The organism is Polynucleobacter yangtzensis (assembly GCF_027924165.1).
GTDB lineage: Bacteria > Pseudomonadota > Gammaproteobacteria > Burkholderiales > Burkholderiaceae > Polynucleobacter > Polynucleobacter yangtzensis.
Window position 1 is genome coordinate 1028150 of record NZ_AP026973.1, and the last position, 230686, is coordinate 1258835.

170 protein-coding genes, 6 tRNA genes and 1 pseudogene (2 of these 177 cut by a window edge) are annotated in these 230686 nt (G+C 45.9%); 54 read left to right on the plus strand and 123 right to left on the minus strand.

From position 1 onward, the window contains the following. The 5 genes from QMF28_RS05355 to dnaQ form a co-directional block, all read left to right on the plus strand. Nucleotides 1–467, plus strand: partial view of a class I SAM-dependent methyltransferase gene (locus QMF28_RS05355; RefSeq protein WP_281741508.1) — the 3' portion only. The gene continues 322 nt to the left of window position 1, outside the view; 467 of the gene's 789 nt are visible here — the last part of the coding sequence; its start codon lies beyond the left edge, outside the window; it ends in the stop codon at nt 465–467. A 9-nt stretch (nt 468–476) separates the two neighbouring features. Beyond that, entirely contained in the window at nt 477–929 is a 453-nt protein-coding gene (gene rnhA / locus QMF28_RS05360) for a ribonuclease HI (RefSeq protein ID WP_281741509.1), read from the plus strand. Between the two features lie 110 nt (nt 930–1039). Continuing rightward, the gene (locus QMF28_RS05365) at nt 1040–2353 is read left to right on the plus strand and encodes an efflux RND transporter periplasmic adaptor subunit (RefSeq protein ID WP_281741511.1); all 1314 of its coding nucleotides are present in this window, start codon (nt 1040–1042) and stop codon (nt 2351–2353) included. Continuing rightward, the gene (locus QMF28_RS05370) at nt 2350–5448 is read left to right on the plus strand and encodes an efflux RND transporter permease subunit (protein WP_281741512.1); all 3099 of its coding nucleotides are present in this window, start codon (nt 2350–2352) and stop codon (nt 5446–5448) included. Before QMF28_RS05365 ends, QMF28_RS05370 begins: the two co-directional genes overlap by 4 nt. Beyond that, nucleotides 5448–6158 (plus strand): DNA polymerase III subunit epsilon, encoded by a 711-nt coding sequence (gene dnaQ / locus QMF28_RS05375; protein WP_281741513.1) that lies wholly within the window; start codon nt 5448–5450, stop codon nt 6156–6158. Before QMF28_RS05370 ends, dnaQ begins: the two co-directional genes overlap by 1 nt. An 8-nt stretch (nt 6159–6166) precedes the next feature. On the opposite strand, the gene QMF28_RS05380 is transcribed toward dnaQ, so the two are convergent. Further along, nucleotides 6167–7258 (minus strand): tartrate dehydrogenase, encoded by a 1092-nt coding sequence (locus QMF28_RS05380; RefSeq protein ID WP_216861934.1) that lies wholly within the window; start codon nt 7256–7258, stop codon nt 6167–6169. A 49-nt stretch (nt 7259–7307) separates the two neighbouring features. Beyond that, entirely contained in the window at nt 7308–7970 is a 663-nt protein-coding gene (locus QMF28_RS05385; RefSeq protein WP_281741514.1) for a SprT family zinc-dependent metalloprotease, read from the minus strand. A 77-nt stretch (nt 7971–8047) separates the two neighbouring features. Here QMF28_RS05385 and QMF28_RS05390 point away from each other — a divergent pair, with 77 nt between their 5' ends. Beyond that, nucleotides 8048–9358: an amidase gene (locus tag QMF28_RS05390; protein ID WP_281741516.1), complete on the plus strand. Its 1311-nt coding sequence runs from the start codon at nt 8048–8050 to the stop codon at nt 9356–9358. Nucleotides 9359–9366: 8 nt separating this feature from the next. On the opposite strand, the gene QMF28_RS05395 is transcribed toward QMF28_RS05390, so the two are convergent. Further along, entirely contained in the window at nt 9367–10341 is a 975-nt protein-coding gene (locus QMF28_RS05395; RefSeq protein ID WP_281741518.1) for a Bug family tripartite tricarboxylate transporter substrate binding protein, read from the minus strand. Between the two features lie 29 nt (nt 10342–10370). After that, nucleotides 10371–11492, minus strand: a complete 1122-nt coding sequence (locus QMF28_RS05400) for an NADH:flavin oxidoreductase/NADH oxidase (RefSeq protein ID WP_281741520.1) — start codon at nt 11490–11492, stop codon at nt 10371–10373. A gap of 162 nt (nt 11493–11654) precedes the next feature. On the opposite strand from QMF28_RS05400, the gene QMF28_RS05405 reads away from it, so the two are divergent. Next, nucleotides 11655–13175 carry a CoA-acylating methylmalonate-semialdehyde dehydrogenase gene (locus QMF28_RS05405; protein ID WP_068323011.1) on the plus strand — a complete coding sequence of 507 codons (1521 nt, stop codon included), beginning with the start codon at nt 11655–11657 and terminating at the stop codon, nt 13173–13175. Between the two features lie 70 nt (nt 13176–13245). Here the strand turns inward: QMF28_RS05405 and QMF28_RS05410 are convergent, their stop codons facing one another. From QMF28_RS05410 to rpsO, 22 genes are all read right to left on the minus strand, one after another. After that, a complete protein-coding gene (locus QMF28_RS05410) occupies nt 13246–13731 on the minus strand; it encodes a DUF1178 family protein (RefSeq protein ID WP_281741521.1) in 486 nt (161 codons plus the stop codon). 65 nt (nt 13732–13796) lie between these two features. Further along, nucleotides 13797–14396, minus strand: a complete 600-nt coding sequence (locus QMF28_RS05415; protein WP_281741522.1) for an NUDIX domain-containing protein — start codon at nt 14394–14396, stop codon at nt 13797–13799. A gap of 113 nt (nt 14397–14509) precedes the next feature. Beyond that, entirely contained in the window at nt 14510–16009 is a 1500-nt protein-coding gene (nuoN, locus tag QMF28_RS05420) for an NADH-quinone oxidoreductase subunit NuoN (RefSeq protein ID WP_281741523.1), read from the minus strand. Between the two features lie 10 nt (nt 16010–16019). Beyond that, nucleotides 16020–17486 (minus strand): NADH-quinone oxidoreductase subunit M, encoded by a 1467-nt coding sequence (locus tag QMF28_RS05425; RefSeq protein ID WP_068323022.1) that lies wholly within the window; start codon nt 17484–17486, stop codon nt 16020–16022. Nucleotides 17487–17510: 24 nt separating this feature from the next. Beyond that, nucleotides 17511–19571, minus strand: coding sequence for an NADH-quinone oxidoreductase subunit L (gene nuoL, locus QMF28_RS05430; protein WP_068323025.1), 2061 nt, complete (start codon nt 19569–19571; stop codon nt 17511–17513). 2 nt (nt 19572–19573) lie between these two features. After that, nucleotides 19574–19882 (minus strand): NADH-quinone oxidoreductase subunit NuoK, encoded by a 309-nt coding sequence (nuoK, locus tag QMF28_RS05435; RefSeq protein WP_068323029.1) that lies wholly within the window; start codon nt 19880–19882, stop codon nt 19574–19576. Beyond that, the gene (locus tag QMF28_RS05440; protein WP_068323033.1) at nt 19879–20526 is read right to left on the minus strand and encodes an NADH-quinone oxidoreductase subunit J; all 648 of its coding nucleotides are present in this window, start codon (nt 20524–20526) and stop codon (nt 19879–19881) included. The genes nuoK and QMF28_RS05440 overlap by 4 nt, the downstream gene beginning before the upstream one ends. Nucleotides 20527–20547: 21 nt before the next feature. Then, nucleotides 20548–21039 carry an NADH-quinone oxidoreductase subunit NuoI gene (gene nuoI, locus QMF28_RS05445; RefSeq protein ID WP_068323035.1) on the minus strand — a complete coding sequence of 164 codons (492 nt, stop codon included), beginning with the start codon at nt 21037–21039 and terminating at the stop codon, nt 20548–20550. Between the two features lie 11 nt (nt 21040–21050). Continuing rightward, on the minus strand, nt 21051–22124 hold the full coding sequence (nuoH, locus tag QMF28_RS05450; RefSeq protein WP_281741524.1) for an NADH-quinone oxidoreductase subunit NuoH: 1074 nt from the start codon (nt 22122–22124) through the stop codon (nt 21051–21053). Nucleotides 22125–22132: 8 nt separating this feature from the next. Further along, a complete protein-coding gene (nuoG, locus tag QMF28_RS05455) occupies nt 22133–24448 on the minus strand; it encodes an NADH-quinone oxidoreductase subunit NuoG (RefSeq protein WP_281741525.1) in 2316 nt (771 codons plus the stop codon). Between the two features lie 32 nt (nt 24449–24480). Further along, nucleotides 24481–25779, minus strand: coding sequence for an NADH-quinone oxidoreductase subunit NuoF (nuoF, locus tag QMF28_RS05460; RefSeq protein ID WP_281741526.1), 1299 nt, complete (start codon nt 25777–25779; stop codon nt 24481–24483). Beyond that, entirely contained in the window at nt 25776–26282 is a 507-nt protein-coding gene (nuoE, locus tag QMF28_RS05465) for an NADH-quinone oxidoreductase subunit NuoE (protein WP_068323048.1), read from the minus strand. The genes nuoF and nuoE overlap by 4 nt, the downstream gene beginning before the upstream one ends. 22 nt (nt 26283–26304) lie before the next feature. Beyond that, on the minus strand, nt 26305–27558 hold the full coding sequence (locus QMF28_RS05470) for an NADH-quinone oxidoreductase subunit D (protein ID WP_215350019.1): 1254 nt from the start codon (nt 27556–27558) through the stop codon (nt 26305–26307). Nucleotides 27559–27561: 3 nt separating this feature from the next. Then, nucleotides 27562–28161 (minus strand): NADH-quinone oxidoreductase subunit C, encoded by a 600-nt coding sequence (locus QMF28_RS05475; RefSeq protein WP_281741528.1) that lies wholly within the window; start codon nt 28159–28161, stop codon nt 27562–27564. Nucleotides 28162–28164: 3 nt separating this feature from the next. Beyond that, nucleotides 28165–28647, minus strand: coding sequence for a NuoB/complex I 20 kDa subunit family protein (locus QMF28_RS05480; protein WP_011902891.1), 483 nt, complete (start codon nt 28645–28647; stop codon nt 28165–28167). 5 nt (nt 28648–28652) lie between these two features. Then, complete coding sequence (locus QMF28_RS05485) at nt 28653–29012, minus strand: NADH-quinone oxidoreductase subunit A (RefSeq protein ID WP_012357790.1); 360 nt, start codon at nt 29010–29012, stop codon at nt 28653–28655. A gap of 108 nt (nt 29013–29120) precedes the next feature. Continuing rightward, nucleotides 29121–29205 (minus strand) — tRNA-Leu (locus QMF28_RS05490). Nucleotides 29206–29291: 86 nt separating this feature from the next. After that, nucleotides 29292–29636 carry a preprotein translocase subunit SecG gene (gene secG, locus QMF28_RS05495; RefSeq protein WP_068323057.1) on the minus strand — a complete coding sequence of 115 codons (345 nt, stop codon included), beginning with the start codon at nt 29634–29636 and terminating at the stop codon, nt 29292–29294. Nucleotides 29637–29658: 22 nt separating this feature from the next. Next, nucleotides 29659–30417 carry a triose-phosphate isomerase gene (gene tpiA / locus QMF28_RS05500; protein ID WP_281741543.1) on the minus strand — a complete coding sequence of 253 codons (759 nt, stop codon included), beginning with the start codon at nt 30415–30417 and terminating at the stop codon, nt 29659–29661. A 16-nt stretch (nt 30418–30433) separates the two neighbouring features. Further along, the gene (locus QMF28_RS05505) at nt 30434–31432 is read right to left on the minus strand and encodes an NAD(P)H-quinone oxidoreductase (RefSeq protein ID WP_281741544.1); all 999 of its coding nucleotides are present in this window, start codon (nt 31430–31432) and stop codon (nt 30434–30436) included. Between the two features lie 24 nt (nt 31433–31456). After that, complete coding sequence (gene pnp / locus QMF28_RS05510) at nt 31457–33625, minus strand: polyribonucleotide nucleotidyltransferase (RefSeq protein ID WP_281741546.1); 2169 nt, start codon at nt 33623–33625, stop codon at nt 31457–31459. A gap of 266 nt (nt 33626–33891) precedes the next feature. Then, nucleotides 33892–34161, minus strand: a complete 270-nt coding sequence (gene rpsO, locus QMF28_RS05515) for a 30S ribosomal protein S15 (protein WP_068323724.1) — start codon at nt 34159–34161, stop codon at nt 33892–33894. Between the two features lie 216 nt (nt 34162–34377). On the opposite strand from rpsO, the gene QMF28_RS05520 reads away from it, so the two are divergent. Next, nucleotides 34378–34971 (plus strand): lipid-binding SYLF domain-containing protein, encoded by a 594-nt coding sequence (locus QMF28_RS05520; protein WP_068323068.1) that lies wholly within the window; start codon nt 34378–34380, stop codon nt 34969–34971. 12 nt (nt 34972–34983) lie between these two features. On the opposite strand, the gene QMF28_RS05525 is transcribed toward QMF28_RS05520, so the two are convergent. From QMF28_RS05525 to QMF28_RS05550, 6 genes are all read right to left on the minus strand, one after another. Then, a complete protein-coding gene (locus tag QMF28_RS05525) occupies nt 34984–36531 on the minus strand; it encodes a 2-isopropylmalate synthase (protein ID WP_068323071.1) in 1548 nt (515 codons plus the stop codon). Nucleotides 36532–36756: 225 nt separating this feature from the next. Further along, nucleotides 36757–37620: a CDP-diacylglycerol--serine O-phosphatidyltransferase gene (gene pssA / locus QMF28_RS05530; RefSeq protein ID WP_082786404.1), complete on the minus strand. Its 864-nt coding sequence runs from the start codon at nt 37618–37620 to the stop codon at nt 36757–36759. 28 nt (nt 37621–37648) lie between these two features. Beyond that, nucleotides 37649–38296, minus strand: a complete 648-nt coding sequence (locus QMF28_RS05535) for a phosphatidylserine decarboxylase (RefSeq protein ID WP_068323074.1) — start codon at nt 38294–38296, stop codon at nt 37649–37651. Nucleotides 38297–38338: 42 nt separating this feature from the next. After that, nucleotides 38339–39355, minus strand: coding sequence for a ketol-acid reductoisomerase (gene ilvC, locus QMF28_RS05540; protein ID WP_281741554.1), 1017 nt, complete (start codon nt 39353–39355; stop codon nt 38339–38341). Between the two features lie 51 nt (nt 39356–39406). After that, complete coding sequence (gene ilvN, locus QMF28_RS05545) at nt 39407–39898, minus strand: acetolactate synthase small subunit (protein ID WP_011902903.1); 492 nt, start codon at nt 39896–39898, stop codon at nt 39407–39409. After that, entirely contained in the window at nt 39898–41685 is a 1788-nt protein-coding gene (locus QMF28_RS05550) for an acetolactate synthase 3 catalytic subunit (RefSeq protein WP_281741559.1), read from the minus strand. Before QMF28_RS05550 ends, ilvN begins: the two co-directional genes overlap by 1 nt. A gap of 193 nt (nt 41686–41878) precedes the next feature. On the opposite strand from QMF28_RS05550, the gene QMF28_RS05555 reads away from it, so the two are divergent. Genes QMF28_RS05555 through QMF28_RS05570 form a run of 4 tightly spaced genes read left to right on the plus strand, consistent with a single transcriptional unit; the run spans nt 41879 to nt 44103 of the window. Continuing rightward, nucleotides 41879–42448 carry an RNA polymerase sigma factor gene (locus QMF28_RS05555; protein WP_281741561.1) on the plus strand — a complete coding sequence of 190 codons (570 nt, stop codon included), beginning with the start codon at nt 41879–41881 and terminating at the stop codon, nt 42446–42448. Beyond that, nucleotides 42445–42903, plus strand: a complete 459-nt coding sequence (locus QMF28_RS05560) for a DUF3619 family protein (RefSeq protein ID WP_281741563.1) — start codon at nt 42445–42447, stop codon at nt 42901–42903. The genes QMF28_RS05555 and QMF28_RS05560 overlap by 4 nt, the downstream gene beginning before the upstream one ends. Before the next feature lie 14 nt (nt 42904–42917). Beyond that, complete coding sequence (locus QMF28_RS05565; protein ID WP_281741565.1) at nt 42918–43559, plus strand: DUF3106 domain-containing protein; 642 nt, start codon at nt 42918–42920, stop codon at nt 43557–43559. Nucleotides 43560–43566: 7 nt separating this feature from the next. Then, nucleotides 43567–44103 (plus strand): RDD family protein, encoded by a 537-nt coding sequence (locus tag QMF28_RS05570; RefSeq protein ID WP_281741567.1) that lies wholly within the window; start codon nt 43567–43569, stop codon nt 44101–44103. A gap of 10 nt (nt 44104–44113) precedes the next feature. On the opposite strand, the gene QMF28_RS05575 is transcribed toward QMF28_RS05570, so the two are convergent. From QMF28_RS05575 to QMF28_RS05610, 8 genes are all read right to left on the minus strand, one after another. Continuing rightward, nucleotides 44114–46600 carry an ABC transporter permease gene (locus QMF28_RS05575; protein WP_281741569.1) on the minus strand — a complete coding sequence of 829 codons (2487 nt, stop codon included), beginning with the start codon at nt 46598–46600 and terminating at the stop codon, nt 44114–44116. Beyond that, on the minus strand, nt 46597–47382 hold the full coding sequence (locus QMF28_RS05580) for an SDR family oxidoreductase (protein WP_281741571.1): 786 nt from the start codon (nt 47380–47382) through the stop codon (nt 46597–46599). The genes QMF28_RS05575 and QMF28_RS05580 overlap by 4 nt, the downstream gene beginning before the upstream one ends. Nucleotides 47383–47409: 27 nt before the next feature. Next, complete coding sequence (locus tag QMF28_RS05585; RefSeq protein WP_281741573.1) at nt 47410–48396, minus strand: tripartite tricarboxylate transporter substrate binding protein BugE; 987 nt, start codon at nt 48394–48396, stop codon at nt 47410–47412. Nucleotides 48397–48400: 4 nt separating this feature from the next. Then, on the minus strand, nt 48401–49027 hold the full coding sequence (locus QMF28_RS05590; RefSeq protein ID WP_068323096.1) for a PqiC family protein: 627 nt from the start codon (nt 49025–49027) through the stop codon (nt 48401–48403). Further along, nucleotides 49024–49953, minus strand: a complete 930-nt coding sequence (locus QMF28_RS05595; RefSeq protein WP_281741578.1) for an MlaD family protein — start codon at nt 49951–49953, stop codon at nt 49024–49026. The genes QMF28_RS05590 and QMF28_RS05595 overlap by 4 nt, the downstream gene beginning before the upstream one ends. Beyond that, on the minus strand, nt 49950–50735 hold the full coding sequence (locus tag QMF28_RS05600; RefSeq protein ID WP_281741580.1) for an ABC transporter ATP-binding protein: 786 nt from the start codon (nt 50733–50735) through the stop codon (nt 49950–49952). Before QMF28_RS05600 ends, QMF28_RS05595 begins: the two co-directional genes overlap by 4 nt. After that, on the minus strand, nt 50735–51907 hold the full coding sequence (locus QMF28_RS05605; RefSeq protein WP_281741582.1) for an ABC transporter permease: 1173 nt from the start codon (nt 51905–51907) through the stop codon (nt 50735–50737). The genes QMF28_RS05600 and QMF28_RS05605 overlap by 1 nt, the downstream gene beginning before the upstream one ends. An 89-nt stretch (nt 51908–51996) precedes the next feature. Then, nucleotides 51997–52073: transfer RNA gene (locus QMF28_RS05610), tRNA-Arg, on the minus strand. Between the two features lie 18 nt (nt 52074–52091). Between QMF28_RS05610 and greB the strand changes: the two genes are divergently transcribed. Then, entirely contained in the window at nt 52092–52592 is a 501-nt protein-coding gene (greB, locus tag QMF28_RS05615; RefSeq protein WP_068323109.1) for a transcription elongation factor GreB, read from the plus strand. Between the two features lie 2 nt (nt 52593–52594). Here greB and QMF28_RS05620 read toward each other — a convergent pair whose 3' ends face one another. From QMF28_RS05620 to QMF28_RS05635, 4 genes are read right to left on the minus strand one after another with little or no spacing between them, the layout of a single operon-like run. Next, on the minus strand, nt 52595–54982 hold the full coding sequence (locus QMF28_RS05620; RefSeq protein ID WP_281741583.1) for a RelA/SpoT family protein: 2388 nt from the start codon (nt 54980–54982) through the stop codon (nt 52595–52597). A 15-nt stretch (nt 54983–54997) separates the two neighbouring features. Continuing rightward, complete coding sequence (gene rpoZ, locus QMF28_RS05625) at nt 54998–55201, minus strand: DNA-directed RNA polymerase subunit omega (protein WP_011902918.1); 204 nt, start codon at nt 55199–55201, stop codon at nt 54998–55000. Between the two features lie 44 nt (nt 55202–55245). Further along, nucleotides 55246–55884, minus strand: a complete 639-nt coding sequence (gene gmk / locus QMF28_RS05630) for a guanylate kinase (protein ID WP_068323116.1) — start codon at nt 55882–55884, stop codon at nt 55246–55248. A gap of 19 nt (nt 55885–55903) precedes the next feature. Then, nucleotides 55904–56833, minus strand: a complete 930-nt coding sequence (locus tag QMF28_RS05635; protein WP_281741590.1) for a YicC/YloC family endoribonuclease — start codon at nt 56831–56833, stop codon at nt 55904–55906. A gap of 55 nt (nt 56834–56888) precedes the next feature. On the opposite strand from QMF28_RS05635, the gene rph reads away from it, so the two are divergent. Genes rph through hemW form a run of 3 tightly spaced genes read left to right on the plus strand, consistent with a single transcriptional unit; the run spans nt 56889 to nt 59402 of the window. Further along, nucleotides 56889–57629 (plus strand): ribonuclease PH, encoded by a 741-nt coding sequence (gene rph, locus QMF28_RS05640; protein ID WP_068323121.1) that lies wholly within the window; start codon nt 56889–56891, stop codon nt 57627–57629. Between the two features lie 8 nt (nt 57630–57637). Further along, the gene (rdgB, locus tag QMF28_RS05645; protein WP_281741592.1) at nt 57638–58228 is read left to right on the plus strand and encodes an RdgB/HAM1 family non-canonical purine NTP pyrophosphatase; all 591 of its coding nucleotides are present in this window, start codon (nt 57638–57640) and stop codon (nt 58226–58228) included. A 16-nt stretch (nt 58229–58244) separates the two neighbouring features. Continuing rightward, a complete protein-coding gene (gene hemW, locus QMF28_RS05650) occupies nt 58245–59402 on the plus strand; it encodes a radical SAM family heme chaperone HemW (protein WP_425594884.1) in 1158 nt (385 codons plus the stop codon). 28 nt (nt 59403–59430) lie between these two features. Here hemW and QMF28_RS05655 read toward each other — a convergent pair whose 3' ends face one another. Further along, entirely contained in the window at nt 59431–60228 is a 798-nt protein-coding gene (locus QMF28_RS05655) for an enoyl-CoA hydratase/isomerase family protein (protein ID WP_281741595.1), read from the minus strand. Between the two features lie 5 nt (nt 60229–60233). Beyond that, on the minus strand, nt 60234–61223 hold the full coding sequence (locus QMF28_RS05660) for a Bug family tripartite tricarboxylate transporter substrate binding protein (RefSeq protein WP_281741596.1): 990 nt from the start codon (nt 61221–61223) through the stop codon (nt 60234–60236). 76 nt (nt 61224–61299) lie between these two features. On the opposite strand from QMF28_RS05660, the gene QMF28_RS05665 reads away from it, so the two are divergent. Further along, on the plus strand, nt 61300–62550 hold the full coding sequence (locus QMF28_RS05665; protein WP_281741597.1) for a CaiB/BaiF CoA transferase family protein: 1251 nt from the start codon (nt 61300–61302) through the stop codon (nt 62548–62550). Nucleotides 62551–62623: 73 nt separating this feature from the next. Here the strand turns inward: QMF28_RS05665 and QMF28_RS05670 are convergent, their stop codons facing one another. Beyond that, on the minus strand, nt 62624–64723 hold the full coding sequence (locus QMF28_RS05670) for an alkyl/aryl-sulfatase (RefSeq protein ID WP_281741599.1): 2100 nt from the start codon (nt 64721–64723) through the stop codon (nt 62624–62626). 109 nt (nt 64724–64832) lie between these two features. Next, nucleotides 64833–66278, minus strand: a complete 1446-nt coding sequence (locus QMF28_RS05675) for a sensor histidine kinase (RefSeq protein ID WP_281741601.1) — start codon at nt 66276–66278, stop codon at nt 64833–64835. A 103-nt stretch (nt 66279–66381) separates the two neighbouring features. Here QMF28_RS05675 and QMF28_RS05680 point away from each other — a divergent pair, with 103 nt between their 5' ends. Next, on the plus strand, nt 66382–67335 hold the full coding sequence (locus QMF28_RS05680) for an autotransporter domain-containing protein (protein ID WP_281741603.1): 954 nt from the start codon (nt 66382–66384) through the stop codon (nt 67333–67335). A 111-nt stretch (nt 67336–67446) separates the two neighbouring features. After that, complete coding sequence (locus tag QMF28_RS05685; protein WP_281741605.1) at nt 67447–68028, plus strand: hypothetical protein; 582 nt, start codon at nt 67447–67449, stop codon at nt 68026–68028. 69 nt (nt 68029–68097) lie between these two features. Here the strand turns inward: QMF28_RS05685 and QMF28_RS05690 are convergent. Both QMF28_RS05690 and QMF28_RS05695 read right to left on the minus strand, forming a co-directional pair. After that, nucleotides 68098–68187 (minus strand) — tRNA-Ser (locus QMF28_RS05690). 44 nt (nt 68188–68231) lie between these two features. Beyond that, a complete protein-coding gene (locus QMF28_RS05695; RefSeq protein WP_281741607.1) occupies nt 68232–69368 on the minus strand; it encodes an NAD(P)/FAD-dependent oxidoreductase in 1137 nt (378 codons plus the stop codon). A gap of 113 nt (nt 69369–69481) precedes the next feature. On the opposite strand from QMF28_RS05695, the gene pgi reads away from it, so the two are divergent. From pgi to nadC, 4 genes are read left to right on the plus strand one after another with little or no spacing between them, the layout of a single operon-like run. After that, nucleotides 69482–70972, plus strand: coding sequence for a glucose-6-phosphate isomerase (gene pgi, locus QMF28_RS05700; protein WP_281741609.1), 1491 nt, complete (start codon nt 69482–69484; stop codon nt 70970–70972). A 43-nt stretch (nt 70973–71015) separates the two neighbouring features. Beyond that, nucleotides 71016–72401, plus strand: coding sequence for a phosphomannomutase/phosphoglucomutase (locus tag QMF28_RS05705; RefSeq protein ID WP_281741611.1), 1386 nt, complete (start codon nt 71016–71018; stop codon nt 72399–72401). 39 nt (nt 72402–72440) lie between these two features. Beyond that, nucleotides 72441–73568 carry a quinolinate synthase NadA gene (gene nadA, locus QMF28_RS05710; RefSeq protein WP_281741613.1) on the plus strand — a complete coding sequence of 376 codons (1128 nt, stop codon included), beginning with the start codon at nt 72441–72443 and terminating at the stop codon, nt 73566–73568. A 15-nt stretch (nt 73569–73583) separates the two neighbouring features. After that, on the plus strand, nt 73584–74441 hold the full coding sequence (gene nadC, locus QMF28_RS05715) for a carboxylating nicotinate-nucleotide diphosphorylase (protein WP_281741615.1): 858 nt from the start codon (nt 73584–73586) through the stop codon (nt 74439–74441). A gap of 11 nt (nt 74442–74452) precedes the next feature. Here nadC and QMF28_RS05720 read toward each other — a convergent pair whose 3' ends face one another. The 11 genes and pseudogenes from QMF28_RS05720 to acs form a co-directional block, all read right to left on the minus strand. Beyond that, nucleotides 74453–75826 carry a TAXI family TRAP transporter solute-binding subunit gene (locus QMF28_RS05720; RefSeq protein ID WP_281741618.1) on the minus strand — a complete coding sequence of 458 codons (1374 nt, stop codon included), beginning with the start codon at nt 75824–75826 and terminating at the stop codon, nt 74453–74455. 68 nt (nt 75827–75894) lie between these two features. Continuing rightward, nucleotides 75895–77553: an L-aspartate oxidase gene (nadB, locus tag QMF28_RS05725; protein WP_281741620.1), complete on the minus strand. Its 1659-nt coding sequence runs from the start codon at nt 77551–77553 to the stop codon at nt 75895–75897. Nucleotides 77554–77824: 271 nt separating this feature from the next. Further along, a pseudogene (locus tag QMF28_RS05730) lies at nt 77825–78076 on the minus strand (type II toxin-antitoxin system PemK/MazF family toxin); the annotation flags it as partial. A gap of 89 nt (nt 78077–78165) precedes the next feature. Continuing rightward, a complete protein-coding gene (locus QMF28_RS05735) occupies nt 78166–78408 on the minus strand; it encodes an AbrB/MazE/SpoVT family DNA-binding domain-containing protein (RefSeq protein ID WP_281741623.1) in 243 nt (80 codons plus the stop codon). 107 nt (nt 78409–78515) lie between these two features. Then, nucleotides 78516–81410, minus strand: coding sequence for a formate dehydrogenase subunit alpha (gene fdhF / locus QMF28_RS05740; protein ID WP_281741625.1), 2895 nt, complete (start codon nt 81408–81410; stop codon nt 78516–78518). A 40-nt stretch (nt 81411–81450) separates the two neighbouring features. Beyond that, a complete protein-coding gene (locus tag QMF28_RS05745; protein ID WP_281741627.1) occupies nt 81451–83253 on the minus strand; it encodes an NAD(P)H-dependent oxidoreductase subunit E in 1803 nt (600 codons plus the stop codon). 193 nt (nt 83254–83446) lie between these two features. Continuing rightward, entirely contained in the window at nt 83447–83671 is a 225-nt protein-coding gene (locus QMF28_RS05750; protein WP_281741629.1) for a hypothetical protein, read from the minus strand. Nucleotides 83672–83681: 10 nt separating this feature from the next. Further along, complete coding sequence (locus tag QMF28_RS05755; protein ID WP_281741630.1) at nt 83682–86102, minus strand: DUF748 domain-containing protein; 2421 nt, start codon at nt 86100–86102, stop codon at nt 83682–83684. A 16-nt stretch (nt 86103–86118) separates the two neighbouring features. Beyond that, nucleotides 86119–86424 carry a YciI family protein gene (locus tag QMF28_RS05760; RefSeq protein WP_281741631.1) on the minus strand — a complete coding sequence of 102 codons (306 nt, stop codon included), beginning with the start codon at nt 86422–86424 and terminating at the stop codon, nt 86119–86121. 99 nt (nt 86425–86523) lie between these two features. After that, nucleotides 86524–86614 (minus strand) — tRNA-Ser (locus QMF28_RS05765). Nucleotides 86615–86671: 57 nt separating this feature from the next. Beyond that, on the minus strand, nt 86672–88645 hold the full coding sequence (gene acs, locus QMF28_RS05770; RefSeq protein WP_281741633.1) for an acetate--CoA ligase: 1974 nt from the start codon (nt 88643–88645) through the stop codon (nt 86672–86674). 188 nt (nt 88646–88833) lie between these two features. On the opposite strand from acs, the gene QMF28_RS05775 reads away from it, so the two are divergent. The 5 genes from QMF28_RS05775 to QMF28_RS05795 are packed head-to-tail and all read left to right on the plus strand — an operon-like array spanning nt 88834 to nt 93010. Further along, entirely contained in the window at nt 88834–90357 is a 1524-nt protein-coding gene (locus QMF28_RS05775; protein WP_281741635.1) for a fumarate hydratase, read from the plus strand. A 40-nt stretch (nt 90358–90397) separates the two neighbouring features. After that, complete coding sequence (gene murI, locus QMF28_RS05780) at nt 90398–91204, plus strand: glutamate racemase (protein WP_281741637.1); 807 nt, start codon at nt 90398–90400, stop codon at nt 91202–91204. Next, a complete protein-coding gene (locus QMF28_RS05785) occupies nt 91201–91896 on the plus strand; it encodes an energy transducer TonB (protein WP_281741639.1) in 696 nt (231 codons plus the stop codon). The genes murI and QMF28_RS05785 overlap by 4 nt, the downstream gene beginning before the upstream one ends. A gap of 5 nt (nt 91897–91901) precedes the next feature. Further along, nucleotides 91902–92594, plus strand: a complete 693-nt coding sequence (locus QMF28_RS05790) for a MotA/TolQ/ExbB proton channel family protein (RefSeq protein WP_068323204.1) — start codon at nt 91902–91904, stop codon at nt 92592–92594. Nucleotides 92595–92596: 2 nt separating this feature from the next. Continuing rightward, nucleotides 92597–93010, plus strand: coding sequence for an ExbD/TolR family protein (locus QMF28_RS05795; protein WP_068323207.1), 414 nt, complete (start codon nt 92597–92599; stop codon nt 93008–93010). A 23-nt stretch (nt 93011–93033) separates the two neighbouring features. Here QMF28_RS05795 and QMF28_RS05800 read toward each other — a convergent pair whose 3' ends face one another. Beyond that, entirely contained in the window at nt 93034–93501 is a 468-nt protein-coding gene (locus tag QMF28_RS05800) for a hypothetical protein (protein ID WP_281741643.1), read from the minus strand. A gap of 20 nt (nt 93502–93521) precedes the next feature. Then, nucleotides 93522–93610: transfer RNA gene (locus tag QMF28_RS05805), tRNA-Leu, on the minus strand. Between the two features lie 210 nt (nt 93611–93820). On the opposite strand from QMF28_RS05805, the gene QMF28_RS05810 reads away from it, so the two are divergent. The 4 genes from QMF28_RS05810 to purU all read left to right on the plus strand — a co-directional run bounded on the left by QMF28_RS05810 (nt 93821) and on the right by purU (nt 97984). Next, a complete protein-coding gene (locus QMF28_RS05810; RefSeq protein WP_281741645.1) occupies nt 93821–96205 on the plus strand; it encodes a penicillin acylase family protein in 2385 nt (794 codons plus the stop codon). 53 nt (nt 96206–96258) lie between these two features. After that, on the plus strand, nt 96259–96696 hold the full coding sequence (locus QMF28_RS05815; RefSeq protein ID WP_281741647.1) for a surface-adhesin E family protein: 438 nt from the start codon (nt 96259–96261) through the stop codon (nt 96694–96696). Continuing rightward, nucleotides 96674–97057 carry a hypothetical protein gene (locus QMF28_RS05820; RefSeq protein ID WP_281741648.1) on the plus strand — a complete coding sequence of 128 codons (384 nt, stop codon included), beginning with the start codon at nt 96674–96676 and terminating at the stop codon, nt 97055–97057. Before QMF28_RS05815 ends, QMF28_RS05820 begins: the two co-directional genes overlap by 23 nt. A 72-nt stretch (nt 97058–97129) precedes the next feature. Then, entirely contained in the window at nt 97130–97984 is an 855-nt protein-coding gene (gene purU, locus QMF28_RS05825; protein ID WP_281741650.1) for a formyltetrahydrofolate deformylase, read from the plus strand. A gap of 15 nt (nt 97985–97999) precedes the next feature. Here the strand turns inward: purU and soxA are convergent, their stop codons facing one another. Genes soxA through QMF28_RS05855 form a run of 6 tightly spaced genes read right to left on the minus strand, consistent with a single transcriptional unit; the run spans nt 98000 to nt 102738 of the window. Beyond that, entirely contained in the window at nt 98000–98782 is a 783-nt protein-coding gene (soxA, locus tag QMF28_RS05830) for a sulfur oxidation c-type cytochrome SoxA (protein WP_281741652.1), read from the minus strand. Continuing rightward, complete coding sequence (locus QMF28_RS05835; protein ID WP_281741654.1) at nt 98779–99108, minus strand: thiosulfate oxidation carrier complex protein SoxZ; 330 nt, start codon at nt 99106–99108, stop codon at nt 98779–98781. The genes soxA and QMF28_RS05835 overlap by 4 nt, the downstream gene beginning before the upstream one ends. Then, nucleotides 99105–99581 (minus strand): SoxY-related AACIE arm protein, encoded by a 477-nt coding sequence (locus QMF28_RS05840; protein ID WP_281741655.1) that lies wholly within the window; start codon nt 99579–99581, stop codon nt 99105–99107. Before QMF28_RS05840 ends, QMF28_RS05835 begins: the two co-directional genes overlap by 4 nt. 19 nt (nt 99582–99600) lie before the next feature. Further along, a complete protein-coding gene (gene soxX, locus QMF28_RS05845; RefSeq protein ID WP_281741656.1) occupies nt 99601–100035 on the minus strand; it encodes a sulfur oxidation c-type cytochrome SoxX in 435 nt (144 codons plus the stop codon). A 25-nt stretch (nt 100036–100060) separates the two neighbouring features. Continuing rightward, complete coding sequence (locus QMF28_RS05850) at nt 100061–102277, minus strand: xanthine dehydrogenase family protein molybdopterin-binding subunit (protein ID WP_281741657.1); 2217 nt, start codon at nt 102275–102277, stop codon at nt 100061–100063. Between the two features lie 11 nt (nt 102278–102288). After that, a complete protein-coding gene (locus QMF28_RS05855) occupies nt 102289–102738 on the minus strand; it encodes a (2Fe-2S)-binding protein (protein WP_281741658.1) in 450 nt (149 codons plus the stop codon). Nucleotides 102739–102869: 131 nt separating this feature from the next. Here QMF28_RS05855 and QMF28_RS05860 point away from each other — a divergent pair, with 131 nt between their 5' ends. Then, complete coding sequence (locus QMF28_RS05860) at nt 102870–103217, plus strand: CidA/LrgA family protein (RefSeq protein WP_281741659.1); 348 nt, start codon at nt 102870–102872, stop codon at nt 103215–103217. Then, nucleotides 103210–103938, plus strand: coding sequence for an LrgB family protein (locus QMF28_RS05865; RefSeq protein ID WP_281741660.1), 729 nt, complete (start codon nt 103210–103212; stop codon nt 103936–103938). Before QMF28_RS05860 ends, QMF28_RS05865 begins: the two co-directional genes overlap by 8 nt. 42 nt (nt 103939–103980) lie before the next feature. Here the strand turns inward: QMF28_RS05865 and aptA are convergent, their stop codons facing one another. After that, complete coding sequence (gene aptA / locus QMF28_RS05870; protein WP_281741662.1) at nt 103981–105321, minus strand: omega-aminotransferase AptA; 1341 nt, start codon at nt 105319–105321, stop codon at nt 103981–103983. 94 nt (nt 105322–105415) lie between these two features. On the opposite strand from aptA, the gene QMF28_RS05875 reads away from it, so the two are divergent. From QMF28_RS05875 to QMF28_RS05890, 4 genes are read left to right on the plus strand one after another with little or no spacing between them, the layout of a single operon-like run. Continuing rightward, the gene (locus tag QMF28_RS05875; protein WP_068323252.1) at nt 105416–105817 is read left to right on the plus strand and encodes a nuclear transport factor 2 family protein; all 402 of its coding nucleotides are present in this window, start codon (nt 105416–105418) and stop codon (nt 105815–105817) included. A gap of 26 nt (nt 105818–105843) precedes the next feature. Then, nucleotides 105844–107229, plus strand: a complete 1386-nt coding sequence (locus QMF28_RS05880; RefSeq protein WP_281741663.1) for an NAD(P)/FAD-dependent oxidoreductase — start codon at nt 105844–105846, stop codon at nt 107227–107229. Nucleotides 107230–107272: 43 nt separating this feature from the next. Further along, complete coding sequence (locus QMF28_RS05885; RefSeq protein WP_068323750.1) at nt 107273–108253, plus strand: Bug family tripartite tricarboxylate transporter substrate binding protein; 981 nt, start codon at nt 107273–107275, stop codon at nt 108251–108253. Between the two features lie 42 nt (nt 108254–108295). Then, nucleotides 108296–109885 (plus strand): gamma-glutamyltransferase family protein, encoded by a 1590-nt coding sequence (locus tag QMF28_RS05890; protein ID WP_281741664.1) that lies wholly within the window; start codon nt 108296–108298, stop codon nt 109883–109885. A gap of 4 nt (nt 109886–109889) precedes the next feature. Here the strand turns inward: QMF28_RS05890 and QMF28_RS05895 are convergent, their stop codons facing one another. The 11 genes from QMF28_RS05895 to QMF28_RS05945 form a co-directional block, all read right to left on the minus strand. Continuing rightward, nucleotides 109890–110210, minus strand: coding sequence for a type II toxin-antitoxin system PemK/MazF family toxin (locus tag QMF28_RS05895; RefSeq protein ID WP_281743641.1), 321 nt, complete (start codon nt 110208–110210; stop codon nt 109890–109892). Between the two features lie 5 nt (nt 110211–110215). After that, a complete protein-coding gene (locus tag QMF28_RS05900; protein ID WP_281741665.1) occupies nt 110216–110506 on the minus strand; it encodes an AbrB/MazE/SpoVT family DNA-binding domain-containing protein in 291 nt (96 codons plus the stop codon). Nucleotides 110507–110551: 45 nt separating this feature from the next. Continuing rightward, the gene (locus tag QMF28_RS05905) at nt 110552–111892 is read right to left on the minus strand and encodes an ATP-dependent DNA helicase (protein WP_281741666.1); all 1341 of its coding nucleotides are present in this window, start codon (nt 111890–111892) and stop codon (nt 110552–110554) included. A gap of 3 nt (nt 111893–111895) precedes the next feature. Next, nucleotides 111896–112681, minus strand: a complete 786-nt coding sequence (locus tag QMF28_RS05910) for a formylglycine-generating enzyme family protein (RefSeq protein ID WP_281741667.1) — start codon at nt 112679–112681, stop codon at nt 111896–111898. Between the two features lie 166 nt (nt 112682–112847). Beyond that, on the minus strand, nt 112848–115859 hold the full coding sequence (locus tag QMF28_RS05915) for a response regulator (protein WP_281741669.1): 3012 nt from the start codon (nt 115857–115859) through the stop codon (nt 112848–112850). Continuing rightward, nucleotides 115856–116932, minus strand: coding sequence for an ATP-binding SpoIIE family protein phosphatase (locus tag QMF28_RS05920; RefSeq protein WP_281741670.1), 1077 nt, complete (start codon nt 116930–116932; stop codon nt 115856–115858). The genes QMF28_RS05915 and QMF28_RS05920 overlap by 4 nt, the downstream gene beginning before the upstream one ends. Next, nucleotides 116919–117296 carry an STAS domain-containing protein gene (locus tag QMF28_RS05925; protein WP_281741672.1) on the minus strand — a complete coding sequence of 126 codons (378 nt, stop codon included), beginning with the start codon at nt 117294–117296 and terminating at the stop codon, nt 116919–116921. Before QMF28_RS05925 ends, QMF28_RS05920 begins: the two co-directional genes overlap by 14 nt. Nucleotides 117297–117308: 12 nt before the next feature. Next, entirely contained in the window at nt 117309–118208 is a 900-nt protein-coding gene (locus QMF28_RS05930; RefSeq protein ID WP_281741674.1) for a protoglobin domain-containing protein, read from the minus strand. 26 nt (nt 118209–118234) lie between these two features. Continuing rightward, nucleotides 118235–119377: a response regulator gene (locus tag QMF28_RS05935; RefSeq protein ID WP_281741675.1), complete on the minus strand. Its 1143-nt coding sequence runs from the start codon at nt 119375–119377 to the stop codon at nt 118235–118237. A gap of 161 nt (nt 119378–119538) precedes the next feature. Next, nucleotides 119539–121257, minus strand: a complete 1719-nt coding sequence (locus QMF28_RS05940) for an HD domain-containing phosphohydrolase (protein WP_281741676.1) — start codon at nt 121255–121257, stop codon at nt 119539–119541. Next, the gene (locus QMF28_RS05945; RefSeq protein WP_281741678.1) at nt 121257–122861 is read right to left on the minus strand and encodes a GGDEF domain-containing protein; all 1605 of its coding nucleotides are present in this window, start codon (nt 122859–122861) and stop codon (nt 121257–121259) included. The genes QMF28_RS05940 and QMF28_RS05945 overlap by 1 nt, the downstream gene beginning before the upstream one ends. 214 nt (nt 122862–123075) lie before the next feature. Between QMF28_RS05945 and QMF28_RS05950 the strand changes: the two genes are divergently transcribed. After that, the gene (locus QMF28_RS05950) at nt 123076–123795 is read left to right on the plus strand and encodes a response regulator transcription factor (RefSeq protein ID WP_281741681.1); all 720 of its coding nucleotides are present in this window, start codon (nt 123076–123078) and stop codon (nt 123793–123795) included. Nucleotides 123796–123820: 25 nt separating this feature from the next. Here QMF28_RS05950 and QMF28_RS05955 read toward each other — a convergent pair whose 3' ends face one another. From QMF28_RS05955 to QMF28_RS06000, 10 genes are all read right to left on the minus strand, one after another. Further along, complete coding sequence (locus QMF28_RS05955; protein ID WP_281741683.1) at nt 123821–124108, minus strand: PilZ domain-containing protein; 288 nt, start codon at nt 124106–124108, stop codon at nt 123821–123823. Then, nucleotides 124108–124908, minus strand: a complete 801-nt coding sequence (locus QMF28_RS05960) for a tetratricopeptide repeat protein (RefSeq protein WP_281741685.1) — start codon at nt 124906–124908, stop codon at nt 124108–124110. Before QMF28_RS05960 ends, QMF28_RS05955 begins: the two co-directional genes overlap by 1 nt. Before the next feature lie 186 nt (nt 124909–125094). Continuing rightward, nucleotides 125095–149550, minus strand: coding sequence for a Calx-beta domain-containing protein (locus QMF28_RS05965; protein ID WP_281741686.1), 24456 nt, complete (start codon nt 149548–149550; stop codon nt 125095–125097). 492 nt (nt 149551–150042) lie between these two features. Next, nucleotides 150043–164169: a cadherin domain-containing protein gene (locus tag QMF28_RS05970; protein ID WP_281741688.1), complete on the minus strand. Its 14127-nt coding sequence runs from the start codon at nt 164167–164169 to the stop codon at nt 150043–150045. 205 nt (nt 164170–164374) lie between these two features. After that, complete coding sequence (locus QMF28_RS05975; protein WP_281741689.1) at nt 164375–164635, minus strand: hypothetical protein; 261 nt, start codon at nt 164633–164635, stop codon at nt 164375–164377. 130 nt (nt 164636–164765) lie between these two features. Further along, nucleotides 164766–165647, minus strand: coding sequence for a hypothetical protein (locus QMF28_RS05980; protein WP_281741691.1), 882 nt, complete (start codon nt 165645–165647; stop codon nt 164766–164768). A 20-nt stretch (nt 165648–165667) separates the two neighbouring features. Beyond that, nucleotides 165668–167413, minus strand: coding sequence for a LuxR C-terminal-related transcriptional regulator (locus QMF28_RS05985; protein ID WP_281741693.1), 1746 nt, complete (start codon nt 167411–167413; stop codon nt 165668–165670). 48 nt (nt 167414–167461) lie between these two features. Beyond that, the gene (locus QMF28_RS05990) at nt 167462–168664 is read right to left on the minus strand and encodes a beta-barrel domain-containing protein (protein ID WP_281741694.1); all 1203 of its coding nucleotides are present in this window, start codon (nt 168662–168664) and stop codon (nt 167462–167464) included. Nucleotides 168665–168736: 72 nt separating this feature from the next. Next, on the minus strand, nt 168737–173014 hold the full coding sequence (locus tag QMF28_RS05995; RefSeq protein ID WP_281741695.1) for a peptidase domain-containing ABC transporter: 4278 nt from the start codon (nt 173012–173014) through the stop codon (nt 168737–168739). Beyond that, nucleotides 173014–174729: an efflux transporter outer membrane subunit gene (locus tag QMF28_RS06000; RefSeq protein WP_345739963.1), complete on the minus strand. Its 1716-nt coding sequence runs from the start codon at nt 174727–174729 to the stop codon at nt 173014–173016. Before QMF28_RS06000 ends, QMF28_RS05995 begins: the two co-directional genes overlap by 1 nt. Nucleotides 174730–174914: 185 nt before the next feature. Here QMF28_RS06000 and QMF28_RS06005 point away from each other — a divergent pair, with 185 nt between their 5' ends. Beyond that, nucleotides 174915–176525, plus strand: coding sequence for an HD family phosphohydrolase (locus tag QMF28_RS06005; RefSeq protein ID WP_281741697.1), 1611 nt, complete (start codon nt 174915–174917; stop codon nt 176523–176525). Here QMF28_RS06005 and QMF28_RS06010 read toward each other — a convergent pair. Together QMF28_RS06010 and QMF28_RS06015 are read right to left on the minus strand one after the other, a co-directional pair. Continuing rightward, the gene (locus QMF28_RS06010) at nt 176522–178081 is read right to left on the minus strand and encodes an adenylate/guanylate cyclase domain-containing protein (RefSeq protein WP_281741699.1); all 1560 of its coding nucleotides are present in this window, start codon (nt 178079–178081) and stop codon (nt 176522–176524) included. The genes QMF28_RS06005 and QMF28_RS06010 overlap by 4 nt on opposite strands. A gap of 147 nt (nt 178082–178228) precedes the next feature. After that, nucleotides 178229–181219 carry a bifunctional diguanylate cyclase/phosphodiesterase gene (locus QMF28_RS06015; protein WP_281741701.1) on the minus strand — a complete coding sequence of 997 codons (2991 nt, stop codon included), beginning with the start codon at nt 181217–181219 and terminating at the stop codon, nt 178229–178231. Between the two features lie 224 nt (nt 181220–181443). On the opposite strand from QMF28_RS06015, the gene QMF28_RS06020 reads away from it, so the two are divergent. Beyond that, nucleotides 181444–182961 (plus strand): bifunctional diguanylate cyclase/phosphodiesterase, encoded by a 1518-nt coding sequence (locus tag QMF28_RS06020; RefSeq protein WP_281741703.1) that lies wholly within the window; start codon nt 181444–181446, stop codon nt 182959–182961. 71 nt (nt 182962–183032) lie between these two features. Here QMF28_RS06020 and QMF28_RS06025 read toward each other — a convergent pair. The 19 genes from QMF28_RS06025 to scpB form a co-directional block, all read right to left on the minus strand. Then, nucleotides 183033–183108: transfer RNA gene (locus tag QMF28_RS06025), tRNA-His, on the minus strand. A gap of 54 nt (nt 183109–183162) precedes the next feature. Next, nucleotides 183163–184248 (minus strand): tRNA dihydrouridine(20/20a) synthase DusA, encoded by a 1086-nt coding sequence (gene dusA / locus QMF28_RS06030; protein ID WP_281741705.1) that lies wholly within the window; start codon nt 184246–184248, stop codon nt 183163–183165. Between the two features lie 143 nt (nt 184249–184391). Next, nucleotides 184392–185708 (minus strand): HD-GYP domain-containing protein, encoded by a 1317-nt coding sequence (locus QMF28_RS06035; RefSeq protein ID WP_281741706.1) that lies wholly within the window; start codon nt 185706–185708, stop codon nt 184392–184394. 282 nt (nt 185709–185990) lie between these two features. Continuing rightward, nucleotides 185991–186245, minus strand: a complete 255-nt coding sequence (locus tag QMF28_RS06040; protein WP_281741708.1) for a hypothetical protein — start codon at nt 186243–186245, stop codon at nt 185991–185993. A 24-nt stretch (nt 186246–186269) separates the two neighbouring features. Then, nucleotides 186270–186653, minus strand: coding sequence for a translational machinery protein (locus QMF28_RS06045; RefSeq protein ID WP_281741709.1), 384 nt, complete (start codon nt 186651–186653; stop codon nt 186270–186272). Between the two features lie 109 nt (nt 186654–186762). Next, nucleotides 186763–187659 carry a pseudouridine synthase gene (locus QMF28_RS06050; RefSeq protein ID WP_281741710.1) on the minus strand — a complete coding sequence of 299 codons (897 nt, stop codon included), beginning with the start codon at nt 187657–187659 and terminating at the stop codon, nt 186763–186765. Nucleotides 187660–187783: 124 nt separating this feature from the next. Beyond that, nucleotides 187784–188770, minus strand: coding sequence for a tripartite tricarboxylate transporter substrate-binding protein (locus QMF28_RS06055; RefSeq protein WP_281741711.1), 987 nt, complete (start codon nt 188768–188770; stop codon nt 187784–187786). A gap of 97 nt (nt 188771–188867) precedes the next feature. Then, entirely contained in the window at nt 188868–189920 is a 1053-nt protein-coding gene (gene arsB, locus QMF28_RS06060; protein ID WP_281741713.1) for an ACR3 family arsenite efflux transporter, read from the minus strand. After that, on the minus strand, nt 189917–190408 hold the full coding sequence (locus tag QMF28_RS06065) for an arsenate reductase ArsC (protein ID WP_281741714.1): 492 nt from the start codon (nt 190406–190408) through the stop codon (nt 189917–189919). The genes arsB and QMF28_RS06065 overlap by 4 nt, the downstream gene beginning before the upstream one ends. Further along, the gene (locus tag QMF28_RS06070; protein ID WP_281741716.1) at nt 190405–190734 is read right to left on the minus strand and encodes an ArsR/SmtB family transcription factor; all 330 of its coding nucleotides are present in this window, start codon (nt 190732–190734) and stop codon (nt 190405–190407) included. The genes QMF28_RS06065 and QMF28_RS06070 overlap by 4 nt, the downstream gene beginning before the upstream one ends. Before the next feature lie 92 nt (nt 190735–190826). Next, on the minus strand, nt 190827–193190 hold the full coding sequence (locus QMF28_RS06075) for a Tex family protein (RefSeq protein ID WP_281741718.1): 2364 nt from the start codon (nt 193188–193190) through the stop codon (nt 190827–190829). A gap of 104 nt (nt 193191–193294) precedes the next feature. Continuing rightward, a complete protein-coding gene (typA, locus tag QMF28_RS06080) occupies nt 193295–195112 on the minus strand; it encodes a translational GTPase TypA (protein WP_281741719.1) in 1818 nt (605 codons plus the stop codon). Between the two features lie 47 nt (nt 195113–195159). Then, nucleotides 195160–196071 (minus strand): tRNA pseudouridine(55) synthase TruB, encoded by a 912-nt coding sequence (gene truB, locus QMF28_RS06085; RefSeq protein ID WP_281741720.1) that lies wholly within the window; start codon nt 196069–196071, stop codon nt 195160–195162. 3 nt (nt 196072–196074) lie between these two features. Then, nucleotides 196075–196443 (minus strand): 30S ribosome-binding factor RbfA, encoded by a 369-nt coding sequence (gene rbfA, locus QMF28_RS06090; protein ID WP_068323359.1) that lies wholly within the window; start codon nt 196441–196443, stop codon nt 196075–196077. A 5-nt stretch (nt 196444–196448) separates the two neighbouring features. Next, nucleotides 196449–199208, minus strand: a complete 2760-nt coding sequence (gene infB, locus QMF28_RS06095) for a translation initiation factor IF-2 (protein ID WP_281741721.1) — start codon at nt 199206–199208, stop codon at nt 196449–196451. Between the two features lie 13 nt (nt 199209–199221). After that, entirely contained in the window at nt 199222–200703 is a 1482-nt protein-coding gene (gene nusA / locus QMF28_RS06100) for a transcription termination factor NusA (RefSeq protein WP_068323361.1), read from the minus strand. Continuing rightward, complete coding sequence (rimP, locus tag QMF28_RS06105; protein ID WP_068323364.1) at nt 200700–201191, minus strand: ribosome maturation factor RimP; 492 nt, start codon at nt 201189–201191, stop codon at nt 200700–200702. The genes nusA and rimP overlap by 4 nt, the downstream gene beginning before the upstream one ends. Nucleotides 201192–201364: 173 nt before the next feature. After that, nucleotides 201365–203149: a pseudouridine synthase gene (locus QMF28_RS06110; protein WP_281741723.1), complete on the minus strand. Its 1785-nt coding sequence runs from the start codon at nt 203147–203149 to the stop codon at nt 201365–201367. A 6-nt stretch (nt 203150–203155) separates the two neighbouring features. Then, the gene (gene scpB, locus QMF28_RS06115) at nt 203156–203884 is read right to left on the minus strand and encodes an SMC-Scp complex subunit ScpB (protein ID WP_082786417.1); all 729 of its coding nucleotides are present in this window, start codon (nt 203882–203884) and stop codon (nt 203156–203158) included. Between the two features lie 241 nt (nt 203885–204125). Here scpB and QMF28_RS06120 point away from each other — a divergent pair, with 241 nt between their 5' ends. Then, a complete protein-coding gene (locus tag QMF28_RS06120; protein ID WP_425594913.1) occupies nt 204126–204995 on the plus strand; it encodes a patatin-like phospholipase family protein in 870 nt (289 codons plus the stop codon). Between the two features lie 29 nt (nt 204996–205024). Here the strand turns inward: QMF28_RS06120 and QMF28_RS06125 are convergent, their stop codons facing one another. The 5 genes from QMF28_RS06125 to QMF28_RS06145 form a co-directional block, all read right to left on the minus strand. Beyond that, nucleotides 205025–205672 carry a C40 family peptidase gene (locus QMF28_RS06125; RefSeq protein WP_068323376.1) on the minus strand — a complete coding sequence of 216 codons (648 nt, stop codon included), beginning with the start codon at nt 205670–205672 and terminating at the stop codon, nt 205025–205027. Nucleotides 205673–205820: 148 nt separating this feature from the next. Then, a complete protein-coding gene (locus QMF28_RS06130) occupies nt 205821–207458 on the minus strand; it encodes an ABC transporter ATP-binding protein (protein ID WP_281741726.1) in 1638 nt (545 codons plus the stop codon). Beyond that, a complete protein-coding gene (locus QMF28_RS06135; RefSeq protein ID WP_281741728.1) occupies nt 207455–208480 on the minus strand; it encodes an ABC transporter permease in 1026 nt (341 codons plus the stop codon). Before QMF28_RS06135 ends, QMF28_RS06130 begins: the two co-directional genes overlap by 4 nt. Beyond that, a complete protein-coding gene (locus QMF28_RS06140; protein ID WP_205627523.1) occupies nt 208477–209541 on the minus strand; it encodes a microcin C ABC transporter permease YejB in 1065 nt (354 codons plus the stop codon). Before QMF28_RS06140 ends, QMF28_RS06135 begins: the two co-directional genes overlap by 4 nt. A gap of 11 nt (nt 209542–209552) precedes the next feature. After that, nucleotides 209553–211421, minus strand: coding sequence for an extracellular solute-binding protein (locus tag QMF28_RS06145; RefSeq protein ID WP_281741732.1), 1869 nt, complete (start codon nt 211419–211421; stop codon nt 209553–209555). Nucleotides 211422–211471: 50 nt separating this feature from the next. On the opposite strand from QMF28_RS06145, the gene fabI reads away from it, so the two are divergent. The 6 genes from fabI to QMF28_RS06175 are packed head-to-tail and all read left to right on the plus strand — an operon-like array spanning nt 211472 to nt 217803. Then, nucleotides 211472–212257 (plus strand): enoyl-ACP reductase FabI, encoded by a 786-nt coding sequence (gene fabI, locus QMF28_RS06150; protein WP_068323402.1) that lies wholly within the window; start codon nt 211472–211474, stop codon nt 212255–212257. Continuing rightward, nucleotides 212254–213582 carry a chromate efflux transporter gene (chrA, locus tag QMF28_RS06155; RefSeq protein ID WP_281741733.1) on the plus strand — a complete coding sequence of 443 codons (1329 nt, stop codon included), beginning with the start codon at nt 212254–212256 and terminating at the stop codon, nt 213580–213582. The genes fabI and chrA overlap by 4 nt, the downstream gene beginning before the upstream one ends. A 22-nt stretch (nt 213583–213604) precedes the next feature. Beyond that, nucleotides 213605–214489 carry an HTD2 family dehydratase gene (locus tag QMF28_RS06160; protein ID WP_281741734.1) on the plus strand — a complete coding sequence of 295 codons (885 nt, stop codon included), beginning with the start codon at nt 213605–213607 and terminating at the stop codon, nt 214487–214489. Between the two features lie 17 nt (nt 214490–214506). Beyond that, the gene (locus tag QMF28_RS06165; protein WP_281741735.1) at nt 214507–215883 is read left to right on the plus strand and encodes an MmgE/PrpD family protein; all 1377 of its coding nucleotides are present in this window, start codon (nt 214507–214509) and stop codon (nt 215881–215883) included. A gap of 15 nt (nt 215884–215898) precedes the next feature. Next, on the plus strand, nt 215899–216744 hold the full coding sequence (locus tag QMF28_RS06170) for an HpcH/HpaI aldolase/citrate lyase family protein (protein WP_281741737.1): 846 nt from the start codon (nt 215899–215901) through the stop codon (nt 216742–216744). A 57-nt stretch (nt 216745–216801) separates the two neighbouring features. Next, nucleotides 216802–217803: a tripartite tricarboxylate transporter substrate-binding protein gene (locus QMF28_RS06175; protein WP_068323420.1), complete on the plus strand. Its 1002-nt coding sequence runs from the start codon at nt 216802–216804 to the stop codon at nt 217801–217803. Between the two features lie 94 nt (nt 217804–217897). On the opposite strand, the gene QMF28_RS06180 is transcribed toward QMF28_RS06175, so the two are convergent. Genes QMF28_RS06180 through QMF28_RS06190 form a run of 3 tightly spaced genes read right to left on the minus strand, consistent with a single transcriptional unit; the run spans nt 217898 to nt 221480 of the window. Beyond that, nucleotides 217898–218518, minus strand: coding sequence for a hypothetical protein (locus QMF28_RS06180; RefSeq protein ID WP_281741739.1), 621 nt, complete (start codon nt 218516–218518; stop codon nt 217898–217900). Further along, a complete protein-coding gene (locus tag QMF28_RS06185) occupies nt 218515–219762 on the minus strand; it encodes a sialidase family protein (protein WP_281741740.1) in 1248 nt (415 codons plus the stop codon). The genes QMF28_RS06180 and QMF28_RS06185 overlap by 4 nt, the downstream gene beginning before the upstream one ends. Further along, nucleotides 219759–221480, minus strand: a complete 1722-nt coding sequence (locus QMF28_RS06190) for an ArnT family glycosyltransferase (RefSeq protein ID WP_281741742.1) — start codon at nt 221478–221480, stop codon at nt 219759–219761. Before QMF28_RS06190 ends, QMF28_RS06185 begins: the two co-directional genes overlap by 4 nt. 181 nt (nt 221481–221661) lie before the next feature. Here QMF28_RS06190 and QMF28_RS06195 point away from each other — a divergent pair, with 181 nt between their 5' ends. Both QMF28_RS06195 and QMF28_RS06200 read left to right on the plus strand, forming a co-directional pair. Next, a complete protein-coding gene (locus tag QMF28_RS06195; protein ID WP_216211323.1) occupies nt 221662–221994 on the plus strand; it encodes a c-type cytochrome in 333 nt (110 codons plus the stop codon). 14 nt (nt 221995–222008) lie between these two features. Continuing rightward, complete coding sequence (locus QMF28_RS06200; RefSeq protein WP_281741745.1) at nt 222009–223283, plus strand: NAD(P)/FAD-dependent oxidoreductase; 1275 nt, start codon at nt 222009–222011, stop codon at nt 223281–223283. 66 nt (nt 223284–223349) lie between these two features. On the opposite strand, the gene QMF28_RS06205 is transcribed toward QMF28_RS06200, so the two are convergent. Together QMF28_RS06205 and QMF28_RS06210 are read right to left on the minus strand one after the other, a co-directional pair. After that, entirely contained in the window at nt 223350–224687 is a 1338-nt protein-coding gene (locus QMF28_RS06205) for a DUF3422 domain-containing protein (RefSeq protein ID WP_281741747.1), read from the minus strand. Between the two features lie 64 nt (nt 224688–224751). Continuing rightward, on the minus strand, nt 224752–226167 hold the full coding sequence (locus QMF28_RS06210; protein WP_281741749.1) for a TAXI family TRAP transporter solute-binding subunit: 1416 nt from the start codon (nt 226165–226167) through the stop codon (nt 224752–224754). 86 nt (nt 226168–226253) lie between these two features. Between QMF28_RS06210 and QMF28_RS06215 the strand changes: the two genes are divergently transcribed. The 4 genes from QMF28_RS06215 to QMF28_RS06230 all read left to right on the plus strand — a co-directional run bounded on the left by QMF28_RS06215 (nt 226254) and on the right by QMF28_RS06230 (nt 229907). Then, the gene (locus QMF28_RS06215; RefSeq protein WP_281743643.1) at nt 226254–226955 is read left to right on the plus strand and encodes a pirin family protein; all 702 of its coding nucleotides are present in this window, start codon (nt 226254–226256) and stop codon (nt 226953–226955) included. Nucleotides 226956–227009: 54 nt separating this feature from the next. Continuing rightward, the gene (locus QMF28_RS06220; RefSeq protein ID WP_281741750.1) at nt 227010–228557 is read left to right on the plus strand and encodes a UxaA family hydrolase; all 1548 of its coding nucleotides are present in this window, start codon (nt 227010–227012) and stop codon (nt 228555–228557) included. Nucleotides 228558–228618: 61 nt separating this feature from the next. Continuing rightward, nucleotides 228619–229599 (plus strand): DnaJ C-terminal domain-containing protein, encoded by a 981-nt coding sequence (locus QMF28_RS06225; protein ID WP_281741752.1) that lies wholly within the window; start codon nt 228619–228621, stop codon nt 229597–229599. 5 nt (nt 229600–229604) lie between these two features. Continuing rightward, a complete protein-coding gene (locus QMF28_RS06230; protein ID WP_281741753.1) occupies nt 229605–229907 on the plus strand; it encodes a chaperone modulator CbpM in 303 nt (100 codons plus the stop codon). A 21-nt stretch (nt 229908–229928) separates the two neighbouring features. Here the strand turns inward: QMF28_RS06230 and QMF28_RS06235 are convergent, their stop codons facing one another. After that, on the minus strand, nt 229929–230686 hold the 3' portion of the coding sequence (locus QMF28_RS06235; protein ID WP_281741755.1) for an ATP-binding cassette domain-containing protein. 1171 nt of this gene lie beyond the right edge of the window; only the last 758 of its 1929 coding nucleotides appear in the window; the start codon falls outside the window, past its right edge — the gene reads right to left on this strand; the stop codon is at nt 229929–229931.

Below are 230686 nucleotides of genomic sequence, written 5' to 3' on the forward strand. Positions count from 1 at the left end.
CCGATCCCCATCAGATACTTCGAGAAGTGGATCGAGTGCTACGACCAGAAGGTCGCCTAATCATCTCCGGCTTTAATCCAGCTAGCCTGTGGGGTGCTCGACAATATCTCAGTAGATTGATTGGCACACCTTATCTTCCAAGGGATGGTCAATTCATCAGCCTCATTCGCATTAAAGATTGGCTTGAGCTTCTCAATTTCTCTCTCGATCGCGGCCACTTTGGATGCTACAAATTTCCCCTACAGGGGGAGGCTGTTATGGGTAAGATGAATTTCCTTGAAAAGATGGGGAATCGTTGGTGGCCAATATTTGGGGCAGTTTTCCTGGTTTCGGCTATCAAGCGCCAGCAAGGAATGTGCCTCATCGGCCCAGCTTCTCTAGTCCGAATTCCGGCAATTAAGCAACTAAGCCCCGCTGCGGAACGAAGTAATCTGCAAAAACGTCTCAAGAGCAACAATAACCAGTAAATTATTGCTATGCCGCATACCAAACACCCCCATATCGTGATTTATACCGATGGAGCCTGCAAAGGAAACCCCGGACCTGGTGGTTGGGGCGCTGTTTTGCGTTCAGGCGGGCACGAAAAACATATCCATGGCGGTGAAAAACTAACAACTAATAACCGCATGGAAATTTGTGCGGTTATTTTTGCCCTAAAGGCTTTAAAGCAACGCAGTACGGTCGAGCTTTGGACTGACTCCCAATATGTCCAAAAGGGTGTTACGGAATGGCTGGAGGGATGGAAAAGGCGCGGTTGGAAAACAGCCGGTAGGGATCCCGTCAAAAATGCGGATCTTTGGCAGGAGTTAGACTCCCTGCTCCCAAGCCATGACATCTCCTGGCACTGGGTAAGAGGTCATAACGGCCACCCTGGGAATGAGCTGGCAGACCAATTGGCCAATAAAGGCGTCGAAGAATTTCTACCCTAGGCCAACGCCCTTCGGCGACCACCTTTTAAGGCATCTTATGAGAGAATGGTCCTGCTTTAAATAGCCCAGAAACAGCATATAAACCCTAGAAAACCAAGAAAAACGAGTCTGTGTCAAAAATTGAATCCTCCCTTGATAAGTTGTTAGGCAAGCTCGTGCAACTGAAGGATGCAGGCAAGTCTCGTTTATGCACGCTTTGGAACAAATATTTGCCTCAGGTTGATAGGCTTAAAGACATTAATTACGCCTCTATCAAGGCGTTCGTCAAACGTTTTAAGTGGCGCATTTTGATCGTTTTGATGCTGCTGTATGCGGGATCAAAAACATACGATTATTTTTTCCCAGCTGGTAAGAAAGCTGGCGGCCCTCAAACGATTACTAGCATTGTGGTTGAAAAAAAGGATGTACCACTGATCATCGAGGCAACCGGCACGATTGTATCCAATAGTATTGTTGATATTCGCCCTATGGTGACCAATACTGTTACTAAAATTCACATCAAAGACGGGCAGGACGTTACTGAGGGTCAGCTGCTTTTCAGTCTTGATGATCGCAACGATAAGGCCAATTATCAAAGACTAAAGGCTTTGGCTGATGATGCTGAGAAGCAGTATTTGCGAGCAAAGGAATTGGTAGCCAAAAATTTCATATCCAAAGCAGGTCTAGAAACCTCTCTTGCAAATGCAAAATCAGCTCAAGCAGCAGCTCGTTCTGCAGAAGTGCAACTTTCCTTCGACTCAATACGCTCCCCTATTAATGGTCGCGCTGGGATTATTAACGTGTTTCCAGGCTCTTTTGTACAGGCAAGCAATGCAGTCATTAGCTCAACTACAGCTTCCGCCACCACTACTACCGGATCAATGGTCACCATTACTCAATTGAACCCTATTAACGTTCAATTTGTTATTCCAGAAAAAGATATCCCAATAATTTTGGAAAACAAAAAGGCTGATGAACCCTTAAAAGTTAAAGTTACCGTTGGGAATTCTGGCAAGACTACCTACGAAGGCCAGGTATTAGTGATTGACAACCAAGTGGACCCAGCAATTGCCGCAGTGAGAGTCAAGGCGCAAATTTCTAATGAGAAAATGGAGATCTTGCCTGGTCAATTTGCCCGCGTCTCATTAAATGCCAACACATTAAAAGACGCAATTGCAGTTCCAACACAAGCTATTGTGATTAGCCCAACAGGTCGCCTGGTATATGTTGTAGATAAGGATGACAAAGTAACCGCGAAGCCAGTAAAGGTTACATATGAATACCAGGGCACCTCAGTAGTTACAGGTATACAAGCTGGTGACCGCATTGTTGTTGAAGGCAAGCAGAATTTACGAACTGGCAGCAAAGTACGCGAGGCTAAGGCTGGCAAAGGCCCAGCTCCTGATGCTCCTGCAAACAATAATTCTGCTACAGAGCAAAAATGACGCTTTCTGAGTTATGTATTAGACGCCCCGTCATGACGGTGTTGCTATCTATTGCAACCGTCATTGCTGGAAGCGTAGCGTATTTCAAAATTCCAGTAGCCGCCCTACCGAGTTTTAATACACCAATTATTTCGGTCACTGCAAGTCTGCCAGGAGCAGCGCCAGAAAATATGGCATCCGCAGTTGCGTTGCCGCTTGAGAAAGAATTCTCAACAATCGATGGCATCAAGGTCATTAGCTCAACCAATTCACTTGGCTCTACTAGCATCACCCTTGAATTCAATAATGATCGCGATATTGATAAGGCAGCAGTAGATGTGCAAGCAGCTCTCTTGCGCGCACAAAGACGCTTGCCTATTGAAATGACGGTACCGCCCTCTTATCGAAAAATTAATCCTGCAGATACGCCAGTATTAATTGTCCGTATGAGCTCCCCATCTATTAGCCTCTCGGAGATGAATGCCTATGCCGAGAATCTAATGGCACCGAATTTATCGACTATTTCAGGCGTATCTCAGGTTTCTGTTTACGGCGCAAAGCGCTATGCAGTTCGTGTCAGCGTAAGACCAGATGCATTAGGCAACCGCAACATTACGATGGATGAAGTGGCTGCTGCAATCAATAAAGCCAATACGAATAGTCCTGTTGGCACTCTAGACGGCCCACGACAACTCATTACCATCTATGCAAATCCTCAATTAGTTAAGGCAGAAGAGTTTGGCAACCTCATCATTGCGCAGCGAAATGGATATCCAATCTATCTTAAGGATGTGGCAGATGTACAAGAAAGCTACGAAGATGTAAAAACTTTTGCCTCAGCAAAAGGCGAAAGATCGATTGCGATTGGTATTAACAGACAACCAAATGCCAATACGGTTGAAGTGGTTGATTCGATTAAACGCTTATTGCCCTCGCTTCAAGCGCAGATGCCTGACTCGATTCAGCTGACACTCATCAACGATCGCTCACTCTCGATTATTGAGTCTATTCATGACGTTAATATCACCCTCCTTTTCACTATTGCATTAGTGATTCTGGTGATATTCCTGTTCCTTAAGCATGTATCAGCAACAATTATTCCATCAATTAGCCTGCCTATTTCCTTAATTGGCGCCTTTTTTGTTTTCTACTTCTTGGGCTACAGCCTTGATAACATCTCCCTTTTAGGTATCACGCTAGCTGTTGGCCTGGTTGTTGACGATGCGATTGTTGTTTTAGAGAACATCATGCGTTACGTTGAGCAAGGCATGGATCCGCTTAAGGCTGCACTTAAGGGAAGTAAAGAAGTCGGCTTTACTATTATTTCCATTTCCCTGTCCCTGGTGGCAGTCTTCATTCCGCTCTTCTTTATGGCGGGACCGATTGGCCTACTCTTCAGAGAATTTGCGGTTGTCGTTACCCTCTCCATTTTGGTTTCTGCCGTTGTTTCACTGACAGTAGTACCAATGCTTTGCAGTCGTTATTTACCAAAGCCTGACCACAAACCAAAAGAATATGGAATTACCAAGAAATTTGATCGCCTCTTCGATTGGACTTTAAAGGGATACGTTCACTTTTTAGACTTAGCCTTAGTCAATCGCAAAAAGGTGCTGTGGGGAGCAATTGCTAGCTGCGTCATTACAGTTGCCCTCTTTGTTTATAGCCCTAAAGGTTTCTTCCCCGAAGAAGATATTGGTCAATTGCGAGTTACGGTTGAAGCCTCAGAGGACACTTCGTTTAAAACGATGATTGCCTTGCAAGATCAAGCAGCCAAAATCGTTGATAGCGACCCTAACGTTGCGACATCGATCTCTATTTTGGGCGGCGGACAAAGCTCAGGGCGCAATACCGGTCGGTTCTTCATTATTTTGAAGCCAAAAGGCGAGCGTCAAAAAATGAGCAAGGTAATGGAAGGTCTTCGAACGAAGTTCAGAGAAATTCCTGGCATCCAGGTTTACATGAGCCCTGTGCAGAATTTACAACTAGGCGGACGAAGCAGTAAGAGCCGTTATCAGTTCACCTTGCAAAGTGTTGGCTTTGAGGGTGTAAATGAATGGGCTGACAAGTTATTGCAAAAGATGCGTACCGATCCGATCTTTAGAGATGTGACAAGCGATTCGCAACTCAAGGGCCTTAACGTCAAAATTGATATTGATCGAGAAAAAGCTGCAAGCGCTGGTGTATCTATTTCCGATATACGAACAGCCCTCTACTCTTCATTTGGCGAGCGCCAAGTGTCCACCATTTACACGCCAGTTAACACCTACTACGTCATTCTCGAAACGGCAGAGGATGATAGGCAGTTTGAAACAGACTTAAATAAAGTTTATGTCCGAGGCAGAGCTACTGACAAACTCATACCCCTATCTAGCTTAGCTAGCTTTGTGAGAACGGTTGGACCAACTGCTGTAAATCATCAAGGTCAAATTCCTGCTGTAACGATTTCCTTTAACTTGGCCCCAGATGTCTTTTTGGGTGATGCAACCAAAGCGATAGATCGGTTTGTAAAAGAGGTTGACTTACCACCCTCTATCATTACAAGTTATGGCGGCGATGCCGCTGTATTTAAAGACAATCAATCGGGCCAAGTAATCTTGTTACTGGCAGCTTTAGGTGTAATTTATATTCTGCTTGGCGTTTTATACGAGAGCTACATACATCCACTCACCATTTTGGCTGGACTACCTTCTGCTGCTATTGGAGCAATCTTAGCCCTGCGTATTTTTGGTTTTGAGCTCACCATCGTTGCTTCAATTGGCATCCTACTTCTGATTGGCATTGTTAAGAAGAATGCGATCTTGATGATTGACTTTGCCTTAGATGCGCAACGCAATCAAGGCATGAGCCCAGAGAAAGCAATTAGAGAGGCTTGCATCTTGCGCTTTAGGCCCATCATGATGACCACCATTGCCGCTTTGATGGGTGCGCTTCCAATTGCACTCGGCCTTGGTGCTGGAGCAGAGTTACGCCAACCCTTGGGTATTAGTGTTGCCGGCGGATTGATATTCTCTCAATTTGTAACACTCATCATTACGCCGGTAATTTATCTTTACCTGGATAAATATGCAGGCAATGGTCCAATGGATATTCCGCCTGCCGTTCTAGAGGGGACCTAATGCGTCAAGTTATTCTCGATACCGAAACTACAGGCTTAAATCCTGCTACGGGTGACCGCATCATTGAAATTGGTTGTGTTGAAATGGTTGGTCGTCGCTTAACAGATAGAACCTTTCATTACTACATCAATCCAGAGCGTGATATTGATGCGGGAGCCTTTGCGGTACACGGTCTCTCAAGAGAGTTTTTATCTGATAAACCAATTTTTGCAAATATTGTTGAGCAGCTTATTGAGTTTGTAGATGGCGCTGAAATCGTGATTCATAACGCAGCCTTCGACTTGGGATTTTTAGATAACGAGTTCGCCCTCTTAAAACGTCCACCGTTCCGTAATCTAGCATCAAAAGTTACCGATACCTTGCTCGATGCACGTCAAATGTTTCCAGGCAAAAGAAATTCACTAGATGCCCTATGCGAGCGCTTTTCTATTAGCAATAAGCATCGCACTCTGCACGGCGCTTTACTGGATGCCCAGCTTTTGGCTGAAGTCTATGTAGCAATGACTAGAGGTCAAGAGGATCTGTCCATTGATCTCATTGATTACACGGTAGGCGCAGACTCCTCCGGTCACACCAAAGCCCTGCCGACTAATTTAAAAGTTCTATCTGCATCAGAGGATGATTTACTCAGTCATGAAAAGATCCTTGCTGAAATTGCCAAGGCAAGTAAAAAGGACTCCGTTTGGAGTCCTTTAAGTACCGCAAGTTGAGTATCCAATTAGATTGCTGCTGCAATCGCCTTGCCTAAATCATCAGTCTTAGCTGTTCCGCCTAGATCAGGCGTCAAAGGTGCATTTCCAGGGCCAGAGGCCAATACCTTTTCAATAGCCGTAAATATAGCTTTGCCAGCCTCTGGATAGCCAAGGTGATCGAGCATCATCGCCCCGCTCCAAATTTGACCAATCGGATTAGCAATCATTTTGCCAAAGATGTCAGGCGCAGAACCATGTACAGGTTCAAACAATGATGGGAACTTGCCTTCTGGATTAATACTTCCCGATGGCGCTACGGCAATCGTACCGGTACAAGCAGGACCTAAGTCAGAAAGAATGTCGCCAAATAAATTAGATGCAACAACCACATCAAAACGATCTGGATTCATAACAAAGTGTGCCGCCAGAATATCAATGTGATACTTGTCTGCTCTAACATCAGCAAACTTCTTCGACATTGCTTCTACGCGCTCATCCCAGTATGGCATCGTGATAGCAATACCGTTTGACTTCGTAGCTGAAGTGAGGTGCTTCTTAGGGCGACTTTGTGCCAGATCAAATGCATATTGCAAAATACGGTCCACGCCCTGTCTTGTGAAAACGGATTCCTGAATAACAATCTCACGGTCCGTATCTGGGAACATTTTTCCACCAACACTAGAGTATTCGCCTTCAGTATTCTCACGTACGACAAAGAAATCAATATCACCAGGCTTGCGATTAGCTAATGGGCAAGGAACACCCGGCAGCAAGCGCACTGGACGTAAATTGACATATTGATCAAAGCCGCGGCGGAACTGAATCAAGCTGCCCCACAAAGAAACGTGGTCAGGAAGAATGTCCGGCATTCCAACTGCGCCAAAGAAGATTGCGTCGTACTTCATTAAAGTATCAAACCAATCATCAGGCATCATTTTGCCGTGCTTAAGATAGTAATCACAACTTGCAAAGTCAAAGTGATCAAACTGCATTCCGAGATTAAATTTACGATTGGCAGCCTCAAGTGCGCGGACGCCCTCGGGCATAACTTCTTTACCAATTCCATCTCCAGGAATAACGGCAATCTTTGGATTCTTAAAAATTTTCTTTGCGTTCATGGGTTGCTTGTCTCTTTTTATTTTTGGTGAATGTGAATTTTACAAATTTCTAGCTAATTGCGCGGCGGATCTCATCCGGTGCTTTCTTACTACCTTTTTCTACGGAATCTGTATCGTAATCAGTGGTATTTTCAATTGTCTCTGGAACCGCTTCTAGCATGCGAATATTATCTTTTGGGCAAATTGGTGCGCCATAACTAACCCATTTTTTAAGTAAGGTAACCTCATAGCCGCATTGACTGCATTTAGCTTTGCTGCGACTAGCATTGCTCGGCCTAGGAGGCGGAAAGACGATGGCTTGATGTGGGTATGGACCCAGCTCCTGGCTAATCATCATTAGCTTTACAGTTAGCTCTTCTGTGGCATGCGCCATGCGGGCTGGGCCTTCTAAACCGACCGTCTGAGCAATACCCTTGAAATCCTCACCATGGCCACTAAAACAGTCATCTACGGCATGGCAAAGCTCATGCACCAAGGTATCCAAAAGTTGTACCGGCTCATCTAATTTAGGGGAGATAAAAATCTCATTAACACCACCACCAGATCGCTCACGAGGCCAACATTGACCGAGCGTTGTTCTGGGGCTGCTGGAGGCTGGAAAGCCGCAAGAAACCCTTACCGGAGGGATTGCGTAACCCGCCTTTGAAAATACTGGCTCCAAATGCCTTACGGCATCCTCAAGCCATGCTTCACGTACTGTATGTTGCTTCATCTAACTTATCTTCTATCGAATTTCTGGGACAAAAAGCTTAAATTGCGATCATACGCCACCATAAGTAGAATGAACCAATGAAAGATCTAGAAAGCCTCAGCGCCTCCCAAGCCATTAAAGCCCTCTCAAAAAGGGAGATAAAGGCCACTGATTTACTGCTCTCCTGTCTCGATCGCATAGGACAACGGGAGAATCATGTAAAGGCTTGGACGAGCCTTGGCAAGGAAAATGCCTTAACGCGTGCCAAAGAGCTGGATAAGGGGGTCTTTAAAGGTATTTTGCATGGCCTACCTATCGGTGTGAAAGATCTATATGACACCTATGATTTGCCGACCTCTTACGGCTCGCCCATCTACGCCAATCACTATCCAGTAACCGATGCCGTCTCAATTGCATTAATACGACAGGCAGGAGGCATCATTCTCGGCAAAACAGTTACTACAGAGTTGGCATCATTTAAAAGTGGTCCAACAACAAATCCGCATAATTCAGGGCATACGCCCGGAGGATCCTCAAGCGGCTCTGCTGCAGCGGTTGCCGACTTCATGGTGCCACTAGCGACTGGTAGTCAAACAGCTGGCTCAATGATTCGTCCAGCATCCTATTGTGGCGTAGTAGGCTTTAAACCGAGCTTAGGTAAAGTCAGTATCGCGGGCGTGAAGAGCCTATCGGTCTCATTGGATACTTTGGGATGCTTTGGCAGGACTGTAGAGGATGTAGGGTTGGGTGTGGCAGCCATGAGCGGTGATCATCGTCTTGCAAAGATTGAGGCGCTACATAACAAGCCCCGCATTGCCATTTGCAAGACTTCAAACTGGTCTCTTGCCCATCAGGAAACTGCAACTGCAATGGCGGTAGCACGGCATGCGGCGGAGCGCATTGCTAAATCCACTGTTGTGGACTTAAAACTGCCTAAATCCTGTGATGGCATCACGCAAGTACAAACTCGCATCATGCTCTCTGAAATGTCTCGAAGCTTTCTATTTGAGCGAACCCACTATCCAAAAAAATTAAGCTTGATCTTGAGCAAACAACTCACTGACGGTGCTGCAATTAGTTATGAGCAGTATGCAAAAGATTTACTGTTTGCAGGCAACGCAAAATCATCCATCTACGCACTATTCAATGATGAGGTTGATCTATTGATAGCTCCCAGCACCACTGGTGAAGCGCCTGATTTAAAGAAAGGGACTGGTGATCCTGTCTTCTGTCGAGAATGGACCCTCTTGGGATTGCCATGTATCAACATCAATGTAGCTAGTGGGCCTAACGGCTTACCCGTTGGCGTGCAGCTGATAGCTGGACCAGGAAAAGACCATTTTCTTTTAAGCGCAGCAAGAGCTTTCGTACATGCCCTGCCTGATCCCACATTAAGAGATCAGGCATAGAGCAAGCATCAGTCAAGCGTAATGTTTGCTGCTTTAATTGCTTTACCCCAGAAAGGAATTTCTTTCTTCACTAAAGCATCAGTTTGCGCTGGATTGAGATAACGCAACTCTACTCCAGCCGCATCCGAACGCTCTTTTACTTCTGGTAAAGCCAAACTTTGTTTTACTGAGTTCGTCAGTTTTGTAATTACAGGTGCGGGTGTACCTGCTGGTGCATATAAGGCAACCCAAGACTCTAGCTGAAACGAAGGAAGGCCTGCTTCTGCAGTGGTTGGCACATTAGGCATGCCGGGATGACGATTTTTTCCAGTAACAGCCAAGCCTTTTAATTTACCGCTTTGTACATGCTGCATCAAAGAAGGCGGTGTACTAATAAATACTTGAACCTGCCCTGCCAATACATCTTGAATTGCAGGCCCCGACCCCTTGTAAGGAACGTGCACCATTTCTACACCAGTTGTTTGCTTGAAGATCTCGGTACCAATATGAGAAACCGAGCCATTACCTTGTGATGCGTAATTTAATTTACCTGGATTTGCCTTTGCGTAAGCAATGAACTCCTTCAGGTTATTGACCGGCACAGATGGGTGCACTGCAATCACATTGGTTGAGACAGTTAACAAAGCTACAGGAGAAAAATCCTTAATTGGATCCCAAGCTAGCTTGTCAAATAATGCAGGGTTGCCTACGTGGTATCCAGAATAAGAAATTAATAAAGTGTATCCATCAGGCTTTGCATTGGCGACATATTGATACGTAATATTTCCGCTGGCGCCTGGCTTGTTATCGACTACTACGGTTTGGCCAATCACTCTTGTCAATGGCTCGCTTAACAAACGCGCTGAGGTGTCAACCAATCCGCCTGGTGGATTAGGCACAACCAAAGTAATCGGTCTATCCGGAAATGATTGAGCAGATGCCAATCCCGCCAAGCCGAAGCTTAATACCGCTAATACATTTCCTATAACTCTATTTTTTTTCATCAGTGTCTCCAGATTTTTATTATTGAAACTTATCTTTGCCCAATTTTTACACTACCAAATACTGCTTGTGCTTCACGCGGCAAGCAGCGCCAATAACGCTCATTTGCTGTAACCGTTCCATCCAAAGCCGCAGCAGCCTCCCAAGCCCAACGTGGCTTGTATAAAAACGCCCTTGCTAATGCAATTAAATCTGCATCGCCCGCTTGCAAAATATCTTCAGCTTGCTGAGGCTCTGTAATTAAACCAACTGTCATGGTTGGCAAACCAGATTGGTCTTTAACAATCTTTGCAAACGGCACCTGATAGTTTGGGCCAATTGCAATTTTCTGCTTTGGAGAGATACCGCCTGAAGAGATATGAACAAAATCACAGCCTAATGGCTTCAGTCTCTGCGCAAAATCTGCAGTTTCTTCGGGCGTCCACCCTCCTTCAATCCAATCGCTAGCGGAAATTCGGATGCCAAGAACGCCCTGATAAGCAGCTCTTACAGCTGCAAATAGCTCCAGTGGAAAGCGGATTCGATTTTCAAACGAGCCGCCGTATTCATCGGTGCGTTGATTGGCAATCGGCGATAAAAATTGATGCAATAAATAACCATGTGCCCCATGAAGTTCAATCCCATCAATACCAATGCGATCTGCGCGCTTGGCTGATGCAACAAAATCAGCGATCAACTTCTTTAACTCATCTTTGCTTAATTCATGAGGTGGGCGCTCTCCGTCTAACTGAGGAATAGCTGAAGGCGCTAGCGTTTCCCAGCCACCTTGATCTTTGGCAAGCAGTTGACCACCATTCCAAGGAGTGGCACTAGAGGCTTTACGACCTGCATGAGCTAGCTGGATAAAAACTGGTACAGCGGGGGCCAAGGAGCGCGCTCGAGTTAATTTATCTTTTAGCGCTGCTTCTGTGCGGTCATCCCAGAGCCCTAAGCAAGCCGGGGTTATGCGGGCCTCCGGGCTAACGCCGGTTGCTTCAATAATGAAAAGTGCTGCGCCGCTATTGAGTAAATTACCCCAATGCATTAGATGCCAGTCTGTTGCCTCGCCGTTACTGGCTGAGTATTGGCACATTGGAGCCACCACTATGCGATTAGCCAGCTCGAGGGGTCCACGTGGCGAATTGAGGGTGTAGCTAGAGAATAAAAGACTCATTGAATACCTTAAAAAGCCCAAACAAGGGGCAAATATACGAAAATTGCCGTAAAGCTATAAAATAACTAAAAAGCAGAATAAACGAGATAGCAAAGTCGTGCAGGCCATAAAGCCAAGCGCCTTTTTTACTAATAATCCTATAAACACAAACCTCAAGAGACTATGAACGCACCCCAAGCCTTTGAATCAAAAGAAGATATTGGCCACTTTGTTGGCGGCAATGTAGTTAACCCTAAAGATGGCCGTTTTGCCGATGTATACAACCCTACTAAAGGGTCTGTAGCTCGTCGCGTCGCCCTTGCTAGTCGCAAGGAAGTAGATGCTGCTGTAGCAGTTGCGCAAAAAGCTTTTGAGACCTGGAGTCAAACTAGCCCACTACGACGTTCCCGTATCTTGTTTAAATACTTAGAGCTCTTAAACGCTAATCGCGATGAATTGGCTGCGATCATTACAGCAGAGCATGGCAAAGTATTTACCGATGCGCAAGGCGAAGTTACTCGTGGAATCGAAATTGTAGAATTTGCCACTGGCATTCCAGAATTACTCAAAGGTGATTACACCGAACAAGTTTCAACAGACATTGATAACTGGGTAATGCGTCAGCCATTAGGTGTTGTTGCTGGCATCACTCCATTTAACTTCCCAGTCATGGTGCCAATGTGGATGTTCCCAATGGCAATTGCTTGCGGCAATACATTCATTCTGAAGCCTAGTCCTACTGACCCAACTGCATCTCTATTTATGGCCAAGCTCCTCAAGGAAGCCGGCCTTCCTGATGGCGTATTTAACGTAGTTCAGGGCGACAAAGAGGCAGTGGATGCTTTGATTGAAAATCCAGATGTTAAGGCTGTGAGCTTTGTAGGTTCCACCCCAATTGCGAACTACATTTATGAGCGCTGCGCTCATTTCGGCAAGCGTTCTCAAGCATTAGGTGGGGCTAAGAATCACATGGTCATCATGCCTGACGCTGACATTGATAAAGCAATTGACGCATTGGTTGGCGCCGCTTACGGCTCAGCTGGCGAACGCTGCATGGCGATTTCAGTAGCAGTCTTGGTTGGTGACGTTGCTGAAAAGATCATGCCAAAACTGATCGAGCGCACTAAGACCTTAAAAGTGAAAAATGGCATGGAGCTTGATGCCGAAATGGGTCCAATCGTCTCTAAGGCGGCTCTTGAGCGCATTACTGGCTATATCGAAAGTGGCGTAGCTTCTGGCGCAAAACTATTGGTAGATGGTCGCGGCCTCAAAGTTCCTGGTAATGAAAATGGCTTCTTTATTGGCGGCACATTATTTGACAATGTCACCCCTGACATGAAGATCTACTTAGAAGAAATCTTTGGACCAGTATTGTCTTGCCTGCGCGTTGCTAACTTTACAGATGCGCTCAACCTAGTGAATTCTTGCGAATTCGGCAATGGCGTTGCTTGCTTCACTAGTGATGGCAATATTGCTCGTGAGTTTGCGCGTCGCGTTCAGGTGGGTATGGTTGGTATTAACGTACCTATTCCAGTCCCAATGGCGTGGCATGGTTTTGGTGGCTGGAAAAAATCCATCTTTGGCGATATGCATGCATATGGCAAAGAAGGCGTCCGTTTCTACACCAAGCAAAAGAGCGTAATGCAACGCTGGCCTGAAAGCATTGCTAAGGGCGCAGAATTTGTGATGCCTACTTCCAAGTAACTACTGGAAGTAATTAGCAAAAAAGCGATCTTCGGATCGCTTTTTTATTTGCTCGGTTTTTATAAGGCCGTTACTGAAGTGTATTTTTTAATGCTGGGATCATTGGCATTGATAGCACATCGATACCCTCTTCTCTTAAGGCCTCAGCCTCATCCAGAGTTGTCTGACCTCGAATGCTTCTCTCGGGAGATTCTTTGTAATGAATCTTTCTAGCTTCATCAGCAAAAGAATCGCCGACATCTTCGGAGCGGCCCATAAGCTCTCTCATACCCTTCAAGAAGGCTGCTTGGACTTGTGCCTCTAACTGGGAATGATCGCTACCAGTAAGCGCAACCACGCCTCCACTCAGATTCTCAGATTCAGCTTTAGGAATAGCCAGTTCTGTAGAAGATGATTTACCAATATGCGGTGCTGAAGGCATCCGGGTAATTTCGGTGCTGTCACAAACCGGACAAGCAAGCATCCCTTTGTCTTGCTGGACAAGACAATCCTCTTCCGAGGCAAACCACCCTTCAAAACGGTGATCTAACGGGCAAGCTAAGTTATAGACTTTCATAAAACGTATATAGGGGCAAAGGCGATAAATTCAATACCCCTATTTTAATCGGGTTTTGAACCAACCTATTCGATCGGGGTTGGCTTGACTAAGCCTCTGCGATAACGATCGAGCCAATAGGCTGAAATCGTTGTTTTAACGTCCGTAATCTCACCATCCTCAACCCACCCGATTAACTGCTCTAAGGGAGCCGCAAAGACGTCTAAGAACTCCTCATCGTCAAGATGACTCTTGCCAGGGACCAAGTCTTCAGCCAAGTAAATATCAATAAGCTCCGTGGAATAAGAAATCACCGGATGAATACGGCGGATATAGCTCCACTTCTTAGCTGTATAGCCCGTCTCTTCCTCGAGCTCTCTTTTGGCGCACAGAAGATGATCTTCACCAATCTCCAACTTGCCCGCTGGAATCTCAATACAAGCTTTTGCGATTGGGTAGCGATATTGGCGCTCAAGCAGTACCCTGCCATCATCAAGAATTGCAACAATAGCTACAGCTCCCGGATGAGTTAAATACTCACGAACAGCTTCTTCGCCATTCGGCAGGGCAATCTTGTCACGCTTCATTTTCAGGAAAATGCCACCATAAATATCTTCCCCAGAAATGCGCTCTTCGCGCAAATGAGAATCTCCTGATGGTAGATCTTGAAATGATTTTTCAGTCATTTACATATTCCTCTTGAAAATCGATGACTTCATCATACAAAATAGCCGTGACACTTCAATGTCATAAACAATAAAGGCTCCCTAAGGAGCCTTTATTTACGGTGGGCCTTGTATTAGGAGCCCAATAAAGTGCGACGCATAGCATCCAAGCATAGCCCCATTAATCCAGCGGGAACAATACCGATTGCCAATACCAGAATGCTATTTAAACCCAAGATGCCTTTAGCAAAGCCAGAGCCGCTAACGGTAATCTCATGCTCAGGCTCATCAAAGTACATTACCTTGACTACTCTGAGGTAGTAGAAAGCGCCGATCAAGGATGCAATCACAGCGATTACAGCCAAGAATGTATGCTCGGCATCAACCAGGGCCTCAAGAACGCCCAACTTAGCGGCAAAGCCTACTGTTGGCGGAATACCAGCCAAGGAGAACATCATCACAAGACCAATAAAGGCAAACCATGGGTGCTTCTTATTAAGACCTTTTAAGCCATCTAAAGTTTCGCAGTCGTAGCCCTTGCGTGACAGAACCATCAACAAACCGAAGGTGCCAAGAGTAGTCAAAACATAAGTAATGGCGTAGAACATTGCTGCGCTAAATGCATGGTCATCAAATACAGACAGCATACCTAAAAGAACAAAGCCCATTTGCGCAATAGCCGAGTAAGCCAACATACGCTTAACGTTAGTTTGAGCGATCGCAGTAATGTTACCCACAACTAGAGATAAGACTGCCAGCAATACCAACATCGGTTGCCAGTCGCCTAGCAACGGCAACAAAGTATTTACCAGCAAACGGAACAGCAATGCAAAAGCGGCCAACTTTGGAGCTGCGGCAATCATCAATGTAACTGCCGTTGGTGCACCTTGATATACATCAGGCACCCACATATGAAAAGGCACTACACCTAATTTAAATGCCAAGCCGGCTACGATAAATACCAAACCGAAAGCCATAACCAAGTGGTTAACTCTAGGATCAGCCACTACCTTGAAAATTTCAATGAGATCCAAAGAGCCAGTAACACCATAGAGCATAGACATGCCATACAGCAAGAAACCAGACGCCAATGCGCCCAAGATGAAATACTTGATACCAGCCTCAACACTCTTCTCACTGCTATGACGCATTGCTACTAAAGCGTAGGTTGGCAAAGCCATTAACTCCAGGCCGAGATACAGAGTCAATAGATTTGCGCCAGAGATCAATACGAATTGACCAAGCAAAGCGAGTAAAGCCAATACGATGAAGTCCGGACGGAATAAAGCGCGGTCCATCAAGTACTGCTTGGAGTAAATCAAACTTACCAATACAGCAATGCAAGAACATGCTTTAAGCAAGTTCGAGAAAGGATCAGACTGGAATAGCCCATTCATTGCGACTAAAGCTGGATCAGCCATACGGCCCACAAAAGCGAACACCAAGTAAACCAACAAAATGATTGTGAAGAAATAAACAAATCCAACGCCACGCGGAGTATGGAAAACGTCTTGCTCCACACCAGGAGCTGATATCACTCTTTCAGGAACGTAAACACTCGCAACCAGTAGTAAACAGGTTGCAATCAGTAAAACAAGTTCCGGCAGGATGGCGTATAGGTCGAATGCTTGCATTTGTGCTTACTCAGAGTTTGCTAACAGCAACATGCTGTAGCAGATTAATCACAGCTGGATGAATAATGTCGGTGAATGGTTTTGGATAAACGCCCATACCAATCACGCAGATCGATAGAACTGCCATCAAGAAATATTCGCGGCAGTTTAAGTCTTTCAATTCTTCTACATGAGCGTTATTGATAGTACCGAAAAATACGCGCTTGACCATCCATAAAGAATATGCAGCACCTAAGATCAAAGCTGTTGCAGCCAAGATACCAATGACGAAATCATAATCAACAGCAGCCAAAATAACCATGAACTCGCCTACGAAACCAGAGGTTGCAGGTAAGCCGCAGTTAGCCATCGCCATCAATACCGCAAATGCAGTAAATGCAGGCATGCGGTGCACAACGCCACCGTAATCGGCGATCTGGCGGGTGTGCATACGGTCATAAAGCACGCCAATAGAAAGGAACATTGCGCCAGCAACAAAGCCGTGTGAAATCATTTGCACAATACCACCCTCAATACCCAAAGGACTAAAGAGGAAGAAGCCCAGGGTTACAAAACCCATATGCGCTACAGATGAATAAGCGACCAGCTTTTTCATATCCTTCTGGACCAAAGCAACTGCACCTACGTAGATCACAGCCACCAAAGATAGAAAGATTACAAATGGTCCCAAATATTGACTTGCATCAGGTGCGATAGGCAATGAGAAACGCAGAAAGCCGTAAGCACCGAGCTTCAACATAATTGCAGCCAAGACTACTGAACCTCCGGTTGGAGCCTCTACGTGTACGTCTGGCAACCAAGTATGCAATGGCCACATTGGGACCTTTACAGCAAACGCCATAAAGAACGCAGCAAATAATAGAATCTGCTCAACGATATCTAAGCGTGCATTTTGCCAAGCCAAGATATCAAAGGTATTGGTTACGTTGTACAGATACAGCATGGCAATCAAGGTAAGCAAAGAGCCAAGTAAGGTGTACAAGAAGAACTTAAATGCAGCGTAAATACGATTATGGCCACCCCACACACCAATAATGATGTACATCGGGATCAACGTTGCCTCAAAGAAGACGTAAAACAATAAAGCGTCAAGCGCACAAAATACGCCAATCATTAACCCAGAAAGGATCATGAAAGAGGCCATGTATTGAGACACTTTGGTTTCAATAACTTCCCATGCTGCAATCACTACAATAATGTTGATGAAAGCAGTAAGAACAATAAACCAAACAGAGATACCGTCGATACCTAGGTAATAGTTAATGTCGTAGCGCGGAATCCAGCTAATCTTTTCAACAAACTGCATGCCAGGATTTGCAATATCAAATTGCAAGATCAAAGGCAGGGTTGCAATAAAGCCGAGTACAGCACCGACAAGAGCTAACCAGCGTACGCCGGCAGTTGGCTTCTCAGACCCATAAAACAAAATAATGAGTCCAAAGACAATCGGGGTCCAGATGGCGTAAGAAAGAATCATAGTGGCTACTTAAGTAACAAAGGCCTAGCGAACAAAAGGCAGATAAGCGTACAAAACCCAAGCTAACAATACCGCTAGGCCCGCAATCATTGCGAAAGCATAGTGGTACAGATAACCGGATTGCAAATGGCGAATAACCCCAGCAAAGCGCCCTACTGCATGCGCACTGCCGTTAACGAAGAAACCATCGATAACCTTTTGGTCACCGCGATGCCATAGGAAGCCACCGATCCAAATGAGGCCCTTAGCAAATACAGCTTGGTTGATTTCATCGAGATAGTATTTGTTATCAAACAATTTCTTGATCGGTGCAAACGCTTCTGCAACCTTACCTGGTAACTTTGGCGCCCACAAGTAGCCGATAGCTGCAGTTAGTACACCTAACACTACTAATAGCAATACAGGTGATGTAAATGCATGAATCGCCATAGCAACTGGACCGTGGAATTCATCTTCCAATTCTTTCATCACTGGATGGCGCGCCAAATCGATAAAGATTGAATCACCAAAGAATGTTCCGAACAACAACGGTGAGATAGTGTAGAAACCAATGATTACGGATGGAATAGCCAAGAGAATCAATGGCAAGGTCACAACAAACGGTGACTCATGTGGTTTTTGACCTGGAGCTAATCCGTGGTGCGCATGATCGTCACCCTGCTCTGCATGATCATGATGATGGTCATGCGCATGTGCATCATCGTGACCCCAGCGTGCTTTTCCATGGAATACATAGAAATACAAACGGAATGAATACAAGGCAGTGACAAATACGCTTGCCATAACCGCAAAGTATGCAAATCCAGAACCAGGAATGTGGCTTGCAGCTACCGCTTCAATAATGGAGTCTTTTGAATAGAAGCCCGAGAAGAATGGCGTACCTACCAGCGCTAAGTTGCCAAGCAACATCATGAGGCAAGTAATCGGCATGTATTTCCAGAGACCGCCCATCTTACGCATGTCTTGTTCATGGTGCATGCCAAGAATCACGCTACCAGCAGCAAGGAACAATAAAGCCTTAAAGAAAGCATGAGTCATCAAGTGGAAGATGGCTACTGGGTAAGCAGAAACGCCCAAAGCAACAGTCATGTAACCCAATTGAGACAAAGTGGAATAAGCAACTACGCGCTTAATGTCATTTTGGACAATGCCAAGGAAGCCCATAAAGAGTGCTGTGATAGAACCAATCACCAAGATGAAGCTCAATGCAGCATCAGACAACTCAAATAAAGGCGACATGCGTGACACCATAAAGATGCCAGCGGTAACCATGGTTGCAGCGTGAATCAATGCAGAAATTGGAGTTGGGCCTTCCATGGAGTCCGGCAACCAAACATGCAATGGAAATTGAGCCGACTTACCCATGGCGCCTATGAACAAGCAAATACAAGCAACGGTCATCAAATTCCAGCTGGTACCGGGCAATGTTTGCGCAGCTAATGCGGAGTTCTGAGCAAAGATGACGTCGTATTGCATCGAGCCTGTGCTGGCCAACAAAATACCGATACCAAGGATGAAACCGAAGTCACCAACGCGGTTGACTAAGAAAGCCTTCATATTGGCAAATACTGCAGATTGACGTTCAAAGTAGAAGCCAATCAATAAATAAGAAACTACGCCTACTGCTTCCCAACCAAAGAAGAGCTGCAATAGGTTGTTACTCATTACCAACATCAACATGGCAAAGGTAAATAAGGAAATATAGGAGAAGAAGCGGTTGTAACCCTCTTCACCATGCATATAACCAATGGTGTAGATGTGAACCATCAGCGACACAAAGGTTACTACGCACATCATCGTCGCAGTAAGCGGATCAATTAAGAAGCCAATATCTAGATTGAGCTCACCCAATTGCATCCAGCGGTAAACAGTTCCATTGAAATAGAAACCATCCATCACTTGAACTAAAACATTACAAGACAAAACAAATGCAATTGTGACGCCCAAGATGGTTACAAATTGACTTGCGCCATGTCCGATGCGATTGCCGCCTAATTTAGTGCCAAAGAATCCGGCAATGATGGAGCCAACCAATGGCGCCAAAGGAATTGCGCAGAGTACGGGAATATTTAAGGTCAATTGCATGACTAGCCTTTAAGGTGGTCAAGATCTTCGGCATTAATGGTGTCAACCTTACGGAAGAGCACAACCAAAATTGCCAAGCCGATAGCTGCTTCAGCAGCTGCCACTGTCAAAATAAAGAATACGAATACTTGACCTGCCATATCACCCAAATAATGAGAGAAGGCTACAAAGTTCATGTTAACTGCAAGAAGCATCAATTCGATTGCCATCAGCAATACGATCACATTCTTGCGATTTAAGAAAATACCAATCACGCTAGTTGCAAAGAGAATTGCACTAAGTACCAAGTAGTGAGCGAGAGTAATGCTCATTTCTTCTCTCCTCTTGTGTCTTGCTTTGCGGCCATGTCTGAACCCATTTTCACAATGCGCATACGATCTGCCGCAACCACATTGACTTGTTCGTGAATATTTTGTGACTTAGAGTCCTTACGATTACGCAAGGTCAAGGCGACGGCTGCAATGATTGCAACTAATAAGATCACTCCAGCAACTTCAAACGCATAAACATAATCAACAAAAATCAACATGCCTAATGCTTGAGTATTGTTTGCCATCATCTCTTCAGGCATCGGCTGTACTGGCGCATTTGTACCGATAAAGCTACGAATGATCACAATCGATAATTCCAAAACAATCACTGCGCCCATCAAGAAAGCAACCGGCAGAAACTTTTTGAAATCACGGCGCAAATGCTCTAGATCCAAATCGAGCATCATGACCACGAAAAGGAATAAAACCATCACCGCGCCAACATAAACCAAGATCAAGGCGAGACTTAAAAACTCGGCTTTGAGCAACATCCAAAGGCCAGAGGCACAGAAGAAAGCCAAGACTAAAAATAAAGCTGCATGGACTGGATTTCGAGCTGTGATCACACGCAATGCAGAGATAACAAGCAAGCCTGCAAAGCCGTAGAAGAAAACAGCAAACAAAGTAGATGGATCGAATGTCATATTCAGTTCAGCTCAATTCGATTAACGGTAAGGTGCATCAGCTGCACGGTTTGCGGCGATATCTTTTTCATACTTATCGCCAACAGCTAAAAGCATGTCTTTAGTGAAGTACAGGTCGCCACGCTTATCACCGAAATATTCAAAAATATTGGTTTCAACAATCGCGTCAACCGGGCACGCCTCTTCGCAGAAGCCGCAGAAAATACACTTTGTTAAGTCAATGTCATAACGACTGGTACGACGAGTGCCGTCTTCACGCTCAGCGGTTTCAATAGTGATTGCATAGGCTGGGCATACTGCTTCACAGAGTTTGCAACCAATACAGCGCTCTTCACCATTTTCATAACGACGGAGTGCATGTAAACCGCGGAAACGATTAGACAATGGCGTCTTCTCATCCGGATACTGAACAGTGATTTTTGGCTTGAAAAGATAGCGACCAGTAATCGACATACCAGTAAGGATGTCTTTGAGCATCAAGCTATCGAGGAATTGGGAAATTTTCTTAAACATGATTGGTCAACTTATTTCCAAATATTCCATGGGGATACGACCCATGCGCCGATAACAACCACCCAGAAAACGGAGATGGGAATAAAGATCTTCCAACCCAAACGCATGATTTGGTCATAGCGATAGCGCGGCAATGTGGCACGCAACCAGATCACACAAGACAAGAGGAAGAATGTCTTGCCAAATAACCAGAAGAAACCTGGAATATCGCGCAAGATTGGCAAATCAACAATCGGTAACCAACCGCCTAGGAACATGATTGAAGCAACAGCAGCAATCAAAATCATGTTGGCGTATTCAGCTAAGAAGAACATCGCAAAAGACATGCCTGAATACTCAACCATGTGTCCAGCAACAATTTCAGATTCGCCCTCAACCACGTCAAATGGATGACGGTTAGTTTCGGCAACGCCGGAAATAAAGTAAATCAAGAACATCGGTAGCAATGGGAGCCAATTCCAAGAAAGGAAATTCAGACCCATATCTGCAAATACACCCTGTTCTTGAGATGCAACGATTGCGCTTAAGTTTAGAGAGCCAGAAGTAAGCAACACGGTTACCAATGCAAAGCCCATCGCAATTTCGTATGAAATCATTTGGGCTGATGCGCGCATGGCACCAAGGAACGGATACTTTGAATTAGATGACCAGCCAGCCAAAATCACGCCATAAACACCGATCGATGAAATAGCCATGATGTAAAGCAAACCAGCATTAACATCAGCCAAAACCATCTTGGCTTGAAATGGAATGACTGCCCATGCTGCAAACGCAGGCATGATCACCATGATTGGCGCAATAAAATAAAGAAGTTTACTTGCTTGTGCAGGAGCAATAATCTCCTTCATCAAAAGCTTTAATGCATCTGCAATTGGTTGTAATAGACCTAATGGGCCAACACGGTTTGGTCCAAGACGAATATGCATCCAGCCAATGAGTTTTCGTTCCCAGAGGGTTAAGTAAGCTACGCAACCAAACATTGGCAATACGATAATGACGATGCGTACCAAAGCCCAAACCAATGGCCACAAAGAGCCAAAAATGGCTTCACCTTGGGTGGTAACGAGGTTCAAGAAATTATCCATCTCTGACCTTATGCCTTACTAACAGTTACAGGGCCAAACATAGAGCCCAATTTCGCACTAGCCATAGTGCCAGCAGAAATTCTGACGGCGCCTGGCGCTAGATTCACTTCTAATGTTGCTGGCATATCTACTGTCTGACTGCCTTGAGTAACGCGCACAGCATCGCCCTCTTTCAAGCCTAATTCAGAGAATGTCTTTTGATTTAAGCCAGCTTGATTGCCGCGTTTTGCATCACGTGTAAGTTGTAGCGCTGATGAACGACGAACAATTTGATCGCCGGCATAAATATTGACATCAGCCAAACGCTCAAGACCATTCAAAGGAGCCGCATTTCCATTGGCAATAGAAGTAGCTGAAGTTTTATTACTCAGACGAGTGCAATAGTTTTCAGGTAATGCCTCTCCCAAGACTTCTTCAGGAAGATTAAATAAGAAACCATCAAGACCCAGAAGACCGCCGAGCACACGAATGACTTTCCATGCCGGACGTGAATCGCCTAATGGTTTTACTGAAGGTTGAACAGTTTGGGCTCTACCCTCTAGGTTTACAAACGTAGAAACTGTTTCTGAGAATGTTGAGATTGGCAGAATGACATCAGCCACCTCAAGTAAATCTGCACTCTTATAAGCGCTCAATGCGATGACTGTGTTTGCCTTAGCCAAAGCAGCACGTGCTGCAGTTGGATTTGGAAGGTCTGCATCAGGCTCGATATTCATCAAGATCACTGCACGACGCTCACCAGACAGAACTGATTCAACACCAGCTCCGTTAGCATTAACCAGTGAGGCGCCAACTGAGTTGCCGCCAACAGGTAAGAAACCTAAAGTAGCACCAGTTTGCTCTGCAATAAATTGAGTCAGCACATGTAAATCAGATGCATGTTGGTGCGCAATAGCAGCAGAACCTAGCAATACAGCTACTGATTCACCAGAAATTAGGCTGTCTGCAATTTTTTGGGCTGCTGGTGAGACTGCCAAGTTAGCTGTTCCAGCTGGTGCGCTGACTGATTTTGCTTTGGCTACTGCTTGAGCAACTTCACTTAATGCATTGAGCCATATGCTTGGAGCAGCAGCGATACCATTACTTGGAATTAACCAGTCGTCACCACCAGCGTCAATACGAGTTACTTGTAATCCACGTTTGCTTGCAGTACGGATACGAGCGGCTAACACTGGCTGATCTTTGCGCAAGAAGCTACCAACGACTAAAAGGCGATCTAATTCATTGATTTTGGCAATCGGCATGCCGAGCCATGGCGCGCTTGCAGAAGCAGCCACATCAGATTGACGCAGACGGGTTTCTACTTGTTTTGAACCTAAACCGCGAACCATCTTTTGTAAGAGATGTAATTCTTCTGTACTGGAAATTGGGTGAGCTAAAGCACCGATTGCCTCAGGACCACTTTCCGCTGAAATAGTCTTCAAAGAATGCGCAACATAATCAAGTGCTGATTGCCAATCTGTTTCTAACCATTGACCGCCCTGCTTCACCATTGGTGTTGTGACACGATCAGAGCTATTTAATCCTTCGTAAGAGAAGCGATCGCGATCACTAATCCAACATTCATTAATTGCTTCATTTTCTAACGCAACAACGCGCATCACTTTATTTGCTTTAGTTTGAACTGTAGTGTTCGCACCTAAGCTGTCATGCGGGCTTACTGAACGCTTACGACCCAATTCCCAGGTACGTGCAGCGTAACGGAATGGCTTGCTGGTTAACGCTCCTACTGGGCATAAGTCAATCATGTTTCCAGAAAGCTCTGAATCTACAGTCTGACCTACGAAAGTAGTAATTTCTGAATGCTCACCACGGTTGACCATACCTAATTCCATTACTCCAGCAACTTCTTGGCCGAAGCGAACGCAACGTGTGCAGTGAATGCAACGGGTCATCTCCTGCATGGAGATTAATGGTCCAACATTCTTATGGAATACAACGCGCTTTTCTTCGTCGTAACGAGAATTGGATTTACCGTAACCTACCGCCAAATCTTGTAACTGGCACTCACCACCTTGGTCGCAAATTGGGCAATCCAATGGGTGATTAATGAGCAAGAATTCCATTACAGAACGCTGCGCTTCTACCGCCTTAGCTGAATGCGTAAATACCTTCATACCTTGGGTAACTGGTGTTGCACATGCAGGCAGAGGTTTTGGTGCTTTTTCAACTTCAACCAAGCACATACGGCAGTTAGCAGCGATTGATAACTTCTTGTGATAGCAGAAGTGAGGAACGTAGGTGCCGAGCTTGTTCGCGGCGTGCATCACCATCGAACCTTGCGGAACTTCTACTGCCTTACCATCTAATTCGATTTCTACCATGCTCACTTTTAGATATCCCGTGCTCTAAATCTTTATAAAGGTTTCGCAGAATCTAAGCAGCGCTTATGTTCTACGTGATACGCAAATTCATCCATGTAATGCTTCAACATGCCACGCACTGGCATCGCCGCTGCATCACCTAAAGCGCAAATCGTACGGCCCTGAATATTGGCTGCTACGTCATTAAGCAAATCCAAATCCTCTGGACGCCCTTGTCCGTGCTCAATACGGTGAACAATGCGCCATAACCAGCCGGTACCTTCACGGCAAGGAGTGCACTGGCCACATGATTCCTCGTGATAGAAGTAAGACAAGCGCTCTAATGCGCGAACCATGCAACGCGTTTCATTCATCACAATGACGGCACCAGAACCCAGCATCGAACCAGCTTTAGCAATACTGTCGTAATCCATTGTGAGTTCCATCATTTGCGCGCCAGGCACAACAGGCGAAGATGAGCCGCCAGGGATAACCGCTTTTAATGTCTTGCCATCACGCATACCACCAGCAAGCTTCAATAGCTCTGCAAATGGGGTGCCCAAAGGAATCTCATAGTTACCAGGATGAACTACATCCCCAGAGATAGAGAAGATTTTTGTTCCACCGTTATTCGGCTTACCAAGATCTAAGTAAGCCTGACCACCAATTGCCAAAATGAATGGCACAGCAGCGAATGTTTCGGTGTTGTTAATTGTTGTTGGCTTTCCATACAAACCAAAGCTTGCTGGAAAAGGAGGCTTAAAGCGTGGTTGACCCTTCTTACCCTCCAAGGACTCCAACAATGCAGTTTCTTCGCCGCAAATGTAAGCGCCCCAACCTGGAGATGCATGCAATTGGAATGAAAAATCACTACCTAAAATTTTGTCGCCTAAATAACCTGCAGCGCGCGCTTCTTCCAAAGCCTCTTCAAAGCGTGAATACACTTCCCAGATTTCGCCGTGGATATAGTTGTAACCAGTTGTAATGCCCATGGTGTACGCACCAATAATCATGCCTTCAATCAAAGCATGTGGGTTGTAGCGCATGATGTCGCGGTCTTTAAAAGTACCAGGCTCGCCTTCGTCGCTATTACAAACTAAATATTTTTGTCCTGGAAATTGACGTGGCATAAAGCTCCACTTCAAACCCGTTGGGAAGCCCGCACCACCACGTCCACGCAGTGATGAAGCTTTTAATTCAGCAATGATGGCATCTGGTGCAACTTTATCGTTGATTAAACGACGTAATTGCTGATAGCCGCCACGGCTTTCGTAATCTTTTAAACGCCAGTTATCACCATTTAATCCAGCTAGGATCAAGGGCTTGATATGGCGATCGTGCAAGCTGGTCATGCTGCTTTCCCTTCTGCACGCAATTCATTTAACAATGCATCAATCTTTTCTTTACTCATGAAGCTGCACATGCGTTTGTCATTCACGAGCATTACTGGTGAATCACCGCATGCACCCATGCACTCACCCTCTTTTAGAGTGAAAGTACCGCATGGAGTTGTCTCGTTGTAGCCAATGCCAAGCGTTTCTTTGAGGTATGTAGCAGCAGTTTCACCATGCGTTAACTGGCATGGCAAGTTTGTGCAAATTACCAATTTGTACTTACCAATTTTCTTGGTGTTGTACATATTGTAGAAAGTAGCCACTTCATCAACAGCAATACTTGGCATTTCTAAGATCTGAGCAATAGTTTCAATCACCTCAGGAGAAACCCAGCCCACCTCTGTTTGAGCGGCAATCAAACAAGCCATTACCGCTGATTGCTTGTGCTCTGGTGGGTACTTAGCGATATTGCGATGAATATCAGCCATTGTTTTATCGGATAGTTGAAGAGTTGTAGTCATTAAATAATCCTTGGCACGCTAATTAGCGGTCAATCTCCCCGAACACGATATCTTGGGTACCGATGATGGTTACCGCATCAGCCAACATATGGCCACGTGACATCTCATCCATTGCAGATAAATGCACGAAACCTGGTGCACGAATCTTCATGCGGTATGGTTTATTGGCACCATCTGAAATCAAGTAAATACCAAACTCACCTTTTGGATGCTCAACAGCAGAGTAAGCCTCACCATCAGGAACGTGGATACCTTCAGTAAAGAGTTTGAAATGGTGAATCAATTCTTCCATATTGGTTTTCATATCCACGCGCTTCGGTGGAGAAACCTTATGGTTATCGCTCATTACAGGGCCTGGATTTGCTTTCAACCAAGCCACGCATTGCTTGATGATGCGATTCGATTGGCGCATTTCTTCCATGCGCACTAAATAACGATCATAAGAGTCGCCATTTACGCCAACTGGAATATCAAAGTCGAGACGGTCATACACTTCGTATGGCTGCTTCTTACGTAAATCCCATTCGATGCCAGAACCACGCAACATTGGACCAGTGAAGCCCAGTTGCAATGCACGCTCAGGAGTCACAATACCGATATTGACTAAGCGCTGCTTCCAAATACGGTTATCGGTTAAGAGATTGCAATACTCATCGACATTGGCATCAAAGCCGTTGGTAAATTGCTCAATGAAATCCAACAAGGTACCGCTGCGGTTCTCATTCAAACGCTTTACTGCAGAAGCGCTGCGAATCTTAGATTTATCGTATTGAGCCATTTGATCAGGCAAATCACGATATACGCCACCTGGACGATAGTAAGCAGCATGCATACGTGCGCCAGATACAGCTTCGTACATATCAAAGATATCTTCACGATCGCGGAAGGCATAAAGGAACACAGCCATCGCACCAACGTCAAGGCCGTGACAACCGATCCAAAGTAAGTGGTTCAATAGGCGAGTTAGCTCGTCATACATCACACGAATGTACTGAGCACGCAAAGGAACATCCACTTGTAATAACTTTTCAATGGCCATGACATAGGCATGCTCATTGGACATCATCGAAACATAATCCAAACGATCCATGTATGGAACATTTTGAATCCATGTACGAGTTTCAGCTAATTTTTCAGTGGCGCGGTGCAACAAACCAATATGCGGATCGGCGCGTTGGATCACCTCACCGTCGAGCTCAAGCACTAAACGCAATACGCCGTGCGCAGCAGGATGCTGAGGGCCAAAATTGAGGGTGTAGTTCTTAATTTGTGCCATGACTTAAACCGGACCTCCGTACTGCTCTTCACGAACAATCCGTGGAGTAATTTCGCGAGCCTCAATCGTGACGGGCTGATAGACAACGCGCCTTAACTCTGGGTCGTAACGCATTTCAACGTTGCCACTAATTGGGAAATCTTTTCTAAATGGATGCCCAATAAAGCCATAGTCAGTCAAGATGCGACGTAAGTCGTCATGACCATCAAACAAAATACCGTAGAGGTCAAACGCTTCACGTTCAAACCAGTTAGCGGAATTCCATACTGGCGTAATTGAGGCTACCAATGGATAGCTATCATCCGGCGCAAACACACGCACACGCAAGCGCCAGTTATGTTCAATAGAAAGCAAATGGCTCACAACACCAAAGCGTTGACCGCCCCATGCACCTTCACGGAAGTCTTGATAGTCCACGCCACATAAATCAATCAATTGCTCAAAGGCAAGAGATGGATCATCACGCAACAAAATGGCTGATTCAAAGTAGGTATCTGCGTTAACAACAACAGTAACTTCACCTAATGCAATCTCAATTGATTGAACGCGCTTACCTAAAACTTTTTCTAAATTAGCGGCTAATTGATTTAAACGATCTGACATGATTTAAGCCTTCCGCGCAATCGTGCTGGTACGCGCGATCTTGGATTGCAACTGAATAATTCCGTAGATCAACGCTTCCGCAGTTGGAGGGCAACCAGGAACATAAATATCCACTGGCACGATGCGGTCACAACCGCGAACAACTGAATACGAGTTATGGTAGTAGCCACCGCCATTTGCACAAGAACCCATTGAGATCACCCAACGTGGCTCAGGCATTTGGTCATAAACCTTACGCAAAGCTGGAGCCATCTTGTTGCATAAAGTACCAGCCACAATCATTAAGTCTGATTGACGCGGAGATGGGCGGAATACCACGCCAAAACGGTCTAAGTCGTAACGGGATGCGCCAGCATGCATCATCTCTACCGCGCAGCAGGCCAGACCAAAGGTCATTGGCCATAAAGAACCATTACGAGTCCAGTTAATCAACTGGTCAGCTGTAGTAGTTACAAAACCTTCTTTGAGAACGCCTTCTAATGCCATATCTATCACTCCCAGTCGAGAGCGCCCTTTTTCCAGATATATACAAATCCCACAATGAATTCCAACAAGAAAATCACCATAGAGGCGTAGCCAAGCCATCCAATATCACGTAGTGCTACACCCCATGGGAATAGGAATGCAGTTTCTAAGTCAAACAGGATGAAGAGAATGGCGATTAAGTAGTAGCGTACGTCGAACTTCATACGCGCATCTTCGAAAGCTTCAAAACCGCACTCATACGGAGAGAGTTTTTCAGCGTCAGGCTTCGAAGGAGCTAAAATTTTTCCGAGGAACATGGGGACTAATCCCACCCCAATACCTACGAGGATAAAAAGCAGAACAGGAAAGTAATTAGCGAGATTCAAAATAGCCCTGATTCGTTTGTCTAGTAAATCCTAAAAGCAGCAAATTATTAATTATTCCACTACATAAAGTATTGATTCAGAGCAAAAACCCTTATCAATACTCGTTTTTGGTGCCGACGGCGAGACTCGAACTCGCACAGCCTAAGCCACTACCCCCTCAAGATAGCGTGTCTACCAATTTCACCACGTCGGCATCTTGCAAAACCCATCAATTCTACTGCATTGCACCACTCTACTACCCCATTTTTAGGGCATTTAAATACGTAAAAACCTACTTTTTTACTTAGGAACTGCTGGCTTACTTGGGTCTTGAACTGGAGCAGCAGGAGCTGCTGGCGCCGCTGCTGGGGCTACCGTACCAGAAAGCACACCAGGACTCACTTCTTTCTTGTTACCAATCCAGGTAATACCCAGAGTGCTGATAAAGAAAACGGCAGCAAAAATAGCTGTCGCATGAGAAAGGAAGTTGGCTGAGCCACTAGCGCCAAAGAGGCTGCCAGAAGAGCCAGAACCAAAGGCTGCACCCATATCGGCGCCTTTGCCCTGCTGCAACAGAACCAAGAGAATCACAGCCAAGGCTGAAATTACCTGCAATACGATCAATAAAGTCTTAAACCATTCCACAGCTTATCTCCAAATAAAAAATCTATGCCTGGCAGATAGCTAGAAAGTCTTGAGGATTCAGTGAAGCACCCCCAATCAATCCACCATCAATATCCGGCATGGCAAACAATTCAACGGCATTGTCAGGTTTGACACTGCCGCCATACAAAATTCCAACATGAGACGCTACATCTTCGTTAAATTCGGCTAATTGCTGACGAATAGCGTGATGCATGTCCTGAGCCACCTGAGCGCTGGCAACCTTACCAGTGCCAATCGCCCAAACAGGCTCATAGGCAATCAGACAGTCTGCTAAGCGATCCTGCAGCACGCTGACCTGTTTAGCAATCTGTGAGCAAACAATCTCTTCTGCTCTACCAGAATTTCTTTCGTCAGCCGTCTCACCAACACAAATGACCGGGGTCATGCCGTTATCTAAAACCTGAAGAGCTTTAGCAGCTACAAGCTCATCAACCTCATGATGCATTTGACGACGCTCAGAGTGACCAACAATGACGTAAGTACAACCTACTTCATTGAGCATTGAAGCCGCTACCTCACCGGTATAAGCTCCAGAGCCAAAAGCTGAGACATCTTGCGCGCCTAAGCTTAAAAAGGCCATTGAATGCGCTTTGATTAGCTCGGCACACTGCGGCAAATATGGAAATGGTGGACATACAGCATATCTACGACCTGATGGCATTCCACTCTCCATGCCACGAGCAACGGTCTTGATCCAGTCTCGATTGCTTGCAAGACTGCCATTCATTTTCCAATTGCCAATAACGATGAGTGGTCGCATAGGGGTGTTGAATTATCTAAACAGTTAAAACGATTTTGCCAACGTGTTCAGATGACTCCATTAATGCATGAGCATCAGCGGCCTGATCTAGCGTAAATGTTTTATAGATAACTGGTTTGAGCTTACCAGCATTAAGAAAAGGCCACACATTTTCAAATAACTGTTTAGTAATTTGCTTCTTGAAAGAAACTGGACGTGGACGCAATGTTGAACCAGTAATAGTCAAGCGTCGACGCAAAATCTGATTGGTACTCACTTCCGCTTTAGAGCCACCCTGGATGGCAATGATCACGATGCGGCCGTCGTCAGCCAGGCAATCGATTTCCTTTTGCACATAAGCGCCGGTAACCATATCCAGAATGACGTTGACACCTTTGCCATCTGTAGCTTTTTTGACTTCCTCAACAAAATCTTGTGTCTTGTAATTGATGGCAAGATCGGCACCTAAAGCCACGCAAGCAGCACACTTTTCATCTGTACCAGCTGTAACAAATACCTTATGACCCAAAGCTTTGGCAATCAAGATTGCAGTAACCCCAATACCACTGGAACCACCCTGAACCAATAAAGTCTCGCCTTCAGCTAACTCGCCACGCATGAAAACATTACTCCAAACGGTGTAGAACGTTTCTGGTAAAGCAGCAGCTTCTTGGTCGCTAAATCCTTTAGGGTATGGCAGACACTGAGCAACAGGTGCGGTACATAGTTCCGCATAACCACCACCTTGAACTAATGCACACACCTTATCGCCAAGCTTCAATCCAAACACATTGTCAGAATGAGATAAATCACCGCCAACAATCTCACCAGCCACTTCAAGACCAGGAATATCGGATGCGCCCGCTGGAACTGGGTAATGCCCTTTGCGTTGTAAAACGTCAGGGCGGTTAATGCCAGCGGCCAAAACTTTGATCAAAATTTCGCCAGAACCAGCAGCAGGAGCCACTGGATCAGGACGACTGGCTGGCACCAGCATCTCTGGTGCGCCAAATTCTTTGATTTCAACTACACGCATGAATACTCCTGCTAGCTAAAGTAATTAAGCGGATTCGCCAGTCGCTGGAGCAGCCTCTGCAGCCACCTCAGCAGCACCAGCTAAAGGAGCAATCGTGCCACCCTCATCAGCCATCGCAGCTTTTAGTGACAAACGTAAACGACCGCGCTCATCAGCAGCTAACAATTTCACGCGAACTACTTGGCCTTCTGCCAAATAGTCTTTAACTTCTTTTACACGCTCATTGGAAATTTCAGAGATATGCAAGAGACCATCCTTACCTGGAAGAATGTTTACCAAAGCACCGAATTCGAGCAACTTCACAACTGGACCTTCGTAGATCTTGCCTACTTCAGCTTCAGCAGTAATGCCTTCGATACGTGCTTTTGCTTCTGCCATGCCTTCAGCAGATGTAGAAGCAATGGTTACAGTGCCGTCATCTTTAATATCGATGCTGCAACCTGTTTCTTTAGTCAACGCTTGAATTGTTGCGCCGCCTTTACCGATTACTTCACGAATCTTGTCTGGATGAATCTTGAAAGAAACCATGCGTGGAGCGTGTGCTGACAATTCTGTACGAACTGAACCCATCGCTTCTTGCATCTTGCTCAAGATGTGCAAGCGGCCTTCTTTAGCTTGCGCTAATGCTACTTGCATAATTTCTTTAGTAATACCTTGTACTTTGATGTCCATCTGCAATGCAGTAATACCATTCGCTGTACCAGCCACTTTAAAGTCCATATCGCCTAAGTGATCTTCGTCACCCAAGATGTCTGTCAACACAGCAAAACGATTGCCATCAAGGATCAAGCCCATTGCTACGCCAGCAACGTGTGCTTTAACTGGAACACCAGCATCCATCATTGCTAAACAGCCACCACAAACAGAAGCCATTGAAGAAGAACCATTGGACTCAGTAATCTCTGAAACCACACGAATGCTGTATGCAAAATCTTCTGCACTTGGCAATACTGGAATCAATGCACGCTTAGCCAAACGACCGTGACCAATTTCACGACGCTTAGGGCTACCTACACGACCTGTTTCACCAGTGGCAAACGGAGGCATGTTGTAGTGGAACATGAAACGATCGCGGTATTCACCTTCGAGCGCATCAATAATTTGCTCATCACGTGCAGTACCCAATGTTGCAACAACCAACGCTTGAGTTTCACCACGAGTAAACAATGCTGAACCGTGTGTGCGTGGCAATACGCCGTTACGAATTTCGATTGGGCGAACAGTACGAGTATCACGACCATCAATACGTGGCTCACCATTCAAAATCTGGCTACGAACAATCTTCGCTTCGATTTCAAACATGATATCGCTCACAGCAACAGCATCAACATCACCCTCTTCGGATAACTTAGCCAATACTTCTTTAGAAATTTCTTTGAGCTTGTCGGAACGTGCGCCCTTTTGACGAATCTGATAAGCCTCACGCAATGGTGCTTCAGCCAATGCAGTTACCTTAGCGATGAATGGTTCGTCCTTAGGAGCAGCAGTCCAATCCCACTCAGGTTTGCCAGCTTCACGAACTAAATCATTAATAGCGTTGATCGCTGTTTGCATTTGGTCATGACCATATACAACTGCGCCCAACATGACTTCTTCAGATAATTGATTTGCTTCAGACTCAACCATCAATACAGCTGCTTGTGTACCAGCAACGATCAAATCGAGTTCGCTAGTAGCTTGTTCTGTACGTGTTGGATTCAAGAGGTATTGGCCATTTGCATAACCAACGCGTGCTGCTCCAACTGGGCCGGCAAATGGGATACCTGAAACAGCTAAGGCTGCAGATGCAGCGATCAAAGCAGGAATATCAGCAGGTACATCTGGGTTGATTGACAACACGTGCACCACAACCTGAACTTCGTTCAAGAAACCTTCTGGGAATAAAGGACGCAATGGGCGGTCAATCAAACGGGAGATCAATGTCTCGCCTTCAGATGGACGACCTTCGCGGCGGAAGAAGCCACCAGGGATCTTGCCTGCTGCGTAAGTTTTTTCTAAGTAATCAACAGTCAATGGGAAAAATGATTGTCCTGGCTTTGCAGACTTAGAAGCAACAACCGTACCCATTACTACTGTGTCATCTACGTTAACGATAACGGCACCACCAGCTTGACGAGCAATCTCGCCAGTTTCCATTGTTACTTGATGATTGCCCCATTGAAAACTTTTTACTGCTTTTTTAAACATTGTCATTCTGATCTTCTCCAAATTGTTCACGCAAGACTCACATGAGCATTGCGCTTGTCGTGGGATAAAGCAGTGTCACGACAACACTGGAGCGATTTCGGATCACAAGGGATGCCATTCCAGGGAGGCTCTGCATACAACCCAGAAACTCATTGGAATGACACAATCCCCTACACAAATGATCTAAAGCGCCCAAAAAACATGCCATCTGCTTAAGACTGATCCTGCTAGGAAACAACCTTAAGAAAGATGGCATTGCATACCGATAAGAATTACTTACGGAGACCTAATTTCTCAATCAATGCGCGATAGCGATCCAAATCTTTGCCTTTGAGGTAATCCAAGAGGCGACGGCGACGTGAAACCATCTTCAACAAACCACGACGGCTGTGATGATCCTTAGCGTTAGCCTTGAAATGGGGGGTTAATTCATTGATGCGGGCTGTGAGCAATGAAACTTGAACTTCAGGACTACCCGTATCGTTTGCGCTGCGCGCGTTTTCTTTGACGATTTCCGCCGTTTTAATATCAGCAACTGCCATTTTTAATACTCCTAACTTGCGAACACCTGAGCTTTCACCCATTAAGTGTCGTGCGTGTTTAACAAAATAAAACAAAAAAGCTTTAAAAATCAAAGCCATCGAATTGTATCAGACAGCACCCCAAAAGAGGGAATTGGCTTTCAAGTATTGGTATTCTCTAGTAGTGAATACCTTGTTTAACTGAAAATAATATATATAAATCAACAACTTACAAATATGCCTTCCTTTTATCAAGCTATCAGCACCCTTTTTTTCTTAGCTTTTGGCCTAAACACCCCTGTTTTTGCCCAATTTTCAAACCCTTTTGCCGCAGACAAGACGGTTGCCCAGCAACGCCAAGATATTTTGGTTAAAAACCAAGTCATACTGAAGCAACTTTATGCAGCACAGCCTAAAGCAAAAGATTTGATCGAAAAATCTGCTGGCTATGCGACTTTTAGCAATTTTGGTATGAAGATATTGATAGCCGGCGGTGGTACGGGTAGCGGCGTTGTATTGGGTAAAGATAAAAAGCCTGTGTATATGAATATGGCCGAGGTTCAAGCCGGTCTAGGAATTGGAATTAAATCCTTTCAGAACATATTTGTTTTTCAAACTGATGCAGCAATGAATGATTTTGTGAATTCAGGCTGGACTTTTGGTGGGCAAGTTACTGCAGCAGCGAAGTATGAAAAAGATGGTGACGCCTATCAAGATGCAACAGTTGTTGCTCCAGGGGTCTTGATGTACCAACTGACGGACTCAGGCCTTGCCGCTGAAATCACCGGCAAAGGCACCAAGTACTATAAAAATACTGACTTAAATAAATAGACGTGATGACGCTTAAGGCGTCATCTGCGCATTGAGCTTGGCCTGACTCGGGTCATGTAACTTGTTCAAGGCTGACAAGTAGGCCTTCGCAGAGGCTGCAATGATGTCCGGATCAGTACCCACACCATTCACAATACGGCCACCTTTTGCTAAACGCACGGTCACTTCGCCTTGCGATTGCGTTCCTGAAGTAATCGCATTAACCGAATAAAGCAACTGTTCTGCTCCACTCTTAGCAATGCCTTCAATAGCATTCAAGCTAGCATCAACTGGACCGTTACCTTCTGCTTCTGAACTAATCTCTTTGTCACCCATACGGAAAGTCACACGTGACTTAGGTCGCTCACCAGTTTCAGAATGCTGGCTTAAGGAGATAAATTTGTAATGCTCGCCCTCTTCTGCTGCAGCTGAATCGGACATGATGGCAATAATATCTTCATCAAAAATCTCAGACTTCTGATCTGCCAAAGCCTTAAAACGAGTAAACGCTTCATTCAAATCAGCCTCAGCCTCAACCGCAATTCCCAATTCTTGCAAGCGTTGCTTGAAGGCATTGCGACCTGATAACTTGCCCAAAACGATCTTGTTTGCTGACCAACCCACATCTTCTGCGCGCATGATTTCATAGGTGTCACGGTTTTTCAAAATACCGTCCTGATGAATCCCTGATGTGTGTGCAAAGGCATTAGCCCCAACCACTGCTTTGTTAGGTTGAACTACAAAACCCGTAATTTGAGAAACCAACTTTGATGCTGGCACGATTTGGGTAGCATCAATACCGCAAACCATATCAAAGTAATCCTTGCGGGTACGCAATGACATCACAATTTCTTCTAATGCAGTATTGCCTGCGCGTTCGCCCAATCCGTTAATCGTGCACTCGATTTGACGAGCTCCGCCGATCTTTACGCCAGCCAAAGAGTTCGCAACAGCCATACCCAAGTCATTATGGCAATGCACTGACCACACTGCTTTATCTGAGTTTGGCACTCGTGTGCGCAAGGTCTTAATAAACTCACCATACAACTCAGGGGTTGCGTAACCAACCGTATCTGGAATATTAATGGTGGATGCACCTTCATTAATTACGGCCTCAACGACTCTGCATAAGAAGTCCATCTCTGAGCGATAACCATCTTCTGCTGAGAACTCAATATCAGCAGCCAAGTTACGCGCAAAACGAATGGAACGCTTAGCTTGCTCCAAAACCTCCTCTGGGGACATGCGCAACTTCACAGCCATGTGCAATGGGCTCGTTGCCAAGAATGCATGAATGCGCTTAGCATTAGCTGCTTGCAAGGCATCAGCAGCACGGGTAATGTCCTTGTCATTGGCTCTAGCGAGTGAGCAAACAATCGAATCTTTGACGGCAGCTGCTACAGCAGAAATAGCCTGGAAGTCACCTTCAGAGCTAGCAGCAAAACCTGCCTCGATTACATCAACTTTGAGGCGCTCTAATTGACGGGCAATCCGCACTTTTTCGTCTTTAGTCATTGAAGCGCCTGGTGACTGCTCGCCATCACGTAAGGTGGTATCAAAAATGATTACTTTGTCGCTCATTACTACTCTCCGGTTTTAAATACTGCTGAACTCATTAATTCAATCTTATAAAACAAAAACCCCAGCAATTTGCTGGGGCTGGTATGTGGTGGCTAATGAATTTCTTTTATCTCATTAACTCAGGCCTTACCCGCCCCAAGCTTTAGGCTTAGTGCTAGCAGAAGAAGGCTAGATAAAAGTGGGAAATTCATAGTCATAGAATTACTATACCCCAAAATTATGGAATTAGCTAAAACGCTTTCCACTGAGTCGTTCCCAGGCCCAAATGACGTAGCCGGATATGGAATAGACCACAAACAAGCCAAATAGAGTCAACGGCGGATTCGATGAGATCAAAACAAAAGTGAGGATCATCAAAACCATCACACCAAAAGGTACACGGTAGCGAACATCTAGGGCCTTGCCACTATAAAAACGGGCATTAGAAACCATAGTGAGGCCGGCATAAACAGCGATAAAGAAGGTTACCCAGGGAATCGCCGTATCTCGTACCGGAATCTTGTTGTCATCAGCCAACCAAATGAAGCCAGCCATTAAGGCACCAGCTGCTGGACTTGGTAAGCCTTGGAAAAATTTCTTATCCACTACGCCTGTATTCACATTAAAGCGGGCTAAGCGCAAAGCTGCGCCAGCACAGTAAGTAAATGCAGCCAACCAACCCCATTTACCCAAATCTTTTAAGGCCCATTCGTAAGCGACTAATGCAGGTGCAACGCCAAAGGAGACCATATCGGCTAGTGAATCGTACTGCTCGCCAAACGCGCTCTGAGTGTTAGTCATGCGCGCTACACGACCATCCATTCCATCCAAGACTAGGGATGCAAAGATAGCAATAGCAGCCATTTCAAACTGATGGTTCATCGCATTAACAATGGCGAAGAAACCGCAAAACAAAGCGGCGGTAGTAAATGCGTTTGGTAGAAGATAAATGCCCTTGCTGCGTAAGCGAGGCTTTTGAGGATGCAACTCCTCTACTTCGTAATCAATCTCATCGCCCAACTCCTCTGCCCACTGTTGATCAGAAGTAGCAGTATTTCTATTGGAGAGACGACTCCGGTCTATGCGACCACGACGGCGAAATGTTGTCAAAAAATATCCTAGTGAATAATATTTCGAATCAATCTAAGCTTGGCAAACGGGCCAAAGCTGTATTTGTTGCAAATACTTTATCACCAACACTCACCAATGGTTCGGCGCTTAGTGGTAAATACACATCTACGCGCGAACCAAAGCGAATAAATCCATAACGCTCGCCCGCCTTGAGGCGGTCACCAACATGGATATAGCAAAGAATGCGGCGGGCTATCAAACCAGCAACCTGAACCAAAGTCACGATTTGTCCATTGGCATCAATCACAACGGCATTACGCTCATTCTCTGTTGATGCTTTATCTAAATCTGCGTTTACAAACTTACCAGGGAAATACTGGATCTCTTTCACCAAGCCATTGACTGCGCTACGGTTAGAGTGAACATTAAATACATTCATGAATACACTAATTTTGAGCGCTTCACGACCAGCATAAGGATCATTGGTTTTCTCAACGACCACAATACGACCATCAGCCGGAGATAAAACTAAATCACGACCCATCGCAGGAATGCGTTGCGGATCGCGGAAGAACTGCAGAACAAAGATAAAGATGATCCAAAGCGGCCAAGACCAAGCAATGCCACCGAGATAGTGGACAAGTAAGGTCACTGCCCCCACTAACGCTAAATACGGCCAACCTTCTTTCGCAATAATGGGGTGTGGATACATCATCTTTGTTCTGAGCCTTTTTATTTACTTCAATTGGTTGGTTGCTTAGTTTTTAGTCTGGTCAACCAACTTGTTCTTAGCAATCCAAGGCATCATAGCGCGTAATTTAGCGCCCACTACTTCGATGTCATGTTCTGCATTCAAACGACGACGAGAAATCAAAGTAGGTGCACCCGCTTTGTTTTCCAGGATGAAGCTCTTAGCGTATTCGCCAGTTTGAATATCTTTCAAGCACTGACGCATTGCATTCTTAGTATCTTCAGTAACTACGCGTGGGCCAGTTACATACTCACCATACTCAGCATTGTTAGAAATTGAGTAGTTCATGTTGGCGATACCACCTTCGTAGATCAAATCAACGATTAACTTGAGCTCATGTAAGCACTCGAAGTAAGCCATCTCAGGAGCGTAACCAGCCTCAACCAAAGTTTCAAAACCAGCTTTGATCAACTCAACTGCGCCACCACATAGAACAGCCTGCTCACCAAATAAGTCAGTTTCAGTTTCTTCACGGAAGTTTGTTTCGATGATGCCAGCACGACCACCACCGTTTGCAGTTGCGTATGACAAAGCAACATCACGTGCGGAACCAGACTTGTCTTGGTACACAGCGATCAAATGAGGTACGCCGCCACCTTGTGCGTAAGTACCGCGTACTGTGTGGCCAGGAGCCTTAGGAGCGATCATGATCACGTCCAAATCAGCACGTGGCTGAACTTGACCGTAGTGAACGTTAAAGCCGTGAGCAAAAGCAAGAGCTGCGCCCTGCTTGATATTGCCGTGAACTTCTTTGTTGTAAACATCAGCGATTTGCTCATCAGGCAAGAGCATCATTACTACGTCTGCATCTTTAACAGCTTCGGCAACTTCTTTTACTGTCAAGCCAGCATTCGCCGCCTTGCTCCAGGAAGCGCCATCTTTACGCAAACCAACAGTAACGTTAACGCCAGAATCTTTGAGGTTCAATGCGTGCGCGTGACCTTGTGAACCATAACCAATGATGGTGACTTTCTTGCCCTTAATGAGGGACAAATCAGCGTCTTTATCGTAAAAAACTTTCATGCTCTTTCCTTGTATTGAAAATGTAATTAATGCAGTAATTAGTTAAAAAAATTAAACCTTGAGGATGCGCTCTCCGCGACCAATTCCAGAACCACCCGAGCGGACAGTTTCCAAAATCGATGCGCGATCGATCGAATCAATAAAGGCATCCAGCTTGGCACCATCGCCAGTCAACTCGATGGTGTAACTCTTGTCAGTCACATCAATGATGCGACCGCGGAAGATATCGGTAGTGCGTTTGAGCTCTTCACGCTCTTTTCCTACAGCACGAACTTTGATCATCATGAGCTCGCGCTCAATATGAGGACCTTCACTCAAATCAAATACCTTAACGACTTCAACCAAACGGTTTAAGTGTTTAGTGATTTGCTCAATGACATCATCGGAACCAAAGGTAACAATTGTCATGCGAGATAAGGACGGATCTTCGGTCGGTGCAACACTTAATGTATCAATGTTGTAACCACGAGCAGAAAAAAGACCTACTACGCGCGATAAGGCACCAGGCTCGTTCTCAATCAGTACAGAAATAATATGACGCATTAGAGATCCTCACTACCCAAAAGCATTTCAGTAATACCCTTACCCGCTTGAACCATAGGCCAAACGTTTTCTTCTGGGTCAGTCTGGAAGTCCATGAATACAGTGCGATCCTTTAAGCGAATCGCTTCTTTAAGTGCGCCCTCAACATCGGATTTCTTTTCAATACGCATACCAACGTGACCATAGGCTTCAGCCAACTTCACAAAGTCAGGCAAGGAGTCCATATATGAGCTCGAATAGCGCTTGTTATATGTGAGCTCTTGCCACTGGCGAACCATACCTAGGTAACGGTTATTCAAGGACACAATCTTCACAGGAGTGTCGTACTGCTTACAAGTCGATAACTCTTGAATGCACATCTGAATGGAGCCCTCACCAGTAATGGTGAACACATCTTTTTCAGGGAATGCTTTTTTGATGCCCATGGCGTATGGCAAGCCAACACCCATGGTGCCAAGACCACCAGAATTAATCCAACGACGTGGCTTATCAAACTTATAGAACTGAGCAGCCCACATTTGATGCTGACCTACGTCGGAGCAAATAAATGCATCACCACCCGTGAGTTCCCACAATTTCTGCACAACGTACTGTGGCTTCACAATTTGAGAAGCTTCGTCGTACTTCAAGCAATCTTTTTTTCGCCACTCATTAATCTGATCCCACCAGGCGGCAACCTTATCGCCATTCTTACGTGGGCCAGCTGCCTTGATTTGAGCAGTCATCTCAACCAAAACTTCTTTGAGGTTGCCAACGATAGGAACATCTACCTTCACGCGCTTAGAGATCACAGAAGGATCGATATCAATGTGAATGATTTTTCTTGGGTGACTTGCAAAGTGTGCAGTGTTACCGATCACGCGATCATCAAAACGCGCGCCAATCGCAATCAACACATCACTGTGCTGCATAGCCATATTGGCTTCGTACGTTCCATGCATGCCGAGCATGCCCACAAATTGTGGACTTGTTCCAGGAAATCCACCCAAGCCCATCAAGGTATTGGTAACTGGATAACCCAAAAGATCGGCGAACTCTTTTAACTCAGGAGCAGCGTCTGACAGAATCACGCCACCACCGGTGTAGATATATGGACGCTCAGCTTCTTGTAATAAAGCAACCGCTTTACGAATCTGGCCGCTATGACCCTTAATAACAGGGTTGTAAGAGCGCATCTCCAGTGTTTCTGGATAAACGAACGGGCCTTTTGCAGCTGACACATCTTTAGGAATATCGATCAATACAGGACCTGGACGACCAGTTTGCGCGATATGAAAGGCCTTCTTCAAAACTAGCGGAAGATCTTTAACGTCTTTCACAAGGAAGTTGTGCTTCACAACTGGGCGCGTAATACCAACAGTGTCAGCCTCTTGGAAAGCATCTTCACCGATAGCATGAGTCGGAACGTTACCGCTGATGATCACCATGGGGATCGAATCAGTGTATGCGGTTGCAATACCAGTAACCGCGTTGGTAACACCAGGGCCTGAGGTAACTAGTGCTACCCCAACCTTACCGGTTGCACGAGCATAGCCATCAGCCGCATGAACAGCTGCCTGCTCATGACGAACAAGAATATGTTCAAACTTGTCCTGCTTAAAAATTTCGTCATAGATAAAGAGAACGGAGCCGCCTGGGTAACCCCAAACGAATTCAACACCCTCTTTGTGCAATGCATGAACGAGCATCTCTGCGCCAATCATTTCTGGAGGCACTGCATCATTGTTTGTATTTGTTGAGTCTTTGTTAGCTTTGCTAGCTAAAAATTCGGCGCTGCTTGTATTCATCTTCTTTCGTCCTTTGCAATTTTCGGCAAAAAATTGATTGGTCTGTTCTGTCTCTTGCTTATGGCCTGAGTTCGAACGGCGCTGCTACCGGAAAAAACCACTTCTTGAATGAGATTCTAGGTAGTAAGCCCTATATTCTATAGCAATCCCCTAAAATGGCTGAATTCTTACAGATTCAGGTCTAATCCATTTCATGGCATCAGCCCAAGAACTATCTGACTTTCTCAGCAGTGTTGAGCAGCGCGCCTTTAAGCAGGCGGTATACGCTGTGCGTGACGACGACGCAGCATTGGATATTGTGCAGGATGCCATGATCAAACTGGCTGAAAAATATGGTGATAGGCCGGCAGCAGAGTTGCCCCTAGTTTTCACCAGAATTTTGCAAAATCGAATTCATGACTGTTTTAGAAGGCAAAAAGTCAGAAATACCTGGGTCACCCTTTTTTCCAATATGGGTAAAAAGGCTGATGAAAGCGATGATTTTGACCCCTTAGAATCCCTTTCTGCCCCTGATGACAGTGAAATTCACCAAGATGGGGCTCAAAAGCTTGAAAAAAGTCAGCTTTTACAGGCTTTGGAGTCAGAAATATCTAAATTGCCTGTACGTCAACGAGAAGCCTTCCTGATGCGTTATTGGGATGAGCTAAGCATTACTGAGACGGCACTAGCAATGAGTTGTAGCGAAGGTAGCGTCAAAACCCACTGTTCTAGAGCCACCCAAACATTAGCTAAAGCATTGAAATTAAAAGGAATTACGCTGTGAAACACTTAGATGACCAACTAACCCAGACCCAAGCAGACCAATTTGGTCAGGCTAGCGCTGCCCTGCTCCGTCAAGGTGCTCACACCATTCCTCAGAACATTAAAGATCGCCTATACGCAGCTCGTATGAAGGCGCTATCCGTCAAAAAACCTGAAAAAGTTCGCATTCAAAAGCAAGTTTTGGCTGGATCTGGCCGCAACTGGACATCTAGATCAAACAGCACTTGGGATACCTTGGGCTGGATTGCTCCGCTTGTGGTCTTGGTATTTGGCTTGATTGGTATTGCCCAGTGGCAAGATGATTCACGCATCAATGACATTGCTGAAGTAGATGCGGCGCTATTGTCTGATGACGTACCACCAGATGCTTATGCTGATAGCGGATTTATGGCCTTTCTTAAAAATGGCCCTCTATCTGAGTCAGATAGCCCATCAGACACGATTCAAAGCAAATAATTCCGACTCATTCGATGTCATTAAAAACTAGAACGCAAAAGACTTGTGGACTAGCGATTTGCGCTTTAATGTGCGCGCTGATCGTTAGTCCGGCAATTGCACAGTTACCACCAAGCACATCAAACGGTAAGGTAGCAAACATTCCCGAGAAAAAACCTGATGGGACATGGGAAGGCTTAAAGCCAGCTCAACAAAAAATACTTGCACCACTTGAAAGCGATTGGGATTACATGTTGCCCGATAGCCGCAAGAAATGGATTCAAGTCGCCAATATTTATCCAAAGATGAGCGTTCAGGATCAAGAGCGCCTTCAATCTCGTATGACCAGCTGGTCGAACCTCTCTCAAAAAGAGCGTCGCCTAGCACGTGAAAACTATCTCGCTAGCCTCAAATTCCCTGCGGAGAAAAAAGCTGAGGCCTGGACTGCTTACCAAAAACTCAGTGATGAGCAAAAAAAGAAGCTAGCGGAATCTGAAGCAAAGAAAAAGCCAACTGCTGCTAATGCACCAACATTGCAACAGCACCCAATATCTCCAAAAGCAGCTCTACCGCCCGCTGTTATAGCTCCAAGCGCACCAGCGCCTTCAGAGGGCTCAGGATCTGCCGCAGAGAGCAGCTCACCCGCTAGCTCATCAAGCAATTCACCAAATAATTAAGCAGTCTATGACGCCTGCTGAACTAAACGCATTACCCTCCCCTCAATTTTGGCGTCGCGTTTCATGCTGCCTCTATGAGCAACTTGTATTGCTGGGGGTAATAGCATTTACGTTTTTGGTTCCAAATCTTGGCTTAGGAATTCTCTTCGGCATTTCATTGCCAAGTTGGCTTACCTTTTTGTATCTATATGCCGTCTTAGGTATTTATTTTGTGTGGTATTGGACCAAGTCTGGCCAGACGCTTGCCATGCAAACATGGCGTGTTCGTATCATCGGCGCAGGTGGGCACACCCTCACTAAACGACAAGCTTTTTGGCGCTATGTCTATGGCTCTCTATGGCTTATTCCATGCGTCTTATTGCAATGGGCTTTTCATTTAGAGAAATGGCAAATCATTGAGATGCTCTTTGCGGTAGCGTTATTTATTTGGCCATTGACTACTTACTTAGACCGCCGTAACCATCTATATCGCCAAAGTCTGCCCGATCGCTTTGCAGGAACCCGCTTAGTCGAGCTGCCTAAAAATCTCGTGACACTGAAGTGATAACTACGTCTTACGCCTCACGTAGACATTCAATTGCGGTAGCCTTCTGAATCCTCTTTTGGAAGCGATATCCTGAAGCCAGACAAGCAACAACGCCAAAGGTAACGCCCATGAATAGCGCCTCACCAAACGCATTAAATTGAATTTCCATTACGTAGCGACCCAAAGCCCAGGCGGCAATCCCAGAAGCAAGACCGGCCAATACTCCCGATACCAGCCCAATCATTAACAACTCGATGTTGGCAATATTCGACAATGTAATGCGAGAGGCCCCCAATGCCTTTAAAAGGGCTGCGTTTTTATAACGCTCATCCTGCGTGGCAGCTATAGCCGACATTAAAACCAAAATAGCAGCAACGATAGTAAATGCTAGTAGCAAGCCCAAGACCGATGAAAGCTTATTCAACACCTCTTGAATTTGTTGCAAGGAGGCTGATACATCCACAATCGTTAAGTTGGGATAAGTTTGACTCAGGTGAAAATCTAAGGATTCCTGTTTTGGCGATTGATAGTAAGAAGTAATCCATGACTGCGGCAGTGACTGCAATTGAGCTGCAGGCATGATCACAAAGAAGTTCACTCGCATTGAACCCCAATCTAATTTGCGCAATGAGGTGATTGGAGCGATAATTTTTTCACCTGCCACCTCAAAAGTCAGTTGGTCGCCTATTTTCAGCTTCAAGGTTTTGGCTATACCTGTTTCCATGGAGATCTGCGGCGCATCGCCCTCGATCCACTTACCTCCCAACAGTTGATTGCCTAATGGTAATTGCTCTGAATACGATAAATTAAATTCACGATCTACAAGGCGCCGGGCATTTTCTTCAGCATAACTATTTGGTGTTATATCTTTGCCGTTAATTTCGGTTAATCGACCTCTAATCATTGGATAAAACTGCGGCGCAGACACGCCTGCATTTTGCAAAGACTGCGTAAGCCCCTGCTTTTGATCCTCTTGAACATTGATCATGAAGCGATTAGGTGCATCGCTAGGTATATTGCCTTGCCAAGCACTCAAAAAGTCCGCACGCAACAAAAGAACCAACAGTAAAGCCATGAGCGCTATACCTAAGGCTGTAATTTGGACGATGGCAAGACCCGTTCTTCGACCTTGCGAAAGGATAACAAAACCAAGGGCGAATCGCCTGGTTGGCAAAGAACAAACTAGCCGTAAAAATCCCCAAGAGACAAAAGCAAAGATAGCAATTGCAGCAACAAAACTGAGGCCAGTCCATAAAGCTAATTTCCAATCACGCGCAGCAATCATGATTAAACCAAGCGCGGTAACCAAACCACAAGCAACAGTCCAAAATGTTGAGACATCTACACCATCAAATTCTTTGCGGATCAAACGAATTGGTGAAACCTTCACTAATCTGAAAATAGCTGGGCCCGCAAAGCCAAACAACAAGCTCCAGGCAACTAAAACACTCCAGAGCACTGGCCATATGGATACCTGTGGCAGATCCGACATTACAAGATTACCCAATAACAGCGTTAAGACATTTTGACCAAGATAGCCCAATAGAGACCCCAAAAAGGCTGCAATCAAACCAAGCATTAAAAGCGTTTGACCCTGCCGAATCAGAATTGCTTTTGATTTTGCTCCCAAGCACTTTAGAACTGCACAAGCATCCGCCTGTTTACGCGTGTAACGATGTGCAGATAAAGCAATTGCAACAGCGGCTACCATGGCCGTCAACAACGCAATCAAAGACAGGAATCGATCTGCGCGCTCAAGCGTTTTGCGCATCATGGGTTGAGCATTCTCAAGTGTTTCAATGCGAACACCTTTGAGACCCTCCTTTTCAATATATTGATTTGCCCATGCGCCGTAGGCAGAAATTTGCTGGTCTGAACCCGAAAGTAACAAACGATAAGTTACTCGACTACCTAACCCAATTAATCCTGTTGAACTTAAATCATCCAAGGACATCATGACTCGAGGTGCGAAGTTCATAAAACCTGTGCCACGATCAAGTTCGCGCTCAAGAACGCCAGCAATTACAAAGGTCTTATCACCCAGCCGTATGGAGTCACCCTCTTTGGCAGACAAGCTTGCTAACATCGCCGGATCAACCCAAACGGAACCCTTCTCAGGCCCACTACTTAAAGTCTTACCTTCGGAGCCTGTCTGAACGCGCAATGTACCGCGCAAAGGATATTGAGGGCTTACCGCTTTAAGTGATGCAAGCTTACTGTTAGAACCAGTGGTAGCCATACTTGGGAATACTACCGTCTGCGCTATTTTTAATTCTTTGCTTTGCGCTTCATTTAGAAATGAGCTTGGTAACGGCTGGTCAGAAACAATCAGCAAGTCTGATGCTAAGAGTTGCCTAGCATCGAATGCAAACGCCCTTTGCATTCGGTCTGCCAAGAAACTCACGCTGGAAAGCGCAGTAACAGAAAGTGTTAGCGCAATAAAAAGCCAAGCTAACTCAGTAGAGCGAAAATCGCGCTTCAGACCACTAAAGAAGCGAAAGATCAATTGACTCAAATTGCCTGAATTTGACCGCCATCAACACGCATGACGGTACCAGTAATGAAGGAGGCATTTTGACTGGCTAAGAATGCAGCTGTATCGCCATATTCTTTTGGATCTCCATATCGCCCCATCGGAATTTGACCCAAACTTAGCTTGACTACATCTTCATAGCTTTTGCCTTCGCGATTGGCGCGGGCCTCATCAAGCTGACGCAAGCGATCTGTTGCCACCCTGCCCGGCATGATGATATTGACAGTAATGCCATCGGCAGCAACCTCTGATGCCAAGGTTTTTGACCAAGCCAGCAATGCTGCGCGCAAAGTATTAGAAATAGCTAAGTTTTTAATGGGAGCAATAGCACCTGAAGTCGTGCTGGTAATAATGCGACCCCATTTACGCTGGCGCATGCCTGGCAAAACACGATCCGTAATGGCGATAAGTGATAGCACCATATCGTTAAAGCTTTTTTGCCAAAGCGCCGGGTCTTGACCAGCCGCAGGAGTTGGTGGTGGACCGCCGGTGTTATTAATCAAGATATCAATTGGACCTAGCTCTTTTTCAACTTTTGAGATTAAGCCGTCAATCACTGACGGGTCTGATAAATCCCAATTCAGGGCTAAAGCCTTTCCTCCAGCCGCCTCAATTAACTTGACAGACTCCTGCAAGCCAGCCGCATTGCGACCGGTAACAGCGACTTTGACGCCCTCGCGTGCTAAGGATACAGCCATGGCCTGTCCTAAGCCACGACTAGAAGCCATTACTAAGGCAACCTTACCCTGAATTCCTAAATCCATTTTGTCTCCAAAAGCTAATTTTTATATTTAATCTAACTGCAATTTTTGTTTAGCAACCACTTCTTTATAAACAGTGTACTCAGCCTTAATTTCTTTCGCAAAGGCTTCAGATCCATTCACATTAATGATGGACCCCGTGTCTTCAATGCGCTTTTTCACAGCCGGGTCGGCAACTACTTTTTGTAGCGCTGCATTGTATTTATCTACCACTTCTTTTGGAATGCCAGCGGGGCCTAACAAGCCGTAGTACGCCATGCGATTGACTGGTGCCAAACCAACTTCAGCAAAAGTTGGGACATTAGGCAGTTGAGCCAAACGCTTAGGAGCAGCAACCACAATCGGGACTAGCTTGCCATCTTTAATAAACGGCAATGATGAAGGTAAATTATCAAAAATCATCGAAACTTGTCCGCCAACCGTGTCAGCCAATGCCGGGCCAGCACCACGATAAGGAATGTGCACGATAAACACACCAGTCAAGCTTTTAAATAATTCCGTTTGCAGATGACCAATGCCGCCTGTGCCAGAACTTGAGTAGGAGTACTTACCAGGATTTACCTTTAGTACTTCCATAAAGGTTTTAAAGTCTTTTGCCGGAAAGGATGGATTCACGGCAATAATGTTTGGTGTTGCCGCAATATTGCTAATAGCCGTGAAATCAGTAATTGGGTCGTAGCCAATCTTTGGATTGATAGCCGGGTTAGCAGCTGTCGTAGAAACGGTTGCCATTCCGATGGTGTAACCATCTTTAGGTGCGCGCATAACCTCTAATGCACCAATAGAGCCCCCGCCGCCGGCCTTGTTTTCAACAATGACCGGCTGGCCCAATTGACGGCCAAGAGCATCGCCTACCGCACGAGCGATAATGTCAGTACTGCCACCTGGCGCAAATGGAACCACCAAACGAATTGGCTTGACGGGGAAATTTTGCACCTGAGCGACAACAACAGAGCCCGCTGCCAAAAGAGCAGTCGCGCTAATGAATTTAATAAGATTTAATTTAGTGAATTTCATAAACTTACTGACCTATAGGTTTGGGTAAATTGGCTGCATATTTAGAAAGCTGCACTTCATACTCTTGAAAGATTTCTGCTAAGGCTTGCTGCTGACCTAATACAAGCGCCTCTGGAGTATTGTCTTTAAGAGCTACTCGTTTTGTATAACGATTTGCACCAATCAAGGGATTGGTCTTGCCCGAATTGGTTACAGTTAAGAAAAATTCAACACTCACCACTGCCTCAGGTTTAACGCGGTAATCACCATAAAACTCATTTACCGATAACTGCAACGTGTAATAAGGAAAAAAACTGTTGCTTTGACCAACGGTTGCCGCAAAAATATTCGCCTGGTTAAACCACTTGCGCTCTGCATTTGAGATCATTTCCGAAGGAATGACGGTATACACGTTATAGAAATCTTTTTCATAACGTTGATCGCCCAAGCGATAAATCAAAGACTTTGCATCAAATGGTGGCGCTACCGAGACTGCCCCAATCTTTAACCAAAGGTCAGACCGGGTTTTGAGTGGTGCAGCAGTTCGTTCAGGCGCAATCATCCAACTTGTGGGGGCCACTGGCGCTCGTGTTGGAAGGGAACAAGAAACCATACCCAAGATTGCCGTAAAAAAGAGAATTCGTTTAATCATTTTTGTGCTCCAGAACTGCTTGAACCATTTAGCGGCGGTGTAATTTTGGCCGGCGGCTCACCCCAAATTAAGCTTGATGGTGATTGACTTGCTATGCGACTAAATTCGTTGAGATTCTCGCTGGCCTGCTTCAGATTCTCAATCGTTGCGCTAGTATCACCCTGAATGCTGGTAACAGTTTGACGTAATGCAACCATCGTACCAACTAACTCTCGCATCAAAATGCTGAGCTCATCTTTATCGGTAACTTTTGCAATGCGAGCCATGATCACGTTGAGCTGTTTAACAGATTCAATCACGCCTTCATTGCCTTTACCATCACCAGCCATTAATACATTTAAATTACCCAATAAGGCATCGAGCTTCTTTTGGGTGCCATCAATATTCATTTCATTGAGTGCACCAATCAGCTTTTGAATACCAGAGATGATTTCATCTGCCTGATTTGGCAAAGAAGGAATCACGGGATACTCAGGCTTCCATGAAAAAGGGAGTACCAGCGTATCCGATGTGTCGGGGACAAAATCAAACTCAATGTAATTCACCCCCGTAATACCCATCGACTTAACACGTGCCCGTAAATGATTTTTTACAAACTCTCCGATCTGATCTTCATTCACCTTATCGCCAAAAATCTGCATTCTGACAACAACGTATTGGCGACGGTCATGAAAAGGCAAATCTCTTTCATACATGTCGCCAGAGAGTCCAATCATGGTTACTTGACCAATCTTGACGCCCCTAAAGCGCACGGATGCACCCGCGTCCAAGCCCGTGACGGACTGTTTGATATAAGTCTCAACATAGAACGATTTTTTAAAGATCTGACCAGAACCAAAGATCAAGATTACCGCCAATAGCACCCCAATTGCGGCTAGAACAAATACGCCTAGGCGGAAATAATTCGGATTTGAGTTGTTGCTCATGCTGCGTCCTTGCTCATAATGCGATTAAAGAATTGATGCACTCTAGGGTCCATACTGGTATCTCTTAACACTTTTGGATCACCCTCAGCGATGATGCCTTTAGCTTCCTTATCCAACATGATGACTTTGTCGGCGATTGCGTAAATACTAGCCAACTCATGAGAAACGATTACGAAGGTAATGCCCAAGTTTTTTGATAAGTCTTGGATAGTGCTATCGAGATCTGCTGATGTAATTGGATCAAGGCCTGCTGAAGGTTCATCCAAAAATAAAATTTTGGGATCAAGCGCCATCGCTCTTGCGATCGCTGCGCGTTTTTGCATGCCGCCACTGATTTCACTAGGCATATAACTCTCGTAAGGCAAGAGACCAACCAAATCAAGCTTACAGCGCGCTAAGAGATCCATTTGCGCCTGCGTCAGCTGGGTATATTCCTGCATAAACAAGGTGACGTTATCCAGGAGATTCATAGATCCAAATAACGCGCCCTGCTGATACATCACACCAAAACTAGTCATGATCTTTTGACGCTCTGCACCGATTGCAGTGGTGATATTTTGCCCCTCGATCAGGACATTGCCAGCCAGGGGTTGATACAAGCCGAATAAGTTTTTTAGAAGGCTGGATTTTCCGCAGCCTGAGCCGCCAAGAATCACAAAAATTTCACCATTATTAACAGTGAAATTCAAGTTCTGCATAAGCACCTTAGATCCATAACCTACCGTAAGGTTCTGGACATCAATTGCGTAAGGAGAATTATTCGGAGTAATTGGCGCGTCCATCAGAAGCCTGTTTTATAGGAGATGAAGGCAAAAATACCGTCAACAATGACGATCATCACAATACTACTAACTACTGCACGAGTTGCGGAGATACCAACAGCGGCTGCACCAGTGCCAGTTTGCATACCGCGCAAACAGCCCATTGCTGAAACAACGACACCAAACAGAGTTGCTTTTAATAGGCCAGAAAGAATATCTTCTACGTCTACAGCAGAAAGCATGCCGTTATAAAAATTCACAAACGGAATACCGTAAATCAACATCGTCAACATCGAAGAAAAAATACTGACGATATCAGCGAACAAAGTCAAAATTGGAGCCACGAGGATGCCAGCTAAAACGCGTGGCACTACTAAAAAACGAATAGGACTTAAGCCACCTGAAACTAAAGCGTCTACCTCACTATTGACTGTCATCGTGCCAATCTCGGCAGCAAAGGCTGCCGAAGATCGACCCGCTAACAAAATAGCGGTAATTAATGGGCCCATTTCTCGCACAATCCCCAGAGCGGCCAAGGGACCAACAAACGAGACTGCACCAAACTGCTGCATACCAATAGCAGCCTGGAATGACAAAATCACACCGATCAAAAAGGCCACCAAGCCAACGATTGGGAGTGCTGCAATACCTGCTTCGACTGCGGCATTAATAAAATCACCCCAACGGACTTGCTTTGGATTTCGAACCGACCACACTAAATCAGAAAAAAGATGCCCCGTAAAAGTAATCAAACCTACTGTGTCATCTATTAAATTTTGAACTGCCATTCCCGTGCTAACTACAAAACTTCTCTTAGGCTTTACTGCTGGCACTGGAAATAAATTACTGATTGGATCAAACTCTTTTAGAAGAGGTTGATAGCGAGGATCTAAACCTGATAACTCATACTTAGCGCCAGCATTTATCTGCGCCTCTTCAATAGCAATTAAAAAAGCAATGCCAGCACCATCCAAGGAACCCACTGTTGCAGAATCGACAGTGAGTGTTTTGGCTTTGACGTCGCCCTGCTTTAACCACGCATCTTGAGCATCGCGAATCTGGGTCCAAACTCCACCCAAGGAATAGACGTTCACAATCCCGCTGAGCGACACCTTCGCAGAATTGGCTTCTATTTGCGACCAAACAGCAACTGGGGCCTCAGAAACGTCAGAAATGGTGTCAGAAATGCTCATAACCCAACTATAAGGGATACAGGTTTAAGTTATATAAAACGCTGAAAAATGAAAAGGGCCCAGTTTTGCAACTAGGCCCTCATATAAGTTGGTGCGGCTGGCAGGAATTGAACCCACGACCCCTTGGTTCGTAGCCAAGTACTCTATCCAGCTGAGCTACAGCCGCAACAGCCATAATTATGCCATGGAAGAGAAGAACTACATCACCCCCGCTGGTCACGAACGCATCAAGACCGAGCTCCTAAAGCTCTTAAACCTTGATAGACCGGAGGTTGTCAAGGTTGTGCACTGGGCTGCCAGCAATGGTGACAGGTCTGAAAATGGGGACTATATCTATGGAAAAAAGCGTCTCAGAGAGATAGATAGGCGAATTCGATTCCTCAATAAGCGCCTTGAATTTGCCGTAGTTGTAGACAATTTAGCCCGAAAATCCGGTGAAAATGACGCCGACCAGGTCTTCTTTGGGGCAACTGTCACCTATTCCGCCCTAGAGGGGCCCCAAGCAGGCAAACAGACGGTTATTACGATTGTTGGGGTAGACGAGGTTGATTTAGATAAGGGACATGTGAGCTGGGTATCGCCAATAGCCAAAGCACTCATCAAATCCCGAATCGGGGATTGCGTTTTTATTCAAACGCCAACTGGACCTACTGAAATTGAAATCCTAGACGTTCAGTATCTTTAGAGCTATAAAGCGCGGGTACGAGTGACACGCATAACATCAGGATTAGCACGCAAGCTACGCATCACTTTAGAGAGATGCAGGCGATCGTAAACTTGGATCGTAAAGCGGATTGTCACGGAGTCCTCCTTGAAGCGATCCTCCATCGAAACATTCATGATGTTTGAATCAGCAGCAGTCACACTGCTAGCAACTCTTGCTAATACGCCCTTGCCTTGGCGAGTATCAATTGCTAGGTCTAACTCAAACTCACGATTGAGCTCTTTACCCCACTCCACCTCAACCCATTTGTCACTATCCTTGGAAAGCATGCGCAAAGCGACCGGACAATCGTTGGTATGAACTTGAAGGCCTTCGCCTTTACCGAGATAGCCGATGATGTTATCGCCTGGAATTGGGTGGCAGCAACCCTGGAAATGAATTGAATTACCCTCGCGACCATCCACCAGAATCGCCTGTCGTTGATGATGGTTAATTTCTTGATTTGGTGCAACCCAATCAGAAGCGCCTAAGCGCATCTGCTCGGAACCACCTTCGTCATCAATCAAAATCTTCAGACGAATTGCCAACTCTTGTGGAGATCGCCTACCTAGAGCAATGTTGACACAAGCCTCTTCCCTGGTTTTGTCACCAGTCCAGTGAGTCAGCTTTTCCCAGATCTCTGGGCTAAGCAAGGCAGCATCTACGCCCTGCTGGCGCAATGCATTTGCTAACAAGCGTTCCCCAAGCTGCAGTGACTCGGAATAATGTTTTGTCTTTAATGAATGGCGGATGGAAGCTCGGGCTTTGCCGGTGCGAACAAAAGCAAGCCATCCCGGGTTGGGCTGTGAGCTTGCAGAAGTGATGACCTCAACAATGTCACTATTTTTTAACTCACTACGCAGTGGTAATTGCAAGCCATTGATCTTGACGGCCACGCAAGTATTACCGAGATCGCTATGAATGGAGTACGCAAAATCAAGCGCGGTAGCACCCCTTGGAAGAGCCCTAATCTGTCCAGTTGGCGTAAATACATATACCGCATCCGGGAATAAATCGATTTTGACGTGCTCTAAAAATTCTTGTGAGTCGCCGCTACTATCTTGAATATCAATCAAAGACTGCAGCCATTGATGAGCACGGTTCTGCACCTCACTCATATCAGGCGAACCATCTTTATAGGCCCAATGAGCAGCTACGCCAGCTTCGGCAACTGCATGCATATCAGTCGTGCGAATTTGAAACTCTACTGGCACACCTGATGGACCCAATAAGGTGGTGTGCAAAGATTGATAGCCATTTAATTTTGGTATGGCAATGTAATCCTTAAACTTCCCAGGCATTGGCTTATACAAGGAATGCAAAATGCCCAGTGCGCGATAGCATTCATCAATGGAATGGACTGTTACACGGAAAGCATACACATCCAATACTTGTGAAAAACTTAAATGCTTAGAACGCATCTTGTTATAGATGCTAAAGAGTGTCTTTTCACGGCCACGAAGATCAACTTCTAGATTTGCTTTGGCAAATGCCATGCGAGAAGCCTGCAAAATCTTCTCGACCATTTCCTTGCGATTGCCACGCGCCCGCTTGACCGCTCCTTCAATCACCCTAAAACGCATTGGCATTGAATAACGGAAGCTCAGATCCTGTAGATCGCGGTAAATGACGTTCAAACCAAGACGGTGGGCAATGGGTGCGTAGATTTCGATTGTTTCAGCGGCTACACGGCGACGCTTCTCCATCGGTACCGCATCGAGAGTACGCATATTGTGCGTGCGGTCAGCCAGTTTTACTAAGATGACACGAACATCGCGCGCCATGGCCATGAACATTTTGCGAAAGCTTTCCGCTTGCGCCTCTGCATGACTCTGAAACTCTAATTTATCGAGCTTGGTTAAGCCTTCAACCAGCTCGGCTACTTTGTTGCCAAATTTTTCTACTAAATCCGCTTTAGTGCAGCCAGTATCTTCAATCACATCATGCATTAACGCTGCCATGATTGAGGGAGCATCTAAGCGCCAGGTTGCGCAGAGCTCTGCTACGGCAACTGGGTGGGTGATATATGGTTCGCCACTATGACGATATTGACCTAAATGCGCAGCATCAGAAAACTGAAATGCTTTCTTAATTTGCGCGATCTCTTCAGGCTTGAGATAAGAGAGCTTCGATAACAATCCCTCAATTGAAACTACCTGATGTTTGAGAGGAAGATTGGGCGCTGAGGTAGGCCCAAACAAATGACGACTCGATTGCGCCAACAAACTCGCAATGACCGATTTCCTACCACTTTGGGGTGAGTTGGAATCTATATCCAACAATTGCGCTTGCGCTGAGTCAAGCGAAGCGTCTTTAGGCAAGCCGCTTCCTACTTTTTCCGATGTTTTAACTATTCCTAAAGGGAGCTCCACACCGGAACTCCTTAATTACAGAGGTACTTTGGTCAACATGTCACGGTCGGTTACACCAGCAGCTACTTCGCGCAATGCAACTACAGTAGCTTTATCTCTGGACTCAACACGTGGGGAGTGACCTTGCACCAATTGGCGTGCACGATAGGTGGCAGCCAAAACCAATTCAAATCGGTTTGGAATCGTTTTAAGGCAATCTTCTACAGTAATACGGGCCATGCTGGACTCACTTAATTTAGCTTCAATACCTATAGGATAACTGATTAGACCCCGAGACGCTTCAAAAGCGCTGGATTTCTGGCCATACTGGGCCCGGAGCGCAGACGGCTGGAAGCCAAAATATGCTTCAAATCTACCAAAGCCTGATCAAAGGAATCGTTCACAACGATGTAATCCGCCTCATGGGCGTGCGTGAGCTCGATATGGGCAGCCGCTAAACGGCGCTCAATGGTTGCCTCATCATCCTGACCACGCTTACGCAAGCGCTCTTCCAGTGCCTCAATAGATGGTGGAAAAATGAAGATCCACTGAACTGATGGAATTAACTTGCGAATCTGCTGGGCACCCTGCCAATCGATCTCCAGCATGACATCGCTACCTGCTTGCATTTGAGACTCAATCCACGGTTTTGATGTGCCATAAAAATGACCATGTACTTCCGCCCACTCTAAAAAATGACCTTGATCGCGCTCTTGCAGAAAATCTTCTTTACCCAAAAAACGATAGTCTTTACCATCTACTTCACCAGGTCTTGGTGCACGAGTGGTGGTTGATAAAGATAATTTCAATCCCTGATCATCTTTTAATAAAGCATTAACCAATGAAGACTTGCCCGCACCAGAAGGCGCAACAATCATCAACATACTGCCTTGATAGGATGGGGTCGTAGTAGAGTTAGTCATGAATTAATTACTCAGAGGTTTACTCAAGATTTTGAACTTGCTCACGCATTTGCTCGATAAACAATTTAAGCTCTAGCGCTGCTTGTGTGCATTCTTCTGAGACAGACTTGGAACTCAAGGTGTTGGCTTCGCGATTAAGCTCTTGCATCAAAAAATCTAAACGCTTACCGACCGGACCTTTGCCTGCAAGTGCTGTATCTACAGCCTGCAGATGGGTTTTTAAACGCGCAAACTCCTCGGCAACGTCGATACGAACAGCGTACAGAACAACCTCTTGGCGGATGCGCTCCATGAGCTCAGCACCAGCTTTGGCCTGTTCTTGTGCCGCCAGAGCTTCTGATAGTCGCTCAGTTAACTTTTCTTGATATTGCGCTACATATTCAGGAACTTTAGGCTCTATTACCTTAACGATGTCGCGCATCTTGCCAGTAATGCTGGTAAGAACGCCAACTAAAGCTTTTCCTTCAGCATGTCGACTTTCCATGAGTGCTGCTAGAGCTGCTCGCCCAGCTTCAACGGCGGCAGTAATCCAACTATCTTCTTCACCGCGAGGCTCAGAGACAACGCCAGGCCAACGCAATACCTCAGCAATGCTCAGCTCTTGCGCCTTTGGAAAAGCGTCTTGGGCTTTTTCTTGCAAGGTATATAAGGCATCAAGGCGATCTTTATTGATAGCACCTAGAGCGTGGGGATTGGATTTGGCTGAATTAGCCGCACCTGAATTGACTCGCCATGCAGCCCGGAACTCGACCTTGCCACGAGAGAGGTTTTGGGTGGCTATTTCTCGTAAGGCAGGCTCAGCCCCACGGCATTCGTCCGGAAGACGAAATCCAAGATCCAGAAAGCGGCTATTTACAGCCCGACATTCCACCTGCAGATCAGCAACTACACCAGCTCCCAGGGAAACTTGGCGAGAAGCGCTGCCATAACCAGTCATGCTCGATATCATATGGACATTGTAGATTCATTATTGATCCAGACCAAAACAACAGGACCCCATTTCCATGAGCACTGCCAATCCAGCCAATATTGCACGTCCGAGCGGCCGTCAGCCAAAAGACTTGCGCCCAGTAACTATCTCCAGAGCCTTTACAAAGCATGCCGAAGGATCGGTATTGATTGCTTTTGGGGACACCAAGGTCCTTTGCACTGCGAGCATCCTAGAAAAGGTGCCACCCCACAAAAAGGGTTCTGGCGAAGGCTGGGTAACTGCCGAATACGGCATGCTCCCCCGCTCCACTCATACCCGCAGCGATCGTGAGGCTGCCCGCGGCAAACAATCTGGTCGCACCCAAGAAATTCAGCGCCTGATTGGTCGCGCAATGCGTAGCGTTTTTGATTTGAAAGTTTTGGGCGAAAGAACTATTCATCTGGATTGCGATGTATTGCAAGCTGACGGTGGCACACGCACAGCCTCTATTACGGGCGCCTACGTCGCCGCAAGAGATGCAGTTAACCAACTTCTAAAAAGTGGTGCACTCACCAAGGATCCAATCATTGATAGCGTAGCTGCCATTTCTGTTGGCATCTATCAAGGCACTCCTGTGCTTGATTTAGATTATCCAGAAGACTCTTCTTGCGATACTGACATGAATGTCGTCATGACAGGTAAAGGCGGCATGATTGAAGTACAAGGCACCGCAGAAGGCGCTGCTTTTTCCAGAAATGAACTCAATGCACTCCTGGATCTTGCTGAACAAGGTATTCGCGAGCTTACTCAAATGCAAATCGATGCATTGAAATAAAGATCGCAATGCAAAAGCTAGTTCTCGCTTCCAATAATGCTGGCAAGGTAAAGGAATTTCAGGCGCTTTTAGCTCCCCTGAATTTTCAGGTTATTCCCCAAGGTGAATTAGGTATTCCTTCTGCCGAAGAACCTCACTGCACTTTTGTAGAAAATGCATTAGCCAAAGCACGTCACGCTAGCGCTGTATCTGGTCTGCCTGCCTTAGCTGATGACTCCGGTATTTGCGCTCATGCTTTAAATGGCAAGCCTGGTGTTTTATCAGCCCGCTTTGCAGGTGAGCAAGGCGATGATGCAGCGAACAATCAAAAACTAATTCAAGAATTAAAAGATCAAGTTGATCGAGGTGCGCATTATGTTTGCGCCCTTGTCTTTGTCAATAGCGCAGATGATCCTGAGCCCCTCATTGTCCAGACTCGCTGGTACGGGCAAATTGTTGACCAAGCATCCGGTAACAATGGCTTTGGGTACGATCCTCATTTCTTTTTGAAGAATCAAAACTGTACAGCTGCTGAGCTAGACCCCGTCCAAAAGAATCTAATAAGTCATCGCGGTCAAGCTCTACGCGAACTGATTACACAACTCAAAGCTCGTGCTTAATTCCAATCTTAATAAAGTGAGTCTGAGTGCATTGCCACCATTGGCTTTGTATATCCACTTTCCTTGGTGCGAAAAGAAATGTCCTTATTGCGATTTCAATTCGCATCAAATTAAAGAAGGTAAAGCGGGTTTTGATGAGGCTCGCTATATCAATGCACTAATTGCTGACTTAGAAACGGAGCTACCTAACACTTGGGGACGACAAGTTCACAGTATTTTTATTGGTGGCGGCACACCGAGCCTACTCTCTGCAGAAGGCATGGATCAATTGCTTTGCGCTATACGTGCCAGAGTGAACCTAGAGCCGGATGCTGAGATCACGATGGAGGCTAATCCCGGATCGGTCGAAGCAGAAAAATTTGCCGGTTTCGCCAAGGCCGGCATCAATCGGGTTTCCTTGGGTATTCAGAGCTTTCAGGATGAGCAGCTTAAAGCTTTAGGTCGCATTCACAATGGCGAAGAAGCGAAGCGAGCAATTGAGATCGCTTTAAAACACTTTAAATCCGTGAATCTAGATTTAATGTACGGATTACCCAAGCAAACTCTTGAAGCAGCAAAGGCGGATATAGAAACTGCTCTGTCATTCAAGACGCCCCATTTGTCTTTCTATAACCTCACCCTAGAACCTAATACCTACTTTGCTAGCTTTCCACCAAACCTTCCTAGTGAAGACGAAATAGATGCGATCTATGAGCAGAATTTAGATTTACTCACTAAGGCAGGCTATCAACGTTACGAAGTCTCTGCATACGCCCAGAAGAATCAAGAGTGCAAACACAATCTGAACTACTGGCGTTTTGGTGATTACATTGGAATCGGAGCAGGAGCGCATGGCAAAGTTTCCTACCCAGATCGAATTACGCGGCAAGTCCGAGAGCGCCAACCTGAGGCCTACATGACTGCGATGGAGTCGAAAGGTAATGCGCTCATTGAAAACCGTGAGATAGCAGTCAAAGATATTCCCTTTGAATTTATGCTCAACACACTAAGGTTGACCGATGGGGTTGATACCAGTACTTTTAGCGAACGTACGGGCTTGCCTTTAAGCGTTATTAGCAAAGGCTTAGATGAGGCAAGTAAAAAAGGATTGTTAGATGAAAATCCTAGCAGACTAAAAGCAACTGAACTAGGCATCCGCTACCTCAATAATCTGCAAGAAATGTTTTTGGATTGATTGAGATTAAGTCTGGAGCTCTAGATTCCTACTTACCAATCCAAGTTGGTGGCTCACCTTTTAAAAATGCAGCAACGCCATTCTTAAAGTCAGTGCTGCCATAAGTTTCGCTAATGAGATCATTGCAATCTGGCAGATTATTTTTAATAAGTCTTGCAAGAACAAGCTTGCTCGATTTTTGTGTAATGGGCGCTAATTTGCTGAGGCGCTCTGCAAGCATATAAGCCTCTTTACCCAAGTTCTCCTGTTCATGAATGGCTAGAACATAGCCTTGCTTTACCAACTCTTCAGCAGAAATCATTTCCGCTAACAGCAACATCCGTTTCACAATATTGATACCTAGATGTGCCACGAGCCAAGCGATATTGCCCGCTGATAAACAATTACCAAGGGTTTTAGCTATGGGTACGCCAAATTTGGCTCCCGGTGAAGAAAGTCGAAAATCGCAACAGCTAGCAATAGCCAGACCACCACCTACTGCCATGCCGTCAATCACAGCAATGGTTGGGATTGGCAAAGTAGCAAGAGGGGCAAGATAACTATCGATACCCTCTTCATAGCGTACGCCATCATTACCGCTCTTAAATCCAGCAAACTGCGCGATATCACTGCCAGAGACAAAGGACTTACCTCCAGCACCACGAAAGATAGCCACTCGGACCTTTGGGTTACTGGCTAGATCTTCACATATAGACTTCAAAGATTGATACATAGTGACGGTCATCGCATTGCGCGCCGCCACATGATCAAAGGTAACGTGAGCAATGTTGTCGCGTATCTCTAATGCCACTTGCGCAACATTACCCCCTTTACCGGACTCACTCATGCAAACTATTCAGCTTTGATGTTTAAGCTCTTCACAAGACGCTGATATTTAGCAAGCTCACCAGCCAAGAACAAACTAAATGCTGCAGGTGTCGCAGGGCCTTCTGGCTGCAATCCTTGGGCATCCAATGTCTTTTTGATTTCTGGATCATTCATAGCAGCTTTAACTGCTTGATCGATCTTATTAACAACGGCTGGGTCCATCGCTTTTGGTCCCATCACGGAGTACCAATTAGTAACATCAAAACCAACAATACCTACTTCTGCAAATGTTGGCACATTAGGCAAGAGTGATAAGCGTTTTGGAGTTGAAATTGCCAATGCTTTTAAATTGCCTTGACGAATTTGCTGCAAGTTTGGTGGCAAAGTATCAAAGTTCATCGTGATTTGACCGCCAAGCAAGTCAACAATCGCCTGACCACTGCCTTTGTAAGGGACATGGTTCATCTGGATACCAGCAATCTTAGAGAACAAAGCACCAGCCAAATGCTGAGTACTGCCAATCCCTGATGATCCGTAGGTCATCTGACCTGGATTTTGCTTGGCAAGGGAAATCAATTGCGCTACTGAATTTACTGGCAATGAAGATTTCACAACCAATACGTTTGGCACATAGCCCAAATAGGTAATCGGCGTGAAATCCGTTGCTGGGTTATACGGTACATTTGTTAATACAAATGGAGAAATCGCATTCGAATTAGAGTGCCCCATCAGTATGGTGTAGCCGTCAGGATTAGACTTGGCAACCAAATCCGCACCAATCGTACCGGCAGCTCCAGATTTATTTTCAATAATGACGCTTTGACCCAAGATTTCACCCATCTTCGGTGCAATTGCGCGCGCAACAATGTCAGTGCCGCCACCAGGCGCGAAACCCACAATCAGGCGAATTGGTTTTGATGGGTAGGCCTGCTGACCCACCGCAAAAAATGAACTTGTGGCTAGCGTGATTGCGAGCAAGCTACGCATAGCCCATTTAGGCGTTTTAACCAACATAAAGTCTCCAAAATATTTTTAATTGTGTTTGTTAATATTGCAGGGTAATTCTAAACATATAAAAACAATTGAGACAATGACGAAAACACCTATAAATGGCGCTTTAGATAGCGCACATCATGGATCTACCAAGCCATTACCCCTATCAGGAGTACGTGTTCTTGACGTCAGTCAAGTAATGGCGGGCCCCTACTGCTGCATGCTTTTGGCAGACCTCGGCGCCGATGTCATCAAAATCGAGCCTCCAGGCACCGGCGACCAAACTCGTGGTGCAATGGGATTCAAGATGAAGGGTTCAGACAGCATGGGCTTTCTGAATATGAACCGGAATAAACGCAGCCTCACTCTCAATCTCAAAACTGAAGCAGGCAAAAAAGTATTCTTTGAGTTAGTTAAAACAGCCGATATCTTGGTTGAAAACTACCGTCCAGGTGTGATGAAAAAATTGGGCATTGACTACCCTTCATTGCAAGCCATTAATCCTGGATTGGTCTATGCCAGCATCTCCGGTTTTGGGCAAACGGGTCCATGGGCTGATCGCCCTGGGTTTGATTTAATGGCGCAAGCTATGTCTGGAGTTATGAGCGTTACCGGATACCCTGATGGTCCACCAGTCAAAGCTGGCGTACCGGTTGCCGACATTGGCTGCGCATTGTTTGCGGTCTACGGAATCTTATCTGCCTATATTGGTAAAACTAAAACAGGTGAAGGTCAGTTTATTGACGCCTCATTGTTTGATTCTGCCTTGGCGTTTTCTATATGGGATACAGCTCAGTATTGGGGTACTGGTGTTGAACCCTACAAACTAGGCACAGCAAATCATATGAGCGCCCCCTATCAAGCCATGAAAGCATCAGATGGTTATTTTGTGATGGGTGCTACGAATCAAAAATTGTGGAAGCTACTCTGTGACAAGATTGAGCGTCCTGAGCTATTTGAAGATGCGCGCTTTAAAACAAATCCTCTTCGCTTAGCAAATCGCTTAGAACTCGCTGCTGAATTGGAAAAATCATTTGCCAAGAAAACCAGTGATGAATGGGTTGATGCACTTCTGGCAGCAGGAATACCAGCTGGCCCAATCAACACCTATCCTGAAGCATTTGATAGTGAACATGGGCGTCATCGCAAGATGCGTATGGAAATTGATCACCCAATTGAAGGCAAAGTTCCTAATATTGGCTTTGCCGTCAAGATGAATGGCACTCCTCAGCAGGTTTATCGCCACCCTCCTTTACTGGGCGAGCACACTAGCGAGCTTCTTGCAGAATTAGGCATTGCCGGCGAAGAACTGAAGTCGTTGGAAGCTGGTGGAGCTTTCACTGCCTGAGAAATTCCTCTGTTTCGGATTAAAGAAATGGGCTCCTAGGAGCCCATTTTTTACAACCATTCAATATCTGACATTAAGCGCCATCAGAATTGGCAATTGGAGGAGCCTCAAATGGATCCTTACTTGGTTTGGCTGGTGGAGCTTTAGCCTTGGTGCCAGGCATTAATTCAAAATCTGGAGTAAAAGTTGTCATGGTGCTACGCAGCTGATCAAAGACTTTACGATCACCTTCAAACTTAGCTTTACCTTCAGCCTGAAGTTTTTCAAAAGTAGTTTGACCACCCATGACTTTTTCTAAGTCGCTACGATTCACAGTGATAGTGAGGTTTGGATTTTTATCCTGATAACCCTTGATATTGGTCAGCGCAGAATTACTCATCTCAACAACGAACTTCTCACCATTATCTGGAGTAGTCAGATTGATAGTGAACTTCATGCCAGCAGCTTTTTTGCTATCCATGCTGATTGCTAGAGCATTGAGCCACAGCTCCGTAGTCATTGCTCTGATCATGTCAGGACCATTGGTCTTCGGTGATGCACCAGAAGGCATGCCATGACGTAATTCGTATGCAGCACCTAGGAAGCTATTGCGTACGCTAGGGCTTTCCTTTTGATAGCCAATTTGCTCAAAAATGTCTGCCAGCAAGTCTTTAGCGGCAGTATTGTTAGGCTCTGCATAAACCAACTTGTTTACGATTTCCATCGCTTCGCGATATTTACCTTGCTGATAGAGCTGTTTGCCCTTTGCCATGATCTTGCTAGAACCACCCATCATCTCCACATATAGCGGCGCAGAATCTTTTGGTGACAACGGAATCAAGGTGGCAGGATTGGCATCCCAGTAGCCCAAGTAGCGATTGATCACAGCACGACTGTTGTGCTCTTCTGAACCGTGGTAGCTATGGGCTGCCCATTGCTTTTTCAAACTCTCAGGCTGTTTGTAGACGTTGTGGACTTCATTAATCGTTACGCCATTGTTCGCCAAATGAAGCACCTCGTTATTCAAGTGTGCATAGCTATCACGCTGAGTGCGCATCACCTCCTGAACACGCTCATTACCCCAACGCGGCCAAGAATGCGACGCAAACATTACCTGAGCTTCATAGCCATAGCGATACAAAGCATTGTTAATGTTCTTAGACCATGCCAAAGCATCACGTACTAGAGCGCCACGTAATGTGTAGATGTTATGAATAGTGCCGGTAATATTTTCAGCAGCCCAGAATGCCTTGAACTGCGGGAAATACGTATTCATCTCGGCTGGTGCTTCTGTTCCTGGTGTATTTTGGAACTCCATCTCCACACCGTCTACCGTCATTTTTTCAAATGGCTCGTTAATCAAAATGGTTGGCTCAATTAAGCCCAGATTGCCGGCAGCAGTATTTTTACCAATCGATTGATCAACGTGACCAAATGGGCTACGCGGCAATAAGACGCCATACTGGAAATACAGGCGTCGTGTCATGGCATTACCAGCGTATACGTTCTCTGCTACGGCATGATCCATAAAGCCTGCTGGAGCAATGATTTTCACCTTACCGCTCTTCACATCAGCCTCTTCCACTACGCCACGAACACCACCAAAGTGGTCGGCATGTGAGTGGGAGTACACAACAGCAACGACTGGGCGCTTGCCTAGTTTTTCATTAACCAACTCCATAGCCGCTCTAGCAGCTTCTTTTGAGGTCAATGGGTCAAACACAATCCAACCGGTATTCGTTTTAACAAAACTGATATTTGATAAGTCAAAGCCGCGAACTTGATAAATCTTGCCCGGTACTACCTCATATAAGCCATAGCCCATATTGAGAATCGCTTGGCGTTGCAAGGATGGATGTACGCTATCAAAATCTTTGCCCTGCAAGAGGAATTCATAACTGCCCATATCCCATGCAACGTTGCCAGCATCGGCCATGATGGTTTTGTAGGCTGGCGCAGCGATGAAGCCTCTTTTAGATTCCTCAAAATCCCGTTTATCTTCAAATGGCAGTGTTTTGCGCAAACCATTTTGGAGCTCTACCGTGTAGCTCGATGGCATTTTGCCCTTGGAGTCAAAATGCTTACCTTGCATGGCGCCAGGGTCAGCAACTACACCCCCTCCACCAGCAGCGACAACTAAACCTGAAGTCATAAAAGATGCCAGTATGGCAATTTGAGAAAGTTTGGTTTTCATATCTCTGTCCAAATGAAAATATTGATAAAACATCTACATAACAAATGATATGGCGCGTTAAATCCAAGGCAATTAGCCTAAGAGCTAATAATTGAGTAAGTTATGTTACTTAGGTAACTTCTGAATCAACAGGAAATCGAACCAGGAACTTAGCCCCGCCTCCAGGATTCGGCTCAAATACGATGGAGCCGCCATGGCGAGTAACAATGTGTTTACAAAGCCATAGACCAAGACCCATACCGGACGACTTACTACTAGAAAGCAGTTCAAATAACTGATTCTGAGATGCCTCAGGAATGCCATCGCCATTATCTGCAACAGTTAACAACACGCCACCCTCAGTATGTTGAGCATCAATACTCAACTTTTTAACTTGCTGAGAAGAAGTTACTAAAGCCTGTATGGCGTTATTTACCAGGTTTAATAGCACCTGCTGAATCTCACCACGATTGGCCTGAATCATTAAATGAGGTTGGACGCTCACGGCTATCTGAATAGATTTTGCAGTGATCTCAGGTTTTGCAATGCTGAGAACCACTTCAATTAACTCTGCAAGGTCAATCCTGGAGGATTCTACTTTTTCATCGGAAAAAATCGATCGTAATGAGCGAATGATTCCTGCGGCTCGCTGATTATCAGCAAGCAAGGTATCTAAAATTTCCTTCTCAAGGGCCGGATTTAATTGTCCCTCTGAAAGCTTCTTTTGTAAAAATTGAATATTCAGACTTGACGCACCCAGCGGTTGATTTAATTCGTGGGCAATAGCAGCAGACAAAGCGCCAGTGCTGGCAGTCTTATTGGCCTTGAGCAATGAGCCTATCAAGGTCTCACGTTCTTTCAGCAACGCCTTAATCTCTTGATTTTCTTGGTTTGATCTAAAGTTTGAGAAGGCAATTTGCTCAGCCCAGTAACTACCAATCGCAATATACGAAAGCGTATTCATAACCAACTGGGCTATCGTAAATAGAATCAGAATTTGTGGAATCTGCTCTACCTGTCTAATGGTTAGCGAACCGACGATGAGAATAGTAAGTCGCCCTAATGCAAAAAATAGTTCGGCAACGCTGGCATATTGCAAATAGATCAGCTGACTTGATGGTGATTTTTTTCGCTTGATCCGCACCTCAACAATCTGCCAGACATAAAACAATCCAGTTAAGACACATATAAATACTGTACGCACCTCGAAAGTCGACTCATTACGCAACCACTCAAAAACGACTATAAAAATCAAAATTGAGATGGCAAGGGATATTTTTAAGGGCTTACCCACCTCTCTATTAAGAGATTGGCAGAAGAAGGCTTGTAATACTGCAGCCGCATAGAAAAAAGTATTCGCAATGGTGAAATTAAATTCGGGTCTTGCGATATCTTCAATGGAAACAATGCCGCCTCCAAAAACCAGCAAAGCTAAAACGCTTAGCGTCAGCGAGCTCATCCAATAGATATTTGGACGCGCTAAATTTTGTGAACGGTAATAGTGATAAATACCGAACAACAAACCCATCTGAATAATGGCTAATATAAAGAAATAGAGGGCGAGCATGAGCTTCATATCCTCTATGGTACATGTTACTAATTAGCAAGCATTGCCCCAAGGGCTAGCACTTATGTCGCTTAAAATGAATTCCTTCTGATTTTCATTGATAGTTTTTGGCATGCGCCTTCGATTTACTCCATACCTATTGGTTGCCCTCTGCCTCATGATTGGCTCTACCAAGGATGCGTACGCACAATCTGCTTTATATAACGCAGCAAATAATTACCTCAAAAAACGTGCGGATGCCTTCATGACGATTACTGGTTACTCCCTGACACCAGATGTCACTACTGGCTCCCTATCGATCCGCAATAAAGATGGCGACAACTCTGATTTACAAATGATCTCTTTAGGTGGCGGCGATCGTATTAGCGCCAATTTTCCCCTCTACTTAGAAGGCACGCTTGCGGTTAACCGTTACAACCCCACCTTTTCAGACGGCATAGGCAACAGCTCGGTTACTGTTCCTGTCCACTGGAATAGCGTTACCGGTACCGGAGGTATTGGCTGGGATTTTCCGATTACTGATGAATTACGTTTTAGACCAATTGCGAACGTCATGCTTGGGCATTTAGAAAGTGATCTCTCAATCGCATCTCGTGTGATTGAAAATCGCAAAGGGGTAGATCTGCAATTTCTGAATGGCGGTCGCATGAACTCCTATGGTTTAGGTGGCTCAGTCATGCTCGACTATGAGAACTACAAACCCAATCAAGAGATTGATGTGGAATTGCGTTACACCAATATTCCCGTCCAGACTTTTGATAGCTCCACTGCCGTTCAAGGATCAGCAGACTCTCAAAGTCTGGCCCTTTGGGCTCGAAGTCGGATTCCAACGCCGATCACACTATTAGATCGACCTCTGCGTGCAGTCTTTGAACTCGCTCATACTGAGTTCCTGGGTGACTTACGAGGAGCCCTAGGATTTAACTCACTCTCCTCGGTAGGCACAGGCATTGAACTGGATCGAAGTGCCTCAGACCCCATATTTAGCCGCGTAAGGGTCGTTTTTCGCTACCAATTCGGTCAAAACGTGCATGGCACCTCTATTGGACTAGCGGCCAGCTTCTAATAAGAGCAATACAATAGCTATAGATACTAAAACTAACAAACTAGTATTTATACATTGCCGCATCACCACCGAATGCTGGTGCGCTTTATTTACCTTAAGGATCAAACCATTATGAAAAAAATTATCATCGCTGTTGTTATCGCAGCTATCGCGGTCGGCGCCTACTTCATGCTCACAAAACCTAAAGCTCCCGTAGCTGGTGTAGCCGCTCAAGAAGCCGCACTGATCTATGACGGTGAAGTAACCAAGATTGATGCCACAACTCGCACTGTTACCCTCAAAAATCAAGACGGCGAAACTTCTATCGTTGCCGGCCCTGAAGTAAAGAACTTTGCAGAAATTAAAGTTGGCGACCGTTTTGATGTTGTTTATGAAATGGCTATTGCTGTTGAGTTGGTTAAGGTTAAAAATCCAGGCGCAGTTGGTGAACAAGTTAGCACCAGCACTGTAACTGCTCCACAGGGTGATAAGCCAGGCATGATCACTACTAATACTGTGACTGCAACTGCCAACGTTGAAGCCATTGATGCAGCTAAAAATATCGTTTCTTTAAAAGGTCCTCAAGGAAACATCTTCAAGGTTAAGGTTAAAAACGCTGACCTATTGAAAGATATCGCTATAAATGATCAAGTAAAAGTGGTTTACACAGAAGCAATTGCTGCTGTAGTAAGTGCACCAGCTGCGAAGAAGTAATGCAATAGTTCTTTAAGCAACCTTAAAGATAAAAGCCCAGCAAGTAATTGCTGGGCTTTTTATTTGACTTGGCGGAAGAGGTGAGATTCGAACTCACGGAGGACTTTCATCCTCGCCAGTTTTCAAGACTGGTGCATTCAACCGCTCTGCCACTCTTCCTTTAATTCGACTTACTGTGAATCACGGTTGATTCAAGCCACAGATTATAAAGAACTTTTGATTTGCCCCTCTAAATACTTGGCAATGGCTAGGCTGGAGGTTAATCCTGGGGACTCAAAGCCATATAGATTAAAGAGCCCCTCTAGGCCATGATCCTTGGGCGTATTGAAGCAAAAGTCGCCTGCAGGCGCATTGGGCGGGACTATTTTTGCCCTCACGCCTGAATAATCTGGCTGTAAGGCATTATCTTTCAGGCCGGGCCAATACTTTCTAACCGCCTCATAAAAGCCCTCGCCTCGCTTTGGGTTTACTGTGTAATCGATTTGATTCTCATCATCGATTTCCAACCATTCAACATCAGGTCCAAATTTAGCTTGGCCACCCATATCTAAGGTGAGATGTACTCCTAGACCACCAGGCTCTGGAATGGGATAAATCAAATGCTTAAACGGTGATTTACCTGAAAGAGAAAAGTAATTCCCTTTAGCAAAATACGCTTTCGGAATTTGCTCTTGTGCAAGTCCTTCAATTTTTTTCGCAATAGCTGGCGCGCTCATACCCGCACAATTAATCAGAAGCTTCGTCTGAATCTTCATGCCGTCTGCGCCACCGATTTCTAATTCAAATCCGTCTTGAGCCTTTGATCCTATTAGCTTAGCGCTGATCAGGGGTGACTGATAGGCAATCATGCCGCCAGCATCTTCAAAGCCACCCAGCAAGGACAGCATGAAACCATGACTATCAACGATACCGGTTGAGGCTGAAAGTACGGCAGCTGAACATTGGAGCTCAGGCTCCATAGATTTTGCTTGCTCTCCAGTAATCATCTTGATTTCTGGGACGTTGTTTTGTTGTGCTTTGTATAGGATTGCTTGCAAGTCATCCAATTGAGAATCATCGCTGGCTACGATGAGTTTGCCGTACGGTTGAGTAGCAACGTGATGGGTGCGGCAGTACTCATAAAGCATGCGATTACCCTCAACACATAGCTTTGCTTTGAGAGAATCTTTGGGGTAATAAATGCCGGCGTGTATGACTTCGCTATTGCGGGCGCTACTAATCGTGCCAAAAGCACTTTCCCGCTCGAGCAAAATCGTTTCTCGACCTTGAAGAGCCATCTCTCTAGCAACGGCTAAACCAATGACCCCGGCCCCAATAACGACACAGTCAACCCGGTCCATTTACTGGATCCTGCGTCTAAATTTGCTTATATTCATGGTGAAATCGTAACATTTTCAGTGGTTTAAGGTGGTTTTTGGGGTTTTTGAGGGTCAGTTATTGATAAAATTCATAGATGTCTTTAAAACCCGTAGCAAAGAACTCGCACCCCCTCCATCAAACCAACGGCATCGTTTTAGATAGCGCCTATCAAGGTATTAATCAGGCTGGCTGGAAATCCTTGTTTCAACAAGCCAAAGACGCGAAATTAGCACAATTTATTGCCGATCTTTTTGCTGGTAAAGCGGTCAATAATTCAGAAAATCGCCCCGCCCTTCATTCCGCCTTACGCAATTTAGATAAGTCACCCGTTTTGGTGGACGGTAAAGATGTCATGCCAGACGTTGCAGAAGTTTGGCATCGTATTGAGGCTTTATGCAATAAATGGGTTGGAGTAACTGATGTCATTCATATCGGTATTGGTGGATCTGATTTTGGTCCACGCCTAGCGATCGAAGCATTAGCTCATGTTCCCGACATTGATAGCCGTGGCATGCGGTTGCATTTCTTGGCCAATATCGACACAGCAGAACTCAATCGAATCTTGCAACGCGCTTTACCGCACAGCACTAAAGTCATTATTGTCTCCAAGTCATTTACAACACTTGAGACGACCATGAACGCCAAGGCTGTGGTGAAATGGCTTAAGAACAATGGCCTTACCGATAGTCAAATTGGTAAATCACTCTTTGCTGTTACAGCCAATGTACCTGCAGCCAAAGAGTTTGGCATTGATCAAGATCGCATCTACCCTTTCTGGGATTGGGTTGGTGGGCGATATTCTGTTTGGTCCGCAGTTGGCCTACCGATCGCTTTGCAATATGGCTTTGACACTTTTAAAGAATTCTTATCAGGTGCACAGGCCATTGATCAGCACTTTAAAACTGCGCCTCTTGAAGAAAATCTACCTGTCATCATGGCACTTAGCTTGCTGTATCAGCAAGAGAAACACCACATTAAATCCTATGCGGTTATTCCGTATGCGGATGCTTTAGATTGGTTTCCGAAGTGGTTGCAACAGCTTGATATGGAAAGCAATGGCAAAAGCGTCGATCGCGATGGCAAGCCAGTGAAGTTTTCTTGCCCGGTTGTTTTTGGCAGCTCAGGCAGCAATGCACAGCACTCGTATTTCCAGTTGTTGCACCAAGGTACAGAAATCATTCCAATTGATTTCATTGCGGTACGTGAACCGATGAGTAATTTGCCTGAGGCAAAAGCGCATCACCACATTTTGCTCTCCAACTGCTTAGCGCAAGCGCAAGCTTTGGCAAATGGCAAGAAGACTGATAACCCAAATAATACCTACCCAGGTAAGCGTCCTAGCAACTTGCTGATCCTGCCTAAGCTGAACGCCTTCTACTTAGGCGCACTCTTAGCGCTTTATGAGAACCGCACTGCTGCACTTGGCGCGCTATGGAATATCAATAGCTTTGACCAACCTGGTGTTGAGCTTGGCAAAGTATTGGCTAAGCCAATTGAAGCTGCCCTGAAGAATGATGGCACTGTACAAGCCAATGCCGGCATTGATGAAGTCACTGCCGCCCGTATTAACTTACTTAATCAATAGTTTTATTAGTTCTAGCCTTAGCCTAGACATCGAAAGCACGCTCATGCAACTCTCTCCATCTATTTTCAAAGCTTATGACATCCGCGGCATTATTGATGAGACTTTAGATCCATCGATTGCGAAATTGATCGGTCAAGCATTTGGCACCGAGATGCGTGAACTAGGCGAAACAGAAATTGTGATTGGTCGCGATGGTCGCTTATCTGGCCCTAGCTTGATTGAAGCATTGACAGAAGGCTTGCTATCTACCGGCATTAATGTGATTGACTTAGGGATGGTGGCTACACCCATGGTTTACTTTGGTGCTAATCAAACGCTCAATGGCAAAAAGCCAAAGTCCGGCATCATGATTACCGGAAGCCATAACCCACCTAACTACAACGGCTTCAAGATGGTTCTGGGTGGCGCAGCAATCTACGGCGATCAAATTCAGGCGCTACGTAAACGCATTGAGACGAAGAAATTCGCTACTGGTCAAGGCAACAGAAGTGAGTTCGATATTTTCCCAATGTACTTAGAGCGCATTGTGGGTGATGTGAAACTAGCCCGCCCTATCAAGATTGCTGTCGACTGTGGCAATGGTGTTGGCGGTGCTTTTGCTGGTAAGCTCTTCAGAGCATTGGGCTGCGAAGTCCAAGAACTCTTTTGTGAGGTAGATGGTCATTTTCCAAACCACCATCCAGATCCCGCGCATATTGAGAACTTACAAGATCTCATCAAGAACTTACAGACTACCGATAATGAATTAGGTCTTGCCTTTGATGGTGATGCTGATCGCTTGGGCGTTGTTACCAAAGATGGTCAGGTGATTTTCCCAGACCGCCAAATGATGCTTTTTGCTAAAGATGTTCTCTCCAGAAATCCTGGTGGGCAGATTATTTATGACGTTAAATGCACCCGCAATCTCGCAACCTATGTGAAACAGCATGGTGGCGAGCCTTTGATGTGGAAAACAGGTCATTCTCTAGTTAAAGCCAAGCTTAAGGAAACTGGTGCACCACTTGCCGGTGAAATGTCTGGTCATATTTTCTTTAAAGACCGTTGGTTTGGTTTTGATGATGGCCTTTATACGGGTGCTCGTTTATTAGAAATCCTCTCTAAAGAAAAAGATCCTAATCAAACGCTGAATGAATTACCAAATGCGATCTGCACACCAGAATTACAATTAGCCTGCGCTGAAGGTGAACCATTTGCCTTATTGGAAACCATTAAAGCGAATGCCAAGTTCCCTACTTCAGAGTCTATCAATACGATCGATGGTGTGCGCGTGGAATATGCCGATGGATTTGGCTTGGCCCGGCCGTCAAACACGACACCAGTGGTCGTAATGCGCTTTGAAGCAGACAGCGAAGAGGCGATTGCCCGAATTCAGGCGGAGTTTAAGGCTGTATTATTGGCCGCTAAGCCGGATGCCAAGCTGCCGTTCTAGCAATCCAACAAAGATTACTAGGGTCGATTAAGATTTCGTATGAATTCAACTGTAAGCACCCCCATTTCCTTTGATTACCCCCAGCAAGATGCTGCTGGCGCTACTTGTACCGCCCAAGCTTGGGCCAAGACTCCACCCCAACTTCATGGCACCGAGAAAGCGGCAGTGATTGCCCGCATCAAGCAGCTCTTGGTTGAGAAAGACGCCACCTTAGTTGCCCACTACTACGTAGATGGGGACATTCAGGACTTAGCTTTATCTACTGGCGGCTATGTTGCTGACTCTTTGGAGATGGCACGCTTTGGAAAAAATCATGCCGCCAAGAATTTGATTGTTGCTGGTGTACGCTTCATGGGTGAAACTGCGAAAATTCTTAGCCCAGAAAAACGCGTCTTTATGCCAGACTTAGATGCAACCTGCTCTCTTGATTTAGGTTGTAACGCTCGTGACTTTGCCAAATTTCGCGCATTACATCCAGATCGTACTGTCGTTGTGTATGCAAATACCAGCGCAGCAGTAAAAGCACAGGCTGATTGGATGGTCACGAGCTCATGCGCTTTAGCAATTGTTCATCAGCTCAAAGTTGAAGGCAAAAAAATATTATGGGCACCAGATCGTCACCTTGGTCGTTACATTCAAGATCAAACTGGTGCAGATATGTTGCTTTGGAATGGCGCTTGTATTGTTCATGATGAATTTAAAGCGGTGGAGCTTGAGATTTTGAAGGCGGCTCATCCCAATGCAATGATCCTAGTTCACCCTGAATCTCCGCAAGCAGTGGTCGACCTTGCAGACGTTGTGGGCTCTACCTCTGCCATGATTAAGGCCGTAGTAGAAGGCTCTGCTACCGAGTACATCGTTGCTACAGATAAGGGCATCTTGCATCGTATGCAGCAACTGGCTCCAAACAAAAAATTGATTGAAGCGCCTACCGCTGGTAATAGCGCCACTTGCAAAAGTTGCGCGCACTGCCCTTGGATGGCCATGAATGGCTTGCAAGGAATTTTGGATTGCTTAGAGAATGCTTCTGGCGAAATCTTCATCGAAGAGCCTATTCGGGTTGAGGCATTGGGCTGCATCGAGCGTATGCTCGATTTCACCAAAAACCATCCCGACCTCTTAGCTAAAGCACAGCATGGCTTTGTAAAAAATATTGGCGCTGCTTAATTTTTATATTTATATATGTTTGATAACAACGAAACTTTAGAACAGGCCCGTCAACGTAATATTCATGATGCGCTCATGGAAGATATTGGCACTGGCGATTGGACAGCAAAGCTTGTTCCTAGTAAGCCGGTAAAGGCTCAGCTGATTGTTCGTCAAGAAGCAGTACTTTGTGGCGTAGATTGGTTTGAAGGCACACTCAAGAAACTCGACCCCAATGCCAAAGTTACTTGGCATTACCTTGAAGGCGACTTAATGAAACCCGATACCAAGGTTTGCGATATTGAAGCCGACTCTCAGGCCCTGCTCTCTGCTGAACGCACTTGCATTAACTTCTTGCAAACACTTTCTTGGACGGCCAGTATTACTCGTCAGCACGTTGATGCCATCGCTGGCGCCAGCCCGAATCCTCAAGGTTGCGCCGTTTTAGATACTCGCAAAACGATCCCAGGATTACGTCAGGCTCAGAAATACGCCGTACTCGTTGGTGGCGGCAAGAATCAACGTTTAGCACTCTGGGCCGGCATCCTCATTAAAGAGAACCATATTGCTGCAGCTGGTAGCGTGACCGCAGCCCTTAAGAATGCTCAAGCACTCAATGCTGGGGTAGATATTCAGATTGAAGTAGAAAACTTTGCTGAACTGGAAGAAGCTTTAGCGGCTGGAGCAAAAAGTATCTTGATCGACAACTTCAATACTGATCAAATGAAGCAAGCGGTTGCAATCACCGCCAGTCGTGCTTTGCTGGAAGCTTCTGGCGGCATCAACTTAGAACAAATGCGCTCTATTGCTAGCACTGGTGTAGACCGCATCTCTCTTGGTAAGTTAACTAAGGATGTGAGTGCAGTGGATTTTTCAATGCGGATCTTGAGCTAAATTACCTAGCTTCATCTCCCCTTGTAAATTGCCTGCTTCTCAAGGGCATTACGAATAAATTCAATATTGTTTCTTAGGCTATAGCAGTCAGCAGTAGCTAGCTTGGCCGCTTTAGAGGCCAGTACCCTTCGCTCCATATCATTGAGCACTTCAATATATTCGCCTCGACGATTAGGATCAAAAGTTTGAATTGTATTCTGCTCAAATTTATCCAAGTCTTTATATATTGAATTGATCTGCTTCTTTGCCAAGTTGGTTCTATAGCTAGGAATTGACTTAATGATGGGGTAAGCAAAAGCAGCAAAAGGAAGTAAGAGGAAGAACATGCGCTCCAAAAACTCTGCCAACCAAAATGGCAAATACTTCATCAAGGTTGGCGTACCTTTTTCATAGAAGAACTTTGCCTCATTACTCAGGGGTGCTTCGGTATTCATATAGACAGGGAACTCCCCCGCTCTTGAGAAATACGATTTTGCTCCATTGATTTCTTTTGCAGCCTCTAAGAATAAGACCTGAATCGCTGGATGTAGGCGATCATCAATCAATAGATTTGTCGTGGTAGAGATCAACTGAATAGGGTGGTCTGGTATGTTTTTTCCCAGATCAAATCCACCCATAGGCACTCCCAACTCTTCAAAATATGGCAGAAGACGCGTATAAGCATCTGCACGGCTAAACGTCACCAAGCGAATATTCGGGTTTTTTATCAGTCTTTGCACATTTGGCGAGTCATAGCCGTCAACCAAAAATACGGCATCAATTTCTCCTTGCTCAATAGCATTAACAGCATCGGCATTATTCATACTCAATAAATTGGGTGCAGTAGGAGTAAGATGATTTTGCTTCAGAATGCTGACTGCTTGAGCATGAGTACCGCTGCCAATGGGTCCAATATTGATTCTGAGCTTGGCAATATCTCGATCAGAAACATGAATGCCTTCGTTGAAAGTGTTCTTGCGGTAAAAAATCCATACAGGCTCATAGTCAACGCTACCCAGAGATTGCACACCTGATAAGTTATCTACGGCAATCATGCCACCCTGTACAAAAGCAGCTTGAATAGGATCTTTACGATCGATTAAGTGTTGAAGATTTTCTTTTGAGCCATGGGTCTCTATGAGTTTTAGCTCAATACCTCTTTTTTCAAAATAGGCTTTATATTTTTCACCCAAGACCTTGTAGGATCCGCCGGTACCTGTGGCCATTAACACTTTATCGGGTGGCGCGGGTTTAGCAAACCAGATGAGAACGGCTAGAGCAAGAAACAATAAAAAGATGAGAGGCCACACTTCTTTAATTAAGCTGAGGCCATTCTTAATTTCATCTGCGGCAGTTTGATATACCGCAGAAATATGTTCGTAGACTTCCTCTTTAAAGCTGGCCATGAAATTCCTCTTGAGATATGACTAGCTTATCACCAAAAAATGCTGTTTTATAGCCTTGCTAAAGGCTTTTAAGGGGCTGAATCGCCTTCAGAGCCTTCTGCCTGGGGAGTCAGGATAGTTGGATAAGAAACTGCCCAAGTACCTGGGTAGTCGCGACTGTAATGCAGGCCACGGCTTTCCCTGCGCATTAGCGCTGAACGCACAATAAGTTCCGCACACTCCAGAAGATTGCGTAGCTCAATTAAGTCACGTGTAACCTTAAAATTCGCGTAATACTCTTGTACTTCATATCTGAGTAGCTTGATTCGATGTAATGCGCGCTCCAAGCGGCGATTGGTTCTCACGATGCCAACGTAGTTCCACATCAGCGAACGTAATTCATCCCAGTTATGCGCAATGACAACTTGTTCATCGGCATCCTCAACTTGACTCTCATCCCACAAAGGCAAGTTCGGCATCGCTGGAGTCTTTAGACTGGAGATGTCTTCTGCAGCGGCCTTACCTATAACAACGCACTCCAATAAGGAGTTGCTGGCCAAACGATTGGCTCCATGTAAGCCGGTGTAAGTTGCCTCTCCTACTGCGTAGAGCCCAGGCAAATCAGTGCGTCCTTTAAGATCGGTGACTACACCACCACAGGTGTAATGCGCTGCAGGTACTACTGGAATTGGCTCTTTGGTAATGTCTAAACCGAGGCTCATGCAACGGGCATAGATCATTGGGAAATGCTCTTTAATAAATTCTTCACCCAAATGAGTTGCATCTAGATGAACATAGTCCAAACCGTGCTTTTTCATTTCAAAGTCAATTGCACGTGCAACAATATCTCGCGGTGCTAATTCATGGCGCTCATCATGCTCAGGCATAAAACGGGTACCATCAGGCAACTTCAATAAACCGCCCTCACCGCGCATCGCTTCAGTAATCAGAAAAGTGCGATCACTCGGGTGATACAAACATGTCGGATGAAATTGGATAAATTCCATATTGCCCACTCGGCAGCCTGCACGCCAGGCCATGGCAATGCCGTCGCCGGTAGCAGTATCAGGGTTGCTGGTGTAGCGATAAACCTTACCGACGCCGCCAGTAGCCAATACCACTGACTTTGCTTCAATGGTTTCTACACGATTATTTTTAATATCGAGTGCGTATACGCCATAACAACGATTAGGTTTGGTGCGCTGCGTCTTGGCATCAAGCTGACGATTGGTTATGAGATCGAGCGCAATCCAATGCTCCAAGATCTGAATATTTTTATGCGCCCTGGCTTTATCCAAAAGTACTTCATGAATCGCCTTACCAGTGGCATCGGCAGCGTGCGCAATGCGACGGTGACTATGACCACCCTCGCGAGTTAAATGCAAACCCATTGGGCCAGATTCATCAGTAGTGAATGGAACGCCCTGCTCTACCAACCAACGAATAGCTTCAGCACTCTCTTCCGCAATATAACGCGCAGTTGATTCAACTACGAGACCTGCGCCGGCATCCAAAGTGTCAGCTACGTGTGAGTCAATACTGTCATGCTCTTTATCAACCACCCCAACAATACCGCCTTGCGCCCAAGCGGTTGCTGCTTCGCCTAAACCACGCTTTGCCATCAGGATCACTGGCTGGGATTCAGCCATATGCAATGCAACGGTTAGGCCTGCTAACCCAGCCCCAATAATGAGGACAGGAAGCTCAGCTTTTGCGGCTGTGTTTACGGAGGGTTTGGAACTGGCCATAGAGAGATCATTCTAACTGGCATTAGAAATAGGGGTTGCCGTTAAATTCCTTTGTTACTTGACTCAAAAGGAAGCAATTCGTCTAATTTAGACTCAGAAAGCGACAGAAGACAGTTAGCCACAAAGGTAGGTGGTAGCTCTGGATTATCTATGCAAGCGCACTCCAACCGCAACAAGAAATGAGCCTGCTCTTCCTCAGAATACCCATTCTCTGCAGTGATTGTCTTCACGTAACGACCTAAATTTCAGTCTAAAATTGGGTGCTTTTCGCCTATCCTATAGAGAGCAAAGATTTCACCTTAGCCCTTACCTCAGTGAGGGCCTCAGGATTCACTGTATTTTTATATTTTGCTTTTCTTATTTTCCAATCCAGAGACTTAACTTGGTCAGATAAGATGGCAGAGTGGACCCCATCGACCTCAACCAACACCTCAAAAGGGTAACCTTTAATCTGAGTTGTTAATGGACAGCAAACCAACAAATTCGTTTTTTTGTTATAGCTCTCAGGAGTCAACACTACAGCAGGCCGACGGCCAGCCTACTCCCTTCCAGCCTGAGGGTCAAACTCTAGCCACACTACATCACCAGCCTCTGGTACGTAAGCTCTAACCATTAGAGAAGCTCTTTTCCTACGGGCTCACCAAAGTCGGCTTCACCGTGCAAATTCTTAGCGGTAATTCCGGACAATAGCTCATTCAGTGGATATTCTTGTTTTGCCATTGGCTCAATCACAATTCGACCCTTCTGCACTTTTACAGAGACAAGCTGATCAATATTTAATTGGGCGGACTTCATGACCGCAGCATTTAAGCGCAAAGCCGGGCTATTGCCCCACTTTTTAATAACTGTTTGCATATGACCCCCTCTCAATGTATCTACATTGTATCTACATGATCCAGCGCAAGCAAGTCTAAATGAAAAACCCCGACACAAGGACGGGGTTTTTAGGGGGTCTCTTCAAGTTAAACGTTAGACATTTCCTTAGATCCACCTGGGGCATTGGTGCCATATCCTATCAATGTAGAAGCCTGACCGCCTTTTGCCAATTTCACTGCGCAATACTTAAACTCTGGAATCTTGCCAAATGGATCTAAGGCAGGATTGGTAATTAAGTTTGCAGCAGCTTCGTAGTAAGCAAACGGAATGAAGATCACGCCTTTTGGCGTACCGTCATCTCTTCGAACGTGAATTCCTACCTCACCACGACGAGACTGCACAGTGATCACATCGCCAGCAGATACTCCCAACTGAGTCATATCTTCACCATTCATAGATACGGTAGCCATAGGCTCAATGGCATCTAACACGGTAGCACGACGCGTCATACTGCCCGTATGCCAGTGCTCTAACTGACGACCTGTAATTAATACAAATGGATACTCATCATCAGGACGTTCATTTGCTGGAATGATGTCTGCTGGAACTAACTTCACCTTGCCGTCTGCTGTGGCAAATTCATCATCAAACACAATTGGACGGCCCGGATCTTCGGCAGATAAGCATGGATAAGTGACGCTAGATTCTTTTTCTAGGCGCTCCCAAGTAATGCCTTTGATGGCGCCATGCATCGCTTGACGCATTTCGTCATAAACAGCAGCAACGCCAGCATCAGGACCTTGGTAATTCCAATTGAGACCCATGCGTTTAGCAATTTCCTGAATAATCCATAAGTCAGGCTTTGCATCGCCAGGAGGATTAATGGCTTTCTTGCCCATCTGCACCATACGGTCAGTATTGCTAGCCGTACCTACCTTCTCAGGCCAAGCACTCGCAGGCAGAACCACATCCGCTAACAGCGCTGTTTCTGTCATGAAGATGTCTTGTACGACCAAATGCTCTAAAGATGCCAATGCATGACGTGCATGATTTAAGTCTGGATCACTCATCGCAGGGTTCTCGCCTTCGACATACATGCCACGAATCTTGTCCGGATCAGAATCGGGCGCAGTGATCTTATGCATGATCTCTACCACTGTGTACCCTGGCTTTTTATCAAGCGGCGTATCCCAGAACTTTTCAAACCAAGCATGTGCTTCTGGATTGTCCACACGTTGATAGTTCGGGAACATCATCGGAATCAAACCAGCATCACTTGCGCCCTGCACATTGTTCTGACCGCGCAATGGGTGCAATCCTGAGCCTGGCTTACCAATTTGACCAGTGATACTCACCAAAGCAATTAGGCAGCGTGCATTATCTGTACCGTGAACGTGCTGACTGACGCCCATGCCCCACAAAATCATAGCTGACTTGGTAGTCGCAAACTCACGAGCAACCTCTCGCAGCGTCTCTGCTGGAATACCGCAGATCGGTGCCATCGCCTCTGGGCTATAGCCTTTGATATTTTCTTTTAGAGCTGCAAAATTATTAGCCCGATTTTCAACAAAGTCTTTATCTACTAAGCCTTCTTCAATGATCGTATAGATCATGGCATTGAGCATCGCCACATCAGTATCCGGCTTGAACTGCATCATTCGCCATGCATACTTGCTGATATCTGTTGCACGTGGATCGCACAAAACAATTTTTGCGCCACGTTTAGCTGCGTTCTTAAACCAAGTAGCCGCCACTGGGTGATTTGCTGTTGGATTAGAGCCAATCAAGAAAATCATGCTGGAATGCTCAACATCATTCACCTGATTACTTACAGCACCTGAGCCTACGCCCTCTAGGAGCGCGGCAACAGATGATGCGTGGCATAGACGTGTGCAATGATCTACGTTATTGCTACCAAAACCAGTGCGTACTAGTTTTTGGAATAAGTATGCCTCTTCATTACTACCTTTTGCGGAACCAAAACCTGCTAACACTTTTAAGCCGTGCTGATCCTTGAGTTTCTTGAGGCCGCCAGCTGCAAATTCCAGAGCCTCTTCCCAGGTTGCTTCACGGAAGATATCTGACCAGTCTTGCTTGCCATCTAGGATGGACTCATCCTTAGGAACGCCTGCTTTACGAATAAGTGGCTTAGTCAGGCGCTGTGGATTATGGATGTAGTCCATACCAAAGCGGCCTTTAACGCAAAGGCGATTGTGGTTGGCTGGGCCATCACGACCTTCTACGCTAACAATTTTTTCATCTTTAACGTTATAAGTGATTTGACAACCTACACCACAGAATGGGCATACTGAATCTACCTTGCGGTCGACTGTTTGCGAACCGATTAAACCTTTAGGCATCAATGCGCCAGTTGGACAGGCTTGTACACACTCGCCGCAAGCAACGCAAGTACTGTCGCCCATTGGATCGTTCAAGTCAAAGACGATTTCACTATGAGCGCCACGCATGGCGTAACCAATCACATCATTGACCTGCTCTTCACGACACGCACGTACACAGCGATTACATTGGATACAAGCATCTAGATTGACAGCCATCGCCGGATGAGAAACATCGCTGCTGACTTTTGCACGGCGAATTGCTTTGAGTTCTGGGCGAACGGTAACGTCCATGCGTGCAGCCCAAGTGCTGAGCTCGCCATGCTGGTTCTTTTGCTCTTCTTCCTTGGTATCGCCCACCCACTTAAAACCCTCATCAGGCATATCGGAGAGCAACATCTCTAAAACAAGCTTTTGACTCTTCACGGCACGTTCGCTATTGGCTTTGACTTCCATGCCAGGGGTTGCGCTTCTGCAGCAACTTGGCGCCAGAGTGCGTTCACCATTGATTTCCACTACGCAAGCACGGCAATTGCCATCTGGGCGATAGCCATCTTTGAAGCATAGATGTGGAATATCAATACCGTGGCGTTTGGCAGCTTTGAGAATCGTTTCACCTTCATAGGAAACAATCGTCTTGCCGTCTAGCTTGAACTCTACGGTTTGCAATTCAAGTTCTTTAGGATTTGTGGGTGCGTTCATGTTTGTCTCGTTATTCCCTGATTTTTTATATGTACTTTTATTAAGCTACTTCTTCTGGGAAATATTTATGAATACAACGAATGGGGTTTGGTGCTGCTTGTCCTAAACCACAAATAGAAGCATCCACCATTACTGTGGCTAAGTCTTCTAAAGTTTCCTGATCCCAAGACTTGGCTTGCATTAATTGAGCTGCTTTGCTTGTGCCTACGCGGCAAGGAGTGCATTGACCGCAACTCTCATGCTCAAAGAAGTGCATGACGTTGAGCGCCATATCACGCGCTTTGTCTTTATCACTAAACACCATCACTGCAGCAGAACCAATAAAGCAGCCATAAGGTTGCAAGGTATCAAAGTCGAGTGGGATGTCATTCATAGTAGCCGGCAAAATACCGCCTGATGCACCACCAGGTAAATAGCCGTAGAACTTGTGGCCATCTTGCATGCCACCACAGTACTCATCAATCAATTCTTGAATGGTGATACCGGCAGGAGCCAACTTCACACCAGGCTTCTTCACGCGACCACTCACACTAAAACTACGCAAGCCTTTACGATCATGACGACCGAAAGAACTAAACCACTCTGGGCCACGCTGAACAATGTCGCGCACCCAGTACAAGGTTTCAAAGTTGTGCTCGAGCGTTGGTCTACCAAACAAACCTACTTGTGCGATATATGGAGGACGCATACGCGGCTCACCACGCTTGCCCTCAATACTTTCAATCATGGCGGACTCTTCACCGCAGATGTAAGCACCGGCACCACGACGCAATTCAATCGTAGGTAATTTGAATGGGGGATTGGCTTTGAGTTTTGCTAACTCAGCCTCTAGTAACTCTCTGCAGCCATGGTATTCATCGCGCAAATAGATATAGCAAGCATCGATACCCACAACATTGGCAGCAATCAACAAGCCCTCTAGGAAGCGATGAGGGTCACGCTCTAAGTATGTACGGTCTTTAAATGTTCCTGGCTCGCCTTCGTCAATATTCACAGCCATCAACTTAGGAGCAACTTGGTCTTTCACAATGCGCCATTTTCGTCCCGCCGGAAATCCTGCGCCACCCAATCCGCGCAATCCAGAATTTTCCATGGCCTTGATGATGCTCTCAGCATCTTTCTTGCCTTCGTGGATTTCTTTAGCAAGTGAATAACCACCTTGCGCACGATAAGACTCATAACCAACATAGTCAGGAGAAAGGGCTTGCATTTCACCTTGTGGTGAAACACCCTGCTCCGCTAAAGCAGCAGGCTCAAATACAGCATCATCTTTAGCCATCGGCTGTGTGGTCAACTTATTTTTTACGGCAGCAGAAACTTTCTCGGTTGTAGCAAATAGGACTGGGTATTGGTGTACCACTGCTACAGGCGCCTGCTCGCAACGCCCAACACATGGAGCTGCAATGACTTTAATACTGGAGTTACCCAAGATGCCTGGCAATTTAGCTAATAGATTTTGCGCGCCAGCTAATTCACAGGCGATGCCATCACAAACACGAATCGTGATGTCTGCTACTGGATCGTTACCGCGCACAACTTCAAAGTGGTGATAGAAAGTAGCAACTTCGTATACCTCTGCCATTGGCAAATTCATTTCTTTTGCTAAGGCAACTAAATGATGATCATGCAAAGCGCGATACTCATCGTTGAGCTTGTGAAGATTTTCAATGAGCAAGTCACGACGATGTGGAGCCTCTCCAATCAGCTTGCGCACTTCTGCAACAGAAGCATCATCAGCTTGACGACCCTTCAACTTGCTCTTGCGACGAATGGTTTCCCTCAAATCATCTGCCGTTGCAACAGCAACCGCTTTGACTTCTCCAGAAGGCTTTGGATGATTCATATTTTGTAGTCTCTAATTTTTATATTTATTGCTTTGCACGAATGCAGAGTTTTACCCATCTTGCTTATTAAAAGTCCTGCCAAGCCAAATACTTAGCAGACCTGCAATACGCAAAATAACGCTTCATTTTGGGTTATTTAACACCCTAAGTCCTTGACGGCGCTCAAGGACTTTAATTCAGGGTTTACCCTAGTTATAGAAGGGATGGGGAAGGCTTGTCGCCGGGAGGAAGTGAGTAATCCAACTTGCGCTCATAAAGGCGTGCTTTATAACAATCCTGGTAGCCTTTGCTGCCAATTTGCCAGCCGATTGAGGTGCAGTCCTCTTGAGCAGCCGATTCAATAGAGCCACAGCCTGTCAAACCGAGGACAGCGAGGATTGTGAAGATAGAGAAAAAGCGCATTTTTGTTGAATTCATGACCTCAAGTCTACTTGATTCTGATCTCAACATCGAGTGGAATCCCCTCTTTTCCTGCCTCTACCGTCTTGACCTCGCCAAGCTGAATGCGATCCTTGAGGCTGGCGTCGGATTTGATCATAAATCCATAAGCTGCCTTAGCCCGCGCCTTAGCCAACTCCTTTAGTTCGCCGTCAGTAATTTCTATGCCAGCAATCAGCTCATTGTGCAATTGCTCATTACGTTGCTCGCCATCGGGAAGCGTCAAAAGACGCTGTCCTAATTTAATGCGACCAATGTATTGGGCGTAAGCAGACTTCAGGCCTGACTGCACTCTAGGGTCAGATAAGCTTGGTACCGGAATAGGCTCACCTGGTGTTAATTTAAATCCTGCATCTTTTAGGACTGCTGAATCCGCTTTAGCCCTAGCAAGCTCTTTTCTATCTTGTACAGGATCATAGGTGCCAATAATCTCCAAACTCGAATTAGGGCGTTTGATGAGATATTCGCCAAACTTTACCAGGCGATCTTGATCAACGGCTAAAAATACTGCCTCACCAGGAACGGCATTAATACCCTCTTCACTACCAAGACCGATCAATGAAGCCAAGGCTCTGAAAGGCGCTGTAGCAATATTAGTTAATACATTGCTGATAGCCTGCCATACCAAGCCACTAGCACTAAATTCTGGTGAGTCGACATTGCCTGCGATTTTGACGGTGACATCAATAGTGTCATCAGAGTCTTCGAGCAAAGCAATCGCTAAACCTAAAGGTAATTTTTTACCAGTAAAGTCTGGCACCTCATCACCCAGAACAACCTTCTTAATGATGATCTGATTACTACCGTTTAACTCGCCATCCTTTGCGCGGTAATTTAAGTTGAGGTTTAAGCGCCCACTAGCAATTTGGTATCCGGCAAATGTCATAACTGCAGGATTGAAGGCGCTCAAAGGTAAATTGCGGAACGTCATCAATATGTCATGGTTACGGCGCGGGTCATCAAAAGATGCTTGTCCTTTTGCCCGCATACTCCCGGAACCCGCAACTACGCCATCCATTGCAACAGTGGCAAAACGCCCTGGCGTATTACTTACTCCTAAGAGAGTCGCATTAAATTTCTTAATGTCCACTTTGAAATGCGGACGCATCGCCAAGTCCGAGAAAAATACTTCACCATTCTTGAGGTTAGTGGAGCGAATATCTAGATTAAATCCAGAAGCATCCTTTGATTTAGAACCATCAGCTGCTTCAGTTGTTTGTTCGCTTGCAGGCTTTGCAAACAATCTTCGAAAATTAGAGAATCCATCTTCATTAATTTCAAATTGAAGTATTGGTGAATTAATAATCAACTCATCAATTGAAAGGCTGCTACTAGATGCTTGTTTAGATTTCAGGCTTTTATATTCGAACTGACGAATATCAGCCATCTTCCAAACAATCAGCGGATATTTTTGATCTTTTTCTAGAACCGTTAAATCTGAAATATGAATGTCGCCCGCAAATACATCGGCTTCAGGCCCAAATTTCATAGTGAGTGCTGAATTAATTGCACCGCTTTTACCGATTAACTCTTTATTGGCTGGCAAGAGCGCAACTAGGGGAGCGATTGCTAGATTCTCAAGCTCCAGCTTACCGTCTACTGATTTTGAGTCTGTATTGAAGTCCCAGTGAGAGCGAATAGCGCCATCATCTAACTTCACATTCAATTGCACGCCCAACATACCCGGCTGAGGATTATCCAATCCACCCGCAATGGCAACATGCTGATAAGTAATGGTTTTATTAATGCCGGGCACTAAAACCTGTAAAGTACCAAGATTAAAGTCGTATTGACCGCGAACACCAGATACCACACCCTGCTTGTCGTAGTTTGCTACATCAAGCAACTTCATCGTAAAAGGCTTTAGTTCCTCCTTCAACTTCGTGGAGTTGTCTAACAAACTTAATGAGGCAGAACTCACAAGTAGCTCATCAATAGATATCTTGAGCGGTTTATTGGGCTCACCAGGATCTTTGGGTGGCATCGATTTCTCAACAGCAGCAATAAACTCCTGCCAATTCCAGACTTCTGAATGCGCGCCCTTTGATAATTTCTTCTCTACCAACATCTTGGGCTCGACCAACAAGATCTCATCAAAACCCAGCTCACCTAGGGCTAATTTTGTCCATTTGGCAGTAATAACTAGCTTTTTGAATTCCAGTAATTTTGAACCACCCGACTTTGCCAGATGAAACCCATCTAGCTCTACCTTTAGCCTTAACGGAGAAATGCTGAGATCTTGATAGGCAATGTCATAACCAATCTTGGTACTAAATTCTGAGACTGACTTTTTAATAAAGCCAGGAACAAAGAGATGGGCCCCCACCCAAAAGATGACAACACAGGAAAGCACCAAGAAGATGAACCTGATCAGCCATTTTTTGAAGCGAGGTAATTGAGTCAAAACCATTTAATGCAATACAAAATTATTGTGCAGGTGGAAAGCCAACCTTTTGAGTCCACATATTGTTGAATACGTTGATGATCGGCTTCTCATAAACACCGGCCTTGGTGTAAGGCTCGTCTTTTAACCATGCATCTACATCTGCTCTGCTTGGAAAGTCGATTGCAATCAAACTACCTAAAGTGGTTTTTCCATCTTCAGAAGTCAACGGTCCAGCAAAAGCCATGCGGTCAGCCATTTTTGCCAGATAAGCGCGGTGCTCAGGACGAACTTGCACGCGCAAGTCAGCAGTGCCGGGACGATCCATCAATAACAATGTAAAAATCATATTTTCTCCATTACTTGGTTCTATTTTTAATACATAACTAACTAGATACTACGGGAAGTTGCAAAAGAAAAACCACCCGAAGGTGGTTTAGGCATTACTTGGCGGAAGGGGCGGGATTCGAACCCGCGGTAGGCTATTAACCTACGCACGCTTTCCAGGCGTGTGACTTAAACCGCTCATCCACCCTTCCGGAACCGATGATTATACGATTGCCGAAAGGGTTTCCTCTAAAAGCTTGTTTAGGGGCTTACAGAGACTCTTTGAGCTGGTCCAAGATGTGTGGATTTTCAAGGGTTGAGGTGTCTTGAGTAACCTCTTCACCTTTAGCAATCACACGCAAGAGACGGCGCATGATCTTGCCAGAACGGGTCTTAGGCAAGTTATCGCCGAAACGTACGTCCTTAGGCTTAGCAATCGGGCCAATCTCTTTACCAACCCAGTTACGCAATTCCGTAGCCAGCTTTTTAGCTTCTTCGCCTGTAGGACGACCGCCTTTGAGAACTACGAATACGCAAATCGCTTCACCAGTCAATTCATCAGGGCGACCCACTACCGCAGCTTCAGCAACCAATGGGTTGGCAACTAAGCAAGATTCAATTTCCATGGTTCCCATACGGTGACCAGAAACGTTCAACACGTCATCGATACGACCGGTAATAGTGAAGTAGCCAGTATCTTTGTTACGGATTGCGCCGTCACCTGCCAGATACAAAGTGCCACCCAACTCTTCAGGGAAATAAGACTTCACAAAACGATCTGGATCGTTCCAAATCGTACGAATCATGGAAGGCCATGGACGCTTAACCACCAAGATACCGCCTTGACCGTTAGGTACATCAACACCAGCTTCGTCAACAATCGCTGCCTGAATACCTGGCAATGGCAATGTGCATGAACCTGGAATCATTGGTGTTGCACCTGGCAATGGAGAAATCATGTGACCGCCAGTTTCTGTTTGCCAGAAGGTGTCGGCGATTGGGCAACGTGAACCACCTACATTCTCGTAGTACCACATCCAAGCTTCTGGATTGATTGGCTCGCCTACTGATCCCAAGAGACGCAGTGATGACAAATCGTAGCTCTTTGGATGAACAGCTTGATCATTGCTTGATGCTTTGATCAATGAACGAATTGCTGTTGGTGCTGTGTAGAAAATAGATGCTTTGTGTTTTTGGATCATGTCCCAGAAACGGCCAGCATTTGGATATGTAGGAACGCCTTCAAACACAATCTCTGTAGCGCCAACTGCAAGTGGACCATAAGTAATGTAGGAGTGTCCTGTTACCCAACCAATGTCGGCAGTACACCAGAACACATCGTTTGGCTTAATGTCAAAAGTCCACTTCATTGTGAGAATCGCCCACAAGAGGTAGCCGCCTGTTGAGTGCTGCACACCCTTTGGCTTACCGGTTGAACCGGATGTGTACAGAATGAACAGCGGATGTTCAGCGCTTACCCACTCTGGTTCACAAGTAGTTGCTTCATTAGCAACGATTTCTTGCATCCAAACATCGCGACCTGCTTGCATAGCAACATCAGTGCCAGTGCGTTTGCTCACGATGACATGCTTAACCTTAGGGCACTCACCTGTTGAGAGAGCTTCATCACAAATTGCTTTCAATGGCAATGCTTTGCCGCCACGGAACTGGCCATCAGCAGTAATCACTGCTACTGCGCCAACGTCCATAATGCGATCGCGCAATGCTTGGGCTGAGAAGCCACCAAACACTACTGAGTGAATTGCGCCAATACGAGCACATGCTTGCATGGCCACAATGCCTTCGATGGTCATTGCCATATAAATAATGACGCTGTCACCAGACTTCACGCCCATCTTGCGCAATGCGTTTGCCATTTTGCAAACGCGCTCAAGCATCTCTTTGTAAGTTACTTTAGTGACAGTGCCGTCATCGGCTTCAAAAATAATGGCTGTCTTGTCACCAAGACCAGCTTCAACTTGACGATCTAAACAGTTGTATGACGCATTGGTTGTGCCATCTTCAAACCATTTGTAGAAAGGGGCTTTGGACTCATCCAAAACTTTAGTAAATGGTTTCTTCCAATAGATGTTCTCTTTAGCAAGACGACCCCAGAAACCGTCGTAATCTGAATTTGCTTCATCACAAAGCTTCTTATAGGCTTCCATGCCTGGAATTGCCGCGCTCTTCACAAAGTCTGCAGGTGGGTTAAATACGCGGTTTTCTTGCTTTAATGGTTCCATGCTTCACAGCCCCTCTATCAAATAATCAATAATCTAAAATCAACTACAAATGCGAAAAAATGTCGCAAAATGACAGGTTTACACCTTTAAGACCTTAGAAGATAAGTGAAAACACTGGGGATTTGCTCTATGGCAAACCCTTAAAATAGGGCAAACCTTACTAATAATGTGGAAATAAGCATAAAACCATGACAAATATCAAACAAAACGACCTCATTCAGAGCGTTGCTGACGCATTCCAGTTCATCTCTTACTACCATCCCAAGGACTTCATTACCGCCTTGGGTAAGGCTTATGAGTTAGAACAGGGTCATGGGGCTAAGGATGCTATTGCTCAAATTTTGACCAATAGCCGCATGTGTGCCGAAGGTCACCGTCCAATGTGTCAAGACACTGGCATTGCCGTGGTTTTCCTCAAAATTGGCATGAATGTGCAGTGGCCAGATGCCACGATGAGCGTTACTGAGATGGTGAACGAAGGCGTTCGTCGCGCTTACCTCAACCCAGAAAATACCCTACGCGCTTCAGTTCTGGCTGATCCAGCTGGCAAACGTAAAAACACTGGAGACAATACACCTGCTGTAATTCATTACGAAATTGTTCCGGGCGACGATGTTGAAGTGATTTGCGCCGCTAAAGGTGGTGGCTCTGAAAACAAAGCCAAGATGGTGATGCTCAACCCATCTGACTCAATCGTGGATTGGGTTCTGAAAACTGTTCCTACTATGGGCGCTGGCTGGTGCCCTCCTGGTATTTTGGGTATTGGCATTGGCGGCACACCAGAAAAGGCCATGCTTATGGCTAAAGAGTCTTTGATGGAGCCAATTGATATTCAAGAACTGATTGCTCGCGGCGCTAAAACACGCGCTGAGGAGTTGCGCTTAGAACTTTATGACAAAGTAAACAAACTCGGTATTGGTGCACAAGGCCTTGGTGGCTTAGCTACCGTTCTCGATATCAAGATCATGGAATACCCAACTCATGCCGCTTCATTACCAGTGGCAATGATTCCAAACTGCGCAGCTACCCGTCACGTGCATTTCCATTTACATGGTGATGGCCCTGCTAAATTAGAAAAACCTTCGCTATCTGACTGGCCAGACGTGACTTGGACTCCAGATATTCAAAAATCTAAGCGCATTAATATGGACACCCTTACCGCCGAAGAAGTGGCGAGCTGGAAGCCAGGCGAGACTTTATTGCTCAACGGCAAAATTTTGACTGGACGCGATGCTGCTCATAAGCGTATTCAAGATATGCTCGCCAAAGGTGAAGAGTTGCCAGTGAGCTTTAAGAATCGCGCAATCTACTATGTCGGACCGGTTGATCCAGTGCGCGATGAGGCAGTTGGTCCAGCAGGCCCTACTACCGCTACTCGCATGGACAAGTTCACGGAGATGATGCTTGCTAAGACAGGCTTAATCACCATGATTGGTAAAGCGGAGCGTGGTCCTGTAGCCATTGAGGCGATTAAGAAACATAAGTCGGCTTACCTCATGGCAGTTGGCGGAGCCGCTTACTTGGTTTCTAAAGCGATTCAGTCATCTAAAGTGGTTGGCTTTGCTGACTTGGGTATGGAAGCGATTTATGAGTTTGATGTCAAGGACATGCCGGTGACGGTTGCCGTGAACTCAGAGGGCATCTCTATGCACGAGACTGGACCAAAAGAGTGGCAAGCCAAGATTGCTGGTATTCCAGTCAAGGTGGCTTAATTACTGAATTAGTAATTTATCTATAGACACCGGCAATTCATTGGCACTCATCGGAGTATTTGATTCTGGCGTTGGAGGCTTATCCATTTTGGATGAGGCTCTGCGTCAGCTTCCACAGCATGATTACATCTACCTTGCCGACTCCGCTAATGCACCCTATGGTGAAAAATCTAGCGATTGGATAGCGCAACGTAGCCTAGCGCTCTGCCGCCATCTAGCAAGTCAAGGTTGCGATGCTATTGTGGTTGCCTGCAACACCGCAACCGCTGAAGCGATTAAACAAATTCGGGAACAGCTGTCTATTCCTATTATTGGCGTTGAGCCCGGCATTAAGCCAGCGGCGATGCAATCACAGAATCATATCGTGGGAGTGTTGGCGACAGAGGCAACCCTTAAAAGCGATAAATTCAACGCACTACTTGCAACCCTTCCAAGCGACTGTCGATTCATTAAGCAAGCAGGCGCTGGTTTAGTACCCCTAATTGAATCTGGCAAAGCCGATGGTCAGGAAACTTTAGAGCTGCTGGCCAAACATCTAGAGCCTATTCAGGATGCTGGTGCTGACACCATCGTGCTGGGTTGCACACATTACCCTTTCCTCAGAAAAGCCATTCGTAAGTTGCTAGGTGAATCCATCACATTGATTGACACCAGTGATGCTGTTGTGAGGCAGCTTAAGAGACAGTTAGATGTTCTGAAATCCAGTGGCGCCAGCCCTGAATTTGGATCAGTGCTTTTGCTTAGCAGCAAAAACGAAAATCTGCTCTTAGCAATGGCGCAAGACTTAATGTCTGCAGACCTTGCATCACATTCAGTAGAGGCACAGATCTTAGGTGAAGTTCGATGAGCGATTTACTAAAAAAATTAGACGCTCATCTACCGTTTAATAAAACTGAACGCATCATCATTGGTGTTGTATTGCTCTTTCACGCCCTGCCTGCGTTAGAGTTTTTACACCTCAGTAAGCGCCCTCCTCCAATGGACGACACGCGGGTCATGGCAAACCTAGTTAGCCCAGAGGCTAGCAAGACTCAACAGCCGCCCGCCGCAACACCACCAAAGCCAAAAGAAGAGAAGAAAGTAGCAAAGGAAAAGCCTCAAGAAAAACCGACCGAGAAACCGAGTCCTATGCAGGCGCAACAGCCTCCGCAACAACAGCAACAAAGCCAATCACAAAGTAAATCAGATTCACAGCCACAGAATGCAGCGGTAGCCCCTGCAACCAGTGGGGGTGCTAGCGGGACTCCAATTCAAACGGACATTGGTAAACTGGTTGTGGTTTATCAGCCTGATGCAGATGCTTATTACCCGTCCTTTTCGAAACGCTCTGGTGAGCAAGGAACTGCTGTAGTTCGATTGATTATTGATGAAACAGGTAGCGTAGAAGATGTAGCTTTACTGCAATCAAGCACCTTCCCCAGGTTGGATCGTGCCGCAACAGAAATTGGCAAACGTTATCGCTTTAAACCTTTTGTAGTAAATGGCTCACCCCAAAGAATTTCAACTAATCTCTTAATTAAATTTAACCTCAAGAATTAATCAATATGAATACACCATTTGGCATAGCAAATCTCTGGCTTGAAGGCGATGCAATTACGAGATTCGTTGCAATCGCTCTACTCATCTGCTCTATTGTGACTTGGGTAATCTTGCTCACTCGACTTTGGGATCTGCGCAATCTACGTAAACTGAAACCTGAGCTTGAGCAATTCTGGCGTGCCACCTCTTTTGATGAAGGTCTAAAAGTGTTTAGCAACCATTCATCCAATCCCTACTATCAAATTGCAAAGTTGGCGACCAAGGCATCAGCCCACCACCAAAACCAATCCTCTAATCATCGTGAATTACTGCAAACACTGAATTATTCCGAATGGATGGCTAGAAGCGTAAAGAACAGTATTGATGCCATTGCTGCTGGACTACAAAAAGGCTTGACCTTCTTAGGCTCTACTGGCGCGATTGCCCCCTTCATTGGTCTCTTCGGAACTGTTTGGGGCATCTACCATGCATTAATCGCCATCAGCAGCTCTGGTAGCGCACAAATTGATCAGGTTGCCGGCCCTATTGGTGAAGCACTCATCATGACTGCTTTTGGTTTGGCCGTAGCGATTCCTGCAGTTCTGGGTTTTAACGCCATTAATCGTGCTAACAAATTATTTGTTGCGGACTTAAACCGCTTTGGCAATGACTTATTGGCCTACTTTGTTACTGGTGCTCGCGTTAACTCCGGGGAATAGTCATGTCTTTTCATATTCAAGACGACCAAAACGACGATAGCATCATGTCGGAAATCAATATGACGCCGATGGTGGACGTCATGTTGGTACTGCTAATTATTTTCATCATCACACTTCCCGTAATTCAACAAGCGGTGAAGGTGGAGTTGCCCAAGGCCAACAGCGTACGCAATGAAGTGAAACCAGAATCAGTTCAGCTCTCTATTGACGCTAATGGTCAAATCTTCTGGAATAGCACAGCAATTGATCTGAAGACTTTTGATGGATATGCTGAAAAAGCCGCTCAGAAAGATCCACAACCGGAAATTAACCTACGGGCAGACAAGTCGGTAAAGTATGAATACGTAGCGCAGGTTCTTGCAGCGTCACGCCGCGCAGGTTTAACTAAATTAGGATTTGTGACTGAGCCAAACTAAGTTTTAGCTGACAATAGTTGAGCTTACTTAATCTTGTAAGGCGCTTTGGATAGCAAGCAAGTCTCCTCGCTAGTGTGAGTACCGTTACCTATGGTGGCACCTAGGATTCCACCCTGTATTTTTTCCACCTTCTTGAACTTGCCGGTAACCGGATCAAGAGTGATGTTGGTAATGACATTACCTGCTGGATAGGAAACTCCCATCACCTCTTCTGGCTGAAACTTTGCCTCGATAGATATCAAAATATTCGGGCGCGCAAGAGTAACACTCTTCACTACCTGTGATCCGAAGGCATCAGACTGATCCAAGTCGCGATCATCTAAAAAGACCTTTGCCTTTTGGGAACCAGAAGCAAGCATGAGTTTCATTGCGTACTCTTCGGTATAACCTTTCTCAAAACGCTTGCACAGAAACTCCATGACATCAACACCCCATGCAAGAGCAGATGAAATAGTCAAGCAGGAGCAAATGAGAAGTTTGGGTAAATTCATAAGTGAGGTATGAGTGTCTTTGGTGCCCGAGGCCGGAATCGAACCGGCACGACTTTTTTGAGTCGGCAGATTTTAAATCTGCTGTGTCTACCGATTTCACCACTCGGGCTCGCACAAACAATAAAGCCGTGCTAAATAAATCAAGACAAGCGAAATTTTAGCATGCAAGCCTGTTGCCAGCCCCTGAAGCTCCTTTTGGGCGGCTGACCAAGGCCGGACTTGATAAAGCAATTAAAATACCTTCATGAATTTACCGGCTAAACCATCTAGACCAAATACGTTTTTACGGGTCTTTTTTTGGCTTATCGGACTTTGCCTTGTGGCTGGATTAGCTGTAACTGTGGCCTATTTATATTCGGCTCAATCCAATATTTCCGGCAAGCGCACGATTAAGAGTCTGGGTGACTCGATTGCAATTACATTTGATGAGGTCGACATTCCTCATATCAAAGCAAAAAGTCAGGCTGATGCTTACTTTGCCTTGGGCTATCTTCACGCTAGCGAGCGCTCGTGGCAAATGGAAATGAATCGCCGCATTGCTAGCGGTCGACTCTCAGAAATTCTAGGCAACGATACTGTCAAGATTGATCGCTTTGTTCGCACCTTGGGCATCAAGCGCGCAGCAGAACGCCAATTTGATCGCTACCCTGTTTCTGCTAAGAGATTATTGCAAGCCTATGCCGATGGTGTGAATGCTGGCAATGCGCAGCTGGGATGGGCGCTACCGATTGAGTATTTTTTGACAGGATCAAAGCCAGGCCACTGGTCTCCGACGGATAGTGTTGCCTGGATGCTTATGATGGCTTACGACCTTGGTGGTAACTGGCATAAAGAATTACAAAGACTGGAGCTCTCTCAATTTCTCAGCACCAAACAAGTATGGGAGGTTACCCCACCAAATGAACCTGGTGAGCCCGTCAGCAATGTGGATTTTTCAAAGCTATATCGAGATCTACAAGTGTTTCATCCAACTCCCGGCCCAGCAGAAACTAAACCTCAAAATTTGCCAGCAACAGAGTTAAGCCAGTGGGATCGACTTGGCGGGAAAGATGGTATCGGCTCAAACAACTGGGCCCTAAGCGGAAAGTTAAGCTCTACTGGCAAGCCTTTATTAGCCAATGACCCCCATCTTGGCTTATCCGCTCCGGCTATTTGGTATTTTGCACATCTTGAGGCACCCGGAATCAATGTGATTGGTGCAACCCTACCAGGAATTCCGGGAGTTGTTTTGGGAAGAACGGATAAGTACGCATGGAGCTTTACAAATACTGGGCCAGATGTACAAGACCTATACATCGAACAAATTGATGCCAAGAATCCCGGTATGTATCGCGGTCCAGATGGTCCACTGCCTTTTAAAGTTCACCAAGAAATTATCGATATCAAAGGAGCGCCCTCTTATACTTTTTTAGTAAAGGAAACTCGACATGGACCAGTGATATCGGATTCATACCGCCAAGCTAAACGTGTGATTAATACCGATCGCTTTGCGTTAGCACTTCGATGGACGGCACTTGATATTGAAAATCAATCTGTGGTTGGTTTATTGGAAATGAACCGCTCTGCCGATCTTGATCAATTTAAACAAGCATTACGAAAAAATTACGCCCCCATGCAAAATGTGGTGATGGCTGATACGGAAGGCAATATTGCCTATCAAGCCGCTGGCATTGCTCCAAAGCGACTCCTGCATCATGGTTTATATGGAGTAGCTCCAGCGCTTGGCTGGGAGAAGCAATACGACTGGAATGGTTACGTTCCCTTTGAGCAACTTCCCGCCAGCAACAATCCCGAGCAAGGGTGGATTGCCACAGCCAATCAAAAGATCATGGCGGCGAATGATCCCAATCCTTTGACTGGTGACTGGGAATTGCCAACGCGCTATCACCGCATTGTTGATCTCATCAAAGCAAAAAGTATTCACTCATTTGATGATATGAAAACAATGCAAGGCGATACCCTATCTCTTGCCGCCACGCCACTTCTAGATCTTTTTAAGTCTAGCCAGTCATCTCACCCTTTAAACGCAAAAGCAATGGAGATTGCCAGAAATTTTGATGGTGATATGAAAGTGGATAGCGCAGGCGCTCTTATTTTCAATGCCTGGGCAGATCAACTTACTCGCAATCTCTTTTCGCGCTTAAGTTATTTGTTCACCGAAAATTATGGCTCACGAAACTATCGTGCACCCCTACTTAACCAGGTACAAAATCCTAATAGCCCATGGTGTGACAACCCTAAAACGGAGCGCGTGGAGTCTTGCCAGGAATCAGCTAATCTTGCTCTTGATAAGGCGCTGGATTACCTCAGCAAAGAGTATGGCAATGATCCTCAGTCCTGGGCTTGGGGAAAAGCGCACTTAGCCATCTCCGAGCATCGTCCATTTAGCAAAATTCCTCTGTTGGGAGACTTCTTTAATATCAAAACCCCATTCCCTGGAGACAGCTTTTCAGTCAACGTCGGACGCTTAGAGCTAATGCAATCTAAAAATCCATATGAAACCCTTCAGGCCCCTAGCTTAAGGACTGTCTTCGATTTCTCAGACCTAGAAAAATCTGTCTTTGTCTATCAAACGGGCCAGTCGGGATGGGTGCAAAGCAAGCTGTACCGCAATATGAATGCTCTTTGGGCTAAAAATGATTACCTCCCCTTGCAGATGAAATCTGAAAAAATCAGTCGCCAGCTAGAATTGAGCAATAAATAGTGTTCCAAGCTTTTTTTGGCACATTAACTAGAGCTAGTTAAAATACTGTATCAATGTCAACAGTCATTAATAAGGACTTAATTCCCATGAAATCCATTGCCAGCCTACTTACTATGTCTGCTGCGTTACTCGTTAGTGAAAATGCTTTAGCTGCTTGGCAAGAGATTGGTAAAAATGATCAATCAGTTGTATTTGTGGATACCGCCACTTTGCAAACCCAAGGTAATTTGGCGCAAATCATGTCGATGTTGGACTTTTTAAAACCTGGTCAAGATCCGCAAACTAAAGAGAACGTAAATTCAATTATTGGTTTGAATGAATATGATTGCAGCACCGGGAAATACCGCCCGCTTGAATTTAAAGTATTTACTGGAAATCGCGGCAAGGGCAAAGTCATCGTAGATCAAAAAACTCCTGATAGCGTTTTTGAAGCCATTCCAAATGGCTCATGGGCAGCTGGAGTATTTAATGTTGCGTGTCGCAGCAAATAAACATCATCACTGGGGGCGGAAAACTGCTCTTGGGTTTGGTTTCATTTTTACATTGGGATTATTGACTGCTTGCGCAGCACCGCTGGCAGTCCTAAGCAGTAGCGGTACAGCCGCAGCTAGTACTGCAAGCACTGCTGCGATTGCCAATCCCAGTACTGCAGCTAGCTTAGCCTCTACCGCGGCGACAGGAAAATCTCCTCTGGAGCATGCTGCTTCTGCGGCAACTAAAAAAGAATGTAGCTTCTTTAATGTAATCGACTCTAAACCAATCTGCATTGAGGTCGTTTTACCTACTGTCACAGATAAAAGCGAACCTTTATTGGGTCCAGCGGACTCAAGTAAAGACACCGCCAAGCAATAGCGCTTTACTTGCCCCCTCAAAGACATAACAGACTAAAATTAGCACTTATTAGCAATCAACTGACGATTTAATATGGCCACAGAAAACTACTACCTCACCCTTACCTGCCCAAATAAGCCCGGAATTGTTGCTGCAGTTTCTACTTATATTTTTGAACTAGGTGGCGACATTGAAGAAGCTCAGCAGTTTGATGACAAGGCCTCCAAGCGATTCTTTATGCGAGTGAGCTTTAGCTGCCCTGCGAATGCAGACTCATTGAGATCTGGTTTTTTAGAAATCGCTAAACGCTTTGAGCTCACTTGGGAATTGCGTGCAGTGAAGGACCTCAAGCGCGTCTTGATCATGGCCTCGAAGCTAGATCATTGCTTGGTTGATTTGCTTTACCGCTGGCGTATCGGCGAATTGCCAATGATTATTTGCGGTATTGTTTCCAATCACCCTCGTGACGTGTACGCTAGCATCGACTTTGCTGATATTCCTTTCTATCACCTGCCAGTGACTCCAGAAACCAAGCCCGCTCAAGAAGCAAAACTGCTAGAGATCGTCGCTGACTCTAAAGTGGATATGGTGATATTGGCGCGTTACATGCAGATCTTGTCTGACGATTTATCAACCAAGCTTTCTGGGCGCTGTATCAACGTGCATCACTCATTCTTACCAAGCTTTAAAGGTGCCAAACCTTACCATCAAGCTCACGCCCGCGGCATCAAGCTCATCGGCGCTACCGCTCATTTTGTTACCAGCGATCTGGATGAAGGTCCGATCATTGAGCAAGACGTTACACGCGTTACGCATGGCGATACACCAGACGATTTAGTGCGTAAGGGTCGTGATTTGGAACGTACGGTTCTCTCTAGAGCTCTACGTTACTACCTACATGATCGCGTTCTCATTAATGGCGCGACTTCAGTAGTCTTCTCCGACTAATATAGTGGGAGCTGTTTAAGGCCTTACCCCTGGAGACTCCAGAGGTAAGCCTCTAGCACGCCACATCAGAAATAACTCTAACTGCGCCATCTCTGGCGAACCATATTCAAACTGTTGAGCCCTAACACCGCTCATGCAGTTACGAAGTCGACGTTGCACAGAACCCAAGGTTTGCCATTCCAAACGGTAAATAGGGTAAGCATTAGGATGTCCCTGTGGAATCAGACTTCCACCCAGCTTCAGACCCGCCCTATCTTCATGGCATTGCGCACAAGATAAATTAAGTTGCCCCATCCTCTCATTAAATGTCTGGCGACCTTTCTTCAAAAAGGGTGCATTTGCTGAAGTCTCGCTGATGGAGATGGGCATGCCTTTAGATTGAAAAGCGACAAAGGCTGTTAGCGCCAAAAGATCTTTACTCTCATAAGTCAATGGGGATGCTCCCTGCGCTCCAACGCGACACTGATTTATTTGCCCTTCCAGAGTCTGCAATTTACCTTTGATCACCTTTGGAAACTGAGTCGCTACACCACGCATCGATTTCTTTGCATCGCCATGACAAGAGCTGCAGGACTTATTTTGAGGGCCTATTTTTTGCTGCCATAAAGTCTCGCCATCACCCACCCAAAACATCGCAGGATTTAATGAAGGATCATCCTGCATTGCTTTGTTTTCAGCAGACATCAACTCATAGCTAGATTGCTGCTTTACTGTGACCTCTTTTGGAGCGCCCTGCACAAGGGAGCTCCCCAGAGTGAAAAAGCCAACACTAAGAAATAGAGAAAGAGCTAAGTTCACGAAACAGTAATACTAGCCTGATTTACCGCTTCATAACCACCATCTCCTACCCACTTAAATTCAAGAGTTCCAGATTCTACTGCGACAGTGGTGAAGATAATTAAGGGGTTGGCGCCAATACCGGAATAGAAATCTGCCTTGAATACCTCTACATTGTTATAGGTACATGTAAACGTGCGAATAATGTCGCGAGGAATCTGCTTACCGCCTTCGGTATAACGGAAACCTGACTCCATATCATGCTGCGCAATCGCACGAATCTCAATAATGGAATCTTTTTTTGCCGTTGCCGGCATAGTGATTGATGTGCGGGAGGTTTTACTCATACCATCTCCGTACATGCAGAGAGAGTCACCAAAGTTTCAGCTGAGCCCCGCCAAAAGCTACCATTACTCATCTGTGCAATTGCCCAAACTCTTTGACTGTCAGCTAAACGCACACGAGTGGTTACGTTTGCAGTGCCTGAACGTGGCGTCAAGTAGACAGTAAAGATATTTGGCGAAGGATTGGCTTCAGCTATTACATGAATCGTCTTGACATAATCGTTAGCCGTCATGGGACTATCCACGCTAACCTTTAAAACAACTAAATTTCCGTTTTCCACTAATGGAGGGATCGTCAAAGTCACCTTGCCATCTTTAATTGGTGCTCCTCCAATGATTTTTTTTATCGCCTCATCTGCATCCTCTTTTTTTGCAAAGGCTTTCAGGGGTGTTAAGCAAGTTGCTATGGCTAATAGACCAAGCCCTTGTACCTGCTTTAACCAGCGTCGCCGTTGATGATGAATGTTTTTCTTCATTTTGATTTCGTATAACTCATTAATTATTCAAGGTCACTAAAAAGGCAATGACGTCTTCTATCTCTTGGCCAGTCAATATGGTTTGCCCAGCAAATTTAGAGGAAACCCGGTTGAGATTGCTGGTTTGGTAATAAGACGGCATGATGGTTTGCGGATTGAAGTGTGCCGCATTAACAATACGCGCCCTGAGTTGAGGTGAACTCAATCGAGCTACGCTTGCTTTAAGCTCTGGAGCCAAGTTACCTTGAAAGCGCTCCTCCGGAAAGGGGCCGCTATGACACAGCAAACACAAGCCCGTTTGACGACTTGCAACAATTACTCGACCACGCACCGGATCACCGGGCTCAACAGAAAGGGGTTCGATAATCGAACCCCCCTTAATCACTTGAGCCTGTGCAACCTGGAGATTAAGGATGACTAGCAAAGATACTGCTAGCGCAATCCTCTTTCTCATGGGCACAATTTCAATGAGTCAACTCTTAAACCAGCTTAATACCGCTGTTTTTGAGAGGGACCGTGCGCAGGCGTTTGCCAGTTGCACGATAAATAGCATTGAGAACTGCTGGTGCAGCAACCGCAATCGTTGGCTCACCTACACCACCCCAGTCCTTACCGCCACCTTGAATGATGATGGTTTCTACTTTAGGCATTTGCGAGAGGCGAATTGAACCGAAGGTATCGAAGTTCTTCTGAACAACAGCACCCTTTTCAATCGTGATCTCTTCTTCAAACAATGCAGACAAGCCATACACGAATGAACCAGATACCTGACGAGCTACCTGCGCAGGATTCACTACATAACCTGGGTCTGTAGCAGCAACAATGCGATGAATCTTCACTTCATTGCCATTGGTCACTGAAAGTTCACAGGCAGCAGCCACATAACTACCAAATGAGCGCATTTGAGCAACGCCACGGAATACGCCTGGTTTAGCAGGAGTATTCCAACCAATGCCATCAGCGACAGCATTCAATACCGCTACCGCACGAGGATACTTTTCCATATGCTTGCGACGGAACTCAACTGCATCGACCCCAGTAGCCTCAGCCATCTCATCCATAAAGGTTTCGATAAAAATCGCATTTTGGTTCACGTTCACACCACGCCAGAATCCTGGGGGTACGGTTGTGTTGCGCATTGCATAATCAATATTGAGATTAGGGAAGCTGTAGCAAATGCCATGCTCACCAGTCGGATCTACGCCCTGGAACGCTAAAGGATCTTTACCTTTGTTTGCCGCTACAACAGCTGGACGAACAGCAGCCAAAATGGATTGGCCAGATAAACGCATGTTTACCGCTGTCACGTTCTTCTTATCATCGATTGCAGCAGACATCTTGCACATCATTACCGGATGATAACGACCTTGCGTCATATCTTCTTCGCGAGTCCATATTAACTTGATCGGCGTGCCTGGCATTTGCTTAGCAATATTCACCGCTTGCGTTGTGTAATCTTGGAAAGCACCACGGCGACCAAAGCCACCACCCAGGTTCACTTTGTACACATTGCATTTATCGGCTGGCAAACCAGAAGCAGCGATGACAGCAGCTAACGATGCTTCACCATCTTGTGTTGGTACCCATGCCTCACATGAATCTGCTGTCCATTTGGCAGTAGCTGTTTGTGGCTCTAGGGTTGCATGATTCAAGAATGGATAGAAGTAAGTTGCCTCCAATGTCTTGGATGCGCTAGACATAGCTGCTTTTACATCACCATTTGTATTGTGAGCAAATGCATCATTCGCAGTTAGACCCTCTTCCAACATCTTCTTGATACCAGCACTAGAGAGCTCTCCATTTGAACCGTTATCCCAAACAATATTGACTTGGTCTAAAGCAGTTTTAGCTTGCCAGAAAGTATCTGCAACAACTGCTACAGCGGTGTCGCCAACTTGAACAACTTTCTTAACACCCTTCATGTTTTGAGCTTTAGTTGCATCGTAGCTCTTTACTTTGCCGCCAAATACTGGAGATTCCTTAATGTTAGCCACCAACATGCCTGGCATCTTTAGATCGATTGCATAGACCTGTTTACCAGTAACCTTGTCAGCTACACCGTCAATACGGTTCACAGACTTACCAATGAGCGTCCACTCTTTTGGATCTTTTAATGGTGCATCTTTTGGCACTTCCAACTGTGATGCGGCAACAGATACTTTACCGAAAGTGGTTTTCTTGCCAGATGGTGTGTGCGTAATCACGCTGTCTTTAGCGACACATTCTGATGCAGGTACATTCCATTGATTGGCAGCAGCCTGAATCAACATCATGCGTGCTGCAGCACCGCCTTTACGAACATATTGTTCGGAAGTACGAATACCGCGGCTACCACCAGTTGAGTAACTTCCCCAAACTTTGTTGCGCTTTAAATTCTCACCAGGAGATGGATAGTCGTAAGACACCTTCTTCCAATCGCATTGCAATTCCTCAGCAACCATCTGTGCCAAACCAGTAATGGTGCCTTGACCCATTTCAGAGCGAACAATACGCACGACAACATCATCATTTGGCTTCACCACAACCCACACACCAATTTCTGGGGTGGCTAATGGAGTCATTGCAGTAGTACCGGTACCCATAGCTGCATGAGCAGTAGACATAAAGGAAAGATCAAAGCCAATTGCTAGTCCAGTGGCAATTGCACTAGAACCAATAACAAAGTGGCGGCGGGAAGTATTTGTATTTGTAGTCATGTGTTTTCCCCTTAACCCTTGCTTACAGCATGAATAGCTGCACGTACTTCTTGGAAAGTACCGCAACGGCAGATATTAGTGATGGCCGCATCAATTTGGGCATCTGTTGGCTTCGGCGTGTTGCGCAACAAAGCTGTTGTTGCCATCACCATGCCAGATTGACAGTAACCGCACTGAGGCACTTGGTTATCAACCCAAGCTTTTTGCACTTTAGATAATTGGCCATTCTTTTCCAAGCTTTCAATGGTCTCAATTTTTTTACCCTCTACTGCAGCAACAGGGATAGCGCAACTACGGACAGCCTGACCTTCGAATAGAACTGTACAAGCACCACATGCGCCAATGCCGCAACCATATTTAGTGCCAGTTAATCCAATTTGTTCGCGGATTACCCAAAGCAATGGGGTCTCTGGATCTACATCCAGCTTGTACTTTTTGCCATTCACATTTAGTTCGGCCATGCGTGCTCTCCTGATAACTCTTTTATCGTTCTTAGGGTATGAAAAAATACCCCTCCTTTTAGTACGTTCATCTTAACCAAGAATTGATTTATTGCTTTGCAACATAAATTATTGAGCAGTAAGATCAAGACATGATCTCTGGCCTTGTACAAATCCTTCTCTTTCAAAGTCTTGGCGAGCTTGTCTCTAAGTTTCTGCTGCCGACACTACCTGGACCAGTCATTGGGCTAGTTCTTCTGGTTCTTTGGCTAGTTTTGCGCAAGGGAATCAATTCCGACTTGGCAATGGTTGCCGACGGCTTCAGCCAATACCTTGGGCTGCTCTTTGTCCCAGCGGCCGTTGGCGTTGTGCTATTTCTACCTCAACTTCAAGCAAATGCACTGGCCATTATTAGCGCACTGGTTGGTAGCGTCATACTCACCATCGCCTCTAGCGCTTTCATCGCACGCCTCCTGAGCAAGAGAGAGTCTCATGAGTGAAAAGCACTCCATAGTCGAGATATGGGTCTACTTATCTGGGAGCCCGCTGTTTGCCCTATTTATTACCCTAGCCGCCTATCAAATTGGGCTAGCCATTTACAAGGCAACCCATCAGAATCCGCTAGCCAATCCAGTGGCCATTGCCATTCTGATTGTGGCGAGCATGATTCAGTTTATTGAAATGCCCTACTCAACCTATTTTGAGGGTGCGCAATTTATTCACTTCCTATTGGGTTCGGCGACCGTTTCTTTGGCAATACCTATTTATAGAGGCCTCAGTAGTCTTAAAGGAAGATCCATTCCTTTAATTGCGTCGCTGTGTACTGGTGGCTTAGTTTCGATCATTAGCGCTGTGGGCATTGCTACCCTACTCGGGGGGGACTCCAGCATTACTGGGGCTATGTATCCCAAATCAGTTACAGCACCAATTGCCATGGGTATCGCCGAGCGTATTGGTGTCTCACCCACCCTCACTGCTATCTTTGCAGTGAGCACCGGAATCCTAGGTGCAATCTTGGCGCCTTTTGTTCTCAATGCATTGGGCATGAAGGCCTGGTGGCAAAGAGGCTTCGCTATTGGCATTGGGGCGCACGGCATTGGAACTTCGCGCGCCTTTAGCATTCACCCTGAAGCGGGAACCTATGCCAGCCTTGCCATGGGAATGAACGGCGTAGTAAGCGCCGTTGCTATCCCTGTGATTTATCACTTATTTAATAAGTGATATCTCGCTTGATTTCTTTGCCTTATTTCTTTGTTGATCTGATTACTTAATCTGCATAGCGACATCAATCGCTTCGCCTAGAACGCTGCAAAGAAATTGCACTTCCTCTGGCGTAGAGATAAATGGTGGGCCTACTGCAATCGCATCACCAGCCACACGAACTAGCGCGCCCTTTTCGATACAAGCTTCCAAGACTTTCATGGAGCGCAGACCTGGCTTACCTGGTACAGGATCCAACTCAACGGCACCTGACAAACCAAAATTACGAATATCCAAAATACCGGACTTACCTTTTAGCGCATGCAAACCATCCTCAAGCACTGGCTCAAGCGCTCGCGCACGATTGACTAAATCGTCAGATTCAAAAATATCAAGCACAGCATGACCAGCTGCCGCAGGGATTGGATGACCTGAGTAGGTATAGCCGTGAAAGAATTCAATAGACTGCTCTTGGCCACCATTGGTGATGATGCTGTCGTAAATATCGCCACGCACAATGACACCACCCATTGGAATGACGCCATTTGTAATTCCCTTGGCAAAGGTAATCATGTCAGGCGTTACGCCAAATCGATCAGCGCCAAAGTTGGCACCTAAGCGCCCAAAACCAGTAATCACCTCATCAAAGATCAATAAGATGCCGTGCTTAGTACAGATCTCACGAATTTTTTGAAGGTAACCATCCGGCGGAACAATGACGCCTGTAGAGCCTTGTACCGGCTCCATAATGACTGCGGCAATCGTATTTGCATCATGCAATGTGACAATTTTTTCGAGCTCTTCAGCCAAATGAGCGCCCCACTTTGGCTGCCCTCTTGAGAAAGCCATTTGTGAGAGATTGAGTGTATGTGGCAAGTGATCTACGCCTGGCATCATCATGCTGGCAAACATTTTGCGATTGGCAACCATGCCACCCACTGATATGCCTGCAATACCAACACCGTGATACGCGCGATCTCGCCCAATCAAGCGTGTACGAGAAGCATTACCCATGACGCGGTGGTAACCAATCGCAATTTTTAATGCGGTATCTACGGCCTCTGATCCAGAATTAGTGAAAAAGACTTTGTCCAGTCCTGCAGGTGCCATTTTTGCAATACGGGCCGCCAAGCTAAATGCCGTTTCACTCGCCATCTGAAACGCCGGGCAATAGTCCATGGTTTCAAATTGTTTTTGGATAGCTGCACCAATACGCGGATCAGCGTGCCCTAATGGGGAGCACCAGAGCCCTGATAGTCCATCAAACAGCTTTCGTCCATGATCGTCATAGTAGTAAGCTCCTTTAGCGGACCGCATGATCTTCGGATGATGCTGAAAATAGCGATTAGGAGTGAAAGGCAGCCAATAGGCTGACATATCAACTGACTTTACAGAAGTGTCCATGCTCGTCTCATATGTGTTTATTAGATTTGTTCGATACTATAGCAATCAAACTAAATTTCATTGACCACCCTCATGAATTTAAGCAATAAGCACTATGCCAAATACTAAAGAACCAATTACAGTAGCTACCTTAGCAGCCTTCAGCGCCGCCTGGAATCGTCACGATATTGATTCTCTAATGAGCTTCATGAGTGATGACTGCGTCTTTCAGACTGCAGCAGGGCCGGAGGCGTATGGAGCACGCTATGAGGGTCTTCAAGCAGTAAGGTCGGCATTTGAAAGTGCCTGGATCAACTTTCCAGACGCCCAATGGACTCATGATCGACATTTTGTTCACGAGAATTTTGGAGTCTCAGAGTGGACATTTACTGGAACTGCGGCCGATGGATCACGCGTAGAAGCTGACGGGGTAGATGTCTTCACTTTCAAAGATGGCAAGATTCAACTAAAGAATGTTTTTCGCAAGAATCGACCGAATTTGCCGGCAGCAAAATAATTGGGAATGCCCTAGACTAAATCCCGATGAAATACGACCCGCTTTATGACCCCCTCACCTCCCAAAACCCTGGGACAGGTCGAGACTATGCGCCAAGCTACTGGGTAGCAAGCGCCGGCACACCTCCACCAAATGATGGGCCCGTCACTCAAGACTTTGATGCCGATGTTGTTGTAATTGGTTCGGGATCAACCGGGGTTTCAACTGCACTTTACTTAGCACAAGAGCATGGCATCAAGGCAGTGATTCTGGAAGCTAACCAAACTGCTTGGGGCTGCTCTAGCAGAAGCGGTGGTCAAGGACAAAATGCCAGCGGTCGCTTGTCTCGCTCTCAATGGATTGAGCGCTGGGGTTTAGATACTGCCAAGAAACTTGATCGAGAAATTTATACCGGCTTTGAAAACTTCAAAGAATTAGTGAGTCAAATTGATTGTGATGCCACTGATGGCGGTCACTTATACGTTGCCCATCGCACAGAGAAGATGACTTACCTTCAGAATGAAGCGAAAGTTCGAAAAGAAGTATTTGGCTACGACCCACTCCTCATGAGTGCGCAAGAGCTAAGAGAGCAATACTGCGACGATCGTGATGCTGCTGGAGCACTTCTAGAGCGTGAAGGTGTTGGCATTCATCCACTCAAATTTACCTATGGATTACTTCGGAAAGCGCAAAGCTTGGGAGTGAAGATCCATACCAGCAGCCCCGTTGAATCTTGGGAAACAATCAATGGCGTTCATCACATCAGAACCCCCGGCGGCATTGTTCGCGCCAAGCGGATTGCCATCTGCACCGGCGGCTATGGTATGCAGGGCTTAAAGCTCATCAAAAATCGCATCCTTCCTATTCTGTCAAATTCAGTGGTGACTAGACCGCTGACTGATGCAGAGATAGCAGCATGTAATTTTCGTACGCACACTTTCTTGACGGATACACGCACTTTACGTTTTTATTACCGCCTACTGAAAGACAATCGTTTGCAGTTAGGTAGCCGTAGCTCCATTAGCGGTGCCGATGCAAATGCCCCAGAACATCTCAAACTATTAACAGATGCTATCGCTAGAAAGTTTCCACCGTTAGCTGGTATTGAGATTGATTATTCCTGGTGGGGATGGGTTGATGTCAGTCATGACATGATGCCTCGCATCACTCAACCCGATCCAAAGCAAATGGTATGGCACGCTTTAGGCTATGGTGGTAATGGCGTCTCCTTCTCTACCTGGGCTGGCAAACGCTTGGCTGAACTAGTGGCTGGAAGTAAAGTCAATTCTGAAGTATTTAAGTTACCGATTTATAACTCCCCTCTCGAATTTCCTAATCTCTTTGGAAAAGTGCGCTCGGAGACACTGTCTCCATTTAGAAGATTGGGGCAAAGTTTTCTCTATAAGTGGTATTGGCTAAAAGATGAAAAATAACCCTCTCATTCAACTATTTAACTCACATCCTTCAAAGGCCCCCATGAATCTCATTCATCGCATCGTCTTCGGTATTACTGCTGCTCTTGGATTAGTCAATGTCAGCATTGCGGCACCTGATACTGATTGGCCCAAAAAACCGATTCAAATGATTCTCTCCTTCCCTGCGGGAGGCTCAACTGATGTCTTTGCGCGTAGTATTGCTGCACCATTAGGAGATGCCTTGGGTCAGGCGGTGGTAATTGAAAACAAACCCGGCGGTGGCGGAATGATTGGCATGACTGCCGCAGCCAAAGCAAATCCAGATGGCTACACAATTCACTTTAGCGCCTTAACAAATCAGGCAATTGCCCAAGCCCTTTTTAACAACCCGCCCTTTTCCTTGCAAAAAGACTTTGTTTCCGTAGCACTAGTGGGTTCAGTACCTCATGTCTTAGAGGTGAATCCAAGCGTTCCCGCCAAGAATATGACCGAACTAATTGCATTTATTAAATCCAAGAACGGCAACTTTAATTACGCATCACAAGGCAATGGCACCCTATCTCATCTAGAGTCCCAATTATTTATGCAGCGTATAGGCGCTACCGGGGTACACATCCCCTATAAAGGTAGCAGCTTTGCATTGCCTGATTTAATCGCTGGCAATACTTTGATGATGTTTGACAGCATTACAGCATCTTTGCCACATATTCAGAGCGGTAAGCTAAGGCCAATCGCAATTGCCTCTTCAGAGCGCTCACCTTTGATGCCTAACGTTCCTACCTTTGAGCAAGATGGCATGAAAAAATTCGATGTGGAGAATTTGTTTGCCATCTACGCACCTAAAGGAACTTCACCTGCAATAGTTGCACGCCTGGAAAGAGAAATTCGCAAAATTCTGACAAATCCAGACTTTAAAACCAAGTTAGCTAATCAAGGTATACATCCTCAGTTTGCTAATTCAGAAAAATTAGCTGAGATCACCATTGCTGAACATGAAAAGTGGGCCAAGATTGTGAAGGCTTCAAATATTAAAATTGATTAATTGATTAATTGGTAACCGCATTACATAACTAGAAGACTTACTATGTTGATTTCCCCTCCCTTTGGTGGTGGCCGCGCCCCTGTTCTAGCTCGAAATACAGTAGCTAGCTCGCAACCTCTTGCCACGCAAGCTGGAATTGAAGTTTTACAAAACGGCGGTAATGCGGTTGATGCTGCGTTGGCAACTGCCATTACCCTTACCGTTGTCGAACCTACGATGAATGGCTTAGGCGGTGATGGCTTTGCCATTCTGTGGGATGGAAAAAAGCTACATGGCTTAAATGCTTCTGGTCGTGCTCCTGCGGCATGGAAGCCAGAGTATTTTGCCGGCAAATCAGCGATGGATTTAATCGGTTGGAATACGGTCACGGTTCCAGGCATGGTCGCTGGTTGGATTGACTTGTCTCGCAAGTTTGGAAAGTTACCATTTGCTCAATTATTCAAACGCGCAATTGATTACGCTGAAAATGGTTTTCCTGTTTCACCTGTAATTGCACGTCAATGGCGTGAAGCAATTCCGATTCTAAAGAATCAGCCAGGCTTTTCTGAGTCATTTTTGATTGATGGCAAATCACCACAGGCAGGTCAAATCTGGAAATACCCCGCACAAGCTAAAACCCTAAAAGAAATTGCAGCGACAGAAGGCGAATCCTTCTATAAAGGCCCTCTCGCTCAGAGCATGGTCAACTTTGCACAAGCCACCGGTGGTTGCTTCACTATGCAAGACTTTGCTGACAACCAATCCGAATGGGTTGAGCCCCTCGCCTTTGACTACGGTGACTACACCCTCCATGAAATTCCCCCGAATGGCTCTGGAATAGCAGCCCAAATCGCTTTAGGTATTTTGCAAGCAGCCAATGTGAAGCAATATCCAGCTAACTCAGCCCAGCGCATCCATTTGCAGATTGAAGCGATGCGCATGGCCTTTGCCGATGTGTATGCCTACGTTTCGGATGCACGCTCAATGCAAATGCCAGTGAGCTCATTATTGAATAGAGATTACCTAGCAAATCGCGCTGCCATGATTGATCACAATCAAGCAGGAAGCTATGGCGCTGGTGACCCTCACTCTGGTGGCACAGTGTATTTATGCGCTGCCGATGAATCCGGCATGATGATTTCTTATATTCAGTCGAATTTCAAAGGATTTGGATCTGGCGTAGTCGCACCTGGTGGTATTGCTTTCCATAATCGCGGTATGAGCTTCAGATTGGAAGATGGGCACCCCAATCAAGTAGCGCCAAGTAAACGTCCATTCCATACGATTCTTCCTGCATTCCTGACTAAAGACGGCAAGCCCACCATGGCTTTTGGCGTGATGGGCGGAAACATGCAACCCCAAGGTCATATCCAGTTTGTGATGCGCTTTGTTGATGAATATCTCAACCCTCAAGCTTGTTCAGATGCGCCCCGCTGGCGTATTGATGATTTAGGTAAGCTAACGGTTGAAGCCTCAATGCCATTAAGTGTTGTTGAAGGCTTAAAAGCCCTTGGTCATGAAGTAACAGTGCAGCCTGCTAACAGCTTAGATTTTGGTAGCGCACAAGCAATTGCCAAGTTAAACGATGATGCAGATTCAGCCTTTATTGCCGGCAGTGATCATCGCCGTGACGGATTAGCTGCTGGTTTTTAATTTACTAAAGAGCGAAAGCTTCCTGTAAAACGCTAAGACTTGCAGATAAAGTCTTGGGATTACTCTTCCCAATTTTCTTAACGAGGCGCAATTTATCAATGGATCTAATTTGATCCAGAAGAATCAGTCCCTTTTTGCCATCATGCGTAATAGGAACTCGAAACCCTGCGGACCTACCCTTGGTGGTCATTGGCGCTACGATAACTGTTCGTAAATGATCATTCAACTCTTGTGGTGAAACCACAATACAGGGTCTTATTTTTTTAATTTCACTGCCTATCGTTTGATCCAAGTTAATTAGCCAGATCTCGCCGCGGGACACCATGCTTTTTACCAAACCCAATCTCCATCTTCCTCGTTTGCAAAGTCACCGAGAATCAACTCATCCTCTGCTGCTCTGACAAGGTTTTGTGCATCCCGAGCCCAATGTTCACGCAATATATTTCTTGGCTTACTTAGGATAATTTTTTCGCCGTCAATCGTCATCTCAACAACCCCTTCAATCCCAGATTGTTCAAGAATAATCTTTGGAATAACAACACCTTTAGAGTTGCCAATAGCTCTTATAGCTATTAGCAATGGCGCGCTTGCTTGTTGAGGAGATTTATGACTCTTATTCATAGTAATAACAATGTTATTACATTAAAAACAGCAAGTCAAATAGACTTAAATACCCCTATTTGCGGTAGGAAGGCAATTCATATAGAAGCGCTTGATCTCTTGGTCACAACTTACATCTCTAGGCTCAATTGGTCTTTGTAGTGAGATACCTTCGATCGTTTTACAACGACTAAGGGCTACATAGACCTGCCCTGAGGCAAAAGCACCTGATGAGAGATCAACCTTTACCTTATCCAAGGTCTTGCCCTGACTCTTGTGAATAGTTACCGCCCAAGCCAACATTAATGGAATCTGTACGTAAGTGCCGATGATGCTCGGAGAGATCTTTCCTGACATCATGTCGTGATCATAGCGATAGGATTCCCACTGATGACCTGTTACCTCAACAGTATTGGAGTATGGTCCGTTTTGTACCATGACCTTTACCTTATCTGGCAGCATCTCACGGACGACTCCGATCGTACCGTTGACCCAACGCTTTGGAAAGCCTGGATCTGTTGCTGTAAACATCACCTTAGCGCCGACCTTGAGTACTAAACTATTTGGTGACGGTAGATTACGCTCATCGACATTGAATTTTCCAGTCGATTTACCGGCATACACCTTACCCTCGGTGGTGATGGCTCGCAGCCCAGCTCCATTGATTTGATCAGCGCGGGCATTTGTCGTGGTGAGAGTAATAGTCTGCTCATCAACTTGTTCATCTTTGCGATAGCACTGCGCATTGAGGATATCAATGGCCTCATCAACATCTTGATTAATCCGAATGCGATTCAATAGACCGGCAAAGTGCTCGTCTTTTTGCCGGAATATTTTAGAAAGCTCAACCATCGTGACATCTTTACGATGCAATGCCATAGCGCAGAAGAAATAAGGCCCCTCATACCCACGATCAGCCAGTACTTGCATATCGCTACTCGAGACCACCGGAGGTAGCTGAAATAAATCCCCAACAAACATCACCTGAATACCGCCGAAAGGCTTGCCTTTTTGTGGACCATTCTCACGCAGAAATAAATCCATCGCATCGACTACATCAGCGCGGACCATCGAGATCTCATCAATGATGAGTAATCGAATGTCTTTGTAAAGCCGCTTGTCACGCAGCGGCTTGATATCCTCTTCAGGGAAGATGAGTCGCGGTGGCAATCTAAAGAAGGAGTGAATCGTTACCCCTTTGACCTGCAATGCAGCTACCCCTGTAGGAGCAACCACCACCACATTACCCGGAATAGCCTCACGTAGATAACCAATTAAAGTGGTTTTACCGGTGCCTGCCTTGCCACTAACAAAGATATAAGGATCGTGTCGCTCTATAGCCTCAATCACTGCCTCGTAATCGGGTGTAATTTCTATATCGGAGGATTGCGGGATTGGGGTAGACATCCCCTATTGTTTCACGGCATCAGCCACGCACCGAAATCCGATATAAACCACAGCGATATCGCCTGGTTTTGATTCCACATCAGACTCTTGCTGTCTTTCGGGGCCATACCACCATGAAGCGCCACGAGTAATGTAGCCACCATTGCGCTCAGTTGCAGTCCATTCCCAGACATTGCCGCCCATGTCATACATACCATTGACGCCAGGCTTAGTAGTGTTGGTCGTCACATGCCCAGTGCCGCGATTAAGCCCACCCGCTGGAGCCAAACCTTTGTAGTCGCCACATCCACTTAGGCAGTGCGAAGGACTTGGATTAGCGCCACCAGGAAAGGGGTAGCGCTGGCCTTTGGTAAAGCCTGCTGGAGGATTGGCTCTTTGCTCCAGAAAAGCAGCGCTAGTCCATTCCGCATCTGTTGGCAAACGTTTGCCGTAGTAACGACAAATCGCTTCTGCTTCTTTTTGATTTAGATGAACTGCTGGCTCAGCATCTTTTGCAGGTACACCATAAGGCGTTTTCCAAGTCCATCCTGGTTTTTGCACAAAACCGCCTTCATAGGACAAACCACCGCCCTTCTTTTCAGCAGCGCTGACAAAATTACTAGAGGCGGCATATGTTTTGACATCACCAATAGTCATTTCGGTTTGATCCCAAACAAGATTGCCTATCTGAACAGTGAGGATCGACGAACTTGGTGCGCTATGAGCCGGAGAAGATCTCAGCATGAAATACGCTGCGATGGCTGTGAGCAGCAGACCAAATAGGATTGTGGAGAAATCAAATTTTTTCAAAGAAACCATCCTTATAGCTAGATATTTGCTGGCAGTCCATTAATACCTGACGCCACATGCGCACTCTAAAGTATTTTTGAATTTTTCGCTAAAAAAATGAAGCAGAATCGATGTGTTAAATGAATTTGCGTTAATGAAGCGATTATCTCTGGACGATGAACCAAAATCAGATTTTAAAGAGCTTTAAATTATCCAAAGCTAAGTCATAGTCATAGTTTTCAATATTTTTTAGGACTTGCCTTAACTGAAGAGTAGCTGGTTCAGAATGCACCTGCTCTAAGATGACATTCAAACATTCATGTGCATCTCCATCACTATCCTCTAGCAATGATTTTAATAAGTTTATTTTTTGGCGGATCTCATCTAGATCAATAGGAGCTAACTTTTTTGTATCTTTGACTGAACTATCAATCATGGAACCCAAACTCACAATAACAGGCTGCAGCTCAACAACAACCTTAGAGAGTAGCTTTTGGATTTTCGCCAAGCTATCATTATTTCTACAAGCCTCTTCTAATTCAGCTGCTGCCTTCTGAACCCCCTTAGCGCCAATATTCCCCGCATTGCCTTTTAATGTGTGCGCGCAACGCATAGCGGCATTTGTATCTGTATCTGTTTGAGCGGCTTTAAACATCTCTGCAAAGTCTTTTTGGCCCTCGTAAAATTTACCAAGAAGACGCCTATACAGATCCTCATTATTCATTGTGGTACTCATACCCACTTTGATATCAATTCCATCCAAAACCCTTAAGGGAGCGTTATGGGTACCTGAACCAGTCTCAGCAGCTTTTATACCTTCCGAGCTACTAGGATTTAAAGGCTTAATCCATTTCGCAATCGTGCCAAACATGGCTTGAACATTCAATGGCTTTGCAATGTGATCCCACATTCCCGCCTCTATTACTTTCTCACGATCACCCGCCATCGCATTTGCTGTCATTGCAATAATTGGCAATTTAGCAAACTGCGGTAATTTTCTAATTTCTCTAGTAGCGGTATATCCATCCATTATTGGCATCTGACAATCCATCAACACGCCATCAAAATCTGAATTGCTTTTTAGGATATCTAGGGCCTCTTGGCCATTATTTGCAACTGTGACTTGGATGCCTGCTTGACTTAATAATTCAAGAGCCAGCTCTTGATTCATTTCATTGTCTTCTGTCAGCAAAATCTTTGCGCCACTTAATTGCTTCATCCACTCAGCTTGATTTACCTGCTTATCAGCATCTCGACTAGAAAATGTAAGATCCTTTTTCAGTGCGCTACTTAAAGCCTCAATAAGACTGGACTGGGAGACAGGTTTTGTTAAAACATGATCTAAATTTATTTCCTGGATTTCGGCAGAATTAATAGCATCTTCTCGTCCGAATGAAGTTACCATAATGACAGCTGGAGCATTAGGCATATCCATTAACTTTCGCGCTGCCTGCATACCATCCATCTTTGGCATTTGCCAATCCATCAGTACCAGATCAATAGGTTTAGCCAATTTGGCCTGAGCGATCATTTCCAGGGCAGCAATACCATCACGCGCTTCCACAACCTCCATTCCCAAATTACTCACCATAGAAATCAGAATTTCGCGCGCTGAAGCATTGTCATCTGCCACAAGCACTTTGACTCCAGTTAACTCCTCTTTCTTGATAAGCTTTTGTTGCAACTCATTATTGTGCTTACCTAACTTGATTTGAAAGTGGAATTTGGAGCCCTTACCTAATTCACTCTCCACCCAAATACGTCCATTCATCATCTCTACAAGATTCTTGGAAATTGCCAAACCTAAACCAGTACCACCATATTTTCTAGTGGTTGACGCATCGGCCTGACTAAAGGATTGGAACATTCTTCCGCACTGCTCTGGGGTCATTCCAATTCCAGTATCTTTAACGCAAAAATGAAGTTCAATTTCATTCGCATCTTCAGATACCATCTGCACCGCTACCACAATATCTCCGGTCTCCGTGAACTTAACTGCGTTATTGCCTAAGTTAATTAAGATTTGTCCAAGCCTTAGGGGGTCCCCAATGAGCATGCTAGGAACATCCCCATGGATATTAAATAGTAATTCAACGCCCTTATCTTCTGCCTTCATGCCTACCAGATTGGCCAAGTTATCCATGACATCATCTAGATTGAAATCAACAACTTCCATAGACATTTTTCCAGCTTCAATCTTAGAAAAATCTAAAATGTCATTAATAATTCCAAGAAGGTTTTCACCGGCTCTATTTACCTTTTCAATATAGTTACGCTGCTTCTTATCCAGATTAGTCTGCAATGCCAAGTGAGACATACCAATAATGGCATTCATTGGAGTACGAATTTCATGACTCATATTGGCCAAAAAATCCCCTTTTGCTTTAGTGGCCTCTTCTGCTGCTTGTTTTGCTTTCAAAATAGCTACTTGGGCAGCTTTTTGATCTGTAATATCAGTAACCCATGACATATAGCCACTCTCTCCGCCATAAATCATCGGTAAAGCAGAGAAGATACATGCTCTAAATTCACCATTTTTTCTTTTAAAAGTCACTTCTCGATTGCGAATTGAGCCGTCTCGCTTCAATTCTTGCTGAATTTGCTCACGCTCTTCAGGATAGGCATAGAGATCCTGAATGGTATCCCCCGCTTTAATTCCAAACTCCTGTTCATATTGAGCATTGACGTAACGGAAAACGCCACCAACTCGAAAGCCATTACATACCGGACTATTATCCAAAATTGCTTGCAGAGATTTTTGCTGTACATCAATTTCTGCAAAGAGCTCTTCACGACTCTTAGAGTTTAAGACTTCACCCAAAGCTTGATTAGAGGGTGCATGAGCTAGAACCTGTGAAATTCGATATGTCTTAATGGCAGCATCTCTAAACTTCTCGGCAGTTGTGATATTTAATTTCAACCCCAGACGATTCATCAAATTAGTTGGAAAAGGATTAATGTCAGCACAGGCATAAGCAAGCTGAATAGACCTGGAGCCTTCTTCGCGATCAAAAAATACGCCTATATCGAATTTCTTCAGGCTATTGAAAATTAAACGCATGTCCTCTGAAATACCGCTGGCGATAGTAGATGCCAATTGTGTGTCGCCACAAACATCAGATACAAAATCATACATTTTTCGTCTGAAAGAAAAGATTTCTCCTTCATTGGAAATTTTAATTTCTGCAATTAAGTTCATGCCAACCACTTAAAAATGATGCAGCTTGCATCATCATGCTGCTTTCCTAATTCCGAAACCAATCCATGTGCAATTTCTGCTGCAGACTCGTAAGCATGACTCTTAACAAAACTATTTCCAGAATGATCTGAAATGCCATCTGTCCACATGGTAAAAATATCGCCATTTTCAAGAAAGCCTGCTTGAGCATAAAATCCCGGCAATCGTTGCCCTAAAATACCATCACGAGAGACGCCCTTCCAAGGCTTTCCAACAGAGCGGTTTGCTCCTGTATTACCCACGCCGAGATATTGGAATGTCTTAGACTCGATATCAATCAACAGTAGCGCAACTGCAGCCCCGAGAGTTCCAATCAGGACCTTATGTAAGCCAGACATCAGAATCGCAAGGTCTTTGCATGTATTATTCATCACATAATTAGAGATCGCATTACTTAAATCATGAGCCTTCTCCCCATGACCAGATACATCTGCGATCATTAATAAGATGTATTCATCAAACTCAACGATGAGCGCCAAATCCCCTGAAGCATGCTCTCCCGGCATCGGGCGGTTATAGGATCCAATATCGAATAGAGACTGCTTTTCATTTGTGAGTTTTTGAGGGCTCTGCGGAGTTGACTTCTTGAAACTGATATCGCTCTTGTTACCATGAATACGCTTACGGGCATAAATGATCGTGCCATCATCTTTATCGGACTGAATTGTAAATTCATCAGCCATTCTTCTTACTCCAGGCAATCCTAATCCCAGAGTATTACCAGTTGTGAAGTGGTCTTTCATGGCCAAAGAAATATTATCAATCCCAGGACCCTTATCCTCAGCCCACATTTCAATTTCTAAAATGCCATCACTCTTTGACTGGGACATCCGAATCAGACCTCTTCCTGCGTACTTAATAATATTGGTGGCTAATTCAGAGACCATTGTGCCCAGTAGCGATCGATCAATTGGGGAGGCATCTTTAATAAATAAAGGATTGCTAACGCGACTGACAGCTATTTGAACATCGATCATATCGCTCACCAAAAATACTGTTGTTTCTGGCTTGGATTTAATTTCATGATGCGGCATCAGTAATTCCCAGCTTTTCAAGCGCCTCATTTAAATCAAGGGCTGCATTAAGGCCGCTGGTTTCCACATCATTAGTAATCAGATGAAAAACGATGCCGGGCTGCATACCAACAAACATAGCTTGGGCACCCAGAATAGATGCCATCTCAGAAACGGTTTTTAGCCCCTGAAACTCAAAAGTATCCATAAACTTTAATGCCGATAACTCGAAAATGATGCTAAGACAGCCTTTTTCATGAACATCTCTTAAAACAACCCTACGCACCTCTTCTAAACCCCCGCCAGACAAATCCTCTCCCACTGTCACAATCAGACAGTTTTTTACTTTTGTTGCTACAACGTTAGAAGAACTTGTACTAGACATTAATTAAATGTATTAATGGGAGTTACCAAGAAGATGTCTGTCCACCCCAACAGCCTTAAGTGCTAGCTCAAAAGAGTCCCGCAACGTTGCAGTCGTTTTAACCTCACCGATACTGACACCCAGCTCTACCAAAGTACGGGCAATTGATGGCGAAACCCCCGAAATAATCGTTTCGCAACCCATAAGCTGAGTTGCTTTTGTAATTTTGATCAATTGATTGGCTACTGCGGTATCCATTGCGCTTACGCCACTAATATCCAAAACGAAAACTTTAGCTCTTGTCTTAGCAATTTCAGCGAGGGTTTTGTTCATAATATCTTGAGTACGCGTCGAATCCACAATGCCGAGTAGAGGTAACAGCAGAATGCCCTCCCAAATGGGCGTTACTGGTGTAGACATCTCCATTAAAGCTTTACTACCAGCAGTAATCTTCTCTCTTTGTATGCGAGAAATCTCCTCAATCACAACAAAACTATCCATAAAGATGAGTTTCATAACCGAGTCAGCCATTTCACCGGCATCTTTTGAGGCGGGCTTAATTTTACGAATACGATCAACAAGAGATTTTCCAGACATTGACATGCCTGCAAAGTAAATATCATTAGGTAAATCGATGTGGGCATGAACAGCTCCCACATGAATCCGAGACGCGAACCACTTTTCATCTAGATTTGCAGCAAAAAAAGATTCCCAGTGAGCTTTTTGGAGTTCAATTACTCGCTCCAGTCTTTTAGGATTAGATGCAAAATAAATTTGGTACTCTCTATGCTGCCTTAACCAAACATAAAATGCTTCAATGTGTTTGTCTAACTCCGGAATCAATAAGCTACCTGCAGCCCGAATACGCGCAATGTCTTCTGCATTAATTTCAAACTTATTCATAATGTCAGCAATTTGCAGTTGTGAATACATATTGTTTCCTTTTTTAATAACGACAATTAATTTTTGGCTTGTCCAATATATTTGGCTTTTTGCTCTAAGTCACCATCACTATCAGAGTACTTCAGAGCAATTTCTTTGAACTCATCATGAATCTGTGTAAATGCAGAAACGATATCGGGGTCAAAATGTGAGCCTCCACCCTCTTGAATAATCACACAGGCTTTTTCATGGGGCATACCATCCTTATAGACGCGCCGGCTAATTAATGCGTCATAAACATCAGCAACCGCCATCATGCGCGCTGAAATCGGTATATCGTCACCCCCAATACCCTCTGGATATCCTGATCCATCCCATTTTTCTTGATGAGAGTAGGCAATCTCTTTTGCCATTTTTAAGAACTCTACATCCGTGCCTAGTGATTTCTCAGCATTAGCCAAAGCATCTCGACCTAGAGTGGTATGCGTCTTCATAATCTCAAACTCATCAAAATCTAATTTGCCGGGCTTTAGCAAAATTCGATCAGGAATTCCAACCTTTCCAATGTCATGCAATGGTGCTGACTTAAACAGCATCTTGATGTTCTGCTCAGTAAGATATTCAGAAAAACGAGGGTGAGACTGGAGTGCTTTAGCTAAAGCCAATACATAGTATTGCGTACGGCGGATATGGTTGCCCGTATCTGAATCTCGCGTTTCAGCTAAAGATGCCATCGACAAAATGGTGACATCCTGAATGGCCATTACCTCTTTGGTTCTCTCTGATACTTCTTTTTCAAGATAAGCATTTTGGTCACGTAAAAAATCTGCTGCTGCTTTATTTTGAAGCTGAGTTTTTACTCTAGCAAGAATAATTGGAGGGCTAATTGGCTTTGTAATGTAATCTGAGCCGCCTAACTCTAGGCCTTTTTTCTCGTCATCCGCACCAGTCATTGCGGTCAAAAAAATGATTGGAATATCACGGGTAGTAGGATCAGCCTTCAAGGATTCGCAGACCTCATAACCAGAGAGGTCAGGCATCATGACATCCAAAAGAATCAAATCTGGCTTCTTGTCACCATGAGCGATCTTCAGTGCTTTTTCGCCGCTATTAGCAACTTTAAGCTTGTATAAGTCCTTTAATAAACCAGATATCAAAGATAAGTTATCTGGGGAATCATCTACCACCAAGATTGTTGATTTTTCCAACACATCATTCATGCGGTTCTCTGATCATCTTATTAAGTGCCATGAATTTATGTTACCTAATGACGAGCTATAAAACCACTCGGGGCACCCCTAAAGAGCTAGTAGATTAATACTGTTTTTTGGTAAATATAGTTGATGAGAATTCATAAGCTTCAGAAACAAAGCTATCAAGATTATTGTAGGCGTTCTGATAGATCCTCAATAATGCCCCAGACTAGTTGGCGACTATCTACATCGGTAATGATGAATCCGCGAATCAAGATTGGGAAACGTGTACCGTCTTTGCGAATATATTCTTTGCGATTAGGGCCAAAAGAGCCTTTGGTCTTCAGATCTTCTAGCTGTTGCTCTTCCTGAGGTTGATATTCTGGGGGTGTGATATCCCAGAATGATAGTTTGAGAAATTCCTCTTTTGTATATTGAGTACTATTTAATAAAGAGGTATTTACCTCAACAAAGTCACCCGTTAAGAAATCTACCATGGCCATTCCGATAGGCGAATGCTCAAATAAGAACTCAAACTTTTCTTCAGATCGTCGCAGCTTGTGGTCAAAAGTCTCTATAGAATCAACAAAAGGCTTTTCTTCGCCCATGAGGTCACGATGACGCTGGGCAATAATTTGAAAACGGTCACGTTCAGCAGCAAAGGCCTCTACCACCACCGGATCAAAATGGGTGCCACGTTTACTTAAGATTTCGTTTACTGCCTCTTCATGCTCCCAGCCGGACTTATATACACGCTCACTAATTAGCGCATCGTACATATCAGCTAGCGCCATGATGCGCGCACTCAAAGGTATCTGATTGCCCTTCAGGCCGCGCGGATAACCACCGCCATCCCACTGCTCATGATGTGCTCCAGCAATCTCAATTGCGACATCAATCACATCCATACCTAACTTATCCGGCAGCTGAGATTTTGCTGAGGCAAGCACATTCTCGCCAATTAAGGTGTGGGTTTTCATGACACCCCACTCTTCCTTAGTGAGAGACCCCTGCTTATACAAAATTCCATCAGGAATGCCGACCTTGCCAACGTCATGTAAGGGGGCTGCTTTATGAATATTATCAATGACATCGTCAGAGAGTTCTGCCACATAATCTCCCTGATTTCTGATTCGATTAGCAAGACATCTCACATACTCTTGAGTGCGAACAATATGGGCACCAGTCTCGTTATCCCTCGCCATAGCCAGCGCATTTAAGCTCGAGAGCATTTTTAATTCGGCATCAATCGATTTCTTGCGCTCAAGACCTACTAAGTTCTCAAATAAAATATTATTGATAGAGATAAATATTATTAAAGTAGAACCCATAGCCATAAATCTTAAAGTAGCCGATAACACCTCTTCTTGATATACGCTTGCAATTGAGGTTCCAACATTAATATTAAAAGCGCGCACTAATAATAGTATAAATTGAAGAATAAATGCTACCTTCAATACGTTAAATTGAAAGCGCTTATCGCCCCCCGAAACCAACATCGTTTCCACCAATCCCAAAAGTGAAATAGCACCAACTACACTAGTGATGAGGTATACGCGAAAGCTAAATGAGAAATAAACCCTTAAGAATTCATAAACTACGATACAGACAAAAAATATTATCCAAAAATATTGAAGCTTTAGTTCCTGATTTTTGACATCCCATGAGCGTATAAATAAAACGACTGCAATACCCGAAAAAATCATACTAACGTTTGCGATTGATAGAAATACAATCGGGGTAAGTCCGGCTAATACGAAAGTAAAGCTTGCAAGGGTTATTAAGCCCAAAGATATAGGCCAATATTTTGAACGCGCCACTTTATCGGAGCGCCGCTGCGCACCGATAAACATCAGTAAAACTACAACCCCAAACGAGCAATAAAAAAGTAGATTAACTAGCTGCATTAGAGCTTCTTCATTTTCTGGGTAATGGCCATGGAGTAGAAATAAATTTTATTCCGCCCTGCCTGCTTCGCCTCATACATTGCCAAATCAGCACATTTCATCAATTCTTCGTCAGTGTGAGCGTCTTCAGGATATAAAGCAATACCGATACTAGCTGTTGTAGTAATAAAAGATCCATTTGCAGAAACTGGGGCAGAAACGGAAGCTTGAATTTTCTTAGCGACCTCCAATGCCCCTGATGCGTTAGGCAAATCCTCTAAAAGTACTACAAACTCATCGCCCCCAATGCGAGCAAACGAGTCTGAATCTCGAATACAAGCAACCATGCGCTTTGCAAAAGATTGAAGCAATTCATCACCCTCTTGATGCCCATAACTATCATTGATCGCCTTGAAATGATCTACATCAATGAACAACAATGCCAACATCTGCCTGTCTCGCCTTGCTTTCAAAATCGCTCTTTGCAAGCGATCAGAGAATAAAATGCGATTGGGTAACCCTGTCAGCGGATCATGCTGCGAGAGATGATTTAATTGATCAAGAGAAAGCTTTAGGCGCTTATTAATCTGCATGTTGTAATATAAAAAAGCTAGGGCAACAAGCATAATAACCATACAAATTAAGAGGCCGCGATAAGCCCATTTCAGGTCATCTTTTAAATTGGTGTCATATATGAAACCCGTTAAATCAAAGTCAGCTCTTAAAGCTCCTGCTTCTTGGTAAATCTGCACTGTATTTTTCCAGCGCTCCTCATTCATATATCCAACAGGTACCAAATCAGAGCGCACTAAAGCATTAATACGGGGAACTTCAAATGCAGCCTTTTTGTCACTAAATTCAGGCGCATACTTGCGAACGATTTCAGCTGCCTCCTCAGGGTTACCAACCACATATTCCCATCCCCTGATGCTTGCCTGCCTAAATAGCGCTACCCGCTCTGGGTGCTTGCGAATTTCAGCTTCAGATGTAAAAAGATTATCGCCATAAACATCAATTCCAGCCGTCCGTGGAGAATAAATTACATATGGGAACCCCACCAAACTTAACTCATAAGGCTCATTGCTAACATACCCAGAAATTGCGCTGACCTTGCCTGATCTAAGTTGTTCGAGGGTATTCATCTCTGGCGAAGAAGCGATGACTTCCTTTAAATCTATCTTCTCACGCTTTAGATAGACAATTAATTCATCAGCGAGTCTGCGTAACAAAATTGGTTTACCACTGAGATCTTGAATACTCTGATCCTCTTTATATTTTTTTGCAATTAATACATATGGAGAATGCTGAAATATTGCTGCCAGAGCAACTACCGGCAGTCCATCTTGTCGAGCTTGTAATAGGCCGCTTGAGCCGGTGCCAAAATTGGCTCTGCCAGAACTCACTTCCTGTGCAACATTCATCCCTACTTGAAGAGGTTTAATCTGCACATCTAAACCTACATCTTGGTAGTATCCCAATTCCTTTGCAGCATAGTAGCCAGCAAACTGATATGAGTTTGACCACTTGAGTTGCAAGGCAACTTTCTCAAGAGCGAATGCTGAGTGACCCCATAAAAGCATGCAGCTTGCAAAACATGAATATAAGAATGGGTGTCGGAAACGCAAGGAAAAGGCTCCTCTTATTATTTTTAATGAAACCTAAACCGTATATAGCTTCTACTATTAATTTAATGGAAACAACCACTTAAATTTATTATCTTGACAAATTACATCATATTTTAAAAAAATAGTACTTTTATACTAATAAAAGAGAGGGTGAGAAAAAATCTAGCTTAAATCTACTAGATTCCAAATATTTGATTTACACTTTTCGGTATATATGAATAGTTCAAGCATCCAGTCACGCATCAAGGTTCAGCTTATTGACTCTCATCCAATAACGCTTTGGGGGCTTGCTGAATTCCTCTCTCCTCATGAGCGCATTGACGTCTGTGCCAGCGCTTCAAATAGCGCAGAGGCCCTGAAAATTGCGGCAAGCACCAAACCGGACGTCATCGTGCTTGAGCCAGATCTACAAGATCAACATGGACTTGAACTCATCACCGCCCTTTTGAAAGCTTGTAAAGCAAAAATCATCATCTTTACTGGCAGCAAGAATGCTTCGATTCATGATCAGGCTGTTGTGAAAGGTGCTCGGGGCGTTCTCAACAAAACAGAGCCCATTGAGAACTTAGTCAAAGCAATTGAAAAGATTTATGAGGGCGAGCTTTGGTTAAACCGTAGCGCAACTTCACGTATCCTGTTACAGATTGCGCAAGCCAACTCACCTGCTGAGCTGTCCAGTGAACAAAAAAAGTTGGCTTCTTTGACTCCAAAAGAAGAAAAAGTAACTCGTGCTATTCAACTGCACTCTGAGAAAACCTTAAAACAAGTATCCGACAGTCTTCATATTAGTGAACATACATTACGCAATCATTTGGCGTCTATTTATGATAAGTTGGGTGTGCGCAATCGTATGGAGTTATATGTGTTTTGCGGTAAATTCCAAAAAACAGATAACCCGAATATGCACCCTAAGCGGCGCTCGACCGACTTATAAGCAAAGCGCGCTAAGCTGCCTGGTATCAAGTCTTGCTGCTATGGACAATCGATTTTGCGGCTATCCTAAATTTACCATCCTCTTCTTCCACCCTAACAACCTCGCCTTCACCGATGAGTTTCAGGGGGCCTCCAGGTGTTTTGAGCTCAATAGAAAAGGAAATGACGGAACCTGGCTCCTTTTTCTCAGGAAGCTCAAATAGAATTCCTGCGGTACTAATATCAGTAATTAGCCCACTTACTCCATCTTCTGTCGTCAGTGGAATGGCTGACTTTACTCGTTTTGCACGAGCCGTGGGTATTTGCCTTCTCATCAACCCATACTCGCTTGAAGCTTAGCCCTGCCATTTACTGCATCAGCATAACCAGGGCGAATGATTAAGGCCTGGTCATAACTAACCAAGGCATCTTTAGGGCGTTTCAGACCAATCAGCGCTACCGCTCGATTATTAAATGCTTCGGCATATTGCGGATTAATTTTGATAGCCCTATCTAATTTTGGTAGGGCTACCTTGAATCGACCTAAGGAACACAATATGGCACCGAGGTTATTACATAGCGCTGCACTATTGGGATTGGCTGCTAATCCTAGATCATAGGCATGCAAAGCTTTGTCGAGCTTACCCATAGAAATCAAGACATTCGCTGTATAAATATGAGCACGCCAATAGCTTGGCGCTAATTCAAGCACACGGGAAAAATCGGCTAAGGCGGCTTTATATTGCTTTTGCTCAGCTCGTATCAACCCGCGGTTTTTAATGGCGTCGATATAAACCGGGTCTAACTTAATGGCTTTATCAAAGCTCTTTAGCGCTAAGGCTTTTTTACCACTGCTGGCTAAGGCATTACCCAAATTGCTATACGCTCTTGGATTAAGAGGGTCAACTTCAATAGCGTTGTTAAACAAATCAATCGCCATAGAATAGCTTTTCATCTGCGCAGCAATTAATCCCATGCCATGAATAGCCCCGTAATGTAATGGGTCTTGACGCAAAATAGCTTGATACAGAGCCCAGGCTTCTTGCAGCTTTCCTTGTAGATGCAATTTTTCTGCATTAATCAAGTTAGCCTGCAACTCAGAGGGTGTGCGAGAAACATCAATACTGATAGCCATATTGGATTTTGCTCTCTGGTGGTTGGTCTGTTTCTGGGATGCTACGACTACTTTATCAGCTACCTTCCTTTTCTGTATCGATTTTTTTTCAACTACTGCTGGGGAAGATTTTGTTTTCGCCAGAGTTCCCCCTGCTCCCCCGCTTTTAGACTTTGAACTCGAATTTGCACTTTTAGCCATAGTCTATTAGTGCCACAAGATCTTGTCTACGTTAGCAATCTCATGTGAAGTACCATCGGCCGTGGTAATAATGGCTAGATTTTCCGCGTTTTCACTAGAGAAAGTAATCTGCTTGTTAGCCGCATCCACGGTTGCTGTGCCGGATTTAATATGCACAGTCCAATCACCCGCTTCATTACTGTAACTATTAGTGAGTGAACCACCCTCTGCAAATATGGAGGCAGGTCCACCATGATCACTTGAAATATCAACCACGTCAGTCCAGCTGGCTCCATTGAGAGAGTCTGTCAATGATGCTCCGCCTGGATGGGTTCCTAGCGCATCCTCTACGCCAATATCTTTGCCATAAAGGGTGGCAACCTCATAATCTACACCACCAATGTTGACGGTAATGTTGGAATGGGTGCTAGTAGATCCGTCAGCGTCTATCGAAATGGTCGAATGCACACTAGTAGTTGGATTAAGAATAGAGGATAAATCAATGCGATCACGATCATCCGCACTGAAATGATCAACGATGATTGGAGCATCAGTAACGGATAGGATTTGATAGATGTCTTGGACGCCGTCAACACCCTGGTCGCCAACTGTGGTACCTACTGAGAAGCCAACGTCTTCAGCTATTCCGGTACTACCATCTGTCATGGTGTAAGTGGTTTGACCATAAACCGTGACATCACCATCAGCAGTGGTATGAATTACGCCATCCGAAGTTAAAGATAGGCTCACGATACCGCGGTCTGCCAGGGATAAAAACTCCCCAGCATCGACTACACCATCGCTATCGGCATCTTGCCAAACGCCAAACTGGTTAAATCCAGCATCTTTAGCATCAAAAACATTGTCATGATTGGTGTCATAGACTTTAGCAAGTCCTTGCAAGTCAGTCTCACCAGCTTGGGTAGCAAAACTGATTTGCAATTGATTATTAGGCAACTCTAATGCTAACAATCCGTCAGATGATGAAACCCAAGCAGTTGATTGCAATAAGTTCTGGCCAGTATAGTCATAAACTACCTGGGCATGTTGATTGAGATACTGAATACCATCTTGGTTCAGATCAATTGCAATTGGTGCAACAAGAGTGCCGTTGTAAGTGCCTTTTGTGATAGTTAGATTTCCTGAAGTGAGATCTATGGCTGTAATTGCCGTTACACCAACCAATTTAATCAGCACATCATTCGCAGTTACTCCTGCAGTACCATCAGAAATAAAGAGGTAGTAATCACCAGTGTTGTTTACTTTAAAGAAGGCAAACTCACCTACAGTATCTGTAGCCGTTGTGAATCGAGTGGCTATATCACTTAATGCATCTACCAATGTAGTACCCGAGCCAGATGCAAACGTAGCAATGCCAGTACTTACGTCGATTAAAGCCTCAGTAGCTGATGCAGTAGCACTGGAACCACCTATCGTCAATGATGAATTGAAATCAATCAAATCTCCAGTACCAACGGCTCCAATAGTGAAGTCTGCAACCTGATCAGCAGCAATATCTGTGGTACCACTATCACCCGTAGAGAAAATAAATCTATCTGAGCCAGCTCCACCAGTTAAGGAATCTGCTCCTACCCCACCAACCAAAACATCATTACCAGCAGCCCCAGATAAAGTATCGTTACCCACCCCACCCACAAGTAGATCATTACCAGAATTTCCAGTGATTGCATCATTGCCGGTATCACCAAATATAACTGCACCGCTAGTGCTTGCTGTTGTTAAAGTGTCATTACCTGCTGTACCAAGAACATTTGCCGTAACTCCAGTCAGGCTTGATGGTACGGCACTATCAAATAAATAGATATTCAATTTGCTACTCACTACATCACCATCAGCCTGCGTCAATTTATAGTTAATCGATTCAAAATTATTAATTCCTAAAGCGTTTGTTGGCGTGTAGGTATAAGCGCCATTCTGGTCAATTGCAAGGGAACCATATGACATAACTACAGTGGTAGCACCAGAAATATCGGCCCAGATTCCTGCTGCATTTTGGACTGACAAAACTGCACCTTCGCTACCTGATGCATCATTAGTGAGGATGTTGCCAACAGCATTTACTGCTGTGGCCTGAAACACTCTTATATTGTCAATATATGTCGATTTTGCACCACTACCACTCTCGTCAACTGATATGTACAGACGATAAAAACCAGCTTCAGTAACGGAGATACTGTTATTGAGTGAGGCACTATTACTTATCGTAGCGCCGGTAATTATGACTGGCGACCCCCATAAAGCATATGTGCCTCCAGAGCTAGATGCCCTAAATAACTGATAGGTGAAAGTATCTCCAGAATCCTGAAAATTTGATGATACTGATTCAAGGTCAAATATTACAGATGCAGGTTTTGAAACAGAGGCTGAATTGATTTGAAATTCAGGAGTAGCAACCTGTGTTGGGTTACCACCGTTCTCTGTGATCTTCAGGCTCCTATCTAACGCAGATGCTCCTCCGCCCGAAGAAACAACGGTAATCGAATCGCTGGAATTATCGAGGTTAGAAGTTATCCAAGATGCTTTATTTGCCACCGTCAAACTAGTAGCCGTTATTAAACTAGTTCCAACAATGGGGGTAAATGTTCCCTGGAAATTTTCTAAAATTGTTGTTGAGTTAACGCCCCCCAATGCTGCAAAATTTATATCATCAACTGCAACAGGATTGCTGCGATCAAGAATATTAATAGTGAATGTACTAGTTGATGTGTTGTAGCTAGAATTGATGCTTGCCCCTCCAGCATCGAACTTGGAGTCCTGAATTGTATAAGTGATAACAGAACTCAGATTATCTTTAGTATCTGTTGTAGTAGCCGTGAATGTGTAACTACCATCCTGACTAATTTGCAAACTACCACCTAGAATATTGAACGTTTGCGTAGGGGTGGCATCATTTAAAAGATAAGTTTGGCCTCCATATAGAACAGACACCAATTTATGAGTGCCATCCAACCATCCATCAGGACCAGCCTCTGCTTTTGCTTGCGCCAATAAATTATAGGAATACGAGGCAGTAGTCGGCGCTGGAGTTGCTGGGACTATAGAGGTCGTGAGAGTTGAAATATCACTTACCAGCGTAGCGTTAGTATTGCTAACTGTTGCTCCATTCCATGCAATTGGATCCAAATAAGTCGCACTTGAGGTTGTCATACCCTTGCCTATTGCAATAGCATTAGAAACTACTGCATTAGTATTTAGGTAATTTTTCCAAGACCACTCTTCCCCGGACTGAATACCTATATCTTGAGTCTCATAAGCAGATGAACCAACGGCCAGACTAAATGAGGTATTGCGTACACCAGCACTATCTTCAGTCGGTATGCCATCAGATAAGAAATATGAAACATTTTGAGCTGAGGTCTGGACTCCTGCAGCAGTATATTTAACCGTACTCATCACGGAATCAACCGCACGATCGTAGTTTGTATATCCGCCTGAAGATAATGCGTTAATCTCAGCTTTTGCGGTTACAGCATCTACCCAAACGCTACCGCTCTTATTGGCAGCAGTGGATGAAAATGAAACCACCTGGATGCTTACATTACCTAGACTTGCATATTTGTCTATTAGTGCGCTTGCAGCCTCTTTCGCATAAGCTAATCTAGTTTTAGAAGTGCCTGAATCAACTGTTCCCATACTTCCAGATACGTCGATCACGATAACTAAATTTGTATTAATAGACTGGCTTTGTGATGCTCCAGGGCTAGCTCCCTCAACAATATCTAAAACATATGGCTTGGCAATTGGTACTGCAGGATTAGTGTCATTATCAGTAATCGTGGTTGTAACTTGATTTGCATTGTATACAATTTTTTCATACGTACCTTCATTGCTGTATGTCCCAGAAATCAAGCTAACTTTGAAGGTTTCCCCAGAATCTTTTTGAGTGTCGTTAACCGAAGTGACTGAGAAAGTTGCTCCAATATCAACTTCCCTACGCATATCTGAGGTGTAATCAAAGCCAGGAGTTGCCGTATCCTGCTGATCGCCAACGGCAACAATGATCTTGCCTGTAGGTTGCGATGAAAGTGCCACTCCGAATCCATCTACTGCTATTACCTTATAGTATGCAGAGTTTCCTGGGCTTCCTGCCTCTTCAACCATGGAATTTGCTGATACATTTCCCATGACGACCCCTGTTGAGCTTACAGCTACTAATTTGAATGTATAGGCAACATCGTTATCAGAAAGATTTCCTGCGCCATAATTATCATTAGCCGTCTCGTCAATAATAGTTGCTGTGCCCGTAGAGCTATAAAGTGATCCATTTGTAAAGCTAGCGGTTAGCTTGAAGGTTTCATCCCCCTCGGCTAATACATCATCTGATATTCCAACCCTTACGAGAGCAAAGCCTGGAGAGGCGGAAGAAATCGTTGCTGTATTACCACTACTTAATGAACCCCAACTAGTTCCGTTATTGAGACTAATTTCCATTTTGGGAACATAGTCAGATTCTGCGAGCGCAGTAACACCAGAACCTATAGCATTAGACACATTAAATGTGATTGTCTGGTTGTTTGCGAGGCTAGACCAATTCACAATAAAAGTTGCGTAGTTTCCAGTTCCCTCATTCACCACAACGTCGGAGACAGTAATTGCATCGCCAATCGTAGTGGTGACTACTCCAGAATAAGCAATCTTTTCATACAAAGAGGCATTATTAAAGCTTGCGTCAACAAGCGACACATTCAAAGATTCGGAAGCTATCTCAGTTACTAAATCAGGAGTTGCATTAATTTGGAATACAGAACCAATGGTTGCTGTTGTTGTAGGCGTTGTATAGTCTGCAGCTGTTGTAGTGATATTAGTATATGAAATGCCAATTGTTCCAGTAACACCAGAGACGATGTTTCCAGCATCATTAAGTGCAACTACTTTGTAATACGCGGAACCACCCTCTAATGCCGAGTTACCAGTTCCTCCATTAATGATATTTCCAGAAGAATCGGTTGATACAAGTGTTAGGGTTATTTGATCGTTGTCATCATATGAAGAGGGGTCTGCTGGATCATCATTGGCAGTTTCATCGGTGATCGCGCTAGTAGCCACATTAGAGCCTGTAGCACCACCAGTAGAGATCGTGACTGCTTCATAAGCATCATTGCTAGCAACACTACTTAAGGTTGCAACCAGTGGCTCACTGCTCTCTTTAAAGTAGTCATCCGTTGGGGTGACGGTAAAGGTTTTAACCCCATTGGTCGCATCAATAGTGACCGTGCTTGGCAAGGCAGAAGTATCTGCTCCACCAGCAGCAGTACCAGACCAGCTTAGATTCAGGACCACACTCTTACCAGCCGGTAAGGTGACAGCGTTACCAGCACCATCGACTAAAGAGACGGTATAGGTAAGGTTGCCAGCGCCTTCGGCGATGGTTGATTGATCTACGCTAATCTTGGCATACACGCCATCGGTAGCAAGCGGACTAGCTTCATCGGTGATCGCGCTAGTAGCCACATTAGAGCCTGTAGCACCACCAGTAGAGATCGTGACTGCTTCATAAGCATCATTGCTAGCAACACTACTTAAGGTTGCAACCAGTGGCTCACTGCTCTCTTTAAAGTAGTCATCCGTTGGGGTGACGGTAAAGGTTTTAACCCCATTGGTCGCATCAATAGTGACCGTGCTTGGCAAGGCAGAAGTATCTGCTCCACCAGCAGCAGTACCAGACCAGCTTAGATTCAGGACCACACTCTTACCAGCCGGTAAGGTGACAGCGTTACCAGCACCATCGACTAAAGAGACGGTATAGGTAAGGTTGCCAGCGCCTTCGGCGATGGTTGATTGATCTACGCTAATCTTGGCATACACGCCATCGGTAGCAAGCGGACTAGCTTCATCGGTGATCGCGCTAGTAGCCACATTAGAGCCTGTAGCACCACCAGTAGAGATCGTGACTGCTTCATAAGCATCATTGCTAGCAACACTACTTAAGGTTGCAACCAGTGGCTCACTGCTCTCTTTAAAGTAGTCATCCGTTGGGGTGACGGTAAAGGTTTTAACCCCATTGGTCGCATCAATAGTGACCGTGCTTGGCAAGGCAGAAGTATCTGCTCCACCAGCAGCAGTACCAGACCAGCTTAGATTCAGGACCACACTCTTACCAGCCGGTAAGGTGACAGCGTTACCAGCACCATCGACTAAAGAGACGGTATAGGTAAGGTTGCCAGCGCCTTCGGCGATGGTTGATTGATCTACGCTAATCTTGGCATACACGCCATCGGTAGCAAGCGGACTAGCTTCATCGGTGATCGCGCTAGTAGCCACATTAGAGCCTGTAGCACCACCAGTAGAGATCGTGACTGCTTCATAAGCATCATTGCTAGCAACACTACTTAAGGTTGCAACCAGTGGCTCACTGCTCTCTTTAAAGTAGTCATCCGTTGGGGTGACGGTAAAGGTTTTAACCCCATTGGTCGCATCAATAGTGACCGTGCTTGGCAAGGCAGAAGTATCTGCTCCACCAGCAGCAGTACCAGACCAGCTTAGATTCAGGACCACACTCTTACCAGCCGGTAAGGTGACAGCGTTACCAGCACCATCGACTAAAGAGACGGTATAGGTAAGGTTGCCAGCGCCTTCGGCGATGGTTGATTGATCTACGCTAATCTTGGCATACACGCCATCGGTAGCAAGCGGACTAGCTTCATCGGTGATCGCGCTAGTAGCCACATTAGAGCCTGTAGCACCACCAGTAGAGATCGTGACTGCTTCATAAGCATCATTGCTAGCAACACTACTTAAGGTTGCAACCAGTGGCTCACTGCTCTCTTTAAAGTAGTCATCCGTTGGGGTGACGGTAAAGGTTTTAACCCCATTGGTCGCATCAATAGTGACCGTGCTTGGCAAGGCAGAAGTATCTGCTCCACCAGCAGCAGTACCAGACCAGCTTAGATTCAGGACCACACTCTTACCAGCCGGTAAGGTGACAGCGTTACCAGCACCATCGACTAAAGAGACGGTATAGGTAAGGTTGCCAGCGCCTTCGGCGATGGTTGATTGATCTACGCTAATCTTGGCATACACGCCATCGGTAGCAAGCGGACTAGCTTCATCGGTGATCGCGCTAGTAGCCACATTAGAGCCTGTAGCACCACCAGTAGAGATCGTGACTGCTTCATAAGCATCATTGCTAGCAACACTACTTAAGGTTGCAACCAGTGGCTCACTGCTCTCTTTAAAGTAGTCATCCGTTGGGGTGACGGTAAAGGTTTTAACCCCATTGGTCGCATCAATAGTGACCGTGCTTGGCAAGGCAGAAGTATCTGCTCCACCAGCAGCAGTACCAGACCAGCTTAGATTCAGGACCACACTCTTACCAGCCGGTAAGGTGACAGCGTTACCAGCACCATCGACTAAAGAGACGGTATAGGTAAGGTTGCCAGCGCCTTCGGCGATGGTTGATTGATCTACGCTAATCTTGGCATACACGCCATCGGTAGCAAGCGGACTAGCTTCATCGGTGATCGCGCTAGTAGCCACATTAGAGCCTGTAGCACCACCAGTAGAGATCGTGACTGCTTCATAAGCATCATTGCTAGCAACACTACTTAAGGTTGCAACCAGTGGCTCACTGCTCTCTTTAAAGTAGTCATCCGTTGGGGTGACGGTAAAGGTTTTAACCCCATTGGTCGCATCAATAGTGACCGTGCTTGGCAAGGCAGAAGTATCTGCTCCACCAGCAGCAGTACCAGACCAGCTTAGATTCAGGACCACACTCTTACCAGCCGGTAAGGTGACAGCGTTACCAGCACCATCGACTAAAGAGACGGTATAGGTAAGGTTGCCAGCGCCTTCGGCGATGGTTGATTGATCTACGCTAATCTTGGCATACACGCCATCGGTAGCAAGCGGACTAGCTTCATCGGTGATCGCGCTAGTAGCCACATTAGAGCCTGTAGCACCACCAGTAGAGATCGTGACTGCTTCATAAGCATCATTGCTAGCAACACTACTTAAGGTTGCAACCAGTGGCTCACTGCTCTCTTTAAAGTAGTCATCCGTTGGGGTGACGGTAAAGGTTTTAACCCCATTGGTCGCATCAATAGTGACCGTGCTTGGCAAGGCAGAAGTATCTGCTCCACCAGCAGCAGTACCAGACCAGCTTAGATTCAGGACCACACTCTTACCAGCCGGTAAGGTGACAGCGTTACCAGCACCATCGACTAAAGAGACGGTATAGGTAAGGTTGCCAGCGCCTTCGGCGATGGTTGATTGATCTACGCTAATCTTGGCATACACGCCATCGGTAGCAAGCGGACTAGCTTCATCGGTGATCGCGCTAGTAGCCACATTAGAGCCTGTAGCACCACCAGTAGAGATCGTGACTGCTTCATAAGCATCATTGCTAGCAACACTACTTAAGGTTGCAACCAGTGGCTCACTGCTCTCTTTAAAGTAGTCATCCGTTGGGGTGACGGTAAAGGTTTTAACCCCATTGGTCGCATCAATAGTGACCGTGCTTGGCAAGGCAGAAGTATCTGCTCCACCAGCAGCAGTACCAGACCAGCTTAGATTCAGGACCACACTCTTACCAGCCGGTAAGGTGACAGCGTTACCAGCACCATCGACTAAAGAGACGGTATAGGTAAGGTTGCCAGCGCCTTCGGCGATGGTTGATTGATCTACGCTAATCTTGGCATACACGCCATCGGTAGCAAGCGGACTAGCTTCATCGGTGATCGCGCTAGTAGCCACATTAGAGCCTGTAGCACCACCAGTAGAGATCGTGACTGCTTCATAAGCATCATTGCTAGCAACACTACTTAAGGTTGCAACCAGTGGCTCACTGCTCTCTTTAAAGTAGTCATCCGTTGGGGTGACGGTAAAGGTTTTAACCCCATTGGTCGCATCAATAGTGACCGTGCTTGGCAAGGCAGAAGTATCTGCTCCACCAGCAGCAGTACCAGACCAGCTTAGATTCAGGACCACACTCTTACCAGCCGGTAAGGTGACAGCGTTACCAGCACCATCGACTAAAGAGACGGTATAGGTAAGGTTGCCAGCGCCTTCGGCGATGGTTGATTGATCTACGCTAATCTTGGCATACACGCCATCGGTAGCAAGCGGACTAGCTTCATCGGTGATCGCGCTAGTAGCCACATTAGAGCCTGTAGCACCACCAGTAGAGATCGTGACTGCTTCATAAGCATCATTGCTAGCAACACTACTTAAGGTTGCAACCAGTGGCTCACTGCTCTCTTTAAAGTAGTCATCCGTTGGGGTGACGGTAAAGGTTTTAACCCCATTGGTCGCATCAATAGTGACCGTGCTTGGCAAGGCAGAAGTATCTGCTCCACCAGCAGCAGTACCAGACCAGCTTAGATTCAGGACCACACTCTTACCAGCCGGTAAGGTGACAGCGTTACCAGCACCATCGACTAAAGAGACGGTATAGGTAAGGTTGCCAGCGCCTTCGGCGATGGTTGATTGATCTACGCTAATCTTGGCATACACGCCATCGGTAGCAAGCGGACTAGCTTCATCGGTGATCGCGCTAGTAGCCACATTAGAGCCTGTAGCACCACCAGTAGAGATCGTGACTGCTTCATAAGCATCATTGCTAGCAACACTACTTAAGGTTGCAACCAGTGGCTCACTGCTCTCTTTAAAGTAGTCATCCGTTGGGGTGACGGTAAAGGTTTTAACCCCATTGGTCGCATCAATAGTGACCGTGCTTGGCAAGGCAGAAGTATCTGCTCCACCAGCAGCAGTACCAGACCAGCTTAGATTCAGGACCACACTCTTACCAGCCGGTAAGGTGACAGCGTTACCAGCACCATCGACTAAAGAGACGGTATAGGTAAGGTTGCCAGCGCCTTCGGCGATGGTTGATTGATCTACGCTAATCTTGGCATACACGCCATCGGTAGCAAGCGGACTAGCTTCATCGGTGATCGCGCTAGTAGCCACATTAGAGCCTGTAGCACCACCAGTAGAGATCGTGACTGCTTCATAAGCATCATTGCTAGCAACACTACTTAAGGTTGCAACCAGTGGCTCACTGCTCTCTTTAAAGTAGTCATCCGTTGGGGTGACGGTAAAGGTTTTAACCCCATTGGTCGCATCAATAGTGACCGTGCTTGGCAAGGCAGAAGTATCTGCTCCACCAGCAGCAGTACCAGACCAGCTTAGATTCAGGACCACACTCTTACCAGCCGGTAAGGTGACAGCGTTACCAGCACCATCGACTAAAGAGACGGTATAGGTAAGGTTGCCAGCGCCTTCGGCGATGGTTGATTGATCTACGCTAATCTTGGCATACACGCCATCGGTAGCAAGCGGACTAGCTTCATCGGTGATCGCGCTAGTAGCCACATTAGAGCCTGTAGCACCACCAGTAGAGATCGTGACTGCTTCATAAGCATCATTGCTAGCAACACTACTTAAGGTTGCAACCAGTGGCTCACTGCTCTCTTTAAAGTAGTCATCCGTTGGGGTGACGGTAAAGGTTTTAACCCCATTGGTCGCATCAATAGTGACCGTGCTTGGCAAGGCAGAAGTATCTGCTCCACCAGCAGCAGTACCAGACCAGCTTAGATTCAGGACCACACTCTTACCAGCCGGTAAGGTGACAGCGTTACCAGCACCATCGACTAAAGAGACGGTATAGGTAAGGTTGCCAGCGCCTTCGGCGATGGTTGATTGATCTACGCTAATCTTGGCATACACGCCATCGGTAGCAAGCGGACTAGCTTCATCGGTGATCGCGCTAGTAGCCACATTAGAGCCTGTAGCACCACCAGTAGAGATCGTGACTGCTTCATAAGCATCATTGCTAGCAACACTACTTAAGGTTGCAACCAGTGGCTCACTGCTCTCTTTAAAGTAGTCATCCGTTGGGGTGACGGTAAAGGTTTTAACCCCATTGGTCGCATCAATAGTGACCGTGCTTGGCAAGGCAGAAGTATCTGCTCCACCAGCAGCAGTACCAGACCAGCTTAGATTCAGGACCACACTCTTACCAGCCGGTAAGGTGACAGCGTTACCAGCACCATCGACTAAAGAGACGGTATAGGTAAGGTTGCCAGCGCCTTCGGCGATGGTTGATTGATCTACGCTAATCTTGGCATACACGCCATCGGTAGCAAGCGGACTAGCTTCATCGGTGATCGCGCTAGTAGCCACATTAGAGCCTGTAGCACCACCAGTAGAGATCGTGACTGCTTCATAAGCATCATTGCTAGCAACACTACTTAAGGTTGCAACCAGTGGCTCACTGCTCTCTTTAAAGTAGTCATCCGTTGGGGTGACGGTAAAGGTTTTAACCCCATTGGTCGCATCAATAGTGACCGTGCTTGGCAAGGCAGAAGTATCTGCTCCACCAGCAGCAGTACCAGACCAGCTTAGATTCAGGACCACACTCTTACCAGCCGGTAAGGTGACAGCGTTACCAGCACCATCGACTAAAGAGACGGTATAGGTAAGGTTGCCAGCGCCTTCGGCGATGGTTGATTGATCTACGCTAATCTTGGCATACACGCCATCGGTAGCAAGCGGACTAGCTTCATCGGTGATCGCGCTAGTAGCCACATTAGAGCCTGTAGCACCACCAGTAGAGATCGTGACTGCTTCATAAGCATCATTGCTAGCAACACTACTTAAGGTTGCAACCAGTGGCTCACTGCTCTCTTTAAAGTAGTCATCCGTTGGGGTGACGGTAAAGGTTTTAACCCCATTGGTCGCATCAATAGTGACCGTGCTTGGCAAGGCAGAAGTATCTGCTCCACCAGCAGCAGTACCAGACCAGCTTAGATTCAGGACCACACTCTTACCAGCCGGTAAGGTGACAGCGTTACCAGCACCATCGACTAAAGAGACGGTATAGGTAAGGTTGCCAGCGCCTTCGGCGATGGTTGATTGATCTACGCTAATCTTGGCATACACGCCATCGGTAGCAAGCGGACTAGCTTCATCGGTGATCGCGCTAGTAGCCACATTAGAGCCTGTAGCACCACCAGTAGAGATCGTGACTGCTTCATAAGCATCATTGCTAGCAACACTACTTAAGGTTGCAACCAGTGGCTCACTGCTCTCTTTAAAGTAGTCATCCGTTGGGGTGACGGTAAAGGTTTTAACCCCATTGGTCGCATCAATAGTGACCGTGCTTGGCAAGGCAGAAGTATCTGCTCCACCAGCAGCAGTACCAGACCAGCTTAGATTCAGGACCACACTCTTACCAGCCGGTAAGGTGACAGCGTTACCAGCACCATCGACTAAAGAGACGGTATAGGTAAGGTTGCCAGCGCCTTCGGCGATGGTTGATTGATCTACGCTAATCTTGGCATACACGCCATCGGTAGCAAGCGGACTAGCTTCATCGGTGATCGCGCTAGTAGCCACATTAGAGCCTGTAGCACCACCAGTAGAGATCGTGACTGCTTCATAAGCATCATTGCTAGCAACACTACTTAAGGTTGCAACCAGTGGCTCACTGCTCTCTTTAAAGTAGTCATCCGTTGGGGTGACGGTAAAGGTTTTAACCCCATTGGTCGCATCAATAGTGACCGTGCTTGGCAAGGCAGAAGTATCTGCTCCACCAGCAGCAGTACCAGACCAGCTTAGATTCAGGACCACACTCTTACCAGCCGGTAAGGTGACAGCGTTACCAGCACCATCGACTAAAGAGACGGTATAGGTAAGGTTGCCAGCGCCTTCGGCGATGGTTGATTGATCTACGCTAATCTTGGCATACACGCCATCGGTAGCAAGCGGACTAGCTTCATCGGTGATCGCGCTAGTAGCCACATTAGAGCCTGTAGCACCACCAGTAGAGATCGTGACTGCTTCATAAGCATCATTGCTAGCAACACTACTTAAGGTTGCAACCAGTGGCTCACTGCTCTCTTTAAAGTAGTCATCCGTTGGGGTGACGGTAAAGGTTTTAACCCCATTGGTCGCATCAATAGTGACCGTGCTTGGCAAGGCAGAAGTATCTGCTCCACCAGCAGCAGTACCAGACCAGCTTAGATTCAGGACCACACTCTTACCAGCCGGTAAGGTGACAGCGTTACCAGCACCATCGACTAAAGAGACGGTATAGGTAAGGTTGCCAGCGCCTTCGGCGATGGTTGATTGATCTACGCTAATCTTGGCATACACGCCATCGGTAGCAAGCGGACTAGCTTCATCGGTGATCGCGCTAGTAGCCACATTAGAGCCTGTAGCACCACCAGTAGAGATCGTGACTGCTTCATAAGCATCATTGCTAGCAACACTACTTAAGGTTGCAACCAGTGGCTCACTGCTCTCTTTAAAGTAGTCATCCGTTGGGGTGACGGTAAAGGTTTTAACCCCATTGGTCGCATCAATAGTGACCGTGCTTGGCAAGGCAGAAGTATCTGCTCCACCAGCAGCAGTACCAGACCAGCTTAGATTCAGGACCACACTCTTACCAGCCGGTAAGGTGACAGCGTTACCAGCACCATCGACTAAAGAGACGGTATAGGTAAGGTTGCCAGCGCCTTCGGCGATGGTTGATTGATCTACGCTAATCTTGGCATACACGCCATCGGTAGCAAGCGGACTAGCTTCATCGGTGATCGCGCTAGTAGCCACATTAGAGCCTGTAGCACCACCAGTAGAGATCGTGACTGCTTCATAAGCATCATTGCTAGCAACACTACTTAAGGTTGCAACCAGTGGCTCACTGCTCTCTTTAAAGTAGTCATCCGTTGGGGTGACGGTAAAGGTTTTAACCCCATTGGTCGCATCAATAGTGACCGTGCTTGGCAAGGCAGAAGTATCTGCTCCACCAGCAGCAGTACCAGACCAGCTTAGATTCAGGACCACACTCTTACCAGCCGGTAAGGTGACAGCGTTACCAGCACCATCGACTAAAGAGACGGTATAGGTAAGGTTGCCAGCGCCTTCGGCGATGGTTGATTGATCTACGCTAATCTTGGCATACACGCCATCGGTAGCAAGCGGACTAGCTTCATCGGTGATCGCGCTAGTAGCCACATTAGAGCCTGTAGCACCACCAGTAGAGATCGTGACTGCTTCATAAGCATCATTGCTAGCAACACTACTTAAGGTTGCAACCAGTGGCTCACTGCTCTCTTTAAAGTAGTCATCCGTTGGGGTGACGGTAAAGGTTTTAACCCCATTGGTCGCATCAATAGTGACCGTGCTTGGCAAGGCAGAAGTATCTGCTCCACCAGCAGCAGTACCAGACCAGCTTAGATTCAGGACCACACTCTTACCAGCCGGTAAGGTGACAGCGTTACCAGCACCATCGACTAAAGAGACGGTATAGGTAAGGTTGCCAGCGCCTTCGGCGATGGTTGATTGATCTACGCTAATCTTGGCATACACGCCATCGGTAGCAAGCGGACTAGCTTCATCGGTGATCGCGCTAGTAGCCACATTAGAGCCTGTAGCACCACCAGTAGAGATCGTGACTGCTTCATAAGCATCATTGCTAGCAACACTACTTAAGGTTGCAACCAGTGGCTCACTGCTCTCTTTAAAGTAGTCATCCGTTGGGGTGACGGTAAAGGTTTTAACCCCATTGGTCGCATCAATAGTGACCGTGCTTGGCAAGGCAGAAGTATCTGCTCCACCAGCAGCAGTACCAGACCAGCTTAGATTCAGGACCACACTCTTACCAGCCGGTAAGGTGACAGCGTTACCAGCACCATCGACTAAAGAGACGGTATAGGTAAGGTTGCCAGCGCCTTCGGCGATGGTTGATTGATCTACGCTAATCTTGGCATACACGCCATCGGTAGCAAGCGGACTAGCTTCATCGGTGATCGCGCTAGTAGCCACATTAGAGCCTGTAGCACCACCAGTAGAGATCGTGACTGCTTCATAAGCATCATTGCTAGCAACACTACTTAAGGTTGCAACCAGTGGCTCACTGCTCTCTTTAAAGTAGTCATCCGTTGGGGTGACGGTAAAGGTTTTAACCCCATTGGTCGCATCAATAGTGACCGTGCTTGGCAAGGCAGAAGTATCTGCTCCACCAGCAGCAGTACCAGACCAGCTTAGATTCAGGACCACACTCTTACCAGCCGGTAAGGTGACAGCGTTACCAGCACCATCGACTAAAGAGACGGTATAGGTAAGGTTGCCAGCGCCTTCGGCGATGGTTGATTGATCTACGCTAATCTTGGCATACACGCCATCGGTAGCAAGCGGACTAGCTTCATCGGTGATCGCGCTAGTAGCCACATTAGAGCCTGTAGCACCACCAGTAGAGATCGTGACTGCTTCATAAGCATCATTGCTAGCAACACTACTTAAGGTTGCAACCAGTGGCTCACTGCTCTCTTTAAAGTAGTCATCCGTTGGGGTGACGGTAAAGGTTTTAACCCCATTGGTCGCATCAATAGTGACCGTGCTTGGCAAGGCAGAAGTATCTGCTCCACCAGCAGCAGTACCAGACCAGCTTAGATTCAGGACCACACTCTTACCAGCCGGTAAGGTGACAGCGTTACCAGCACCATCGACTAAAGAGACGGTATAGGTAAGGTTGCCAGCGCCTTCGGCGATGGTTGATTGATCTACGCTAATCTTGGCATACACGCCATCGGTAGCAAGCGGACTAGCTTCATCGGTGATCGCGCTAGTAGCCACATTAGAGCCTGTAGCACCACCAGTAGAGATCGTGACTGCTTCATAAGCATCATTGCTAGCAACACTACTTAAGGTTGCAACCAGTGGCTCACTGCTCTCTTTAAAGTAGTCATCCGTTGGGGTGACGGTAAAGGTTTTAACCCCATTGGTCGCATCAATAGTGACCGTGCTTGGCAAGGCAGAAGTATCTGCTCCACCAGCAGCAGTACCAGACCAGCTTAGATTCAGGACCACACTCTTACCAGCCGGTAAGGTGACAGCGTTACCAGCACCATCGACTAAAGAGACGGTATAGGTAAGGTTGCCAGCGCCTTCGGCGATGGTTGATTGATCTACGCTAATCTTGGCATACACGCCATCGGTAGCAAGCGGACTAGCTTCATCGGTGATCGCGCTAGTAGCCACATTAGAGCCTGTAGCACCACCAGTAGAGATCGTGACTGCTTCATAAGCATCATTGCTAGCAACACTACTTAAGGTTGCAACCAGTGGCTCACTGCTCTCTTTAAAGTAGTCATCCGTTGGGGTGACGGTAAAGGTTTTAACCCCATTGGTCGCATCAATAGTGACCGTGCTTGGCAAGGCAGAAGTATCTGCTCCACCAGCAGCAGTACCAGACCAGCTTAGATTCAGGACCACACTCTTACCAGCCGGTAAGGTGACAGCGTTACCAGCACCATCGACTAAAGAGACGGTATAGGTAAGGTTGCCAGCGCCTTCGGCGATGGTTGATTGATCTACGCTAATCTTGGCATACACGCCATCGGTAGCAAGCGGACTAGCTTCATCGGTGATCGCGCTAGTAGCCACATTAGAGCCTGTAGCACCACCAGTAGAGATCGTGACTGCTTCATAAGCATCATTGCTAGCAACACTACTTAAGGTTGCAACCAGTGGCTCACTGCTCTCTTTAAAGTAGTCATCCGTTGGGGTGACGGTAAAGGTTTTAACCCCATTGGTCGCATCAATAGTGACCGTGCTTGGCAAGGCAGAAGTATCTGCTCCACCAGCAGCAGTACCAGACCAGCTTAGATTCAGGACCACACTCTTACCAGCCGGTAAGGTGACAGCGTTACCAGCACCATCGACTAAAGAGACGGTATAGGTAAGGTTGCCAGCGCCTTCGGCGATGGTTGATTGATCTACGCTAATCTTGGCATACACGCCATCGGTAGCAAGCGGACTAGCTTCATCGGTGATCGCGCTAGTAGCCACATTAGAGCCTGTAGCACCACCAGTAGAGATCGTGACTGCTTCATAAGCATCATTGCTAGCAACACTACTTAAGGTTGCAACCAGTGGCTCACTGCTCTCTTTAAAGTAGTCATCCGTTGGGGTGACGGTAAAGGTTTTAACCCCATTGGTCGCATCAATAGTGACCGTGCTTGGCAAGGCAGAAGTATCTGCTCCACCAGCAGCAGTACCAGACCAGCTTAGATTCAGGACCACACTCTTACCAGCCGGTAAGGTGACAGCGTTACCAGCACCATCGACTAAAGAGACGGTATAGGTAAGGTTGCCAGCGCCTTCGGCGATGGTTGATTGATCTACGCTAATCTTGGCATACACGCCATCGGTAGCAAGCGGACTAGCTTCATCGGTGATCGCGCTAGTAGCCACATTAGAGCCTGTAGCACCACCAGTAGAGATCGTGACTGCTTCATAAGCATCATTGCTAGCAACACTACTTAAGGTTGCAACCAGTGGCTCACTGCTCTCTTTAAAGTAGTCATCCGTTGGGGTGACGGTAAAGGTTTTAACCCCATTGGTCGCATCAATAGTGACCGTGCTTGGCAAGGCAGAAGTATCTGCTCCACCAGCAGCAGTACCAGACCAGCTTAGATTCAGGACCACACTCTTACCAGCCGGTAAGGTGACAGCGTTACCAGCACCATCGACTAAAGAGACGGTATAGGTAAGGTTGCCAGCGCCTTCGGCGATGGTTGATTGATCTACGCTAATCTTGGCATACACGCCATCGGTAGCAAGCGGACTAGCTTCATCGGTGATCGCGCTAGTAGCCACATTAGAGCCTGTAGCACCACCAGTAGAGATCGTGACTGCTTCATAAGCATCATTGCTAGCAACACTACTTAAGGTTGCAACCAGTGGCTCACTGCTCTCTTTAAAGTAGTCATCCGTTGGGGTGACGGTAAAGGTTTTAACCCCATTGGTCGCATCAATAGTGACCGTGCTTGGCAAGGCAGAAGTATCTGCTCCACCAGCAGCAGTACCAGACCAGCTTAGATTCAGGACCACACTCTTACCAGCCGGTAAGGTGACAGCGTTACCAGCACCATCGACTAAAGAGACGGTATAGGTAAGGTTGCCAGCGCCTTCGGCGATGGTTGATTGATCTACGCTAATCTTGGCATACACGCCATCGGTAGCAAGCGGACTAGCTTCATCGGTGATCGCGCTAGTAGCCACATTAGAGCCTGTAGCACCACCAGTAGAGATCGTGACTGCTTCATAAGCATCATTGCTAGCAACACTACTTAAGGTTGCAACCAGTGGCTCACTGCTCTCTTTAAAGTAGTCATCCGTTGGGGTGACGGTAAAGGTTTTAACCCCATTGGTCGCATCAATAGTGACCGTGCTTGGCAAGGCAGAAGTATCTGCTCCACCAGCAGCAGTACCAGACCAGCTTAGATTCAGGACCACACTCTTACCAGCCGGTAAGGTGACAGCGTTACCAGCACCATCGACTAAAGAGACGGTATAGGTAAGGTTGCCAGCGCCTTCGGCGATGGTTGATTGATCTACGCTAATCTTGGCATACACGCCATCGGTAGCAAGCGGACTAGCTTCATCGGTGATCGCGCTAGTAGCCACATTAGAGCCTGTAGCACCACCAGTAGAGATCGTGACTGCTTCATAAGCATCATTGCTAGCAACACTACTTAAGGTTGCAACCAGTGGCTCACTGCTCTCTTTAAAGTAGTCATCCGTTGGGGTGACGGTAAAGGTTTTAACCCCATTGGTCGCATCAATAGTGACCGTGCTTGGCAAGGCAGAAGTATCTGCTCCACCAGCAGCAGTACCAGACCAGCTTAGATTCAGGACCACACTCTTACCAGCCGGTAAGGTGACAGCGTTACCAGCACCATCGACTAAAGAGACGGTATAGGTAAGGTTGCCAGCGCCTTCGGCGATGGTTGATTGATCTACGCTAATCTTGGCATACACGCCATCGGTAGCAAGCGGACTAGCTTCATCGGTGATCGCGCTAGTAGCCACATTAGAGCCTGTAGCACCACCAGTAGAGATCGTGACTGCTTCATAAGCATCATTGCTAGCAACACTACTTAAGGTTGCAACCAGTGGCTCACTGCTCTCTTTAAAGTAGTCATCCGTTGGGGTGACGGTAAAGGTTTTAACCCCATTGGTCGCATCAATAGTGACCGTGCTTGGCAAGGCAGAAGTATCTGCTCCACCAGCAGCAGTACCAGACCAGCTTAGATTCAGGACCACACTCTTACCAGCCGGTAAGGTGACAGCGTTACCAGCACCATCGACTAAAGAGACGGTATAGGTAAGGTTGCCAGCGCCTTCGGCGATGGTTGATTGATCTACGCTAATCTTGGCATACACGCCATCGGTAGCAAGCGGACTAGCTTCATCGGTGATCGCGCTAGTAGCCACATTAGAGCCTGTAGCACCACCAGTAGAGATCGTGACTGCTTCATAAGCATCATTGCTAGCAACACTACTTAAGGTTGCAACCAGTGGCTCACTGCTCTCTTTAAAGTAGTCATCCGTTGGGGTGACGGTAAAGGTTTTAACCCCATTGGTCGCATCAATAGTGACCGTGCTTGGCAAGGCAGAAGTATCTGCTCCACCAGCAGCAGTACCAGACCAGCTTAGATTCAGGACCACACTCTTACCAGCCGGTAAGGTGACAGCGTTACCAGCACCATCGACTAAAGAGACGGTATAGGTAAGGTTGCCAGCGCCTTCGGCGATGGTTGATTGATCTACGCTAATCTTGGCATACACGCCATCGGTAGCAAGCGGACTAGCTTCATCGGTGATCGCGCTAGTAGCCACATTAGAGCCTGTAGCACCACCAGTAGAGATCGTGACTGCTTCATAAGCATCATTGCTAGCAACACTACTTAAGGTTGCAACCAGTGGCTCACTGCTCTCTTTAAAGTAGTCATCCGTTGGGGTGACGGTAAAGGTTTTAACCCCATTGGTCGCATCAATAGTGACCGTGCTTGGCAAGGCAGAAGTATCTGCTCCACCAGCAGCAGTACCAGACCAGCTTAGATTCAGGACCACACTCTTACCAGCCGGTAAGGTGACAGCGTTACCAGCACCATCGACTAAAGAGACGGTATAGGTAAGGTTGCCAGCGCCTTCGGCGATGGTTGATTGATCTACGCTAATCTTGGCATACACGCCATCGGTAGCAAGCGGACTAGCTTCATCGGTGATCGCGCTAGTAGCCACATTAGAGCCTGTAGCACCACCAGTAGAGATCGTGACTGCTTCATAAGCATCATTGCTAGCAACACTACTTAAGGTTGCAACCAGTGGCTCACTGCTCTCTTTAAAGTAGTCATCCGTTGGGGTGACGGTAAAGGTTTTAACCCCATTGGTCGCATCAATAGTGACCGTGCTTGGCAAGGCAGAAGTATCTGCTCCACCAGCAGCAGTACCAGACCAGCTTAGATTCAGGACCACACTCTTACCAGCCGGTAAGGTGACAGCGTTACCAGCACCATCGACTAAAGAGACGGTATAGGTAAGGTTGCCAGCGCCTTCGGCGATGGTTGATTGATCTACGCTAATCTTGGCATACACGCCATCGGTAGCAAGCGGACTAGCTTCATCGGTGATCGCGCTAGTAGCCACATTAGAGCCTGTAGCACCACCAGTAGAGATCGTGACTGCTTCATAAGCATCATTGCTAGCAACACTACTTAAGGTTGCAACCAGTGGCTCACTGCTCTCTTTAAAGTAGTCATCCGTTGGGGTGACGGTAAAGGTTTTAACCCCATTGGTCGCATCAATAGTGACCGTGCTTGGCAAGGCAGAAGTATCTGCTCCACCAGCAGCAGTACCAGACCAGCTTAGATTCAGGACCACACTCTTACCAGCCGGTAAGGTGACAGCGTTACCAGCACCATCGACTAAAGAGACGGTATAGGTAAGGTTGCCAGCGCCTTCGGCGATGGTTGATTGATCTACGCTAATCTTGGCATACACGCCATCGGTAGCAAGCGGACTAGCTTCATCGGTGATCGCGCTAGTAGCCACATTAGAGCCTGTAGCACCACCAGTAGAGATCGTGACTGCTTCATAAGCATCATTGCTAGCAACACTACTTAAGGTTGCAACCAGTGGCTCACTGCTCTCTTTAAAGTAGTCATCCGTTGGGGTGACGGTAAAGGTTTTAACCCCATTGGTCGCATCAATAGTGACCGTGCTTGGCAAGGCAGAAGTATCTGCTCCACCAGCAGCAGTACCAGACCAGCTTAGATTCAGGACCACACTCTTACCAGCCGGTAAGGTGACAGCGTTACCAGCACCATCGACTAAAGAGACGGTATAGGTAAGGTTGCCAGCGCCTTCGGCGATGGTTGATTGATCTACGCTAATCTTGGCATACACGCCATCGGTAGCAAGCGGACTAGCTTCATCGGTGATCGCGCTAGTAGCCACATTAGAGCCTGTAGCACCACCAGTAGAGATCGTGACTGCTTCATAAGCATCATTGCTAGCAACACTACTTAAGGTTGCAACCAGTGGCTCACTGCTCTCTTTAAAGTAGTCATCCGTTGGGGTGACGGTAAAGGTTTTAACCCCATTGGTCGCATCAATAGTGACCGTGCTTGGCAAGGCAGAAGTATCTGCTCCACCAGCAGCAGTACCAGACCAGCTTAGATTCAGGACCACACTCTTACCAGCCGGTAAGGTGACAGCGTTACCAGCACCATCGACTAAAGAGACGGTATAGGTAAGGTTGCCAGCGCCTTCGGCGATGGTTGATTGATCTACGCTAATCTTGGCATACACGCCATCGGTAGCAAGCGGACTAGCTTCATCGGTGATCGCGCTAGTAGCCACATTAGAGCCTGTAGCACCACCAGTAGAGATCGTGACTGCTTCATAAGCATCATTGCTAGCAACACTACTTAAGGTTGCAACCAGTGGCTCACTGCTCTCTTTAAAGTAGTCATCCGTTGGGGTGACGGTAAAGGTTTTAACCCCATTGGTCGCATCAATAGTGACCGTGCTTGGCAAGGCAGAAGTATCTGCTCCACCAGCAGCAGTACCAGACCAGCTTAGATTCAGGACCACACTCTTACCAGCCGGTAAGGTGACAGCGTTACCAGCACCATCGACTAAAGAGACGGTATAGGTAAGGTTGCCAGCGCCTTCGGCGATGGTTGATTGATCTACGCTAATCTTGGCATACACGCCATCGGTAGCAAGCGGACTAGCTTCATCGGTGATCGCGCTAGTAGCCACATTAGAGCCTGTAGCACCACCAGTAGAGATCGTGACTGCTTCATAAGCATCATTGCTAGCAACACTACTTAAGGTTGCAACCAGTGGCTCACTGCTCTCTTTAAAGTAGTCATCCGTTGGGGTGACGGTAAAGGTTTTAACCCCATTGGTCGCATCAATAGTGACCGTGCTTGGCAAGGCAGAAGTATCTGCTCCACCAGCAGCAGTACCAGACCAGCTTAGATTCAGGACCACACTCTTACCAGCCGGTAAGGTGACAGCGTTACCAGCACCATCGACTAAAGAGACGGTATAGGTAAGGTTGCCAGCGCCTTCGGCGATGGTTGATTGATCTACGCTAATCTTGGCATACACGCCATCGGTAGCAAGCGGACTAGCTTCATCGGTGATCGCGCTAGTAGCGCTAGCGGAGCCAAGAGCGCCAGATGCAATACCAGTGCTCTCAAATACACTATTAGCATCGGTTATGCCCGTGATGGTAGCGACTAGGGGTTCGCTACCCTCTTTAAAGTAGTCATCCGTTGGGGTGACGGTAAAGGTTTTCGTAGAAGTGCCAGCTACAAGGGTGACACTACTTGGTAAAGATGAGGTATCAGCGCCACCAGCTGCTGTGCCAGTCCAATTCAATAGCACATCAATTGCGTGATCAGTTGGCAAAGTCACTGCAGTGCCGGAAGCATCAACCAAGCTAACGGTATAAGTGAGCGTACCGCCTTCAGCCACACTAGCAGCATCAACAGTAATCTTGGCATAAACCACATCACTGTCATCAGTAATGCTGGTGGAGACTGGAGTGGTATTGACCTGCAAGTTTTCAAACTCGCTACCGGTCGCACCCTTCACCGCAGTAATAGCGTTAGTAACTACATCAGCGCTTTCATTAAAGACGTCATCGCGGTTTACTGGTACATCGATATAACCGCTGGCACTATTAGCCGCAATCGTGACATCGCCTTGGGTAGTGCTAATCACTACGCCATCATGACCAGTAACTGCCAAGCCATCTGCATTGCTCAACGTGACGGTGTAACGGATGGAACCACCATCTTCGCCAGTAGTTGGAGTCGCGCTTAAGGTTGCGGTCACCACATCACTGTCATCAGTAATGCTGGTGGAGACTGGAGTGGTATTGACCTGCAAGTTTTCAAACTCGCTACCGGTCGTACCCTTCACCGCAGTAATAGCGTTAGTAACTACATCAGCGCTTTCATTAAAGACGTCATCGCGGTTTACTGGTACATCGATATAACCGCTGGCACTATTAGCCGCAATCGTGACATCGCCTTGGGTAGTGCTAATCACTACGCCATCATGACCAGTAACTGCCAAGCCATCTGCATTGCTCAACGTGACGGTGTAACGGATGGAACCACCATCTTCGCCAGTAGTTGGAGTCGCGCTTAAGGTTGCGGTCACCACATCAGCCACTGGAGTAACTGAAATATTCAGCGTCGACTGCTTTTCAGTATTTGTTGTGTAGCCAATTGTTGGTACTACACCATTCCAATTGGGTTCAGGTGTAAAGAGATAGGCGCCATTAGGTGCAATAGTGACGCTTCCGACGCCCGTTATTAATGCTATTTGACCCGGAGTGTAGGTAACGCCGTTTACGCTAAAACTAGTTACAGATAGGGCAGAATCGACATCACTATCGTTATTTAATAAATTACCAGCTGCCGTTGAATCTTCTGGGATAGTTTGTGCATCTGGGGCTAGGATGCTTGGCTTATTTACCTTAGGCTCCTCAGGGATGAATTGAGGCTGAGGAGTAATCAGATTTTGCACCTGCGGCGTAATGCTAGGAGGCGCAGGTTCTGCTCTAGGTGCAGGATCTACTGGTTGCGAAGACGATGAAGGATTGGGTTGCGATGTGGGTGATGATGGATTGGCTGGCGATGCCGCGGCAGGAGTGCCCGCTGGCGCTTGCCCAGCACGAGGTATTCCGCCACCGCCTGTAGGGCCTTGATTACCACTGTTGCCACCCGATGTATTTACTCCGGGAGCTGTTTCAGGAGGAGTTTCGCCTTGGGTACCTTGGCCATTGGCCTGAACAGTTAGGGTTAAATTCACAGCATCAGCTTTTAGGGTGCTGAGGTCCTCAGTAATCTTACCGCCCTGATCACTAGATGTATTTGATATAGCTCCCTTATCGAGATCTTCTGTTGTTACTTGCGACTCTACTTCGACAACTTTGTTATTAGGATTCTTGGGCTCGTTGAATAAACTGGGATTATCTGGATTTGGTGTTGGTGGTGATGAAATGGGTGCATCACCTTTTACCTCGCCATTTTGCGTAATGGGAGACTGTTCAGCTGCACTGGGTTGCTGCAAGGAAGTCATGTTGTCAAGATGCTGAGCATCATTGACTTGTTGAGGAGTTAATCCATTACTTGGTTTTTCAGCCATGACTTCTTTTCCATAGAAAATTTAGGGTGCAATTACCCTGTATGTCATGACTTTATTGGTATACATGTACCAATGTAAGACTGATATTGGTTATATAACCACGGTTATATATAAGTAATATATTAAGTGAATGAATTGCCTTTAATGGGTGATTTTAACTAAACAGACCCTTTAAAGCGTATCTCTTAGAGTTAATCAATTTACCAAGATACTTTGCGCAGATAAATTACTAAAAAATAGTCTTTTAGTACTATATTTCAGCAATAAACCTCTCTGTAAATGGGCTCCAGATAGCTTGGGTTACGTGACCGCCCTATCTTACTGATAGGAATTTTTCAAAATAAGATAGCTAATTTTTGAACACAAAAGGGGTTGCTGGGGTGGCGATACTCTTATCTAAAGACATCGCCGATCTCCAAAGTTAATGAAAGACTTGGAATTGGTTAGCCCCCTATTCTGCTGGAATTGACTTGGACTATTAGCAGTTGCCAATCAACGCCATAAGATCTTATCTACGTTAGCAATCTCATGCAATGTGCCGTCGGCAGTGGTAATAATGGCCAGATTTTCCGCATTGTCGCTAGTAAAGTTGATTTCTTTATTGGCTGCATCCACCGTAGCTGTACCAGATTTAATCTGCACAGTCCAATCACCCCCTTCATTGCTATAGGTATTGGTAAGTGAGCCACCCGCCTCAGAAATAGAGGCAGGACCACCATGCTCACTTGAGATATCAACCACATCAGTCCAGTCAGCCCCATTAAGAGAATCAGTTAATGATGCTCCGCCTGCATGGTCTCCTAGCACATCCCCAACACCAACCTCTTTGCCATAAAGAGTGGCAACTTCGTAATCAACACCACCAATATTGACGGTAATGGTGGAATGTGAGTTGGTAGATCCATCGGCATCTATGGCAATCGTAGAGTGAACACTATTCGATTGATTAAGAATGGCAGATAAATCTACGAAATCACCTTCATCGGCATTAAAGTCATCAATGGCTAATGGACTATTAGCAACAGAGGCGATTTGGTAGATATCTTGAACGCCATTTCCATCGCCTTGAATAATATCGCTCACAGCAAAAGCAACGTCTTCTGCAATACCAGTACTGCCATCGGTCATGGTATATGTAGTTTGACCATAGATTAAGACATCGCCATCTGCAGCTGTATTAATAATTCCATTGGAAGTTAAAGATAGACTGATAATGCCGCGGTCAGCTAGAGACAGGAACTCACCAGCATCTACTACACCATCGCTATCAGCATCTTGCCATACTCCAAAGTCATTAAATCCGGCATCATGTGCATCTAAAATCTTATCGAAATTGGTATCGTAGACTTTTGCAAGACCCTCAAGGTCAGTTTCTCCGGCTTGAGTTGCAAACGTAATATCAACATTATCGCCAGGGAGTTTTAGAGCCAACAAACCATCCTGAGCTGAAACCCATGCAGTATTTAGAGCATGGCCAGAATTTTCGTAATCGTGCGCTATGCCAGCACCAAGACTTTGGTATTGAACACCATCACCATTTAAGTCAATTGCAATTGGGGTGACTCTACTACCAATAAGAGTGGAGAGGTTGGTAATTGTTACACCTTCAAGATCTACCAGTAGTGATCTTGTAGAGTTTGTACCAGGGATTGCATTTGTTATTTGATCATAAACATAGGTGTGAGCTGTGCCACCAATATTTGCAGTAAAGGCCACTAGATTATTGCCAGCACCAAGATCATTTTTCTGTAGATAATCTACAACTGCAGCAACATTTTCCATTGACGTAAGTGTCAATGGTGCTGCATAGGTATTTGCATCATCAAAGGTAATCATTCCATTGGTGATGGCATGAGAGGCAACAGGGAGACCTCCAATAGTAAGCGCTGAGTCTGTGCCATTAGTACCTGCAGTGTTGGCTACGGCAGTAACTGTGCCCGGCAAACTCAAGATATCTAAATCAACCGCTGTATTGAAATCTTTAATAACATCATATCCAACGATAGTTCCGTTATTACCAGTTCCACCAAGTGCCGCAAAAGAATCGCTAGCATTAATAACAAAGGTATCAGCACCAGGACCACCCGTCAGCGTATCTGCTCCAAGGCCACCCGTCAGAGTGTCGTTATTAGCGCCACCAATTAGGGTATCGTTCTTGGCACTACCGGTAAGGGCGGCAGCTGCTCCGGTATTGGTAACAGTGTAGCCATTTGTTCCGCCTGTGACTGCGGCGAGATTGACTGCGAAACCACCGGAAGTTAGGTTAGCGGTACCTGCGTTAGAAGTTGATGCAGTTGCCGTAAAGGCGCTAGTAACAGTGGCATTTGCTGTAGCAGCAGCACTCACTACCAAGATATCACTTGCACCCAGATCGGTAATTCTATCAATGCCAGAGTTCACATTAAAGGTGTCGTTACCAGCGCCACCCGTCATCGTATCGTTACCAAGACCACCAGTCAGGGAATCAGCGCCGGTATTACCAATTAAATAATCGTTTCCAGCTCCACCAGTCAAGATTCCAGCACCAGTTTGGGAATTGTAAATAATGGAGTCGCCAGTTGCGGCTGCATTGAGCGTGAGAACAGTTGCTAGATTGTTATCGAGAGCAACAGTAGCAGCCGTACTGGCTAAAGAGCCATCAGTTGCCACTATGCTGAAGCTACCATCTAATGTGCCGTTATCGGTCATTGTGAGATTGCCTACGGATGCAACACTCGCTGCTCCAGTGTTGGTTGCAGAAATAGAGCCCAAGGAACTAGCAAGAATTATTGGTGACGCATCAAGGCCAACACTATTTGACTCTGGATCAGCAAAGTAATTAGATAAAACTCCTTCGCCACCTGTGATGGTGAAAGCTGTTGTATTAGCATTGGTAACAATTGTTAATACTCCGCTAGTGGCACTAAAAACCGGGGCTTCATCTAGATTATTAATCGCTAAGGTGACCGCTTTTTCAGTGGCGGCATTCACACCATCACTAGCGAGTACCGTAAAGCTGTAGCTAGGTTTGGTTTCGTAATTGGGGTTACCCGTTAAGGTCACAGCACCCGTGGCGCTATCGATACTAAAGAGCGCAGCATCACCACCGGCTTTAAGGCTATAGCTCACGCCAGCACTGGTATCAGCGCTATCGGTTGCAGTTGCGGTATACACCACTTGGCCAGCACCACTGTTTTCATTAATAGCAACTGCGGTGGTGCTAGAGGTAATGGTGGGCGCTACTTCATCTAGATTATTAATCGCTAAGGTGACCGCTTTTTCAGTGGCGGCATTCACACCATCACTAGCGAGTACCGTAAAGCTGTAGCTAGGTTTGGTTTCGTAATTGGGGTTACCCGTTAAGGTCACAGCACCCGTGGCGCTATCGATACTAAAGAGCGCAGCATCACCACCGGCTTTAAGGCTATAGCTCACGCCAGCACTGGTATCAGCGCTATCGGTTGCAGTTGCGGTATACACCACTTGGCCAGCACCACTGTTTTCATTAATAGCAACTGCGGTGGTGCTAGAGGTAATGGTGGGCGCTACTTCATCTAGATTATTAATCGCTAAGGTGACCGCTTTTTCAGTGGCGGCATTCACACCATCACTAGCGAGTACCGTAAAGCTGTAGCTAGGTTTGGTTTCGTAATTGGGGTTACCCGTTAAGGTCACAGCACCCGTGGCGCTATCGATACTAAAGAGCGCAGCATCACCACCGGCTTTAAGGCTATAGCTCACGCCAGCACTGGTATCAGCGCTATCGGTTGCAGTTGCGGTATACACCACTTGGCCAGCACCACTGTTTTCATTAATAGCAACTGCGGTGGTGCTAGAGGTAATGGTGGGCGCTACTTCATCTAGATTATTAATCGCTAAGGTGACCGCTTTTTCAGTGGCGGCATTCACACCATCACTAGCGAGTACCGTAAAGCTGTAGCTAGGTTTGGTTTCGTAATTGGGGTTACCCGTTAAGGTCACAGCACCCGTGGCGCTATCGATACTAAAGAGCGCAGCATCACCACCGGCTTTAAGGCTATAGCTCACGCCAGCACTGGTATCAGCGCTATCGGTTGCAGTTGCGGTATACACCACTTGGCCAGCACCACTGTTTTCATTAATAGCAACTGCGGTGGTGCTAGAGGTAATGGTGGGCGCTACTTCATCTAGATTATTAATCGCTAAGGTGACCGCTTTTTCAGTGGCGGCATTCACACCATCACTAGCGAGTACCGTAAAGCTGTAGCTAGGTTTGGTTTCGTAATTGGGGTTACCCGTTAAGGTCACAGCACCCGTGGCGCTATCGATACTAAAGAGCGCAGCATCACCACCGGCTTTAAGGCTATAGCTCACGCCAGCACTGGTATCAGCGCTATCGGTTGCAGTTGCGGTATACACCACTTGGCCAGCACCACTGTTTTCATTAATAGCAACTGCGGTGGTGCTAGAGGTAATGGTGGGCGCTACTTCATCTAGATTATTAATCGCTAAGGTGACCGCTTTTTCAGTGGCGGCATTCACACCATCACTAGCGAGTACCGTAAAGCTGTAGCTAGGTTTGGTTTCGTAATTGGGGTTACCCGTTAAGGTCACAGCACCCGTGGCGCTATCGATACTAAAGAGCGCAGCATCACCACCGGCTTTAAGGCTATAGCTCACGCCAGCACTGGTATCAGCGCTATCGGTTGCAGTTGCGGTATACACCACTTGGCCAGCACCACTGTTTTCATTAATAGCAACTGCGGTGGTGCTAGAGGTAATGGTGGGCGCTACTTCATCTAGATTATTAATCGCTAAGGTGACCGCTTTTTCAGTGGCGGCATTCACACCATCACTAGCGAGTACCGTAAAGCTGTAGCTAGGTTTGGTTTCGTAATTGGGGTTACCCGTTAAGGTCACAGCACCCGTGGCGCTATCGATACTAAAGAGCGCAGCATCACCACCGGCTTTAAGGCTATAGCTCACGCCAGCACTGGTATCAGCGCTATCGGTTGCAGTTGCGGTATACACCACTTGGCCAGCACCACTGTTTTCATTAATAGCAACTGCGGTGGTGCTAGAGGTAATGGTGGGCGCTACTTCATCTAGATTATTAATCGCTAAGGTGACCGCTTTTTCAGTGGCGGCATTCACACCATCACTAGCGAGTACCGTAAAGCTGTAGCTAGGTTTGGTTTCGTAATTGGGGTTACCCGTTAAGGTCACAGCACCCGTGGCGCTATCGATACTAAAGAGCGCAGCATCACCACCGGCTTTAAGGCTATAGCTCACGCCAGCACTGGTATCAGCGCTATCGGTTGCAGTTGCGGTATACACCACTTGGCCAGCACCACTGTTTTCATTAATAGCAACTGCGGTGGTGCTAGAGGTAATGGTGGGCGCTACTTCATCTAGATTATTAATCGCTAAGGTGACCGCTTTTTCAGTGGCGGCATTCACACCATCACTAGCGAGTACCGTAAAGCTGTAGCTAGGTTTGGTTTCGTAATTGGGGTTACCCGTTAAGGTCACAGCACCCGTGGCGCTATCGATACTAAAGAGCGCAGCATCACCACCGGCTTTAAGGCTATAGCTCACGCCAGCACTGGTATCAGCGCTATCGGTTGCAGTTGCGGTATACACCACTTGGCCAGCACCACTGTTTTCATTAATAGCAACTGCGGTGGTGCTAGAGGTAATGGTGGGCGCTACTTCATCTAGATTATTAATCGCTAAGGTGACCGCTTTTTCAGTGGCGGCATTCACACCATCACTAGCGAGTACCGTAAAGCTGTAGCTAGGTTTGGTTTCGTAATTGGGGTTACCCGTTAAGGTCACAGCACCCGTGGCGCTATCGATACTAAAGAGCGCAGCATCACCACCGGCTTTAAGGCTATAGCTCACGCCAGCACTGGTATCAGCGCTATCGGTTGCAGTTGCGGTATACACCACTTGGCCAGCACCACTGTTTTCATTAATAGCAACTGCGGTGGTGCTAGAGGTAATGGTGGGCGCTACTTCATCTAGATTATTAATCGCTAAGGTGACCGCTTTTTCAGTGGCGGCATTCACACCATCACTAGCGAGTACCGTAAAGCTGTAGCTAGGTTTGGTTTCGTAATTGGGGTTACCCGTTAAGGTCACAGCACCCGTGGCGCTATCGATACTAAAGAGCGCAGCATCACCACCGGCTTTAAGGCTATAGCTCACGCCAGCACTGGTATCAGCGCTATCGGTTGCAGTTGCGGTATACACCACTTGGCCAGCACCACTGTTTTCATTAATAGCAACTGCGGTGGTGCTAGAGGTAATGGTGGGCGCTACTTCATCTAGATTATTAATCGCTAAGGTGACCGCTTTTTCAGTGGCGGCATTCACACCATCACTAGCGAGTACCGTAAAGCTGTAGCTAGGTTTGGTTTCGTAATTGGGGTTACCCGTTAAGGTCACAGCACCCGTGGCGCTATCGATACTAAAGAGCGCAGCATCACCACCGGCTTTAAGGCTATAGCTCACGCCAGCACTGGTATCAGCGCTATCGGTTGCAGTTGCGGTATACACCACTTGGCCAGCACCACTGTTTTCATTAATAGCAACTGCGGTGGTGCTAGAGGTAATGGTGGGCGCTACTTCATCTAGATTATTAATCGCTAAGGTGACCGCTTTTTCAGTGGCGGCATTCACACCATCACTAGCGAGTACCGTAAAGCTGTAGCTAGGTTTGGTTTCGTAATTGGGGTTACCCGTTAAGGTCACAGCACCCGTGGCGCTATCGATACTAAAGAGCGCAGCATCACCACCGGCTTTAAGGCTATAGCTCACGCCAGCACTGGTATCAGCGCTATCGGTTGCAGTTGCGGTATACACCACTTGGCCAGCACCACTGTTTTCATTAATAGCAACTGCGGTGGTGCTAGAGGTAATGGTGGGCGCTACTTCATCTAGATTATTAATCGCTAAGGTGACCGCTTTTTCAGTGGCGGCATTCACACCATCACTAGCGAGTACCGTAAAGCTGTAGCTAGGTTTGGTTTCGTAATTGGGGTTACCCGTTAAGGTCACAGCACCCGTGGCGCTATCGATACTAAAGAGCGCAGCATCACCACCGGCTTTAAGGCTATAGCTCACGCCAGCACTGGTATCAGCGCTATCGGTTGCAGTTGCGGTATACACCACTTGGCCAGCACCACTGTTTTCATTAATAGCAACTGCGGTGGTGCTAGAGGTAATGGTGGGCGCTACTTCATCTAGATTATTAATCGCTAAGGTGACCGCTTTTTCAGTGGCGGCATTCACACCATCACTAGCGAGTACCGTAAAGCTGTAGCTAGGTTTGGTTTCGTAATTGGGGTTACCCGTTAAGGTCACAGCACCCGTGGCGCTATCGATACTAAAGAGCGCAGCATCACCACCGGCTTTAAGGCTATAGCTCACGCCAGCACTGGTATCAGCGCTATCGGTTGCAGTTGCGGTATACACCACTTGGCCAGCACCACTGTTTTCATTAATAGCAACTGCGGTGGTGCTAGAGGTAATGGTGGGCGCTACTTCATCTAGATTATTAATCGCTAAGGTGACCGCTTTTTCAGTGGCGGCATTCACACCATCACTAGCGAGTACCGTAAAGCTGTAGCTAGGTTTGGTTTCGTAATTGGGGTTACCCGTTAAGGTCACAGCACCCGTGGCGCTATCGATACTAAAGAGCGCAGCATCACCACCGGCTTTAAGGCTATAGCTCACGCCAGCACTGGTATCAGCGCTATCGGTTGCAGTTGCGGTATACACCACTTGGCCAGCACCACTGTTTTCATTAATAGCAACTGCGGTGGTGCTAGAGGTAATGGTGGGCGCTACTTCATCTAGATTATTAATCGCTAAGGTGACCGCTTTTTCAGTGGCGGCATTCACACCATCACTAGCGAGTACCGTAAAGCTGTAGCTAGGTTTGGTTTCGTAATTGGGGTTACCCGTTAAGGTCACAGCACCCGTGGCGCTATCGATACTAAAGAGCGCAGCATCACCACCGGCTTTAAGGCTATAGCTCACGCCAGCACTGGTATCAGCGCTATCGGTTGCAGTTGCGGTATACACCACTTGGCCAGCACCACTGTTTTCATTAATAGCAACTGCGGTGGTGCTAGAGGTAATGGTGGGCGCTACTTCATCTAGATTATTAATCGCTAAGGTGACCGCTTTTTCAGTGGCGGCATTCACACCATCACTAGCGAGTACCGTAAAGCTGTAGCTAGGTTTGGTTTCGTAATTGGGGTTACCCGTTAAGGTCACAGCACCCGTGGCGCTATCGATACTAAAGAGCGCAGCATCACCACCGGCTTTAAGGCTATAGCTCACGCCAGCACTGGTATCAGCGCTATCGGTTGCAGTTGCGGTATACACCACTTGGCCAGCACCACTGTTTTCATTAATAGCAACTGCGGTGGTGCTAGAGGTAATGGTGGGCGCTACTTCATCTAGATTATTAATCGCTAAGGTGACCGCTTTTTCAGTGGCGGCATTCACACCATCACTAGCGAGTACCGTAAAGCTGTAGCTAGGTTTGGTTTCGTAATTGGGGTTACCCGTTAAGGTCACAGCACCCGTGGCGCTATCGATACTAAAGAGCGCAGCATCACCACCGGCTTTAAGGCTATAGCTCACGCCAGCACTGGTATCAGCGCTATCGGTTGCAGTTGCGGTATACACCACTTGGCCAGCACCACTGTTTTCATTAATAGCAACTGCGGTGGTGCTAGAGGTAATGGTGGGCGCTACTTCATCTAGATTATTAATCGCTAAGGTGACCGCTTTTTCAGTGGCGGCATTCACACCATCACTAGCGAGTACCGTAAAGCTGTAGCTAGGTTTGGTTTCGTAATTGGGGTTACCCGTTAAGGTCACAGCACCCGTGGCGCTATCGATACTAAAGAGCGCAGCATCACCACCGGCTTTAAGGCTATAGCTCACGCCAGCACTGGTATCAGCGCTATCGGTTGCAGTTGCGGTATACACCACTTGGCCAGCACCACTGTTTTCATTAATAGCAACTGCGGTGGTGCTAGAGGTAATGGTGGGCGCTACTTCATCTAGATTATTAATCGCTAAGGTGACCGCTTTTTCAGTGGCGGCATTCACACCATCACTAGCGAGTACCGTAAAGCTGTAGCTAGGTTTGGTTTCGTAATTGGGGTTACCCGTTAAGGTCACAGCACCCGTGGCGCTATCGATACTAAAGAGCGCAGCATCACCACCGGCTTTAAGGCTATAGCTCACGCCAGCACTGGTATCAGCGCTATCGGTTGCAGTTGCGGTATACACCACTTGGCCAGCACCACTGTTTTCATTAATAGCAACTGCGGTGGTGCTAGAGGTAATGGTGGGCGCTACTTCATCTAGATTATTAATCGCTAAGGTGACCGCTTTTTCAGTGGCGGCATTCACACCATCACTAGCGAGTACCGTAAAGCTGTAGCTAGGTTTGGTTTCGTAATTGGGGTTACCCGTTAAGGTCACAGCACCCGTGGCGCTATCGATACTAAAGAGCGCAGCATCACCACCGGCTTTAAGGCTATAGCTCACGCCAGCACTGGTATCAGCGCTATCGGTTGCAGTTGCGGTATACACCACTTGGCCAGCACCACTGTTTTCATTAATAGCAACTGCGGTGGTGCTAGAGGTAATGGTGGGCGCTACTTCATCTAGATTATTAATCGCTAAGGTGACCGCTTTTTCAGTGGCGGCATTCACACCATCACTAGCGAGTACCGTAAAGCTGTAGCTAGGTTTGGTTTCGTAATTGGGGTTACCCGTTAAGGTCACAGCACCCGTGGCGCTATCGATACTAAAGAGCGCAGCATCACCACCGGCTTTAAGGCTATAGCTCACGCCAGCACTGGTATCAGCGCTATCGGTTGCAGTTGCGGTATACACCACTTGGCCAGCACCACTGTTTTCATTAATAGCAACTGCGGTGGTGCTAGAGGTAATGGTGGGCGCTACTTCATCTAGATTATTAATCGCTAAGGTGACCGCTTTTTCAGTGGCGGCATTCACACCATCACTAGCGAGTACCGTAAAGCTGTAGCTAGGTTTGGTTTCGTAATTGGGGTTACCCGTTAAGGTCACAGCACCCGTGGCGCTATCGATACTAAAGAGCGCAGCATCACCACCGGCTTTAAGGCTATAGCTCACGCCAGCACTGGTATCAGCGCTATCGGTTGCAGTTGCGGTATACACCACTTGGCCAGCACCACTGTTTTCATTAATAGCAACTGCGGTGGTGCTAGAGGTAATGGTGGGCGCTACTTCATCTAGATTATTAATCGCTAAGGTGACCGCTTTTTCAGTGGCGGCATTCACACCATCACTAGCGAGTACCGTAAAGCTGTAGCTAGGTTTGGTTTCGTAATTGGGGTTACCCGTTAAGGTCACAGCACCCGTGGCGCTATCGATACTAAAGAGCGCAGCATCACCACCGGCTTTAAGGCTATAGCTCACGCCAGCACTGGTATCAGCGCTATCGGTTGCAGTTGCGGTATACACCACTTGGCCAGCACCACTGTTTTCATTAATAGCAACTGCGGTGGTGCTAGAGGTAATGGTGGGCGCTACTTCATCTAGATTATTAATCGCTAAGGTGACCGCTTTTTCAGTGGCGGCATTCACACCATCACTAGCGAGTACCGTAAAGCTGTAGCTAGGTTTGGTTTCGTAATTGGGGTTACCCGTTAAGGTCACAGCACCCGTGGCGCTATCGATACTAAAGAGCGCAGCATCACCACCGGCTTTAAGGCTATAGCTCACGCCAGCACTGGTATCAGCGCTATCGGTTGCAGTTGCGGTATACACCACTTGGCCAGCACCACTGTTTTCATTAATAGCAACTGCGGTGGTGCTAGAGGTAATGGTGGGCGCTACTTCATCTAGATTATTAATCGCTAAGGTGACCGCTTTTTCAGTGGCGGCATTCACACCATCACTAGCGAGTACCGTAAAGCTGTAGCTAGGTTTGGTTTCGTAATTGGGGTTACCCGTTAAGGTCACAGCACCCGTGGCGCTATCGATACTAAAGAGCGCAGCATCACCACCGGCTTTAAGGCTATAGCTCACGCCAGCACTGGTATCAGCGCTATCGGTTGCAGTTGCGGTATACACCACTTGGCCAGCACCACTGTTTTCATTAATAGCAACTGCGGTGGTGCTAGAGGTAATGGTGGGCGCTACTTCATCTAGATTATTAATCGCTAAGGTGACCGCTTTTTCAGTGGCGGCATTCACACCATCACTAGCGAGTACCGTAAAGCTGTAGCTAGGTTTGGTTTCGTAATTGGGGTTACCCGTTAAGGTCACAGCACCCGTGGCGCTATCGATACTAAAGAGCGCAGCATCACCACCGGCTTTAAGGCTATAGCTCACGCCAGCACTGGTATCAGCGCTATCGGTTGCAGTTGCGGTATACACCACTTGGCCAGCACCACTGTTTTCATTAATAGCAACTGCGGTGGTGCTAGAGGTAATGGTGGGCGCTACTTCATCTAGATTATTAATCGCTAAGGTGACCGCTTTTTCAGTGGCGGCATTCACACCATCACTAGCGAGTACCGTAAAGCTGTAGCTAGGTTTGGTTTCGTAATTGGGGTTACCCGTTAAGGTCACAGCACCCGTGGCGCTATCGATACTAAAGAGCGCAGCATCACCACCGGCTTTAAGGCTATAGCTCACGCCAGCACTGGTATCAGCGCTATCGGTTGCAGTTGCGGTATACACCACTTGGCCAGCACCACTGTTTTCATTAATAGCAACTGCGGTGGTGCTAGAGGTAATGGTGGGCGCTACTTCATCTAGATTATTAATCGCTAAGGTGACCGCTTTTTCAGTGGCGGCATTCACACCATCACTAGCGAGTACCGTAAAGCTGTAGCTAGGTTTGGTTTCGTAATTGGGGTTACCCGTTAAGGTCACAGCACCCGTGGCGCTATCGATACTAAAGAGCGCAGCATCACCACCGGCTTTAAGGCTATAGCTCACGCCAGCACTGGTATCAGCGCTATCGGTTGCAGTTGCGGTATACACCACTTGGCCAGCACCACTGTTTTCATTAATAGCAACTGCGGTGGTGCTAGAGGTAATGGTGGGCGCTACTTCATCTAGATTATTAATCGCTAAGGTGACCGCTTTTTCAGTGGCGGCATTCACACCATCACTAGCGAGTACCGTAAAGCTGTAGCTAGGTTTGGTTTCGTAATTGGGGTTACCCGTTAAGGTCACAGCACCCGTGGCGCTATCGATACTAAAGAGCGCAGCATCACCACCGGCTTTAAGGCTATAGCTCACGCCAGCACTGGTATCAGCGCTATCGGTTGCAGTTGCGGTATACACCACTTGGCCAGCACCACTGTTTTCATTAATAGCAACTGCGGTGGTGCTAGAGGTAATGGTGGGCGCTACTTCATCTAGATTATTAATCGCTAAGGTGACCGCTTTTTCAGTGGCGGCATTCACACCATCACTAGCGAGTACCGTAAAGCTGTAGCTAGGTTTGGTTTCGTAATTGGGGTTACCCGTTAAGGTCACAGCACCCGTGGCGCTATCGATACTAAAGAGCGCAGCATCACCACCGGCTTTAAGGCTATAGCTCACGCCAGCACTGGTATCAGCGCTATCGGTTGCAGTTGCGGTATACACCACTTGGCCAGCACCACTGTTTTCATTAATAGCAACTGCGGTGGTGCTAGAGGTAATGGTGGGCGCTACTTCATCTAGATTATTAATCGCTAAGGTGACCGCTTTTTCAGTGGCGGCATTCACACCATCACTAGCGAGTACCGTAAAGCTGTAGCTAGGTTTGGTTTCGTAATTGGGGTTACCCGTTAAGGTCACAGCACCCGTGGCGCTATCGATACTAAAGAGCGCAGCATCACCACCGGCTTTAAGGCTATAGCTCACGCCAGCACTGGTATCAGCGCTATCGGTTGCAGTTGCGGTATACACCACTTGGCCAGCACCACTGTTTTCATTAATAGCAACTGCGGTGGTGCTAGAGGTAATGGTGGGCGCTACTTCATCTAGATTATTAATCGCTAAGGTGACCGCTTTTTCAGTGGCGGCATTCACACCATCACTAGCGAGTACCGTAAAGCTGTAGCTAGGTTTGGTTTCGTAATTGGGGTTACCCGTTAAGGTCACAGCACCCGTGGCGCTATCGATACTAAAGAGCGCAGCATCACCACCGGCTTTAAGGCTATAGCTCACGCCAGCACTGGTATCAGCGCTATCGGTTGCAGTTGCGGTATACACCACTTGGCCAGCACCACTGTTTTCATTAATAGCAACTGCGGTGGTGCTAGAGGTAATGGTGGGCGCTACTTCATCCACGTTGGCGACACCAATGGTGTAAGTACCGGTGTTCGTACTGCCATCACTAGAAGTGGCCAAGACCGTAATAGTGTGGCTTGTCGCAGTCTCGTAATCTAAGGCGCCAGCCACTGTGACCACGCCAGTGCTGCTATTGATGGCAAACTTACCACCCGCACTATCGCTTAAAGAGTATGTAACGGTAGTACCAGTATCGGTATCGGTTGCTAAAGCAGTAACCCCTACTGCCGTACCTACCGTCGCATTTTCAGTAACGGTATTGGTGCCACCATTACTATCGGTCAAGACGCTGACTGGGTTGTCATTAACGTTGGTGACTGTAATGGCCACTGCCTTAGTCGCAGTTGAGGCACCATCGCTGGCAATCACATTAATGTCATAGACATTATTTGCACCAGCATCGCTTGGAGCTTCGTAGTTCGGTGCCGCTTTAAAGGTCACTACACCAGTGCTGCTATTAATGTTAAAGAGTGCTGCATCAGCACCGCTTAAGCTGTAACTTAATGTGGTGCCTGCATCGGGATCTGTCGCAGTAGCGATATAGACCGTACCGGTAGCGTTTTCTGCAAAGGTAGCGGTTGCACCACTAGTAATGGAAGGTGCTTCATTAACATTGGTAGCGGGTGTATCTGGAATAAATCGCGGTTGTGGTGTAACAAAGCTCGTAGCTGAACTATCTGCAGAGGTAGAAGACGATGAGGAGGCTGAAGTAGTTGAAGATCCTGAAGAGGTATTAGATGAAGAAGAGCCACTCTCGCTACTCTGTGCCTCAGATGAGGAGGCGCTTGCGTCTCCCGCCTTTACTTTTGCCTTGATGAGAGGGGATGCACTACCTCCACCAACTGATGCATCACTGCCAGCATTTTGGTTTGACGAATTTCCATTACCTGCTGTGTCAGCGGGGTTGTTACCATCACCGCCCTGTCCGTTTGCCTGGATTGTAAATACATCATTCTGTTTATTATTAATGCTCGCTAATTCTTCAGCGCTTCTAGCATCTTGATTACCAGACTCTTCTGTACTAGCTTTAACTTCTTCACTCTCATCGCCATTTTCTACTTCAACTTCCACAACTTTATTATTGGGATTCTTAGGATCATTAAATAAACTTGGACTATCTGGAGTTGGAGTCGGCGAATTAGAGGCCGGTGCATCACCCTTGAGTGCGCTACTTTGGTTAAGAGGAGATTGCTCGACTGCAGTGGGCTGCTGCAAAGTCGTCATATTGTCAAGATGCTGGGCATCATTGACTTGCTGGCTTGAGGATGCGTTACTTGGTTTATTGGCCATTACTCATTTGCAATTAATACATAAAAGCACAATTACCTTTATGTAGTAACGTTATTCGCTAAAAGAGATAAAAGTAAGCCTGATATTGGTTATATAACTATAGTTATATAAATAAATGCAAATACCTGAATCAATTGAATTTTTTTGACATCTACAAAATCAATACCCTAAATTTTAGCAGCAAGAGAGCGAAAATTGAGCACGATTATTTCATAGCCAGAGCGTAATAAAACGCGGATTTGTGAGTTTCATTACCCCCTATCGTCCAAGCAACGACATCAAAATTCAGAAAGGCAAGAGAGCACCCTAAATTCTCAAACGATGAATCGAAACTAGGGTAGTTTTGACCTTGAATAAGAAAGTTTTGCTCCACCACACTGAGCTTTTGCAATGAAGTCATGAGGTCAAGATGCAGTGCATCATTGGCTTGTTGAGATATGGTTACGTTACTTTGTGTATCTGCCATGACCTAATGTCAGTGAGTTTTAGGACAAAATTGCCCTATACGCAATGACTATAAAGAAGTTTAAGATCATCCAAAAGCCTGTTATTCGTTATATAACTATATTGACAGGTGCTGCCGAACTTAAAGAGTGTCAGTTGAGAAAAGGCTCTCTCAGTGTTTGTTTATAGCACCGGATAAACTCCGTGTGTTGCTTTTCAAAGCCAGAACATCGAGATGCTACCTTTTGAGTACGACTCATAAACTCATCCTCATCCATGCGATAAGGACCTGTTTGATTACGATAGAAAGCAGTTCTTTGTTGTAAGTAAGCAGTTTCAAATCCAGATAACTTGGTTTTCGCGATCTCAGCACTGCTCAGACGATAAACACCCTTTAATTGATGAGATTGCATGAACGGAAAAAGCTCTGGCGACATACCCATTTCTGCAAAATAGAGAGGCGCCTGACTTTCAAAGTGTTGTAGAGCGGCTTTAGCTTGCGGATTTTCATTAATATCAACTTCTTTAATAATCTTGGCATTAGCATCGCTCATCGTCACCCTACCCCGATGAATGCCGACTGAATAAGATGGCGCCACTCTCACTACACCACTTGCTAATACAAAAATACAAGCACTAGCGCATTGCCCGGTCACAAAGACATGTGCATTAGCCTTACGAAGTAAACGTCCCATCTGCATTGCAGCCACGCCATCCCCACCAAGAGAATCGAGCAAAACGATTAAACCCGCTGGGATAGGATCTCCCGTGACTTGACCTAATGATTGCTTGAGTTTTTCTAATGCATTCTTAGATATTTGCCCTTTAATACCAACCACCATTACCTTTCCTTGGCTTTGTTCTACAGCCTCAGTCAGAGCAGTATTGGATTTATTACTTAGTGATTGTGATTGTGTTTGTTTTGGTATCTGGGCTTGTGTTTGCGCTACTTTTTGCGTTGCTGGTGGTGTTGATGTATTTACACAAGCTACCTGCAATAACAAGATCGAAAATATCGCCAATATTTTTCGCATGGCTGTAAAGGCTTCAATACTTAGGTGCGAGGCAAACTCAGATTTTGAATGGCTTCCGCAGTGGCTTGATCGCGGAACTCAAAGCCGCCGGCTTGACTCGCCGAAATAAATCCTGCTGCTGCCAACTCTTGCAAACCACTTTGAATTTGATGATGAGGTAAATTTAAATTAGAAATCGCCTCTTGAATTGGCTTTTTAGAATCTTGAGCAGCAGTCATTACAATCGATTGCGCATGTTGTGAGAGCTCATCTAAGATGGCCTGCATATCGACACGTATATTTTCTGGCAAAGACTCTTGCGTAGGAGCTTTCATTGAATAAATGCGGGAGAACGGCATTTCTACCGGTCTTGGGCCTAGCAATCGCACAGAGGTTTGCGAAGAACCCTTTTCCTTTAGGTTAGCAACGATAACTAGGATTGGTCTTGCTGCCATGCGATCAATACCGCGATCGCCTAAAACATACTTAAAGGCTTCTAGTGCTTTTAGTCCATACACTTGAATGACCAAAGGTTTGATCATCGACTGCTGAGCGAAGAACGCGCCAAGACGCTCTCCACCACCGGCATTAATTGGAAGGTCTAGGGCGCTGTAATCAAAATCGCCACGACTATTTTCTGCTTGGGTGGCAAAACTTTGGAGCAATTTATCGCGACGCTGCTGACTTGGTGTGCGAATATGAATCGCTTGATAGCCATTGAGTTGAGCCACGTTACCAATTGCATCAATGAGTGAAGTAGCTAACGCTGGCGGCCAAGACTCTACTGCCACCCATTGCGCTACACCGGATTTTACTGAGTCCATGACATTATCCAAGAATGGCAAGCCTCCCCAAAGGGATCTCACATCTACTGGATCATGACTACTTTCACCAACGGCAACGATTTCACCAACCTGCAATAGCTCAGGGGCTTTAGCTTTTACCGTCAACCAAGGCAAACCGTAGGGAGCCAATTTTTTAGTTAGAAGATCTGCTAAAGGATGTTTCAAGGGTCTAGCATTACGTGCCAATACAGCAGCTATACGAAAGGCATCAGAGGCAAACAATTCATTGGACTTATCTGAGCTCATCTCCGGCTTGGATGCAATACCGATTCCAATGGCATGCAAGGAACGCTTGTCAGGATGAATCGCAGCATCACTTTCTAAATAATGATTTGAGTATTGCTGTGCAAACTGAGCGAGCTGCACAGCCCGATCGGCATCATCCAAATGCGTATGCGGATAGCCAAACCAAGCCAACATACCACCATAAGGCAATAACAAAAACTGTCCGTCTAGTGCATCTACATAATTTTGTAAAACATCACGCAGATCTGATAAATACTGATTACGCCAATCTAACTCTTCTGGGCTTGCTAAGGCGGTATCTGGAATGGAAATCACAACAGCTGATACTAAGCGCCAGGAGTGAGCTCCTGAGCGAGCAAGAGCAAACTTTCCTTTTGGTAATGATTTGGCGTTCACACCAAAATCATTGGGGTATTCTTTCATCAACTGATTTGCAGTGATGACTGCCTTGGTACGATTACTTACGCCTAACTTGCGAAACAGCACAAATAAATGCTGCTTAACAGTACCGTAACCAATCTTGAGGTAATCTGCGATTTCTTTATTGCTCTTTCCTTCCGCGAGCAAAGTGACAATCTCTTGTTGGCGCTCCGATAATGACACATGATCTTCAGCCGACTTACGAGAAGCTGGCGCCACAGCACTGATTGAAGTGCTGGGCACCTTTGCCTTCTTTTTTGGTATCGCTGAATTCATAGTAGCCACAGTCTCAATGTGCCTTTTCCATTTTGGAATAATGTGCGCTTAACGCTCGCGCATTCCCTGTGAGAAGGCAACATAGATTGGGCGGAACAGATACTTCAGAACGGACTGACGATCAGTAATGATGTCTGCCTGCACTGTCATACCAGGTTCAATCGTTTTCTCTTTATCACCTACAAAGTTTTGTGGAATGCTCACCACTACTTTGAAATATGGGTTTGATTTTTCATCTAAAGAGCTAAATGAGGAAACCATAACGACCTGACCTGTAATGGTGCCATAACGCATGAAGTCATAAGTGCCTAGCTTGAGTCGCGCTTCTTCACCCTTCTTCACAAAACCAATATCCGTAGGCTGCACGCGAACCTCGGCATGCATCTTGCCATCGATGGGTACTACATTCATTAAAGTAGCGCCTGGTGGAATGACACCACCAATAGTTCGGAATTTTAAGTCTTGTACTACACCATCTACAGGAGAAACAACATCGACTCGCTCTAAGCGATCTTTCAGCTTAGTCATTTGTTCTTCAACTTGGGCAAGCTCACCCGTAGTCGTATTGAGATCATCCATGCTAGCTTTGCGGTAGCGTAATAACTCTGCTTGGGCTTGACTTAGGTTTCTTTGGGCATCCAAAGCTTGAACACGCGTCGCTAATTTTTCTTTTGCTAGATCACCCCTAATTGAGCTGACCTCACCTAAGATCTTGATCTCGGATTCAAGTTGATCAATCTGATCCTTGGAAGTCTTTAGAGTAAATTCTTGTTCTGCAACCAGCTGTTTGTACTGCTCTGGGACTGGAGAAAAATCAGCCTTACGACCACCCAACAAGGCACGTAGGCGCTCAATCCGCGCATACAAACTCCAATATTTTGCTGTCAGCGTGAGATATTCTGCACTGGCTTCTGTATCGTTCAGGCGCATTAATACCTGACCCTCTTTGACCTCTTGTCCATCAGCTACATTGATCTCGGCGATTCTTCCGCCATCTACGTGCTGGATGATTTTTACTGACTGAATAGGCATTACCTGACCAGGTGCTGTAGCTACCACATCTAAATTTGCAAACAAGGCCCAGAGAAAGAATGCGCCCAAAGAATAGGCGATCAATTTAACCGTGGTCTGCCAGTAGACTGGTGGCGCAGCCTCTTCTAACAGGATAGCTTTTGCAATGTAATTATCATTGCGACTACCTAATACTAGGCGGCTACCCTTTTCTGGCTCTTGATCAATCGGCGTATTCATAATTTAACTCTCTAACGGTTTTGCTATCGTTGCTGTAATAAGTTTGTTTCAAAAGTTACTGGTGCATTTCTTCTAGGCTGCTGCTGGCTGCTTCAATAATTCATTCGGTGGTCCAGCGGCACGCAAATACCCTTTATCCAAAACTAATAATGTGTCTGCCAAACGAATATGACTAGGACGATGGCTAATAAAGATCACCGTAGTTTTACCCTTCATCTCTCTTAGGGTTTCCATAAACTTACGATCGCCCAATTCATCTAAACCGGCACCAGGCTCATCAAATAACATGATTGGTGCACGGGTTAAGTAGGCGCGCGCCAATGAAAGCTTTTGCTTTAAGTTAGTTGGCAAATCGTTCGTGTTATCACCCACACGGTATTCCAAGCCTCTTGGCAACGCTAATACCTGCTCAAGAGCCCCAGCCATATCGAGCGCTTGATAAACCTCATCATCACTTGCATCAGGACGTGCTAAGCGTAGATTCTGGGCAATCGTGGCTCTAAATAGCTGAATATCTTGCGGGGCATATCCGACCATGCGGCGCAATTCAATCGGGTCTAACTGACGGATATCAACGTTATCAATCAATATCGCTCCAGCTTGGGGTTGGTACATTCCCAAAATGAGTTTGAGTAATGTCGATTTACCACCGCCATTAGGGCCACTAATCGCGACCATCTCACCAGGAGATACTTTAAATTCCACGCCAATTAATGCAGGATCTACATTTAACGAGTAGCGGAAAGAAACGCGTGCAAATTCTACGGAACCTTCCAATCCTCTAGCAACCAGGGAGCTTGCAGAACCATTGCCCTCACCTTGAATTTTCATGAGGCCATCAATTTGACGGGTAGCGTTACTCACTCGCTCAATACGGGTCATATTAGTAAAGACTGTTTGAATTGGAGTTAACACCCGCCACATCAACATCATGGAGGCAATTAAGGCACCAGAAGATACGGTCAAAGAAAACACTGCTGGAACAGTCGCAGTCACAATCAGGAGAGCAGATAACATCATGACAAAGTAGGAGACGCCCATCAATAACGATGACATCTGCTCTGCCCTAAAAGAAGCCATAGTAGCGTTTGCAGAAATCTCTCTAAAACGCTCTAGCCAGAGAGTTTGGGCTCCGCATTCACGTACCACACGCATCTTAGTAATCATCTCCACTAAGAATTCATTTCGCTTGGTGGATTCTTTACTTACTGCGGCAACGCGATCGCGAGTAGGTACAGAGAAAATCCAATACAAGACTCCATATACCGTTGCCATAATGATGAATACCAAAAGGGCGATTGGATTGATGATGGATAGGGCTATCAATAGAATGATGGTGGCGGGAGATTCCAGCACTGTAGAGGCAAGTGGTCCCACAAATAAATCACGAATAGCCTCAAAGCTTTGTAAGCGGGATGTTTGCGACCCTACAGAAGCACGCTCGGTATAGGCTGGAGACATCTTAAATACCTGCTGCAAAATGGTTGCGCCGAATAGGTATTCAATACGACCAGCAATATAAGAGAGAATTCGAGCTCGCTGACGCATAAAAAAGAACGCAACGATAAGTGCCAGTACAGATCCGATTCCTAAATATAAGAGCGTATCTTGTGCGCCTGAAGGAATGATGGTGCTATAAACTGCCATCAAGAATAATGGTCCAGCCATAATTACCAGACCAGTAACCAAAGCGGAAATAGTAGCCTGGCCAATGAGTGGTGAGAAGCGCAACATCACCCTAAATACCCAAGAGCGATTCTCGGGTGTTTTGTTGTCTGCTAATTCATAAAAGAATGCTTCGCCCATCATATTCAGATTGGGCTCTAGATCCACTTCAGCAGACTCACTGACACCCTTACGCATGTGCTTTCCGACGCGACCCATTGCTATAAAGCCAAACCCGTCATCAGGTAAAAATAAGCACGGCAGAGAACGCGCATCCAAATCGCCCAACGGACAATGTACTTTGACTACTTTGTAACCTAACTGAGCCATCGCATTATGAAAGCCTGGCAAATCTAGGCTTTCAGTAAAGTAAGGTAAAGACTCCGCTACCTCACGTGGCGTACCACGTGAATTCATTAGCTTAAGCAATAAGGTCAGACAGGCCGATAAATCTGTTTCATTTTTAAAATTACTGTTAACCGTTTCATTGGTTCGCTCCCAACGCTTTGAATCAATATGCCCGCGCTTTAAGGGCGAGTCAAAAAACTCTGCGCTTGACAGCGCTTGATAACTACCACCCTTGTCAGAATCAGAACCTACTAAGGCAATATCAGTAGCAGCCGACTGAGGCTTATTTATAGGAGTACCGCTTAAGCTGGTCACTTGACCAGGCTCAATATAAGTCAGAGTTCCGCCACTCAAGAACCAGGTTTTATCAGCTAGCCGTAAATAAGATGGTCTTTGGGAAACAATTACTAAGGTAACCTTACCTTTAACAGCTTCTAAGAAACGCAAAAAGACTGAGTCTCCCTCCGAATCAATCGTAGAAGTCGGATCATCAATTAAAACGATACTGGGTTGATTAGAAAGCGCACGTACGATGGCAATCCGCTGACGATACCCCGGAGGCAATGAATCGGTTGCCATATCCCCCACTGGTGAATCCCAACCCCGTGGCATTTTGGATACAAAGTCTCCAAGACCAAGAGATTTTGCCGTGGCTAATGCACGATCTACCCGCTTAGCATCAAAGACACTCGCATTATCGAGCAATGAACCTTCAAACATTTGCGTGGTTTGAGGTAGATAGGCAATTTCCTCAGAAATTTTCCGTAGATCAATTTCTGAAATACTTTTGCCATTGACTAAAACACTTCCCTCAGTTGGCGCTATAACACCCGACATGAGTTGTAGTAATGTGCTTCGCCCTGCTCCAGTATCGCCAGTTATAGCAATACACTCTCCTGCAGCAATTGACAGATTGAGATGCTCAAAAATTCGATTCTGAGTACCAGGAAATTGATAGCTGACATCGCGCAACTCAATAGAGGAAGGCTTCTTATCCTCGTCAAATGGCTTTAAATCATTGTCATCGTTATAGCTTGTGCCCTTTGAAAATCCAGGCAAAGCCAAAGTTTTTGCCAAGCCATCACGAAGTACTTCATCCTGTTGAAACTTAGTCCACATGCCGCCCAATCGCTGCAAAGGCGCCAAGGAACGCATTCCCAGCAAAATACAAGCTGCTAATTCACCATTAGTAAGGTGATGCGTAATAACAAGATATGCCCCTAAAGCGACAATGATGGTTGTCATTAGCGGCGAGAAGATATTACCCACACCCGATGACATGTCACTCGCATAGGTCATACGAGCCATGATACGTGCGCCAGATTCTTGTAGGCGCTCATAACGACGCAACATCAATGCCTCCATCGACATTGATTTCATCGTATGGATATTGCCCAGCGTTTCATTCAAAAAATTACTACGGCGCAAATCTGCTGCCTTCTGCTCTTTGATTAACTCAGGATCATTGCGCCCCATCTTCCAGGTGATATAGACAAATACTGCATAACCGAAAGTAACGACCAAACCAATCCAGATATTGAGAATAAAAATGATCAGTACGTATAACAGAGTAAATGGAAGATCCATTAGCTGCTGAAAGGTTTGTCCGGAATAGTGATACTTCAGGCTGGAAATTGATTTGAAGTTTTCCATTACAGCACCTGTGCCCTGGCGCTCAAATGCATGAAGAGGCTCCACCAAGACTCTTTCGGCCACTTCCATCATGGCCTTATGTTCAAATCGCGCAGAAATCCATGCGGTTGTATAGGATCTTGCTACTCGTGTAATCGACTCGAGAGCAACAGCAATTCCTACAGTAATAGCGAATAGCCCCAAAGTATCTAAAGATTGATGCGGCAATATGCGGTCATACAACTGCAACATCAGCAATGGAAATGCCAAGGCCAAAATATTAATCACAATACTGGCCGCTAAAATGGTTTTTCTCTCTGTATCAAAGGCGGATAACATTCCCACCAATTTCTGTTCTTTTGTTTGATTGCGAATTTGATGAATTCGCTCAAGCAAAATAGAAATTTCAACTTTAAATTCTTGCCACTCAAACCGAATCGTTTTGATAGCAGCTTGCCAATGCGCCCTCAAATGAGGCAACCAATGACTGGGTTTTGTCTTTAATAAATTTGCAGAAAGTAAATCTTGGGCTTGCTGTTTATTAAACGCCTTACTTTTACTAATGGTTTTGCTTTTGCTACTCAGCTGGCCTACTAGGTGGAGTAAATCTGACTTTACTGCCACGAATAAAGTAATTGCTCCTAACTTCAACGAACGACCGCAGTATTGGAGAACTGACCAGATCTTTTGTAAGAAATTTTTCATTATTTTGACTCCTGGCCAACCGGAGTAGATTGAATGTTTGCTGAGGTCTCACGCGGAACCATCGGCGACTCCAAAGCCTTGATACCAGTGTTCGGCAGAGGTGTGTTAGTGCCGCGATAGTTCACTTGTCCTTTTGGTGTCACAACAAAATCAGGTTTAGAGCCAAATACTGAATCTGCGCTATTGGCCTTAGCTACCCATTCAGCGTTTGCCTGTGGCAGGCTACCGCCTCCTAAGCAGGGATCATTTTCTAATTTCATACCACCACCAATCGCCTTATAGAGGTTGACTGAGGCAATTAGTTGGTCTCCACGAGCGCTAACGGCCGCATCCTCTGATGCGATCACTGTTCGCTGAATTTCATAGAGCTGGACATAGTCCATGCCACCGCGCTCCACTACTTTGGCACTCATGACTGCCAAACGTTGGGCACGATTACGAGAATCATTTAATGCTGCATATGCTTGGGCAGTTAATGCCACGCCAGCAAGGCCGTCTTCTACATCGCGCATAGCACCGACTACTGTATTGGCATATCCCTCAAGGAGTTCAACATTCTTTGCGCTTGCCAATTGAATTTGTGCGCGACGTTTACCAGCATCAAAAATGTTTTGTACTAGATTGGTAGTAATGTTGTAAAACAAACTTTGTGGCATGGTCAACTGAGATAGTAAAAAGCTGCCATAACCGCCGCCGCCTGTAATAGCAAATGTCGGGAATAGATTTGCACGAGCAGCAAGCAAGTCTGCCTCCGCTCCTTCTAGGGAGGCCTCTGCTCTGCGAATATCTGGACGACGGCATAAGAGGTCAGACGGCAATCCGGGCGCTACAACTGGGGCCTTAAATTCTTCAACGGACTTCGCTTTAATTTTGATGCTGGAAGAAGTGGTGCCTAAAAGAGCAGCCAAACGATTAATGGCTCGTTCGCGTTGTAGCTTCAAATTTGTTACCAAGGCATCAGTATTGTTTTGCAAAATTAATTGCTGAGATAAATCGATCAAGGTGGCATCACCTAACTCCACCCTGCGCTCTAAACCTCTACCCACCCCCCGAATGGCTTCTAAATTTCTCTCACTCACAGTAATCCGCTCATCCAATGACACCACTTGGAAGTAGACAGTCATGACATCGCCTACCAAACTTAATGCAACCGCTTGACGGTTGAATTCACTGGCTAATGCCTGCGAGAATGCCGATTGAGTATCAAAGCCTTTTTTGCCCCAGAGATCAACTTCATAGTTCACCAAAGCACCTGCCTGCCAAAGAGGCTGCGAGCTCCACTGAGAGGTATTCGCTGCATAACCAGGGCCAGGAGTTGGCCCTTGGATGCCGTAACGAATATTGGCATCTAGTGTTGGATATTGAGCGGACTTAACAATATCTGCTTGAGCACGTGTTTGCGATACACGTGCAATGGCAATCCTTAAGTCAAAGTTATTGGTTAGAGCAGTTTCAACCATGCCATTGAGCTCTTCACTCCCAAAATCTTGCCACCACTCCTCTTTGGGGCGCGGTAGCTGCTGATCAATAGGAGTTTTAAATGTTGCAGGCAACCATCCAACATAAGCAGGACCATTTGGTGGGTCCCCTTCTCTTTGCATAAGCGAAGTACAGCCAGAAAGCGCAAGAGTTGAGCAAACTAAATAGATTGGTAAGTGTTTAATACAAAATCTGTATCCACTTGGTTTTGAAGGCTTCATTAAAGCGCTAACCATAGTTATAGGTGATAACTGTATTAGAGCTAACTAAAGACATATATCCAATGGTAGAAAACTGCCGATTTACAGTATCTATTTTGATTCTTGACTACCACTAAAAGTGGTACTTATCTACTAAACACTTCATAGCCACTTATAGAGATAATCCAAATCATCTATTTCAATGTGAAGTCTGACTACCCTTGAACCAAAAAACGGTATTACACGAATTTTTAAGCGTTGGCCTTTCCCTCTCCAGCGAGAAAGATATTGCGCAACTACTGGAGAAGATTCTCCAAACAGCCATGCGGTTTACTAATTCTGACGCCGGAAGCATCTATCTAGTACAAGAAAACTCAACTCTCAATTTTGAGATCGTTCATACCAAAAGCAGGGATTTGCATTGGGGAGGTACGAGCGGAATGCCCATTGATGCTTCACCTATTCCCCTGTTTAACACAGATGGAGAACCAGATCTATCTAGAGTGGCTTGCTACACCTACCACCGCGCAGAAACTGTCAATATTCCTGATGTTTACAATACATCTGAGTTTGATTTTTCTGGCACCCATGCAATGGATAAAAGAAATCACTACCATTCTCAATCCTTCTTAACCATTCCGATGAAAAATCATGAATCAGAAGTGATTGGAGTTTTGCAACTCATTAATGCAGTTGATCCTTTTACCAGCGAAATCATTCCGTTCTCAGATAGCAATCAATCGATTATTGAAGCACTTGCCTCTCAGGCTGCAGTTGCCCTCACAAACCGCACCCTGATTAATCACCTAGAAAAACTTTTTGAATCCTTTATTAGTCTTATCAACCACGCAATTGATGATAAGTCACCCTATACCGGCGGCCATTGCAATCGCGTTCCCGATCTCACCATGATGTTGGCAGACGCCGTCAATCGCTGCTCTTACGGCCCTTTGAGCTCTTTTCACCTTACTGAAGAAGACCGTCATGAACTCAAGATTGCGGGCCTATTACATGACTGCGGCAAGATTACGACACCAGTGCATGTGGTCGATAAGGCAACCAAATTAGAAAAGATTTTTGATCGTATTGAACTCATCCAAACACGTGCTGAAATTATCTTGCGTGATATTCAAATTGATTTATCTCAGAATTTGATCACGGAAGAGTCTGCCAATAAACGTCATCAGCAGTTAATTGATGACTTTAACTTTTTAAGTCATTGCAATATTGGTGTTGAGTCCATGCATAATTCTGATATTGAGAGAGTGCATGCAATAGCCAAAGACTACCAATGGAGAGATCTCTCAGGAACAGTGCACTCTTTATTAAGCGAAGAAGAAGTAAAGAACTTAACTATTAGAGCCGGCACCTTAACTCCAGAAGAGCGTCAAATCATTAATCATCACATTGACACAACCATTGCCATGCTTGAAAAGCTCCCTTGGCCAAAACACTTAAAGAATGTGCCCGAGTACGCCGGCGGACATCATGAACGTATGGATGGCAAGGGCTATCCAAAAGGTCTTACTCGAGAGCAGATGTCTATACCGGCACGCTGCATGGGAATTGCCGACATCTTTGAAGCGCTTACTGCACAAGATAGGCCCTATAAAAAAGGAAAGACGCTGAGTGAGTCCCTGCATATCCTGGGGAAGATGAAGCTTAACGGTCATATTGATCCAGACCTTTTTGATATTTTTATGTGGGAAAAAGTCTACGAAGAGTATGCCGAAAAGTTTTTAGATCAAAACTTAATTGATCATCTCGACTTAAGCCAGGTACCAGGCTATCAGCCACCTCCTACTGGGTATAACAGTCCCGCCAGAACTTAATAAAGGCGGGTATTTGAAATTCGCTTAATCTCAGTGACCGCAAGCTGAGATATATCCCTTAATTTCTCGTGCTTATCTTGCTGTAGATCTAATAGTGACTCTACTTGCGCATAGGTTGAGGCCACAAATCGATCGCCGTTCTCCTGGCTCTTTCTTAAGACGCCAAATTCAATACGACTTCGCTCATCCACACTCAGCTTACTAATTAAATCTTTCGTCGCCCAAATACTGCCCTGCCGTGCAAAATCACTCAAGCGAGAGGCTTGGTTAATCGTATTACCCAATACAGCAAATTCAATATGATTGGCCGACTGGAAACTTCCCAACCACTCCTGCCCTTCATGCAAACCTATGTTGAGCTGTAACTCTGTAAACCAATTTTTCTTAAGCTGCCATTCAGAACTAATTTTTCGCATTGCCTGACGTAATTCATCAGCACACGCCACCGCATTAAATAAGTAATTACTCTCTGCTTGCGGGAAAAAGTAGTAAACGACTCCGTCACCCACATGCTTACCGTGTGTACCCGTATATTTTCTCAATATGGGACTCATGGTTGCCCAGATCTGATTAATTAAAGAAAAATATTCGTCTGGTGGTAAATCAGAGCAAATACGTGTTGAATTTTGCAAATCAGCCACCAATACCGCGAGCGGCGTCATGACAGGCAAACGCTTACTCAACAAGGAGTGAATCACCTGATCACGGCGACCTAAGAAATGCAGTAGCTCATCTCCCCGCTCGGTAGAGGGCGAATGCACCACCAAAATACCCTCACGGAAATACACTGCGTACACTCGATAGCAGACATACTCTCCTTGAGAATTCTTTTGAAAAAATTCCACTTCATTAACCGCTTGCTCCAGATTGCTACCATCAAAAACAATCTGGTCCAATAAAGGCATCAGCTCAGGGTCGTGCTGGTTAACTAACTTTGCCAAAGGCTCATAAGCAATGCGTGAGCTAGCTAACTGTAATAAAAGCCCCACTAAGGCGCGCTGATCATCTAAGGCCAAACATACCTCAGGACGCGATAGAAGTCCGATCAAATTGCGCTCTGAACTTTTAGCTGGCGGTGCGATAAATCCAAAAACTTCTTTGCGAGCAGCTTCATTAAGCCAGGTCAACTCAAAGTTGTAATTCAACATGTAAGCCGGGTGCGTCAAAGTATCTAGAGAAAGCGTTAGTTCTCCAGACTGCATTTTTGCCTTTGGTACAGACTGCGCTGACTGATTCTTTGCCGCCACCCTCGTATTGGAACTAAGGTTGCCAACGCTTAACGCTTGGAGCTCCTGCACTTCTAGCAGCGCATCGGTTTTAGCCAAACGCTCAGCGACCTGAGCCATTGAGTGCCCTTGAGACTTCAATATCTGGACTGCCTGCACCCTCTCAAGTGAATCATCCGGGAAAAAACCCAAGACTCTAGCCCCACCCTCATCTGCGCTAGCAGATAAAGACTGTACAACTGGCTTAGGCAAAATCCCAAGCTGGATGTAGTTATTAAGGGTAGCGCGGGATATACCGGTCTGGTCTATGAGCGCCTTACTAGAAATCATATGTCTATCTGTCCAATAAAAAAGGATAGTCGGGGGATCATTTATACAGAATAGAGGCCAATTTAGACAGCTTATACCTGTCTAAGAGTAGAGATCTACTAGACAATTAGTTGTCTAATTGCAACATGAATTAGATAAACAAGAGAATTAAGACTCTAAATTGGACTTCAAGAGAGTCTTAAAGTCATCTGCAGACATAGGACGGCCAAACAGATAGCCTTGCGCAAAATTGCACCCCATTGACCTCAGAATGCTTGCCTGCTCCTCTGTTTCAACGCCTTCGGCAATAGATTCCAGTCCCAAACCTTTTGCCATAGAGATCATTGCTAGAACTAAAGCAGAATCCTGGGTATTGGGAGCTAACAACTTAATGAAGTCTGCATCGATTTTGATGTAATTGAAGTTAAAGCTTTTTAAAGAAGCCAATGAAGAATAACCAGTTCCAAAATCATCTACGCTAAATTGACACCCTGCTTCTTGCATCACAGCAATCTTTCGCATAACACGTTGTGACTTATGTAGCATCATCCGCTCTGTTATCTCGAGCACAATTGAGCTAGGGGATGTTTTTTTATCCTCGAGCATCTTAATCCATGCCATCGCAGAATGCTGATTCGAGTTGAATTGGGATGCTGCCACATTGATGGCAAGCTTGAAATTTGGGCCAGCATTTAATGACTGAATAAAAGTAATTGCATCATGCCAAATCCTTTCTCCAATCTCAATGATCAGGCCGGAGTCTTCGGCAATTTCAATAAAAGCGGGCGGCATAATGATTTCACCATTTTCTTTACACCACCTCAGAAGTGCTTCAGCTTGAGCAACCTTGCCTGTCTTCAGATCAATGATAGGCTGATAATGCAGCTCGAATTCGTTTTTCTCTAATGCGACACGCAATTCAGCAATAACGCTTGAACGGTAAGAGGCGGTAGCCTGCAAAGAGGTGGTGAAATATTGATGGGTATTACGACCACTTGCTTTAGCTGCGTACATAGCTTGGTCGGCACCTAATAGGAGGGCCTTAGCTTCTGATCCATCATTTGGAAATAACGATACTCCAATACTGGCGGTCACGAATATCAATTGACCTTCAATTGATATTGAATCAGCTAGTTTTTTCGAAACTTCCCGAATAATTGGGTCTGCAATTTCAGGCCTCTCGAGGTCACCCAGCAGGATCACAAATTCATCACCACCAATACGGGCAACAGTATCAGTCTCACGAACCACTGAACGCAAGCGAGCAGCAACTCCTTTTAACAACTGATCACCAAAATCGTGCCCACGGCTATCGTTAATATCCTTAAAGTTGTCTAGATCTATATAAGCAATCGCAATACTCTTTTTATTACGCGTAGATTGCTTAATCAATTGCTCAAGGCGATCAATCATCAAGCGTCGATTTGGCAATCCTGTCAAAGGATCAAAGTTAGCTTGCTGATTAATCAACTCTCTTGCTTTACGTTGATCTGTAACCTCAGAAATCAATGCAACCCTTTGAAGTGGCATGCCATCGTTATCAAAGTTAGAGTAGATTGAAATAAAGCGCAATACCTCGTTTCCGCTCTTGGTGCGCAGCCATGCCTGACCTTCCCAACGGCCAATAGCTTCAAGAGACGTATAAATATCCGAATATGATCGTGCTCCATGTTTTTTGACAAGCAGATCTGAAAATGTAATACCCTTAATTTGTTCAGCATCAAATCCTGTAAGCACCTCAAAAGGATGGTTTGCCAAAAGGATGGAACCTTTGGCGTCACTAATGACAACCGACTCACCCATTGCTCGATATACAGCTGAAGAAATGCTTAATGTATCTGCAACACGCCTCTCTTCAGTAACATCTATTCCATGAATGACCATGCGCTCGTCAACAAAAAAACAACCCCATACAATTGAGCGCTGAGAGCCATCTTTGCAAGTGGTTAAAGTTTCAAGCGGCTCAAATGGCGTATTAGAAGACTGGGATGCTGATGCACGCCTATGCCATTCAGCTTCAACCTCACTACGGTAAATTGGATCGGGGTAAGCTAACGCCCACCAAGCATTTGGGTCTAAAAAGTCTTCAGCCACATACCCTAATAATTTAGTGAAATAGGGATTAAGGTAATCTGTAACCTCAGTTTTCAGGTCATAAGTCGCCATCAAAACTGGTGTATTAGAAACAATCTCTTTGAAGCGCTCCTCTGATCTCTTTTCATTTTTATCAACCAGTAACAATGCTTCATTCTTTTTACGCATACCCTCTTCAGCAAGACTGATCACCAAACCAAGAATACATGCAACACCAAGATAGACCCACACTGGATTTTGATCAGGCCTAGTAAATAAGTCTGGGCCAATAAACCCCGCCCCAAAACGCGCGCCTAGGATAGCCTGTAACAATACAAGCGCAAAGAGCAACATCGCACCTTGGCGTCCGAAGTAAAAGCCGACGAGCAAGAGCATGAATAAATAGACATTCCCTTTGCCCGTTAAATCCAGGCTATCTTTAAACCAACCAAAGAAAATGGCCTGCCCTAGAAAAAAAGCAAAAATTAAAAGGACGACTAACTTGAGCAACCTTGTTTTGTTGGAAAAAATAGTCCAAGGCTTACTAAGAATGATAATGATTGGGGCAACAAAAGCCATTCCAAAATAATCCCCTGTAAACCATTCTTGGAAAACTGGCCTGAAATTGTTAGCCTGGATTAAATTACCCCAGATTAAAAACTGAATGTTAATTGAAGTACTGATTAAAGCTGCAATAGCACCAATAAATAAGAGGGAAATAAATTCAATTAATGAATCCAACTCCCCTTTTAATCTCGGTAGTTTTTTAAACAAAAATACTGCCGCCAGAAAACCCGACACTGATCCCGCAGCAATGAGGGATGCCATCCCGAAATGGTGTCCGCCACCCATCTCACCAAAAATAGCGCCAATGAAAATAAATGGCCAATATTGAAATCCATAAACCAGCAACACGCCCAAGCCTATTCCAGCAGGAATCCAGACAGGGCTTGCCCCAGCCTCACCAGAGAAATATTTCAATAGAAAAGCACAAATGACCGCATAAGCAATTGACCATAAAGTGGCCGCAATAACGGACTTTTTCGTATAAGACTCTGATAGTCTTGAAAAAATAGATTGGTTCAAGGGGGGAATCTAATTTGCGGGTGCTTAGAGTTGATTTTTAAACTAAAGTTATAGGACGGATCATAAAAGATTTCCCCCTGCTGACCATCAAATTTACAATTAATTGTTGGGTATTGCGACTAAATTAGTATTTATCTACTATATATTGAGTAGGCATTGCTAGAGATGACTACCAAATCCAGCGGTGCGCCTAATTCCTTGTATTTTCCTTGATATTATTTGGCATGAATTTAGACGCGAGAACAAACCGGGTAGCACGCTTTACCGTAATCGCAGGCATTTTAGTTGCCATAGTCTTAGTCGTCAGCGCAATAGTCTCGAGCTATATCCTAAGACAAAACTCCATCAAAGACCGCTCCGAGCAAATATCCAATCTTACAGTTGTACTGGCTGAGCATGCCGCTCAAACCATGTATTCAGCCAACACTGCTTTGGATAGCCTTGTTGACGCAGTATCTGCTGCCAATGTCAAAACTGAAGCAGAGTACCGTGCCTTTGCTGAAAAAAAAGCACAGTTTTTAAATCTTGAAGAAAAAACAAACTCTAATGCCATTATTGATGTGGCTACTTACGTAGGCGCAGATGGAAGGGTACTCAATTTCTCACGCTCTTACCCGCCACCCAATATTGATCTATCAGTTCGCGACTATTACCAATACCTAAGCACTCATACATCCACTCAAACTTTTTTTAGTAATCCCGTGCGCAACAAAGGAAATGGAAAGTGGGTATTTTATTTGGCTAAGCGGATTAGTAACGCCAAAGAGGAATTTTTAGGCATAGCCTTAATAGGCGTCTCTGCAGAGGTTTTTTCAAAATTCTATGAGCAAATTGGTTCCAATTTAGGAGACGGTTCATCCCTTGTGCTCTTTAAGAAAGATCAGGTTTTATTAACCCGCTGGCCCTTTGTTGACGATCGAATTGGCAAGGCGAACACTAGTGAAATTTTTGAAAAGGTTGTTGAAGATCCAAAGCTTCAGGGTCGGGTCATCCTGACTGATGCGCCCACAGCACTTCGCAATAATGAACGAGTTCAAAGGATGATTGCATTTCGTAATGTGCCAGGATACCCGTTGGTTGTTGGCGCCATCGCCACTGAAGAGCTGTATTTAACAGGCTGGAGAAAAAGTCTTTACGGCATTATCTATACCACTGTTTTTAGCCTGATCTTAGTATTTGTGGGCGTGAAATTACTTTTAAGATCACTATGGGCTAATTTTAAAAATCAGCATCTCGCAAATCACGATGCCTTAACTGGTTTACCTAATAGACTGCTATTTGCAGATCGCCTACAGCAGACACTTGCACAGGCTGAACGTAATAAAACTAAATTTGCCCTCATCTTTTTAGATCTTGATAATTTAAAGAGTATTAATGACAACTACAGTCATGCGGCTGGAGATAGTGCTCTATGTGAAGCAGCTAACCGCATGCTCAATAATGTTCGATCTTCGGATACGGTGGCCCGGATTGGGGGTGATGAATTTGTAATCCTGCTGCCAAATATTGAGAGCGAAAGCAGCGCTCTTACTATTGCAGAAAAGGTGCGTTCTGCTTTACTCGAACACTTTATGGCAAATGGTAAAGAGCTAGTCACCGGAGCCAGTATGGGTGTTGCCCTCTACCCAGAACACGGTGATAACGAATCTACATTAAGCGCCCATGCAGACAAAGCGATGTATCGCGCTAAATCTGGCGGTAGAAATCGAGTCTGTCTTTTTGATCCGGCAATAGACATTTAGTCCACCCAAATTATGAAAATTAGCCGCCTTGATCAAAAGTGGTGGGTTAAGGCAATAAAGGGAAGATTTAGTGGGGCGAACGACGGGGCTCGAACCCGCGACAACCAGAATCACAATCTGGGACTCTACCAACTGAGCTACGTCCGCCGTTGTAGAAGAAGAGATTATAGCCTTTTTGGATAAAAACCTGCCAAAACAGCCTTAATCCACAGTTTCTAGGTCAAAAGCAGCCCAATCCCCAAGGCATAAACTGGCATCCAAAAAGAAATCTGCGATCGCGGCTTTGCTCTGTACTTTGGCTAAAGCATGGTGATCTGAGAGTCGTTGACGCCAATAACGGGACCCCGCCCTACCATGTGCAAGACCTAAAATATGTCTTGTAAATGCGCCAATATAAAAAGGCTTATTCTTGGCACGACATTCATCAAACCAAGCCTGCACTTGTTTTACCAATGCAATCTGAATACGATGCCACTCCGTTTCACTAAACAGATAACCGGCAGCATCTCCATTTGTACTGATCATGTCATCCCACCCCAGCAATAAAGCAGGGAAGTGATAAGCAGCCCTTCCCACCATAAAGCCATCGAAGTCATCCCAAAGACCGGCAATTTGCTCATTGGTTTCTAAACCGCCATTGAGTAGAACTTTTAGATTCGGAAATTGCTTTTGCGCATCAATCCGAATTTTTGCAGCTACTTCATAGTGCAATGGTGGTTTACTGCGATTTTCTTTGGGGGATAAACCCTTCAATATAGCGTTACGCGCATGAATTGTTACCTGACTAGCACCAGCATCTGCAACAGCAAGAATAAAGTCGAGTGCAAATTGATAATCTTTTTGTGAATTAGCAGCATCCATCGAATCCAAGCCCAAACGATGCTTTACTGAAATCGGAATATCCACCTCACCCTTCATTGCTTTAACGCACTCGGCCACTAAATTGGGCTCTGCCATGAGGCATGCGCCAAAAGCACCACGCTGCACACGTTCAGATGGGCAGCCACAGTTCAGATCAATTTCGTCATAGCCCCACTGTTGCGCTAATTGGGCTGCTTTTGCCAAATCATTTGGCTCACTACCGCCCAGCTGAAGGACAACAGGATGCTGGTCTTGGGAGTAATCTAAGTGGCGCGGTACATCCCCATGCATAAGAGCACCGGTGGTGACCATCTCGGTATACAGCACTGCATCTTTGGTGAGTGTTCGATGAAAAGAGCGGCAATGACGATCAGTCCACTCCATCATTGGGGCAACAGCTAAACGCTTCTTGAAATTCAAATCCACAGACACTTTGAGATTGCCCTTGAGAGCTAATTAATTGCTGCCATTTTAGAGTATTTTGGGTGTATTGAGCCCAGCAACAAGGGAGCTTTGAAAAATCAAGGCCCTAGAAAGTATTTACAAAGACAGGGTCTAGGCCACGAAAACTAATCCTGAAATTGCTTTGCAATTCGTTGAAAAGCGCCCTCCTCTTGCATGAAAGCCTCTACAACCGTCGGATCAAAAAAGGTGCCTTTCTTGCTAAGAATCTCTCTAGCCGCATCTTGATGAGACCAGCCCTCTTTATAGGGACGCTTAGTGACAAGCGCGTCATACATGTCTGCCAATGACATAATCCTGGCCTCCAAGGGAATGCTCTCCCCACGCAGGCCATAGGGATACCCTTCGCCATCCCACCGCTCATGATGACAGCCCGCTATTTTGATAGCGCTACTAATAACTGCATCATCTGAATTGCTATCAGCTGCTGAGGCTCTAAGTACTGACTCGCCAATAGCGGCGTGGGTCTTCATAATTTCCCAATCTTCTTCATTCAAAGGCCCCGGTTTCAACAAAATATGGTCCGGTATTGCAACCTTACCTATGTCATGGAGTGGCGCAGCTTTAAACATGGCATTGATACTTGCTGCATTCAACTGCCGAGGTTGATACCCCATGGACCTGAGGCGCTCTGCCAAAACCTTAACGTAATGCTGGGTACGCACAATATGATTGCCGGTATCGTTATCTCTTGCCGAAGCAAGATTCTTGAGAGCATCGAGCATCTGATTTTCTTTTTCTTCTCTGCGCTGCTGCTCTTGCTGGACTAATTTGCTATAGAAAAAATTTCCGATTGCAATGAATATGAGTGCATAAAGAACTATGACAATTAACCGCGCTAGAAATTCCGTCCACTCTTCATCAAAGATGCTACTGTATCCAAATATGCTTACATCGTTATCAATCAGCCAAATTCTATATATCCAAACAATAATCTGTGACGTTATGGCACAAATTAAGAACCCTATATAGATTGATTTAGTTTTAAAGTACTGGAAAGAGAGCTCATACAACTGCCAAATTGAGAGCGCAATTGCTATCCAACTCAAAAACTCGACTCTATGGTCATATGTCACATGAGTTCGAACGAATTCAAGAATTACACCCAATACGAGCAATGCAAATGTGAACTTGCTCAACGCCCACTTATTCTTGATTGATGAATTAAATGATCTAAAAAGAATTCCAAGGGCAATGTCAGAGGCTATTTGCATGAGATTGCCAATCGTGAGTGCAAGTCCGCCAACCAAGGGATATATCAAAAAAGACAAGCATGATAAAGACATCGCCAGCACAGCAATAGACCAAAAATGCATAGATCTTTGCTGATTAAATTGAAATCTTAGGTCGTTGATTGAGCTAAAGCTGAGGCCAAAAAAAATCAGGCCGAATCCTAGATACATAGCTTGATTTACTAACTCCATTGCTTTAGACCCTTTTTTATTATTTAGTTATCTATAGCTTCAAGCTAAATTATCTAATTGCTTTACGGTGTTTATCTTCATCATACTACTAAAGGTATCGTTTTATTTAGTATAAATCTCCCAAGTATTCTCGCTCTTCGCTATAGCTACTTACATGACCTTATCGGTATGCGATAGTAAATCTACAATGGCTTAGAGCTTGATAGCAAATCTGCCACCAAAATAGTTAAGGGCAACCAAAGTTGCCCTTAATTTTATTAATTGGGATATTTCGGCTTTTACTTATTTAAGCTTGGAAAGCTTTGCTTCGAGATCAACAGCAAGATCCAAAGCACCCATGTAACCAGACTTCAAGTGAGCAGGTAGATCAGGATCGCCAACCATAGCCCCCAATGTTTCCACTAGGCTAAAGATAATTCCTTTGGCCGCCCCAGCTGCAATCGTATTGTTAGCAACAGCCTCATCAATATGATTTACAGCATCAAGAAAATAATCATGTCCTGGTAGGCCGTCTGGTCCTAAAGCTTCTTTAGTCATTTGCGTTTTCCTATATATTTAGATTTACAGCATCTGATCTACTTTGTAGAAAAACTTACGCGCATAAGCAAGAATTTCTTTATCACTAGGATGATCAACCGTTTCTACACCAACAATATTTTCGGCAATCTTAGCGTCATGTTTATGAGCATGCTTAATGAGTTCTAATTTTGCAGAGCCTGGTCCGAGAATCAAAATTTCTTTAGATTCGTTCACGGCATTAATTACAGAATGTAAATACTTGGAATCTAGAGCGAGCTTGCCACTACCGACTTCACCGCCCTTATGATGTAAATGGGAATGTGTTGTTTTGCTACGAATCACTTCAGCTTCACTAGCCTGTTCGCTCAAAAACATAACGTGTGCTTCTTGATGATCAATCCAAATAACTGCGTGATTTAATGACATATTCTTCCTATTATTAATAATGACTACTCTTTGAGAATACTCCTACCCAGCCGGACATTCATTTAAAGGCTTGATTTAAATCAAATAGGTAGAGTTAATGAATGACGCCCTAGAGCTCAAGGGTCTTTTGACTAGAAAAAGCCCTTGGTTCATGGGTAATAGGATCCATAAAGGAGACTACCTTTGCCAGTAATTGCAAAGGCTTAGAAAAGTCCAGGTCGTATTCCTGGTATGGCGTTAGAACAGGATAGATCTGGTCGTTTTTAATGGGGATTTTTAGGGCATTGAGATGGCAACGCAGTTGATGCTTCTTTCCACTTCCCGGTGTTAACCGATATCTCGCGTATGGGGCCTTAACCTCCAAAATCTCAATCAAGGTATCTGAATTTGGTTCACCCTCCACTTCGCACATCTGCAAGAAATGCTCAGACTCCTCTAGACGACTTTTATAAGTCATGGGGAGCTTTTGATCGAGCTCTTTTGTGTAAGGCGCTATAGCCTCATAGACTTTCTTGACGGCTCTATCTCTAAAAAGATTTTGGTATTGAGCGCGCTCATCTGGATTAACCGAAAAAATGACTAAACCAGCAGTATCTCTATCAATGCGATGAATTGGGCTTAGCGTTTGTATGCCTGTGGTTTTCTTTAGGCGATTGAGCAAGGTTTGATGTAAATAAAGACCGCTCGGCGTTACCGGCAAGAAATGGGGCTTATCGGCAACGAGAATATGTTCGTCTTGATAGAGAATTTTCTCTTCAAATGGAATTTCTGGCTCGCGCTCTAACCTTCTGAAGTAAATTAAATGCGTATTAGGGAGATATGCATCATTGACAGCTAGAGCATGGCCCTCTTGATCAAGAATCAGCCCTTCATTGAAACGAGATACCCATTCTTCTCTCGCAATATGAGGAAATTGCATGACAAAAAAGCTGAGCAAATTCGCATGAGCTTGATCAGCAGGTAGATATACCCGCGATGCTGACACCCCTTCTGAATTAACTCTCATAACACCCCATTAGCAAATGCTTTTTGGTTGCTAGTTTAAATTAATCATCTGTACGGTTTTCTATTTAGCTTCTCCTCAAAAGAAGAGCCACCCTAAGGTGGCTCTTCTTCAAAGTGTTTGAAGCTTAGTCTGCGTAAATACCTGCAGACTTAATGATTGGAGTCCACAAATCAATCTGTGCCTTCAAGTGCTTTTTCAAGCCTTCTGGGCTGGCATTTGCTTGTGATGGAATCTCTACACCCAACTCAGCCATATGCTGCTTATAGAGAGGATCCTGAATTGCACCTTGTAATGCCTTAGCCAACTTATCCATCTCTGCCTTAGGAGTGCCCTTTGGCGCATATACGCCATGCCAAACTTTAACTTCAAAGTTCTTCAAGCCTTGTTCATTCAATGTAGGAATCTTGTCAAAGGCTTTGATGCGCTGCATAGTTGTTGAACCATAAGGCTTCACCGCGTTAGTAGCCAACTGGCCTGAGAGGTTAGTTGTCTGGTCACACATCAACTGCACTTGACCACCGATTAAGTCTGTCAATGCAGGCGCAGTACCTTTGTAAGGAACAGTGGTTAAATCCAACTGAATACGGCTCATGAAGAGCAATCCACACAAGTGACTAGCGGAACCTACGCCAGCATTGGCATAAGCAATCTTACTAACGTTTGCCTTCATGTATGGAAGAAGTTCTTGATAGTTCTTTGGTGGCAAGTCTTTATTGCCAACCAAAATCATTGGTACGTCAGCAACCTGGCCAACATACTCATAATCATTCATTGGATCAAAGCCCAAGTTCTTATACAGAGCTGGTGCTGTAGACATACCAATGTGGTGAATCAATAATGTGTAGCCGTCATTCTTGGAGTTAATCACTCGCTTAGCAGCAATTGTGCCGCCTGCGCCAGGACTGTTATCCACGATCACCTGGCCTTTAAGCTGCTTACCCATGGCAAGAGCAAGCTCACGTGCGACTTTATCGGTTGGTCCGCCAGCGGAGAATGGGACAACTAATGTAATTGGGCGATCACCAGGGAAGTCTGCTGCTTTGGCAGCAGAAATGCTGACTCCTAATGCACACAGCGAAATTGCTGCAATGCGGAAAATTGATTTAGACATTTTCACAGTAAACCTAGCCTTTCGTGATTTAACAAACAAACTAATAGTTTAGAGAATTTGTTACTTCAACGGGGGAAATTCTCAGCAAAAACGTTGTCTAATCACGTAAGGTATTGAAATAACGATCTTTTATCATCAGGGCAACCGCAACCAAGCCAATCATGATGGGAACCTCAACCAGTGGACCAATCACCGCTGCAAATGCCGCGCCAGAATTAATACCAAAAACAGCTATGGCTACCGCAATCGCCAGTTCAAAGTTATTGCTCGAAGCAGTAAAAGATAAAGTGCAGCAACGCTTGTAATCCATACCCATCTTGGTCGTTATAACAAAGGTAATCACAAACATCACACCGAAAAAAACAAGTAATGGAATGGCAATAGTTAATACATCGCCAGGCAACTGCAAAATCAACTTCCCTTTTAAGCTAAACATCACCACGATAGTGAATAATAAAGCAATTAAAGTGATCTTCCCAATCTTTGGCACGAAGTGTTCGTGATACCACTCTTTAGAGACAAATTTAAGTGCGATGTATCTAGTGAGTAATCCGGCGATACAAGGAATACCCAGATAGATAAAGACTGTTTTAGCTATTTCGGCAATGGTGATGCTGACATTAGAGCCAGCCAAGCCGAAGAATGGTGGCAACACTGTTAAAAAGAAATAGGCATATAGACTAAAGAACAGAACCTGAAAAATGGCATTAAATGCTACCAAGCCAGCTGCGTATTCTGTAGAGCCTTTAGCGATGTCATTCCAAACAATGACCATGGCAATACATGGTGCAATACCAATCAAGATCAGACCGGCCATGTACTCTGGTTGATCAGGAACAAAGGTAATTGCCAGAATAAACATGAATGCAGGAGCAATGATCCAATTCATTAAGAAGGCAATGGCAAAGATCTTCTTATCCCTAAAGACGTCTGGCAAGTCTTCATAGCGCACCTTTGCAAATGGTGGATACATCATCAAAATTAAGCCGATCGCAATGGGATAATTAGTACTGCCCACCTGAAATGAATTGATAAATCCCTCCACCCCAGGAAAAAAGTATCCCAAGCCGATGCCCAACGCCATGGCGGCAAAGATCCACACTGTTAGGTAGCGATCTAGAAAAGACAGTTTTTTAGTTAGTGAAGTCATAATGCTGTTGGTATCTGTGCGTGAATGTTCTTGAGACTCATGGAATCTAATTTATCTAATGGCATTGCTGCCAAAATATCGATGCGCTTTTTGAGGCCATTCATCACCTCATTAAATGCAGCTCTCTTTTCTATATCCGTACCCTGAACTCGGGATGGATCAGGAAAGCCCCAGTGCGCCGTTACTGGATTACCAGGCCAGAATGGGCAGACCTCACCCGCAGCGTTGTCGCAAACAGTAACGATGAAGTCCATCTTAGGAGCATTAGGCTCACCAAAAACATCCCAGCTTTTGGATTTGAGTAAGGCGCGGTCCATACCAAGTTCTACTGCGATATCTGCTGCTATCGGATTAACACTGGTTCCAGGTGTAGAGCCTGCTGAGAAACCCCTAAACTTGCCACTTGGGTGTGTAGAGGCCAATGCCTCACCCAAAATTGAGCGCGCTGAATTATGAGTGCAAAGAAAAAGAATGTTGTATTGCTTCATACCGATTTAGACCTTTTGACTACTTTGACAGTGCCGCAATCTTTCCCACCACAGCAGTTTTCTAATAAAAATTCACTGAGATTTTGTACAAGCTTGGCATTCGGTCGATAAATTAAGTTCCTACTCTGCCTCTCAACAATTAAGAGATCAGCATGAACTAGCTCCTTGAGATGAAAACTCAAAGTAGCATTCGGAATACCCAACTTCTCAATAATTTGACTTGGTGTTAGACCAACATCCCCTCGCTGCACAATCAAACGAAAGACATTGAGCCTAGACTCTTGACCTAGGGCCAAAAAAGCTTGAACAGCATCTATATTTTTCATATTTCCAATTATATAGAAATATATGACAGAAATATTACAGGCCGCTAGGGCCCGTAAATAATTTGATAGTTAGTTTGAGATTGGTTTGCTCTTTACTTTTTGAGTTTGCCAAATGCCGCTGCCATCGCATTATTGATGGGTGGCGCCTGTCTTCTGTCGTCTTGGGGCTTTCTAGGCTCAGCTGCTCTAGGGCGATTTGGGGCTCTTTGTTCGGGCTTAGCACCCGCCCTAGAACTCTCTCTTGGCGCTTCATCTGATAAGCGCATTGTTAAGGCAATGCGTTTGCGCTTTTCATCCACCTCAAGCACTTTGACCTTCACTACCTGCCCTGCTTTAACAACACTATGCGGATCCTTAACAAAGGTATTAGATAATGCAGAAATATGCACCAAACCATCTTGATGTACGCCAATATCGACAAAGGCACCAAAAGCCGCTACGTTAGTAACAACGCCCTCCAGAATCATGTCTGCCTTCAAATCACTGATTTTTTCTACGCCATCTTTAAAAGTTGCGGTAGTAAATTCAGGACGAGGATCGCGGCCAGGCTTTTCCAATTCCTTAATAATGTCGGTTACTGTTGGCACACCAAACTGACCATCGGCATACTTTTCTGGTGAGAGTGATTTAAGAAGACTGGAATCGCCAATCACTTCTTTTACACCCTTCTTAATATCTTTCAGAATCTTTTCAACTAATGGATAGGATTCTGGATGGACTGCAGAGGCATCCAATGGATCATCGCCATTCATGATGCGTAAGAAACCTGCAGCCTGCTCGTAGGTCTTTTCGCCAAGACGCGGAACACTCTTGAGATCTGCTCTCGATTTAAATGCACCCTTGCTATCACGGTAAGCCACAATACCTTCCGCTACGGTAGAGCTTAGCCCTGAAACCCTTGCCAGCAATGGCGCAGAGGCTGTATTCACATCTACGCCAACAGCGTTAACACAATCCTCCACAACTGCAACCAATGATTTGGCCAATTGGGTTTGCATCACATCATGCTGATACTGACCCACACCAATTGATTTAGGATCGATCTTGACCAACTCTGCAAGTGGATCTTGTAAACGCCTGGCAATAGATACTGCGCCTCGCAATGAAACATCCATCCCTGGCAATTCTTTTGAAGCGTACTCCGATGCAGAATAAACAGATGCGCCCGCTTCAGAGACAACAATCTTGGTCAGCTTTAACTCAGGCTTTGCTTTAATAAGCTCTTGAGCCAATTTATCGGTCTCGCGCGATGCCGTGCCATTACCAATAGAGATTAAAGTCGCATTGTGTTTCTCAGCTAATTTAGCCAAGGTATGCAATGAACCTGCCCAATCATTCTTGGGCTGGTGGGGATAGATCACATCGGTATCAACCACTTTGCCCGTGGCATCAACTACCGCCACCTTCACGCCTGTTCGCATTCCAGGATCCAGACCAATCGTTACTCTAGGGCCAGCTGGAGCGGCCAAGAGCAGGTCTTTGAGGTTACGGGCAAACACATTGATTGCCTCAGTTTCTGAGCGTTCACGCAAGGCAGTCATTAACTCAGACTCTAGATGTAAGGAGCACTTAATGCGCCAAGTCCAGCGCACAGTATCAGCCAACCATGCATCAGCTGGGCGGCCATCATTTTTAATCTTGAAGTGATTAGCAATACGATTCTCACAAGGATTGTGAGGTGAATCCCACTTTGGCTTCTCTTCTTCAGAATCTAAACGCAAGCTAACCATCAGTATTTGCTCACGGCGACCTCTAAATAAAGCTAAAGCGCGATGCGAAGGAATGGCTTTAATGGGTTCGGAGTAATCAAAGTAGTCTGCAAACTTTTCACCCTCTTGCTCTTTACCAGCAATGACTTTGGACTCTACTACACCATGATCTTGCAAATACTCCCTCAGAGACTGAACTAGCGCGGCGTCTTCAGCAAAACGCTCCATCAGAATCTGACGAGCACCTTCGAGAGCAGTCTTGGTGTCAGGTACCCCAGGGTTACTGGTTCCATCCACTTCAAATGCTTCTTTAATGTATTTAGCAGCTTCTGTTTCAGGATCTAAATTAGGGTTAGCGAGCAAATCATTTGCTAGCGACTCTAAGCCAGCCTCCAAAGCAATCTGTGCTTTAGTTCTGCGCTTGGGCTTGTAAGGGAGGTATAGGTCCTCTAAGCGAGTTTTATCATCTGCCAGCATGATGGCCTTGAGTAACTCCGGCGTCATCTTGCCCTGCTCTTCAATTGAAGCAACAATCGTTTTACGACGATCTTCTAATTCACGAAGATAACTCAGACGCTCTTCCAATAGGCGTAACTGTGCATCATCTAGACCACCAGTTGCCTCTTTGCGATACCGGGCGATAAAAGGTACGGTTGCACCCTCATCCATCAAAGCGATGGCAGCTGCTACTTGGGCGGGTTTAGCGGAAAGTTCTTGGGCAAGACGTTGTTCTATTGATGGCAGCATTTATTTTAATTTCTTACTCTGATGCGTTCTATTTTTGGAATATTGGTATTGATTGAAGAACAAAAGCCACCCGTAGGTGACTTTTGTTGTGTAGCAAAGCTAGCTTATTCGCGTGAGGCTTTTTTACGCTCATGCTCCTTGAGGTAGCGCTTACGAATACGAATACTCTTTGGCGTTACTTCAACCAACTCATCATCATCAATAAATTCAACAGCGTATTCTAGGTTCATGGCGATTGGAGTAACTAAGCGAACTGCTTCGTCAGTACCAGATGCACGAACGTTGGTTAATTGCTTGCCCTTAATAGGGTTCACAACCAAGTCGTTATCACGACTATGAATACCAATAACCATACCTTCATACAAAGGATCGCCAGGGCTTACGAACATACGACCACGGTCTTGCAATTTCCACAAAGCGTAAGCAACTGCTTCACCATCATCTTGGCTAATCAATACGCCGTTATGACGCTCACCCAAGATGCCGTCTTTAGCTGGTGCATATGAATCAAATGTATGGCTCATCAAACCATTACCGCGAGTCATGGTCATGAAATCGCCTTGGAAGCCGATCAAGCCACGTGCAGGAATGCGGTACTCAAGACGTGTACGACCTTTACCGTCGCTCACCATGTCGAGTAATTCACCCTTACGCTTACCTAAGTCTTCCATCACGGCGCCTTGGGTTGTATCTTCAACGTCAACCGTTAAGTTCTCGTACGGCTCCATCTTCACGCCATCTTCCTCATGGAACACAACGCGTGGGCGAGAAACCGCTAATTCATAACCTTCACGACGCATTGTTTCTACCAAAATAGTGAGATGCAATTCGCCACGACCAGACACTTCAAATACAGTGTCATCATCAGTTTCTTTAACGCGCAAAGCCATGTTTGACTTCAATTCGCGGTCAAGACGCTCACGAATCTGACGGCTAGTAACGAACTTGCCTTCACGACCAGCCAACGGGCTAGTGTTCACCATGAAGTTCATGGTCAAGGTTGGTTCGTCAATCTTGAGCATTGGCAATGCATCTGGAACGTCTGGCGCGCAGATTGTTGTTCCGATAGCTAAATCTTCAATACCGTTTACCAATACGATGTCGCCAGCTTGCGCTTCGTCAACGATTTCGCGCTCTAAGCCACGGAATTTCAATACTTGGTTAATACGGCCTTTGCGTTGAACGCCGTCAGGACCATCCATAAATACAACGTCCATCAAAGGCTTAACAGTTCCGCGGTTAACACGGCCAACACCAATCTTACCTACGTATGTGCTGTACTCAATCGAAGTAATCTGCAGCTGCAAAGGACCTTCTGGATTGTCATCACGAACTGGAACGTGCTTTAACACTGTGTCAAACAATGGGCGCATATCGCCTTCACGAACATCATCAGTCAAGCCAGCGTAGCCATTCAAGCCTGAGGCATAAACAACCGGGAAATCTAACTGCTCTTCAGTAGCGCCTAATTTGTCAAATAACTCAAAAGTTGCATTGATAACGTAATCAGTACGTGCACCTGGGCGGTCTACTTTGTTAATAACCACGATTGGCTTCAAACCTAAAGCCAAGGCTTTCTTGGTTACGAAACGGGTTTGTGGCATTGGACCTTCAACCGCATCAACCAAGAGTAATACACCGTCAACCATGGAGAGTACGCGCTCTACTTCACCACCGAAGTCCGCGTGTCCCGGGGTATCAACGATGTTGATATGTGTGCCGTCATACTCAACCGCACAGTTCTTGGACAAAATAGTAATGCCACGCTCTTTTTCCAAGTCGTTTGAGTCCATGACGCGTTCGGTCATTTTTTCATTGGAGCGGAATGTGCCAGATTGGCGCAAGAGTTGGTCAACCAAAGTAGTTTTACCGTGGTCAACGTGGGCGATGATGGCGATGTTACGAAGTGCGCGTTTAGTCATGTGAAGCTTCTAAAGTTAAAGATAAGTAAAAGGGTTATAAGTAATGTTTAATGTGCTTGCGAAATCAAGCGTTTCGGATGTAAAACTCCAGAGCGCCAATCAGCAGTACCAATAAAGTTATGTGGAGCAGCAGTTGCGCGATAGATGCGAACTAATGCCTCGATTGAAGGTAAATTGAGCGGAACACGTTGCCCCATCTCCAGGCGCTTAGCTTGTTGCTCATCCACTGTGAGATGTGGCAATGTTTGCAAGAGCGCGTCTACTGGCAATATATAGTCGGCAGTATTTTGTAGGCCGCTTTGAATTGATTCGATCGTAAAAGACTGTTCGAGAGTGAGATGCCCTACTTCAGTACGGCGCAAGCCCACTAAATGCGCACCGCAACCCAGGGCGTTACCAATATCTTCAGCCAGAACACGAATATAGGTGCCCTTACTGCAACTGACTTCTAGAGTAGCTTCTGGCCAGTTGATATTGGTCCAACGAATGGAATGAATCACGATGTCACGTGGCGCACGCTCTAACTCAACACCAGCACGAGCATATTCGTAAAGAGGTTTGCCATCACGTTTCAAAGCCGAATACATTGGCGGCACTTGAGAAATGGCACCAGTAAATTTAGGTAGCAGCGCATCTAAGGCGGCTTTTATTTCTGCATCACTTGCGAATGCTGGTAAAGGCAACTCTTCAATAATTTGGCCTTCTGCATCACCTGTATCAGTGCGTGAACCAAATTTCACTTGGGCAATATAAGTTTTATCAGCCTCGAGCAAGTCTTGGGAATACTTAGTAGCTTCACCTAAGCAGATGGGCAGCAGACCAGTAGCCATCGGATCTAAAGTACCAGTGTGCCCTGCTTTGTCAGCGTTAAAAGCACGCTTGACGGCGGTAACTGCACCCTGTGAACTCATTCCAGCAGGTTTATCTAGCAGCACTACGCCGTCGATTCTAATAGCCATGAATTACTTAGTCTCGTCTTTTTGATCGCTCTCGACTGCCTGATCGATCAAACGAGACATTTCTATGCCATGCTCAACTGAGCTGTCATAGTGAAAATGCAATGTAGGCACTGTATGAATATGCAAACGTTTAAACAGCAATGAATGCAAGTAACCCGCTTTTTCCTGGAGCGCTTTTAAAGCATGCTCAGGCTCAGCACCCAAAACAGTAAAGAACACTTTGGCATGCGCTAAGTCCGGCGTGAGCTCGATACTTTGCAAAGTAATCAAACCTAAGCTTGGACTGCGCAATTCACGAGGAATGAGCTCGGCCAGGTCTCGCTGAATTTGATCGGCGAGACGCTGATTGCGATGCGGGCTAGTCTTGTGCATATTGCTTAGAGTGAACGTGCAACTTCAGTTATTTCAAACACCTCGAGCTGATCGCCTTCTTTGATATCGTTGTAGCCTTTTAATGACAAGCCACATTCAACACCGGCACGAACTTCTTTCGCGTCATCTTTAAAGCGCTTAAGGGAATCAAGCTCACCTGTCCAAACAACCACGTTATCGCGTAAGAGACGAACACTTGAAGTACGTTTAACGATACCGTCAACGACCAAGCAACCAGCAATTGCGCCAACTTTTGATACCAAGAAGACTTGACGAATCTCAACGAGACCAGTGATTTCTTCCTTCTTGTCTGGTGTCAACATGCCGCTCAGAGCCAATTTCACTTCATCAACTGCGTCATAAATAATGTTGTGATAACGAATATCAACGCCATTGTTCTCAGCTAACTTACGAGCAGCTGCATCAGCGCGGGAGTTAAATCCGAAAATAACCGCCTTAGAAGCAACCGCTAAGTTAACGTCAGTTTCAGTAATGCCACCCACAGCAGCGTGAACGATTTGCACCTTCACCTCTGGTGTAGAAAGCTTCATTAATGATTGAGCCAAAGCTTCTTGTGAACCTTGAACATCTGCCTTAATGATCAGCGGTAACAACTTAGCTTCAACTGCGCCTTCTTCCATGTTTTCCATCATGGTTTCAAGCTTGAATGCCTGCTGTTTAGCCAACTTCACATCACGGAACTTGCCTTGACGGAATAATGCAATCTCACGAGCTTTACGCTCATCAGGGACTACTTGCACCGCCTCGCCTGCAGCAGGAACTTCTGACAAACCTTGGATTTCCACTGGAATTGATGGGCCAGCCTCATTACAAGGCTTACCGTTTTCATCCAGCATCGCACGAACACGACCAAATGTAGAACCAGCTAACAACATGTCGCCACGCTTAAGCGTTCCAGATTGAACTAAGATGGTTGCAACTGGGCCCTTACCTTTGTCCAAGCGCGCCTCAATGACCAAACCTTGGGCTGGTGCATCTTTAGGAGCCTTGAGTTCCAGAATTTCAGCTTGCAAGAGAACGTTCTCTAGCAAAGCATCAATGCCTTCACCTGTTTTAGCGGACACTGGAATAAATGGCACATCGCCACCGTATTCTTCAGGAACAACCTGCTCAGCGACCAATTCTGTTTTAACGCGCTCAGAATTTGCTTCTGGTTTATCAATCTTATTGATTGCAACTACCAAAGGTACGCCACCTGCTACTGCATGGTGAATCGCTTCTTTAGTTTGTGGCATCACGCCGTCATCAGCAGCTACTACCAAGATCACGATGTCAGTTGCTTTAGCACCGCGAGCACGCATTGCCGTAAAGGCTTCGTGACCCGGAGTATCCAAGAACGTAATCATGCCGCGTGGAGTTTCTACGTGGTACGCACCAATATGCTGGGTAATGCCACCAGCTTCACCGGTAGCGACTTTCGCTGCACGAATCTTATCGAGTAAAGATGTTTTACCGTGGTCAACGTGACCCATCACCGTTACAACTGGCGGACGTGGCAATAACTCTGCATCATGACCGTCAGTGCCGAGGTCCAAATCTGGATCATCTAATTTCGCAGCAAAGGCTTTGTGACCCATTTCTTCAACGATGATCATTGCAGTATCTTGATCAAGCACTTGGTTGATGGTGACCATTTGACCCATACCCATCAATAACTTAATCACCTCTGCACTCTTCACTGCCATTGCATGAGCTAACTCAGCAACAGTAATCGTTTCTGGAACATGAACATCGCGTACTACTGGCTCAGTAGGCACTTGGAAGTTTGTGTCGACGTTTGCTTCAGCGATTTGACGCTGCTTCTTACGGCCGCCACCTGAACGCCAACCACCAACACCACCAGATGTATCACCACGAGTTTTTAAGCCACCAGGTTTCTTGGCGCCTTCTTCTTGCCATGTGGATGATGTTTCAGAAGATTTAATAGTCTTGCCGCCAACTTTGGTAACAGCCTTCTTCTTATCATCAGCACCTTCAACTTTTGCAGGCTTATGCAAAGTACCTTTTTTCGCTTCTTCGGCGGCAATTTCACTTGGTGCCTTCAGAACACGAGCAGGAGCACTCATCATGTCGCGAATCGCCAAAGCTTCCGCTTCAGCGGCAGCACGACGTACACGAATGTCAGCTAATTCTTTTTCCTTAGTTGCAGCTAAGTCTTTTGCAGCTTTGTCAGCAGTCGCCTTTTTCTCTGCGGCAGCTGCAGCAGCATCCGGAGCATTATCTACAGGAGCAACTTCTTTCACTACTGGAGCGGCAACTTCTTTTTGACGCGCCTCTTCAGCCGCTTTCATTTCCGCTTCTTGACGAGCTAGCAACTCAGCTTGGCGAGTTGCCTCGGCTGCGCGTTTCTCTAATTCTTCTTCAGAAATAACTGGTTTAGCTGGCGCAGCTTTAGCTGCCGCTTTCGCCGGAGCTTCCTGTGCCGCCGGCTCAGAAGCTTTGTCACCCGCCTTAACGAGTACGCGCTTTTTACGTACTTCAACTTGCACAGTGCGAGTACGTCCAGCAGAGTCTGCTTGACGAATCTCTGAGCTTTCGCGCTTGATTAAAGTAATCTTTTTGCGCGCGCCTGTATCAGCGCTACCATGCGCTTTTTGCAAGTGCTCGAGCAGGACAGTTTTGTCCTTCTCGGTAATGCTGTCGTCCTCAGAACCTTTTTCGATACCGGCCGCCTTCAACTGCTCCAAGAGGTCTGGCGCGGTACGTTTTAATTCTTTAGCGAGTACTTTTACTGTTGTTGCCATGCACTACTTCCTCTCATGAAGTAAACCAATGTTCGCGCGCTTTCATGATGAGCGTTTTCGCAGTTTCTTCGTCAATTTGTGTCGCCTCAACCAGCTCATCAACAGCCAGTTCAGCAAGGTCGTCACGGGTATGTACTTGATTTTCAGCAAGCTTCGCAATCAACTCTGTGGTCATTCCCTCTAAGGAACGCAAGTCTTGTGAAACTTCGCCAATACGCTCTTCTTTTGCCAACTCCATCGTTAACAAGGAATCACGAGCACGAGTACGCAACTCATTCACAGTGTCTTCGTCAAATGAATCGATTTCTAACATTTCAGACAATGGCACGTAAGCCACTTCTTCCAATGTGTTGAAGCCTTCTTCAATCAAGATATCAGCCACTTCTTGGTCTACGTCCAATTTGTCCATAAACAATTGGCGTACAGTAGAAGCCTCTTTTTCAGTTTTCTCAGCAGACTCTTCAGGAGTCATGATGTTGATCTGCCAGCCAGTCAAATCGCTCGCCAAGCGAACGTTTTGTCCGCTACGGCCAATCGCGATTGCCAAGTTCTCTTCATCAACTACTACGTCCATCGCGTGACGCTCTTCGTCAACCACGATAGAAGAAACTTGGGCTGGAGCCAAAGCACCAATCACAAACTGCGCTGGGTCTTCAGACCACAACACGATATCCACTGCTTCGCCAGCTACTTCGTTACGCACTGCAGTAACGCGTGTGCCACGAACACCAACGCAAGTACCGATTGGGTCGATACGCTTGTCATAAGTAATTACAGCAATCTTTGCGCGGATACCAGGATCACGGGCAGCGCCTTTGATCTCTAACAAGCCCTGCTCCATCTCTGGAACTTCATTCTCAAACAACTTGATCAAGAATTCTGGGCAAGTACGTGAGAGTTCAATTTGTGGGCCACGTGCTTCACGATCCACTTTGAGAATATATGCGCGTACACGGTCACCAGAACGCAAGTTCTCTTTTGGAATCATTTGATCGCGACGCAACAACGCCTCAACACGACCAGATTCGATAATGAGGCCGTTCTTATCAGCGCGTTTTACGGTACCAGTCATGACTTTTTCGCCACGCTCAAGGTAGTCGTTCAAAATTTGCTCGCGCTCAGCATCACGAATGCGTTGCAAGATCACTTGCTTAGCAGCTTGTGCGCCGATACGACCGAAAGCTAAAGATTCGATTTGCTCTTCGATATAGTCGCCAACTTCCATATCGGCAAGTTGTTCTTGAGCTTCAAATTGCAGAATCTCTTTATCAGGCTCTTGCAAACCGGCTTCGTTTGGAACAACCAACCAGCGACGGAAGGTTTCGTATTCACCAGTTTCGCGATCAATTGAAACGCGGATATCCACGTCTTCTGTGGCATAACGCTTCTTGGTTGCAGAGGCTAAAGCCATCTCCAACGCCTCGAAAACGATAGCTTGATCAACGTTCTTTTCACGCGCTAGCGCGTCTGCCAACATGAGAACTTCTCGGCTCATGACTTTCTTCCTTTGAAATCAATAACAGGGACCAACCGAGTCTTATCGACCTCGGCTAAAGAGAACTCCAATTGAGAAGGCTGACCATCAGCACCCTCAAATACCAAACCAAACTTTGCATCCGGTGAATTCAATTCACCACTCAACAAACCTTGCAACTCACCACGAAAATTCTTGCGATTGCCAACAGCAACACGCAACTTCAAATCCACTTGCATTCCAGCGAAGCGCTCATAATCTGCGGCACTTTTTACCGGACGATCCAATCCTGGAGATGAAATCTCTAAGCGCTCATATGGAATATTTTCAACCGGCAAGGTATAGCTCAACTGATGGCTCACCTTCTCGCAATCTAATACCGTAATCAAGCGCTCGTAATCTGGGTTTTCAATCGTGACGCGCAGCAAACCTCCGGCTTCACGCTCAATCTCAACTAGCGTGTAACCTAAGTTTTCCAGCTCTGCAGAAATAACCTGCTGATCCTTCACGGCACCCCTTCATACCAAAATGGCAAAAAAAAATGGGCTTCAAAGCCCATATTCTCGAAATTCAGAACAGGCCGACTTACGTTGATCGCAACATCAGTCGGTAACCACTAAAAACAGCAGAATCCTGCTGTAAGACCAAAATTATAGCCTATTTGGCAGAAAACCGATACAAATCAGAAGCTTTCGCCCGGATTTCGCGGTTTTCTTGGTCCTTTATTGAACGGCTTACGTCCCTTTGGTGCACCTCTTTTGGGCCCATTTCCGGGGCTTTGAGGGTTCCCAGTCACAAATGCGGACTGTCCATGGTGAACTTTGGCGCCTTTACTGCGGTTTTGGCCTTGGCCGCCGCCCTGACCACCCTGGCCTCCACGACCACCTTGACCGCCCTGACCTGGTCTTCCGCCCTGCGTACGACCCCGGAAAGGACCGCGCCCATCACCAGATCCACCGCCACCACCAGGTTTGCCACCCCTACCTTGATGAGTCAGGCCGTTGTGACCGCTAGCAAGGGTTAAGGCGTCACGGGAGCCCCAGTAAGAAACTGAGGTTTGCATTGGATCCGGCTGGAAATCTTCACCCATCGGGCGACGATCACGACTATTAGGATTAGGGTTACGACCCTTATCTTGTGGCTGAGGCATTTTTAACCCTGCAGACTTCATCAAGTTATAGATGCCGCCAGCTTCAATCTCTTCCCATTTGCCACGACGTAAGCGTGGAGGCAACAAGAAGATGCCATAACGAGTTCTGATCAAGCGAGATACCGTATGGCCAACTGCCTCAAACATGCGGCGCACTTCGCGATTACGACCTTCATTTAATGCAACATGGTACCAACGGTTTGCACCTTCACCACCACCCATTGCTAGGCGTAAGAATTTAGCTTGACCATCATCAAGCGTAATGCCACTTTTTAATAGCGCTGTGTTTTCTTGGCTCAAATCCCCCAAAATGCGAACAGCGTATTCACGCTCAACACCATAACGCGGATGCATCAAACGATTCGCCAATTCACCTGAAGTAGTAAATAACAACAGTCCTTCAGTATTAAAGTCCAAACGTCCAACTGCAATCCAGCGACCTTGACGCGGCTTTGGCAAACGATCAAATACAGTTGGGCGGCCTTCTGGATCGGATTGACTTACGATCTCGCCGGCAGGCTTGTGATACATGATCACGCGCGGCGGCTTAGTCTGAATCTTGCGATGAACTGGCTTGCCATTAATACGCACTTGATCTGTTGGTCCAATACGTTGACCAATATAAGCTGGTAATCCGTTTACAGAAACACGTCCTTGAATAATCAAGTCTTCCATATCGCGACGTGATCCCATGCCGGCGTCAGCTAATACTTTATGCAATTTAACGGTGTCTTCGTCATCCGCGTCGTCATCTAAACCATCAAGATCTGACCACACTTCATCACGCAAACTCAAAGGCAAGTCATCTACGTTTGCAAATTGCAAACTACTCATTTCTTCTTCTGTTGGTGCATCTGGATCTTCATCTTCGCGCGAACGTTGTGCGCGTTGCGCACGACGCTCTGCTCCAGTTTGATGAGAGATTTCACTCTCATTGACACCATCAGGATTTTTAACTTCTTCAACTTCCGGGGCATCTAAAGCTGCATCAAACTCACCAGATACTACTGAGGCAAATAAAGCTTCGCTCTCAGCTGGGTTGGGGGCTAATTTGGCAGATTGATTGCCGCCTTCACGCGAACCATTGCCTTCACCACCCTCGCGGCGTGGCCGGTCTTTATTAAAAGGGCGCTTTTTATTGAATGGGTGTTTACTGCCACCAGCGCCTTGACGGCGAGGGCGACGATCACCACGTTCTGCGCCCTCTCCACCCTCAGTCTTCTGACCATCAGCGTTCGATGGGGCAGAGTCTGCATTAGATGGAGTTGCCGATGGATTTACTACCGGGGATGAATCGTTTTCGTTAGAGCTTGTCATTAATAATTATTTTGTTTCGTCTGGTTTGTCTTCAGACTCAGGGGTAACTTCTTCTGTAAGTTCTTCGGTCTCTTCAATCACTGTTTCTTCTACTGTGATTTCAGTTACTTCTAAAGCCTCTACTTCAATTGCTTGTTCTTCGCCATCAATGATGACTGTTTCTACGGTTGCAGACGGATCAAATTCCATCACTGCTTGACCTAATTGTTCTGCAGCCGCCATTGGCGCAGCGTCTTCTAAAACTGGCAGGCTTTGTAAATTGGTCAGACTGAGATCATCTAAAAATTGTTTAGTGGTTGCATATAAACCAGGGCGGCCAACTGTTTCTTTATGGCCAATCACCTCAACCCAACCACGATCTTCTAACTGCTTCATCACATTACTACTAACTGCTACACCGCGAATCTCTTCAATCTCACCACGAGTCACTGGCTGGCGATAAGCGATGATGGCTAAGGTCTCCATGACTGCACGTGAATACTTAGGTGGCTTCTCAGGTGTTAGGCGATCGAGGTACTCACGCATCGAAAGACGGCTCTGAAAGCGCCAACCTGTTGCGATATGAACCAATTCCATACCCTTGTCGTCCCAAGCGCGTTGCAGCTCGACCAATGCTTCATCGATATCTGCCGTAGTGATGTCTTCAACAAACAGGCGAGACAAATCAGCAACGGTGAGTGGCTCCTGTGCGCACAGGAGGGCTGTTTCAATTACGCGCTTATTGTGATCGTCCATAAAAGTCGGGCTACCAGGAATAATCCTGACTAGGCTTTAAAAATGTATTTAGTAATGGGTTTTGGTGTTCTCTAGCGACTACGGACAATCCATCTCATCAGTTCTTATTGAAATATGTCCGCGCTGAAACGAAGTCCTTTTCGTTCACCTTGCACCCATTATAAGGTAGGCTCAATACAATAGCCACATGCATAAGAAATATACCAAACCCCTTTTTCTGACATCTGGAGCCCCTGCCTATATGGAGCGTCGCAAGTTCCTGAACCTTGGAATTGGTGTGGGCACCATTCTTGGGGGCGCGGGCTTGAGCTCCTGCAGTCTTATGAGCAGCAAAAAACCGGTTGTTGGCTTGGTTTTGGGAGCTGGTGCAGCCCGAGGCTTCGCTCATGTAGGTGTTATTAAAGCTTTAGAAGCCCAAGGCATTAGGCCCGATATTGTTGTTGGCAGCAGCGCTGGTAGCGTGATTGCCACCCTATTAGCCTCAGGAGCCAGCGGCAATGAACTCAATCGCTTGGCCCTCAACCTAGATGAGGCCACCATTGCTGACTGGGGACTCCCTTTTGCAGGCCGTTTTGGGGGACTCATTAAAGGGGATGCCCTGCAAAACATGGTGAACCGAGAGGTGCAAAACAAATCTATTGAACAAATGCGCATACCCCTGGGCATTGTTGCTACGGAATTACAGTCAGGCAAAGGTGTTTTATTTAGAACGGGTAACACCGGTTTAGCAGTGCGCGCCTCTTGCAGCATACCAGGCGTGTTTCAGCCAGCAGTGATTAGCGGCAAAGAATATGTAGATGGTGGCTTAGTGGCACCGGTACCTGTTAGCTATGCAAGACAAATGGGTGCAACTTTAGTGATTGCAGTCAACATCTCTTCTGAGCCGGTTCATCAAGATGCCAGCGGAACTCTTGGCGTCTTACAGCAAACCATTTCCATCATGCAGCGAAGTATCAATCAGTACGAATTAAAAAGTGCTGACATTGTGATTCAACCGCAATTAAAACAAATGGGTGGCGGGGATTTCAAATCCAGAAATGCAGCCATTCTTGCAGGCGAAGCTGCAGCACAAGAGCAAATGGCGCTCATTAAGGAAAAGCTGAAAGGCTAGTATTTATAAGGCTTATCAGCCCTATTGTCTTAGAGATTGCGTGACTTACGCTTAAGATTTTTGACTTCGTTGAGAAGTTCTTGACGCTCTGAGTCATTGAGGTTGTCGCTACCATCTAAACGGCGCGCGCCATCAAAACGTTTATCCCAGTAGAGACTACCGAGATCATCGACTCTGACATTCGTACCTTTGGAAGGTGAATGAATAAACTTGTTATCGCCCACGTAAATACCAACATGAGAAAAAGTCAAACGCATGGTGTTGAAGAATACGAGGTCACCTGGCTGCAACTCTTCACGAGTAATGGGTTTGCCAACACGACTCATCTGAGTAGATTTGCGTGGCAATAAAAATCCAAGTTTATCTTTGAAGACGTAACCAACAAAACTACTGCCGTCTAATCCAGACTGTGGCAGTTCTGTATCCCAGCGATAACGCACGCCAATCACTTCCATCGCGCGGTTGATTAACTCTTCTGATTTGCCTGTAACGGTATCTGCCAATCGATCAGAAACGCGGGCAATGTATGAGCGCCCTGCTTGGAACATGCTTTCTTTAGGCACAGCTGCATCTGCGCTTGGCTCGACCACAGGGTCTGCCGCATAAGCGGATACGCAAATGAATGCACCCAGACCAAAGCCTAGGAGTTTAGAAAGCATTGTTTTTTTCAATGACATCTGATCAGTTTAACAAAGAACCCATAATTTACCAAGTCTTCAATTTAGACCTAAGTCCTTGTTTATAAAGATAAATTTTCACTAAATAGGGGCAAATGCACCAAATTAGCCCATTTAGCAGGGATTTAGTCCTCTCCTCCAAACCTGCCTAAGTAAGCTCTGCGGCTGCAAAAAGCTCTTTGGTATAGGTTTGGCGGGGATGCTTTATGAGGGTTTCGGTATCACCGAACTCCACTACTTTGCCACCCTTGAGAACCATGACCTCGTGTGACATTGCCCTAATCACAGCCAAATCATGACTAATCATCAGATAGGCTAAGTTGTACTTTTTCTGCAGCTCGGTCAATAAGGCGAGCACCTGTTTCTGAATAGAAACATCTAACGCGGAAGTGGGCTCATCTAGAACCAAAATTTGAGGGCGCAGGATGAGCGCTCGTGCAATCGCAATACGTTGTCGCTGACCACCAGAGAATTCATGGGGATAACGTAAAAGCGCCGAACGATCCAGACCAACCTCTTTGAGCATATCGACCACACGAGTTTCGCGTTCTGCTGTCGACAGTTTTGGAAAATGCACATCCAAACCTTCTGAAACGATTTGCAATACATTCATGCGCGGTGATAGCGATCCAAATGGATCCTGGAAGATCACTTGTAAGCTCGAGCGAAGCGCCCTTCTCTCCACAGGTTTTAGTTTCTGCCAATCATTGCCAAGCACATCAACATCACCAGATACCTCTGCAGCGGAGTCACCCAATAAACCCAAGACCGCCATACCTAAAGTTGTTTTACCGGAGCCTGACTCACCAATTACACCGATCGTTTGACCTTGCTTTAAGCTAAAGCTCACTTTTTTCAGGACTTTATGTGGTGGTGCTTTTTTAAACCAAGATGCTGACTCAGAGCTTGGGTAGGTTACTGATAGCTCTTCTGTTTTTAGCAACACTGGAGCCAATGGCATCAGCGGTGCCAAGTCACGCACAGGCTCACTGTTTACCAAAGCGCGAGTGTATGGATCTTCGGGATGTTCAAAAACTTGCTTTGTTGATCCAGACTCCATCAGATTGCCTTGGTTCAGAACAGCCACACGCTGCGCAAAGTGTTTCACTAGATTAAGGTCATGGGTAATCAATAAAATTCCCATGCCGCCATCATCTTTAGATTCCTCTTGTAGCTCTTTGAGTAGATCCAAAATCTGCAAACGCAAACTCACATCCAATGCTGTTGTAGGCTCATCTGCAATGAGAAGGCGTGGCTTGCATGCCAAAGCCATGGCAATCATGGCACGCTGTCTCTGTCCGCCAGAGAGTTGATGTGGGTAAGAATGAAAGCGGCGCTCAGGCTCAGGAATGCCTGTCTTACGCAGTAAATCAACCGCCGCATCCATCGCATCTGCTTTAGAGATCAATGGCTGATAAATCTGCACTGCTTCAATAATTTGATTGCCTACAGTAAACAGTGGGTTCAAAGCCGTCATTGGCTCCTGAAACACCATAGCAATCTCGCGGCCACGAATCTCCCGAATGTCTTGAATGGACATGGAAAGTAAATCGACTTCGCCCTTCCCGTCATTTCTATTCCAGAGAATCTTTCCAGAAACTTTCGCGCCCTCTGGCTCAAGTCTCAAAGGCGCCAGCGCAGTCAGGGTCTTACCAGAACCAGACTCACCGACAAGGGCAACACGCTCACCTATACCGATTTCTAAATCAAGATGATTGACGGCAAACTTTTCGCGACGACCTGTTCCAAAAGAAATACACAGATCTTCATAGCGCAGCAAACTCATGAGCGACCTCCACTCATCAAGCCTGCTTTACGAGAATCAAATGCGTTACGTAATGCCTCGCCCATAAAGGTCAATAGCAGCAAGGTTGCTACCAAGACCACAAAGGTGGATAAGGAGATCCACCAAGCGTCGAGATTGCTCTTGCCTTGAGATAACAACTCACCCAAGCTTGGCGTACCTGGCGGCACTCCCAAGCCTAAGAAATCTAAACTCGTTAGAGAGAGGATGGCCGCACTCATGCGGAACGGTAAAAAGGTGATTACCGGCGTCAAGCTATTGGGCAATATATGGCGCCACATGATTTGTACGTTAGTCAATCCTAAGGCTCTAGCTGCGCGCACATACTCCAGGGCGCGGTTGCGGAAGAATTCCGCTCTCACGTAATCTGATAAGCCCATCCAACCAAAGGCAGCCAGCAAAATGATGAGCAAGGAAACGCTGGGGTTAAAGATCGAAGCAAAAATAATGAGCAAGTACAACTCTGGCATAGCCGACCAAATCTCAATCAGTCGCTGAGAAATCAAATCAAACTTACCGCCAAAAAACCCCATCAAGGATCCAGTGATGATGCCCACAGTGACGCCAACAATCGTGAGCGCTAAACCAAAAAGTATCGATAGGCGAAAGCCATAGATGAGTCGCGCCAAAACATCGCGCCCGCGATCATCCGTACCGAGCCAGTTTTCCCAAGAAGGAGGCGCTGGGTTAGGCACTTTAGAGAAATAGTTAAGCGTCTCGTAGCTGTAATGAATCGGTGGGTAAATTGCCCAATTGCCATTACTTGTGATATTTTGACGAATGTCTGGATCCAAGAAATCAGTCGGCGTGGCGAAATCTCCACCAAACACGGTTTCTGGTTGACTCTTCACGATTGGAAAATAGAAATGCCCCTCGTAGCGAACCACTAAAGGCTTGTCATTGGCAATCAACTCGGCGCACATCGATAAACCAAAGAGCACCATGAAGATCCATAGGCTGGCGTAGCCCATGCGGCTATTTTTAAAACGTTGCCAACGATTCATGAACCCCCTCCCGCACCAAACTGAATGCGTGGGTCTATGTAGACATAACAAAGATCAGAAATTAACTTCGTAAATAAACCAATTAAGGTGAATAAGTAGAGAGTGCCAAATACGACTGGATAGTCACGGCGCATGACTGATTCATACGAAAGCAAGCCAAGCCCGTCTAAGGAGAACAAGGTCTCTATCAACAATGAGCCTGTAAAGAATGCGCCAATAAATGCTGCAGGGAAACCTGTCACCAGTGGCAAGAGCGCATTGCGGAAGACGTGCTTCCAAAGAACTTGCTTTTCTGTAAGTCCTTTTGCGCGTGCAGTCAAAACGTATTGCTTGCGAATCTCTTCTAGGAATGAATTCTTGGTCAACATAGTAACTACTGCAAAGCTTCCCAGAACAGATGCAGTAATTGGCAATACCAAATGCCACAAGTAATCCATGACCTTACCAATGAGGCTCAGATCACTCCAGTTATCAGAAGTTAAACCTCTTAACGGGAAGATCTGTAAGAAACTCCCTCCACCAAAGACTACTAGCAATAGGACGCCCAACACAAATCCCGGAATCGCATAACCCACAAGGATCATGCTGCTAGTGATAGCATCAAAGCGTGAGCCGTCTCGTACCGCTTTAGCAATACCCAAAGGAATAGAAACTAAATAGGTAATAAAGAAAGTCCATAAACCGATGCTGATTGATACCGGTAATTTTGAAACCACTAAACGCCAAACGCTTTCGTGCTGGTAATAACTTTGACCTAAATCGAATCTAGCAAAGCGACCCAACATCATGAAATAACGCTCAAGAGGTGGCTTATCAAAACCATATAAGGCCTTCACCTCTTCTAGGCGCTGTGCATCAACACCTTGACGACCACGATAGGTTGCACCAGAGCCCGATGACTCTGAGCCGCCTGTGGCTGCACTACCTTTACCCTTTAACTCCAACACCATTTGCTCAACTGGACCACCTGGAACAAATTGCACTACGGCAAAGGTAAGTGTTAACACACCCAAGATTGTTGGGATCATCAAGAGCAAACGCTTGAAGATGTAGGCGCGCATTTGACCCTGCATTATTTAGACTCCTCTTTCCACCAATTTTGCATGATCCACAGTTCAGCTGAATAGTACAAAGGTGGCTCTGGGTAGCGCATCTCGTGACGGAAGGCAACGCGATGGGTTGGGTTGTACCACTGAGGGACAACGTAATAACTATTCCACAAGACACGATCAAGTGCTCTAGTGGCAGTTCTCAACTGTTCACGATTTTGCGCCTTGGTAATTTCATCAATTAAGGCATCGACTACAGGTGATTGCACGCCAATCACGTTATCAGAACCTTTTTCTTTGGCAGCTTGACTACCAAAGCGATCCCAGAGCTCGTTACCTGGGTTTTGAGAATCCTGGAATCGTACGGTGGTCATATCAAAGTCATACTCGTTCATACGCTTTTGATGCAAGGCAAAGTCGCTCGTACGAATATCGACCTGCACTCCCAACTTCTCTAAGTTACGAACATACGCAGAAATGACTCTCAAGAAAAAGCCGCCATCCTCCACAATCTCAAAACGAAATGGCTCGCCCTTTTCATTGCGCAATGCGCCATCGCGATACTGCCATCCCGCATGCATGAGAAGCTCTCTTGCTTTCTTTAGGTTCTGACGCAAACTTCCAGGCGGCTTAGTTGATGGCGCCGCAGGCATTGGACCAAAGACAGCATCTGGAACCCATTGTGGATATTTAGCTTTCAGAGGTTTAAGTAATTTCAACTCAGCTTCAGTTGGTTTGCGAGGGCCGTCAAAATTGGCACTTAAGTCGCTATTCGTAAAGTAGCTATTGATGCGACTGTATTGATCAAAAAATATCTGACGATTGAGCCACTCAAAATCTAAGGCATACCCCAAGGCTTCGCGAACACGCACATCCTTAAAGATTGGGCGGCGTACATTCATTGCAAAACCTTGCATGCCAGCACCGTTGTGATTGAGGAATGCCTTTTTCAGCAAAATACCTTTATCAAACTTTGAGCCAACATAGCCTTTGGCCCAAATCTTGGCGCGATACTCGACTAAAGCATCAAACTCCCCTGCTTTAAAGGCTTCTAACCTGACAGCATCATCGCTGTAGAGCTTGTACAGCACTCGATCAAAGTTATAAAAACCAACGCGCACGTTAAGTGGCTTACTGAGTTGGTCGGCCCAATAGTTTGGATTCTTTTTATAGACAATCGACTTGCCAGCTTTAAAAGACTCAATCAAATATGGGCCACTTGCAATCGGCGCCTCAAAGGCAAGCTTCTCGAATGGGATCATCGACCCATCGGGCCGCTTACCCCAATTACGTGAGAACACTGGAAAGGTACCCGCCAAGATTGGCAACTCTGCATTGTCATTTTTAAAGTCAAAGCGGATGGAGCGCTCAGACAAAACTACTGCTTCTTTAATGTCAGCAAAAGTTGTCTTGTAGCGTGGGTGGGCTTTACCACTCATTAAAGTATCAAAGCTATATTTAACGTCAGCTGCTAGTACTGGACTACCATCAGAAAACTTCGCTTCCGAACGAATATGAAACGTCACGGATTTATGATCTTTAGCCACCTGAATATCGTCAGCCAATAACCCGTAAATACTGGATACCTCATCAGCACTTCCCTCGGCCAAAGATTCAAACATCAAATCAATACCTGGGGCAGTAATGCCGCGCAACGTAAACGGATTAAATTTATCGAAGCTGGTTCTTTGCCCCGGATTGGGTAATACCAAGGTGCCACCCCGAGGGGCGTTCGGATTCACGTAATCAAAATGGGCGAATCCATCGGGATATTTGGGTTTACCGTATTGCGCAATGCCCTGTCCAGCTATGGCCGTATTGATTCCTAGCCCCACTAGCAGCGCTAGCAGCAAGAAATGGGCAATTTGGCGAATGGGTTTTAGGGTGGGCATATATGCAACAATTGTAGATAGCTAATCATATTTGAAGTAAAGGACACAACATGGGCTTTCTCTCCGGCAAAAAAATCCTCATTACCGGCCTCCTCTCAAACCGCTCTATCGCCTATGGCATTGCCAAGGCTTGCCACCGCGAAGGCGCTGAACTAGCTTTTACCTACGTGGGTGAACGCTTTAAGGACCGCATCGTTGATTTTGCAAAAGAATTCAATACCGACCTGATTTTTGACTGTGATGTGGGCAGCGATGAGCAAATTAGCGCTCTTTTCAAGGATTTGGCTAAATCCTGGCCTCAATTTGACGGCTTCGTTCATGCTATTGGCTTTGCACCGCGCGAAGCAATTGCCGGTGATTTCTTGGATGGCCTCTCTCGCGAAGGCTTCAAGATTGCTCATGACATTTCAGCATATAGCTTCCCAGCAATGGCAAAAGAGGCTTTACCAATGTTGCGCGATAAATCCTCTTTACTCACCCTGACTTATTTGGGTTCGATGAAGAATGTTCCAAACTACAACACCATGGGTTTAGCTAAAGCCTCTCTTGAAGCTTCCGTGCGTTACCTTGCTGGCTCAGTTGGTCCTAAAGGCATTCGTGCTAACGGAATTTCTGCTGGCCCAATTAAAACTTTGGCAGCGTCTGGCATCAAAGGCTTTAGCAAGATTTTGGAAGCAGTTGAACAAACTGCACCACTGCGTCGCAATGTCACCATTGATGATGTAGGCAACACTGCAGCATTCTTGTTATCTGATTTGGCAAATGGTATTACTGCTGAAATCATTTATGTTGATAACGGCTTTAGCCAAGTAGTTGGCGGAATGGACGAAGTTTGAGTATTCCACTACGCGAGGCCCTGAAGTTTTGGGCCAAGCTGGGCTTCATTAGTTTTGGTGGGCCGGCAGGACAAATCGCCGTTCTACATCAAGAGTTAGTTGAAAAGCGTCGCTGGATTTCTGAGCGGCGCTTTTTACATGCGCTGAACTACTGCATGCTCCTTCCCGGGCCTGAGGCTCAACAGCTGGTGACCTATATAGGTTGGCTGATGCACCGCAGCTGGGGCGGCATTCTGGCAGGAACACTCTTTGTGTTGCCCTCTTTATTCATATTGATTGGCCTATCGTGGGTTTACCTCACATTCGGACAAGTACCTTGGATTGCGGCGATCTTTTTTGGCATCAAGCCCGCCGTCACAGCAATCGTGCTGCACGCTGCAGTACGCATTGGTAAACGCACCATTCATAACCAAGTATTGCAATGGATTGCTTTGGGCTCTTTCCTGGCCATCTTCATTCTGAATCTTGCCTTTCCGATCATCGTGGCGATTGCTGCTGCTATTGGCTATTGGGGTGGCAAAAAATATCCAGAATATTTTCAACAAAAAAGTATTCATGGCAGCAAAGAAACTGGTGGATATGGCAGTGCGCTTATTGATGATCACACTCCCACTCCTGAGCATGCGCAATTTCATTATCAAAAAACGATTCGCCACTCTTTGATTGCTCTGGGTTGTTGGTTGCTATCTATAGGCGCTCTAGTCTTACTCTTCGGCTGGAAAACTTTATATCCGCAGATAGCCTGGTTCTTTACTAAAGCTGCCTTTCTGACGTTTGGTGGTGCATATGCAGTTCTTCCTTACGTATATCAAGGCGCCGTTGATCACTTCCATTGGCTCAGCGCTAACCAAATGATTGATGGCCTGGCGCTTGGCGAAACCACCCCAGGACCGTTGATTATGGTGGTTGCTTTTGTTGGCTACCTTGCGGGACATATTCAACACTTGATAGGTGCTAGCAATCCTTTTTGGTTTGGCGTGCTGGGTGCATGCGTTGCTACTTGGTTTACTTTCTTGCCATCCTTCTTTTTTATCTTGGTTGGTGGACCACTCATTGAGTCAACTCACGGCAAACTGGGCTTTACAGCGCCACTGACCGCCATCACTGCAGCCGTAGTTGGTGTTATTGCCAATCTGGGTCTCTTTTTTGCCTATCACGTCTTTTTACCGAGAGGCTTTAGCGGCTCGATTTCTTGGATCTCGATCTTGATCTGCGCCCTGGCTGGATTAGCCTTATTTAAATTTCAAAAGGGTGTTCTCACCGTATTGGGTGGGTCTGCCTTAGCTGGATTACTCTTTCATTACATCTCCATCTTGATGGGGTGAGTTTTTCTCCAAGATTGGCATAATGGATGCTATGCGAATCGAACCTCAAACCATCACTCATCTGCAAGAATGGCTCGGTAAAACGGAGTCATTTCAAGACACAGTTACATCAGCGCCAGTGCGCGCCCTCTCAGCCACCTTGGATCGCGAAGATCCCGCGCCCAGCAAGGGTACTTTTTTGCCGGAGTTGTGGCACTGGCTGTACTTTCTACCTCATGCCCGCGAATCTGAAATCGGTCCTGATGGTCATCCAAAACGTGGTGGTTTTTTACCTCCCGTTCCATTGCCACGTCGCATGTGGGCAGGTAGTCGTATTGAATGGCTAAAACCATTAGCTGTTGGCGATGAAATTGAAAGAGTTTCCACAATTGAGTCTGTCACTCATAAAGCAGGTCGCACTGGTGATTTGATTTTCGTTTTAGTCAATCACAAGATCTCCAATCAAAATGGCCTGGCGATTATTGAAGAACATGACATCGTGTATCGCGACGCTCCTGGACCAGACGACAAGCCCGCAGCCCCTACTCCCGCACCAACTGATGCCAAATGGAGCAAAACAATTACGCCAGATGATGTATTGCTGTTTCGCTACTCAGCACTAACATTTAACGGTCATCGCATTCACTACGATCGTAAATACGTTACCGAGGTTGAAGGCTATCCCGGCTTAATTGTGCATGGACCGTTGATTGCAACCTTATTAGTTGATCTGGTACGCCAAAGCATTCCAGGCTGCAAGCTGAAGAGTTTTGAGTTCCGCGCTATTCGCCCGACTTTTGACATCAATATTTTTAAAGTGAATGCCAAGCCAGATTTGGAAAAAGATCCCAGCGGAAAAACGATTTCGATTTGGGCGCAAGATCATGAAGGTTGGCTCACGATGCAAGCCACTGCCGTACTAGCTTAATCAAACACTATTTATTTATGACTACTCAACACCTCTCTCGTGAGCTCGCCAGCTTTGCAGCAAATCTCAAGGCTGCAGACATCCCTAACGATGTCATGAACCGTGCCGAAGATTTATTGGTAGATTGGTTTGGTTCTGCTATCGCCGGCAAAGGCTCACGCCCGGTTGAGCTTATTACCCAATTTGCGCAGAACATGGGTGGGTTTGATGCGGCACACGCTGGCCCATCTGAGATTCTGGTTTCACGCAAAACCTCCAGCCCCTTTTTGGCGGCAATGGCAAATGCGGCAGCATCCCATGTTGCAGAACAAGATGATGTGCACAATGGTTCAGTCTTTCATCCGGCGACAGTAGTCTTTCCTCCTGCACTAGCTTGCGCACAAGCGCTGGGCTCCTCTGGAGAAGAATTATTGGTTGCTGCAGTAGCGGGCTATGAAGTAGGTATCCGTGTTGGCGAATTTCTAGGTCGCTCTCATTACAAAGTGTTTCACACTACTGGCACCGCTGGCACTCTAGCGGCGGCTGCAGCAGTTGGAAGACTTCTGAAATTGTCTCCAGAGCAAATGCTCAACGCCTTTGGTTCAGCGGGCACACAGTCAGCTGGTCTTTGGGAATTTCTGCGCGATGCGGCCGACTCAAAGCAACTCCATACTGCACATGCCGCATCTACCGGCTTGATGTCTGCTTATATTGCACAAGCTGGTTTTACAGGTGCGCAGCATATTCTGGAAGGCAAGCAAGGTCTTGCAGCTGGCATGTCTAGCGATAGCGATCCAAGTAAGCTCGTAGATCGTTTGGGTAGTCGCTGGGCTTTAGCAGAAACCAGTTTTAAGTACTACGCCTCATGCCGCCATACTCACCCTGCTGCAGATGCTTTATTGCAAGTGATGTTGGCCAGTAAGTTAGCCCCTAGCGATATCGCCAAGGTCGAGACTTTAGTTCATCAGGGCGCTATTGATGTTTTAGGACCAGTCACTGATCCGGCTACCGTGCATCAATCGAAGTTTTCTATGGGCACAGTCTTGGCTTTAGTTGCTCACTATCAATTTGCCGGCCTTCAAGAGTTCGACAAGCACTTTCATGATGATGAGATTTGCGCATTCCGCGAGCGCGTTACGATGACCCTGGATCCCGAAGTAGATGGAGCCTATCCACAACGCTGGATCGGCAAAGTCAAAGTGCATTTAAAAAGCGGGCAAGTCTTGGACGGTCGTGTAGACGAGCCTAAGGGCGATCCTGGCAACACCCTATCTCGCGCAGAAATTACCGACAAGGCAATGCGTCTAGCTGCCTTCAGCGGTGGCGCCAACCCAGCCGAGATGAATAAAGCAATTGATCTCTTGTGGAATATCCGCAAACAAGCCAAGATAGGCTTTCTACTTCCTTCGAATTAAGCACATAACTCTTTTATGAATCCACTTGATACGCCACTAGGCTATAGCACCAACTTTCTTTTTGTCCCGGGCACTCGCCCTGAGCGTTTTGTAAAAGCCCTTGATAGTGGTGCCAGTGGCGTTGTATTAGATCTTGAAGATGCTGTTGCCGAGGAAGATAAAGTCAGCGCGCGCGATGCCATTCGCGCTGCTTGGCCTAACTTCAGTACTGAGCAAAAGAAACGCTTAGTCATTCGCACGAACTCACCAGGTAGTAAGTTTTATGCGGCCGATCTCATTCTTGCGCAAGAACTGCAAGTGGCATGCCTACTCATTCCTAAAAGCGAATCGCTCGATCAAATTAATGGCGCCGCTTTGATATTGCCCAACACCGCCATTATTCCGATGATTGAGACTGCAGTCGGCTTGGATCAGCTGAAGGAAATTGCTAACTCCAATCAGGTGATTCGTCTCGCCTTGGGCAACTTAGATTTGCAGGCTGACCTTGGCATGGTTTGCGATCGTCAAGAAACTGAGCTACAAACCGCTCGCTATCAAATAGTTTTGGCCTCTCGCCTTGCGCAGATTGCCCCTCCTATTGATGGGGTTACACCATCTACGGATGATGTTGAGCGTATTGCAGAAGATGCGGAACGTGCAAAACGCATGGGTTTTGGCGGAAAACTGTGCATTCATCCTAAGCAAGTGGGTATTGTTATTGCCGCCTTTACACCCACAGAGGAAGAGCTGGCATGGGCCCAGCGAGTGATTGATGCAGATAAAGCCTCTAAAGGTGGCGCAGTGAAATTAGATGGCCGGATGATTGATAGGCCAGTAGTGTTATTGGCTCAAAGAACCTTGGCAATTACTGGTAAACACTAGGGTTATTCAAGACAAAAAAGTTTTAAAACTGGCAAAATCGATCTACATAACAACAACATGGAGATCAAATTGAAAGTGAAGAAATTTTTATTTTCAGGAATTGCAGCAGCATTAACAGCTGGCGCATTTCTAAGCACTAGCGCTCTAGCGCAAAAAGACTGGCCTACTAAATCAATCAATCTGATTGTTCCATTTGCAGCTGGTGGCCCAACCGACTCTGTGGCACGTTTGATTGCAGTTCCAATGGGTCAAGCACTTGGCCAAACAGTTGTTGTTGAGAACGTACCAGGCGCGGGCGGCACAATCGCTTCCACCAAAGTTGCGCGTGCAGCTCCAGACGGCTACACCATCTACTTGCATCACATGGGTATGGCAACAGCAAATGCCCTGTATGACAAGCTCCCATACGATCCGATGACCAACTTTGAATACATTGGTCAAGTTGCAGACGTCCCCATGGTTCTTTTGGGTAAAAAAGATTTGCCAGCAAATAACTTTAAAGAGCTTGAGGCTTACATCAGAGCCAACGGTTCTAAAGTTACGATGGCCAACGCTGGTCCAGGCGCTGTTTCACAGTTATGCGGATTGTTGTTTCAAAGCCGCATGGGCGTGAAGTTAACCAACATTCCTTACAAAGGAACTGGCCCTGCACTTACCGATTTACTGGGCGGTCAAGTAGACCTTCTTTGCGACCAAACAACACAAACCATTCCTTACATTAAAGATGGTCGCGTTAAAGCCTACGGTACAACTACATTGAAGCGTTTGCCTGCCATTCCTAATGTTCCTACTTTGGACGAGCAAGGCCTCAAAGGCTTTGAAGTAAAAGTTTGGCATGGCATGTACACACCAAAAGGCGTTCCTAAGCCAATCTTGGATAAGTTGAATGCGGCCTTGAAGAAAGCCCTCAATACTCCTGATGTGCAAAAGCGTCTGGCAGATGCCAATATCGATATTGTCTCTCCAGACAAGATGACTCCTAACGGCCTCAAGACACATCTTGATGCGGAAATTAATAAATGGGGTCCAATTATCCGTAAAGCGAATATTCCAGACTAAGCATTAATCGCTTCAAACAAAAAAGCCAGCGCAATGCTGGCTTTTTTGTTTCTTACTATTGAGCTGACCTAGCGGTGAGTAAATTCTTCTTCACTTAACCCGGTCTAAACAAGTATCCAGAGCGGGCCTTATCGCGACGCCTTCTATAAATCACTCCAACGAAGGAAATCAAAGCCCAAATCGCCAGGAAAGGATCGAGCAAATAATCCCAAAGATTGCTGGATTCATGCCACTGAGCCGCCCAAGCAATAATGGCAATCGCAATGATCCAAGCGCCCTTCGTCCAATTGGCTAATGCACAAACTACTGCGAATACCAGAACCGCTATTAAGAATGTAATAGATCCATATCCCCATCCGTAGGGATCAATCATTCCAAATCCCAGAGCAAATGGATAAAAGCAGAACGCAACGATGGCAACAGCAAATTTAAACGCCATAGGCGTCGGCTTGCTTGAAGGCAACAAGGAGCTCCACAGCAATAGAGTCAAGACAATACTGAGATCTCCAGTTACTCCACGCACATAAGCTACCAAGGGTAATTCCATGCCCAAGCCTAGCGGCCAGAACAATACATTTCCGATTAACAGGACCAAGAAAAGCTTTACGGCGAACGGAAAAGGATTGGCGGCGAATTTTTGCAGCACCCAAATACAAATAACCGAGGACGTAATAGATAGCTCTATCAAAGGCAAGATTTGCATTAATGAATTCATTGTTGAGCCTCCGAACGCTGCACTTCCAATTCTTGTGTCTGCACCTTATTTAAAGCTTGTTTTAGCCAAGCACCCGAAAAATAACGATGTCGAATTTTTTTACGATCCCAGGTATACGCTAAATGGGCATCATCACCATCAACAGTAATCATGTACGGATAGGAAAATTCTTTACGCTGCGCATCAGGCAAAGCTTCGTCATCCTCCAATACCTCAACGGTTTGCCATTGACCCGACTTGGTACTGCTCATCATTAAAACCAATCGATGGCGACCGTACTCAATGTTATTTAAAGCCAAGATGCGAGCACCGTTCTTCAGCGTTACACCTGCCACTGCGGAATTAGGATTAGCAATTGCCAAGTCCTCAGACTGTTGCCAGTTTTGGCCTGCATTTTGCGTACTACCAACTGGAATTTGCTTTGGCAATCCAGAGCTTCGCGTTTGTCGAAAATACGCGCTAGCATCTTGAGCGTCGTTCACAAACATCAGAGGCTGAATTGCACTACGGCCAGAACTCATGCGACGCTTATCGATTACGCGCCCGGCGTCTACCCTCAAAAACTCACCGAAGCGCCCTACCCACTCATGATAGGCAGGCAAGCCCAGTGAGCCATCAGTGAATGAGACGCTCGGAGATTTCACAAGGGTGCTTAAGTTCAATAACGGAGAAGCGATCAGTCGCTGTGGATGACTCCACGTCAATCCTTCATCATCTGAAGTAATCGCAGAGATTGAACTTCCCGCCCAACCACCAATAGAAACAGTCACGAAAAATAGCTGCAGCCTTCCATCGGGCAATCTACTTGGTACAGGGTTGCCTAACTTAGCAATATAGCGTAACAAACCTTTTTCGGCGCTAACTCGATCCATCACAACAGTAGGCGCACTCCAGTTAGCAGAATGCGAATCGTATACCGAGCTATAGATCGAGACATCCGCTGCGCCCTCGCGACTACCTGCAAACCAAAATGCCCGAACCGCACCATCTTTTAATACAATCAACGAGGCTGCATGAACCGATGGAGCTCCAGTATCGGGCAACCAATTTGCTTGTGATGCTGGTGCAATAGCCTTCGACGGGGCCTTGGTCTTGGGTGTTGTAGTTACAGTCTCATCTGCCACTTCCTCCGTTTGAGGAAAAGCGGGCACTACAAATGGCGCCCAAACAGGACGACTATCGATATGTAGAAAGCCCAATACAGCAGCAAGCAATAAAAAACAAAGTGCAACAATACGACTCATCTACAAACATCCTTCAGGTTTGATAAATCTGGCATAGCAGCTGGAGTAGCAATTAAATACTCATTCACAAATAAATGTTTGCCAATTTGTCCTGCCAACATCTCCGCAATTTCTTCATTAGAGTGGCGCGCCCGCATCTCCATTCTTTGCCCAACAATCTGACAAGATTCACATAAGGTAGGCGCAACACCAAGAGGCGAATGCACCGCTACCAGAGGATAGCTAGCAGTCAGTCCGTTGATATCAGCAGCGTCTTTGGCTAAGTAGCCGTGCAACTTGCTGCCTGGCAAAAGTAGACGATATTCCTCGTCTTTAGCGCGGTAGTCGCAAGGAACCCAAACATCCTTACCTTGTGTCTGGGCAATAGTCTCAATGGAATAGCGCCCCAGACGCCCCTCTAATGGAGTAAGACTACTCGTTAAAGCACAATAGACCAGGAAGCAAGCTGCTAATGCCAGCACCTTGGTTTGGCTACGTCTAAACAAGCCGACCAAGACCACTAACAAACTCACAGACATCAAGATCCAGTGACAATTAGAATAAGTCCACTGACTAGAATCACCCATAAAATGGGAAAACTGCAAATTGCCGCCAATCCATATCAATAGTGATACCACCAGCAACTGCAGTAGCAAGGCAATTCGGAATCCCCATAAAGGTAACTTATCCCAATACAAAGCAATCAATGCAGCAAATGCTGGCATCACTGGGAGAAGGTAGCGGCCTGAGCGCTGACTAGGCAAACTAAACACAATCAAGAATGCTGCGATCAATAGCAATAACAACACTTCTTCTAGAGTCAGAAAACGGCGTGTACGCCAGCATTGCATCAATGTAGAAATTAGTACAAAGCTAAATAAGCCACCATTAGCAATTGTGGTCAGTAACAGCAACCAAATACTGTCACCACCACGAAGTAAATCCATCAGGTAGCTAGATTGGCGCGCAGCAAACTTGCCAGCATTCTCGCCAAGGACAAATTCCCTCCAAACCGCCTCAGGATATGGGTCCATGGCAAACCATAAGGCAAATACGCCCAATGCAAGGACGGCAATGAGGATTAACTTATAGAGATCCCGTATTAACACTTGCGGAATACTCCACTGCCGCCAGTGCCAGTAGTAAAGACCCAAGGCAAAAGAAGCTGGCACGATATATGCAAAGGATTTTGCAAATAAAGCAAAACCAAAACATATTCCCGCCATCAAAGGGAAAAAGAATTTGGATTCGAATGCACTCTTACCCCAATATAAGATTGCAAAAAATGGTAACGAAATCCAGAAGACCTCAGGGGGGTCTGCCAAGAATGGACGACCATAGCGATACGTCGCAAAAAAAGATAGCCAGACTAATGCAGCTAATAATCCCGTTTGTGTTTTGCCACTAAACCGACGCACCGCTAAAAACAAGAAGAAAGCAGTCAAGCCGGTATATAAAACGCTCGGCCAGCGCAAATTAGTCAAAGTCCAATCGGATGCCCAATAGGTGCTAGCAATACCCTGCCAAAAAATAAGCGGAGGCTTGGTGTTTTTGATGCCATCCATCTCGGACTGCAAAGGCAGCCACTGCCCCGCATCTGCCGTCATCCGCACAATGTGCATATAAGGGTACTCGTCACCATTTTTAGGGGCAAAACGACTATCTAAGCCGTAAAGATAGGTAAATACACCTAAAAGCAGGATTAATACAGCAGAACGGTAAGAAAATGAGGCACGCATAGCTATAGTTTATAGGGCTTGCAGGAAAGCCCTACAAAACTGCTAATGCCTGTATTTTTGAATGAGCTTATGAAAAACGAATCTGATATGAGTATCCATTTTCAAGAGTTTCTTGATTAAGATACCTACAAACGAATTTGTAATTTATTACTTAGAAATAATCCGAACGGAGAACTACCATATGCGAGCAAGGTATTTAAAACCCGCAATCCTAGCATCTATTTATATTGGCATTAGTCAGTGGAGTGGCGCTGCCCTCGCGCAAAATGCCGATGCTAGCAATTTATACAAACGTGGCCTTGCAGCTACCTGCGCCAATTGTCATGGGACCGATGGCAAGGGTGTAGTTGACGGCGGTATGCCTCTAATTAACAACCTTACTAGCGAACAAATTCTGACTCAAATGAAAGCATTTAAGTCTGGTGCACGTGAAGGCACCATCATGCCGCAGTTAGCCAAAGGCTATACCGATGAGCAACTCGAAACCATCGCCAATCAACTTGGCAAGAAATAATAAGGAAGCCCATCATGGATCGTAGACACTTTATTGGCCAAGGCGCAGCAGCAATTGGCTTATTGGCTGGCTTCTCTGGACAAGCGCGTGCTAATTTACAAAAGGCAGAAATTCTGGTGATTGGTGGCGGTTATGGTGGTGCTACTGCCGCTAAATATCTGCGCTTGTTTTCTAACAACACAGCCAAGGTCACATTGATTGAGCCAAATACCTCTTTCATTTCTTGCCCTATGTCTAACTTAGTGATTGGTGGTTCACGCACTCTGGCTGAAATCACCTCACCATATGACACACTCAGCAAACGTCATGGCATCAAGATTATTCAAGATAGCGTAAGTAGTATTGACCCAGACAAGAAAATCGTAAAACTGGCCTCTGGCAAAACTTTGCGTTACGACAAAGCAGTTGTTTCTCCGGGCGTATCACTCAACTTCAAGAGTATTGAAGGTCTTGCACAAGCCAATAAAGATGGTGTTACTCTGCAAGCCTGGAAGGCTGGACCAGAGACAGTTGCGCTACACAAGCAAATTGCAGCAATGCGTGAAGGTGGAACTTTTGCGATCAGCATTCCAGAAGCCCCGTATCGCTGCCCTCCTGGTCCCTACGAGCGTGCTTGCCAGGTAGCCAATTACCTGAAACAAAACAACCCGCGTGGCAAGGTGCTGATCTTGGATGCAAACCAAGACGTCACCTCTAAGGGCGCTTTGTTCAAGAAAGTTTGGGCTGAGCAGTACGCCGGAATCATTGAGTACCGACCAAAGAGTAATGTGATTGGCGTAGATGCCAAAACCAGAACACTCAAACTCGAAGTCGAGGATGATGTGAAGGCAGATGTACTCAACGTCTTGCCACAAATGGCCGCTGGTGAAATTGCTATCAAAACTGGCTTAGCAAATTCCAATGGTCGCTGGGCGAATGTGAACTTCCTCAACTTTGAATCGACTGCTCGTAAAGATATTCACGTCTTAGGCGATGCGATTCAGATTGCGCCAGCAATGCCCAAGTCTGGACATATGGCTAACCAACACGCCAAAGTAGCTGCAGCAGCCATCGTCGCAGAACTCAGCGGTTGGGAGGTTAACCCAGCGCCGGTATTAACAAACACTTGCTATAGCTTTGTTAATTCCAAGGAAGTTGTCCACGTTGCTAGCGTCCACCAATACAACGCGGCAGAAAAAACTTTTAAAACGGTTCCTGGATCTGGCGGCCTATCCCCTGCTCCATCTACTCTTGAGGGAGTCTATGCTTGGGGCTGGGCTCATAATATCTGGGCAGATAGCTTGGGTTAAGAAGCCAAGGCCTTCGCTCCTAATAAAAAAGAGACCTTCGGGTCTCTTTTTTATTTCCTGAGTCAATTATGACTTTTGTCTACGACGTCTGCGCCTACTAATCACCAAAAAGGTAATGGCAATGATTGGGGCAGCAATTGCGGCAATAATCTCGGGATGAATAGCGAGTCCAGCCTCCTTGCCGCCCTTGACGATGTATGCCAATAAACCAACTGCGTAATACGTTAGCACCAATACAGATAAGCTCTCTACGGTCTCTTGAAGTCTGAGTTGAAGTCTAGCGCGCTGATCCATGCTGGCTAATAATTTTTGCGTTTGCTGCTCATTCACGAACTCAATACGGGTTCTCAGAGTTTGCGTTGTTCTAGAAATACGATCAGACAATTCGCGTAAGCGACGTTGAGTCCAGATACAAGTACCCATGGCCGGCTGAAAACGTCTATCCATAAACTCTGACAACGTTTGCACTCCCGGAATAGAGGTTTCATTTAGTTCCAGTAAATTTTTTGATAGTAGCTGGCTATAGGCCTCGGCTGCAGTAAAGCGTAGCCCGTATCCAGAGATCCATTGCTCAATACGGGAAGCCAAGCGAGAAAGTTCCTCTAGAAATAAGCCATCTTTTTCAGTATTCACTCCTGACTCTGCTTGCAGTTTGGAGATTTTTTCGGATACCGCAGCCAACTCTGACTCTGCCTCTCTTAAAGGCAGTGACAGGCTTTTGGCAACCGGAAACGAGACCATAGCAACCATGCGATAAGTTTCAGCCTCTGCTAAACCCCTAGCTATTCGGCCCAGTTGTCTGGAGCCCAATACATCATGCGGAATAAAGAAAGAAATAAAGCCATCTTCATCAAGCTGCAAGTCGGTCCACAGCTGTGCTTTCTTACTTGAGAAAATAAAGCTACCGAGTACAGTGTTACCACTAAATATTTCAGAAACTTCTAATGCCTCAGTGAATAAAGGTCGATGCTCAAACACTAAATCTAAGGCAGAAATTCTTTGTCCGCCAGACTCAGAAATGGTTGGACAACCCAATCCCTTGAAAAGCAAATCCAGATCACGCTCAATTTCTAACCTCGACTTGAGCAATGGTTCTTTAACCTTGGTCTTATTGTGAACAATGACTGCAATGGTTGCAAATTCACCATGCAACTCCCATTTCACCAAAACTCTTTCTGGTTCTGGCGCCAAATGCAGTGTCATAAATGAGTGGTCATCTCTGCTAGGAGCACAACCTAAAGCATGGCTTAGCTTTTGTACCCAGGCAATCTGCTGCTTACGTGTAGCAGCGTCCAATAAGAAGGATTGAGAAATCACTCTTTCATTTGGCCACAATGGAATAGGAGGTCGAGCATGTACCTCTTCATGCAATAGCGCTCTAGATGGGTGATCGTATGGTCTCATAGCTTATGTATTTTTTTATTTCTTTAAATCATATACCTAAGCTATCTCACGCATACCTATGAATCTAAATAGGTTCGCTATTTATATCAAAATCCCCATATCCGTAAGGATGCTCACCCCTATTTAAGCAATTGCGTACGTAATCGATGCTAGTTCGCAAGGTGTAGTAATCGCTCGACAGCCGCTTAGAGACTTTGATTCTGAGCGCTTGATACTCGAGTAGATTAAGTCTTTTTAAATACTCTTCACGTTGCTCATCATTAAAACCATTCAGCAAATCTTGCTCAAGAGCTTTGAGGGATCCATATAAACGATTAATCTTATTTTGCATCCGCTTCGTACGGTAGCCAGGCAGAGATTGCAGGATCGGGTACGCAAGAGCACAAAATGGCAACAGAATAAAGACTAGTCGATTAATCAGTTCGGCCAACCAAAACGGCACGTAGGTCGACAATAGTGGGTAATGATTATTTTCGTAATGTACTGCTATGGGACTATCGGGCAATATCGAATCCTTGAAAGAAGGAAATTCTCCTCGCTCTGAGAAAAATGAGCCGCGACCATTGATTTCACGAGCAGCCTCTAAAAAGAGGAATTGAATTGCTGGATGCATGCGATCATCTACCAGCAGATTAGTAGTGGTAGCAAGTAACTTCATATCCTGTGGAGGGAAGTTACGAGCTAGATCAAAAGATCCCTGAGGCACCTCCAAAATATGAAGGTAGGGGATGAGTTTGACATAGGCTTCAGCGCGCTTAAAAGTGACGACATGCACAGATGGGTCATTAAGTAGCGCCTGCACATTAGGGGCTTCAAAAGCATCGACGATAAAAGCACCGTCAATTTTTCCCGCTTGTAGCGCCCTAACCGCTTCTCCCCCAGGTAAATATACGAACTGTGGAAGATGCTCAAATCCTGATATTTTCAAAATCTTAGATGCTTGTGCGTAAGTGCCGCTACCCTTCACGCCAATAGAAAGGGTTTTAGAAGAGAAATATTTGAAATTTCCTCTGTGCGCCTCTAGATCACTATTCTTCACTTCTGGGCCACGATAAAAAAACCACACCGGATCGTAGGCGATCGCTCCCAGCGATTGAACTCCCTTGATTTCTTTTGCGTGAGCCACCCCTGCTTGTACAAATGCAGCCTGAACAGGGTCATTGCGGTCCGCTAAGCGCTCGATATTTTCTTGCGCGCCTAAGGTCGGCACAAGCTCCAGAGTGACGCCCTTACTAGCAAAATATTCTGCATACTTTTTTCCAAGCGCCTCATAAGATCCACCTGGAGATCCAGTAGCCATTAACACCCGATTTGGCGGGGGTGGATCTGCATACCACCAGATACCCATCAGTATGGCCAATAAAAGCAGGAGCAATGGCCACGCTTCTTGTAAAAATTGAGTAAAGTCGCCCCACTTCTCCTGAGCGCTCTCAGAAAGACCTAAGAATGTTTCTCTAATGTCTTGTTTAAAACTACCCATGAGCTAGCAATCTGCAAAATTCGTTAAAGCTAATGATAATGTCCTTATACAGATTCTTTCAATTTGCTTTTGGACACCCTAAAACCATGATAAATCTCAGAAAATCCCAAGATCGTGGCTATGCCGACCATGGCTGGCTAAAAAGCTTTCACTCCTTTTCATTCGCTGGCTACCATGACCCGCAATTTATGGGCTGGGGTAACCTGCGTGTGATCAATGAGGATCGTGTTGCAGCTGGAATGGGCTTTGGTAAACATGGTCATCGCAATATGGAAATAATTAGCTATGTTCTCTCGGGTGAATTAGCTCATCAAGACAGCATGGGAAACATTGAGTCTATCCCCCCAGGGGATGTACAGCGCATGAGTGCTGGTAGCGGCGTGACCCATAGCGAGTTCAATCACGACAAAGCCCACACAACCCACTTTCTACAAATCTGGATAGAGCCCAACGTTTCTGAGATTGAGCCTAGCTACGAACAAAAAACTATTCCAGCAATTGAAAAAGATGGCAAGCTGCGCATCATCGCCTCCCCCGCCGGAAATGATGGCGCCGTGAAAATTCATGCCGATGCAACGATTTATGCCGGACTTTTCAACGGCCCTCAATCAGCAACACTCGAGCTAGACCCCAAGAGAAAATCTTACGCTCATCTCATCCGTGGAATGCTTACCATTAACGGCCAAAAATTGGTCGGTGGCGATGCCCTGTTGATTGAAGATGAATCTTCCCTGGTAATCAACGATGGTGTTGATGCAGAAGTGCTGATATTTGACTTGAGTCATTAAATATTTGGCCTGCTAGATATACGATCAGTTCAATACCTGGAAAACCAAAAGATTATGATTGAAACCTCTGGAAAGAAGCTGGCTGGCCCCATTATTCGCCTACATCCCAATGACAACATTGTGGTTGCACGAGTAGATGTTGCTATAGGCGCTGAAGTGCCGAGCGAGCATTTCACAAGTCGTAGCCAAGTTCCCGCTGGTTACAAAATCGCGTCTAAGAAAATACTCAAGGGCGAACCCATCCTCAAGTACAACGTTACCGTAGGGTTTGCTAATACCGATATTGAAGCTGGCACGATGGTCCATAGCCACAATACTGAGTTTCGTGAGTTTGATCGTGACTATGCTTACGCAAGTGAATACAAGCCTACAACCCTCTTACCAGAATCTGAACGCGCCACTTTCCAGGGCTATGTCAGACCCAATGGCAAAGTGGGAACGCGTAATTTCATCGGCATCCTTTCTACAGTAAATTGCTCTGCAACAGTTGTTAATAAGATTGCAGATTGGTTTACGCCAGAACGACTCAAAGAGTTTCCTAACGTAGACGGTGTTGTGGCCTTTAGTCATGACATTGGCTGTGGCATGGAGATGAGCGGTGAACCCATGGAGTTACTGCGTCGGACGATGGCTGGCTATGCGCGGCACCCTAACCTAGCAGCCGCACTCATTGTGGGTCTTGGCTGTGAGCGCAATCAACTTAAGGACTTGATGGAGCAGGAAGATCTGACTGAGAATGCCAACTTGCACACTTTCATCATGCAAGAAACAGGCGGTACTCGAAAAACGATTGAAGCCGGCATTGAAGCAGTCAAAGCATTATTACCAGAAGCAAATAAAGCCAAGCGTGAAACTGTTTCAGCAAGTCATTTATGTGTTGGACTGCAATGCGGTGGATCGGATGGCTTCTCCTCCATCACGGCCAATCCAGCCTTAGGTGCAGCAATTGACATCTTGTCTCGTCACGGTGGAACAGGCATTCTTTCTGAGACCCCAGAGATTTATGGCGTAGAACACACCCTCACCCGTCGTGCAGTGAGTAAAGCGGTAGGCGAAAAACTCATTCGACGTATTCGCTGGTGGAAAGATGAATACTCTATTGGTAGAGATGTACAAATCAACGGACAAGTAAGCCCCGGTAATCAAATCGGCGGTCTGGCCAATATCTTTGAAAAATCATTGGGCTCCTCCATGAAAGGTGGAACAGGTCCACTGATGGAAGTCTATAAGTACGCCGAGCCAGTCACAGCCAAGGGCTTCGTATTTATGGACACCCCTGGATTTGACCCGGTCTCGGCTACCGGACAAATAGCTGGGGGCGCTAACCTGATTGCCTTTACTACTGGTCGAGGCTCTATGTTTGGCTCTAAGCCAGCACCTTGCATCAAATTGGCTACGAATACCCCAATGTATCAACGCCTTACCGAGGATATGGATATCAACTGCGGTGAGATTTTGGATGGCACTGTCTCTGTCCAGGAGATGGGGCAACGCATATTTGAGTTATTTCTCAGGACTGCATCTGGGGAAGCCTCCAAAAGTGAGCTACTCGGTTTGGGCGACTATGAATTTGTCCCCTGGCAAATTGGGGTAATGAGCTAAGAGAACTGTAGAATTATTCCTATTAGCTCAACCCAGACAGAAACGACACTGAAACAGGCTTATGAAATTTAGGGATTACTACGAAACTCTCGGCGTTCCTCGCGGCGCTACCGAAGCTGAAATCAAAACAGCCTATCGCAAACTGGCGCGCAAATATCATCCGGACGTCAACAAAGAAGCTGGCGCTGAAGAACAGTTCAAGCAAATCGGCGAAGCCTATGCCGTTTTAAAAGATACTGAAAAGCGTGCAGCCTATGATCGCTTTGGCGAAAACTGGAAGAACGGTCAAGACTTCACTCCTCCCCCCAATTGGAATGAGGGCTTTGAATATTCTGATGCTGGCTTTGGTGGTGGTCATCCAGGTTATGGCGGCGGCTTTGAAGGTGATCAAAGCGAATTCTTTGAATCTCTCTTTGGTAGAGGCAAACATCGTCAAGGTGGACGTGGTGCAAATAGTCGTCAGGGCATGAACTTCAAAGGCCAAGATCACCATGCCAAAATCTTGATCGATCTTGCAGATGCTTATAACGGTGCCAAACGCACCATTGCCTTACACATGCCTACACAAGATGCGAGTGGCCATGTCAGCACACAAGAACGCAAGCTAGATGTCAGCATCCCCAAGGGTATTAAAGCTGGACAAAATCTACGACTTTCTGGCCAAGGTGGCCCTGGCATGGGCGAAGGCCCTGCCGGTGATCTCTATTTAGAAATCGACTTCCACCCAAATCCCATCTATCGCGTAGATGGTAAGGATGTATTGATTGACATTCCTTTGGCACCATGGGAAGCGGCTTTAGGCACAACAGTCAATGTACCCACTCCAGCTGGCAGCACTCTGGAATTAAAAATCCCAGCAGGAACAATAGCAGGTCGCAAGATGCGCCTCAAAGGCAAAGGCATCCCTAGTTCAGAACCGGGTGATTTATACGTTGTCCCTACGATTGCCCTGCCGCCAGCACAAAATGATGCTCAAAAAGAGGCCTATCAAAACTTTGAGAAGGCTTTTGATTTCAACCCTAGATCTCACTTGAAGGGATGATAGATATGACACAAACGAATATCACTTGGATTGAAGGCGAAATTGTTGAGAACGAAGTACACATGACGATTGTTGAACTCTCGCATGCTTCACGCACACCAGAAGATCTCATCATGACCTGGGTTTCTGAAGGCGTACTTAGCCCAGCAGGAACATCGCCACAAGATTGGCGTTTTAGTGGTGACTCATTGAGAAGAGCCAAAACTGCAGCTCACCTTACACACGATCTTGAGTTGAATGTGCCTGGGGTTGCCCTAGCACTTGATCTGCTTGATGAAATTGCTCAGCTGCGCGCGCGTTTAAAGTAGGACGATAAAACTCGCGACAACTTAAGATTCAGAGCGACTTAAGAGTTGCTCCCAACGGTGCAGCTTTTGATCTAAATCGGCAGTAATTTCACTCAGACGGGCTTGCATGCTCGCCGCTAGCTCAGGCTCATTCTTATATAAATCGGGGTTGCTCATAGCAATTCCAATATCTGCTTGCTCAGTTTCTAGCGCTTCGATCTGCAATGGCAAAGCTTCTAACTCTTGACGTTCTTTACCGTTGAGCTTTTGAACGCCGCTTTTGGCTGCCGGCTTTGCCTCTACTTTAGCTTCCACCTTTACTTCAGCCTTTGCCTCTGACTTCTCTGCTGATTTTGAACTGGCGTTAGCAGCGCGGATCTTGTCTGAACGGGCCTTCTGAATCTTCCAGTCTTCATAGCCGCCTTCGTATTCACGCCAGAAGCCATCGCCTTCATTTGCAATGATGCTTGTTACTACGTTATCTAAGAAGTAACGATCGTGGCTGACCAAGAAAACGGTGCCTTTGTAATCCTGCAAGAGTTGCTCAAGCAAATCTAGAGTATCGATATCTAAGTCGTTGGTTGGCTCATCTAATACCAACACATTGGCTGGCCTAGCAAAAAGCCTAGCAAGCAATAAACGATTGCGCTCACCACCAGACAATGTGCTTACTGGTGAATTGGTTCTCTCAGGTGCGAATAAGAAATCACTCAGATAGCTCTTAACGTGTTTTTTATTGCCATTGATTTCAATCCACTCACTACCTGGGCTAATGTAATCTTCCAATGAAGCATTGAGAT

What these genes read in the sequence shown, in the direction of transcription:
- rnhA (WP_281741509.1), top strand. Translation starts at nt 477, where the DNA reads ATGCCGCATACCAAACACCCCCATATCGTGATTTATACCGATGGAGCC.
- QMF28_RS05370 (WP_281741512.1), top strand. Translation starts at nt 2,350, where the DNA reads ATGACGCTTTCTGAGTTATGTATTAGACGCCCCGTCATGACGGTGTTG.
- dnaQ (WP_281741513.1), top strand. Translation starts at nt 5,448, where the DNA reads ATGCGTCAAGTTATTCTCGATACCGAAACTACAGGCTTAAATCCTGCT.
- QMF28_RS05380 (WP_216861934.1), bottom strand. Translation starts at nt 7,258, where the DNA reads ATGAACGCAAAGAAAATTTTTAAGAATCCAAAGATTGCCGTTATTCCT.
- QMF28_RS05385 (WP_281741514.1), bottom strand. Translation starts at nt 7,970, where the DNA reads ATGAAGCAACATACAGTACGTGAAGCATGGCTTGAGGATGCCGTAAGG.
- QMF28_RS05390 (WP_281741516.1), top strand. Translation starts at nt 8,048, where the DNA reads ATGAAAGATCTAGAAAGCCTCAGCGCCTCCCAAGCCATTAAAGCCCTC.
- QMF28_RS05395 (WP_281741518.1), bottom strand. Translation starts at nt 10,341, where the DNA reads ATGAAAAAAAATAGAGTTATAGGAAATGTATTAGCGGTATTAAGCTTC.
- QMF28_RS05400 (WP_281741520.1), bottom strand. Translation starts at nt 11,492, where the DNA reads ATGAGTCTTTTATTCTCTAGCTACACCCTCAATTCGCCACGTGGACCC.
- QMF28_RS05405 (WP_068323011.1), top strand. Translation starts at nt 11,655, where the DNA reads ATGAACGCACCCCAAGCCTTTGAATCAAAAGAAGATATTGGCCACTTT.
- QMF28_RS05410 (WP_281741521.1), bottom strand. Translation starts at nt 13,731, where the DNA reads ATGAAAGTCTATAACTTAGCTTGCCCGTTAGATCACCGTTTTGAAGGG.
- QMF28_RS05415 (WP_281741522.1), bottom strand. Translation starts at nt 14,396, where the DNA reads ATGACTGAAAAATCATTTCAAGATCTACCATCAGGAGATTCTCATTTG.
- nuoN (WP_281741523.1), bottom strand. Translation starts at nt 16,009, where the DNA reads ATGCAAGCATTCGACCTATACGCCATCCTGCCGGAACTTGTTTTACTG.
- QMF28_RS05425 (WP_068323022.1), bottom strand. Translation starts at nt 17,486, where the DNA reads ATGATTCTTTCTTACGCCATCTGGACCCCGATTGTCTTTGGACTCATT.
- nuoL (WP_068323025.1), bottom strand. Translation starts at nt 19,571, where the DNA reads ATGCAATTGACCTTAAATATTCCCGTACTCTGCGCAATTCCTTTGGCG.
- nuoK (WP_068323029.1), bottom strand. Translation starts at nt 19,882, where the DNA reads ATGAGCATTACTCTCGCTCACTACTTGGTACTTAGTGCAATTCTCTTT.
- QMF28_RS05440 (WP_068323033.1), bottom strand. Translation starts at nt 20,526, where the DNA reads ATGACATTCGATCCATCTACTTTGTTTGCTGTTTTCTTCTACGGCTTT.
- nuoI (WP_068323035.1), bottom strand. Translation starts at nt 21,039, where the DNA reads ATGTTTAAGAAAATTTCCCAATTCCTCGATAGCTTGATGCTCAAAGAC.
- nuoH (WP_281741524.1), bottom strand. Translation starts at nt 22,124, where the DNA reads ATGGATAATTTCTTGAACCTCGTTACCACCCAAGGTGAAGCCATTTTT.
- nuoG (WP_281741525.1), bottom strand. Translation starts at nt 24,448, where the DNA reads ATGGTAGAAATCGAATTAGATGGTAAGGCAGTAGAAGTTCCGCAAGGT.
- nuoF (WP_281741526.1), bottom strand. Translation starts at nt 25,779, where the DNA reads ATGACCAGCTTGCACGATCGCCATATCAAGCCCTTGATCCTAGCTGGA.
- nuoE (WP_068323048.1), bottom strand. Translation starts at nt 26,282, where the DNA reads ATGACTACAACTCTTCAACTATCCGATAAAACAATGGCTGATATTCAT.
- QMF28_RS05470 (WP_215350019.1), bottom strand. Translation starts at nt 27,558, where the DNA reads ATGGCACAAATTAAGAACTACACCCTCAATTTTGGCCCTCAGCATCCT.
- QMF28_RS05475 (WP_281741528.1), bottom strand. Translation starts at nt 28,161, where the DNA reads ATGTCAGATCGTTTAAATCAATTAGCCGCTAATTTAGAAAAAGTTTTA.
- QMF28_RS05480 (WP_011902891.1), bottom strand. Translation starts at nt 28,647, where the DNA reads ATGGCATTAGAAGGCGTTCTCAAAGAAGGTTTTGTAACTACTACAGCT.
- tpiA (WP_281741543.1), bottom strand. Translation starts at nt 30,417, where the DNA reads ATGCGACCACTCATCGTTATTGGCAATTGGAAAATGAATGGCAGTCTT.
- QMF28_RS05505 (WP_281741544.1), bottom strand. Translation starts at nt 31,432, where the DNA reads ATGCGTGTAGTTGAAATCAAAGAATTTGGCGCACCAGAGATGCTGGTG.
- pnp (WP_281741546.1), bottom strand. Translation starts at nt 33,625, where the DNA reads ATGACAATGTTTAAAAAAGCAGTAAAAAGTTTTCAATGGGGCAATCAT.
- rpsO (WP_068323724.1), bottom strand. Translation starts at nt 34,161, where the DNA reads ATGGCAGTTGCTGATATTAAAACGGCGGAAATCGTCAAAGAAAACGCG.
- QMF28_RS05520 (WP_068323068.1), top strand. Translation starts at nt 34,378, where the DNA reads ATGCCTTCCTTTTATCAAGCTATCAGCACCCTTTTTTTCTTAGCTTTT.
- QMF28_RS05525 (WP_068323071.1), bottom strand. Translation starts at nt 36,531, where the DNA reads ATGAGCGACAAAGTAATCATTTTTGATACCACCTTACGTGATGGCGAG.
- QMF28_RS05535 (WP_068323074.1), bottom strand. Translation starts at nt 38,296, where the DNA reads ATGATGTATCCACACCCCATTATTGCGAAAGAAGGTTGGCCGTATTTA.
- ilvC (WP_281741554.1), bottom strand. Translation starts at nt 39,355, where the DNA reads ATGAAAGTTTTTTACGATAAAGACGCTGATTTGTCCCTCATTAAGGGC.
- ilvN (WP_011902903.1), bottom strand. Translation starts at nt 39,898, where the DNA reads ATGCGTCATATTATTTCTGTACTGATTGAGAACGAGCCTGGTGCCTTA.
- QMF28_RS05550 (WP_281741559.1), bottom strand. Translation starts at nt 41,685, where the DNA reads ATGAATACAAGCAGCGCCGAATTTTTAGCTAGCAAAGCTAACAAAGAC.
- QMF28_RS05555 (WP_281741561.1), top strand. Translation starts at nt 41,879, where the DNA reads ATGGCATCAGCCCAAGAACTATCTGACTTTCTCAGCAGTGTTGAGCAG.
- QMF28_RS05565 (WP_281741565.1), top strand. Translation starts at nt 42,918, where the DNA reads ATGTCATTAAAAACTAGAACGCAAAAGACTTGTGGACTAGCGATTTGC.
- QMF28_RS05570 (WP_281741567.1), top strand. Translation starts at nt 43,567, where the DNA reads ATGACGCCTGCTGAACTAAACGCATTACCCTCCCCTCAATTTTGGCGT.
- QMF28_RS05580 (WP_281741571.1), bottom strand. Translation starts at nt 47,382, where the DNA reads ATGGATTTAGGAATTCAGGGTAAGGTTGCCTTAGTAATGGCTTCTAGT.
- QMF28_RS05585 (WP_281741573.1), bottom strand. Translation starts at nt 48,396, where the DNA reads ATGAAATTCACTAAATTAAATCTTATTAAATTCATTAGCGCGACTGCT.
- QMF28_RS05590 (WP_068323096.1), bottom strand. Translation starts at nt 49,027, where the DNA reads ATGATTAAACGAATTCTCTTTTTTACGGCAATCTTGGGTATGGTTTCT.
- QMF28_RS05595 (WP_281741578.1), bottom strand. Translation starts at nt 49,953, where the DNA reads ATGAGCAACAACTCAAATCCGAATTATTTCCGCCTAGGCGTATTTGTT.
- QMF28_RS05600 (WP_281741580.1), bottom strand. Translation starts at nt 50,735, where the DNA reads ATGGACGCGCCAATTACTCCGAATAATTCTCCTTACGCAATTGATGTC.
- QMF28_RS05605 (WP_281741582.1), bottom strand. Translation starts at nt 51,907, where the DNA reads ATGAGCATTTCTGACACCATTTCTGACGTTTCTGAGGCCCCAGTTGCT.
- greB (WP_068323109.1), top strand. Translation starts at nt 52,092, where the DNA reads ATGGAAGAGAAGAACTACATCACCCCCGCTGGTCACGAACGCATCAAG.
- rpoZ (WP_011902918.1), bottom strand. Translation starts at nt 55,201, where the DNA reads ATGGCCCGTATTACTGTAGAAGATTGCCTTAAAACGATTCCAAACCGA.
- gmk (WP_068323116.1), bottom strand. Translation starts at nt 55,884, where the DNA reads ATGACTAACTCTACTACGACCCCATCCTATCAAGGCAGTATGTTGATG.
- QMF28_RS05635 (WP_281741590.1), bottom strand. Translation starts at nt 56,833, where the DNA reads ATGATATCGAGCATGACTGGTTATGGCAGCGCTTCTCGCCAAGTTTCC.
- rph (WP_068323121.1), top strand. Translation starts at nt 56,889, where the DNA reads ATGAGCACTGCCAATCCAGCCAATATTGCACGTCCGAGCGGCCGTCAG.
- rdgB (WP_281741592.1), top strand. Translation starts at nt 57,638, where the DNA reads ATGCAAAAGCTAGTTCTCGCTTCCAATAATGCTGGCAAGGTAAAGGAA.
- QMF28_RS05655 (WP_281741595.1), bottom strand. Translation starts at nt 60,228, where the DNA reads ATGAGTGAGTCCGGTAAAGGGGGTAATGTTGCGCAAGTGGCATTAGAG.
- QMF28_RS05660 (WP_281741596.1), bottom strand. Translation starts at nt 61,223, where the DNA reads ATGTTGGTTAAAACGCCTAAATGGGCTATGCGTAGCTTGCTCGCAATC.
- QMF28_RS05665 (WP_281741597.1), top strand. Translation starts at nt 61,300, where the DNA reads ATGACGAAAACACCTATAAATGGCGCTTTAGATAGCGCACATCATGGA.
- QMF28_RS05670 (WP_281741599.1), bottom strand. Translation starts at nt 64,723, where the DNA reads ATGAAAACCAAACTTTCTCAAATTGCCATACTGGCATCTTTTATGACT.
- QMF28_RS05675 (WP_281741601.1), bottom strand. Translation starts at nt 66,278, where the DNA reads ATGAAGCTCATGCTCGCCCTCTATTTCTTTATATTAGCCATTATTCAG.
- QMF28_RS05680 (WP_281741603.1), top strand. Translation starts at nt 66,382, where the DNA reads ATGCGCCTTCGATTTACTCCATACCTATTGGTTGCCCTCTGCCTCATG.
- QMF28_RS05685 (WP_281741605.1), top strand. Translation starts at nt 67,447, where the DNA reads ATGAAAAAAATTATCATCGCTGTTGTTATCGCAGCTATCGCGGTCGGC.
- QMF28_RS05695 (WP_281741607.1), bottom strand. Translation starts at nt 69,368, where the DNA reads ATGGACCGGGTTGACTGTGTCGTTATTGGGGCCGGGGTCATTGGTTTA.
- pgi (WP_281741609.1), top strand. Translation starts at nt 69,482, where the DNA reads ATGTCTTTAAAACCCGTAGCAAAGAACTCGCACCCCCTCCATCAAACC.
- QMF28_RS05705 (WP_281741611.1), top strand. Translation starts at nt 71,016, where the DNA reads ATGCAACTCTCTCCATCTATTTTCAAAGCTTATGACATCCGCGGCATT.
- nadA (WP_281741613.1), top strand. Translation starts at nt 72,441, where the DNA reads ATGAATTCAACTGTAAGCACCCCCATTTCCTTTGATTACCCCCAGCAA.
- nadC (WP_281741615.1), top strand. Translation starts at nt 73,584, where the DNA reads ATGTTTGATAACAACGAAACTTTAGAACAGGCCCGTCAACGTAATATT.
- QMF28_RS05720 (WP_281741618.1), bottom strand. Translation starts at nt 75,826, where the DNA reads ATGGCCAGCTTTAAAGAGGAAGTCTACGAACATATTTCTGCGGTATAT.
- nadB (WP_281741620.1), bottom strand. Translation starts at nt 77,553, where the DNA reads ATGGCCAGTTCCAAACCCTCCGTAAACACAGCCGCAAAAGCTGAGCTT.
- QMF28_RS05735 (WP_281741623.1), bottom strand. Translation starts at nt 78,408, where the DNA reads ATGCAAACAGTTATTAAAAAGTGGGGCAATAGCCCGGCTTTGCGCTTA.
- fdhF (WP_281741625.1), bottom strand. Translation starts at nt 81,410, where the DNA reads ATGAACGCACCCACAAATCCTAAAGAACTTGAATTGCAAACCGTAGAG.
- QMF28_RS05745 (WP_281741627.1), bottom strand. Translation starts at nt 83,253, where the DNA reads ATGAATCATCCAAAGCCTTCTGGAGAAGTCAAAGCGGTTGCTGTTGCA.
- QMF28_RS05750 (WP_281741629.1), bottom strand. Translation starts at nt 83,671, where the DNA reads ATGAATTCAACAAAAATGCGCTTTTTCTCTATCTTCACAATCCTCGCT.
- QMF28_RS05755 (WP_281741630.1), bottom strand. Translation starts at nt 86,102, where the DNA reads ATGGTTTTGACTCAATTACCTCGCTTCAAAAAATGGCTGATCAGGTTC.
- QMF28_RS05760 (WP_281741631.1), bottom strand. Translation starts at nt 86,424, where the DNA reads ATGATTTTTACATTGTTATTGATGGATCGTCCCGGCACTGCTGACTTG.
- acs (WP_281741633.1), bottom strand. Translation starts at nt 88,645, where the DNA reads ATGGAACCATTAAAGCAAGAAAACCGCGTATTTAACCCACCTGCAGAC.
- QMF28_RS05775 (WP_281741635.1), top strand. Translation starts at nt 88,834, where the DNA reads ATGACAAATATCAAACAAAACGACCTCATTCAGAGCGTTGCTGACGCA.
- QMF28_RS05785 (WP_281741639.1), top strand. Translation starts at nt 91,201, where the DNA reads ATGAGCGATTTACTAAAAAAATTAGACGCTCATCTACCGTTTAATAAA.
- QMF28_RS05790 (WP_068323204.1), top strand. Translation starts at nt 91,902, where the DNA reads ATGAATACACCATTTGGCATAGCAAATCTCTGGCTTGAAGGCGATGCA.
- QMF28_RS05795 (WP_068323207.1), top strand. Translation starts at nt 92,597, where the DNA reads ATGTCTTTTCATATTCAAGACGACCAAAACGACGATAGCATCATGTCG.
- QMF28_RS05800 (WP_281741643.1), bottom strand. Translation starts at nt 93,501, where the DNA reads ATGAATTTACCCAAACTTCTCATTTGCTCCTGCTTGACTATTTCATCT.
- QMF28_RS05815 (WP_281741647.1), top strand. Translation starts at nt 96,259, where the DNA reads ATGTCAACAGTCATTAATAAGGACTTAATTCCCATGAAATCCATTGCC.
- QMF28_RS05820 (WP_281741648.1), top strand. Translation starts at nt 96,674, where the DNA reads ATGTTGCGTGTCGCAGCAAATAAACATCATCACTGGGGGCGGAAAACT.
- purU (WP_281741650.1), top strand. Translation starts at nt 97,130, where the DNA reads ATGGCCACAGAAAACTACTACCTCACCCTTACCTGCCCAAATAAGCCC.
- QMF28_RS05835 (WP_281741654.1), bottom strand. Translation starts at nt 99,108, where the DNA reads ATGAGTAAAACCTCCCGCACATCAATCACTATGCCGGCAACGGCAAAA.
- QMF28_RS05840 (WP_281741655.1), bottom strand. Translation starts at nt 99,581, where the DNA reads ATGAAGAAAAACATTCATCATCAACGGCGACGCTGGTTAAAGCAGGTA.
- soxX (WP_281741656.1), bottom strand. Translation starts at nt 100,035, where the DNA reads ATGAGAAAGAGGATTGCGCTAGCAGTATCTTTGCTAGTCATCCTTAAT.
- QMF28_RS05850 (WP_281741657.1), bottom strand. Translation starts at nt 102,277, where the DNA reads ATGACTACAAATACAAATACTTCCCGCCGCCACTTTGTTATTGGTTCT.
- QMF28_RS05855 (WP_281741658.1), bottom strand. Translation starts at nt 102,738, where the DNA reads ATGGCCGAACTAAATGTGAATGGCAAAAAGTACAAGCTGGATGTAGAT.
- QMF28_RS05860 (WP_281741659.1), top strand. Translation starts at nt 102,870, where the DNA reads ATGATCTCTGGCCTTGTACAAATCCTTCTCTTTCAAAGTCTTGGCGAG.
- QMF28_RS05865 (WP_281741660.1), top strand. Translation starts at nt 103,210, where the DNA reads ATGAGTGAAAAGCACTCCATAGTCGAGATATGGGTCTACTTATCTGGG.
- aptA (WP_281741662.1), bottom strand. Translation starts at nt 105,321, where the DNA reads ATGGACACTTCTGTAAAGTCAGTTGATATGTCAGCCTATTGGCTGCCT.
- QMF28_RS05875 (WP_068323252.1), top strand. Translation starts at nt 105,416, where the DNA reads ATGCCAAATACTAAAGAACCAATTACAGTAGCTACCTTAGCAGCCTTC.
- QMF28_RS05880 (WP_281741663.1), top strand. Translation starts at nt 105,844, where the DNA reads ATGAAATACGACCCGCTTTATGACCCCCTCACCTCCCAAAACCCTGGG.
- QMF28_RS05885 (WP_068323750.1), top strand. Translation starts at nt 107,273, where the DNA reads ATGAATCTCATTCATCGCATCGTCTTCGGTATTACTGCTGCTCTTGGA.
- QMF28_RS05890 (WP_281741664.1), top strand. Translation starts at nt 108,296, where the DNA reads ATGTTGATTTCCCCTCCCTTTGGTGGTGGCCGCGCCCCTGTTCTAGCT.
- QMF28_RS05895 (WP_281743641.1), bottom strand. Translation starts at nt 110,210, where the DNA reads ATGGTGTCCCGCGGCGAGATCTGGCTAATTAACTTGGATCAAACGATA.
- QMF28_RS05900 (WP_281741665.1), bottom strand. Translation starts at nt 110,506, where the DNA reads ATGAATAAGAGTCATAAATCTCCTCAACAAGCAAGCGCGCCATTGCTA.
- QMF28_RS05905 (WP_281741666.1), bottom strand. Translation starts at nt 111,892, where the DNA reads ATGTCTACCCCAATCCCGCAATCCTCCGATATAGAAATTACACCCGAT.
- QMF28_RS05915 (WP_281741669.1), bottom strand. Translation starts at nt 115,859, where the DNA reads ATGAACTTAATTGCAGAAATTAAAATTTCCAATGAAGGAGAAATCTTT.
- QMF28_RS05920 (WP_281741670.1), bottom strand. Translation starts at nt 116,932, where the DNA reads ATGCCGCATCATGAAATTAAATCCAAGCCAGAAACAACAGTATTTTTG.
- QMF28_RS05925 (WP_281741672.1), bottom strand. Translation starts at nt 117,296, where the DNA reads ATGTCTAGTACAAGTTCTTCTAACGTTGTAGCAACAAAAGTAAAAAAC.
- QMF28_RS05930 (WP_281741674.1), bottom strand. Translation starts at nt 118,208, where the DNA reads ATGTATTCACAACTGCAAATTGCTGACATTATGAATAAGTTTGAAATT.
- QMF28_RS05935 (WP_281741675.1), bottom strand. Translation starts at nt 119,377, where the DNA reads ATGAATGATGTGTTGGAAAAATCAACAATCTTGGTGGTAGATGATTCC.
- QMF28_RS05940 (WP_281741676.1), bottom strand. Translation starts at nt 121,257, where the DNA reads ATGCAGCTAGTTAATCTACTTTTTTATTGCTCGTTTGGGGTTGTAGTT.
- QMF28_RS05950 (WP_281741681.1), top strand. Translation starts at nt 123,076, where the DNA reads ATGAATAGTTCAAGCATCCAGTCACGCATCAAGGTTCAGCTTATTGAC.
- QMF28_RS05955 (WP_281741683.1), bottom strand. Translation starts at nt 124,108, where the DNA reads ATGAGAAGGCAAATACCCACGGCTCGTGCAAAACGAGTAAAGTCAGCC.
- QMF28_RS05960 (WP_281741685.1), bottom strand. Translation starts at nt 124,908, where the DNA reads ATGGCTATCAGTATTGATGTTTCTCGCACACCCTCTGAGTTGCAGGCT.
- QMF28_RS05965 (WP_281741686.1), bottom strand. Translation starts at nt 149,550, where the DNA reads ATGGCTGAAAAACCAAGTAATGGATTAACTCCTCAACAAGTCAATGAT.
- QMF28_RS05970 (WP_281741688.1), bottom strand. Translation starts at nt 164,169, where the DNA reads ATGGCCAATAAACCAAGTAACGCATCCTCAAGCCAGCAAGTCAATGAT.
- QMF28_RS05975 (WP_281741689.1), bottom strand. Translation starts at nt 164,635, where the DNA reads ATGGCAGATACACAAAGTAACGTAACCATATCTCAACAAGCCAATGAT.
- QMF28_RS05980 (WP_281741691.1), bottom strand. Translation starts at nt 165,647, where the DNA reads ATGCGAAAAATATTGGCGATATTTTCGATCTTGTTATTGCAGGTAGCT.
- QMF28_RS05985 (WP_281741693.1), bottom strand. Translation starts at nt 167,413, where the DNA reads ATGAATTCAGCGATACCAAAAAAGAAGGCAAAGGTGCCCAGCACTTCA.
- QMF28_RS05990 (WP_281741694.1), bottom strand. Translation starts at nt 168,664, where the DNA reads ATGAATACGCCGATTGATCAAGAGCCAGAAAAGGGTAGCCGCCTAGTA.
- QMF28_RS05995 (WP_281741695.1), bottom strand. Translation starts at nt 173,014, where the DNA reads ATGAAAAATTTCTTACAAAAGATCTGGTCAGTTCTCCAATACTGCGGT.
- QMF28_RS06000 (WP_345739963.1), bottom strand. Translation starts at nt 174,729, where the DNA reads ATGGTTAGCGCTTTAATGAAGCCTTCAAAACCAAGTGGATACAGATTT.
- QMF28_RS06010 (WP_281741699.1), bottom strand. Translation starts at nt 178,081, where the DNA reads ATGATTTCTAGTAAGGCGCTCATAGACCAGACCGGTATATCCCGCGCT.
- QMF28_RS06020 (WP_281741703.1), top strand. Translation starts at nt 181,444, where the DNA reads ATGAATTTAGACGCGAGAACAAACCGGGTAGCACGCTTTACCGTAATC.
- QMF28_RS06035 (WP_281741706.1), bottom strand. Translation starts at nt 185,708, where the DNA reads ATGGAGTTAGTAAATCAAGCTATGTATCTAGGATTCGGCCTGATTTTT.
- QMF28_RS06040 (WP_281741708.1), bottom strand. Translation starts at nt 186,245, where the DNA reads ATGACTAAAGAAGCTTTAGGACCAGACGGCCTACCAGGACATGATTAT.
- QMF28_RS06045 (WP_281741709.1), bottom strand. Translation starts at nt 186,653, where the DNA reads ATGTCATTAAATCACGCAGTTATTTGGATTGATCATCAAGAAGCACAC.
- QMF28_RS06050 (WP_281741710.1), bottom strand. Translation starts at nt 187,659, where the DNA reads ATGAGAGTTAATTCAGAAGGGGTGTCAGCATCGCGGGTATATCTACCT.
- QMF28_RS06055 (WP_281741711.1), bottom strand. Translation starts at nt 188,770, where the DNA reads ATGTCTAAATCAATTTTCCGCATTGCAGCAATTTCGCTGTGTGCATTA.
- arsB (WP_281741713.1), bottom strand. Translation starts at nt 189,920, where the DNA reads ATGACTTCACTAACTAAAAAACTGTCTTTTCTAGATCGCTACCTAACA.
- QMF28_RS06065 (WP_281741714.1), bottom strand. Translation starts at nt 190,408, where the DNA reads ATGAAGCAATACAACATTCTTTTTCTTTGCACTCATAATTCAGCGCGC.
- QMF28_RS06070 (WP_281741716.1), bottom strand. Translation starts at nt 190,734, where the DNA reads ATGAAAAATATAGATGCTGTTCAAGCTTTTTTGGCCCTAGGTCAAGAG.
- QMF28_RS06075 (WP_281741718.1), bottom strand. Translation starts at nt 193,190, where the DNA reads ATGCTGCCATCAATAGAACAACGTCTTGCCCAAGAACTTTCCGCTAAA.
- typA (WP_281741719.1), bottom strand. Translation starts at nt 195,112, where the DNA reads ATGACTAAACGCGCACTTCGTAACATCGCCATCATCGCCCACGTTGAC.
- truB (WP_281741720.1), bottom strand. Translation starts at nt 196,071, where the DNA reads ATGGCTATTAGAATCGACGGCGTAGTGCTGCTAGATAAACCTGCTGGA.
- rbfA (WP_068323359.1), bottom strand. Translation starts at nt 196,443, where the DNA reads ATGCACAAGACTAGCCCGCATCGCAATCAGCGTCTCGCCGATCAAATT.
- infB (WP_281741721.1), bottom strand. Translation starts at nt 199,208, where the DNA reads ATGGCAACAACAGTAAAAGTACTCGCTAAAGAATTAAAACGTACCGCG.
- nusA (WP_068323361.1), bottom strand. Translation starts at nt 200,703, where the DNA reads ATGAGCCGAGAAGTTCTCATGTTGGCAGACGCGCTAGCGCGTGAAAAG.
- QMF28_RS06110 (WP_281741723.1), bottom strand. Translation starts at nt 203,149, where the DNA reads ATGACAAGCTCTAACGAAAACGATTCATCCCCGGTAGTAAATCCATCG.
- scpB (WP_082786417.1), bottom strand. Translation starts at nt 203,884, where the DNA reads ATGGACGATCACAATAAGCGCGTAATTGAAACAGCCCTCCTGTGCGCA.
- QMF28_RS06120 (WP_425594913.1), top strand. Translation starts at nt 204,126, where the DNA reads ATGGAGCGTCGCAAGTTCCTGAACCTTGGAATTGGTGTGGGCACCATT.
- QMF28_RS06125 (WP_068323376.1), bottom strand. Translation starts at nt 205,672, where the DNA reads ATGTCATTGAAAAAAACAATGCTTTCTAAACTCCTAGGCTTTGGTCTG.
- QMF28_RS06130 (WP_281741726.1), bottom strand. Translation starts at nt 207,458, where the DNA reads ATGAGTTTGCTGCGCTATGAAGATCTGTGTATTTCTTTTGGAACAGGT.
- QMF28_RS06135 (WP_281741728.1), bottom strand. Translation starts at nt 208,480, where the DNA reads ATGAATCGTTGGCAACGTTTTAAAAATAGCCGCATGGGCTACGCCAGC.
- QMF28_RS06140 (WP_205627523.1), bottom strand. Translation starts at nt 209,541, where the DNA reads ATGCGCGCCTACATCTTCAAGCGTTTGCTCTTGATGATCCCAACAATC.
- QMF28_RS06145 (WP_281741732.1), bottom strand. Translation starts at nt 211,421, where the DNA reads ATGCCCACCCTAAAACCCATTCGCCAAATTGCCCATTTCTTGCTGCTA.
- fabI (WP_068323402.1), top strand. Translation starts at nt 211,472, where the DNA reads ATGGGCTTTCTCTCCGGCAAAAAAATCCTCATTACCGGCCTCCTCTCA.
- QMF28_RS06160 (WP_281741734.1), top strand. Translation starts at nt 213,605, where the DNA reads ATGGATGCTATGCGAATCGAACCTCAAACCATCACTCATCTGCAAGAA.
- QMF28_RS06165 (WP_281741735.1), top strand. Translation starts at nt 214,507, where the DNA reads ATGACTACTCAACACCTCTCTCGTGAGCTCGCCAGCTTTGCAGCAAAT.
- QMF28_RS06170 (WP_281741737.1), top strand. Translation starts at nt 215,899, where the DNA reads ATGAATCCACTTGATACGCCACTAGGCTATAGCACCAACTTTCTTTTT.
- QMF28_RS06175 (WP_068323420.1), top strand. Translation starts at nt 216,802, where the DNA reads ATGGAGATCAAATTGAAAGTGAAGAAATTTTTATTTTCAGGAATTGCA.
- QMF28_RS06180 (WP_281741739.1), bottom strand. Translation starts at nt 218,518, where the DNA reads ATGAATTCATTAATGCAAATCTTGCCTTTGATAGAGCTATCTATTACG.
- QMF28_RS06185 (WP_281741740.1), bottom strand. Translation starts at nt 219,762, where the DNA reads ATGAGTCGTATTGTTGCACTTTGTTTTTTATTGCTTGCTGCTGTATTG.
- QMF28_RS06190 (WP_281741742.1), bottom strand. Translation starts at nt 221,480, where the DNA reads ATGCGTGCCTCATTTTCTTACCGTTCTGCTGTATTAATCCTGCTTTTA.
- QMF28_RS06195 (WP_216211323.1), top strand. Translation starts at nt 221,662, where the DNA reads ATGCGAGCAAGGTATTTAAAACCCGCAATCCTAGCATCTATTTATATT.
- QMF28_RS06200 (WP_281741745.1), top strand. Translation starts at nt 222,009, where the DNA reads ATGGATCGTAGACACTTTATTGGCCAAGGCGCAGCAGCAATTGGCTTA.
- QMF28_RS06205 (WP_281741747.1), bottom strand. Translation starts at nt 224,687, where the DNA reads ATGAGACCATACGATCACCCATCTAGAGCGCTATTGCATGAAGAGGTA.
- QMF28_RS06210 (WP_281741749.1), bottom strand. Translation starts at nt 226,167, where the DNA reads ATGGGTAGTTTTAAACAAGACATTAGAGAAACATTCTTAGGTCTTTCT.
- QMF28_RS06215 (WP_281743643.1), top strand. Translation starts at nt 226,254, where the DNA reads ATGATAAATCTCAGAAAATCCCAAGATCGTGGCTATGCCGACCATGGC.
- QMF28_RS06220 (WP_281741750.1), top strand. Translation starts at nt 227,010, where the DNA reads ATGATTGAAACCTCTGGAAAGAAGCTGGCTGGCCCCATTATTCGCCTA.
- QMF28_RS06225 (WP_281741752.1), top strand. Translation starts at nt 228,619, where the DNA reads ATGAAATTTAGGGATTACTACGAAACTCTCGGCGTTCCTCGCGGCGCT.
- QMF28_RS06230 (WP_281741753.1), top strand. Translation starts at nt 229,605, where the DNA reads ATGACACAAACGAATATCACTTGGATTGAAGGCGAAATTGTTGAGAAC.